Source organism: Hydrogenophaga palleronii, from assembly GCF_031457455.1.
Taxonomy (GTDB): Bacteria; Pseudomonadota; Gammaproteobacteria; order Burkholderiales; family Burkholderiaceae_C; genus Hydrogenophaga; species Hydrogenophaga palleronii_A.
Window position 1 is genome coordinate 793,113 of the sequence record NZ_JAVDWU010000001.1, and the last position, 193,398, is coordinate 986,510.

The 193,398-nt window shown below is 61.6% G+C and carries 181 protein-coding genes and 1 tRNA gene (1 of these 182 cut by a window edge); 120 read left to right on the forward strand and 62 right to left on the reverse strand.

Annotation, left to right across the window (positions count from 1 at the left end; all coding sequences use genetic code 11):
• The 4 genes in view from J2W49_RS03710 to J2W49_RS03725 are tightly spaced (at most 47 nt apart) and all read left to right on the forward strand, a layout consistent with a single transcriptional unit that may run on beyond the window.
• A protein-coding gene (locus J2W49_RS03710) for a malonyl-CoA decarboxylase (RefSeq protein WP_310311681.1) crosses the window boundary here: on the forward strand, positions 1 to 1,089 show its 3' portion. The gene continues 291 nt to the left of window position 1, outside the view; only the last 1,089 of its 1,380 coding nucleotides appear in the window; its start codon lies beyond the left edge, outside the window; it ends in the stop codon at positions 1,087 to 1,089.
• A gap of 47 nt (positions 1,090 to 1,136) precedes the next feature.
• Complete coding sequence (locus tag J2W49_RS03715) at positions 1,137 to 2,123, forward strand: Bug family tripartite tricarboxylate transporter substrate binding protein (RefSeq protein WP_310311683.1); 987 nt, start codon at positions 1,137 to 1,139, stop codon at positions 2,121 to 2,123.
• A gap of 5 nt (positions 2,124 to 2,128) precedes the next feature.
• Positions 2,129 to 2,899 (forward strand): enoyl-CoA hydratase/isomerase family protein, encoded by a 771-nt coding sequence (locus tag J2W49_RS03720; RefSeq protein WP_310311685.1) that lies wholly within the window; start codon positions 2,129 to 2,131, stop codon positions 2,897 to 2,899.
• A 34-nt stretch (positions 2,900 to 2,933) separates the two neighbouring features.
• Positions 2,934 to 4,490 carry a malonate--CoA ligase gene (locus J2W49_RS03725; protein WP_310311687.1) on the forward strand — a complete coding sequence of 519 codons (1,557 nt, stop codon included), beginning with the start codon at positions 2,934 to 2,936 and terminating at the stop codon, positions 4,488 to 4,490.
• Here J2W49_RS03725 and J2W49_RS03730 read toward each other — a convergent pair.
• The gene (locus J2W49_RS03730) at positions 4,480 to 5,862 is read right to left on the reverse strand and encodes an MATE family efflux transporter (protein ID WP_310311689.1); all 1,383 of its coding nucleotides are present in this window, start codon (positions 5,860 to 5,862) and stop codon (positions 4,480 to 4,482) included. The two genes, J2W49_RS03725 and J2W49_RS03730, sit on opposite strands and share 11 nt — an antisense overlap.
• Positions 5,863 to 5,945: 83 nt before the next feature.
• Positions 5,946 to 6,389, reverse strand: a complete 444-nt coding sequence (locus J2W49_RS03735) for a universal stress protein (protein WP_310311691.1) — start codon at positions 6,387 to 6,389, stop codon at positions 5,946 to 5,948.
• A 250-nt stretch (positions 6,390 to 6,639) separates the two neighbouring features.
• Between J2W49_RS03735 and J2W49_RS03740 the strand changes: the two genes are divergently transcribed.
• From J2W49_RS03740 to J2W49_RS03780, 9 genes are all read left to right on the forward strand, one after another.
• Positions 6,640 to 9,078: a heavy metal translocating P-type ATPase gene (locus tag J2W49_RS03740; RefSeq protein WP_310311693.1), complete on the forward strand. Its 2,439-nt coding sequence runs from the start codon at positions 6,640 to 6,642 to the stop codon at positions 9,076 to 9,078.
• 29 nt (positions 9,079 to 9,107) lie between these two features.
• Positions 9,108 to 9,245, forward strand: a complete 138-nt coding sequence (gene ccoS, locus J2W49_RS03745) for a cbb3-type cytochrome oxidase assembly protein CcoS (RefSeq protein ID WP_310311694.1) — start codon at positions 9,108 to 9,110, stop codon at positions 9,243 to 9,245.
• Between the two features lie 69 nt (positions 9,246 to 9,314).
• The gene (ccoN, locus tag J2W49_RS03750) at positions 9,315 to 10,760 is read left to right on the forward strand and encodes a cytochrome-c oxidase, cbb3-type subunit I (RefSeq protein ID WP_310311696.1); all 1,446 of its coding nucleotides are present in this window, start codon (positions 9,315 to 9,317) and stop codon (positions 10,758 to 10,760) included.
• 11 nt (positions 10,761 to 10,771) lie between these two features.
• The gene (gene ccoO / locus J2W49_RS03755) at positions 10,772 to 11,392 is read left to right on the forward strand and encodes a cytochrome-c oxidase, cbb3-type subunit II (protein WP_310311698.1); all 621 of its coding nucleotides are present in this window, start codon (positions 10,772 to 10,774) and stop codon (positions 11,390 to 11,392) included.
• A gap of 14 nt (positions 11,393 to 11,406) precedes the next feature.
• Complete coding sequence (locus J2W49_RS03760; protein WP_310311700.1) at positions 11,407 to 11,544, forward strand: cbb3-type cytochrome oxidase subunit 3; 138 nt, start codon at positions 11,407 to 11,409, stop codon at positions 11,542 to 11,544.
• A gap of 26 nt (positions 11,545 to 11,570) precedes the next feature.
• Complete coding sequence (gene ccoP, locus J2W49_RS03765) at positions 11,571 to 12,479, forward strand: cytochrome-c oxidase, cbb3-type subunit III (RefSeq protein ID WP_310311701.1); 909 nt, start codon at positions 11,571 to 11,573, stop codon at positions 12,477 to 12,479.
• Between the two features lie 185 nt (positions 12,480 to 12,664).
• Positions 12,665 to 14,038 (forward strand): cytochrome c oxidase accessory protein CcoG, encoded by a 1,374-nt coding sequence (ccoG, locus tag J2W49_RS03770; RefSeq protein ID WP_310311703.1) that lies wholly within the window; start codon positions 12,665 to 12,667, stop codon positions 14,036 to 14,038.
• Between the two features lie 40 nt (positions 14,039 to 14,078).
• A complete protein-coding gene (locus J2W49_RS03775) occupies positions 14,079 to 14,375 on the forward strand; it encodes a nitrogen fixation protein FixH (RefSeq protein WP_310311705.1) in 297 nt (98 codons plus the stop codon).
• A 79-nt stretch (positions 14,376 to 14,454) separates the two neighbouring features.
• Entirely contained in the window at positions 14,455 to 14,742 is a 288-nt protein-coding gene (locus J2W49_RS03780; RefSeq protein ID WP_310311707.1) for a hypothetical protein, read from the forward strand.
• A 95-nt stretch (positions 14,743 to 14,837) separates the two neighbouring features.
• Here the strand turns inward: J2W49_RS03780 and fnr are convergent, their stop codons facing one another.
• Positions 14,838 to 15,557, reverse strand: coding sequence for a fumarate/nitrate reduction transcriptional regulator Fnr (gene fnr, locus J2W49_RS03785; protein WP_310311708.1), 720 nt, complete (start codon positions 15,555 to 15,557; stop codon positions 14,838 to 14,840).
• A 177-nt stretch (positions 15,558 to 15,734) separates the two neighbouring features.
• On the opposite strand from fnr, the gene hemN reads away from it, so the two are divergent.
• A complete protein-coding gene (gene hemN / locus J2W49_RS03790) occupies positions 15,735 to 17,114 on the forward strand; it encodes an oxygen-independent coproporphyrinogen III oxidase (RefSeq protein ID WP_310311710.1) in 1,380 nt (459 codons plus the stop codon).
• 34 nt (positions 17,115 to 17,148) lie between these two features.
• Positions 17,149 to 17,820, forward strand: a complete 672-nt coding sequence (locus J2W49_RS03795; protein ID WP_310311711.1) for a sulfite exporter TauE/SafE family protein — start codon at positions 17,149 to 17,151, stop codon at positions 17,818 to 17,820.
• Here J2W49_RS03795 and J2W49_RS03800 read toward each other — a convergent pair.
• Positions 17,806 to 18,741 carry a DMT family transporter gene (locus J2W49_RS03800; RefSeq protein ID WP_310311713.1) on the reverse strand — a complete coding sequence of 312 codons (936 nt, stop codon included), beginning with the start codon at positions 18,739 to 18,741 and terminating at the stop codon, positions 17,806 to 17,808. The two genes, J2W49_RS03795 and J2W49_RS03800, sit on opposite strands and share 15 nt — an antisense overlap.
• A 395-nt stretch (positions 18,742 to 19,136) precedes the next feature.
• Between J2W49_RS03800 and aceA the strand changes: the two genes are divergently transcribed.
• On the forward strand, positions 19,137 to 20,468 hold the full coding sequence (aceA, locus tag J2W49_RS03805) for an isocitrate lyase (protein ID WP_310311715.1): 1,332 nt from the start codon (positions 19,137 to 19,139) through the stop codon (positions 20,466 to 20,468).
• Between the two features lie 89 nt (positions 20,469 to 20,557).
• Here the strand turns inward: aceA and J2W49_RS03810 are convergent, their stop codons facing one another.
• Positions 20,558 to 21,070 carry a pyridoxamine 5'-phosphate oxidase family protein gene (locus J2W49_RS03810; protein WP_310311716.1) on the reverse strand — a complete coding sequence of 171 codons (513 nt, stop codon included), beginning with the start codon at positions 21,068 to 21,070 and terminating at the stop codon, positions 20,558 to 20,560.
• Between the two features lie 313 nt (positions 21,071 to 21,383).
• Here J2W49_RS03810 and thrS point away from each other — a divergent pair, with 313 nt between their 5' ends.
• From thrS to J2W49_RS03855, 9 genes are all read left to right on the forward strand, one after another.
• Positions 21,384 to 23,291, forward strand: coding sequence for a threonine--tRNA ligase (thrS, locus tag J2W49_RS03815; RefSeq protein WP_310311718.1), 1,908 nt, complete (start codon positions 21,384 to 21,386; stop codon positions 23,289 to 23,291).
• A 109-nt stretch (positions 23,292 to 23,400) separates the two neighbouring features.
• Positions 23,401 to 24,006 (forward strand): translation initiation factor IF-3, encoded by a 606-nt coding sequence (gene infC, locus J2W49_RS03820; protein WP_310312175.1) that lies wholly within the window; start codon positions 23,401 to 23,403, stop codon positions 24,004 to 24,006.
• A gap of 172 nt (positions 24,007 to 24,178) precedes the next feature.
• Positions 24,179 to 24,382 carry a 50S ribosomal protein L35 gene (rpmI, locus tag J2W49_RS03825; protein WP_066151481.1) on the forward strand — a complete coding sequence of 68 codons (204 nt, stop codon included), beginning with the start codon at positions 24,179 to 24,181 and terminating at the stop codon, positions 24,380 to 24,382.
• Positions 24,383 to 24,406: 24 nt separating this feature from the next.
• Entirely contained in the window at positions 24,407 to 24,766 is a 360-nt protein-coding gene (gene rplT / locus J2W49_RS03830) for a 50S ribosomal protein L20 (protein ID WP_056274988.1), read from the forward strand.
• A gap of 116 nt (positions 24,767 to 24,882) precedes the next feature.
• Positions 24,883 to 25,965 (forward strand): phenylalanine--tRNA ligase subunit alpha, encoded by a 1,083-nt coding sequence (locus tag J2W49_RS03835; RefSeq protein ID WP_310311724.1) that lies wholly within the window; start codon positions 24,883 to 24,885, stop codon positions 25,963 to 25,965.
• Between the two features lie 122 nt (positions 25,966 to 26,087).
• The gene (gene pheT, locus J2W49_RS03840) at positions 26,088 to 28,523 is read left to right on the forward strand and encodes a phenylalanine--tRNA ligase subunit beta (RefSeq protein WP_310311726.1); all 2,436 of its coding nucleotides are present in this window, start codon (positions 26,088 to 26,090) and stop codon (positions 28,521 to 28,523) included.
• A gap of 31 nt (positions 28,524 to 28,554) precedes the next feature.
• Positions 28,555 to 28,881, forward strand: a complete 327-nt coding sequence (locus J2W49_RS03845) for an integration host factor subunit alpha (protein WP_310311728.1) — start codon at positions 28,555 to 28,557, stop codon at positions 28,879 to 28,881.
• A gap of 195 nt (positions 28,882 to 29,076) precedes the next feature.
• Positions 29,077 to 29,550, forward strand: a complete 474-nt coding sequence (locus J2W49_RS03850) for a MerR family transcriptional regulator (protein ID WP_310311730.1) — start codon at positions 29,077 to 29,079, stop codon at positions 29,548 to 29,550.
• 35 nt (positions 29,551 to 29,585) lie between these two features.
• Positions 29,586 to 29,662, forward strand: a tRNA-Pro gene (locus tag J2W49_RS03855).
• 57 nt (positions 29,663 to 29,719) lie between these two features.
• On the opposite strand, the gene J2W49_RS03860 is transcribed toward J2W49_RS03855, so the two are convergent.
• From J2W49_RS03860 to J2W49_RS03870, 3 genes are read right to left on the reverse strand one after another with little or no spacing between them, the layout of a single operon-like run.
• The gene (locus J2W49_RS03860; RefSeq protein WP_310311732.1) at positions 29,720 to 31,255 is read right to left on the reverse strand and encodes a SpoVR family protein; all 1,536 of its coding nucleotides are present in this window, start codon (positions 31,253 to 31,255) and stop codon (positions 29,720 to 29,722) included.
• Entirely contained in the window at positions 31,252 to 32,541 is a 1,290-nt protein-coding gene (locus J2W49_RS03865; RefSeq protein WP_310311733.1) for a YeaH/YhbH family protein, read from the reverse strand. The genes J2W49_RS03860 and J2W49_RS03865 overlap by 4 nt, the downstream gene beginning before the upstream one ends.
• A gap of 12 nt (positions 32,542 to 32,553) precedes the next feature.
• A complete protein-coding gene (locus tag J2W49_RS03870; RefSeq protein WP_310311735.1) occupies positions 32,554 to 34,476 on the reverse strand; it encodes a PrkA family serine protein kinase in 1,923 nt (640 codons plus the stop codon).
• Positions 34,477 to 34,820: 344 nt separating this feature from the next.
• On the opposite strand from J2W49_RS03870, the gene J2W49_RS03875 reads away from it, so the two are divergent.
• Positions 34,821 to 35,492: a class I SAM-dependent methyltransferase gene (locus J2W49_RS03875; protein WP_310311737.1), complete on the forward strand. Its 672-nt coding sequence runs from the start codon at positions 34,821 to 34,823 to the stop codon at positions 35,490 to 35,492.
• An 89-nt stretch (positions 35,493 to 35,581) separates the two neighbouring features.
• On the opposite strand, the gene J2W49_RS03880 is transcribed toward J2W49_RS03875, so the two are convergent.
• The gene (locus J2W49_RS03880; RefSeq protein WP_310312187.1) at positions 35,582 to 36,157 is read right to left on the reverse strand and encodes a C40 family peptidase; all 576 of its coding nucleotides are present in this window, start codon (positions 36,155 to 36,157) and stop codon (positions 35,582 to 35,584) included.
• A 257-nt stretch (positions 36,158 to 36,414) separates the two neighbouring features.
• Here J2W49_RS03880 and J2W49_RS03885 point away from each other — a divergent pair, with 257 nt between their 5' ends.
• The 8 genes from J2W49_RS03885 to zapE all read left to right on the forward strand — a co-directional run bounded on the left by J2W49_RS03885 (position 36,415) and on the right by zapE (position 47,208).
• Positions 36,415 to 37,020 carry an isochorismatase family protein gene (locus tag J2W49_RS03885; protein WP_310311738.1) on the forward strand — a complete coding sequence of 202 codons (606 nt, stop codon included), beginning with the start codon at positions 36,415 to 36,417 and terminating at the stop codon, positions 37,018 to 37,020.
• A 189-nt stretch (positions 37,021 to 37,209) separates the two neighbouring features.
• Positions 37,210 to 39,123 carry a propionate--CoA ligase gene (locus J2W49_RS03890; protein ID WP_310311739.1) on the forward strand — a complete coding sequence of 638 codons (1,914 nt, stop codon included), beginning with the start codon at positions 37,210 to 37,212 and terminating at the stop codon, positions 39,121 to 39,123.
• A gap of 170 nt (positions 39,124 to 39,293) precedes the next feature.
• Positions 39,294 to 39,668, forward strand: a complete 375-nt coding sequence (locus J2W49_RS03895) for an ArsR/SmtB family transcription factor (protein WP_310312190.1) — start codon at positions 39,294 to 39,296, stop codon at positions 39,666 to 39,668.
• Positions 39,669 to 39,915: 247 nt separating this feature from the next.
• The gene (locus tag J2W49_RS03900) at positions 39,916 to 42,807 is read left to right on the forward strand and encodes a 2-oxoglutarate dehydrogenase E1 component (protein ID WP_310311741.1); all 2,892 of its coding nucleotides are present in this window, start codon (positions 39,916 to 39,918) and stop codon (positions 42,805 to 42,807) included.
• A 95-nt stretch (positions 42,808 to 42,902) separates the two neighbouring features.
• Positions 42,903 to 44,168 carry a 2-oxoglutarate dehydrogenase complex dihydrolipoyllysine-residue succinyltransferase gene (gene odhB / locus J2W49_RS03905; RefSeq protein ID WP_310311743.1) on the forward strand — a complete coding sequence of 422 codons (1,266 nt, stop codon included), beginning with the start codon at positions 42,903 to 42,905 and terminating at the stop codon, positions 44,166 to 44,168.
• 22 nt (positions 44,169 to 44,190) lie between these two features.
• Complete coding sequence (locus J2W49_RS03910; protein WP_310311745.1) at positions 44,191 to 44,511, forward strand: PspC domain-containing protein; 321 nt, start codon at positions 44,191 to 44,193, stop codon at positions 44,509 to 44,511.
• Between the two features lie 30 nt (positions 44,512 to 44,541).
• Positions 44,542 to 45,969, forward strand: coding sequence for a dihydrolipoyl dehydrogenase (lpdA, locus tag J2W49_RS03915; RefSeq protein ID WP_310311746.1), 1,428 nt, complete (start codon positions 44,542 to 44,544; stop codon positions 45,967 to 45,969).
• A 141-nt stretch (positions 45,970 to 46,110) separates the two neighbouring features.
• Positions 46,111 to 47,208 carry a cell division protein ZapE gene (gene zapE / locus J2W49_RS03920; protein ID WP_310311748.1) on the forward strand — a complete coding sequence of 366 codons (1,098 nt, stop codon included), beginning with the start codon at positions 46,111 to 46,113 and terminating at the stop codon, positions 47,206 to 47,208.
• Positions 47,209 to 47,269: 61 nt separating this feature from the next.
• Here the strand turns inward: zapE and J2W49_RS03925 are convergent, their stop codons facing one another.
• On the reverse strand, positions 47,270 to 48,028 hold the full coding sequence (locus J2W49_RS03925) for a PP2C family protein-serine/threonine phosphatase (protein WP_310311750.1): 759 nt from the start codon (positions 48,026 to 48,028) through the stop codon (positions 47,270 to 47,272).
• A 169-nt stretch (positions 48,029 to 48,197) separates the two neighbouring features.
• On the opposite strand from J2W49_RS03925, the gene J2W49_RS03930 reads away from it, so the two are divergent.
• Complete coding sequence (locus J2W49_RS03930; protein ID WP_310311751.1) at positions 48,198 to 50,279, forward strand: ATP-dependent DNA helicase; 2,082 nt, start codon at positions 48,198 to 48,200, stop codon at positions 50,277 to 50,279.
• Here J2W49_RS03930 and J2W49_RS03935 read toward each other — a convergent pair.
• Positions 50,242 to 51,072 (reverse strand): outer membrane protein assembly factor BamD, encoded by an 831-nt coding sequence (locus J2W49_RS03935; protein ID WP_310311752.1) that lies wholly within the window; start codon positions 51,070 to 51,072, stop codon positions 50,242 to 50,244. The genes J2W49_RS03930 and J2W49_RS03935 overlap by 38 nt on opposite strands.
• 3 nt (positions 51,073 to 51,075) lie before the next feature.
• On the opposite strand from J2W49_RS03935, the gene J2W49_RS03940 reads away from it, so the two are divergent.
• The 22 genes from J2W49_RS03940 to J2W49_RS04045 all read left to right on the forward strand — a co-directional run bounded on the left by J2W49_RS03940 (position 51,076) and on the right by J2W49_RS04045 (position 72,773).
• The gene (locus tag J2W49_RS03940; protein WP_405000975.1) at positions 51,076 to 52,089 is read left to right on the forward strand and encodes an RluA family pseudouridine synthase; all 1,014 of its coding nucleotides are present in this window, start codon (positions 51,076 to 51,078) and stop codon (positions 52,087 to 52,089) included.
• A gap of 225 nt (positions 52,090 to 52,314) precedes the next feature.
• Positions 52,315 to 53,046, forward strand: a complete 732-nt coding sequence (scpB, locus tag J2W49_RS03945) for an SMC-Scp complex subunit ScpB (protein WP_310311754.1) — start codon at positions 52,315 to 52,317, stop codon at positions 53,044 to 53,046.
• Positions 53,018 to 54,373 (forward strand): pseudouridine synthase, encoded by a 1,356-nt coding sequence (locus J2W49_RS03950; protein ID WP_405000976.1) that lies wholly within the window; start codon positions 53,018 to 53,020, stop codon positions 54,371 to 54,373. Before scpB ends, J2W49_RS03950 begins: the two co-directional genes overlap by 29 nt.
• Positions 54,374 to 54,523: 150 nt before the next feature.
• Complete coding sequence (gene ndk / locus J2W49_RS03955) at positions 54,524 to 54,949, forward strand: nucleoside-diphosphate kinase (protein ID WP_310312198.1); 426 nt, start codon at positions 54,524 to 54,526, stop codon at positions 54,947 to 54,949.
• An 85-nt stretch (positions 54,950 to 55,034) separates the two neighbouring features.
• Positions 55,035 to 56,180, forward strand: coding sequence for a dual-specificity RNA methyltransferase RlmN (gene rlmN / locus J2W49_RS03960; RefSeq protein ID WP_310311756.1), 1,146 nt, complete (start codon positions 55,035 to 55,037; stop codon positions 56,178 to 56,180).
• Positions 56,181 to 56,221: 41 nt separating this feature from the next.
• Entirely contained in the window at positions 56,222 to 57,001 is a 780-nt protein-coding gene (pilW, locus tag J2W49_RS03965; RefSeq protein WP_310311758.1) for a type IV pilus biogenesis/stability protein PilW, read from the forward strand.
• The gene (locus J2W49_RS03970) at positions 56,994 to 57,953 is read left to right on the forward strand and encodes a RodZ domain-containing protein (protein ID WP_310311760.1); all 960 of its coding nucleotides are present in this window, start codon (positions 56,994 to 56,996) and stop codon (positions 57,951 to 57,953) included. The genes pilW and J2W49_RS03970 overlap by 8 nt, the downstream gene beginning before the upstream one ends.
• A 32-nt stretch (positions 57,954 to 57,985) precedes the next feature.
• On the forward strand, positions 57,986 to 59,251 hold the full coding sequence (gene ispG / locus J2W49_RS03975) for a flavodoxin-dependent (E)-4-hydroxy-3-methylbut-2-enyl-diphosphate synthase (protein ID WP_310312202.1): 1,266 nt from the start codon (positions 57,986 to 57,988) through the stop codon (positions 59,249 to 59,251).
• Positions 59,252 to 59,305: 54 nt separating this feature from the next.
• A complete protein-coding gene (gene hisS / locus J2W49_RS03980; RefSeq protein ID WP_310311762.1) occupies positions 59,306 to 60,616 on the forward strand; it encodes a histidine--tRNA ligase in 1,311 nt (436 codons plus the stop codon).
• A gap of 108 nt (positions 60,617 to 60,724) precedes the next feature.
• Positions 60,725 to 61,393: a YfgM family protein gene (locus J2W49_RS03985; protein WP_310311764.1), complete on the forward strand. Its 669-nt coding sequence runs from the start codon at positions 60,725 to 60,727 to the stop codon at positions 61,391 to 61,393.
• Positions 61,394 to 61,458: 65 nt separating this feature from the next.
• The gene (bamB, locus tag J2W49_RS03990; protein ID WP_405000986.1) at positions 61,459 to 62,553 is read left to right on the forward strand and encodes an outer membrane protein assembly factor BamB; all 1,095 of its coding nucleotides are present in this window, start codon (positions 61,459 to 61,461) and stop codon (positions 62,551 to 62,553) included.
• A gap of 51 nt (positions 62,554 to 62,604) precedes the next feature.
• A complete protein-coding gene (gene der, locus J2W49_RS03995; RefSeq protein ID WP_310311768.1) occupies positions 62,605 to 63,939 on the forward strand; it encodes a ribosome biogenesis GTPase Der in 1,335 nt (444 codons plus the stop codon).
• 59 nt (positions 63,940 to 63,998) lie between these two features.
• A complete protein-coding gene (gene hfq / locus J2W49_RS04000) occupies positions 63,999 to 64,268 on the forward strand; it encodes an RNA chaperone Hfq (protein WP_310312204.1) in 270 nt (89 codons plus the stop codon).
• Between the two features lie 67 nt (positions 64,269 to 64,335).
• Positions 64,336 to 65,520: a GTPase HflX gene (hflX, locus tag J2W49_RS04005; RefSeq protein ID WP_473092259.1), complete on the forward strand. Its 1,185-nt coding sequence runs from the start codon at positions 64,336 to 64,338 to the stop codon at positions 65,518 to 65,520.
• 45 nt (positions 65,521 to 65,565) lie between these two features.
• The gene (gene hflK, locus J2W49_RS04010; RefSeq protein ID WP_310311772.1) at positions 65,566 to 66,936 is read left to right on the forward strand and encodes an FtsH protease activity modulator HflK; all 1,371 of its coding nucleotides are present in this window, start codon (positions 65,566 to 65,568) and stop codon (positions 66,934 to 66,936) included.
• 38 nt (positions 66,937 to 66,974) lie between these two features.
• On the forward strand, positions 66,975 to 67,865 hold the full coding sequence (hflC, locus tag J2W49_RS04015; RefSeq protein ID WP_310311773.1) for a protease modulator HflC: 891 nt from the start codon (positions 66,975 to 66,977) through the stop codon (positions 67,863 to 67,865).
• 12 nt (positions 67,866 to 67,877) lie between these two features.
• Positions 67,878 to 68,063, forward strand: a complete 186-nt coding sequence (locus J2W49_RS04020; protein ID WP_310311775.1) for a DUF2065 domain-containing protein — start codon at positions 67,878 to 67,880, stop codon at positions 68,061 to 68,063.
• Positions 68,064 to 68,177: 114 nt separating this feature from the next.
• A complete protein-coding gene (locus J2W49_RS04025) occupies positions 68,178 to 69,347 on the forward strand; it encodes an ATP phosphoribosyltransferase regulatory subunit (protein ID WP_310311777.1) in 1,170 nt (389 codons plus the stop codon).
• 14 nt (positions 69,348 to 69,361) lie between these two features.
• Positions 69,362 to 70,750, forward strand: a complete 1,389-nt coding sequence (locus tag J2W49_RS04030; protein ID WP_310311779.1) for an adenylosuccinate synthase — start codon at positions 69,362 to 69,364, stop codon at positions 70,748 to 70,750.
• A gap of 58 nt (positions 70,751 to 70,808) precedes the next feature.
• On the forward strand, positions 70,809 to 71,333 hold the full coding sequence (locus J2W49_RS04035) for a phosphoribosyltransferase (RefSeq protein WP_310311781.1): 525 nt from the start codon (positions 70,809 to 70,811) through the stop codon (positions 71,331 to 71,333).
• Positions 71,334 to 71,338: 5 nt separating this feature from the next.
• Positions 71,339 to 72,535 (forward strand): PLP-dependent transferase, encoded by a 1,197-nt coding sequence (locus tag J2W49_RS04040; RefSeq protein ID WP_310311783.1) that lies wholly within the window; start codon positions 71,339 to 71,341, stop codon positions 72,533 to 72,535.
• A gap of 31 nt (positions 72,536 to 72,566) precedes the next feature.
• Positions 72,567 to 72,773 (forward strand): hypothetical protein, encoded by a 207-nt coding sequence (locus J2W49_RS04045; RefSeq protein ID WP_310311785.1) that lies wholly within the window; start codon positions 72,567 to 72,569, stop codon positions 72,771 to 72,773.
• A 54-nt stretch (positions 72,774 to 72,827) separates the two neighbouring features.
• Here the strand turns inward: J2W49_RS04045 and mnmH are convergent, their stop codons facing one another.
• Positions 72,828 to 73,904, reverse strand: coding sequence for a tRNA 2-selenouridine(34) synthase MnmH (mnmH, locus tag J2W49_RS04050; RefSeq protein ID WP_310311787.1), 1,077 nt, complete (start codon positions 73,902 to 73,904; stop codon positions 72,828 to 72,830).
• A 6-nt stretch (positions 73,905 to 73,910) separates the two neighbouring features.
• The gene (locus J2W49_RS04055) at positions 73,911 to 74,621 is read right to left on the reverse strand and encodes an arylesterase (protein WP_405000977.1); all 711 of its coding nucleotides are present in this window, start codon (positions 74,619 to 74,621) and stop codon (positions 73,911 to 73,913) included.
• On the opposite strand from J2W49_RS04055, the gene J2W49_RS04060 reads away from it, so the two are divergent.
• From J2W49_RS04060 to J2W49_RS04075, 4 genes are all read left to right on the forward strand, one after another.
• Positions 74,592 to 75,278 carry an ABC transporter ATP-binding protein gene (locus J2W49_RS04060; protein WP_310311789.1) on the forward strand — a complete coding sequence of 229 codons (687 nt, stop codon included), beginning with the start codon at positions 74,592 to 74,594 and terminating at the stop codon, positions 75,276 to 75,278. The two genes, J2W49_RS04055 and J2W49_RS04060, sit on opposite strands and share 30 nt — an antisense overlap.
• Before the next feature lie 98 nt (positions 75,279 to 75,376).
• Positions 75,377 to 76,120, forward strand: coding sequence for a 23S rRNA (guanosine(2251)-2'-O)-methyltransferase RlmB (gene rlmB, locus J2W49_RS04065; RefSeq protein WP_310311791.1), 744 nt, complete (start codon positions 75,377 to 75,379; stop codon positions 76,118 to 76,120).
• A gap of 17 nt (positions 76,121 to 76,137) precedes the next feature.
• Positions 76,138 to 76,863, forward strand: coding sequence for an SIR2 family NAD-dependent protein deacylase (locus J2W49_RS04070; RefSeq protein ID WP_310311793.1), 726 nt, complete (start codon positions 76,138 to 76,140; stop codon positions 76,861 to 76,863).
• Positions 76,864 to 76,960: 97 nt separating this feature from the next.
• On the forward strand, positions 76,961 to 78,193 hold the full coding sequence (locus J2W49_RS04075; protein ID WP_310311794.1) for a Yip1 family protein: 1,233 nt from the start codon (positions 76,961 to 76,963) through the stop codon (positions 78,191 to 78,193).
• Positions 78,194 to 78,220: 27 nt separating this feature from the next.
• Here the strand turns inward: J2W49_RS04075 and J2W49_RS04080 are convergent, their stop codons facing one another.
• From J2W49_RS04080 to J2W49_RS04110, 7 genes are all read right to left on the reverse strand, one after another.
• Positions 78,221 to 78,817: a chromate transporter gene (locus J2W49_RS04080; protein ID WP_310311796.1), complete on the reverse strand. Its 597-nt coding sequence runs from the start codon at positions 78,815 to 78,817 to the stop codon at positions 78,221 to 78,223.
• Positions 78,814 to 79,440, reverse strand: a complete 627-nt coding sequence (locus tag J2W49_RS04085) for a chromate transporter (RefSeq protein ID WP_310311798.1) — start codon at positions 79,438 to 79,440, stop codon at positions 78,814 to 78,816. The genes J2W49_RS04080 and J2W49_RS04085 overlap by 4 nt, the downstream gene beginning before the upstream one ends.
• 79 nt (positions 79,441 to 79,519) lie before the next feature.
• The gene (locus tag J2W49_RS04090) at positions 79,520 to 79,906 is read right to left on the reverse strand and encodes a response regulator (protein WP_310311800.1); all 387 of its coding nucleotides are present in this window, start codon (positions 79,904 to 79,906) and stop codon (positions 79,520 to 79,522) included.
• Complete coding sequence (locus J2W49_RS04095) at positions 79,903 to 81,537, reverse strand: sensor histidine kinase (RefSeq protein ID WP_310311802.1); 1,635 nt, start codon at positions 81,535 to 81,537, stop codon at positions 79,903 to 79,905. The genes J2W49_RS04090 and J2W49_RS04095 overlap by 4 nt, the downstream gene beginning before the upstream one ends.
• A 164-nt stretch (positions 81,538 to 81,701) precedes the next feature.
• A complete protein-coding gene (fabG, locus tag J2W49_RS04100) occupies positions 81,702 to 82,445 on the reverse strand; it encodes a 3-oxoacyl-ACP reductase FabG (RefSeq protein WP_310311804.1) in 744 nt (247 codons plus the stop codon).
• A 97-nt stretch (positions 82,446 to 82,542) separates the two neighbouring features.
• Complete coding sequence (locus J2W49_RS04105) at positions 82,543 to 84,702, reverse strand: 3-hydroxyacyl-CoA dehydrogenase NAD-binding domain-containing protein (RefSeq protein ID WP_310311806.1); 2,160 nt, start codon at positions 84,700 to 84,702, stop codon at positions 82,543 to 82,545.
• Positions 84,703 to 84,723: 21 nt separating this feature from the next.
• Entirely contained in the window at positions 84,724 to 85,929 is a 1,206-nt protein-coding gene (locus J2W49_RS04110) for an acetyl-CoA C-acetyltransferase (RefSeq protein ID WP_310311808.1), read from the reverse strand.
• Between the two features lie 124 nt (positions 85,930 to 86,053).
• Here J2W49_RS04110 and J2W49_RS04115 point away from each other — a divergent pair, with 124 nt between their 5' ends.
• The 21 genes from J2W49_RS04115 to J2W49_RS04215 all read left to right on the forward strand — a co-directional run bounded on the left by J2W49_RS04115 (position 86,054) and on the right by J2W49_RS04215 (position 109,011).
• The gene (locus J2W49_RS04115; RefSeq protein ID WP_310311810.1) at positions 86,054 to 87,217 is read left to right on the forward strand and encodes an acyl-CoA dehydrogenase family protein; all 1,164 of its coding nucleotides are present in this window, start codon (positions 86,054 to 86,056) and stop codon (positions 87,215 to 87,217) included.
• A 482-nt stretch (positions 87,218 to 87,699) separates the two neighbouring features.
• On the forward strand, positions 87,700 to 88,752 hold the full coding sequence (locus J2W49_RS04120; protein ID WP_310311812.1) for a lytic transglycosylase domain-containing protein: 1,053 nt from the start codon (positions 87,700 to 87,702) through the stop codon (positions 88,750 to 88,752).
• Positions 88,753 to 88,772: 20 nt separating this feature from the next.
• Positions 88,773 to 89,123, forward strand: coding sequence for a TrbC/VirB2 family protein (locus tag J2W49_RS04125; RefSeq protein ID WP_310311814.1), 351 nt, complete (start codon positions 88,773 to 88,775; stop codon positions 89,121 to 89,123).
• Between the two features lie 38 nt (positions 89,124 to 89,161).
• Positions 89,162 to 89,485 (forward strand): VirB3 family type IV secretion system protein, encoded by a 324-nt coding sequence (locus J2W49_RS04130; protein ID WP_310311815.1) that lies wholly within the window; start codon positions 89,162 to 89,164, stop codon positions 89,483 to 89,485.
• Positions 89,486 to 89,523: 38 nt separating this feature from the next.
• Positions 89,524 to 92,007: a VirB4 family type IV secretion/conjugal transfer ATPase gene (locus tag J2W49_RS04135; RefSeq protein WP_310311817.1), complete on the forward strand. Its 2,484-nt coding sequence runs from the start codon at positions 89,524 to 89,526 to the stop codon at positions 92,005 to 92,007.
• Between the two features lie 471 nt (positions 92,008 to 92,478).
• Positions 92,479 to 93,144 carry a hypothetical protein gene (locus J2W49_RS04140; protein ID WP_310311819.1) on the forward strand — a complete coding sequence of 222 codons (666 nt, stop codon included), beginning with the start codon at positions 92,479 to 92,481 and terminating at the stop codon, positions 93,142 to 93,144.
• A gap of 235 nt (positions 93,145 to 93,379) precedes the next feature.
• On the forward strand, positions 93,380 to 93,772 hold the full coding sequence (locus J2W49_RS04145) for a hypothetical protein (protein ID WP_310311821.1): 393 nt from the start codon (positions 93,380 to 93,382) through the stop codon (positions 93,770 to 93,772).
• Positions 93,773 to 93,781: 9 nt separating this feature from the next.
• Entirely contained in the window at positions 93,782 to 94,387 is a 606-nt protein-coding gene (locus J2W49_RS04150; RefSeq protein ID WP_310311823.1) for a hypothetical protein, read from the forward strand.
• Between the two features lie 87 nt (positions 94,388 to 94,474).
• A complete protein-coding gene (locus J2W49_RS04155) occupies positions 94,475 to 96,094 on the forward strand; it encodes a TrbL/VirB6 family protein (protein ID WP_310311825.1) in 1,620 nt (539 codons plus the stop codon).
• A gap of 49 nt (positions 96,095 to 96,143) precedes the next feature.
• Complete coding sequence (locus J2W49_RS04160; RefSeq protein WP_310311827.1) at positions 96,144 to 96,575, forward strand: hypothetical protein; 432 nt, start codon at positions 96,144 to 96,146, stop codon at positions 96,573 to 96,575.
• Positions 96,576 to 96,644: 69 nt separating this feature from the next.
• Positions 96,645 to 97,544 carry a VirB8 family type IV secretion system protein gene (locus J2W49_RS04165; RefSeq protein WP_310311829.1) on the forward strand — a complete coding sequence of 300 codons (900 nt, stop codon included), beginning with the start codon at positions 96,645 to 96,647 and terminating at the stop codon, positions 97,542 to 97,544.
• 102 nt (positions 97,545 to 97,646) lie between these two features.
• Positions 97,647 to 98,399 carry a TrbG/VirB9 family P-type conjugative transfer protein gene (locus J2W49_RS04170; RefSeq protein ID WP_310311831.1) on the forward strand — a complete coding sequence of 251 codons (753 nt, stop codon included), beginning with the start codon at positions 97,647 to 97,649 and terminating at the stop codon, positions 98,397 to 98,399.
• Complete coding sequence (locus J2W49_RS04175) at positions 98,399 to 99,475, forward strand: TrbI/VirB10 family protein (RefSeq protein ID WP_310311833.1); 1,077 nt, start codon at positions 98,399 to 98,401, stop codon at positions 99,473 to 99,475. Before J2W49_RS04170 ends, J2W49_RS04175 begins: the two co-directional genes overlap by 1 nt.
• A gap of 103 nt (positions 99,476 to 99,578) precedes the next feature.
• Positions 99,579 to 100,628 (forward strand): P-type DNA transfer ATPase VirB11, encoded by a 1,050-nt coding sequence (virB11, locus tag J2W49_RS04180; RefSeq protein ID WP_310311834.1) that lies wholly within the window; start codon positions 99,579 to 99,581, stop codon positions 100,626 to 100,628.
• A gap of 46 nt (positions 100,629 to 100,674) precedes the next feature.
• Positions 100,675 to 101,628: a lysozyme inhibitor LprI family protein gene (locus J2W49_RS04185; protein ID WP_310311837.1), complete on the forward strand. Its 954-nt coding sequence runs from the start codon at positions 100,675 to 100,677 to the stop codon at positions 101,626 to 101,628.
• 67 nt (positions 101,629 to 101,695) lie between these two features.
• Positions 101,696 to 103,675, forward strand: coding sequence for a type IV secretory system conjugative DNA transfer family protein (locus J2W49_RS04190; RefSeq protein WP_310311840.1), 1,980 nt, complete (start codon positions 101,696 to 101,698; stop codon positions 103,673 to 103,675).
• A gap of 46 nt (positions 103,676 to 103,721) precedes the next feature.
• Positions 103,722 to 104,126, forward strand: a complete 405-nt coding sequence (locus J2W49_RS04195; protein WP_310311843.1) for a hypothetical protein — start codon at positions 103,722 to 103,724, stop codon at positions 104,124 to 104,126.
• On the forward strand, positions 104,123 to 104,467 hold the full coding sequence (locus J2W49_RS04200; protein WP_310311845.1) for a hypothetical protein: 345 nt from the start codon (positions 104,123 to 104,125) through the stop codon (positions 104,465 to 104,467). Before J2W49_RS04195 ends, J2W49_RS04200 begins: the two co-directional genes overlap by 4 nt.
• A gap of 27 nt (positions 104,468 to 104,494) precedes the next feature.
• On the forward strand, positions 104,495 to 107,008 hold the full coding sequence (locus J2W49_RS04205) for a zeta toxin family protein (RefSeq protein WP_310311847.1): 2,514 nt from the start codon (positions 104,495 to 104,497) through the stop codon (positions 107,006 to 107,008).
• A 159-nt stretch (positions 107,009 to 107,167) separates the two neighbouring features.
• Complete coding sequence (gene glmM, locus J2W49_RS04210) at positions 107,168 to 108,511, forward strand: phosphoglucosamine mutase (RefSeq protein WP_310311849.1); 1,344 nt, start codon at positions 107,168 to 107,170, stop codon at positions 108,509 to 108,511.
• A complete protein-coding gene (locus tag J2W49_RS04215; protein WP_310311852.1) occupies positions 108,508 to 109,011 on the forward strand; it encodes a GNAT family N-acetyltransferase in 504 nt (167 codons plus the stop codon). The genes glmM and J2W49_RS04215 overlap by 4 nt, the downstream gene beginning before the upstream one ends.
• Positions 109,012 to 109,027: 16 nt before the next feature.
• Here the strand turns inward: J2W49_RS04215 and J2W49_RS04220 are convergent, their stop codons facing one another.
• The 4 genes from J2W49_RS04220 to J2W49_RS04235 form a co-directional block, all read right to left on the reverse strand.
• Positions 109,028 to 110,230 carry an exo-beta-N-acetylmuramidase NamZ family protein gene (locus tag J2W49_RS04220; RefSeq protein WP_310311855.1) on the reverse strand — a complete coding sequence of 401 codons (1,203 nt, stop codon included), beginning with the start codon at positions 110,228 to 110,230 and terminating at the stop codon, positions 109,028 to 109,030.
• The gene (locus tag J2W49_RS04225) at positions 110,227 to 110,901 is read right to left on the reverse strand and encodes a DOMON-like domain-containing protein (RefSeq protein WP_310311857.1); all 675 of its coding nucleotides are present in this window, start codon (positions 110,899 to 110,901) and stop codon (positions 110,227 to 110,229) included. Before J2W49_RS04225 ends, J2W49_RS04220 begins: the two co-directional genes overlap by 4 nt.
• A gap of 58 nt (positions 110,902 to 110,959) precedes the next feature.
• On the reverse strand, positions 110,960 to 111,430 hold the full coding sequence (locus J2W49_RS04230; RefSeq protein WP_310311859.1) for a hypothetical protein: 471 nt from the start codon (positions 111,428 to 111,430) through the stop codon (positions 110,960 to 110,962).
• A gap of 161 nt (positions 111,431 to 111,591) precedes the next feature.
• Complete coding sequence (locus tag J2W49_RS04235) at positions 111,592 to 112,935, reverse strand: hypothetical protein (protein ID WP_310311862.1); 1,344 nt, start codon at positions 112,933 to 112,935, stop codon at positions 111,592 to 111,594.
• 253 nt (positions 112,936 to 113,188) lie between these two features.
• Here J2W49_RS04235 and J2W49_RS04240 point away from each other — a divergent pair, with 253 nt between their 5' ends.
• The 4 genes from J2W49_RS04240 (at position 113,189) to J2W49_RS04255 (ending at position 117,724) form a co-directional block, all read left to right on the forward strand.
• Entirely contained in the window at positions 113,189 to 114,055 is an 867-nt protein-coding gene (locus J2W49_RS04240; protein ID WP_310311864.1) for a GNAT family N-acetyltransferase, read from the forward strand.
• A complete protein-coding gene (locus J2W49_RS04245) occupies positions 114,055 to 114,969 on the forward strand; it encodes a UDP-2,3-diacylglucosamine diphosphatase (RefSeq protein WP_310311866.1) in 915 nt (304 codons plus the stop codon). Before J2W49_RS04240 ends, J2W49_RS04245 begins: the two co-directional genes overlap by 1 nt.
• 179 nt (positions 114,970 to 115,148) lie before the next feature.
• Positions 115,149 to 117,227 carry a polyphosphate kinase 1 gene (gene ppk1, locus J2W49_RS04250; protein WP_310311870.1) on the forward strand — a complete coding sequence of 693 codons (2,079 nt, stop codon included), beginning with the start codon at positions 115,149 to 115,151 and terminating at the stop codon, positions 117,225 to 117,227.
• 14 nt (positions 117,228 to 117,241) lie between these two features.
• Positions 117,242 to 117,724: a SixA phosphatase family protein gene (locus tag J2W49_RS04255; RefSeq protein ID WP_310311872.1), complete on the forward strand. Its 483-nt coding sequence runs from the start codon at positions 117,242 to 117,244 to the stop codon at positions 117,722 to 117,724.
• A 51-nt stretch (positions 117,725 to 117,775) separates the two neighbouring features.
• Here the strand turns inward: J2W49_RS04255 and J2W49_RS04260 are convergent, their stop codons facing one another.
• The 4 genes from J2W49_RS04260 to ppx all read right to left on the reverse strand — a co-directional run bounded on the left by J2W49_RS04260 (position 117,776) and on the right by ppx (position 124,198).
• Positions 117,776 to 118,279, reverse strand: a complete 504-nt coding sequence (locus tag J2W49_RS04260; RefSeq protein ID WP_310311875.1) for a hypothetical protein — start codon at positions 118,277 to 118,279, stop codon at positions 117,776 to 117,778.
• Positions 118,280 to 118,458: 179 nt separating this feature from the next.
• Positions 118,459 to 121,413 carry a hybrid sensor histidine kinase/response regulator gene (locus J2W49_RS04265; protein WP_310311878.1) on the reverse strand — a complete coding sequence of 985 codons (2,955 nt, stop codon included), beginning with the start codon at positions 121,411 to 121,413 and terminating at the stop codon, positions 118,459 to 118,461.
• A gap of 64 nt (positions 121,414 to 121,477) precedes the next feature.
• Positions 121,478 to 122,596, reverse strand: a complete 1,119-nt coding sequence (locus tag J2W49_RS04270) for a response regulator (RefSeq protein WP_310311880.1) — start codon at positions 122,594 to 122,596, stop codon at positions 121,478 to 121,480.
• Positions 122,597 to 122,713: 117 nt separating this feature from the next.
• Positions 122,714 to 124,198 (reverse strand): exopolyphosphatase, encoded by a 1,485-nt coding sequence (ppx, locus tag J2W49_RS04275; RefSeq protein WP_310311883.1) that lies wholly within the window; start codon positions 124,196 to 124,198, stop codon positions 122,714 to 122,716.
• A 327-nt stretch (positions 124,199 to 124,525) separates the two neighbouring features.
• On the opposite strand from ppx, the gene pstS reads away from it, so the two are divergent.
• From pstS to phoR, 7 genes are all read left to right on the forward strand, one after another.
• Complete coding sequence (pstS, locus tag J2W49_RS04280; protein WP_310311885.1) at positions 124,526 to 125,557, forward strand: phosphate ABC transporter substrate-binding protein PstS; 1,032 nt, start codon at positions 124,526 to 124,528, stop codon at positions 125,555 to 125,557.
• An 84-nt stretch (positions 125,558 to 125,641) separates the two neighbouring features.
• A complete protein-coding gene (gene pstC / locus J2W49_RS04285; RefSeq protein ID WP_310311888.1) occupies positions 125,642 to 126,640 on the forward strand; it encodes a phosphate ABC transporter permease subunit PstC in 999 nt (332 codons plus the stop codon).
• 37 nt (positions 126,641 to 126,677) lie between these two features.
• Complete coding sequence (pstA, locus tag J2W49_RS04290; protein WP_310311891.1) at positions 126,678 to 127,532, forward strand: phosphate ABC transporter permease PstA; 855 nt, start codon at positions 126,678 to 126,680, stop codon at positions 127,530 to 127,532.
• Between the two features lie 63 nt (positions 127,533 to 127,595).
• Positions 127,596 to 128,390, forward strand: a complete 795-nt coding sequence (gene pstB / locus J2W49_RS04295) for a phosphate ABC transporter ATP-binding protein PstB (RefSeq protein WP_310311894.1) — start codon at positions 127,596 to 127,598, stop codon at positions 128,388 to 128,390.
• A 40-nt stretch (positions 128,391 to 128,430) separates the two neighbouring features.
• Positions 128,431 to 129,132, forward strand: a complete 702-nt coding sequence (gene phoU, locus J2W49_RS04300; RefSeq protein ID WP_310311896.1) for a phosphate signaling complex protein PhoU — start codon at positions 128,431 to 128,433, stop codon at positions 129,130 to 129,132.
• Positions 129,133 to 129,181: 49 nt separating this feature from the next.
• Entirely contained in the window at positions 129,182 to 129,913 is a 732-nt protein-coding gene (phoB, locus tag J2W49_RS04305) for a phosphate regulon transcriptional regulator PhoB (protein ID WP_310311898.1), read from the forward strand.
• Positions 129,910 to 131,220 (forward strand): phosphate regulon sensor histidine kinase PhoR, encoded by a 1,311-nt coding sequence (gene phoR / locus J2W49_RS04310; protein WP_310311901.1) that lies wholly within the window; start codon positions 129,910 to 129,912, stop codon positions 131,218 to 131,220. The genes phoB and phoR overlap by 4 nt, the downstream gene beginning before the upstream one ends.
• 145 nt (positions 131,221 to 131,365) lie before the next feature.
• On the opposite strand, the gene J2W49_RS04315 is transcribed toward phoR, so the two are convergent.
• The 4 genes from J2W49_RS04315 to trxA form a co-directional block, all read right to left on the reverse strand.
• Entirely contained in the window at positions 131,366 to 133,174 is a 1,809-nt protein-coding gene (locus tag J2W49_RS04315; RefSeq protein ID WP_310311904.1) for a hypothetical protein, read from the reverse strand.
• Positions 133,175 to 133,310: 136 nt separating this feature from the next.
• Positions 133,311 to 133,574 carry a type B 50S ribosomal protein L31 gene (locus J2W49_RS04320; protein ID WP_310311907.1) on the reverse strand — a complete coding sequence of 88 codons (264 nt, stop codon included), beginning with the start codon at positions 133,572 to 133,574 and terminating at the stop codon, positions 133,311 to 133,313.
• A gap of 96 nt (positions 133,575 to 133,670) precedes the next feature.
• A complete protein-coding gene (rho, locus tag J2W49_RS04325; RefSeq protein WP_304914534.1) occupies positions 133,671 to 134,933 on the reverse strand; it encodes a transcription termination factor Rho in 1,263 nt (420 codons plus the stop codon).
• A gap of 203 nt (positions 134,934 to 135,136) precedes the next feature.
• Positions 135,137 to 135,469: a thioredoxin TrxA gene (gene trxA, locus J2W49_RS04330; protein WP_304914535.1), complete on the reverse strand. Its 333-nt coding sequence runs from the start codon at positions 135,467 to 135,469 to the stop codon at positions 135,137 to 135,139.
• A 115-nt stretch (positions 135,470 to 135,584) separates the two neighbouring features.
• Here trxA and J2W49_RS04335 point away from each other — a divergent pair, with 115 nt between their 5' ends.
• Genes J2W49_RS04335 through J2W49_RS04345 form a run of 3 tightly spaced genes read left to right on the forward strand, consistent with a single transcriptional unit; the run spans position 135,585 to position 143,076 of the window.
• A complete protein-coding gene (locus tag J2W49_RS04335) occupies positions 135,585 to 138,299 on the forward strand; it encodes a PD-(D/E)XK nuclease family protein (RefSeq protein ID WP_310311915.1) in 2,715 nt (904 codons plus the stop codon).
• The gene (locus J2W49_RS04340) at positions 138,296 to 141,739 is read left to right on the forward strand and encodes a UvrD-helicase domain-containing protein (protein ID WP_310311918.1); all 3,444 of its coding nucleotides are present in this window, start codon (positions 138,296 to 138,298) and stop codon (positions 141,737 to 141,739) included. Before J2W49_RS04335 ends, J2W49_RS04340 begins: the two co-directional genes overlap by 4 nt.
• Positions 141,736 to 143,076: a TIGR03862 family flavoprotein gene (locus tag J2W49_RS04345; RefSeq protein WP_310311922.1), complete on the forward strand. Its 1,341-nt coding sequence runs from the start codon at positions 141,736 to 141,738 to the stop codon at positions 143,074 to 143,076. The genes J2W49_RS04340 and J2W49_RS04345 overlap by 4 nt, the downstream gene beginning before the upstream one ends.
• A 13-nt stretch (positions 143,077 to 143,089) precedes the next feature.
• On the opposite strand, the gene J2W49_RS04350 is transcribed toward J2W49_RS04345, so the two are convergent.
• Positions 143,090 to 144,115: an LLM class flavin-dependent oxidoreductase gene (locus tag J2W49_RS04350; protein WP_310311924.1), complete on the reverse strand. Its 1,026-nt coding sequence runs from the start codon at positions 144,113 to 144,115 to the stop codon at positions 143,090 to 143,092.
• 19 nt (positions 144,116 to 144,134) lie between these two features.
• Entirely contained in the window at positions 144,135 to 145,271 is a 1,137-nt protein-coding gene (locus tag J2W49_RS04355) for an iron-containing alcohol dehydrogenase (RefSeq protein WP_310311927.1), read from the reverse strand.
• Between the two features lie 112 nt (positions 145,272 to 145,383).
• On the opposite strand from J2W49_RS04355, the gene J2W49_RS04360 reads away from it, so the two are divergent.
• Positions 145,384 to 146,364 carry an alpha/beta hydrolase gene (locus J2W49_RS04360; protein ID WP_310311929.1) on the forward strand — a complete coding sequence of 327 codons (981 nt, stop codon included), beginning with the start codon at positions 145,384 to 145,386 and terminating at the stop codon, positions 146,362 to 146,364.
• Positions 146,365 to 146,388: 24 nt separating this feature from the next.
• On the opposite strand, the gene J2W49_RS04365 is transcribed toward J2W49_RS04360, so the two are convergent.
• The gene (locus tag J2W49_RS04365) at positions 146,389 to 146,955 is read right to left on the reverse strand and encodes a DUF922 domain-containing Zn-dependent protease (RefSeq protein ID WP_310311931.1); all 567 of its coding nucleotides are present in this window, start codon (positions 146,953 to 146,955) and stop codon (positions 146,389 to 146,391) included.
• A 129-nt stretch (positions 146,956 to 147,084) separates the two neighbouring features.
• Here J2W49_RS04365 and J2W49_RS04370 point away from each other — a divergent pair, with 129 nt between their 5' ends.
• Entirely contained in the window at positions 147,085 to 147,951 is an 867-nt protein-coding gene (locus J2W49_RS04370; RefSeq protein WP_310311934.1) for a YbgC/FadM family acyl-CoA thioesterase, read from the forward strand.
• Here J2W49_RS04370 and J2W49_RS04375 read toward each other — a convergent pair whose 3' ends face one another.
• Positions 147,952 to 148,806, reverse strand: coding sequence for an NRDE family protein (locus J2W49_RS04375; RefSeq protein WP_310311936.1), 855 nt, complete (start codon positions 148,804 to 148,806; stop codon positions 147,952 to 147,954).
• A gap of 19 nt (positions 148,807 to 148,825) precedes the next feature.
• Positions 148,826 to 149,779, reverse strand: a complete 954-nt coding sequence (ygfZ, locus tag J2W49_RS04380) for a CAF17-like 4Fe-4S cluster assembly/insertion protein YgfZ (RefSeq protein WP_310311939.1) — start codon at positions 149,777 to 149,779, stop codon at positions 148,826 to 148,828.
• A 36-nt stretch (positions 149,780 to 149,815) separates the two neighbouring features.
• Here ygfZ and mltG point away from each other — a divergent pair, with 36 nt between their 5' ends.
• From mltG to J2W49_RS04455, 15 genes are all read left to right on the forward strand, one after another.
• Entirely contained in the window at positions 149,816 to 150,952 is a 1,137-nt protein-coding gene (mltG, locus tag J2W49_RS04385; protein ID WP_310311940.1) for an endolytic transglycosylase MltG, read from the forward strand.
• Positions 150,953 to 150,974: 22 nt separating this feature from the next.
• On the forward strand, positions 150,975 to 151,634 hold the full coding sequence (tmk, locus tag J2W49_RS04390; RefSeq protein WP_310311943.1) for a dTMP kinase: 660 nt from the start codon (positions 150,975 to 150,977) through the stop codon (positions 151,632 to 151,634).
• Complete coding sequence (locus tag J2W49_RS04395; protein WP_310311946.1) at positions 151,631 to 152,680, forward strand: DNA polymerase III subunit delta'; 1,050 nt, start codon at positions 151,631 to 151,633, stop codon at positions 152,678 to 152,680. The genes tmk and J2W49_RS04395 overlap by 4 nt, the downstream gene beginning before the upstream one ends.
• A 129-nt stretch (positions 152,681 to 152,809) precedes the next feature.
• Positions 152,810 to 153,178, forward strand: a complete 369-nt coding sequence (locus J2W49_RS04400; protein ID WP_310311949.1) for a PilZ domain-containing protein — start codon at positions 152,810 to 152,812, stop codon at positions 153,176 to 153,178.
• A 74-nt stretch (positions 153,179 to 153,252) separates the two neighbouring features.
• The gene (locus J2W49_RS04405) at positions 153,253 to 154,068 is read left to right on the forward strand and encodes a TatD family hydrolase (RefSeq protein ID WP_310311951.1); all 816 of its coding nucleotides are present in this window, start codon (positions 153,253 to 153,255) and stop codon (positions 154,066 to 154,068) included.
• 2 nt (positions 154,069 to 154,070) lie between these two features.
• Entirely contained in the window at positions 154,071 to 154,754 is a 684-nt protein-coding gene (locus J2W49_RS04410; RefSeq protein WP_310311953.1) for an ankyrin repeat domain-containing protein, read from the forward strand.
• A gap of 166 nt (positions 154,755 to 154,920) precedes the next feature.
• Positions 154,921 to 155,367 (forward strand): tripartite tricarboxylate transporter TctB family protein, encoded by a 447-nt coding sequence (locus tag J2W49_RS04415; RefSeq protein WP_310311956.1) that lies wholly within the window; start codon positions 154,921 to 154,923, stop codon positions 155,365 to 155,367.
• Positions 155,368 to 155,414: 47 nt separating this feature from the next.
• Positions 155,415 to 156,941 (forward strand): tripartite tricarboxylate transporter permease, encoded by a 1,527-nt coding sequence (locus J2W49_RS04420; protein ID WP_310311959.1) that lies wholly within the window; start codon positions 155,415 to 155,417, stop codon positions 156,939 to 156,941.
• A 283-nt stretch (positions 156,942 to 157,224) separates the two neighbouring features.
• The gene (locus tag J2W49_RS04425; RefSeq protein ID WP_310311961.1) at positions 157,225 to 159,294 is read left to right on the forward strand and encodes a TonB-dependent siderophore receptor; all 2,070 of its coding nucleotides are present in this window, start codon (positions 157,225 to 157,227) and stop codon (positions 159,292 to 159,294) included.
• A gap of 365 nt (positions 159,295 to 159,659) precedes the next feature.
• Positions 159,660 to 160,505: an ABC transporter substrate-binding protein gene (locus tag J2W49_RS04430; protein ID WP_310311964.1), complete on the forward strand. Its 846-nt coding sequence runs from the start codon at positions 159,660 to 159,662 to the stop codon at positions 160,503 to 160,505.
• Positions 160,506 to 160,518: 13 nt separating this feature from the next.
• Complete coding sequence (locus J2W49_RS04435) at positions 160,519 to 161,205, forward strand: ABC transporter permease (protein WP_310311965.1); 687 nt, start codon at positions 160,519 to 160,521, stop codon at positions 161,203 to 161,205.
• A 12-nt stretch (positions 161,206 to 161,217) separates the two neighbouring features.
• On the forward strand, positions 161,218 to 161,931 hold the full coding sequence (locus tag J2W49_RS04440) for an ABC transporter permease (protein WP_310311967.1): 714 nt from the start codon (positions 161,218 to 161,220) through the stop codon (positions 161,929 to 161,931).
• Positions 161,932 to 161,953: 22 nt separating this feature from the next.
• Complete coding sequence (locus J2W49_RS04445) at positions 161,954 to 163,099, forward strand: succinylglutamate desuccinylase/aspartoacylase family protein (protein ID WP_310311970.1); 1,146 nt, start codon at positions 161,954 to 161,956, stop codon at positions 163,097 to 163,099.
• A 34-nt stretch (positions 163,100 to 163,133) separates the two neighbouring features.
• Positions 163,134 to 163,934, forward strand: coding sequence for an ABC transporter ATP-binding protein (locus J2W49_RS04450; RefSeq protein WP_310311973.1), 801 nt, complete (start codon positions 163,134 to 163,136; stop codon positions 163,932 to 163,934).
• 127 nt (positions 163,935 to 164,061) lie between these two features.
• Complete coding sequence (locus tag J2W49_RS04455) at positions 164,062 to 164,775, forward strand: EF-hand domain-containing protein (protein ID WP_310311976.1); 714 nt, start codon at positions 164,062 to 164,064, stop codon at positions 164,773 to 164,775.
• A gap of 17 nt (positions 164,776 to 164,792) precedes the next feature.
• Here the strand turns inward: J2W49_RS04455 and J2W49_RS04460 are convergent, their stop codons facing one another.
• Positions 164,793 to 165,734 carry an adenylate/guanylate cyclase domain-containing protein gene (locus J2W49_RS04460; RefSeq protein ID WP_310311979.1) on the reverse strand — a complete coding sequence of 314 codons (942 nt, stop codon included), beginning with the start codon at positions 165,732 to 165,734 and terminating at the stop codon, positions 164,793 to 164,795.
• Between the two features lie 397 nt (positions 165,735 to 166,131).
• Between J2W49_RS04460 and J2W49_RS04465 the strand changes: the two genes are divergently transcribed.
• Positions 166,132 to 166,464: a hypothetical protein gene (locus J2W49_RS04465; protein ID WP_310311982.1), complete on the forward strand. Its 333-nt coding sequence runs from the start codon at positions 166,132 to 166,134 to the stop codon at positions 166,462 to 166,464.
• Between the two features lie 27 nt (positions 166,465 to 166,491).
• Here J2W49_RS04465 and J2W49_RS04470 read toward each other — a convergent pair whose 3' ends face one another.
• Positions 166,492 to 167,433, reverse strand: a complete 942-nt coding sequence (locus J2W49_RS04470) for an LD-carboxypeptidase (protein ID WP_310311985.1) — start codon at positions 167,431 to 167,433, stop codon at positions 166,492 to 166,494.
• A 36-nt stretch (positions 167,434 to 167,469) separates the two neighbouring features.
• Positions 167,470 to 168,894: a tRNA adenosine(34) deaminase TadA gene (gene tadA, locus J2W49_RS04475; RefSeq protein ID WP_310312209.1), complete on the reverse strand. Its 1,425-nt coding sequence runs from the start codon at positions 168,892 to 168,894 to the stop codon at positions 167,470 to 167,472.
• A gap of 158 nt (positions 168,895 to 169,052) precedes the next feature.
• Here tadA and opgC point away from each other — a divergent pair, with 158 nt between their 5' ends.
• Positions 169,053 to 170,222, forward strand: a complete 1,170-nt coding sequence (opgC, locus tag J2W49_RS04480; RefSeq protein ID WP_310311988.1) for an OpgC domain-containing protein — start codon at positions 169,053 to 169,055, stop codon at positions 170,220 to 170,222.
• Here the strand turns inward: opgC and J2W49_RS04485 are convergent.
• The 10 genes from J2W49_RS04485 to J2W49_RS04530 all read right to left on the reverse strand — a co-directional run bounded on the left by J2W49_RS04485 (position 170,208) and on the right by J2W49_RS04530 (position 178,113).
• Complete coding sequence (locus J2W49_RS04485; protein WP_310311991.1) at positions 170,208 to 171,110, reverse strand: SGNH/GDSL hydrolase family protein; 903 nt, start codon at positions 171,108 to 171,110, stop codon at positions 170,208 to 170,210. The genes opgC and J2W49_RS04485 overlap by 15 nt on opposite strands.
• Positions 171,103 to 171,717, reverse strand: a complete 615-nt coding sequence (locus J2W49_RS04490) for an FMN-binding negative transcriptional regulator (RefSeq protein WP_310311993.1) — start codon at positions 171,715 to 171,717, stop codon at positions 171,103 to 171,105. Before J2W49_RS04490 ends, J2W49_RS04485 begins: the two co-directional genes overlap by 8 nt.
• Positions 171,718 to 171,778: 61 nt before the next feature.
• Positions 171,779 to 172,684, reverse strand: a complete 906-nt coding sequence (locus J2W49_RS04495; protein WP_310311996.1) for a metal ABC transporter solute-binding protein, Zn/Mn family — start codon at positions 172,682 to 172,684, stop codon at positions 171,779 to 171,781.
• Positions 172,681 to 173,580 (reverse strand): metal ABC transporter permease, encoded by a 900-nt coding sequence (locus tag J2W49_RS04500; RefSeq protein ID WP_310311999.1) that lies wholly within the window; start codon positions 173,578 to 173,580, stop codon positions 172,681 to 172,683. The genes J2W49_RS04495 and J2W49_RS04500 overlap by 4 nt, the downstream gene beginning before the upstream one ends.
• Positions 173,577 to 174,311 (reverse strand): metal ABC transporter ATP-binding protein, encoded by a 735-nt coding sequence (locus tag J2W49_RS04505; RefSeq protein WP_310312003.1) that lies wholly within the window; start codon positions 174,309 to 174,311, stop codon positions 173,577 to 173,579. Before J2W49_RS04505 ends, J2W49_RS04500 begins: the two co-directional genes overlap by 4 nt.
• The gene (locus J2W49_RS04510; RefSeq protein ID WP_310312007.1) at positions 174,308 to 175,261 is read right to left on the reverse strand and encodes a metal ABC transporter solute-binding protein, Zn/Mn family; all 954 of its coding nucleotides are present in this window, start codon (positions 175,259 to 175,261) and stop codon (positions 174,308 to 174,310) included. The genes J2W49_RS04505 and J2W49_RS04510 overlap by 4 nt, the downstream gene beginning before the upstream one ends.
• A gap of 44 nt (positions 175,262 to 175,305) precedes the next feature.
• Positions 175,306 to 175,890, reverse strand: coding sequence for a DUF6162 family protein (locus J2W49_RS04515; protein ID WP_310312010.1), 585 nt, complete (start codon positions 175,888 to 175,890; stop codon positions 175,306 to 175,308).
• On the reverse strand, positions 175,890 to 176,252 hold the full coding sequence (locus J2W49_RS04520) for a hypothetical protein (RefSeq protein WP_310312013.1): 363 nt from the start codon (positions 176,250 to 176,252) through the stop codon (positions 175,890 to 175,892). The genes J2W49_RS04515 and J2W49_RS04520 overlap by 1 nt, the downstream gene beginning before the upstream one ends.
• Positions 176,249 to 176,794: a thiamine pyrophosphate-binding protein gene (locus J2W49_RS04525; RefSeq protein WP_310312016.1), complete on the reverse strand. Its 546-nt coding sequence runs from the start codon at positions 176,792 to 176,794 to the stop codon at positions 176,249 to 176,251. Before J2W49_RS04525 ends, J2W49_RS04520 begins: the two co-directional genes overlap by 4 nt.
• Entirely contained in the window at positions 176,791 to 178,113 is a 1,323-nt protein-coding gene (locus tag J2W49_RS04530; RefSeq protein ID WP_310312019.1) for a PepSY-associated TM helix domain-containing protein, read from the reverse strand. The genes J2W49_RS04525 and J2W49_RS04530 overlap by 4 nt, the downstream gene beginning before the upstream one ends.
• A 333-nt stretch (positions 178,114 to 178,446) precedes the next feature.
• Here J2W49_RS04530 and J2W49_RS04535 point away from each other — a divergent pair, with 333 nt between their 5' ends.
• Both J2W49_RS04535 and J2W49_RS04540 read left to right on the forward strand, forming a co-directional pair.
• Positions 178,447 to 179,403 carry a hypothetical protein gene (locus J2W49_RS04535; protein WP_310312021.1) on the forward strand — a complete coding sequence of 319 codons (957 nt, stop codon included), beginning with the start codon at positions 178,447 to 178,449 and terminating at the stop codon, positions 179,401 to 179,403.
• 208 nt (positions 179,404 to 179,611) lie between these two features.
• On the forward strand, positions 179,612 to 180,487 hold the full coding sequence (locus J2W49_RS04540; protein ID WP_310312024.1) for a RibD family protein: 876 nt from the start codon (positions 179,612 to 179,614) through the stop codon (positions 180,485 to 180,487).
• A 23-nt stretch (positions 180,488 to 180,510) separates the two neighbouring features.
• Here J2W49_RS04540 and J2W49_RS04545 read toward each other — a convergent pair whose 3' ends face one another.
• The 4 genes from J2W49_RS04545 to J2W49_RS04560 form a co-directional block, all read right to left on the reverse strand.
• Positions 180,511 to 181,440, reverse strand: coding sequence for a class I SAM-dependent methyltransferase (locus J2W49_RS04545; protein WP_310312027.1), 930 nt, complete (start codon positions 181,438 to 181,440; stop codon positions 180,511 to 180,513).
• A complete protein-coding gene (locus tag J2W49_RS04550; protein ID WP_405000978.1) occupies positions 181,437 to 182,498 on the reverse strand; it encodes a glycosyltransferase family 4 protein in 1,062 nt (353 codons plus the stop codon). Before J2W49_RS04550 ends, J2W49_RS04545 begins: the two co-directional genes overlap by 4 nt.
• 13 nt (positions 182,499 to 182,511) lie before the next feature.
• Positions 182,512 to 182,940: a 6-pyruvoyl trahydropterin synthase family protein gene (locus tag J2W49_RS04555; RefSeq protein ID WP_310312033.1), complete on the reverse strand. Its 429-nt coding sequence runs from the start codon at positions 182,938 to 182,940 to the stop codon at positions 182,512 to 182,514.
• Positions 182,941 to 183,019: 79 nt separating this feature from the next.
• On the reverse strand, positions 183,020 to 184,018 hold the full coding sequence (locus J2W49_RS04560) for a zinc-dependent alcohol dehydrogenase (RefSeq protein WP_310312034.1): 999 nt from the start codon (positions 184,016 to 184,018) through the stop codon (positions 183,020 to 183,022).
• A gap of 85 nt (positions 184,019 to 184,103) precedes the next feature.
• On the opposite strand from J2W49_RS04560, the gene J2W49_RS04565 reads away from it, so the two are divergent.
• From J2W49_RS04565 to J2W49_RS04575, 3 genes are read left to right on the forward strand one after another with little or no spacing between them, the layout of a single operon-like run.
• A complete protein-coding gene (locus tag J2W49_RS04565) occupies positions 184,104 to 184,895 on the forward strand; it encodes a CDP-alcohol phosphatidyltransferase family protein (RefSeq protein ID WP_310312037.1) in 792 nt (263 codons plus the stop codon).
• Positions 184,896 to 184,919: 24 nt separating this feature from the next.
• Positions 184,920 to 185,573: a YceI family protein gene (locus J2W49_RS04570; RefSeq protein WP_310312041.1), complete on the forward strand. Its 654-nt coding sequence runs from the start codon at positions 184,920 to 184,922 to the stop codon at positions 185,571 to 185,573.
• Between the two features lie 25 nt (positions 185,574 to 185,598).
• Entirely contained in the window at positions 185,599 to 187,350 is a 1,752-nt protein-coding gene (locus tag J2W49_RS04575; protein ID WP_310312044.1) for an LTA synthase family protein, read from the forward strand.
• On the opposite strand, the gene J2W49_RS04580 is transcribed toward J2W49_RS04575, so the two are convergent.
• The 8 genes from J2W49_RS04580 to J2W49_RS04615 form a co-directional block, all read right to left on the reverse strand.
• On the reverse strand, positions 187,333 to 188,136 hold the full coding sequence (locus tag J2W49_RS04580; protein WP_310312047.1) for an FkbM family methyltransferase: 804 nt from the start codon (positions 188,134 to 188,136) through the stop codon (positions 187,333 to 187,335). The genes J2W49_RS04575 and J2W49_RS04580 overlap by 18 nt on opposite strands.
• 88 nt (positions 188,137 to 188,224) lie before the next feature.
• A complete protein-coding gene (locus J2W49_RS04585; RefSeq protein ID WP_310312051.1) occupies positions 188,225 to 188,791 on the reverse strand; it encodes a 2'-5' RNA ligase family protein in 567 nt (188 codons plus the stop codon).
• 40 nt (positions 188,792 to 188,831) lie between these two features.
• Entirely contained in the window at positions 188,832 to 189,050 is a 219-nt protein-coding gene (locus J2W49_RS04590; RefSeq protein ID WP_310312054.1) for a hypothetical protein, read from the reverse strand.
• 447 nt (positions 189,051 to 189,497) lie between these two features.
• Positions 189,498 to 190,820, reverse strand: a complete 1,323-nt coding sequence (locus J2W49_RS04595) for a serine hydrolase domain-containing protein (RefSeq protein ID WP_310312056.1) — start codon at positions 190,818 to 190,820, stop codon at positions 189,498 to 189,500.
• A 32-nt stretch (positions 190,821 to 190,852) separates the two neighbouring features.
• A complete protein-coding gene (locus J2W49_RS04600) occupies positions 190,853 to 191,188 on the reverse strand; it encodes a luciferase domain-containing protein (protein WP_310312059.1) in 336 nt (111 codons plus the stop codon).
• A 283-nt stretch (positions 191,189 to 191,471) separates the two neighbouring features.
• Complete coding sequence (locus J2W49_RS04605; RefSeq protein WP_310312062.1) at positions 191,472 to 191,789, reverse strand: hypothetical protein; 318 nt, start codon at positions 191,787 to 191,789, stop codon at positions 191,472 to 191,474.
• A gap of 132 nt (positions 191,790 to 191,921) precedes the next feature.
• Positions 191,922 to 192,320 carry a RidA family protein gene (locus J2W49_RS04610; protein ID WP_310312064.1) on the reverse strand — a complete coding sequence of 133 codons (399 nt, stop codon included), beginning with the start codon at positions 192,318 to 192,320 and terminating at the stop codon, positions 191,922 to 191,924.
• 75 nt (positions 192,321 to 192,395) lie between these two features.
• Positions 192,396 to 192,989 (reverse strand): GNAT family N-acetyltransferase, encoded by a 594-nt coding sequence (locus J2W49_RS04615; protein WP_310312067.1) that lies wholly within the window; start codon positions 192,987 to 192,989, stop codon positions 192,396 to 192,398.
• Between the last annotated feature and the right edge of the window lie 409 nt (positions 192,990 to 193,398).

The window sequence follows — 193,398 nt, forward strand, 5'->3', positions numbered from 1 at the left end:
CAACGCTATGACATGTGGCTGCTGATGAGCGAGCAGTTCGTGGCCGATCCTGCGAAGGTGAAGGCGGCACAGGCTCAGTACACAGCCGCCGTGGGCACGCCGGACGAAGCGGCTGCAGAGGTCAACTACCGCCGGGCCACGGTGTCTCCCAGGCGGCGTTTGTTGCAGCGCTTCAGCGTCAACCCGGAAGGCATTCGTTTTCTGGTCGATATGCGTGCAGAGATGCAGCCTCGGCTAAAGACCGACAGGCGACTGATGGCCCTTGACGTTGAGATGGAGTACATGTTTTCCACCTGGTTCGACGTCGGCTTTCTTGACCTGCGTCGAATCAGCTGGGATTCGCCTGCGTCCTTGATAGAGAAGCTCATCAAGTATGAGGCCGTGCACGACATTCGTGGCTGGGCCGATGTCAAGAACCGGCTCGACTCGGATCGTCGCTGCTATGGGTTTTTCCACCCAAGGCTGCCTGAAGAGCCGCTGATTTTTGTGGAAGTGGCCCTCATGGACGACATGGCGTCCAGCATCACGCCGCTGCTGGATGAATCGGCTGCGCCAGCCAATCTGTCCAGGGCCACCCACGCCATTTTCTATTCCATCAGCAACACCCAGACCGGACTCAAAGGCGTGAGCTTTGGTGACTCCCTCATCAAGCGCGTGGTCGAAACGCTGAAAGACGAATTCCCCAAGCTCAAGACGTTTGTGACGCTGTCGCCGATCCCGGGCTTGCGGTCCTGGCTAACAAGAAATGCGTCTCCCGATTTGCTCAAGGCTTGGGAGCAGGTGCTTGAACTGCCAGCCAGCGCGCCAGAACGGGCAGCGCTGTTGAGCATGGCTGCCCAGTACCTGGCGCGCGAAATGCGCGACGGTAAACCGCTCGACCCTGTGGCGCGGTTTCACCTGGGCAACGGCGCACGCGTCGAGCGAATCAATTGGGCGGGTGATCCGTCCATCAAAGGCATGAAGCAATCGTACGGGTTGATGGTGAACTACCTGTACGACCTCAAGCGACTTGACCGGCACCGGGCACTTCTGGCGCAGGGCAAAATCCCGACGGCTCCCGCCGTAGGCAAACTGATGCCACCTCCATAAGAGACTTTGGACTGGCACAACACATTGACAACAACAGGAGACAACGCATGACATGTTCCATTTCCCGGCGTACTGCACTGGGTGCTGCCCTTGCCGGACTGGCCAGCCACACCTTTCCGCTTCACGCGCAGTCGACCTGGCCCACCCGCCCGGTCAACATGATCGTGCCGTTTCCCGCCGGGGGAGGTACCGATGCGTTTGCGCGACCCATGGCGACACAGTTCTCGAAACTGACCGGCCGCCAATTGGTGATCGACAACAAGGGGGGAGCAGGGGGCACACTGGGCGCCACGCTGGCCGCCAGGGCCACACCCGATGGCTACAACCTGTTCATGGGCGCGGTGCATCACACCATCGCGCCGAGCATGTATCCCAAGCTCGAATACGACCTGGAGAAAGACCTGGAGCCTCTGATCCTGGTGGCCAGCGTGCCGCAGGTGCTGGTGGTGAATCCGAGCAAGGTGTCGGCAACGAACTTCGCCGATTTCCTGAAACTCGTCCGCGCCAATCCTGGAAAGCTTAACTACGGTTCTGCAGGCAATGGCACCTCGCACCACCTGGCTGGCGAACTGTTCAAGCAGCAGACCCGCACCTTCATCACCCATATTGCTTACCGCGGCGCCGGCCCGGCCCTGGGCGGCCTGATTGCGGGTGATGTGGAAATGATGTTCGACGGGCTCGGCTCTTCGGCTGCGCATATTCAGGGCGGGCGCATCAAGGCGCTGATGGTCTCCGGCGAAAAGCGCAACGCGGCGTTGCCCGACGTGCCATGCGCAGCCGAACTGGGCCTGCCTGACTACACCGTCACCACCTGGTACGGTGTCTGGGCACCCAAAGGAACGCCTGCAGACGCGCAAGCCAGGGCGATCGAGGAGCTTCGGAAAGCCTGCCAGACCGAGGACGCCAAGGCCGTCTGGGGCAAGCAGGGTGCCTCGTTCCCGGACCTCAGTGGCGCCCAGTTTGACGCGTTCATCAAAGGTGAAGTGCGCAAGTGGGCACAGGTGGTCAAGGCCTCCGGTGCCAAGCTGGACTGACCATCATGAGCGGACAGGTGCACTGCGAGATCCACGGCGTGCTGGCGCGGGTGCGCCTGTCCCACAGAGGCAAGTTCAATGCCATGTCGCGCGCCATGTGGCGCTCTTTGCGCACTGTGTTCCTGGATCTCCAGCACCATCACGCACTGCGGTGCGTTGTTGTGAGCGGCGCCGATGGGCATTTTTGTGCCGGTGGCGACATTGCGGAATATCCTTCGTTCCGCTTTGACGAAGCGGCGTTGCGCACCTTCCACGAAGACGAGGTGTGGGGTGGCCTGTCAGCGATGCTGGACTGTGACCTGCCGGTCGTGGCGTGTATCGATGGCAACTGCATGGGCGCCGGCATGGAGATCGCCAGTGCTTGCGACATCCGCGTGGCCAGCACCTCGGCCCGCTTTGGTGCGCCCATCGCACGACTGGGGTTTCCCATGGCGCCGCGCGAAGCGGCCCTGGTGGCGCGTGCGGCCGGCGAACTCACCGCCCGTGAGATGCTGCTCGGTGCTGCTTTGCTGGATGCCGCCGAGATGAGGCAGCGAGGCTTTCTGAATCAGGTGGTACCTGCGGAAGAATTGGCGCAGGCGGTCGAACAACGGCTGGAAGGCATGACCCAGCTGGCGCCCCAGGCTGCCCGAATGAACAAACAAACCCTGCGTGCGTTGGCGCGCGGGGATGGCGCCTCAGGGGCCTCAATGGAGAGTTACCGGTATGCAAACAGCGCCGAACATCGGGAAGGCATAACCGCATTCATGGCCAAACGAACCCCGAAATTCGTTTGACACGCTTCACAACAACAACTGACCCAGCCATCTCATGAGCAATCACAACCTGTTTGTCGCCTTGCGCAAGGCGTTCCCCGCAGACCTCGACGCCACCGCTGTGGAAACGGTGGGTGGCTCCGCTTCGTCGCTCCATTACAGCTGGCGGGATCTTGACCAGGCCACGGCAATGATGGCCAACCTGCTGGCTTCACTGGATCTGCCCAAGGGCGCCCGGATTGCCGTGCAGGTGGAAAAGTCGGTGGAAGCCTTGATCCTGTATCTGGCCACGCTGCGCGCGGGGTATGTCTTCTTGCCGCTGAATACCGCCTACCGCAGTGCCGAGATCGAGTATTTCATCGGCAACGCGGAGCCTTCGGTGGTGGTGTGCAGTCCGGCCAACTTCGGCTGGGTGTCCAAGATCGCTTTCAACGCCGGAACGCGCCATGTCTTCACGCTGGACGATGAGCGCCATGGCAGCCTGCTGCAAAGGGCGAGTCATCACAGCACAGACCACACGCCGGCCGTCTGTGCGGCCGATGACCTGGCCGTGATCATCTACACCAGCGGCACCACCGGACGCAGCAAGGGTGCCATGCTGACCCACGGCAACATCCTGAGCAATGCGCAAGTGCTTCGTGAGTACTGGTGCTGGCAGCCCGGCGATGTGCTGATCCACGCGCTGCCCATCTTCCATGTGCACGGCCTTTTTGTTGCCATTCACGGTGCCCTCATCAATGGCAGCCCGATGTTGTGGCTCAACAAATTTGACCCTGCCGAGGTGGTGGCCCTGTTGCCCAGGGCCACGGTGTTCATGGGCGTTCCCACGCTGTATGTGCGCATGCTGTCGGAGTCCGCCCTGACGCGCGCGCAAGCTGCGCACATGCGCTTGTTCGTTTCCGGTTCAGCGCCGCTGCTGATCGAAACCTTCAAGGCGTGGCAGGAGCGCACCGGTCACACCATCTTGGAGCGCTATGGCATGAGTGAAACGGTCATGTTGACGTCGAACCCGTGTGGGCCGGATGCCCGCTACGCAGGGCAAAGCGAGCGCCGCGGCGGCACCGTGGGTTTTCCCTTGCCGGGTGTGACGCTCAAGGTGGCTGGTGACGCAGGCCAGCCGCTACCCGCTGGCGAGATCGGCAGCATCCAGGTCAAGGGGCCCAATGTTTTCAAGGGCTACTGGCGCATGCCCGAGAAAACCGCAGAGGAATTCACCGTGGACGGGTTCTTCAAAACCGGCGACGTGGGGCGTGTGGATGAACGGGGCTATGTGACCATCGTGGGGCGCAGCAAGGACCTGATCATCAGCGGTGGCTACAACGTGTACCCGGCGGAGATCGAGGCCTGCATCAATGACATGCCCGGCGTGGCCGAGAGCGCCGTGGTAGGGGTGCCGCATCCCGATTTTGGCGAGGTGGGCGTGGCGCTGGTGACCGCGAAGCCGGGGGCAGAGCTCGAGGGTGCTGCGATCGTTGCGTCGCTGAAAACCCAACTGGCCAATTTCAAGATTCCCAAACACTGCTGCGTGGTGCCGGAACTGCCGCGCAACACCATGGGCAAGGTACAGAAAAACGTTTTACGGGACAGTTGGGCGCACCTGTTCACGTCTTGAGGGCGTCGTCGGTGGAGGCCTCTCGCTCGATCCGCTTGAGGACCTTGCGGCAGAGCAGGGCGCCTGCCAGCCCGAACATCACCACACCCAGCCCGTAGCCTGCCATCACGCCGCGCGCACCGAACCATTGCGCGCCAAGCCAGATGAACGGCACCACTCCCAGCGTGGCGCGCCCCCAGTTCAACGCGGTGGAATAGAAGGCAAAGCCCAGGTTGTTGAAGGCGGCATTGGCGACGAAGAGCGCGCCGTTGAACATAAAACTGCCAGCAACGAACACGCAGAAAAAGACAATCAGTTCACGTGCCTCCCCGGCGGCGCCAAAGGCATCGGCGATCCAGCCGCTGGCCATGGCCAGCAGCACCCACACGACAGTTACATACACCAGCACCACCTTGAGACTGTCGCGCACGGTCGCGCGCAGGCGGTCGTGGCGTCGGGCACCCAGGTTCTGACCCAGGATAGGACCTACCGAGCCGGAGAGGGCAAACAGCGCCACAAACGCTACCGGAATCAGCCGCACGATCACCGCCCAGCCTGCCACTGCGCTGTCACCAAAATCGGCAATGGCGGCTGTGACGAAGGCGTTGCCCACAGGTGTGGCTACCTGCGTGAGCACGGCCGGCACGCCGATAGCGAGGAAGGGGCGCAAGGTGTTGTGCAAAACAGGCATGGCGGGCCACACGAGCAGCCGGTGCACCCTCAGCAGGGCGTGCAGGCCGATGCCCACCATCGCAAGGCGTGTCAATACCGTGGCCACCGCCGCGCCATCCAGGCCCCATCCCAAAGCAAAGATCAGGATCGGGTCGAGTACCGCGCTGATGGCGCCGGCGCCCAGTGTCACGAACATGGCGCGTCGCGCATCACCCAATGAACGCAACAGGGCACCCAGGCACATACCCAATCCCAGCGGAATGGCCGAAGGCAAGACGATGCGCGTGAACCGCAGGGCGAGTTCGGCGGTTTCGCCGCTGGCGCCCAGCGCGCCGAGCAAGTACCTGAGGAAAGGGAAGGTGAGCACGACCGCTGCGGTCATGAACAAGGCCATCAGCAGCATGGACGCACCCGCCAGCTGCTGTGCGTGTGGCCGGTCGCCACGCCCCAGGGCGCGCGAGGTAAGGGCTGTGGCCGCGATGGACAGGCCAATGGCAAGGGATGTCAGGAAGAACAGCAGTGTGCCCGCATAACCCACAGCAGCAGCCAGTTCCTTCTGCCCCAGCAGTGAGATGTAGAAGAGGTTCAGCACGTCCACGAAAAAGACCGCCGCCAGCCCGATCGAGCCGGTGGCGGTCATCGTAATGACGTGTCCGAGTGTGGAGCCGGTGACGAACTTGCCGCTGGTCACAGGATGGGGTGGGGAGGATGCAGAGGTCATGCGGGCGTGGGTGGCCCGCGCACTCTACTCCTCACCGGATCGCCGGGTGCGACCCCCGGTTTTTTTGGAGGGAAGCCCGTGCTTCAGCGCAACACGAGCACCGGTGTATGGGAGTGCGTCAGTACCTGCTGCGTTTCACTGCCCAGCAGCAGCCGTTTCAAGCCACGGCGCCCGTGAGACGCCATGACAATGAGGTCGCATTTGTTGCGCTTGGCCGTGGCGATGATGGCCTCGGCAATCAGATCGGACTTCACGGTGACGGGCTTGACCTTCACCTCGCGCAGCTGGCCCGCGGACTTCACGGCGTTCACCGCCACCATGGCTTCCTCCTGCCATTGTTTCTCCACGCGCGCCACTTCTGCCGCTGCCAGCGCAACACCCCCTTCAAAGTAGGTCTGTGGGTAGCGGGGCACCACTTTCAATGCCACCACGTCTGCACCGGTGAGGTCCGCCAGATTGAGGGTGTGCTCCACTGCGCGTTGCGACAGCTTGGAGCCGTCGGTCGCGACCAGAATGCGTTTGTACATAGGTATCTCCTTGATAGCGTTGAAAGTGAACTTGCACGTTCCGCACCCCGTGCTTCGGACGTGCGACGCATTCTTTCTGAAATGGCCAAGCAAGCTCTGCGTGACGATTCTCTGGCCTGTGTCGTGCCTGGTCAACGAACACGCTTGCCATGCAGCGAACGCCTGTGGTCCACTGCTTCTGTGACACTGCACGAGACTAACAAGGATCAACCGATCGGGGTTGACCTAGGTCAACCGAGAGGAGCGACCATTGAATTACGCTCGGGGCATGAACCAGGCCGCCACCTTGCCCCCGGTGGGGCCTTCGAAACCTGCCGTATCGCCCACGCTCCAGCCGGCGGGTGGTGAAGAGCGCATGACCAAAAGCGCGGGTTGGCTGGGCGAACACCAGGGCCCTCTCACGGTGACCGACGATTTTTCGGTGTTGGACGACCCGGTCGAACAGAGGGAATTCACCGAGTTCACTGAAGAGGATGGGCAGGCCAGGGCCCATTCGGTGCTCATGGTGCAGGGCATGTATTGCGCAGCGTGCGCGGACACGGTCGAATCGGTGCTGCAGGATGTGCCAGGCGTGGAGCGTGCCCATGTGCATGCCGCCACCCGCCGCCTCAGCTTGCAGTGGGATCCCGCTGTCACGCAGATGTCGACCCTGGCCCAATACGTAGGCAAAGTAGGGTACCGGTTGTTGCCACTGCAACAGGCCCTGTCCATCAGCGAGCGGCTGGCCGAAACCCGTCAGGCGCTCTGGCGCTTGTTCGTGGCGGGCTTTTGCATGATGCAGGTCATGATGTACGCGTGGCCTGCGTACGTGACAGAACCGGGCGACATACCTGCAGACATCGTGCAACTGCTGCGCTGGGCGAGCTGGGTATTGACTCTGCCGGTCATTTTCTTTGCAAGCGGACCCTTCTTTCAGAGCGCGTGGCGCGACCTCAAACTGGGGCGCGTGGGCATGGACACGCCCGTGTCCGTCGGCATTCTCGTGACATTCCTGGTGAGTTCGGCCGCGACTTTTGATCCCACGGGACCCTGGGGGCAGGAAGTATGGTTTGACTCGCTGACGATGTTCGTGTTCTTCCTGCTGGGTGGACGCTACCTGGAACACAAGGCACGAGACCGCACGGCTGGCGCACTTGACAGCCTGATGAACCGGTTGCCAGAGGTGTGCGAGCGGCAGCGTGCCGATGGCACTTTCGAGTCGGTCTCGGTGCGCAGGCTGGAGCTGGGCACCGTCGTTCGCGTCCAGGCAGGGCAGGCCTTTCCGGGCGATGGCGAATTGCTGAGCGCCTCCGCGACCGTGGACGAGGCCTTGCTGACGGGTGAATCGCATCCGGTGACCCGTTCCACGGGTGAGGGCGTGGTCGCCGGCAGCTTCAATCTGGGCGGGCCGGCGCTGGTGCGGGTCGACAAACTGGGGCGCGATACCCGGTTCGCACAAATCGTGAATTTGATGGAGCAGGCCTCGACCGAGAAGCCCCGGCTGGCAATTCTGGCTGACCGGATCGCCACGCCCTTCCTGCTGCTGGTCATATTGGCGGCATTCTTTGCTGGCTGGTACTGGTGGCAGATCGATCACACCAAGGCGCTGGCCGTGGCTGTGGCCGTCTTGATCGTGACCTGCCCCTGTGCGCTTGCCCTGGCCACCCCGGCGGCCATGCTCGCTTCGGCTGGCTCATTGGCGCGACGCGGCATTCTGGTGCGTCGGCTGCAAGCATTCGAATCGCTGGCGGGGATCAACACCGTGCTGTTTGACAAGACCGGCACGCTCACCCACGACCGGCTGGTGCTGCAGGACGTGCGCACCCGCGCTGGCACCTCTCGGGAACAAGCGCTGCAACTCGCGGCGGGGCTTGCTGAGTCGTCCCTGCACCCGGTGTCTCGTGCGCTCGCCCTGGCCGCAAAGTCCGAATGCGGTTCCAATGCGATCCGACCGATCTGGGCCACCATCTCTGAAACTGCCGGCCAAGGGATGCAAGGCATCACCGACGATGGCCTCGAAGTTCGCCTGGGCTCATCCGCGTTCTGTGGTGTGCAAACAGAGCCGATCAGCGATCCGGACAGTCCGCGGGCGCACCTCAGCGACCGAGCGGGATGGGTGGCCACGTTCGAGTTGCAGGAAGGGCTGCGTGCAGATGCGCGCTCAGCCGTTCAGGCCCTGCGCGACATGGGCATCGGCACCTGGTTGCTTTCAGGCGACAAAGAAGGCGCGGCCCGTCTGGTGGGACAGGCGATCGGGGTGGACCGTGTGATCGCCGGTGCGACGCCAGAGCGCAAACTGGCCGAGGTCATCGAATTGCAGGCCAAGGGTGTGCGAATCGCCATGGTGGGCGATGGCCTCAACGATGGTCCTGTCCTGGCCAGGGCAGACACGTCGTTTGCACTGGGACATGCAGCCCCGCTGGCGCAGGCACAGTCCGACTACGTGATTCAGGGCGGGCAGGTGATGGATGTGGTGCGCACCCTCCAGCAGGCCCGGGCGACCATGCGCACCGTGCGCCAGAACCTGATCTGGGCCGGGGTCTACAACGCAGTCTCGGTGCCCATGGCCCTGGTTGGCTGGATGCCTCCCTGGCTGGCGGGACTGGGTATGGCCGCGAGTTCGCTCCTGGTGATCGGTAACGCCATGCGACTGGCGCGACGCACCGGCCCGGACAGTCCATTCAACCTGGACTCCCCAGAGGCCGCGTAGCTCTTCATCTCTTTAACAAAGGGTTCAACATGGACATCCTGTATTTGCTTGTGCCGATTTCCGTGCTGCTTGTCTTTGTGATCATCGGCATCTTCTGGTGGGCACTGCAAGGCGGGCAGTTCGACAACATCGAACGCGAGGGAGAGCGCATTCTGGGGGGCGATTGACGTAAGTCAAGGCGGCCCATGGGGTCCGTGAGGACACTTGGCAAAGTGACACTAAAGAGGAGTTCCCTGATGTCCGTGACAACAAAGACAGGCCAATCGGCGGTCTACAACGACAGTGTGGTTCGGTGGTTCGCCATTTCGTCCGTGATCTACGGCGTGGTGGGCATGCTGGTGGGGGTGATCATCGCGGCCCAGTTGACCTGGCCCGAGCTCAACATGGGCATCGAATGGTTGACCTATGGCCGGCTGCGACCACTTCATACCAATGCGGTGATTTTTGCTTTTGGTGGCAGCGTGCTGTTTGCCACCAGCTACTACGTGGTTCAGCGAACCTGCCACACCCGGCTGATCTCCGACAAGTTGGCCTGGTTTACTTTCTGGGGCTACAACCTGGTGCTCATACTGGCGGTGATCACGCTGCCCCTGGGCATCACCAGCAGCAAGGAATACGCAGAGCTGGAATGGCCCATTGACCTCTTGCTCACCGTGGTGTGGGTCGCCTACGCCATCGTGTTCTTCGGCACGGTGGGCATCCGAAAGGTGCGCCACATCTATGTGGCCAACTGGTTCTTCGGTGCCTATATCATTGCCGTGGCGCTGCTGCACATCGTCAACAGTGCAGCCATTCCGGTCAGCCTGACCAAGTCCTACTCGGCCTATGCGGGCGTGCAGGACGCCATGGTGCAATGGTGGTACGGCCACAACGCTGTGGGCTTCTTCCTCACGGCAGCCTTCCTGGGCATGATGTACTACTTCATCCCCAAGCAGGCCGAGCGCCCGGTTTACTCCTACCGCCTGTCCATCGTCCACTTCTGGGCGCTGATCTTCACCTACATGTGGGCAGGTCCTCACCACCTGCACTACACCGCGCTGCCAGACTGGACGCAATCGGTCGGTATGGTGTTCTCACTGATCCTGCTGGCACCCAGCTGGGGCGGCATGATCAACGGCATCATGACCCTGTCGGGTGCCTGGCACAAACTGCGCGACGACCCCATCCTGCGCTTCCTGATCGTGTCGCTGTCGTTCTACGGCATGTCCACGTTCGAGGGTCCGATGATGTCGATCAAGACCGTCAACGCCCTGTCGCACTACACCGACTGGACCGTCGGCCACGTGCATTCCGGTGCCCTGGGCTGGGTGGGTCTGGTCTCCATGGGCTCGCTGTACTACCTGATTCCCCGCCTGTTCGGTCAGAAAAAGATGTACTCGGTGCCCGCCATTGAACTGCACTTCTGGATCGCCACCATCGGCATCGTGCTGTACATCGCGGCCATGTGGATCGCCGGCGTGATGCAGGGTCTCATGTGGCGTTCGGTGAACCCCGACGGCAGCCTGACCTACACCTTCGTCGAGTCGGTGAAAGCCACCTTCCCGTTCTACGTGATCCGTCTGCTGGGTGGCGTGCTCTACCTGAGCGGCATGGTAGTCATGCTCTGGAACGTGATCATGACCGCGCGTCAAGGTCGCATCGTTGATGTGCCTGTGGCCAACGTCAACCCCGCACACGCCTGAGGAGCAACAACATGGCCAACAATCAAAAACTCACAGGTCACGCCCGCATCGAGACCAACAACTTTCTGATGATCGTGCTGATCACCCTGGTGGTCGCCGTCGGCGGGTTGGTGGAAATCGTTCCGCTGTTCTTCCAGAAATCGACCACCCAGCCCATTGAAGGTCTCAAGCCCTACACGGCGCTGCAGATCGCCGGGCGCGACATCTATGTGAAGGAGGGTTGCTACAACTGCCATTCGCAGATGATCCGGCCGTTCCAGGCAGAGACTCTCCGGTATGGGCCTTATTCGGTGGCGGGTGAATTCGTCTACGACCGTCCCTTCCAGTGGGGTTCCAAGCGCACGGGTCCCGACTTGCACCGTGTGGGTGGCCGTTACAGCGACGAATGGCACCGCATTCACCTGAACAATCCGCGCGATCTGGTGCCGGAATCGAACATGCCCGCCTATCCCTGGCTGGAAAAGAAGCTGGTGGACGAGAACGGCCTGCCCAAGCGGATGGAAGTGCTGCGAATGCTGGGTGCACCGTACACCGATGAAGAAATCGCGGCGTCCGTCGAAGACGTGAAGGGCAAGACTGAGCTGGAAGCCCTGATCGCCTACCTGCAGGTGCTTGGCACCGCACGCAAGTAAACAAGGAGATCGACGTGGAAATCAACGATCTGCGCAGCATCGTCACCGTCGTCAGCCTCTTCACGTTTGTAGGCATCGTGATCTGGGCTTGGTCCAAGCGGAACAAGGCTGATTTCGACGAAGCGGCCCGTTTGCCGTTCACCGAAGACTGAACCACGGCATCAACAAGAGAAACATCATGAGCGACTTCACAAGCGATTTCTGGCACTACTATGTGGCCGGTCTGACGTTGGTCAGTATCGTTGCCTGTCTGATTCTGCTGTGGATCAGCGGCACCACCAAGGCGGCCACACACGCCGACAACACAACGGGACACGTGTGGGACGGCGATCTTCAGGAGATGAACAACCCTCTGCCCAAGTGGTGGGTCTATCTGTTCGTCATCACGGTCGTCTTTTCGCTGGCGTATGGGGTGCTCTATCCCATGTTCGGCAAATACCAGGGTGTGCTGGGCTGGACTTCCCGCGGTCAGCACACCGCAGAAGTGGAAAAAATGCAACAGGCCATCGCGCCCATCTACGCCAAGTTCAACGACATGAAGCCAGAGGACTTGGCGGGCGACGCACAGGCGATGGCCATTGGCGAGCGATTGTTCATGAACAACTGCGCGCAATGTCACGGATCCGATGCCCGTGGGGCACGCAGCTTCCCCAACCTGACGGACGGTGACTGGCTGTGGGGTGGCGACGCGCAGACCATTAAGACCACGATCACGGAAGGCCGCATGGGTGTGATGCCGCCAATGGCTGCGGCCGTTGGCAGTGCCGAAGACGTTCGCAACCTGGCGCACTATGTACTGAGCTTGTCGGGAAGCCCGAGCGACTCCATCCGCGCAGCGCTTGGAAAGGACAAGTTTGGTGCTTGCGCGGCTTGTCATGGCATGGATGGCAAGGGCAACACGGCGCTGGGGGCACCCAACCTGACCGATGGCATCTGGTTGCATGGCTGGGGCGAGGAGGCCGTGATCCGCGCCATCAACAACGGGTTCACGAATCAGATGCCTGCCCAGAATGCTCTGTTGAACGAAGCGCAGATACACGTGCTGAGCGGCTACGTCTGGGGACTCTCCAACAGGCCAGCAAACTGACGCACCGCGCTATGCCTTTGACGACCGGACAGGTTGTCAAAGGTGCATCTCAATAGCCAGCGCGATCAGCTACCAATTTTTGGACCCACGTGAGCTCAACCACACCAGACCACAACCGCATCATTCCCATTGTCCCCGTTGATCCCGAATCAGGGCAGGGCGGCAGCAGGGGCGATGAGGAGGAAATGGTCTCACTCTACGCCTCTCGCCAGAAGATCTACCCGCGCTCCGTGGCGGGGGTTTTCTCTTCATGGCGCTGGATCACGGTGTGGATCACGCAGATCGTGTTTTATGGCTTGCCCTGGCTGGAATGGAACGCGCGACAGGCCGTGCTCTTCGATCTGGAGGCGCGGCGTTTCTACATTTTCGGGCTGGTGCTTTACCCGCAGGACTTCATCTACCTGACGGGTCTGCTGGTCATTTCGGCGCTGTCGCTGTTCCTGTTTACAGCTGTGGCAGGTCGTTTGTGGTGTGGGTTTGCCTGTCCCCAGACGGTTTACACCGAGATCTTCCTCTGGATTGAAAAAAAGGTTGAAGGCGACCGGTCTGCGCGCATGCGGCTGGATCAATCGGCGTTTTCGGTTCAGAAGTTCGGCAAAAAGTGGCTCAAGCACGCCTTGTGGATCGCCTTTTCGCTTTGGACCGGGTTCACCTTCGTGGGTTACTTCACCCCCATTCGCGAACTCGCTGCGCTGTCGCTGGCGGCATCGCTGGGTCCCTGGCAGACCTTCTGGATCTTCTTCTATGGCTTTGCCACCTATGGCAACGCCGGCTTCATGCGCGAGCAGGTGTGCAAATACATGTGCCCTTATGCGCGCTTTCAGAGCGCGATGTTTGATCGCGACACCATGATCGTCACCTACGATGAGAAGCGGGGAGAGCCGCGTGGCGCCAGATCCAAAAAGGCCGATCCGAAGGCGCTGGGCCTGGGAGCCTGCGTGGACTGCACGCTGTGCGTTCAGGTCTGCCCAACCGGCATCGACATCCGCAAGGGGCTGCAGTACGAGTGCATTGGGTGTGCAGCGTGCGTGGATGTGTGCGACACCGTGATGGACAAGGTGGGGTATCCGAGAGGACTCATCAAGTTCTCGACCCAGAACGGCATGGCACAAGGCTGGAGCAGCCGGCAGATGGTGAAGCGCGCGCTGCGACCCAGGGTGCTGATCTATTCCGGCATTCTTCTCGCGATCACCTTGGCGGTCGCAGTCAGCCTGTTCATGCGCACGCCTCTCAAGGTGGACGTGATCCGGGACCGGGGGGCGCTTGCCCGCATGGTAGAGCAAGGCCGCATTGAAAACGTGTTCCGGCTGCAGATCATGAACGCCACCGAATCCACTCAGCGCTACGTGATCTCGGTGACGGGTTTGCCGGGCATAGAGATCGCATCCGACACCGAGATCGAGGTCCTGCCTACCGAGGTGCGTTCGGCGGCGGTCCGGGTGCAGATCCCGCCAGATGCGGCCACCACCGGTTCTCACACGATCCACTTCGACATCCGGTCTACCGGTGACGACGTTTCACAGGTGTCCGAAAAGGCGGCCTTTCTGGTTCCGCGATGACAGCTGCAGCTCATCGCCACTATATTTCTGAAGACATTCCATGAGCAACACGTCCCTGATGCCCTCATCTCCCAAGTCAGACACCCCTTGGTGGAAAATTCCACATGTGCTGCTCATTCCGGCGCTTCTCCTGAGCGGCGTGGTGGCCACCAGTACCATGGTGGTTATCTCCTCCATGGACCAGGATCCGGTACTTGACAAGGAGGTGTACGAGCGCGAGCGACGCGCAGCGCTGGCGCTTGAAGGGCAGGCAAAAGTCGATGCATTGATGGCTGTGCAACCTGCTCAGCAAGGGCGAAATCACGCCGCTTCGCCTCTCGTTCCCACTGACAATTGAACGCAGGTCGGGCCACCTGGCGCTACCTGGTGGATAGTCGTCCTGCATCATTAGTGAACAACCCCGAGGAGGCACCCCCATGTGGGCACAGCGCTTGATGTGGATTGCATGGCCGGCCTTTATGGTCGCCGCTGTGCTGGAGATGGTGGTTTTTGCCCTTGTGGACCCGGGAGACCTGCACTGGTTTGGCGCGCCGCTGGCGTTTTCGCGTGAGGCGGTCTATACGATGGCGTTCTTCGTGTTCTGGGGTGCCACCATGGTCTCCAGCGCCTTGACGACCTTGCTTGCCATTTCCCCCTTCGAAGTCAACCGGTGCCCGGTGCCTGAAGACCAGCGGCCTGAAGATTGCGCTCGGGGTGGTTGCTGAGTGCGGGTGACGCCGTAATCAAAAAAAAGCCCCGCCGGACAGATGGCCATGCGGGGCATTGGTTGCTGCGCTGGCATGCCAGCGTCCAGCCGTGATCACCGGCAGTTCTGTGAATTCACGATTTCCTTGAGACCTTCGGTGCTCTTGATGTGTACATAGCGCTGCTTGACGTCAATGATCCCGTCTTCCACAAACTTGGAGAAGGTGCGGCTCACCGTCTCCAGCTTCATGCCGAGGTAGCTGCCAATTTCCTCTCGCGTCATTCGCAGGATCAACTCCGACTGCGAGAAACCGCGGGCATGCAGACGCTGAACCAGGTTGAGCAAAAAAGCCGCAAGACGCTCGTCTGCCCGCATGCTTCCAAGCAGCAACATCACGCTGTGATCACGAACGATCTCACGGCTCATGATCTTGTGCACGTGGTGCTGCAAAGTGGTGAACTCGCGCGATAGCTCTTCCACCTGATCGAATGGCATCACGCAGACCTCGGCGTCCTCCAGGGCAATGGCGTCACAGGAATGGTGATCGCTCACGATGCCGTCAAGTCCGATGATCTCGCCAGTCATCTGAAAACCGGTGACTTGATCGCGACCGTCGGCGGTGGTCACGCAAGTTTTAAAAAATCCTGAGCGCACCGCATACAACGAAGTGAAGCGCTCACCGGTGCTGAAAAGTGCGGCTCCCCGCTTGACCCGGCGCCGGGTGGAAATCACGTCATCAAGCTTGCTCATCTCCGCCGAGTTCAGACCCATCGGCAGACACAACTCGCGCAGGTTGCAGTTGGAACAAGCGACTTTGATACTCTGTGCGTCCATGGTTTCCTATCCTTTTCGAACCTAGCTTAACCCATTGAGAGAACCTCTGTCGAGAGAGATGCCGGAGGCGGGCACTTGCCAGGGCGGGGAGAACGAAAGCTCAGTGGGCTTGATCAACATCAAAGGCCCTTGGCTCGGCTTGATGCACATTCACTCCACTGAATTGGAGGTTTGTCCGTGAGTCACGTTGTATCCCCTGAATTGCTCAGCCGCTTCGATGTGCCGGGGCCGCGCTACACCTCGTACCCCACTGCGGACCGGTTTGTCGAAGCCTTCACTGAACAAGACTACATCCAGGCGCTTGAGCAGCGCCGCGCGGGCTCGATGGCGCTGCCGCTTTCCCTCTACGTCCACGTGCCGTTCTGCGAGTCGGTGTGCTACTACTGCGCCTGCAACAAGGTCATCACCAAGCACCATGAGCGCGCCGCAGAATACCTGCGTTACCTCTCGCGTGAAATGGAGCTGCAGGTGCAGCATTTTGGCCAAGGTCACAGCGTTTCCCAACTGCATCTGGGTGGTGGCACCCCCACCTTCCTGTCAGACGCCGAGCTAGAAGACCTGATGAGCATGATACGGCGCCATTTCACATTGGTGCCAGGCGGAGAGTACTCGATCGAGGTCGATCCACGCACCGTCACCGAAGAGCGCTTGCAGACCCTCGCGCGCCTGGGTTTCAATCGGCTGAGCTTTGGCGTGCAGGATTTTGACCCTGCTGTTCAGAAAGCGGTGCACCGGGTGCAGCCAGCCGAGCAGGTGTTCTCCCTGGTCCAGAGCGCGCGAAAGATCGGTTTCGAGTCGATCAACGTCGACCTGATCTACGGCTTGCCGCTTCAAACGCCGGAGTCGTTCGCACGCACGCTGGCCCAGGTCAACGAACTGCGGCCCGACCGCATTGCGCTGTATGCCTACGCCCATCTGCCTGCGCGCTTCAAGCCTCAACGTCGGATCCTGGCGGCCGAGTTGCCCAGCCCCAGAGACAAACTGGCCATGCTCTCGGCTTCGCTCGACAGTCTGGTGGGCGGTGGTTATGTGTACGTGGGCATGGACCACTTTGCTTTGCCTACCGATGCGCTTGCTGTGGCCAAGCGGCAGGGGCGCTTGCATCGTAATTTTCAAGGCTACAGCACGCAACCCGACTGCGACCTGATTGCCCTGGGCGTGTCGGCCATTGGCCGCATTGGCGCCACCTACAGCCAGAATGCCAAGACGCTGGAGGAGTACTACGACAGTCTGGACCAAGGCCGACTCCCCATTGTTCGGGGGCTTGCGCTTTCTCGCGACGATCTGCTGCGACGCTGCGTGATCATGTCGATCATGTGCCAGGGCCAGTTGCTCTTTGAGTCGGTCGAACTGGGTCACCTCATCGATTTCAAGACCTACTTCGCTCGCGAGCTGGAAGTGCTGGCCGAGCTGGCCAACCACGGCCTGGTGACGATAGACGACAGCGGTGTGCAGGTCACGTCCACGGGGTGGTATCTTGTGCGCGCCATTGCCATGGTGTTTGACAGGAATTTGCAGGTCGATCGGGATCGGGCCAGGTTCTCCAAGATCATCTGAGCGGATACGGCGCGCCACTGCTACATTGACAGGCATGCAAACTTCGATGGCGATCACGGCTCTGTTCATGGGCCTGGTGGGCGGACCCCACTGCGTGGTCATGTGTGGCGCAGCCTGCGCTGGTATTGGGCGCGCTGCTGGTGATCGGGGCACCAGAGCCCTGTTGACTTTTCAACTCAGTCGCATGCTGGGTTATGCCCTGGTGGGGGCATTTGCCGCCGGTTCCGTTCAGGGACTTGCCTGGTTGGGCACCAACACAGCCGTCGTTCGCCCTGTCTGGACGATGTTTCACGTCGCGGCACTCCTGCTGGGGGCCGTGCTGATGTGGCAGGCCAGGCAACCCGTCTGGATCGAGACGCTGGGTCAGAACGTCTGGCGCAAAGCCCGCCCGGCACTTGTCCGCATGGGGCCGCGCGCCCCGGTGGTACTGGGTGTGGCATGGGCGCTGATGCCATGTGGACTTCTGTATTCGGCGCTGCTGGTGGCATCGCTGTCGGCCAATGCTCTGGAGGGCGCGGCGATCATGGCGCTGTTCTCTCTGGGGACCTCAATCTCCTTGACCGCAGGTCCCTGGTTGCTGTTGCGCCTGCGCCAAGCAGGCACGGGTGCCTGGGGCATTCGACTGGCAGGTCTGGCCTTGGCCGCCACATCCGGCTGGGCCCTGTGGATGGGCATCACGGACCCCACCGGTCTATGGTGTGCGTGACAGGCGGGAGCGCCGGGCGGGCAGGGTGGCCAGCACCAAGCCCAGCAAGGCGATGCCAAACGCCACGAGTTGAACACTGGTGAGGCGCTCTCCCATGAACAGCACCCCGATGGTCGCCGCGCTGATGGGCAGCATCACGGAGAACACACCTGCCTGAGACGCAGGCACCCCCTTCAACCCGGTCATCCACAACCAAACTGTCCATACACTGGCCGCGAGTCCATAGAACACCAGCAGGCCCCAGACCGGAAGGCTGACGGCACTGAAGTCAAAACGCATTGCCGCCCACACGCCCAAGGGGGTCACCAGTGCGAACCCCCACAGGTTGATGATGGCTGAAATGCGTTTGGGTCCCAGCCCATCCGTGAGGCGCTTTCCGATCACCACATAGGCAGCTTCGCACACCACGGCCGCGAACACCAACAAATTGCCCAACAACGCGCGGTCCATACCGAACAAGGCAGGCGCCTCGGGCGTGGCGGCAGGGGTTGCGCCCCCTTTTTGAAGCGAGAACAGGCCGATTCCGATCGCTGCACATGCGATGCCTGCTGCGCTGCGACGGCCGATACGTTCTTTGAGGAACAGCCAGCTCAGAAGCGCCACCATCGCCGGGATGGAGGACATCACCACCCCGGCGGCCACAGCGGTCGTCATGCTCACGCCAAACAACATGCAGATTGAAAACATGAAGTTGCCCAGAAACGACTCCAGAAACAGCAGTTTCCGGGTGTGTGGCGATAGCCGAGGTTCATCTGCCGGCTTTTTCAACCAGCGCCACATGGCCAGACCGCCGATGCCGAAGCGCAACCATGCAAGCAAGAAGACGGGGAACACGAGAACCAGTGGTTTGGAGAGTGCCACGTAGCTGCCAACAAGAGACATGCTCAGACCAAGGCATGCGTAGGCCCACCAGCGACTCATAGGTAATCAGAAGAAATGTTGAACGGTAGGCACAGGTCGTGAATCATGCCTCAACGAAGCGAGCGGGCCATCTTCTGCTGCTCCATGGGGGAGGCGTCTTCCAAGAACAGGTCTGCGGCTGATGGAAGGTTGCCGAATTCCGTAATAAGAAAAATTGGTTTTTCAATATGAAATTTGAAAATGGTGCAGCGCAGAATATTTTCTTGATATGAGAGAAAAGATTTTGTAATGAGGAATCATGTCAAAAGACCATTGAATTAAAAGCAAAAAATATATGTCTTGTATAAGATACAAGAGCTGTACAAAGTCTTCTATAAGACTTAAAGTTGTCGCATCGGGATCGCTTTAGCAGAGCGGTCAGTCGACCCTCCCACCTCAACCTCACGGAGCACTCCATGCCTCAATCCTTCAACGAGCAACTGAGCCGCGCACAGCAAATCGAAGCCCTGGAAAAAGACTGGGCGACCAACCCCCGCTGGAAAGGCGTCAAGCGCGGCTACTCTGCAGCCGACGTGGTGCGCCTGCGCGGCAGCATGCAAATCGAGCACACCCTGGCCAAGCGTGGTGCCGAAAAGCTGTGGGACAAGGTCAATGGCGGCGCCAAGAAGGGCTATGTGAACGCCTTCGGCGCGATTTCTGCCGGTCAGGCCATGCAGCAGGCCAAGGCCGGCCTGGAGGCGGTGTACCTGTCGGGCTGGCAGGTGGCCGCCGACGGCAACACCAGCGAGACCATGTACCCCGACCAGTCGCTGTATGCCTACGACTCGGTGCCCACCATGGTCCGCCGCATCAACAACACCTTCAAGCGCGCCGACGAAATCCAGTGGGGCCGTGGCATCGAGCCAGGCAGTCCGGAATTCATCGACTACTTCCTGCCCATCGTGGCCGATGCTGAAGCCGGCTTCGGCGGCGTGCTCAACGCCTTTGAGTTGATGAAGAACATGATCGCCGCCGGCGCTGCCGGCGTGCACTTCGAAGACCAACTGGCCGCCGTGAAGAAATGCGGCCACATGGGAGGCAAGGTGCTCGTGCCCACGCAGGAAGCCTGCGAAAAGCTGATCGCCGCGCGCTTTGCTGCTGACGTGATGGGTGTGTCCACCATCGTGCTGGCCCGCACCGATGCTGAAGCCGCCAACCTGATCACCAGCGACCACGACGCCAACGACAAACCCTTCCTCACCGGCGAGCGCACGCAGGAAGGCTTCTACCGCGTCAAGAACGGCCTGGAGCAAGCCATCAGCCGTGGCATCGCCTATGCACCTTACGCCGACCTGGTGTGGTGCGAGACCGGCGTGCCCGATATCGGTTTCGCCCGCGAGTTCGCCCAGGCCGTGCAGGCTGCATGCCCCGGCAAGCTGCTGTCGTACAACTGCTCGCCTTCCTTCAACTGGAAGAAGAACCTCAACGACAAGCAGATCGCCTCGTTCCAGGAAGACCTGGCCGCACTGGGCTACAAGTACCAGTTCATCACGCTGGCCGGCATTCACATCAACTGGTTCAACACCTTCCAGTTTGCCCATGCCTACGCCCGAGGTGAAGGCATGAAGCACTACACGGAGATGGTGCAGGAACCCGAGTTCGCCGCGCGCGAGAAGGGCTACACCTTCGTTTCCCACCAGCAGGAAGTCGGTGCCGGCTACTTCGATGACGTCACCACCGTGATTCAGGGCGGCTCTTCTTCAGTCAAGGCGCTCACAGGATCGACGGAAGAAGAACAGTTCCACTGATCAAACAAGTCCGCAGAGGTTAGAGGAAGACAAAACGCCACCCTGCGGGGTGGCGTTCCTGTTGGAGCGAAGGAAAAGAAGTGCCGCACTCACGAACCTCTCAAGCTCGTTTCCCCTGACTCGCCGAGCTCCGGCTCTTTGCCCGTGATCGCAGCTTTGGCCATGACCAACAGCTGTGTCAACTTGTTCTCTTTGACGTCCCAGTAATGCGCATGCTGCACTGTCACCGCCACCAAGGCCAGGTCCGGGTCTTCAGGCCCGGAGAACCACGCATCGGCGGCTTTGCTCCACAAAGCGCGGGCCTGCTCGACATCATTGACAAGCTTCGCGGTGCCTGAGACCGAGACGTAGGTATCGTCATCTGGCTCTGCGTAGCTCACATTGATGATGGGATCCGCGACAAGGTCCTCAACAGGGCCGCTTGAACGTGACATAAAAAACCACAGCTTGCCGTCATCAAAATTATTGTTCTGGGTGGTCATGGGCCGCGAATGCAGGTGACCCGTATGTTCACCCCCATGATGTTTTGTGGTGAACATGCCGAATTTGATGTCCTTGATCATCTTCCAGAGATCGCTGGGGCTTTTGGTAGTGGATGTCATTGTCTGCCTTTCAGAAAGTACATGTGTTTGGCTGGCAATTGGCGTTCCTGGCCATTTCCGCCATCGGGGCTGTCGCGCGATCCAGCGTCTTGTACAAAGTCGACCGCCTGCAAGCTCGCGGCGACCGGTTTTTTGTGGGAAAATTTCGGCTCTTCGAATCAGCAAGAGCGAGAAAGGCAATCTGGTTATGACACCGCGAACTCAGGAGAGCACCTTCAAGGCCGCCTAAGGCCTGCAGTTCGCGCCTGCCCGATTTCTTTCGTACCCACACCAGCGCGGCCCCTGCCGCGCTTTTTTGTTTTCTGGACTCCCCATGTTGCACATCACGCTCCCCGACGGTTCCCAACGCGAATTCCCCGGCCCGGTCACGGTTGCCGAAGTGGCGGCCTCCATCGGCTCCGGTCTGGCCAAGGCTGCGCTGGCCGGCAAGATTGACGGCAAAGTGGTCGACACCAGTTTTCTCATCACGCAGGACAGTCCGCTGTCCATCGTCACCGCGAAGGATCCTGACGGTCTGGAGGTGATCCGGCACTCCACCGCCCACCTGTTGGCTTATGCGGTCAAGGAACTGTTCCCTGATGCCCAAGTGACCATCGGCCCCGTGATCGAGCACGGCTTCTTTTACGATTTCTCGTACAAGCGTCCCTTCACGCCAGAAGATCTGGTGGCGATCGAGAAACGCATGACGGAGCTGGCAGCGAAAGACGAGCCCGTGATGCGCCGCGTGCTGCCGCGTGATGAGGCGGTCGCGTATTTCAAGGGCATGGGCGAGCACTACAAGGCCGAAATCATCGCCAGCATCCCGAGCAACGAAGATGTGTCGCTGTACCGCGAAGGCGCGTTTGAAGACCTGTGCCGCGGCCCCCATGTGCCCAGCACGGGCAAGCTCAAGCACTTCAAGCTCATGAAGGTGGCCGGCGCCTACTGGCGCGGCGACCATCGCAATGAAATGTTGCAGCGCATCTATGGCACGGCCTGGGCCACCAAGGACGAGTTGCAACAGCACCTGACCATGATTGAAGAGGCCGAGAAGCGCGACCATCGCAAGTTGGGCCGCGAACTCGACCTGTTTCACTTGGATGAGCACGCCCCCGGGCTGGTGTTCTGGCATCCCAAGGGATGGACGCTGTGGCAAGAGGTGGAGCAGTACATGCGCCGCGTCTACCGCGACAACGGCTACCAGGAGGTCAAGGGCCCGCAGATCATCGACAAGTCGCTGTGGGAGAAGACTGGCCATTGGGACAAGTACCGCGATGCCATGTTCACGACCGAGAGCGAAAAGCGCGACTATGCCTTGAAGCCCATGAACTGCCCCGGTCACATCCTGATCTACAAGCAGGGCATCAAGAGCTACCGGGATTTGCCGCTGCGGTACGGTGAGTTTGGCCAATGCCACCGCAACGAACCCAGTGGCGGCCTGCACGGCATCATGCGAGTGCGCGGGTTCACGCAGGACGATGGCCATATTTTCTGCACCGAAGAGCAGATCCTGCCCGAATGCCTGGCCTACACCACGCTGCTGCAAAAGGTGTATGCCGATTTCGGCTTCAAGAACATCATCTACAAGGTAGCGACCAGGCCGGACGCTCGCATTGGCTCCGACGAGGTCTGGGACAAGGCCGAACACGCGCTGATGGAAAGCCTGCGTGCTTCCGGGTGCGAGTTCGAGATCGCGCCGGGCGATGGGGCTTTTTACGGACCGAAGATCGAGTACACGCTGAAGGATGCCATCGGTCGGCAGTGGCAATGCGGCACCATGCAGGTGGATTTCTCCATGCCGGAGCGCCTGGATGCCGAGTACGTGGGCGAAGACGGTGCGCGTCACCGGCCTGTGATGCTTCATCGCGCCATCGTGGGTAGCCTGGAACGGTTCATCGGCATCCTGATCGAGGAACACGCGGGCGCGCTGCCGACTTGGCTGGCTCCGGTGCAGGTGGCGGTGCTCAATATCACCGATGCACAGGCCGAATACTGTCGTGAAATCGCCAAAGCGTTGCAAAATCAAGGGCTTAGGGTGGTGACCGACCTGCGCAACGAGAAAATCACGTATAAAATACGGGAGCACGCGTTGCAAAAGCTGCCTTTTATCCTGGTCGTGGGCGACAAGGAAAAAGAAGCTGGCGCCGTGGCTGTGCGGGCTCGGGGTAACAAAGACCTCGGTGTCATGCCGCTGGAAGCCTTTTCCAAACTCATTGCGGCAGACGTTTCATCCAAAGTTTGATATCAAACACTCCGGTTGATGCCCCCGCTGCTGCGGCACTCTGCGTGTGCATGAAGGCGACCAGAATGGTCGCCACTTACATTGTTTTGCCCACATAAAGGATTTCGCCATAGCTACCAACTTTCGCGACCGCCGCCAACGTGAAGAGCGCGCGCACAGATTGAACCGTGAAATCATGGCTCCCGAGGTTCGCCTCAACGGACCCGAGAATGAACCACTGGGAATCGTCAGTCTGCAAGAAGCGCTGCGCATGGCCGGTGAACTGGATGTGGACTTGGTCGAAATTGCGGCCACGGCCATCCCTCCGGTGTGTCGTCTGATGGACTACGGCAAGTTCAAGTACCAGGAGCAAAAGAAGGCCGCCGAGGCGAAAGCTAAACAAACGGTCATCGAGATCAAGGAAGTCAAGTTCCGGCCAGGTACCGACGATGGCGACTACAACATCAAGATGCGCAACATCCGTCGCTTCTTGGACGATGGCGACAAATGCAAGATCACGCTGCGCTTTCGGGGCCGCGAGATCACGCACCAGGAACTGGGCTTGGCCTTGCTGAACCGGATTCGTGATGAGCTGGCGGACTCCATTGTGGTGGAGCAGTTTCCCAAGCTCGAAGGGCGCCAGATGATCATGATGATCGCGCCCGGGCGCAAGAAGGCCGGCGGGGGAGCGGCAAAGGCAGCAGCAGAGCCGGTGGCAGAGAAACCGGCGGCTTGATGAAGAAGAGATTGGGCGGGCAGGGTAGTCTCCTGCTGGCCTGAGGTGCCGGCCGTAAGGCCGGTTACCGAATGGGAAGGCCGAAAGGGTTTCCTCAAAAAGTGGCTCGGGGCCAACAAGTCCGCGGAAGGTTCGCGGCGCCTCACGAGCACAAATGAAAAGGAGCATGCATATGCCCAAAATGAAGACCAAGAGCAGCGCGAAGAAGCGTTTTCGCGTTCGTCCCGGTGGCACCGTCAAGCGCGGTCAAGCCTTCAAACGTCACATCCTGACCAAGAAGACCACCAAGAACAAGCGCCACTTGCGTGGAGCAGTCACTGTGCATGAGACCAATATGGGTCACATGGCGCAGATGCTGCCCGGCATGGGTATTTGATCACCGACGAACAGGAGAACACACATGCCTCGCGTCAAACGTGGTGTCACGGCTCGCGCCCGACACAAAAAAGTACTGGCTCTGGCCAAAGGTTTCCGCGGCCGTCGCGGTAACGTCTTCCGCATCGCCAAACAGGCGGTGATGAAGGCTGGGCAATATGCCTACCGTGATCGCCGTACCAAGAAGCGCGTCTTCCGTCAGTTGTGGATTGCCCGTATCAATGCCGGTGCTCGCGCATGCGGCCTGACCTACAGCCAATTCGCCAACGGTCTGAAGAAGGCTTCGATCGAAATCGACCGCAAGGTGCTGGCCGATCTGGCCGTGAACGATCCGGCTGCCTTCGGCAGCATCGTGGAGCAAGTCAAAGCCAAGCTGGCCGCTTGATTCACGGCAGGGATGCACTCCGGTGCTCCCCGGTCGCTCAAAGGGGTTGAGGCTTGAGGGAAATTCCCTCGGTGGCTTCAGCCCCTTTTTTGTTTGCATCGATTTCAAGTACACACATGAACGAGTTGGACGCACTGGTTGACAATGCCCGCACAGGGTTTGCGCAAGCCATCACACCTGCCGAACTGGAAAACGTCAAGGCCCAGTACCTGGGAAAGACCGGCCGCATCACCGAGTTGATGAAGGGCATGGCCGCCCTTTCGGTGGAGGAAAAAAAGACCCGTGGTGCCGCGATCAACCTGGCCAAGCAGGCCATCGAGGCAGCTCTGACCGAGCGCCGCCGGGCACTGGCCGACGCAGAGCTGCATGTCCAGCTCAAAGCTGAGGCTCTGGATGTGACCTTGCCAGGGCGCCAGCGCGGGCAGGGCGGTTTGCACCCGGTGAGCCTTACCCTGGAGCGCATCGAGGCGATCTTCGGCTCCATGGGTTTCGAGGTCGCAGAGGGTCCAGAGATCGAGTCCGACTGGTTCAACTTCACCGCGCTCAACACGCCTGAAGATCACCCGGCTCGTTCCATGCACGACACCTTCTATGTGGAGGGTGGGAGCGAAAAAGCGCCCAACCTGCTGCGGACGCACACCAGTCCGATGCAGATTCGCCATGCCGTGCAGCACGTCAAACGCTACAAAGCTCAGTGGGAGGCCGGGCAGGATTCGCCGTCGGGCCGTGGGGGCTCTTTTTCCATGCCAGAGATTCGTGTCATCGCTCCGGGTCGCACCTATCGAGTGGACAGCGATGCCACGCACTCACCGATGTTCCACCAATGTGAGGGCCTGTGGATTGGCGAGAACGTCAGCTTCAAGGATCTGAAGTTTGTCTTTACCGATTTCTGCCGCACTTTCTTCGAATCGGAAGATCTTGTGCTGCGTTTTCGGCCTAGTTTTTTCCCCTTCACCGAGCCCAGTGCGGAAATTGACATTCAGTTTCAGGAGGGACCACTGGCGGGTCGCTGGCTGGAAGTGGCGGGCTCAGGGCAGGTGCACCCTAACGTGGTGCGCAACATGGGCCTGGATCCCGAGCGCTATATCGGCTTTGCCTTTGGCATGGGGCCTGACCGCCTGACCATGCTGCGCTACGGCGTGAACGACCTGCGCCTGTTCTTCGATGGCGACGTGCGCTTCCTCAGTCAGTTCCGATAACGCATGTTCATCCCCGCGCCGTTTGGCGTCATCCCTTCGATGGGTCACCAGCAGCCAGTCCATGCCGGGACTGCTGCAAGCCGAACCCACGCCTTTGCTGTGCTTACGTACTGAGTCGCTTCATGCAATTTCCCGAATCCTGGCTTCGTGCCTTCTGCAACCCGCCCCTGACCAGTCAACAACTGGCCGACACCCTGACCATGGCCGGCCTGGAAGTGGAAGAACTGCAACCGGTGGCACCGCCTTTTTCCCATATCGTTGTGGGCGAGATCAAGTCGGCCGAGCAACATCCCAATGCCGATCGCCTGCGCGTGTGCCAAGTGGACGTGGGGCAGGGCAGCCTGCTCAACATCGTGTGTGGCGCACCGAATGCGCGCGTGGGTATCAAAGTGCCTTGCGCATTGGTGGGCGCCGAGTTGCCACCGGGCGACGACGGCAAGCCGTTCGTGATCAAGCTGGGGCAACTGCGCGGCGTCGAAAGTCAGGGCATGCTGTGCTCTGCCCGTGAACTCAAGCTGAGCGAAGACCACGGCGGTTTATTGGAGTTGCCTGCCGATGCGTTGGTGGGCCGCAGCATCCGTGAGCAGCTGCAGCTGGATGACATGCTGTTCACTCTCAAGCTCACACCCAATCTTGCGCACTGCCTGAGCGTCTACGGCATCGCGCGCGAAGTGTCCGCACTCACGGGCACGCCGTTGACAGAGCCCGCATTCCCGGCCGTTGCCGTGTCCCTGCAGGACCGGCTGCCTGTGTCGGTGAAAGCGCCTGACCTCTGCGGCCGCTTCACCGGGCGCATCGTGCGGGGTGTCAATACCCGCGCCGCCACGCCCGCCTGGATGGTCGATCGCCTGGTGCGTTGTGGTCAGCGCAGCGTTTCCCCGCTCGTGGACATTTCCAACTACGTCATGTTCGAGCTGGGTCGTCCCTCGCACATCTTTGACCTCGACAAGATCCACGGCAGCCTGCAGGTGCGCTGGGGTCGCGAGGGTGAGACGCTCAAGCTGCTCAACGGCAACACCGTGTCGGTGGATGCTCAGGTCGGCGTCATTGCTGACGATCAATCCGTGGAGTCGCTGGCCGGCATCATGGGCGGCGACTCGACCGCGGTGTCCGACGACACACAGAACATCTACATCGAGGCGGCCTTTTGGTGGCCCAAGTCGATTGCCGGGCGTTCGCGCCGCTACAACTTCTCCACCGATGCCGGTCACCGGTTCGAGCGCGGCGTCGACCCCTCGACCACCGTCGAGCACGTTGAGCGCATCACGCAACTGGTGCTCGATATTTGCGGCGGACAGGTGGGGCCGATCGATGACCATGTGGTCAACATGCCGGTGTCCCAGCCTGTGACCCTGCGTGTGGCTCGTGCAGTCAAAGTGATTGGCATGCCGCTCACGCAAACGCAGTGCGTGGATGCCTTGCGCCGCCTGGGACTGGCACTCGAAGAGGGCGACGGGACCATCACGGTCACGCCGCCTGCTCATCGTTTCGACATCCAGATCGAGGAGGACCTGATCGAGGAGGTGGCGCGCGTGGTGGGCTACAACGCGTTGCCCGACACGCCGCCGCTGGCACCGATCACAGCCAAAATTCGGCCGGAGACCAAGCGTGGTCCCTTCGCTGTCCGCCGACTGTTGGCCCAGCTCGGGTATCAGGAGACCATCAATTTCAGCTTCGTGGAAGAGCGCTGGGAGCGCGAACTGGCTGGCAACGCCGATCCGATCCGCCTGCTCAACCCCATTGCCAGCCAGATGAGCGTCATGCGTTCATCGCTGATCGGCAGCCTGGTCTCGGTGCTCAAGTTCAACCTCGATCGCCGTGCAGAACGCGTTCGCCTGTTCGAAGTTGGCCGCGTGTTTCGAAAAGACACATCAGTTGTTGACAGCGACACGAGCGTGGCGGGATTTGACCAGCCGATGCATGTCGCAGGCCTTGCTTTTGGCTCAGTCGAGGCCTTGCAGTGGGGCGTGCCAGAACGCGTGGTCGATTTCTTCGACGCAAAGGGAGACGTTCAGGCACTGCTCGCGCCTTGGACGCCTGAATTTCGCGTCTGCGAACACCCTGCTTTGCATCCAGGCAGGAGCGCGGCCATTTGGTTGAACGAACAATGCATTGGCCACGTGGGAGAGCTGCACCCTCGGTGGCGTCAGGCGTACGAGCTGCCGCTTGCGCCTGTCCTGTTCGAACTGGATCTGAATGCAGTGCTCGCCAGACAGGTTCCCGCCTATCTGCCTGTGAGTCGCTATCAATCGGTCCAGCGTGATCTGGCCATCGTGGTCAAGGAAAGCGTGACGCATGCTGCCATCATGGAAGCCATACATGCGGCCCAAAGTCCCTGGTTGCACGACGCTTTGCTTTTTGACGTGTACCGCCCCAAAAAACAGTCGGCAGCAGAGGGTTCGATGCCGGCAGGGCTGGCCGAAGACGAAAAAAGCCTAGCGGTGCGACTGGTGCTCAAGCGCGACGACGCTACACTGACCGACGAGGCGATTGAAGCCAATGTGAAATCGGTGCTGGACTCGCTACAGAGGCGGGTGGCGGCGCGACTTCGCGCATGATTGACGGATCGAGAGGATGGAGGAGTCCCGCATGGAGCTAGCTGTTGAAAGTCTGGAAACACCCGCACTGACCAAAGCCCAGTTGGCAGAGATGCTGTTCGACCAGATAGGTCTGAATAAGCGCGAGTCAAAAGACATGATTGACGCATTTTTCGATCTGGTGACAGACAGTCTGGTGGATGGCAATGACGTCAAGATCTCCGGTTTCGGCAATTTCCAGATCCGAACCAAGGCGGCTCGTCCTGGGCGCAATCCACGCACGGGGGAGCCGGTGAACATCGATGCACGCAGAGTCGTCACATTTCACGCCAGCCCCAAACTCAAGGAACAGGTGCAAACTGCTGTCATTGGCGGCTAGCCCAACAACGCCGAACGATTTCGACCGTAGTGGGCTCTGCGCGGGTCTGTCTACCCAAAAAATGCGGTTGGTTGCATTGAAAAGTCGGCAGAGCATGCCGTTTGCAACACTTTTGGGACATTTTTGCCAGCCTCTGCACACGATGGGCTGTGTTAGAGTAAATTTCAAGGTTCGGTCCGTACCGCCTTGATTTTCATGGAAAAAACGCTCCCATCCATTCCAGCCAAACGCTATTTCACCATTGGCGAAGTGGGGGATCTGTGCGGAGTCAAGCCACACGTTCTCAGGTATTGGGAGCAGGAGTTCACGCAGCTGCGCCCGATGAAGCGACGAGGCAACCGCCGCTATTACCAGCACCATGAGGTGCTCATGATTCGCCGCATCCGAGAACTCCTGTACGACCAGGGATTTACCATCAGCGGCGCTCGTAACAAATTACAGGAGATTGTGCAGGCTGAGCGGGAGCAGCGGCGTCACGATGAAAGTGCGCCCATCGAAGTCATCGAGCTGACGGTCAATGGCGGGAGTGAAAGCGATGATCCGGTCATGCCTGCTCAACTTCATAACCAACTGGAATCGGGGGCAAAAAACGGCGCGAGCTTTTCACTCGTTCACGAGGTGCGCAGAGAGTTGCTTGAAATTCGCGAACTCCTGAGGCACCAAGTCTGAAACCCGAGTATTGCAAGCTATAATTTGAGGCTTGTCGGCGTGTAGCGCAGCCTGGTAGCGCACTTGCATGGGGTGCAAGGGGTCGCGAGTTCGAATCCCGCCACGCCGACCAACTACTGAAAGCCCGGAATCGCAAGGTTCCGGGCTTTTTCGTTTCTGGACCAGGCGGTCAGTGGTGATGCGTTGGTGCGGGCACCTGCCAACTCCGGCGCACGACACCGCTGCTGTCCACACTTTCCAAGTGCACGTCGAATCCCCACAGACGTGCCACGTGTTTGAGGACTTCATCGGTGGCCTCGTTCATGGGTATGCCATTGCGCTGGGTGTGGCGCAGTGTCAAGGCACGGTCCCCGCGGACATTGACGTTCCAGACCTGAATATCGGGTTCTCTGCTGCCGATGTCGTACTGGTGCGACAGCGATTCGCGCAGCGCACGGTAGCCACTGTCGTCATGAATGGCCGACACTTCGAGCTCGGGCGCCTTCTCATCGTCATGAATCGCGAACAGACGGAAGTCCCGCATCACTTTGGGGCTGAGAAACTGGCCGACGAAGCTTTCGTCCTTGTAATTGCGCATGGCATGGTCCAGTGTCTTGAGCCAGTCGCTGCCAGCAATGTCGGGAAACCACCGACGGTCTTCTTCGGTGGGGTTCTCGCAGATGCGGCGCAGGTCGGTGAACATGGCGAAGCCGAGCGCGTAGGGATTGATGCCGCTGTAAGCGCGGTGACCCACGGGCGGTTGGAAGATCACACTGGTGTGTGAACTCAGCCATTCCATCATGAAACCATCGGCCAAGAGGCCCCGGTCGTACATGGTGTTGAGCAAGGTGTAGTGCCAGAAGGTGGCCCAGCCTTCATTCATGACCTGTGTCTGGCGCTGGGGATAAAAGTACTGGGCGACCTTTCTCACGATGCGCACCACCTCACGTTGCCAGGGTTCGAGCAGGGCGGCATTCTTCTCAATGAAATAGAGAATGTTCTCCTGTGGCTCTTCAGGGAAGCGCCGCGACGTGCTGGCTTCTGTGCCTTGGCCCTCGCGGCGTGGGAGGGTTCTCCAGAGGTCATTCACCTGCTGCTGAAGGTGCCTCTCTCGCTCTTCGCGCTGCGCGCCTTCTTGTGCCAGCGAGCGCTTCTGGGGCCGCCGGTACCGGTCGACGCCATGATCCATCAAGGCGTGACAGGAGTCGAGGATCTCTTCGACGGCCTCCATGCCGTGGCGTTCCTCGCATTCGGCGATGTAGTGGCGTGCATAGACCAGGTAGTCAATGATGGAAGAGGCATCGGTCCACATGCGAAAGAGGTAGTTGCCCTTGAAAAAGCTGTTGTGCCCGTAGGCCGCATGGGCAATCACAAGCGCCTGCATGGCCATCGTGTTTTCCTCCATCAGATAGGCAATGCAGGGGTCGGAATTGATGACGATTTCATAGGCCAGGCCCATGTGGCCGCGCCGGTAGTTCTTCTCTGTGGTGATGAACTGTTTGCCATACGACCAGTGCCGGTACAGCATGGGCATGCCGACGCTGGAATAGGCGTCCATCATCTGTTCGGCCGTGATCACCTCCAGCTGGTTCGGATAGACGTCCAGGCCGAAGCTGCGCGCGGTTTTTGCGATCTCGGCATGGTAGGTCTCGATCAGGTCGAAAGTCCAGTCCGATGGGCTGGGCAAGGGCTGGGTGGCACGAGGTTCAGACAGCGCTTGTGTCATGTGGCGACCTCTCTCTTCTTGAACAGATCGCGGAACACCGGGTAGATGTCCTCAGGGGCTGCCACCTTGCGCATCGCGAAGTTGCGGCGACTCTCCAGCAGCTGGGTGTATTCCTGCCAGAGGTTTTGTTCGGGATCGGCCACCTGCACATAGGCGAAATAGCGAACCAGCGGGAGAATCCGGTCAGACAGCAGCTCGCGACAACGACCACTGTCCTGGTGCCAGTTGTCGCCATCGCTGGCCTGCGCGCCATAGATGTTCCATTCTCCGCTGGGGTAGCGTGCGCGGATGATTTCATCCATGAGCAGCAACACGCTGGAGACCACGGTGCCTCCCGTTTCGGTGGCGCGGAAGAACTCCTCTTCGTTGACTTCCTGTGCCTGGGTGTGATGGCGCAGAAACACCAGATCGATTTTTTCGTAGTGCTTGGTGAGGAACAGATAGAGCAACATGAAGAAACGCTTGGACATGTCCTTGCGTGGCTCGTCCATCGACCCTGAGACGTCCATCAAGCAGAACATCACCGCCTTGGCGCTGGGAATGGGCGTCTTCACCCGGTTGCGGTAGCGCAGGTCGATGGGGTCGATGAAGGGCACGTGGCGCACGTTCTTGCGCAGCGCCTCAATCGCTTCTTCGGTTTCGAGAATTTCATTCAGCAGGGCTTGCGTCTTGGGTTCGTGTTTCTGCAGGTGCAGCAGGTGGGCTTCCAGCCGATGCAGTTCCTTGCGCGGTTCGCCGCCCAATGCGATCCGGCGGGCCAGCGCCCCCCGCATGGAGCGCACCACATGCAGGTTGTTGGGTGTGCCATCGCTGCTGAACCCCGCGCGATGGGTTTTCCATTCCGGCACTTCGGCCAGTTGCGTGCGGATCAGGTGGGGCAATGCCAGGTCATCAAAGAAGGCCCGCATGAACTCCTCGCGCGTGAGGCGAAACACGAAATCGTCTTCGCCGGTGCCGCTGTCGCTGGGGTCACCCTGTCCGCTGCCCGAGCCAGACCCGCCGGGTGGTCGTGCAATGCGGTCTCCGCGCAGGTAGTCCCGGTTGCCCGGGTGCACGAACTCGCGGTCGCCACCTCGGGCATGTCCGAAGGAGGGTTCAGACACATCCCGACGGGGCAAGGCCACGTCTTCGCCTTGCTCCAGTTCGCGGATGTTGCGGCCGCTGACAGCTTTTCGCACCGCTTCCTGAATCTGCCCGCGGTAACGACGCAGAAAACGCTCCCGGTTGCCGATCGACTTGTTTTTGCCGGACAACCTGCGATCAATGATCTGCTGAAAGATGGCCACGCGAACTCGCTCCTATGAACTCTTTCTAACCCGCAGGTACCACTCGCACAACAAACGTACCTGCTTGGCCGTGTAGCCTTTTTCGACCATGCGGCTCACAAAATCTTCGTGCTTCTTCTGCTCGTCGGCGCTGCTCTTGGTATTGAAGCTGATCACAGGCAGCAGTTCTTCGGTGTTCGAGAACATCTTTTTTTCGATCACGGTACGCAGCTTCTCGTAGCTGGTCCAGGTCGGGTTGTTGCCCGCGTTGCCAGCCCGAGCACGCAGCACGAAGTTGACAATTTCGTTGCGGAAATCTTTCGGGTTGGCGATGCCGGCGGGTTTCTCGATTTTTTCCAGCTCACTGTTCAAGGAGGAGCGGTCAAACACCTCACCGGTATCGACGTCGCGGTACTCCTGATCCTGGATCCAGTAATCTGCGTAGGTGACGTAGCGGTCGAAGATGTTCTGGCCGTACTCGCTGTAGCTTTCCAGGTAAGCCGTCTGGATTTCCTTGCCGATGAATTCCGCGTAGCGGGGTGCCAGCAGTTCCTTGATGTAGCTGATGTACTTCTGCTCGGTTTCTGCAGGGAACTGTTCGCGTTCGATCTGTTGTTCCAGCACATACATCAGGTGCACCGGATTGGCGGCCACTTCCGCGCTGTCGAAGTTGAAGACTTTGGAAATGATCTTGAATGCGAAGCGGGTCGAAACGCCACTCATGCCTTCGTCCACACCCGCGTAGTCGCGGTACTCCTGCAGCGATTTTGCCTTAGGGTCGGTGTCCTTGAGGTTCTCGCCGTCGTAGATCTGCATCTTGCTGTAGATGCTGGAGTTCTCGGGCTCTTTCAGCCGCGTGAGCACCGAGAGTTGGGCCATCATGCGCATGGTTCCGGGTGCGCACGGTGCCTGGGCCAGCGACGAGTTGCGCACCAGCTTTTCGTAGATCTTGACCTCTTCGGAAACTCGCAGGCAGTACGGCACCTTGACGATGTAGATGCGGTCGAGGAACGCCTCGTTGTTTTTGTTGTTGCGGAAGGCCTTCCATTCGCTCTCGTTGCTGTGGGCCAGCACGACGCCATCAAAAGGAATGGCGCCGAAGCCCTCGGTTCCCTTGAAGTTGCCCTCCTGGGTGGCCGTGAGCAGGGGATGCAGCACCTTGATTGGCGCCTTGAACATCTCGACGAACTCCAACAAGCCCTGGTTTGCCAGGCACAGCCCGCCGGAATAGGAATAGGCGTCGGGGTCGTCCTGCGCAAAGGTCTCCAGCTTGCGGATGTCGACTTTGCCGACCAGGGAGGAGATGTCCTGGTTGTTCTCGTCGCCCGGTTCGGTCTTCGCCACCGCTATCTGCCTCAGGACAGACGGATAGCGCTTGACCACCTTGAACTTGCGGATGTCTCCGCCGTATTCCTCCAGCCGCTTCACCGCCCAGGGTGAAAGAATGCGGTTGAGGTAGCGCCTGGGAATGCCGTATTCCTTTTCCAGAATCTCACCGTCCTCCGCAGCGTCAAACAGCCCTAGAGGCGTCTCGTTGACGGGTGAGCCCTGGATGGCATAGAACGGCACATGTTCGACGAGCTGCTTCAGGCGCTCTGCGATGGAACTCTTGCCGCCGCCAACTGGACCCAGAAGGTAGAGGATCTGTTTCTTTTCCTCCAGGCCCTGGGCAGCGTGCCGGAAGTAGGAAACCACCTGCTCGATGGCTTCCTCCATGCCGTAGAACTCCTTGAACGCCGGGTAGATCTTGATGACCTTGTTGGCGAAAATGCGCGAAAGTCGTGGGTCGTTGCGCGTGTCGACCATTTGCGGATCGCCGATGGCCTTGAGCATGCGTTCCGCAGCACTGGCGTAGGCCACGGGGTCACGTTTGCACAAGTCAAGGTATTCCTGCAGCGAGATCACCTCTTCCCGCGTGCGCTCATACCGGGCGGCGAAATTGCTCATCACGTCCATACTGTCACCTCCATAGAGTCAACAAGACTTCAGGTCGGCATTGGGCTCGGCACCCAGAATGCCCATTGAACGCCGCACCCTTGCTGTGCGTGTTCAACAAAAAATACCACCACTTTCATCCGCACCACCAGCATAGAGCAAAGATCAGGCCTGTGCGCGCTGTTGCTATTCTGAACTGAGCCTCTGTGTCAAAGTTCCAAATATGAGGGGCAAACAGCGGCGTTTTCTTGCTCTTCGCAAGGACCTCGGGAAGCCCGTACTTTCTTGACAATTTCTGATTGGTGCGTCGCCTTGCGTGGTGCTCCCTTGAGGGCTATGCTGAACGCCGAAAGGGATGTCATGCCATGACCAAGCGGACCAGTGTCGCAACGCGCCATCACCCACCCAAAGTGGATGCCGCCCTTGAGCAGTATCGGCTGCGCGCACATGGGTACGACGCTGAACTGGCACCGTTTGAACCCCTGCGCCTGGACGCTATCAAGAGGTTGCAGCTGCAGGGCGGAGAGACGGTTCTGGATGTGGGTTGTGGCACCGGTTTGAGCTTTGAACCCCTGAAAGCTGCCCTGGGCGAGCGGGGGAAAATTATTGGTATCGAGCTGTGCCCTCAAATGCTCGGCAAGGCCAGGGACCGCGTCAAAGCCCATGGCTGGAAAGGTGTGAGACTGGTCAACGGGACCGCTGATATGGCCCCATTGAACGGTCAAGCCGATGCGGCGATTTTTCACTTCACGCACGACATTCTTCAGCAGCCCGAAGCCATCGACCACATCACTCGCCACCTCAAGCCTGGCGCAAAGGTGGTGGCAACTGGCTTGCAATGGGCCGCTCCATGGGCCTGGCCGGTCAATCTGTTTGTGTGGGGTGCAGCGATGTACTCGGTGACCACCATGGGCGGCCTGGACAGGCCCTGGTCCACCCTTGCCACCTATCTTGAGGAGTTGGAGGTGCACAGCACCTGGATGGGCAGCATTTTTGTGGCGACCGGTACGTGGAGAGGGCGCCCATCAAAGGCTTGATGGGCCCGGTCCCCGATGTGGCTGGAAATCGCACTCCTCATCAAAGGCGAGCAGGGGGGATCCCTGCAAAAACTTGAAGCAGAAACAGCTCAGCGCATTGTGCTGGCCCCTGGCTCAAGGGTGTGAGCATCCAACAGGACACGACGCGCGCCATTGAAGCGCTTGTTCCAGTAAGAGAGGCTCATGTCTTCCATCCGCACATGCGCACCGGCGCGAGGAGAATGGATGAACCGGCCTTCGCCCACATAAATGCCGACATGGCTGAAGGCGCGTCGCATGGTGTTGAAGAAAACCAGATCGCCAGGCTTGAGGTCGTTGCGGTCGATTTCCTGCGTTGCTGCCGCTTGCTCGTGTGATTGGCGGGGCAGCAGCTTGCCGGCAGATTGCTCATAAACCGCACGCACGAAGCCGCTGCAGTCGAAGCCCGTGTCATAGCTGTTGCCACCCCACTTGTAGGGCACTCCCAAAAATGCCATGGCGTTGATGACCAGGCCAGAGGCTTGGTCTGATACCGAAATCCGGGCTTGCTGCAATTGGTCGCCGAGGCGCGTCATCAGGCCTTTGTCCGCCAGCAATGCATCCATATCACTGTAAGTCTCCTGAGCTGGCGCCGCATGCGCTGCGGCTGACAGCATCAACAGGAGCGCGGGGATGCAACGGATCATGCCGGCGAGGGTATCGGTGTTGAATTGCGAAGTCAAGCGAAGAAAGGTCTTCAAGCAATTGATTCTGTTGCATTTTCCGATGCATGGTGAGATTGCTTGCGCCGACGGTATCTGTTTTTCCTGTGCGCCCCGGTCAAGGTGTCGGGCTGATGGTGAGAGCAGCTCACCAGGGCCAGCGCTGCCCCCAGGTGCACCACCCGACGAACCGCTCAGCGAGAATGCGGTTCCCGCAAGACAGAATTGATCAAAGGAATTGCATGTTGTTGGATGCTGAAGACTCTCAGCTGGTGCTCGTGGATTACCAGGAACGCCTGTTGCCAGCTTTGTCGGATGGCGCGCAGGCGCTGGCCAATGCCGTCCGTCTGGCCCGCATGGCTCAAATGTTGGAGGTACCGGTGCTGGGTACCGAACAGAGCCCCGGAAAACTCGGGCCGAACGCACCCGAGCTTCGTTCACTGTGCCTGAGAACCCTGCAGAAGACGTCTTTTGGCGCAGCGTCTGATGGCTTGGCCGACTGGCTGCGCCCGGTGGTGAAACAGCAGGGTGGCAACGCGCGAAGCCTTCCAAAACACCTGCAGAAGCCTGCCGCCGCAGCGCCGCAGGGTCGTCAGACGATTGTGATTGCAGGCTGTGAGGCGCATGTGTGTCTGCTTCAGACAGCGCTGGAGCTGATCGAACAGGAATTTGATGTGTGGGTGGTCACCGACGCTTGTGCGTCCCGCACGGAGCGCAACCGTGATGCAGCGTTTGACCGCCTCGCCGGTGCTGGCGCGGAACTGGTGACGACGGAAATGGTGGCATTCGAATGGCTACGTGGCGCGGACCACCCTTTGTTCCGCGAAGTTCAGGCGCTGATCAAGTAATTTTTTAAGTAGGGTGGGGTGGCTGATGGCAGTGTCAGCCTGTCGCAAGCCGTGTACTCATAATTATGAATTCAGATTGAGCCATTGATGACCCGCAGCGGGCTGTGGCCGCGTCGCGAGCGATGTCACCGGATTGTTCCGGGTGCGCAAAGGATGGCTTCATCCGAACTCTGAAACTGGAGACTTTTTATGCACGCTTCCGTCGGCTACGCCGAATTCCATCGCCGCTCCATCGAAGACCGCGACGCATTCTGGGGCGAGCAGGCCGCCTTGGTGGACTGGCACAAGCCTTTCGACCGCGTCTGCAACTACGACAATCCGCCGTTTGCACGATGGTTTGAAGGCGGTTTGATCAATCTATGCCACAACGCGGTGGATCGTCATCTGAAAGACCGTGCGGATCAGAACGCGCTGATTTTTGTGTCGACCGAAACCGACACCGAGCGCACCTACAGTTTCCGGCAACTGCACGCCGAAGTGCAGCGCATGGCCGCCATCCTCCGCGCCGAAGGTGTGAAGAAGGGGGATCGCGTGCTCATCTACATGCCGATGATTCCGGAAGCCGCATTTGCCATGCTCGCCTGCGCGCGCATCGGGGCCATTCACTCTGTGGTGTTTGGTGGCTTTGCGAGCCACTCGCTGGCGAGCCGGATCGAGGATGCAACGCCGGTGACCATCGTCAGCGCAGACGCCGGCTCCCGCAATGGCAAGGTGGTGCCTTACAAACCGCTGCTCGACGAGGCCATCGCACTTTCCGTGCACAAGCCCACCTCTGTGCTGATGGTGGATCGTGGGCTGGCACCGTTCACATCGGTCCCTGGGCGTGATGTGGACTATGCGAGTGCGCGGCAGCTTCATCTGGACGCGAGGGTGGATTGTGAATGGGTTGACGCCACCCACCCGAGCTACACCCTCTACACCAGTGGCACCACCGGCAAACCCAAGGGTGTGCAGCGGGACACGGGAGGTTATGCCGTCGCCCTGGCCGCGTCCATGAAACACATCTACATGGGTGAATCGGGCGAAACCTATTTCTCCACCAGCGACATCGGGTGGGTGGTCGGTCACAGCTACATCATTTATGGCCCCTTGATTGCAGGCATGGCCACTATCATGTACGAAGGTCTGCCCATCCGGCCGGATGCAGGCATCTGGTGGAGCCTTGTGGAGAAATACAAGGTCTCGGTGATGTTCAGCGCGCCCACTGCCGTGCGCGTACTGAAGAAATACGATGCCGCGCTGATCGCCAAACACGATCTTTCAAGCCTGAAGGCCTTGTTTCTGGCGGGCGAGCCGCTGGACGAACCGACCGCCAAATGGATCTCCGAAGCGCTGGGCAAACCCATCATTGACAACTACTGGCAGACCGAAACCGGCTGGCCCATTCTGTCGATCTGCAACGGTGTTGAGAAGGCGCCCACAAAGTTCGGCTCGCCGGGCAAGGCGGTGTATGGATACAACGTGAAGCTGCTCGACGATCAAACCGGTGAAGAGCTCGTGGGCGGCAACCAGAAGGGCGTGGTGGCCATTGAGGGTCCGCTGCCGCCAGGGTGCATGCAGACGGTCTGGCAGGACGATGAGCGGTTTGTCAAAACCTATTGGTCCAGCGTCCCGGGTCGCATGGTCTACAGCACCTTTGACTGGGGCATTCGTGATGATGAAGGTTACTACTTCATCCTCGGACGAACCGACGACGTGATCAACGTGGCAGGGCATCGCCTGGGGACCAGGGAAATCGAAGAAAGCATTTCCAGTCACCCGCGGATCGCTGAAGTGGCTGTGGTGGGCGTGGCTGATCAGCTGAAGGGGCAGGTCGCAATGGCATTTGCCGTGGTTCGGGACGCGAGCCTGTTGACCGACGAGGCGGCAAAGCTGAAGCTGGAAGGCGAGGTCATGAGGCTGGTGGACGAGCAATTGGGCGCGGTGGCGCGTCCGTCCAGGGTGCAGTTTGTGAGCCTGCTGCCCAAGACCCGCAGCGGCAAGATGCTGCGCAGAGCCATACAGGCGGTGTGCGAGGGCAGGGATCCGGGCGACCTCACCACCATGGACGACCCGTCGGCGCTGCAACAGATCAAGGATCTGTTGGCTAAAACGGTAACGTGATCGCGACGGGCGGTCTTGCAACCGTCCGTGCTGCAGCTGGCGGGGGTTGACGGGAGCGCCGGCTGAACGCCGTGCGTCAGGGGGCCCGCCCCGACTCCTGCACACCCCTTGGACGGCAGCCTGTGTAATCAGTATGATCCATGCTTATATTCACAAAGGTGATGCCTGCCATGGAACAGATGATCGAAACTGGCGCCAATGTCGAGAAAGCCCGCGTGTTCGAGCTGGCTGCGGAGTTGTTCGGTGTGCTCGCCACACCCATGCGGCTTCGCGTGCTCAGTGCGTTGTGCGACAAGGAAAAATCGGTGTCCCAGCTGCTTCAGGAAATCGACACCACGCAGCCCAATCTTTCCCAGCATTTGAACCTGCTCTACCGGGCCGGCGTGCTTGCCAAGCGCAAGGAGGGCACGCAGGTGATCTACCGGGTTCAGAGCGAAAAGGCGGTCACGCTGTGCCGAACCGTGTGCACCCAGATCGCGATCGAGATGGACGAACCCAGCTCTGTTCCCGCTTCCCAGCGGCTTTCGCCAAGAGTGGTTTCCTGAGCCAACCAATGGGCCGCGCGGCCGGGTTTGTGTTGCAGGTCGCACGACAAAAAGGTTGATTTCCTTCCGCATGCCGGCCCCAAAGACCAGTTTTTCTCCCTGATCTCTTGTTGCGGTGGCACAATCGCCGATTGCAGTCAGGTCCTTCCACAGTCACTGTCGCATCCGCCAAACGGTTCAGCCGTGTCGCGGAAGGTTTTTCTAACCAGCTAATGTTTCCCCAAGGGAAACGGAGGTCAGCGGATTCATGAGCGATACCCAATCGAATGGGGGCAACGTCTATGTTGCCTACAACAACAACTCCTACCTGTTTGGCGGCAATGCCCCTTACGTAGAGGAGATGTACGAAAACTACCTGGAAAATCCCGGTAGCGTGACCGAAAACTGGCGCAGCTACTTCGACGCGCTCCAGAATGTCCCCGCAGTCGACGGCACCAATGCCCGCGACGTGCCGCACCTTCCTGTCGTCAATGCCTTCGCAGAGCGTGCCAAGCAGGGTGGCACCAAGGTGGTCATTGCCGCTGGTGCCGACTCCGACCTGGGTCGCAAGCGCGTCGCCGTACAGCAACTGATCGCCGCCTATCGCAACGTGGGTGCCCGCTGGGCCGATCTCGACCCCCTCAAGCGCACTGAGCGCGACCACATTCCCGAGCTGGACCCGTCGTTTTACGGGTTTGCCGACGCCGACTTCGAGACGGTGTTCAACACCAGCAACACATTTTTCGGCAAGGAAGTCATGTCCTTGCGCGATCTGCTCAACGCCCTTCGCGAGACCTATTGCGGCTCCATCGGCGCAGAGTACATGTACATCACCGACCAGAACCAGAAGCGCTGGTGGCAGGAAAAACTGGAGTCCATCCGTTCCAAGCCTTCATTTGATGCGGAGCACAAGAAGCACATCCTGGATCGATTGACCGCTGCTGAAGGTCTCGAGCGCTTCCTGCACACCAAGTATGTGGGGCAGAAGCGCTTTTCTCTGGAAGGCGGAGAGAGTTTCATCGCCTCCATGGACGAGCTGATCCGCTCGGGTGGCGTCGCAGGCTTGCAGGAAATCGTGATCGGCATGGCCCACCGCGGCCGACTGAACGTGCTGGTGAACACCCTGGGCAAGATGCCCAAGGATCTGTTTGCAGAATTCGACCACACCGCACCTGAAGACCTGCCCGCTGGTGACGTCAAGTACCACCAGGGTTTCAGCTCCGATGTGTCGACCCCTGGCGGCCCGGTGCACCTCACACTGGCATTCAACCCCTCCCACCTCGAAATCGTCAACCCGGTCGTCGAAGGCTCGGTGCGCGCCCGCATGGACCGCCGCGGTGATCCCTTGGGCAAACAGGTCCTCCCCGTGCTGGTGCACGGCGATGCCGCATTTGCTGGCCAGGGCGTGGTCATGGAAACCCTGGCACTGGCCGAAACCCGTGGCTATTCCACCGGCGGCACCGTGCACTTGGTGATCAATAACCAGATCGGCTTCACCACCTCCGACCCCCGCGACAGCCGCTCCACGTTGTACTGCTCGGACATCGTCAAGATGATCGAGGCGCCGGTGCTGCACGTCAACGGCGACGACCCGGAAGCCGTGGTGCTGGCCACCCGCCTCGCGCTGGAGTTCCGCCTCACCTTCCAGAAGGATGTGGTGGTCGACATTGTCTGTTTCCGCAAGCTAGGGCACAACGAACAAGACACCCCCAGCCTGACCCAGCCACTGATGTACAAGAAGATTGCGGCCCACCCCGGCACCCGCAAGCTCTACGCAGACAAGCTCGCTGCGCAGGGCATGGGCGAGACGCTGGGTGATGACATGGTCAAGGCCTACCGCGCCGCGCTCGACGCAGGCCGGCACACCGTGGACCCCGTGCTTACCAACTTCAAAAGCAAGTACGCGGTGGACTGGTCCCCGTTTCTGGGCAAGAAATGGACCGACGCCGCCGACACAGCCATTCCCCTGGCCGAGTGGAAGCGCCTGGCCGATCGCCTCACCGCGGTGCCCGACAGCATCAACCCGCATCAACTGGTGAAGAAGGTGTATGCCGACCGCGCAGCCATGGGTCGTGGCGACATTCCGGTGGACTGGGGCATGGGCGAGCACATGGCCTTTGCCTCGCTGGTGGCCAGCGGCTTCCCGGTGCGCTTGTCGGGTGAAGACTGCGGCCGCGGCACTTTCACTCACCGCCACGCGGTCATCCACGACCAAAACCGCGAGAAGTACAACGAAGGCACCTACATCCCCCTGCAGAACGTGGCCGACAACCAGGCGCCGTTCGTGGTGATCGACTCGATCCTGTCGGAAGAGGCGGTGCTGGGTTTTGAGTACGGCTATGCGTCGAACGACCCGAACACGCTGGTGATCTGGGAAGCTCAGTTCGGCGACTTCGCCAATGGCGCGCAGGTCGTGATCGACCAGTTCATCGCTTCCGGCGAAGTGAAATGGGGCCGTGTCAACGGCATCACGCTCATGCTGCCGCATGGCTACGAAGGCCAGGGTCCGGAACACAGTTCGGCACGCGTGGAGCGCTTCATGCAGTTGGCTGCTGACACCAACATGCAGGTCGTGCAGCCCACCACGGCCAGCCAGATCTTTCATGTGCTGCGCCGCCAAATGGTTCGCAACCTGCGCAAACCGCTGATCATCTTCACGCCGAAATCCTTGCTGCGCAACAAGGACGCCACTTCGCCACTGTCCGAGTTCACCAAGGGCAGCTTCCAGACTGTGATTCCTGAGCAGGATGCAGCGGTGATCAAGAAGGCCGACAAGGTCAAGCGCATCATCTGCTGCTCGGGCAAGGTGTATTACGACCTGATGAAGAAGCGCGAGGAAAAGGGTGCGGATGACGTGGTGATCCTGCGTGTCGAGCAGTTGTACCCGTTCCCTCACAAGGTGTTTGGCGCGGAAATCCGCAAATACCCCAACGCCACCGACATCGTCTGGTGCCAGGACGAACCCCAGAACCAGGGTGCCTGGTTCTTCGTGCAGCACTACATCCACGAGAACATGCTCGAAGGCCAGAAGCTCGGTTATGCCGGTCGGGTGGCATCGGCCTCGCCGGCGGTGGGGTATGCCCATCTCCACCAGGAGCAGCAGAAGACGCTGATTGAAGCGGCATTCAGCAAGCTCAAGGGCTTCATCCTCACGAAATGATCTGTGGCAGGGAGGGGGATGTAGGGTGTGCCGGTCCAGGACCAGGTGCCTGAAGCTTCCTCCCCTGACGCGCAAACGCAATACCAGGAAAGAAAATGGCAATCGTAGAAGTCAAGGTTCCCCAGTTGTCCGAATCGGTGGCAGAAGCCACTCTGCTGGAATGGAAGAAAAAGGTCGGTGAATCGGTCGCGATGGACGAGATCCTCATCGAGATCGAAACCGATAAGGTCGTGCTGGAAGTTCCAGCGCCCGCTGCCGGCGTGCTGGTGGAGCTGGTGCAGGCAGATGGCGCCACCGTGGCCGCCGAGCAACTGATCGCCCGCATCGATACCGAGGCCGTGGCTGGCGCCGGTGCGTCGGCGCCGCCCGCTGCTCCTGCTGCAGCACCTGCCGCAGCTCCGGCGGCAGCGGCCGGATCATCGTCCAAGGCCGGTGTGGCCATGCCTGCCGCAGCCAAGCTGATGGCCGACAACAACCTGGCGGCCGGTTCGGTCAGCGGCACCGGAAAAGACGGTCGCGTCACCAAAGGCGACGTGCTCTCGGCAGTGGCCGGCGGTGCTGCAGCGCCCAAGCCTGCGGTGGCCGCTCCCGTGGCCATCCCGACCGGCGCGCCATCGAAAGTGCTGCCTCAGGTGGCTGTGGTGGCGCCGGACCTGGGCGACCGCCCTGAAGAGCGAGTGCCGATGACGCGCCTGCGTGCACGGGTCGCCGAACGTCTGCTGCAGTCACAGTCGACCAACGCCATCCTGACCACGTTCAACGAGGTCAACATGGCGCCGGTCATGGAGATGCGCAAGCGCATGCAGGAGCGTTTCGAAAAAGAGCATGGCGTCAAGCTGGGCTTCATGAGCTTCTTCGTGAAGGCGGCCGTGCACGCCCTCAAGAAGTTCCCGATCCTCAACGCCTCGGTCGATGGCAACGACATCGTCTACCACGGCTACTTCGACATTGGTATCGCCGTTGGCTCGCCGCGTGGTCTGGTGGTGCCGATCCTGCGCAATGCCGACCAGATGAGCTTCGCCGACATCGAGAAGAAGATCGCCGAATTCGGCCAGAAGGCCAAGGACGGCAAGCTGGGTATTGATGACATGACCGGCGGCACGTTCTCCATTTCCAACGGAGGTACCTTCGGCTCGATGATGTCCACACCCATCATCAACCCGCCCCAGTCGGCCATCCTGGGTGTGCACGCGACCAAGGAACGCGCCATGGTGGAAAACGGCCAAGTCGTGGTGCGCCCGATGAACTACTTCGCCATGTCTTACGACCACCGCATCATCGACGGCCGCGAAGCCGTGCTGGGCCTGGTGGCCATGAAGGAAGCGCTGGAAGATCCGGCGCGCCTGCTGTTCGACATCTGACGGCACTGAGGGCGCTTTGACCATGTCTCTGGCGGACGAACTCCTGAAACTCGAACAGCTCCGCGAACTCGGAAGCCTGTCCCTGGAAGAGTTCGAGCTGGCCAAATCTCGTCTGCTGGGGACAGGGTCGGCGCCACAGCAAGCTTCGCAACTGGCGCAGTCGCTGAACAACCTGCGCCGCTCCCGTACCGACAAGTGGATTGCTGGCGTGTGCGGCGGCCTGGCTGTTGCCACCGGCGCCGACGCCTGGATCTGGCGGCTGCTGCTGTCGGTGCTGTTTTTTGCAGGAGGGACGGGGCTGGTCCTCTACATCCTGCTGTGGATCTTCGTGCCCGCTGAATGATTGCGGCGCGCACCAACCGAGAGTTTGAACATGTCCCAGTCTTTTGATGTGATCGTCATTGGTGGCGGTCCCGGTGGCTACATCGCAGCCATCCGCGCCGCCCAGCTTGGCTTCAAGGTGGCCTGTATTGACGAATGGAAAAACGCCTCAGGCGGTCCAGCCCCCGGCGGCACCTGCACCAACGTGGGCTGCATCCCGTCCAAGGCACTGCTGCAGTCGTCGGAGCATTTCGACCACGCCAATCACCACTTTGCCGATCATGGCATCAGCGCAACCAACGTGAAGATCGACATCGCCAAGATGATCGGTCGCAAGGACACGGTGATCAAACAGAACAACGACGGCATCCTGTACCTGTTCAAGAAGAACAAGGTGTCCTTCTTCCACGGCCGGGGGTCGTTCGTCAAAGCGGTGGAAGCGGGCTACGAGATCCAGGTTGCCGGCGGCAAGGAAGAACTCTTGACAGGCAAGCAGGTCATCGTGGCCACAGGTTCGAACGCACGAGCGTTGCCCGGTGTGCCCTTTGACGAAGAAATGGTGCTGTCCAACGACGGCGCCCTGCGCATGGGGGCGGTGCCCAAGAAGCTGGTGCTGATCGGCTCCGGCGTGATCGGCCTGGAGATGGGTTCCGTCTGGCGCCGCCTGGGTTCGGACGTGACCATCCTGGAAGGTCTGCCCACTTTCCTGGGCGCGGTCGATGAGCAGATCGCCAAAGAAGCCAAGAAGGCGTTCGACAAGCAAGGTCTGAAGATCGAACTGGGCGTCAAGGTCGGTGACATCAAGACCACCAAGAAGGGCGTGAGCGTCGCTTACACGAACGCCAAAGGTGAGGCGCAAGGCATTGATGCGGACAAACTGATCGTATCGATCGGCCGGGTGCCCAACACCATCGGCCTCAATGCCGAGGCTGTGGGCCTGCAGCTCGACGAGCGCGGGGCCATCGTGGTCGACGACGACTGCCGCACCAATCTCAAGGGCGTGTGGGCCGTGGGCGACGTGGTGCGTGGCCCCATGCTGGCGCACAAGGCAGAAGAAGAGGGTGTGGCCGTGGCCGAGCGCATCGCCGGTCAGCATGGCCATGTGAATTTCAACACCGTTCCCTGGGTGATCTACACCAGCCCGGAAATCGCCTGGGTGGGCCGCACCGAGCAACAGCTCAAGGCCGATGGCGTGAAGTACAAGGCCGGCACCTTCCCGTTCCTGGCCAACGGACGCGCGCGGGCGCTGGGCGACACCACTGGCATGGTCAAGTTCCTGGCTGACGCCACCACTGACGAAATCCTGGGTGTGCACATCGTGGGGCCCATGGCTTCAGAGTTGATTGCCGAGGCGGTCGTGGCCATGGAGTTCAAAGCCAGCGCCGAGGACATTGCCCGAATCTGCCACGCACATCCTTCTCTGTCTGAAGCCACGAAGGAAGCCGCACTGGCGGTTGACAAGCGCACCTTGAATTTTTAATCCACCCCGTCGCTTGTTCGCCTCTTGTCGCCGCATCCTCCCTAAAAGAGGCCAATCCAGCAGTCCGGCAAAACCGGTGCTGCGGGTTGACCGCGTGTGGCCACTTCAGGCTTCTGGCCCGTGCGCTTTTGAAGGTTGTTCATGTCCGTAAGGGCATATTACGAGGCCGCGCTCAAAGAGCGCGGCTACACCACCGATCCTGCCCAGCAACGTGCGATCGAGGCACTGGAACGCTGCGCCACCGAATGGGCACACTACAAGGAAAAACGGTCGAATGCGCTGAAGAAGCTCATCAACCGGCCGGACATTCCTCGTGGTGTGTACATGTACGGTGGCGTCGGGCGTGGCAAGAGCTTTCTGATGGATTGCTTCTTCCATGCAGTGCCGATCAAACGCAAGACGCGCCTGCACTTTCATGAGTTCATGCGCGAGGTGCACCGCGAGCTGCGGGACCTTCAAGGCACGGTGAATCCGCTCGATGAGCTGGGTCGGCGAATGGCCCGGCGCTACAAGCTCATCTGCTTTGACGAATTCCACGTGGCGGACGTGACCGACGCCATGATCCTGCATCGCCTGCTCGATGCGCTCTTCAAGGCGGGCGTGGGCTTCGTCACCACCTCCAACTTCCACCCGGATGGTCTGTATCCGGACGGTTTGCACCGCGACCGCATTCTGCCCGCCATTGAGTTGTTGAAGCAGCGGCTGGAGGTATTGAGTGTGGACAACGGTACTGACTACCGGCAACGCACGCTCACGCATGTGCAGCTGTATCACTGTCCGCTGGGGCCGGTGTCTGATGCCGCCATGCAGGAGACTTTCAGCCAGTTGGCCGAGACAGCCGATCAGGACCCGGTGATGCGAATCGAATCCCGTGAGATTCACGCACTTCGCCGCGCTGGCGGAGTGATCTGGTTTGACTTCCAAACACTTTGTGGAGGCCCTCGTTCACAGAACGATTACCTGGAAATCGCGACCCAGTTCCACACCCTGATGCTCTCGAATGTGCCTCAGATGTCGGTGCGCCAGGCATCGGAAGCCCGACGCTTCACATGGCTGGTTGATGTGCTGTACGACCGACGCGTGACGCTGGTCATGTCGGCTGCAGTGGCGCCCGAACTCTTGTACACCGAAGGTCCGATGTCGCATGAATTCCCGCGAACCGTATCGCGACTGAATGAAATGCAATCAGCGGAATTCACTGCGCTGGAACACCGCTTGGTCGATACCAGCCTGACCTGATTTGATCGGCCTGTAGTCGGAACCGCGGATCGACCGAACCAGTATGGTCGCGCGAGGGCAATCAGCTGAGCGGGTCGAGTTTGACGATGACCAAGGACAGGTTGTCGCCCATGCCTTTGGCTCGGGAACGGGCTTTCTGGATCAGAAACTCACACGCTTCGCGCGGTGAAAGCATGGCCACGGTGCTCGACAGTTCTTCCGGCGTGAAGTAGTGCCACACGCCGTCGCTGCACGCCACCACGGCATCACCGGGCACCAACTGGGACACCACGTGGAGGTCCACCGGTGGATCGTTGTCGGTTCCCAAGCAGCCCATGAGGATGTTCGAATGCGGGTGGTCCAGCGCTTCTTCTTCGCTGATTTCGCCCTGATTGACCAGCGTCTGAACGTACGAATGGTCCATGGTGCGAAACACCATTTTCCCGTGGCGGAAGTGGTAGATGCGCGAATCGCCGGCATGCACCCAGTGGCTGTCGCCTGCAGGATTCACCAGGAAAGCGGCAATGGTGCTGTGCGGTTCCTGCTCAGCGGACACAGCCGTCAGCTTGATCACCAGATGCGATTCTTCAACGATTTGCCGGAGCAGGGCGGAGCTGTCATCGGAGTCCGGGTCGTAACGCTCGAACAGCTGTCGGGCGGTGAGCATCACCTGGTCGGATGCTTTTCTGCCTCCGCTGCGACCACCCATGCCATCGGCCACGACCGCCAGCAAGCAGCCGCTGTGGCGAGGGTGGTGCAAAAGGCAGACCTGATCCTGCTGGTAGTCGCGATCACCTTTGTGGATCCCGGTGGACGCCTGAATGCGGTAGCCTTTGGACATAGTCAATCTTGGAGTCAGTCAATGGAAGCGGTGACCGCAGAACCCTCGCAATGGTAACGACGAAATCGGCTTGTGCGCGCAGCCTATCACCAAAACCGAAACCGTCGGTCCACGGTCGACACCCTTCGGAGCTTCAGGCCGGCGCTGGCTTGCATTCGGGACGCGTCGATTGAAGGATCTTGAGCGAAGGGTGCTGGACGCCTGGGCCGAAGGCGGGGCGATGGCCAGGGGCGGCCTGCAACCGAGAACGGGGCAGATCGACATGGCCAGGCGGGTGGCGGACGCGATCACACGGCAGGGCTGTCTGGCGGTGGAGGCAGGTACCGGGATAGGCAAGACCTTCGCCTACCTTGTTCCCCTTCTCCTGAGCGGGCAGCGGGCCGTGCTGTCCACCGCCACCCACGTGCTGCAGGCGCAGTTGGCGCAGTGCGACATTCCAGCGGTTTCCCGGTGGCTGGGCATACCGGTTCGCGTGGCAGTTCTCAAAGGGCGTTCCAGCTATGTGTGCCTGCATCGGCTGGAACAGGCATGCCAGGAAAATGGCGGACGGATGCGAGACCCGGCGCTTTCAGTGCAGTTGGAGACCGTTCGACATTGGGCCAAAGGATCTCATCAAGGCGACTTCTCGGAACTCGACGGCTGGGACGGTCAATTGCCGCTGGCCGCGCTTGCGGGCTCCACCAGCGAAAACTGCCTGGGATCGGTCTGTCCGCGGGTCGCGGACTGCCACTATTTCCGCGCAAGGCGACAGGCCATGTCGGCAGACTGGGTCGTGGTCAATCATCACCTCTTTTTTGCGGAAACGGTTGGCCGAACGCCTGACGACGCCAACCTTCTGACGGCGAGGAGCGTGGTCGTGTTTGACGAAGCGCACCACCTGAATGACGTGGGTACACAGCAACTGGGCATAGTCGTTGGCGCGCGGCGTTTGAGGGCCTTCGCTGGCGACCTCGTGAACCAGGGCAACCGGTGGGCGCGTGGCTTGCGTCCATGGAGCCACCTGGCCTTGTCCATTGATCAGGCCATTCGACAGATCGATGGACTGGCAAAGGACGTGAGTTTGGCAGGGCGCCGCCGCAGCAGATGGGAGAGCGGGGTGCCAAAGGGTATCTACTCAGATGCCTGGATCACGGCTGCCGTTGCCCTGGACACGGCGCTGCGTTCGGCTTTTGAAGGCCTGAGAGGCACGTCCACGGCGGCGCCGGATCTGGGTCGCCTGCTGGAGCGGGCGCACGAGCTGGTGCTGGCATGGCGCAGACTGGCCCAGGGCAGCGAATCCGCTGAGGCGCACGAAGTTTGCTGGATGGACTGGGGCGAGGAGGGCGGTAACTCTGCGGGCTGGGCCATCGTCTGTGCGCCACTGGAAAGTGCGCGCTTTTTTCAGGAACTCATGGATCGCGCCGAGTTCGACGCCAACAGCTGGATTTTCACCTCCGCGACCCTGGGCAACGACGCGTCGCTGAGCTGGTTCACCGGGCGGCTTGGGCTCTTGGCACGCGATGGCGTTCAGACCGCACGGATTCCAAGTCCGTTTCACAGTGGGGCGCCAATGGCGTTGTATGTGCCACAGCACCTGCCCCTGCCCTCAGAACCCGAACACAGCATCGCTCTGGCGGACTCCGTTGCGAACTGGGCTGCCCAGCTGGGTGGGCGGACATTGGTACTGACCACCACCTTGCGGGCGGCCAATCGCATTGCCCATCGATTGCGCTGGCAGATTGCCCAAGGGGGTTGCGATGGGCTGGATGTGCTGGACGAGTCCATGCACGCAAGAGGTCGTCTGCTGGAGCGGTTTCGAGCCTCAGGCACCGCGATTGGGGAGGGCAGCGACCTACCAACCCGGGCTGCGGTACTGGTCGCGTCAATGGGCTTCTGGGAAGGCGTCGATCTTGCTGGAGACGTGCTTCAGCTGCTGGTGATTGACAAATTGCCGTTTCCACCCCCGGATGACCCGGTCATGGAGGCAAGAAGCCGGCAGCTTTCAGGCAAAGGTCTGGACCCGTTTGTGCACGGCTTGCTGTCGGAGGCGGAACAGGCGCTGAAACAGGGCCTCGGCAGGTTGATCCGTTCGGCCGATGACCGTGGGGTGGCGGTCATTGGCGACAAGCGACTGCTGTTTCGCGGATACGGCCTGCGTCTGTTGAGCAGTCTGCCGCCACACCGTCAACTGATGGACGAGGGCGAAATGACGGCGGAACTGACCGCTTTGCGCCTTACCAGAGCTTCCACCAGGGATCAGAAGCTTTCCTGAAGCCCTGGGTCAGAAACGTGCTCTGCGGATAGTTGGTCTCCATGACGCGCCGCGCGTCATCCCTCAGCTGGTCCATACCCAAAGCGTCGTAAGACATGACCAGGATGTAGAGCGCCTCTTCAAGTGCAGGTGCATCGGCATAGTCGGTCAGGGCCGATTGAGCGCGGTTGATGGCAGCCACATGCGCGCCGCGGCTGTGGTAGTAGCGGGCGACATGCACCTCATATTGGGCAAGCGAATTCACGATGTAGGTCATGCGAATGCGCGCGTCGGCCGAATACCGCGAATCCGGGAACCGATTGACCAGATCCTTGAAGGACTCGAACGACTCCTTCGCCGCCTTCTGGTCACGCTCTGACAAGTCCTGACGTGCGAGCGATCCAAAGAGGCCCAGATTGTCGTTGAATGAGACCAATCCCTTGAGGTACAGCGCATAGTCCATGGCCGGGCTGGTGGGATGGAGCCGCATGAAGCGGTCGATCGCGGCCTGGGCCTGGGCTGGCTCGCCACTCTTGTAGTGTGTGTAGGCCTTGTCCAACTGGGCTTGTTGGGCCAGTGGGGTGCCAGCTGCACGGCCCTCGAGCTTCTCGTACAACTCGACAGCCTTGTCGAAGTTGCCCGAATCGCGCTCGTCTCTGGCTTCGCTGTAGAGCTTGTTGGGGCTCCATCCAAGGGTGTTGTCGACGGGGGTGCTGCTGCAGCCCGACAGGGCCAGCGCTGCACCAATCAGGGGCAGCGACACAACCGATAATCTGAACGAACGTATCACACGCGCACCTTTACAACGGAACATAGCTTGAACGCTGAAATTATATCGACGGGGGAAGAATGCGATGACCCCCTGGATACCCCTGCTGATGTCGTGCTTTCAGAGGTGGAAATTCGGCACGGCGAGGTGCCGGCAGAGATGCATGGCTGGCGGCTGGACCGGGTGCTCGCACGGCTGATTCCCGAGTTCTCCCGCACCTACCTGCAGCAGCTCATTGTCGATGGCGCGGTCGAGCTGCGTGGTGCGCCCCAGCGCAAGCCCGCAGCCCGTTTGAACGTGGGCGATCGTCTGGCCGTGGGCCTTCGCCCCCCGCAGCAAGCCCAGGCCTTTGTGCCAGAAGCCATGAGCCTGGACGTGGTGTTCGAGGACGCCGATCTGCTGGTGATACACAAACCGGCGGGCCTGGTGGTTCATCCCGGAGCGGGCAACTGGAGTGGGACACTGCTCAATGGGTTGCTGGCCTTTCATGCCGGGGCCTCCGCGCTTCCTCGGGCCGGCATTGTGCACCGGCTGGACAAGGAGACCTCAGGACTCATGCTGGTGGGAAAGTCGCGTCGCGCGGTGGATGCCCTGGTTCGGGCCATCGCCGCCCGGGAGGTCAAGCGCCTCTACCTCGCCCTGGCCCATGGGCGCTGGAGCGGACAGCCTGAAATCGTGGTCGACCAGGCCATCGGGCGAGATACCCGCAATCGCCTGCGGATGGCTGTGGTGGAGGCCGGAAGCGGAAAGCCTGCGCAAACAACCCTCACCGTGCTCGACAAGACACCATTGGCATCCCTTCTGGCCTGTCGGCTGCACACGGGGCGCACCCACCAGATTCGGGTGCACGCTGCATGGCTGGGGCACCCTTTGGTGGGAGACGTCCTGTACGGGGGGCGTTCGCTGTGGGGGATGACGCGCCAGGCCCTCCACGCCACGCGTCTGGAGTTGAAGCACCCAGTGACCGGAGAAGCACTGGTGTTTCGATCAGAGCCTCCTCAAGACTTCATGGATGCCCTGCAGCAAGCCGGGGTCCATTACAATGCAGCGTGTCTGGATTGATTGCGCCAGAAACAGCCGTTCTGACGGAATCACCGCTGTGAAGCGGTTTGTCGAACAATAGACACCACGCGCTGGCGAAGATCTGAATCCTCGCCTTTCCGGACACCGCAGATCCTGCGTTGAGACAGACGCAACCACCCGCCGCCTCCCATGCCAGTCGCGCAACGGGTTTCGCATGCTTTTCTCCAGCCCAGCAGGCCACGAGCCATTGACTGACCATCACAGATGAATACCACGGATGCCAAGCGGGTCCTTGAAACGGCACTGATCTGCGCAGCCCAGCCGCTCTCCCTGCGGGAGCTCGCGGTCTTGTTCGACCAGGCCTTGTCTGCCGACACGCTTAAAAAGCTTCTGGCCGACCTCCAGCTGGAGTGGACCGGGCGTGGCGTGGAGCTTGTCCACGTGGCCTCCGGCTGGCGTTTCCAGTCGCGCCCGGAATTGCGTCCCTACCTGGACCGTCTGCACCCGGAAAAACCACCCAAGTACAGTCGCGCCACGCTTGAAACCCTGGCCATCATTGCGTACCGGCAACCCGTCACCCGTGGCGACATGGAAGACATTCGAGGCGTGACTATCAATTCCCTGATCATCAAGCAACTGGAAGACAGAGGCTGGATCGAGGTCATTGGCCATAGGGAGACCGTGGGCCGGCCGGCGCTGTTTGCCACCACGCGTCAGTTTCTGGACGACCTGGGACTCGCCTCGCTGGACCAATTGCCTCCGCTGGAAGCCAGCGAGATACAGGAGTCTGCGCTGGACCGACTGGACTTTGAAGCCCTATCCAGCAGTCTGCAGGCTGAGCCGACGGCCGAGACAGGCGACACAGAAATCCTGTCTTTTTCCGAACCTGCTGCTTCGAACCCAGCGCTCACCCCGTCCGAAAATACCTCCGGCGCGATGCCGGTGACCGACGTTACCCAGGAATCCAATGAACTCGGCACCAACTCCCCCCATTGAGCCCGTCGCGTCTGACACCACCGAGACGGACGCGAGCGCACAAAAAGAGGTTCGCGCGGAGCAGGGTGGTGCGAAAGAAGGTGAGCCTGTACGCAAACCCGTTGCGAGCGAATCTGCCCCCTTGCAATTTGACGATGTCGTCAGCGGTGCCTTTGATGCAGAGCAGGAGCAGGACCTGCCGCTGCCGACCAAGCGCGTGCTGGCGCCGCAGGCCGAGTCACCCAAACTCCACAAGGTGCTTGCGCAGGCCGGCATGGGTTCGCGCCTCGAAATGGAGCAGTTGATCCTCGAGGGGCGCATATCGGTCAACGGGGAGCCCGCCCACATTGGTCAGCGGATTCAGTTTGGCGACGTCATCAAGGTCAATGGCAGCCCGGTTCGTGTGCGCATGACACCGCCGCCGCCGCGGGTGCTGGCCTATCACAAGCCCGCCGGCGAGGTGGTCACGCGCGATGACCCTCAGAATCGGCCGACCGTGTTCCGGCGTCTGCCCCGTTTGCTTCAGGGCAAGTGGCAATCGGTGGGGCGACTGGATCTCAATACGGAAGGCTTGCTGCTGCTCACGAGTTCAGGGGAGCTGGCCAACCGATTGATGCACCCCCGCTTCGGCTTGCAGCGCGAATATGCGGTGCGGGTGCTGGGGGCCTTGTCCAACGAAGAAAAGAAGCGCCTGCTGGAGGGCGTGCAGCTTGAGGATGGGCTGGCCCAATTTGCGTCGATCGAGGATGGTGGCGGCGAAGGCGCCAACTGTTGGTACCGGGTGACCATTTCCGAGGGACGAAACCGCGAGGTTCGCCGCATGCTTGAAGCGGTGGGCCATGCTGTCAGCCGGCTGATTCGCATTCGCTACGGCGTCGTGATGTTGCCGCGTGGCCTCAAGCGCGGCGCGTGGATTGAGCTGGACCAGCGCGACATCGATCGTCTGACCGCTGCGGCAGGCCTGCCAGGTGCAGAGGGCGGCGCCGACCGTTCACCGCGTACTGGCGTCCGTCATCCGTCCAGCAGGGGAAAGTCGGGTGGCAAACCCAACAAGCCGCGCGGCAGTGCCGACGGCAACCGTGGGCCGGGGTCGTACTTCGGCGCTCGCGCGCAAGGTGGGGCTTGGGGTGAAGGGAATTCGAGTTCGCCGGGGGGAAGCCCACGCACCCGGGGCGCCAAGCCGCCAGGCAAGACCGCCGGGCCGCAGCAGCCCGATCCCATGAAAACCTCCTTTGGCTATATTGGCCAGGACGCCTTGCAACGCCGCCGAGAAGAAGAGGGTCGGCGTTCCGGTCCGCCGGGTGCAGGCCGCAAACGCGGCGGCGGGAACCGTTCTGGCCGGAAGTGAGGGCCCCTCTTCAAGGTGATGGGGTTGACCCTTTTGCCAAGGAAACAACGGCACTTCCCAGCGAGGCCGAAATTGTCTGGCGATGTAGAATCAAAAGCTTTGCGAACTTGCGCAAAACCCTTTTTCTTACCTATAAAACTCAGGATCCTTATGGCTATCGAACGCACCCTTTCCATCATCAAGCCTGATGCCGTCGCCAAAAACGTCATCGGTCAGATCTACGCTCGCTTTGAAGCCGCAGGCCTCAAGATCGTTGCCGCTCGCATGGCACACCTTTCGCGTGGTGAAGCTGAGGCCTTTTATGCGGTCCACAAAGAGCGTCCCTTCTTCAAGGACCTCGTGGATTTCATGATTTCCGGCCCTGTGATGATCCAGGCACTGGAAGGCGAAGGCGCCATTGGCAAGAATCGCGACCTCATGGGCGCCACCGATCCCAAGAAGGCTGCCGCAGGCACCATTCGCGCCGACTTCGCCGACAGCATCGATGCCAATGCGGTCCACGGTTCAGACGCCCCCGAGACAGCCGCTGCAGAAGTTGCTTTCTTCTTCCCCGGCATGAACGTCTACTCTCGTTGATTCTGTCTTCCGCGCTCATCTCCCAACCTCAACAGCGTTCAGGTGGGGTGGGGTGCGCGGAGCAGACGGGTCTGGAGAACATGAGATGAAGGTCAATCTGCTCGATCTTGACCTTGATGGCATGGCCGCTTTTTGCGAGCGGTTGGGTGAAAAGCGCTTTCGTTCCGTACAGCTGTTTCGCTGGATTCACCAAAAGGGCGCGCGCCAGTTTGATGAGATGAGCGATCTGGCGAAGTCGCTGCGTGAAAAGCTCCCCGCTGTGTGCCACATCAACGACCTGTCTGTGCTGTCACGGCAGGATTCGGTTGACGGCACCATCAAGTGGCTGTTTGACGTGGGCGGCGGCAATGCGGTCGAAACCGTGTTCATTCCAGAGGCAGATCGGGGTACGCTTTGCATCTCCTCGCAGGCAGGCTGCGCAGTGGGATGCCGCTTCTGCTCAACCGGTCATCAGGGGTTTTCGCGCAACCTCACGACCGGAGAAATACTGGCGCAGCTCTGGCATGCTGAGCACTTTCTTCGCAAACACCTTTCCTCCAGAGAGCGTGTGATCACCAACGTGGTCATGATGGGCATGGGCGAACCGCTGCAGAACCACGCGGCCCTTTTTCCTGCCCTTCGCGTCATGCTCGATGACCACGGCTACGGCATGTCGCGCCGTCGGGTGACGGTGTCGACTTCGGGAGTGGTGCCCATGATGGACCGCCTGGCCAGTGAGTGCCCGGTGGCCCTGGCCGTCTCGTTGCATGCGCCCAATGACGCCTTGCGGGACTCGCTGGTCCCGCTCAATCGAAAATACCCGATTGCCGAATTGCTGGATGCCTGCCTGCGTTATCTGCCAGCAGCGCCCCGTGATTTCATTACGTTCGAATACTGCATGCTGGATGGCGTGAATGATCAGATCGAACACGCGCAGCAGCTCCTTGATCTGGTGCGAACGCATCGGGGGAAGGGTGTGCCGTGCAAGATCAATCTGATACCGTTCAATCCTTTCCCGGATTCCGGCCTCAAGTGCTCACCGAAGCCGGTGGTGGCCCGGTTTGCACAGATTCTTGTTGATGCGGGCGTGGTAACCACCGTTCGCAAGACCCGCGGCGACGACATCGACGCCGCTTGCGGTCAGCTCGCGGGTGACGTTCTCGATCGGACCAATGCGAGTCAACGTCTGGCTCGGCTGCGCTCCGAGACGGGGCAACCCATTCGAATTGTTCACAGAGAAAGGCAGGCATGAATCACCCGTTTCGCGTTCGTTCCATTTCCACAGGCGTTCGGTTGACCTTGCTGCTGTCTGCATCGCTGATCGTGCTCGGCTGCGCGCAGGCACCGCTGGACAAGGGCGGGAGCGAGGTCGGGCCTGTGACCGAATCGGACGAGCCTGAGACGCGAAAGCGCGCCCGCATACGCCTTGAGCTTGCATCCAATTATTTTGAGCAGGGCCAGACCAATGTGGCACTGGACGAGATCAAACAATCGATTGCCGCAGATCCCACCTATACAAAGGCGTACGTACTCAGGGGCCTGGTGTTCATGCAGATGAACGAGAACCGTCTTGCTGAGGAGAGTTTTCAACGGGCCATCCAGCTCAACCCCCGCGATCCGGACGCCTTGCACAACTATGGGTGGTTTGTCTGCCAACAAGGCAAGCACGCGCAGGCCATCGATCTCTTTTCCAGGGCCTTGGCCAGCCCGGTTTATGGCGGGCAGGCCAAAACGCTCAGGGCCAAAGGCGTGTGCGAGATCCGTATGGGGCAGCTTGCCGAGGCGGAGGGCAGCCTTTCACGGTCTTATGAACTAGACCCTGCTGATCCATTCACTGCATACAACCTGGCGACCCTGCTGTTTCGCCGGGGAGAAGACACGAGGGCTCAGTTCATCATTCGTCGCTTGAACAATACCGAACTCGCCAACGCTGAAACCCTGTGGCTCGGTATCAAGGTGGAGCGGCGACTGCGCAACACAGCGGCCATGGAGCAGCTTGCCCAGCAACTGAGTCGCCGATTTGCTCAGTCACCTCAGTGGGGCTTCTACCAACGAGGGGCCTTCAATGAGTGAAGATGGACTGGACGCATCCAGTGTGTCGAACGGCCCCTCGGACGAGCCCCATGTGCCCCTCCACCTGCTCAGACAGGCGCGCGAGGCGATGGGTCTCCACATTGCTGCGCTGGCGGCAGCGCTGAAGGTGCCGGTTCGAAAGCTGGAAGCGCTGGAAGCGGGGCGGTATGAAGAATTGCCCGACCTCACATTCGCCCGTGCACTGGCTTCGAGCGCATGCCGACAGCTCAAGATCGATCCGGGCCCGATCCTGGAACAGATTCCCATGGGCCGGCAGCCTGTTTTGGGGCAGCCGGGAAACGCCATCAACGCGCCGTTCAAGGCATCGTTCCCGGGCGCATCGTCAAGTCAGTCGTCGTGGTTTTTCCGGCCCTCGGTGCTGATAGCTACCTTCTTGCTCGTGGCCGCGCTGGTGCTTCTTGTCCTGCCAGAGGTGGTGCAGTTGCCGTCTCTAGGGTCGGCTCCGGCCTCTTCGACAGACGAGTCGGGTCAATCCATCGAACCCGTGCAACTGGGCTCATCCATTCCCGAAGAAGGGGCGACCGATCCGGCTGGAGCGTTGCCTCCTGGCGGCGAAGTCGGAGCGGGCGTCGGCTCGACACCGGCCGACCCGCTGGCGGCTGACACCGTTCCAGACGGAACCACGCCCACGCCTCAAGGCGCGGGTGTTGCTGCGAGCGAAGCTGCCAAACCGGCTGAGGCGCCTTCGAATGCCAACGCGTTGCTGCGCATCGCTGCGGTGGGTGAGTCATGGGTGGAGGTCACCAATGGTGCGGGTACGGTGGTGGCTCAGCGCGTGCTCAAAGAGGGCGATGTCATCGAATTTTCATCGGCACCGCCTTACAAAGTGATTCTGGGGCGGGCCGAAGCCGCGCGGGTGCTGGTTCGCGGGCAAACGCTGGATGTGATGCCCTACGCACGAAACAGTGTGGCCCGTTTCGAGGTGAAGTGATCAACATGACCGAGCTCCACGCTTCAACAGCCATGCCTGCCGAGCTAGATCAGCCCATTGCATTGGGTGTGGCCCAGGTCCGCAAGACCCGTCAGGGCGTGGTCGCCTGGGGGGACCATCGTGTGACGGTGGGAGGTGGCGCGCCTGTGCGTGTCCAGGCGATGACCAACACCGACACCGCAGACGCGATCGGCACCGCCATACAGGTCAAAGAGCTTGCTCTGGCTGGTTCGGAGCTGGTTCGTATCACCGTCAACAACGACGAAGCCGCCAAGGCTGTGCCCTACATCCGCGAGCAACTGGACCGGATGGGGGTCACGGTGCCGCTTATCGGGGACTTTCACTACAACGGGCACCGGCTGCTCAGCGACCATCCGGCATGCGCTGAAGCCCTTTCCAAGTACCGCATCAACCCAGGCAATGTGGGGCGTGGCGACAAAGGCGATCGCCAATTTGGCCAGATGGTGGAACTGGCCGCGAAGTACGACAAGGCGATCCGCATCGGGGTGAACTGGGGCAGCCTGGATCAGGACCTGCTCGCCCGGTTGATGGACCAGAACGCCCAACGTGCGCGCCCCTGGGAAGCCAGGCAGGTGATGTACGAAGCGTTGATCACCTCCGCGCTGGAGTCGGCTGCAAAGGCCGAGGAGATTGGTCTGAACGGCAACAACATCATGTTGTCGTGCAAAGTGAGCAATGTCCAGGATCTGGTCGCTGTTTACCAGGCATTGGCCCAGCGTTGCGACCATGCCTTGCATCTGGGCCTGACCGAAGCCGGCATGGGGACCAAAGGTGCGGTGGCATCGGCAGCGGCCCTGTCGGTGCTGCTGCAGCAGGGCATTGGTGACACCATCCGCGTGTCGCTCACGCCTCAGCCAGGCGAATCCCGCACGCAGGAGGTTTTGATTGCCCTGGAAATTCTTCAGGCGCTGGGCCTCAGGGCGTTTGTGCCCAGTGTCACGGCTTGCCCGGGCTGTGGTCGCACCACCAGCACCACCTTTCAGGAACTTGCTAAGCAGATCGACGACTACCTTCGTGGATCCATGCCGCAGTGGCGCGAGCGTTATCCCGGTGTGGAGAACCTCAAGGTGGCTGTGATGGGCTGCATCGTCAATGGACCTGGCGAAAGCAAACATGCGGATCTCGGCATCAGCCTGCCCGGTACTGGAGAGGCGCCTTCTGCGCCGGTCTACATCGATGGCGAAAAGGCCATGACCCTGCGAGGCGACGCGATCGCGCACGATTTCCAGCAGATTGTTGAAAACTACATCGAGAAAAGGTTTGGTGTGGAGGCCTGAGCCCTGAACTGGGCGTTGCCCGGCGAAATCAGTTCGCGCACAGCCAGCAAAAAAATGGCAGAGAAAATCAGTGCCGTCAAAGGCATGAACGACATTGCACCTCCTGTGTCTGCGCACTGGGAGTGGCTGGAAGAGCAACTCCGCAGCCTGATGCAACGCTATGGGTACCGCAATCTGCGGACACCCATTGTGGAACCGACCGCCCTGTTCGTGCGCGGCCTGGGGCAGGTGACCGACATCGTCGAGAAGGAGATGTACTCATTCGAGGACCGGCTCAATGGTGAACAGCTGACCCTTCGCCCTGAAAACACGGCGGGCGTGGTGCGTGCGGCGATAGAGCAATCGCTGACCTATGACGGGGGCAAGCGCCTCTATTACATGGGCCCGATGTTTCGTCACGAGCGTCCCCAAAGAGGTCGCTACCGCCAGTTTCACCAGTTTGGCGCCGAGGCACTGGGTTTTGCCGGGCCTGACGTGGATGCCGAGCTGATCGTGCTGGCCTGTGACCTCTGGGCAGCACTGGGTTTGAGCGGCATCTCCCTGGAAATCAACAGTCTCGGGCAGCCCCCTGAGCGCCAGGCCCACCGGGCGGCGCTGATCGCCTACCTGGAGGCGCATGCGGAGCTGCTCGACGAGGACGCCAGGCGCCGGCTCCACACCAACCCGCTTCGCATTCTGGACACCAAGAACCCGCTCATGCAGGATCTGGTGAACCAGGCCCCTCGGCTGATGGACCACCTGGGCCAGGAATCCTTGGATCATTTCCATCGGTTGCGGACCTTGCTCGACGCCCATGGCATCGAGTACACAATCAACCCGCGCCTGGTGCGAGGGATGGACTACTACAACCTCTCGGTATTTGAGTTCGTCACCACCCAGCTGGGTTCGCAGGGCACGGTGTGTGCCGGCGGTCGCTACGACGGCCTGTTTGAACAGATCGGCGGGAAGTCGGTCCCGGCGGTGGGCTGGGCGTTGGGCATGGAGCGCATTCTTGAGCTGCTCAAGGAACAGAACAAGCTGCCAGAGCAGCCCGTGCCGGATGCTTACGCGGTGGTGCAGAATGCCAGCAGTCTCAGCCAGGTCATGCCTGTGTTGCGTACCCTGCGACTGGCGGGCGTGAATGTACAGATGCATGCCGGCGGACCGGAGGGCATGGGCAGCATGAAGTCCCAGTTCAAAAAGGCGGATGCCAGCGGTGCTCGCTTTGCGCTGATTTTTGGGCAAGCCGAACTTGAAAAGGGCGCGGTCGCCATCAAACCGTTGAGAGGGCCTCGGAATGACGCTGACGTGGGTGCGCCTGCCCAGCAGTTGTTGAAGCCGCTGGCTGAAGCGGCGCATTGGGCAAGCATCTTCCGGTTGCCTTGAGGCTGCCCCTGCGGCGGCGTACCTCGGGGGATGCAGGAGCAAGCTTTCCCTCCTCGCCTTGCACAGACGGCACCCCCCTACAATCACCGACTTCCATCGGAAATTCAAATGGCCAAACACCTCGACCTCGAAGAACAGGAACAACTCGACCAGATCAAGCATTTCTGGGCGCAGTATGGCAACGCCATCACCTGGGCACTGATCGCCGTACTGGGTTCGTTTGCTGCCTGGAATGGGTGGAACTACTGGCAAACCAACCAGGCCATCAAGGCTGCGGCACTCTACGACGAAGTCCAGAGCGCCGCCCAGGCTGCAGATGTGGATCGAATCAAGCGGGCGCTGGGGGACATGCAGGCAGGCTATGCCAAGACCAGCTATGCGGGTCAGTCTGCACTTCTAGCCGCTCGCGCACTCCATACAGCTGGCCAGAAGGACGCAGCACGTGAAGCGCTGGAGTGGACCGTCAACAATGGCACCGATCCCGGGTACCAGGCCGTTGCACGTCTGCGTCTGGCCAGTCTCGCGTTGGACGCAGGAGATTTCGACGCGGCCATGGGGTGGGTCAACACCTCACTGCCACCTGCATTCGAGCCACTGGCAGCAGATCGTCGCGGCGATGTGCTGAAGGCGCAGGGCAAGGTCGAAGAGGCGACCGCGCAATACCGGGCTGCCTGGCAGTCCATGCCCGACACGACGGAATACCGGCGCCTGATCGAGGTCAAGCTCGCTTCACTGGGCGTGGACGTTCTTACCCAGTCAACGGGTGTGACCCGTTGAGCATAGAAAGCAAAGTCGTGGTCCACACTCAAAAAGAGCGTTCAAAGTTCCTCCAGCGGTGTCTGATGGTGGGCGGTGCGGCCATCCTTGTGGCTTGTTCGTCCGGGCCGGATAAACCCAAACCCGAACCACTTCCACCGGTGGCCGCCTTGATAGGCGTCCAGCAGGCTTGGAGTGCCCAAGTGGGAGACTCGGCGGCATCTCTTTCGCCTTTTTCAGTCGCCGGTCGTGTGTATGTGGCATCGTTTGCCGGCACGGTCGCGGCATTGGACGCGGACACCGGCCAAGATGTCTGGAGGATCAACCTCGGCACATCGATCGCTGCCGGGGTCGGTTCCGACGGTGAAACCGCTGCCGTCGTCACCCGAGGCAATGAACTGGTAGCGATCACGGGCGGCAAGGAAGCATGGCGCGTGCGCTTGTCTGCCCGCACCTTCACCGCGCCGTTGGTGGCAGGAAAGAGGGTGTTCGTGCTGATGGCCGATCGGACGGTGTCGGCTTTTGACGGACAAACCGGTGCGAGGTTGTGGAGCCAGTCCCGCACCGCCGAGCCCCTGGTTCTCAGTCAGGGGGGTGTTTTGCTGGCGGTCGGGGACACCCTGGTTGCCGGTTTGTCGGGTCGTCTGGTGGGCTTGAATCCGCTCAACGGTTCCGTTCGTTGGGAGGCGCCTGTTGGCAGCTCCCGCGGCACCAACGAAGTTGAACGTCTCGTGGACCTGGTAGGCCCTGCCAGTCGGGTGGGCGGCAGTGTTTGCGTTCGGGCCTACAGTGCCGCTGTCGGATGTGTCGACACCTCGAGCGGTGTGTCATCCTGGGTCCGTCCGGCACAGGGCATTGTGGGTGTTCACGGTGACGCAAGCCACGTTTTCGGTGTCGAGACGAACGGCAGGGTCCAAGCCTGGAAGCGAAGCTCCGGCGAGCCTGCGTGGCATACCGACCGCCTGCTCCATCGAAGTCTGGGTGCCCCTTTGGCGGTGGGGCGCGTGGTCGTCATTGGAGACAGCCTTGGGACGGTGCATGTGCTCTCCCGGGAAGACGGCAGTGAAATGAACAGACTTTCAACCGACGGCTCCCCGGTGCTGATGGCTCCGATAATGGCCAACAATGTCCTTGTGGTCCAGACACGCAAGGGCGGTGTCTATGCCTGGCGGCCGCAATAGCGTGCCTTGCAGGTCGTCCACTTTTGCGGTCCTGAACGAAAGCTGTTTTCCTTGAAACCCGTCATCGCCCTGGTGGGCCGCCCCAATGTGGGCAAGTCCACCCTGTTCAATCGCCTGACGAGTTCGCGCGATGCCATCGTGGCCGATTTTGCCGGACTCACCCGCGATCGACACTATGGCAACGGTCGCCTGGGCTCGCGCGAATACATCGTGATCGACACCGGTGGCTTCGAGCCTGACGCCAGCGAGGGCATCTACAAGGAAATGGCCAAGCAAACGCGTCAGGCGGTGGCCGAGTCGGATGTGGTGATCTTCGTCGTGGATGCCCGGGCGGGCATCAGCGCGCAAGACCACGAGATTGCGCAATATTTGCGAAAACTCGGCAAGCCGAGCGTGCTGGTGGCCAACAAGGCGGAGGGCATGACCCAGGGCCTTCAATTGGTCGAGTTCTTTGAGCTGGGTCTGGGCGAGGTGCTGCCGGTCTCTGGTGCGCACGGACAGGGCGTGCGTTCCATGCTTGAAACAGCACTGGAGCGCATTCCCGGCCTGCCGCCAGAGGACGAAGAGGCGCCGGAGCCAGAGCCCGGCGTGATTCGCCTGGCTGTGGCGGGTCGACCCAATGTGGGCAAATCGACCTTGATCAATGCCTGGCTGGGCGAGGAGCGTCTTGTCGCCTTTGACCTTCCGGGGACGACCCGCGACGCGATTTCGGTGCCCTTTGAGCGATCAGGCCAGAAATACGAGCTGATCGACACCGCAGGCATTCGACGCAAAGGCCGGGTGTTTGAAGCCATCGAAAAGTTCTCGGTGGTCAAGACATTGCAGGCCATCGAAAATGCACATGTGGTGCTGCTCCTGCTGGATGCGACGCAGGGAGTGACTGATCAGGATGCCCACATCGCCGGTTACATCCTCGAAAGCGGCAGGGCGGTGGTGCTCGCCATCAACAAATGGGATGCGGTAGACGCCTATCAGCGCGAACAGATTGAACGCCAGATCGAGACGAGGCTGGCTTTTCTGAAATTCGCGTCGCTGCATTTGATTTCTGCACAAAAACGGCAGGGACTGGGCCCGGTGTGGAAATCCATCACGCAGGCGCACGCTTCTGCCATGCGAAAAATGACCACCCCGGTCTTGACGCGTCTGTTGATGGAGGCAGTTGCTTTCCAGGCGCCACAGCGATCCGGCATGTTCCGGCCCAAAATGCGCTATGCCCACCAGGGTGGAATGAACCCGCCAGTGATCGTGATTCATGGCAATTCGCTCGAAAACGTACCTGACGCCTACAAACGATTCCTTGAGGGGCGTTTTCGCAAGGCGTTTGATCTGGTCGGCACGCCATTGCGCATTGAATTCAAGACTTCCACCAACCCTTACAAGGAATAGCCTCCAACGGGCACCACACGGACGGTGGTGTGGTAAGGTCTAACCCTTAACAAAACTCTCTGAACACGGAGCATATCGTGAGCAACAACAAAGGCCAACTCTTGCAAGACCCTTTCCTTAACCAGCTGAGGCGCGAGCACGTTCCCGTGTCGATCTATCTGGTCAATGGCATCAAGCTGCAGGGTCAGATTGAGTCGTTTGACCAGTATGTGGTGCTGCTTCGGAACACGGTGACACAAATGGTGTACAAGCATGCCATTTCCACCATCGTGCCAGGGCGGCCGATGCAGTTCTCTGCAGCGCCTGCGGACGAAGCACCCGCTGCTTGATACCGATTCCGACGCCCGCCGGTTCTGACGCCGGCGTATCGGTCACCTTGGCGGCTCTTGGACCGACTTGATTCAGGCAGACCCACTTTCCACGTCCACACCCCGAGTCATATTGGTGGGTGTGGATCTGGGCGCCCCCAATTTCGACGGCAAGCTTGAAGAACTGGGATTGCTGGCGAAGACGGCCGGATACGAGGTCGCTGAACGAGTGGCTTGCAAGCGCCGAGCACCTGACCCTGCCTTGTTTGTGGGGTCCGGCAAGGCTGACGAAATCAAGATGCTGGCCCAGGCGACAGGCGCTACTGAAGTGCTGTTTGATCAAGCCCTTAGCCCAGCCCAGCAGCGCAATCTGGAGCGTCACCTGGGCATGCCGGTCAATGACCGCATCCTGCTGATACTGGAAATATTCGCTCAGCGGGCAAGAAGCCACGAGGGCAAGCTGCAGGTTGAACTGGCCCGGCTTCAGTATCTTTCCACCCGCCTGGTTCGCAGATGGTCCCACCTGGAGCGGCAAAGTGGCGGTATCGGGATGCGAGGTGGCCCAGGCGAAACCCAGATTGAACTCGACAGACGCATGATTGGTGACGCCATCAAGCGCATCAAGGAGCGTCTGGTCAAGGTCAAGAAACAGAGAGCCACCCAGCGACGGCAGCGGGAGCGCAGAGATGCGTTCACGATCTCCCTTGTGGGCTACACCAACGCGGGCAAATCGTCACTCTTCAATGCACTGGTCAAGGCGCGTGCCTATGCCGCTGATCAGCTGTTCGCCACGCTCGACACCACCACGAGGCAGCTCTACCTCGGCGAAGCCGGCCGCTCGGTTTCACTGTCCGACACCGTGGGTTTCATACGGAACCTCCCGCACGGACTGGTCGATGCTTTTGCTGCCACGCTGCAGGAATCGATCGATGCCGATCTGCTGCTGCATGTGGTGGATGCGTCCAACCCTGCTTACACCGAGCAAATCGCGGCCGTGCAAGGCGTATTGAAGGACATTGGTGCCGATGATGTCCCTCAGATACTCGTCTTCAACAAGCTGGACGCCATGCATCCAGACTCACTGCCACTGGTCCCACAAGACGTGATGGAACTCGATGGTGAGCCCATGGATCGGGTCTATGTGAGTGCCTTGACCGGGGAGGGGTTGCCCCGTCTGAGAGCACTGCTTGCGCAGCGCGTGGCAGAACGTTCGGGCACGGATGAAGACAATACCCCGGGGGAGCTCGCCGGTATCGGTGATGCGCCTCTGTGATTGGGCACAATGTGATGGTTTTGAATTGAAAGAAGTTGGCAAGACATGGACGTGAATTTGCAACCGCATGACCGCGGGTCGGAAAATTTGGCTCGCCGCCGTGGCTGGCTCTCGCGCCTGGGCGTGTTCAACCTCAACGATCCCAGGTGGGGCCGCGATGATGATGCGCCCCGCAATGCCGGGGACGACAACGACGATCGCCAACCGCAAAGAGACCAACGTCCGAGGGGACAGGGACCCAATCAGGGGCCACCAGATCTGGATGAGCTCTGGCGCGACTTCAATCGCAAGCTGGGCGGCCTGCTGGGAAACAAGGGCGGCTCCGGTGGCGGACAGGGTGGCGGCAACGGTGGCGGCGGAATGCCCGGGTTCAATCCCAACCCCAAGGCCACGGGCATAGGCGTCGGACTGATTGCAGGCGTGGCGGTATTGATCTGGCTGGGCACCGGCTTTTTCATCGTCCAGGAAGCCCAGCAGGCCGTGATCACGCAGTTTGGCAAATACCACAGCACGGTGGGCGCGGGCTTCAACTGGCGGTTGCCTTATCCCATTCAAAGACACGAAACGGTCTTTGTGACCCAACTGCGCTCGGTGGATGTGGGGCGCGACAACATCGTGCCAGCCACGGGCCTGCGTGAGTCGTCCATGTTGACCGAAGACGAGAACATCGTCGACATCAAGTTTGTCGTTCAATACCGCCTGAACGATGCGCGGGCCTTCCTCTTCGAGAGCCGAGATCCTGACGCTGCGGTGTTGAAGGCCGCCGAGACGGCCGTGCGCGAAGTGGTGGGCAAAATGAAGATGGATGCCGTGCTCGCAGAGGAACGCGATCAGATCGCCCCTCGCGTGCGTGCCCTCATGCAGACGATTCTGGAACGCTACAAGGTGGGTATCGATGTGGTGGGTGTGAACCTGCAGCAAGGTGGTGTCCGCCCGCCAGAGCAGGTGCAGGCCGCCTTTGATGATGTGCTCAGGGCAGGGCAGGAACGTGAACGGGCGAAAAACGAAGCAGAAGCCTACGCTAATGACGTGGTGCCTCGTGCCCGCGGTGCCGCGTCCCGCCTGACCGAAGAGGCGGAAGGTTATCGCGCCCGGATCGTGGCCCAGGCTGAGGGTGACTCGCAGCGCTTCCGCTCGGTCCTGGACGAATACCAGAAGGCGCCGCAAGTCACGCGGGAACGCATGTATGTCGACGCCATGCAGGAGATCTACAGCAACGTCACCAAGGTGCTTGTGGATTCCAAGTCGGGCTCCAATCTGCTTTATCTGCCCCTGGACAAGATCATGCAGATGACCGGACAGGGGGCGTCGGCCATCCAGAGTGCGCCCACAACGACACTGCCGCCACCGGCCTCCACGCCGGCCAATCGCAGTCTTGACAATGCTGCTCGCTCGCGTGAGCGAGAGAGCCGTTGAATGGGCTGGCGAGCACCTGTGACCAATGAGCAAGCGCTATGAATAAACTGGGTTTTATCCTCACGTCTTTTGTTGTGGTCCTCGCCATAGCGAGTTCCATGTTGTTTGTGGTTGATCAGCGCCAGTTCGGCGTGGTCTTCCAGCTGGGCCAGATCAAGCAAGTTGTGACCGAACCGGGTCTGAACTTCAAGCTTCCACCACCATTCCAGAATGTGTCGTACATCGACAAGCGCCTTTTGACGCTGGAGAGCACCGACACTGAGCCCACCCTGACCGCAGAGAAGCAGCGGGTGGTTATTGACTGGTACGTGCGCTGGCGCATCAGCGATCCACAGGTCTACATTCGCAACGTCGGCCTGAACGAACGGGCTGGGGCGCTGCAGCTCAACCGGGTGGTGCGCAACTCCTTCCAGCAGGAAGTGAACAAGCGCACGGTGAACGAGTTGCTGTCGACTCGGCGGGAGGAGCTCATGGCCGATGTCAAGCGGGACGTGCTGGCTGCAGTGCGTGGCGCCGATCAGCCATGGGGCATGGATGTGGTGGATGTGCGCATCACGCGGGTGGATTACGCTGAAAGCATCACCCGTGCGGTTTATGACCGTATGGAGGCCGAGCGAAAGCGGGTGGCCAACGAGTTGCGCTCCACCGGTTTCGCCGAAGGCGAAAAGATCCGCGCTGATGCCGATCGTCAACGCGAAGTGATCGTGTCTGAGGCCTACCGGGATGCTCAGCGCATCAAGGGTGAGGGTGATGGGCAGGCGGCCGCAACTTTTGCAGAAGCGTTCGGGCGTGATCCGGCGTTTGCCCAGTTCTACCGCAGCCTGGATGCTTACAAAGCCAGCTTCTCGGGCAAGTCCGACGTGATGGTGATCGATCCGTCATCGGACTTCTTCAAGGCGCTTCGCAACAGTAACGTCGCCCCTCGCTGACAGCGTTTGCCCATGGCCGACGTGTTCTGGGCAGCGCTCGCACTCGTCCTCATTTTTGAGGGCTTGCTGCCCTTTCTCTCCCCTGGGGGGTGGCGGCGCATGTTTGGCGAAATGCTGAAGATGCGCGATGGTCAAATCCGTTTCTTCGGATTGATCTCGCTGATTTCCGGGTGCTTGCTCTGGTGGTGGATCACCTGAAGCCCTTGTTGGCTTGCAGGTGATTCGTCACTTGCCACGGCGGTCGAGGTCTTGCGTGGGAGAGCGCAGCTGCGACCGGTAAAATTCTCTTTTTACTTTCCCCTCAAAATGCCCATGTCTGCCTGGGTCCTTCCGGATCACATTGCCGATGTCCTGCCCTCCGAGGCCCGGCACATCGAGGAACTTCGCAGGGGTCTGCTCGACACCGCCCGCAGCTACGGCTATGAGTTGGTCATGCCGCCGTTGCTCGAACACCTGGAGTCTCTGTTGACCGGCACCGGTGAGGCGCTGGACCTGCAGACCTTCAAATTGGTGGATCAACTCTCGGGCCGCACGCTGGGCTTGCGTGCAGACAGTACGCCACAGGTCGCGCGAATTGATGCGCACCTGCTCAACCGCCAAGGCATTGCCCGCCTGAGCTACTGTGGCCCGGTGGTGCACACGCGTATAGATCGACCACTGGCCAGCCGGGAGCCCCTGCAGTTTGGTGCCGAAATCTACGGCCACGGGGGCATGGAAGCAGACCTGGAGATCATCGAACTGGCGCAAGCCTGCCTGCGCGCAGCAGGACTGCAGAAGCTCCAGCTGGACATGGCGGACGTGCGGGTGATTGATGCCGTGCTGAATCCGGTGCAGATCGAGGCGACCAAGGAGACACTGATTCATTCCGCGCTGGCGGCCAAGGACGTGGCAGAGCTGAAATCGCTCGCTCGTGATTTGCCGGCACGGGTCCGGGAAGATCTTTGCGCCTTGCCTCGACTCTTTGGTGGAGCCGATGTGCTGGACGAAGCGTTGCAGGTCCTGCAACCCTCCATGGCGCTTGAAGAAGCCATCCGCTGTCTGCGGTGGCTGGCGTCACATGCACCGGCCGACATGGACGTTTCCATCGATCTGGCTGATCTGCGCGGCTACGCCTACTACACCGGCATGCGGTTTGCAGTGTTTTCGCATGGCACCCGGGGAGAGCCCGTGGAGGTGGCACGTGGCGGCCGGTACGACGAAGTCGGCGCCATTTTTGGCCGAAACCGTCCTGCTGTGGGTTTCAGCCTTGATCTCAAGGAACTGGTGGCGGCTGTCGCGCCCTGTCCATTGGTGGCCGCGATACGCGCACCCTGGAGCATGGACGCCGGGTTGCGGCAGGCCATTGGCGAGTTGCGCGCGCAGGGGCACACGGTGGTGTGCGTGTTGCCTGGGCATGAACACCAAGTCGATGAATTCAGGTGTGACCGGGAATTGGTGAGCGATGCCACCCATGCCGGCGCCTGGACTGTGAAGCAAATTTGAACGGAAATCTGAGAATGACAAACAGCAACAGCGCCGTGGTGCCAGGTCGCAACGTGGTGGTCGTGGGAACCCAGTGGGGTGATGAAGGCAAGGGCAAGCTGGTCGACTGGCTGACCGAAACCGCCACAGGGGTGGTGCGCTTCCAGGGTGGGCACAACGCGGGTCATACCCTGGTGATCAATGGCGTCAAAACGGCGCTGCATCTCATTCCCAGCGGCATCATGCGCCCGGGCGTCAAGTGCTACATCGGCAACGGGGTGGTGTTGTCGGTGGGCAAACTGTTTGAGGAAATTGCAGGGTTGGAGAAGGCCGGCGTCGATGTGCGCTCGCGTTTGCGGGTGAGCGAGGCCTGTCCCCTGATCCTTCCTTTTCACGCCGCGATCGACATCGCACGAGAGGCTGCCAAGGAGAAGGCGGGCACCGCCAAGATCGGCACCACCGGCCGCGGCATCGGCCCGGCATACGAAGACAAGATCGCGCGCAGGGCGCTGCGCGTTCAGGACCTCAAATACCCAGACCGGTTTGCGTCGAAGTTGCGTGATCTGCTTGATCTGCACAACCATGTGCTGACCACCTATCTCGGATCTGCGGCGATGGTCTGGGACGAGAAAATTGCGACCTACATGAAAGATGGGGCGATCCAGTTCGAACCCGTCTTTGATGAAGCCATGGCACAGGCCGAACTGCTCAGGCCCATGATTGCAGACGTGTCACGAGAGCTCAACCGGGCTCATGTGGAGGGCGCCAATCTGCTGTTTGAAGGTGCACAGGGAACGTTGCTGGACATCGATCACGGCACTTACCCGTTTGTCACCTCCAGCAACTGCGTGGCCGGCAACGCGGCAGCAGGCGCTGGCGTCGGGCCTGGCATGCTGCACTATGTGCTGGGCATCACGAAGGCCTATTGCACGCGCGTGGGCGGCGGCCCGTTCCCCACCGAGCTCGCATGGGAAGAGGAAGGCACACCAGGCTGGCACATGGCCACGGTCGGCGCCGAAAAAGGCGTGACCACCGGCCGGAGCCGTCGTTGCGGCTGGTTTGACGCCGCCCTGTTGAAGCGATCCGCCCAGGTCAACGGCCTCTCAGGACTGTGCATCACCAAACTCGATGTGCTCGACGGGCTGAGCGAGCTCAAGCTGTGCACGGGCTATGAGCTTGACGGGGAGTTCATTGACATCCTTCCCATGGGCGCTGAAGACATTTCACGCTGCAAGCCCATCTACGAAACGCTGCCTGGCTGGTCCGATTCCTCTGTGGGTGTGACGCAATACGATGAGCTGCCTGAGAACGCGCGTCGCTACCTGCAGCGCATCCAGGAGACCACCGGTGTCCCGATCCATGTGGTGTCCACCAGTCCGGACAGGGATCACACGATCCTGTTGCACCATCCGTACCACGCGTGATGGTCGGTCGTTCCCCTTTCGTGCAGAATCCAAAACACAGACCCCACCCGGAGCCTACATGCTGACCGAAGACGGCAAACACCTCTACGTCTCTTACGACGAGTACCACAACCTGATCGAGAAGCTGGCGCTCAAGGTCTACCAGTCGGGCTGGGAATTCGACACCATTCTTTGTCTGGCCAGGGGTGGCATGCGCCCTGGCGACATTCTTTCTCGCATTTTTGATGTGCCACTGGCCATTATGTCGACCAGCTCCTATCGGGCGGAAGCTGGCAAACAGCAAGGTCAGTTGGACATCGCTCGGTACATCACCACGCCAAAAGGGGAGATTGCCGGGAGGGTGTTGCTGGTTGATGATTTGGCCGACTCGGGTGTCACCCTGCAAGCGGTGATCAAGATGTTGAAGACCAACTACGCGCCCATCACAGAGCTTCGCAGCGCCGTGATCTGGACGAAACAGTTGTCCACCTTCACTCCCGACTACTCGGTGGAGTTTCTGCCTACGAATCCGTGGATCCACCAGCCCTTTGAAGGGTACGATGCGCTGAGGCCGGCACAACTGCTGGAAAAATGGAAGCTTTGAGCTGAATGAGCGATCCTTTCACCACCCAGCTGATTCACCATCCTTACACCCCTCCGGCGGGGTTCGATGCCGTTGCACCGGGCGTGCACAAGGCGTCGACGGTCCTGTTTCCCAATGTTCATGCCCTGCGCACGCAGGAATGGAAAGACAAGAGCGGCTATACCTACGGCCTGCACGGCACACCCACCACGTTCACGCTGGAAGAGCGAATTGCCACGCTGGAAGGGGGGCGTTTTTGTGTGCTCGCACCCAGCGGCCTTTCGGCCGTCGTCCTGGTCGACATGGCATTCCTCCGGCAGGGCGATGAGCTGTTGATTCCCGACAATGCCTACGGCCCCGGCAAGGCATTTGCCGAAGGCGAGCTCAAGGCCTGGGGCATTTCACATCGTTTCTTCGATGCCATGGATCCGGCCGACCTGGCGTCAAAGTTGAGCCCCGCGACGCGGTTGGTATGGTTGGAGGCGCCTGGATCCATCACCCTCGAATTCCCGGATGTGCCTGCTTTGACCGCGGTGGTGCAGGAGGCCAATCGCCAGCGTGGAGCTTCACAGCGCCCGATCATCACGGCGTTCGACAACACCTGGGGCGCTGGCATCGCGTTCAATGCGTTTGAACTGGGTGTGGATGTGTCCATGCAGGCCCTCACCAAATACCCCAGCGGCGGCGCCGATGTGCTGATGGGGTCGGTGGTGACCCGGGATGCGCATCTTCACCAGGCGGTGTTGATGACTCACATGCGCCTGGGCTTGGGTGTCGGTGCGAACGACGCAGAACTGGTGCTGCGCGGCCTCAATTCCATGGCGGTGCGGTACCGCGCGCAAGATGCCTCTACACGCGACCTGGCCGCCTGGATGCAGAGGCAGCCCGGGGTTGTCAAGGTGCTCCACCCTGCATTGACAGACTCGCCCGGCCATGAACACTGGCTTAGAGACGCTCGAGGTGCGGCCTGCCTGTTCAGCGTGGTCTTCGACGAAGCGTTCGCTCAAGATCGCATCGATGGCTTCTGCGACGCGCTCCAGCTGTTTCGACTCGGCTGGAGCTGGGCGGGGCCCGTCAGCCTCTGTGCTCCCTATAACGTGTCGTCCATTCGCACCGCGCCATGGCCATACAAGGGCGGGTTGGTGCGCTTCGCCGTTGGGCTTGAAGCCGCAGATGACTTGCGCGCCGATCTGGCGCAGGCCCTGTCTGTGCTGACCGCCTGATCCCCTTTTCACCCTCCAAAGAAAGACAGTTTTGGCCACTCCCAATTACGGATTCGAAAAACGCCAGCGCGAACTCGCCAAGAAGAAGAAAAAGGAAGAGAAGCTCAGAGCCAAGGCAGCCGGCAAGCGCCACGATGGCAGCGATGCACCTGAAGGCGAAGCTGCTGAGGAGCAAGACCCAGGGGCCGCAGAAGGCGAGGCTTCCCCGGGAAGCGAGGGTCCTGGCAGCGCCGCTTGACCGGGCAGGGCGCTCGCCGGTATCACGCGCTGCGCATGGACGTGAAACCCGGTCTCAGTTCACGGGCGCTGTTGACCCCCGGGAAATCAAGGTCGAGGCAACCCCAGCAAAAGATGCCGGTGTCCGATCGGGTAGCTCAAGCGGCAATGCGTGAGCATATTGTCTGAAGTTTCTTTCGATCGACTGCGCGTACATCGGGTCGTAGTGCCTGGTCAACAGTTCCTGCACGACCCAGGGCGTTTCTCCTGCGTGGACCTTGGCAATCCAGTCTGACACCACCGCTTTGCCGCGAAGCTCCGTCAGGGCCTCCAGGCGCTCGCAGAAGTGGGTGGGATCCTGCACAAAAAAATCGTAGTCTTCCAGCAGCAGGGCAACGCGCTCTGAATCGCTCAGCCGCAGGTCCACGCACGGACTCTTGCGCATGGCCTCCATCAAGCCGTCAGGCACCCGAAGGTTGCCCACTTTCTTGCTCTCACTCTCCACATACACCACTTGCGCCGGATCGAACCGACGCAGGGCCTGCCAGACCAGACTGTCAAATCGCTTCTGACTGGGTTGGGGATGACCTGGGATATGTCCGAGGACAGAGCTCCGGTGAGCAGCCAATGCTTCCAGGTCCAGCACCTGCGCACCTTGCGCGGCCAGGGCATGCAGCAAACGGGTCTTTCCGCTGCCCGTGGGACCACAGATCACCCGGTACTCCAAACGCGGCGCCATGCGCGCGAGGTCGTCCACCAGCGCGGCGCGCCAGGCTTTGTAGCCTCCCTCAATGAGCGTGACCTGAAAGCCGATGGCGCCCAGGATGGTGGCCAGCGCGCCGCTGCGGTTGCCGCCGCGCCAGCAGTACACGAGCGGCTTCCAGTCGCGGGCTTTGTCGATCACCTCGCGCTCGATGTGCGCCGCGATGTTCTTCGCCGCCAGAGCGGCGCCCCGCTTTTTGGCCTCAAACGCATTGACCTGCTTGTACATCGTGCCAATGGCGATGCGCTCTTCGTTGTTCAGCGTGGGCCAGTTCACTGCACCAGGCACGTGGTCCAGCGCGTGCTCGTCTTCAGACCGGGCATCGATGATGGTGTGGAAATCGTCCAGACGAGCCAGCGCATCAGTTGCAGGCAAGGTAATGACAGGCATGTCTGTTTATCGCTTTGGCAGAAGTTTGCGCATTTCGGGCCAGACGTTGGCCAACATGATCGGCTGAGCACTCTCGTTGGGGTGAATGCGATCACTCTGAAACAGCTTGAGGGGATCACTGGTGTCGGCCACGTTCTTCAGGAAAAACGGAACCAGCGCTGCCCCTTCGGCTTTCGCCACGGTGGGGAAGACCTCCCGGAACTCCTGCGCGTACCGGGCGCCATAGTTTGGCGGCATCTCCATGCCCAGCAACAGCACCTTGGCACCGGCTTCTCGGGAAAGACGTGTCATCGTGGCCAGGTTGTCACGGGTCATGGTCAAGGGCAACCCGCGCAGGGCGTCGTTGCCGCCGAGTTCGATGAGCACCAGCGCTGGCTGATGTTGCCGAAGCAGCGCGGGCAGGCGGGAGCGGCCGCCAGAGGTGGTTTCGGCGCTGATGCTGGCGTTGACGACCTGGGCGGACACCTTTTCCTGGCGCAGTCGCTCCTCCATCAGGGCCACCCAGCCCTTACCGCGTTGCAGGCCGTATTCGGCACTCAGCGAGTCGCCCACCACCAGGATCAGGGGGGGACGGGAAGCAGATTGGGCTTGCGCCGGCTGTGACAGCGCAATTGAGCAAGCCCCCATAGAGAGGCCGATGGCAGCCAGGGCGTTAAAGTGACGTCGTTTCAACTTGAGAAGCCTTCCATGTCCGATGTGATGATTGCGGTCCAGCATGTGTTCAAGACGGTCACCGACTCCACCGGATCGCTGACCATTTTGCGCGATATCGATTTCACCCTGTCCAAAGGTGAAACGGCGGCTATTGTGGGCGCCTCTGGTTCGGGCAAGAGCACGTTGCTGTCCATCGTGGCCGGATTGGACACACCGAGCAGCGGCACAGTTCACATCGATGGTGTGGACCTGTTTGCGCTGGACGAAGATCAACGCGCCGCGCTGCGTGCCCAAAAGGTGGGCTTCGTGTTTCAGAGCTTCCAGTTGCTGGGCAACCTGACAGCGCTGGAAAACGTGATGTTGCCATTGGAGCTGGCTGGAAGACGCGATGCACGGGCGACCGCAACGCACATGCTGCAACGTGTGGGACTGGGTGAGCGGCTGTCCAGCTACCCCAAGGTGCTCTCCGGGGGCGAACAGCAGCGGGTGGCGCTTGCACGGGCGTTTGTCGTTCAACCTGCGGTGCTGCTGGCCGACGAGCCCACAGGGAGCCTGGACTTCGCCACCGGCGCCAAGATCATGGAGCTCATGTTTGACCTCAACCGCGAGCAGGGCACGACGCTGGTCCTGGTGACGCACGACCGGGCCATTGCCCAGCGCTGCGAACGACGCATCACGATCGAGGCAGGTGCCGTGCTTGCTGAAGCACCCGTGGCCTGAGTCTGAAGACAGGCAACAACCGCCGGGTAGGGCTGGTTCTTCGCCAGGGCTGCCTGGAGCAAAGTGGCGCAACCTCTGGGGGGCCCGATAATCACCAGATGTCTTCTCCCAAAGTGCTTTTCGGCTTTCACGCCGTGGGCGTGCGCCTGAAAACGGCGCCGCAGTCCATCATCGAGATCTATTACGAGCCAACGCGGCGCGATGCCCGCATGCGCCAGTTCCTGGACCGGGCGCGCGAAGCCAATGCCCGGCTGATCGAGGCCGATGGTCTGCGCATTGCCAAACTGGCGGGTAGCCATGGCCACCAGGGGGTGGCCGCGCGGGTGGAGGCCGTCACGCAGGTTCGTTCGCTTGACGAATTGCTGGAGCAACTCGAGCCCACTGGCGTGCCCCCATTGCTGCTGGTGCTCGACGGCATCACAGACCCTCACAACCTGGGCGCTTGCCTGCGTGTGGCCGATGGTGCCGGGGCCCATGCGGTGATCGCACCCAAGGACCATGCCGCCGGCATCAACGCCACCGTGGCCAAAGTGGCCAGCGGCGCGGCAGAGACCATGCCTTACTTCATGGTGACCAACCTGGCTCGCACCCTGGGCGAACTCAAGGAGCGCAACATCTGGATCATCGGTACCAGCGACGACGCGCCCAAGACGCTGTACCAGGTGGACCTCAAAGGTCCGGTGGCCCTGGTGCTGGGCGCTGAAGGCACGGGCATGCGCCAGCTCACCCGCAAGACCTGCGACGAGCTTGTCAGCATTCCCATGGCAGGCGCGGTGGAGAGTCTCAACGTGTCGGTGGCCAGTGGTGTCTGCCTCTATGAGGCGCTGCGTCAGCGCAGCTGACCTGCCCGGACGCAGCCATGCGGGACACCGTGCGCCAATGGACGACCGAAGCGCAACATCTGGTGGTGCTCACCGGGGCGGGCATGAGTGCCGAGTCAGGTGTTCCCACTTTCCGAGACGCGATGACAGGACTCTGGGCGCGCTTCAAGCCGGAAGAGCTGGCGACCGAACAGGCTTTCAGGGCCGATCCACAGCGGGTCTGGGACTGGTACGTCTCCCGGCGCGAAGCCGTTGCCTTGGTAGAGCCCAATGCGGGACACAGGGCCCTGGCGGCGTTCCAGTCCCGGTACCCGGGCCGCCTGACCCTGATCACCCAGAATGTTGACGGACTGCACCAGCGTGCGGGCAGCGTGCCCACCATTGCGTTGCATGGCGCACTGGCCGAAGATCGATGGCTGGACGCGCCGCGCGCCTGTTGCACCGCTGATTCAATCAAAGCCGGCAGGCCACCCCGGTGCGGCGTGTGTGGGAATTTGCGCCGGCCTTCGGTGGTCTGGTTTGGTGAGTCGTTGCCCTCAGCCGCACTGGATGCGGCTGAAAATGCGGTGCAGCAATGCGATCTCATGCTGGTGGTGGGTACCTCCGGGGCGGTGTACCCTGCGGCGGGCCTGGTCCTCAGCGCCCACCAGCTTGGCGCGCGTGTGGTGATGATCAATCCCGAGGTGACCGAACTCGACATCGTGGCCGATGCATGTCTGCGAGAGCCCGCTGCACGCTGCCTTCCATCGTTGCTGTCGGTTTGAGTTCGGTCATCACGCGGTGTTGAACGCGCGGTAAAGTCAACGCCGGTCGAATTCCCGCGCCGTTTCATCAGGCGCTCTGTTTTTCTGAGGAGCTTTTATGGACATTGTCGAACGCGTCAAGGCCATCTTGCTGAAACCGGCGGAAACCTGGCCAGTCATTGAACAAGAAGCCACGGATATCGGGCGCATCTACAAGGAGTACCTGCTCATCCTGGCGGCCATTCCTGCCGTGGCTGGCTTCATCGGCATGAGCCTGATCGGCTTCGGTGGCTTCGGCATGAGCTTCCGGATTCCCCTGCTGGCCGGTCTGGGCAACATGGTGGTCAGCTATGTGCTCTCGCTGGTGATGGTTTTTGTGATGTCGCTGATCGCCAATGCCCTGGCCCCCACCTTTGGCGGCGAAAAGAACGCACTGAACGCGATCAAGCTGATGGCGTATGGAAGTACCGCAGCGATGGTGGGGGGCATCTTCTACCTGTTGCCTTCGCTATCCATGCTGGCGCTGGTGGCAGCACTCTATTCCATCTACCTCATCTATACCGGCATTCCGGTCCTGATGAAGGCCCCGGTTGGCAAGGCTGCTGGCTACACGGCCGTGCTGGTGGTGTGCGGCATTGTGGCCGGGGTGATCCTGGCCGTTGCGAGCGCGCTCTTCGGTGGCGGCCGAGGCATGGGGCCGATGATGGGTGATGGGTCACCGAACATGTCCATCAAGGTGCCGGGGGCAGAGATTTCGGTCGACACCGCCAAGCTTGAAGAAGCCTCCCGCAAAATGGAAGAGGCCGGCAAGCGCTTGGAAGAAGCACAAGCCAAGGGTGACACCGCCGCGGCAAGCAAGGCCATGGGCGAGATGTTTGGCGCGGCTCTGGGCGGGCAGGGTGGCAAGCCTTTCCAGCCAGAGGAGCTTCAAAAATACATTCCGCAGAGCCTGGGTGGCATGGAGCGCAGCGAGTTCGAAGCGCGCTCGGATGCGGCGATGGGCATGAACATTTCCAGCGTCACCGCCAAATACCAGGGCAGTGATGGCGGTGTGGATGTCAAGGTGCAGGACATTGGTTCGGTGCCGGCGCTTGCCATGGCCATGGGCGCCTGGGCCCAGTCCACGGTGAACCGGGAAACCGCCGACGAGGTGGAGCGCATTTTTCAGCGCGATGGTGTCTCCTTCAAGGAGGAGTACCGCAAGGACGGGTCTGAGTCGGAAATGACCATGATGCTGCCCAACGGCATCCTGCTGGAATTCCAGGGTAACAACCTGGATATGGATGCCTTGCGAACGGCCGCTGCGCGCGTCGACGTCAAGGGGCTCGCGGGACTCAAAAGGGAGAAGTGAGGACCACGCGGCAGATTCGGGTGACTGTCAGACCCAGCCGAGCGCTCCCAGCACGGCGCCTGCGCCGATGAGCCACAGCAGGTGGACGCGGGTACGCCACACGATCAAGGTGGTCACCGCGGTGAGCAGCCAGAGCGGCCAGTCGCGCGCGGGGTGGTCGTGTGAGCCGGTGAGCAACCAGCCGGTGGCAATCAGCAAGGCAATCACGATCGGAGCCATGCCGGTCTTGAAGGCGCGCACGCCGCGCAACTCGCGGTTCCGGTGTGCCCAGCGCGTGGCGGTGTAGGTCAGCACGGAAGAGGGCAGCATGATGGCCACCATGGTCACCAGCACACCCAGAAAAGCCAGTGTCCAGGCCAGCCAGCCGGCCGAAGGTCCACCGCCGGCATTGAGGCCCACATTCCAGCCCAGCAGGGCCACAAAAAGCACATTCGGCCCCGGCGCGGCCTGCGATAGCGCGATGGACGAGGTGAACTGGGCATCGTTCAACCAGCCGTTGTTGTGCACCAGGTAACGGTGCATGTCAGGCGCGGTGGTGATGGCACCACCCACGCCCAGCAACGAGAGCGAGGCGAAGTGTGCAAACAGGTCCAGCCAGTTGGCGGCGGTGGGGACCATGCTCATGGCCGAGGCCCCTTGTCGGCTGGGCCATTGGACAGTTTTCGGTACGCCAACAGGCAGGCCACCCCCCCGATACCCAGCAACACCCAGAGCAGTGGCCAGCGCAGCAGCGCAATGGCGATGAAGGTCAGGGCGGCGAAACCGATGCACACACCCATGCCCATGGCGTTCTTGTCGAGCGCCGCGATGAGTTTGATGCCAGTGGCGGTGATCAGGCCAGCGGCCACGGCGCCCATGCCCCGCAGCGCGTTTTGTGCCACAGGGTATTCGGCCACGTTGCCATACAGAACCGCCAGGGCCAGCACGACCAGAAGGGGGAAGGCCAGCATCCCTGCCAGTGCGGCCATGGCGCCGGGCAGGCCGAAATACCGCCCACCAATCATCATGGACAGGTTGACCACATTGGGTCCAGGCATGATCTGGGCCACGGCCCAGTCTTCGACGAACTGTTCGCGCGTCATCCAGCGCTTTTTCTCCACCAGTTCACGTTGCACCACAGCCAGCACACCACCGAAGCCCTGCAGGGCGAGCCAGGTGAAGGACCAGAAAAGATCGGCGCGCGAGCGCGGGGCGTACAGGGTCTGCGCAGGAGAAAGTTCGCCAGATGGCAGGGGGTTTTCGGTCATGGCGGAATTATCGGCGGGCGACGGCTGCGCTGGCCTCTGGCTGCGTATGAACAGGTCGCAGGTCGCATCCCAGGCGAGTTCAGTCGCCCATCAACAGATCGCGCACCTTCTGCACGGTCAGTGGCTTGGTGATGAAGTCCTGGATCAGGGGCATTTCGCTGGCGATCTTTCGGTCCTGGGGAGCATCTGAGGAGGTCAGCATCATCAACCGCACCGTGGTTTTTCCGCTCAGCAAGTGTGCGGCATTGCGTGCGAATTCAAATCCGTCCATCAGCGGCATGTTGATGTCGAGAAAGATGCAGGTCGGCGTGATGAGGGAGTCCTTCTGAAGGAAAGCCAATGCCTCTGAGGCATCTTCATAAATCAGCAACTCGCCATCAAATCCGGCACGGCGGATCATGATCTCGTGAAAAACGTTGTCGGCTTCGTTGTCGTCAATGAGGATGAAGCGGGTCGGAGTGGTCACACTGGACTTTCGTTGGGGATCCCGTGCGCCAAAGGCAGGCGCAAGGTGAAGCGGCTGCCTTCGCCTGGAGCCGACTTGAGCGTCAGGTACCCGCCGTGCAGCGACGCAATTCGACGCGCAATTGGCAGCCCGAGACCCGATCCAGGGTGCGCGCGACGCAAATGCAGGCGCTTGAGCATATCGAACACGGCCTCCTGATGCTCGGGCGCAATCCCAATGCCATTGTCTTCGACATGAATCAGGTCGAAGCCAGCCTGACGCTCCGCCCTGACCCGCACATGTGCGGGTACACCAGATCGGGCAAACTGGAGCCCATTGGCCACCAAGTTTCGCAAGAGGTTGTACAGCAGAGCCGCGTCGCCCTGAACAAACGGCAGCCTGAGCACCTCCAACTGGCCGTTGCTACTCGTCAGCGCAGGTGCCACATCGGCCTGCACCTGTGCCATGACGCTGTGCAGGTCAACCCGCTCGGTGGTCATGGCATGCTTGTCCAGTTGAATGAACCGCAGCAGATCGTCCAGCAGTGCACCCATGCGGGCACCGCCAGAACGTACAAAACCCAGGTACTGCCGTCCGACATCAGGCAGATCGGCCTGGTGATCCGACTCCAGCAGGTTCGAGAAATTGTTGATGGCGTTGATCGGCTCGCGCAAATCATGCGACAGCATGTGGATGAAGCGCTCCTGCTGGAGCGTCTTCTGCTCCAGAAGTGACACCGTTTCGCGCAGGCGCGCTTCGCGCCGTCGAATCTCGTGCACATCCTGCGCCCGTAACACCACGCCCGTGATGGCACCTTGTGAATTGCGCGCAGGAATCAGCGCCACCTGGACATGGCGCAAACCTCTGCCTGGGAAACGTGTCACGCGATGGTAGTGACTGGTCTGCCCGGCCAGGGCGCATTCGAATTTGGACTGAATCACATCCTTGAACACCTGCTCGCCCACCAGCTCTTGCAGGCTGCGGCCAATGACCTGCTCACGCGTACAGGCCCAGTACTCAAGAAAGGTGTCGTTCACATGCTGGTGAATGCAGTTGCGGTCCACATACACCAGCAAATCCAGCCCGGCCACGGCCATGGCCGAAAGTTCTTCATGCTGGCGGCTCACGGCTTCAGCGGTGCGCGCGCTTTCCTGCTTCCGTGCTTTTTCATGCTCCAGCAGGGTGGCCACCAATGCCGACAGACGACGCAGGGCGTCCAGTTGCACAGCTGAAAGTTCACGTGGCTGCTGGTCAATCACGCACACCGAACCAAGCGCAAATCCATCGTCGGTCACGATGGGTGCCCCGGCATAGAAGCGAACCTGTGTAGGACCGCTCACGAGCGGGTTGTCACTGAACCGCTGATCCTTGAGCGTATCGCCGATCACCATGGGCTCGTCGGGATGCAGGATGGCATGCGAACAGAAGGCCACTTCGCGCGGCGTTTCGGTCAGATCCACACCAATGCGCGACTTGAACCACTGTCGATCGCGGTCAATCAACGTGATGAGCGCAATGGGCGTCCCGCAGATGGCCTGCGCCAGCGCCGAGATGTCGTCAAACGCCTGCTGTGGAAGGGTGTCGAGAACGCTCAGTCCATCCAATCGGGCGAGGCGTCTTTCTTCGTTGTCGGGCAGGGGAGCGATCAGCATGGGCAAGGCAAAAATGGTGTATACGATTTTTGCATGCTGATCTGAAAAAAGGGAGGCCGGTGGTCAGGAAGCACGGGGTACTGGGCAGTACCTCACGCCAGGAAAGCACCTCTGGTGTCACTCACTTCGAACAGGGCCTGCACAGCATGGCGGGACGTAACACTTCAGACCGACATGCCGCCAGAGACTTCAATCACCGCACCGTTGATGTAGCTGGCTTCGTCGCTGGCCAGAAAGGCGTAAACGTTGGCGATTTCTTCTGGTTGACCCAGACGGCGCAAGGGCACGCGATGCTCCATTTCCTGGATCACTTTTTCAGGAATGGTGTTCAGGATGGGCGTGCTGATGAATCCCGGGGCCACTGCGTTCACACGAACGCCCTTGGGGCCCAGTTCACGGCTCCAGGTCTTGGTGAAGCCGATCACGCCAAACTTGCTGGCGGCATAGTTGGTCTGGCCAAAGTTGCCGTAGATGCCCACCACCGAACTCGCGTTGAGGATCACGCCGCTGCCCTGGGCCGTCATGATGTCGGCCACCGCCTGTGCGCAGTGGAACACGCCCCGCAGGTTCACGTCGATCACCTTGTCGAACTGCTCCAGCGTCATCTTCTGCAGCCGCGCGTCCTGGGTGATGCCGGCATTGTTGACCAGCACATTGATGCGGCCGAAACGCTCCTTTACCTGGGCAACCACGGCATCCACCATCTCGCGCTGCGTCACGTCCATCACGAAGCCCACGGCAGTTGCACCTTCGGCCTCGCATTGCGCCACCGCCGCATCCACCGCCGCCTGCTTCACGTCGCAAACGATGACCGTGGCGCCTTCGCGGGCGAACTTGTGCGCGGTGGCCAGGCCAATGCCCTGGGCGGCGCCAGTGATGATGCTGATCTTGTTGTTGAGTCGTTTCATGTTGTCGATGAAGAATTGACGAGAAAAAGCCGGCGGGCTGAACAGCCGCCGGCCGCTGGTGAGGTGAAGTAGCCCTGGGTCGCCAGATGGACGAAGCTCAGTACACGGGCTGGTGCTGGCGAATCGCAGCCTTGACCACGTCGCTGAGAACGAAGCCGCTGCCGTATTTTGCAGCCAGTGCAGCGCATCGCTGCTCGAATGCATCCACGCCCATGCCGTAGATGAACTGCAAGGCGCCGCCTGTCCAGGCCGGAAAGCCGATGCCGAATATGGAGCCAATGTTCCCGTCGTGCACGCTCGTGAGCACGCCTTCAGCCAGGCAACGCGCCGTTTCCACGGCCTGACGGTAGAGGATGCGGTCCTTGATGTCCTGCAAGTCGTAGGCTTGATCAGGCTTTTCAAACAATTTCTTGAGCTCAGGCCAGAGCACCTTCTTCTGGCCTTGCGGGTAGTCGTAGAAGCCGCCACCGCCCGCACGCCCGGGTCGGTTGTGTTGCTTGACCATTTGCTCCACCAGCGTTTCTCCAGGTGTGGCGACGTATTGCTTGTCTTCTCTCTGAAAGTCGATGCGGGTTTGCTCCAGCACGTGCACCGACAGCGAGAGGGCGGTCTCGTCCAGTACCGCAAGCGGCCCCACCGGCATGCCCACCTGCATGGCGCAGTTTTCGATCACCGGCGCTGGAATGCCTTCACCCAGCATGGCAGCCCCTTCCATCACGAACGTGCCAAAAGTGCGGCTGGTGTAGAAGCCGCGCGAATCGTTCACCACGATGGGCAGCTTGCCCAGCGCCTGCACATAGTCGTAGGCCCGGGCAATGGTTTCGTCGTCGGTCTGCTTGCCTCGAATGATCTCCACCAACTTCATCTTGTCCACTGGACTGAAGAAGTGGATGCCGACGAATTTCTGCGGCTGGCTGCTTGCCTGCGCCAGACCCGAGATGGGGAGGGTGGATGTGTTGCTGGCAAAAAAGCCGCCTTCAGCAAGCATGGGCTCGGCTTCCTGCGCCACCTTGGCTTTGAGCTCGCGTTGCTCGAACACCGCCTCAATGATCAGTTCGCAGCCTTTGAGGTCTGTGGGGCTTGCGGTCGGCGTGATGAGGCTCAGAATGCCCGCCTGCTTTTCAGGCGTCATCTGGCCTTTGCCTACGCGCTTCTGCGTGAGCTTGGTGGTGTAGGTCTTGCCTTTGTCGGCAGCTTCTGTGCTCACATCCTTGAGCACCGTGGCGATGCCGCGGGTGGCCTGCGCATAGGCAATACCGGCGCCCATCATGCCCGCTCCCAGAATACCTACCTTCTTCGGCTGGTAGCGCGGCACATCTTTCGGGCGTGACTGCCCGCCCTTGATGGCGTTCATGTTGAAGAAGAACGTGTTGATCATGTTCTTCGCCACAGGGCTGATCATCAGCCCGGCCAGGTAGCGGCTCTCGACGCGCATGGCGGTGTCGAAGTCCACCATCGCACCCTCCACCATGGCCGCCAACGCGGCCTCCGGGGCAGGGTAGAGGCCCCGCGTTTTCTGCTTCAGCATCGCTGGCGCCACGCTCAGCATGCCGGCAATCTTCGGGTTGCTCGGCGTGCCGCCTGGCATCTTGTAGTCCTTGCGATCCCACACATGCTGGCAGGCCTCGGGCTTGCCTTGTGCGGCTTCGATGAACGCCAGGGCCTTGGGCATCAGCTCTTCGGTGCTGGCCACCAGCTCGTGAACCACACCCATCTTCAATGCCTCTTCAGGGCCGAACAGCTTGCTCTCAAGAATGTAAGGTTGCGCCGCCATCAAGCCCAGCAGGCGCGTCATCTTGGTGATGCCGCCCCCGCCCGGAATCAGGCCCAGCGTGATTTCCGGCAGACCAAACTGGATCTTGGGGTTGTTCACCGCGATGCGGTGATGCCCCACCAGTGCCACCTCCCAGCCGCCGCCCAGCGCCGCACCATTGAGGCAGCTCACCACCGGTACACCCTGCGTTTCCAGGGTGCGGAAGTTGCGTTTGATGCGCTCGATTTCGGTGAACACGCGCGGCCCGTCTGCAGCGGTGGAGCGCATCACGCCCTTGAGGTCGGCACCGGCGAAGAAGGTGCTCTTGGCCGATGCCAGCACGATGCCCTTGATCTGCTCGCGGTCCTTGACCACTTGCGCGGCGACGGCGTCGAGATCGTCCTGCCACTGCAGGCACATGGTGTTGACGGGCGAGCCCTGTTCGTCAAAGGTGATGGTGGCAATGCCGTTGGCGAGTTCGTAGCGGATGGTTTGGGTGATCATGTTTCTGTTCTCCGCTTTCTCTCAAACGCGTTCAACAATCGTTGCAATGCCCATGCCGCCGCCGACGCAGAGCGTAGCCAACCCGCACCGCTTCCCAGTTCGGTGCAGTTCATCTATCAACGTATTCAGGATCATCGCGCCAGTCGCACCCAGCGGGTGCCCCATGGCAATGGCACCGCCATTCACGTTCACCTTCTCGTGCGGCACGCCCATTTCCTGCATGAATTTCATGGGCACTGCGGCAAATGCTTCGTTCACCTCGAACAGGTCGATCTGGTCGATGCTCAGGCCTGCCTTGGCCAAGGCCTTGCGCGCGGCAGGCATGGGGCCGGTGAGCATGATGGTCGGGTCTGCACCTGATAGCGCCACAGCCACAATGCGGGCGCGCGGCGTGAAACCGTGTTGTTTGCCGGCGGCTTCGCTGCCGATCAGCATGGCCGCCGCACCGTCCACAATGCCGGACGAGTTGCCCGCGTGATGCACATGGTGGATGCGCTCCACCTGCGGGTAGCGCTGCAAGGCCACGGCGTCAAAACCCATGGCGCCCAGTTGTTCAAATGCTGGCTTGAGGCCTCCCAGACCTTCCATCGTGGTGCCGGGCTTGATGAATTCGTCCTGCGCCAGAATGGTCTGGCCCAGCGCGTCTTTCACGACCACAACCGAACGGTCAAAGTGGCCGGCAGCCCGAGCAGCGGTGGCGCGCTTCTGCGATTCCAGCGCGAAGGCGTCCACATCAGCACGAGTGAAGCCGTTGAGCGTGGCGATCAGGTCTGCGCCGATGCCTTGCGGCACAAACAGTGTGGCGCTGTTGGTTTCCGGGTCTTGTGCCCAGGCACCACCGTCTGAGCCAATGGGCACCCGGCTCATGCTCTCCACACCGCCCGCCACCACCAGGTCTTCCCAGCCGCTCTTCACCTTCATGGCGGCCATGTTCACCGCCTCCAGGCCCGATGCGCAGAACCGGTTGAGCTGTACGCCGGAACAACGCCAGTCCCAGCCCGCCTTGAGCGCGGCCACCTTGGGCAACACCGAGCCCTGTTCGCCAATGGGCGACACCACACCCATCACCACATCGTCCACGGCGGCCGTGTCCAGATCATTGCGGCGCTGCAGTTCGCTCAGCAAGCCTGACAGCAGGTTGACCGGCTTGACCTCGTGCAGGCTGCCGTCCTTTTTGCCCTTGCCGCGCGGCGTGCGGATGGCGTCGTAAACGAAGGCTTCGCTCATGGTGGGTGTCTCCTGGGGAACGTTCTGGGGATGCCACTGGTGGCCCGTGCAGGCGAATCAGTATAGACTTTTGCCAAGCATTTGCTTTGTATAAATCCACAGCCACAGTCTGATAGGTGACACCATGATCGACCGCACCCTGTTCACCCCCGAGCACGAAGCCTTTCGCGACAGCTTTCGCCGCTTCATGGAGAAAGAAATTGCCCCGCACCACGAGGCATGGGAAGAGCAGGGCTACGTGGACCGCGCGGTGTGGAACAAGGCCGGCGACAACGGCTTTCTCTGCATGACCATGCCGGAGGCCTACGGCGGTTCGGAGGCCGACAAGCTGTATTCGGTGGTGCAGATGGAAGAGCTCGCGCGTGGCGGCTTCAGCGGCATCGGCTACGGCTTGCACAGTGAAATCGTGGCGCCGTACATCCTGCATTACGGCACTGAGGCACAGAAGCAGAAATACCTGCCGCTGCTGGCCAGCGGGGCCATGGTGGGTGCCATTGCCATGAGCGAGCCCGCCGCCGGCAGCGACCTGCAAGGCGTCAAGTCCACCGCCATCAAGCAGGCCGACGGCAGCTATCTGCTCAACGGCAGCAAGACCTTCATCACCAACGGCTGGCATGCCGACCTGGTGATCGTGGTGGCCAAGACCCGGCCCGACGCCGGCGCCAAAGGCACCAGCCTGTTCCTGGTGGAGCGAGGCATGCCCGGCTTTGAAAAAGGCAAGCGCCTGAAGAAGCTGGGATTGAAGGCGCAGGACACCAGCGAACTGTTCTTCGACAACGTGAAGCTCGACGCCAGTCAGCTACTGGGCGGCCCAGCCATGGAAAACCGCGGCTTCATCTGCCTCATGGAACAACTGCCCTGGGAGCGCCTGCAGATCGCCATTGGCGCCGTGTCCGCCGCCCAGGCCGCGATCGACTGGACCGTGACCTACGTGAAAGACCGCAAAGTGTTTGGCCAGACCGTGGCGGCATTCCAGAACACCCGCTACAAGCTGGCCGAAATGCAGACCGAAGTGCAGGTGGCCCGCGTGTTTGTGGACAAGTGCTGCGAACTCGTCAACGTGAACAAGCTGGACACCGCCACCGCCAGCATGGCCAAGTACTGGTGCTCAGACCTGCAGTGCAAGGTGATGGACGAATGCGTGCAGCTCTTCGGCGGCTACGGCTACATGTGGGAATACCCCATCACCCGCGCCTACGCCGACGCGCGGGTGCAGCGCATCTACGGTGGTACCAACGAGATCATGAAGGAGGTGATCTCTAGGGGTATGGGCTTGGGCGGTCGTTGAGCGTTTACGGGTCAATGGCGATCAAGGCGAATCCATTCTGACCAGATCGATCTGTCCCTGATCTGGTCGACCGACCGGAAAAGGTTGATTCACCATTGGCGCTGCACCAGGTTGAACGCCATGTGTTCAAGGTGCAGCACGTCCGTTTTCATCTTCCTTTGCCTGCTCGTCAGTCTGCGAAAGATGAATTCAAAAGAAGCAATAGGCCATAAAAAGTAGGCCTACCCTGTCAACATTGACAGGGTGGTGAAAAAATAACTACTACCTAAGTAGCTATACTCCCGCCCAGATTTAAACAGAGCAAGGGGAGGGGGTTCCACAGCAATCCGGTGCAGCGGGGTTTGGCGCGCGTGTATGTGATCGTCCATCGGTCACGCGCTCAAGGCGTCGGCTATCTGCACCCGTGCCCGCCAGGGCGCACACAAAACACGCTCACCCGCTTGGGTGGATGTGTCATTGCTGAGGTGGCCTGCAGGCACCACATGTTCGATTGCCCCGATCTGGCCGTCCCCCGAGAAGTCATGCAGCACGTGGTGCAAGTGGAGTCTTCTCGCCACCCGTTTGCCATTGGCGTGGTGGGCGGGTATCTGGCCCGTCAGCCGCGCAACATCGAAGAAGCGCTGGCAGCGGTGCAAATGCTCCGACAAGAGGGCTACAACTTTTCTGTCGGCATTGCGCAGGTCAATCGCTACAACCTGGCGCCCTACGGTTTGAAAACCTACGCAGAGGCATTTGATGTCTGCGCGAACCTGCTGGCCGGATCGCGCATCCTGCGCGAATGCTACGACCGCGCTCAGGACTGGGGCAAAGCGCTCAGCTGCTACTACTCCGGCAATTTTTCCACCGGTTTCAAGCACGGCTACGTCCAGAAAATCTATGCGTCCATGCGCAAGGTGCAGGCGCGCGCCTCTGACTCAGCGGGTCTTCGCGTCATCCCGTACAACAACCAGCCACGGCGCTTGGCTCGCCAGGAAGATCTGCCGCTGGGAACGCCTTCTGTTGTACCGCCCGTCGACCTCAGCGCGCCCTACCCGGAGCCCTATGCGGTGCGGAAATTTCTGCCTCACACCCCGTTGGATGTGACCGCCAAGGCCATGGCGCTCGCTCGTGGCGTCGGGTTCCAGGCAGAGACCGCCGAGAGCCGGCCAGCGATTCCCGTGCCGGGGCCTGGGGCAGTGATGCCAGCCAGCATGGGCCAGGCCCCAAACAGTCTTGCGCACATTCCGCTCCAGGTTGTTGGTGTCAACGGTAACCCCTACCAGACCCGCGTGATTCCGCCGTCGCCGACGACCCCCGGCGAGCAACTGCCGCTGCCAGATCCTCACGCTGCCATCGATGTTCCTTCTACCCGTGGACGCACAGCAACTGCGTCGACCTCCGGATCTTCCATGGCGGCGCTCAAGGGCGGCAGCCTTCTCCACTCCACCGAGTCTTCAGGGAAGCCTGAAAACCCCGCTGCCAGCATTCGGGCCGGCAGCGGCGCCCAACCTCAACCCGACCCATCGGAAGTCGCCGACAGGTCATTCGTTTTTTGACAACTCAAGGAAGTACCCCCATGCACCCCAGCGCAAACCGCAACCGCATCGAATGGAACGTGGCCCTCATGATGATTGTCGGCCTTTGTCTTGTGGGCTTCATGCCCGAGGCGCTGGCACAGCAAGCACCTCCTCCTGGATTTACTGCGGCTTGCCAGAACGTCGATGGTTTCATGCAGAGCGTCGTCAGGTTGTTGGGGGCTGTCTCGATCGGCGTGGTCACCGTCGCCATCATCTTCGCGGGTTATCAGATTGCTTTCGCTCACAAGCGACTTTCCGACGTCGCACCCATTCTGATCGGTGGCTTGCTGATTGGCGGTGCAGCCACCATCGCCACTTGGTTCGTGGGCTCCTCGATCGCGACCTGCTGACCAGTCAGCTATTCCTGCGCAGTCAGCCCAATTTCCCCATGCACAAAGACACGCTTTTTCGCGGCTGCACGCGCCCCGCGACCATCCTCGGGGTGCCCTACATCCCCTTCCTGGTCGGCGCGGGCGGACCGCTGATTCTTGCCATGTACATCTCGCTGTACTTGCTGCTGGTGATCCCGTTCTCCATTTTGATCATGCGACTGATGACCAAGAAGGACGAAATGATCTTCCGCTTGATTGGGCTGAATCTGGTGTTTCGCTTTCTACCGCGAAACCACGCGGCTTACCACAACGCCTGGGTGTTTGGCCCTGTGGCCTACCGCAAACGGGCCGCCCGCATGCGCGGATACGACCAGTGCTGAACCCGCCTCTTCAGTGATCCACAGCCCGGGCTCTTGCCATGTCTCTGCTTTCTCCCGACGCCAACTTCAGCAACTTCATTCCGTTCAGCACGCACGTGGACACGCACGTGGTGAAAACGCGTGAAGGCGACTACCTGATCACTTGGTTGCTCAGCGGATTCCCTTTTGTGGGCAGGGAAGACTGGGAGCTTGAGCACCGGCACAAGACCTTCAACAACCTGTTGCAGAGCCTGCGCGCCCCCGACTTTGAAAACGTCGCCTTCTGGGCGCACGATGTGCGCCGCCGCAGGCCACTGAAGGCGGGCGCACGGTTTCGCCAGCGCTTCAACCAGGAACTGCACGACCGCTACATCCAGCGCCTGTCCACCCAGCGCCTGATGCAGAACGAGCTGTACCTAACCATGATCTACCGGCCCGTGGTCAGCGGCAAACGCTTCGCTGCGCTTTCCAGAGACATCGAAGAACTGCGCCACCAGGAAAAAGTGTCGCTGGAAAAAATCTACGAACTCGCGGGCAACTGCGAGGCCTTGCTCAAAGACTATTCGCCTTACCGCCTGGGCCTGTATGAAAGTGCTCAGAAGCAGGTGTTCTCCGAGAACCTCGAGTTCTTTGGCTACCTCGTCAACCATGTGGACGAACCGGTGCCGGTGCTCAACGCGCCCATCCATCACTATCTGCCGACCAGCCGCCACATGTTCTCCACCGGCAGCGGCGACTTTGCTGTGCGCACCAGCAATGGCGACAACCATTACGGCGCCATCCTCAACATCAAGGAATACGCCGACAGCACCTGGCCAGGCATTCTGAACAGCCTGAAGTACCTCGAATTCGAGTACGTGATCACGCACTCGTTCACACCCATGAGCCGCTATGACTCCATGAAGGCACTGGAGCGCACCAAGGGGGCCATGCTGTCTTCTGAAGACAAGGCCGTGAGTCAGATCGTAGAACTGGACTACGCCATGGATCAACTGGCCTCCGGCAACTTTGTGCTGGGCCAGTACCACTTCAACATGGTGATCTTTGCGGCCAGCCAGGAAGAGCTGTACACCAGCGTGGCGCAGGCACGTGCACAGCTCTCTGGCGCAAGCTTCGTCACCACCAAAGAAGACGTGGCCGTGGCCGCTGCGTACTACGCGCAACTGCCCTGCAACTGGCGCTTCCGCCCCAGGCTGGCCAACCTCAGTTCGCTCAATTTCCTGGGCCTGAGCCCGCTCCACAACTTTGCCACCGGCAAGCCCAATTTCAACCCATGGGGCCCCTCAGTCAGCATCCTGCAGACGCTCAACAATCAAGCCTACCACTTCAATTTCCACGCGACCAAACCCAACGAGTATTCGCTGGGCGAAAAGGCAATCGCCAACACCATGGTCATCGGTAAGTCCGGTACCGGTAAAACCGCGCTGATCAACTTTCTGCTCAGCCAGGTCCAGAAGCTTGACCCAGAACCCACCATCTTTTTCTTCGACAAAGACAAAGGCGCACAGATCTTCATCCAGGCCTGCGGGGGACGTTACTTCACGCTGGAGAAAGGGCAGCCCACCGGCTTCAATCCTTTGCAGTGCGACAACAGGCCAGAGAACGAGCAGTTTCTGGTCGAACTGCTGCAAACGCTGTGTGGCAAAGAAAGGTACAGCGCCTCCGAGTCCGAAGACCTCATCCGTGCCGTGCGCGCCATGCTGGACACACCGCGCCATCTGCGCACCATGACCAACCTGCGCAAGAGCCTGACCAATCACGGCGAGAACAGCCTGTACGACTGCCTCTCTCTCTGGTGCCAGGGCGGCCCGGCCGCCTGGGTCTTCGACAACCCGCGAGATGCGATCGAGTTTGGTGGCGCCAACCTCGTTGGTTTCGACTACACCGAAGTCATCGAAGACGCCCGCACGCGCGAGCCCATCATCCAGTACCTGCTGCACCGCATGGAAAGCCTCATCGACGGGCGTCCGTTCATCTATGTGATGGATGAATTCTGGAAAGTGCTGGAAGGCAAGGGCGGGCTGAAGGAGTTCGCCAAGAACAAACAAAAGACGATCCGCAAACAGAACGGCCTGGGTATCTTTGCCACCCAGAGTCCGCAGGACGCGCTCAACAGCGACATTTCCGCCTCGCTCATCGAGCAGACCGCCACACTCATCCTGCTGCCCAACCCCAATGCCGATCCCAAGGACTACCTGGACGGACTCAAGCTCACGCGCGCCGAGTTTGAGTTGGTGGTCGGCCTGGACGAGCGCAGCCGCTGCTTTCTGGTCAAGCAGGGCCACAACGCCGTGCTCTGCCAGCTCAACCTCAATGGCATGGACGACGAACTGGCCGTGCTCTCAGGTTCCAGCGACAACGTGGAAATCCTGAACGATCTGCTGCGCCACCACCCCGAACCGGACAACCCCGATGCCTGGCTGCCCGAATTTCACGCCCGCCGAAAAGGCCTGCGCACCCAGCGCGAAACCTTCATGGCCAACAACCACGAGTTCCTGCGACATGCCCGGCCTCAGTCCGCCACTGCGGCGGTCGCTGGCTGAGCTGAAGACATCGTTCACCGCCATATCAAACACACCGCTCAGGGAGGCCCTAGAAAATATGAATTCCAGACATTGGATGTTGTGCGCAGCCTTGGCGTTGAGCGCCGGTCATTGTGCGGCCCAGTCATCGCGGTGCGACGGCGTCGACGCGCACGGTGAGACAGGCGGGGCCCACTTCAATTCCAACCTCCCGTATGAGCAAGACGTTTTTTCGTTCTGCCGCATCGGATACCCCCTGCATTGCTGGATTTCCGTGGTGCCGTCTGCCGGCACCTGGGCCTGGATTCCCAACTGCTATCCGCAGAACAGCCAGTGGATTCCTTCGTTCACGCAAACCTGCCCCCGGTCATCCACGGAAGGCACCTGGCAAGGGTCCGGAGGTCCGATGGAGGCATTGGAGAAAAAGGGCGACCCCAACGGGAGCAACGGAATCAGCGATTGTGAGCACCGCCGATGAGGTACTTCTGCCACATGCCATTTCGAGCTGCGAAGCATTTCCGTCGGTTTGGACTGAGCAGGTTCATCTCAACGATAGCGAGTGGCATTCGCCCCTCCATCGCAGCGCCCACGCTGCTGCTGGCCATTTCACTGCTGGGCGCTTGCGCGAGCCCGCCCGAACCCGCACAACAGGGAGCCGTCGTTGATCTCAAGGCACCTTTTGAGCTCACCGGGCGTGCGCCTGCCCGCTGGCCGGAATGGGACAACCAGGGCCAAATACGATTCCATCTCGCGGACTGGTTGAAATCGCCGGATAACTCATTGGCTGATCAGGCTGTTGTGCAAGTGACCCGCCAAAACGAACGGGTACTGGAGGTGCAGTACAGCTATCCGCGCGCCATGGTCGATGCGAAGGCGCCACCTATCAACACAGCCCATCAAGGCGTGTACCACTATTGCATTGCGGCCCGTCTCGCCGCTCTTCAGGGGGCCAGCCATTGGGGGTCGGGAGACGCATTTGACGATGTTGCGATGGAACACGATCGATCCGTTCGGCTATTGGCGCTGGCGTTGGATGCGGATCATGCGCCATACCGCCATCTGCTGCCCGAACACTTGCGTGATTCGGTTGACACTTTGGAACTGAACAAGGCGCGCGCGGTTTGTGAAGCGCACATGCGACCGGAGTTTTTGTGGTGAATGCTGTTATCGAATTGAATCATTGGCCAGATGCGTGTTCCGGCCAACCCATGAATAAATATGTCAGTTTGTCACGCGCCAGGGAGGAAGAGTTCACGGACGGTGTTGCGCCTTGTGCGCAACACCGGTCCAGTGGACCAACGATCAAAACCTTGCGGGCCGGCTCAAGCTATGCGCTTGTGCTAAGGCGCGACTGAAACCCGTTTTTCACACCACTCAATCAGGAGGAAAAGTTATGCAAGCCGACAGGAAAAATCAGATCCAAACCGAAGAGCAGGCGCTGAATCGTCGCACCTTCGCGCGCTGGGCATTGGGAGGCACGACTGCGTTGGCGCTGGTTGCTTGCGGTGGAGGGAGCGGGGGCGATGAGGGCTCTTCACAAAGTGGAAGAAGCCTTAGGCCTGCGCACGACGCTTTGCAACCGGGAATGGATAGGCAGGATGTGATCAATACGGTTGGCAGACTTCCTGACAATGACGTTCCTGAAACCATGACGTGGCGACAAAACGGAGAACTGCTTCGAGTTTCTTTTGGCTACATGAGCAGTACCGATACTTATCACATTGCCGGATCTCTCTGGGTGGCACCTTCACCAAGTGCTGAGCGCGACAATCGTCAGTTTGTCTAGAGCATTTTCATGAAGTACGCAATTCTTTCCTTGAGCCTAACCTTCTGTCAGTCGTGTTTTGCACAGTGGGCCGTTTTTGATAACAGAGTGTACGAAGAGCTGGTCAAAATTAATAACGTTCGATCTACTACACAGCCTTCTTTGGCTGATTTTGAAGAGCAGGCTGAGCTGAGTTCAGATTTTGCAACTATTGAATTGGCTGAGCGTACCCGATTCATCACAACCGAAGAGGACTGCGGCGACAGGCAGCTTAATGAGAAACATTATTTTGCTTGCCAAGGCTTGCGGAATTTGCGCTTGAAAACTCTTGAGCAAAGCGAGAGTCTGCTTCGTGTCATTCAGCAAAGACGAACACAGATTGGCCAATTGATTCAAACCGGACGTGGGGTCGCGGAAGAGTCAGGACCATTGCAGCGCCACCATTTCGAACTCCAGGGGCTGCAAGCTCAAATTCAAAATGATGCAATGCAACTGCAAGTTTTGATGTACGGCTACAAGCAGCGCGAAAAGATGTACGAAATGCAGATGGCAGAAGCGAGGCGTGTTTCCGATACGCGCAGGCCTGGGTCAAGAAGCCTGGGCGCAGTGCCGTTCGTGCCTGCTCTCATGCGGTAGCGCGGCTATGAACTCACATCCTAGTGCTCATCATGGGCTGTTTCAGTTCGCCCGAAGCGCCCAAGCCACGCAATTGGGAGGCTCCCGATGAACTGCGACGACGGCATATTGTTACAGGCCGTGGCGACCTTGTTGATGTTGGTCGCGCCAGAGTACGTCGCCACGCTGACCGATGCGGTGTTCTTTTGCACGGTTCGTGAGTACCTGATCCAGGACATGCTGATTGGCACCTACCGCGATGCGGCCGCTGCGCGGCTGGGCACGGCCCTGGGCATGTTGTCCACAACAATCGTGACGCTGTGGGTGCTCTACCAGGGTTTCATGGTGATCTCGGGCACCAACCGGCAGCCGTTTGTAGGGCTCCTTTTCAAGACCGCAAAGCTCGTGTTCGTGCTTTCACTGGTCAGCTTGGTGGCCAGACAGTCGCCCGCGATTGCAGACACGGTCCTTGATTTTCAGCGACTGGTGACAACGGCCGTGGTCGGAGAAGACACCAACGTCTACCGCATGATCGACATCAACCTGGGCCTGGCGCAGGTGATCAATCAGGTCATCAACAACCTCGCAGGTGGCCAGCAGGCAGGCGCCTCGGGCAACAGCCTGACCACGACGGCCGGTTTGCTGGGGCAGAGCGGCCCGGCCATGATCACCACCGTGTTGGCACTGCTGGCTGAAATTGCCATCACATTCGCCATCATGTTGGCGCCGCTGTTCATCTTTTTCTTGCTGTTCCAGCAGACGTCGTCGCTGTTCTGGTCGTGGGCCAAGTTCCTGTTGGGTACGTTTGTGTCGCTCGCGGCGCTTGCCGTGGTGTCCGGTATTGCGCTGCGCATGTCGGCGATTTATGGCGCATCTGTGCTGGCCGCCTATTACGCAAACGGCAGTGAGGGCCTCGGTTCAATAGCGTCCTTTGACATCTCCGGCAGCGCAATGCGCATGGCCACGCTGGGAACCCTGATGAGCGCCATCATCATTTCAGTGCCGCCCATGGTCATGCAGTTCTTCAACGCCGGCGTCGGGTTTGCCACTGGCGCCATGGGTGGAATGATGGGTGGTGCCATGGCGGGTCGCATGGCTGGGGGAGGTACCGGCATCCCGGGGATGGCCTATGGTGGTGCGGGGGGTTCAGGTGCAGGCCAGGGTGCGCAGGGTGGGAGTGGGTATCTGACGCCTCCGCCCGGCTTGCCTGCACCAGCAAACGGCCCCTCCGGTGACGGAAGCACGGGTATCGGTGGGCAGCAAGTCTCAAGGACCACCGGTCACCTCACTGGCGGAGATTCAACCGCATCTGTGGGCGCAGCCCCAGGCACCAGAGGGCTGGCTTCTGAACATTCCAGTGTTTCAAGAGTGGAGCAGATCAACGAAGTTCAGTCTCGCTCCACAGAGTTCAGGGATTTCGACACCGCCAACACCCATCAAAACGGGCAGGGCAACTGGAATGGGCGCGGTGGCCACCTGGGCGTGTCGGGTGCGGCCAACGAGCACGTGACACCGGCTGCCGCTTCGTCTAGCAACGCAGCGAATCACAACGGCGCGGCGAACACAGACGGTGGCGGAGGTAGCGCGTCGAGACCAGAGAACCCTGACACCTCAGTGCACCGCACGCCCCCGCCCGGCGCCACACCTACGCCATCTGCACAAAGTGAGACGGCCACGCGCCCACAGGTGCCATGGGACCAACGAAACACGGAAGGCGTCCGGTCGTGACTGATCCGGTCGCAGCCCCACGTCTACTCAGAACAGAACATCTTCCCTTATGACATCGCATCCCTATCTTCTACCCACCTTGCGACGCGCATTGCCCTTGATGGTGGGGGTTCTGCTCATGCAAGCCTGCGCCACGACGCCGCCCATGGCCGAAGACTTTGGTGACAACTGGAAGCCGGTGAACGTTCTGGCTGACACCCCCACGGAGATTCCGCTGAAGGAAGAGATGGCCATGCACCGTTTCCAGTTGCTTCCCACAGACACCAGCTTGCGGGGTTTGCTGGAGCGCTGGGCCAAGGAATACGGTGGAACGCTTGACTGGCAGTACCCCAGCGATCTGACCCTGGTGTCGGCGCTGGAGCAGGCGGCTGACAACAACCTGCAGCGCGCCCTGACCGTGGTGCGTCGCACCTACAGCCCTCAGCGCTTGCGAGTGCAGGTACTGGCCAATCGTGATCTGCGTGTCACGCGCCTGCCCTGAGGACCGGCCGCTCCACCCGATCTTCAGTCTGCCTGTCGAATCAAAAACCGAACCCGGAACGCCTCACCCATGGCTCTCTTCAAGCGCGAGATTTCAGAAGCCTCGCAAGACATCCTCAAGAAGTCGATCGACTTCGAGAGCAACACCATTTTTCAGGTCCGGCGCAGCGAGCGGCTGGCCTGGATCGTCACGTTCTGTTCCATGGCCGTGACCGTGTGCCTGGTGGCGGCCATCGCCTACATGCTGCCCCTGAAGGAAAAGGTGCCGTACCTGGTGACCGTGGATCTGAAGCGCAGCACCAGCACGGTCACCCACCTGCGCGACGACGTGGCGTATTCCGGTATTTATGCCAGTGAGGCGCTCAACCGCAGCTACGTGGCGCGCTTTGTTCAGGCCCGTGAGGGTTACGACTGGGACACCATCAACGAGCACGACTGGGAGTTTGTCGCCTCGATGTCGAACGATCAGGTGAAGCACCTGTTCGTCAAACAGTTCGACGGCAGCGCCCAAAGCCCGGAAAAGCGCTGGGGGCGCAACGCTGCCATCCGGGTCAAGGTCAACAGCATCGTGTTCCATGGCATGGACGAAGAACGGCGCAAGCCACCGGTGGGCGCGACGGTTCGGTTTGAAAAATGGAAGTTCGACAAGGCGAGTGGCCGCAGCGAGTACCTCAGCAGTCACGTGGGCACGATGAACTACGAATACAAGACCAACCTGCGCATGAGCGACAGCTTGCGGCTGCGCAACCCACTGGGGTTTCAGGTGACGGCTTTCCGGGTCGACGACGAGTTCAACGCGCCGGTGTTCAAGTCGCAGGAAATGGAGGGAGGCATTCCTCTGCTGGAAGAAGGCGAAGGCATTAGCTTCCGTGGTGCAGATGCAGCCGCGACCACCGTTCCTGCCACCGCCAAACAAGAAGAGCCTGCTGTCGGCCTGCCGGGTGCGCCGTCCACGCCGACCACTCAATGAAAAACGTATCGAGCGTGAACACAGCGGCCTCTAGACGGTGATACCCATGGGCATGAGGCCATGGATGTTGCCAATGAATTTTGATTTCAGGGAGTGAATGGAATGAACAGATCACGATGGTGGCCAGGCTTGGCGAGCGTGTGGTTGGGCGTGAGCCTTTGGGCGAATGCCGCCATCGCGCAGGAGGTGCGCACTGTGATGTACCAGCCCGATCAGGTGGTGCGCGTGAACACGGGGCTGGGCATTGCCACGCAGATCGAGATCAGTCCGCAGGAGCAGGTGAGCAGTTTCGGCACGGGTTTTAGTGATGGCTGGGAGCTGGTGCGAAAAGACAACGTGTTCTTTGTTCGACCCAAAAACGTGGACGTCGACACCAACATGTTCATTCGCACCAACATGCGGTCGTACCTGATCGAGCTGGTGGTCACGGCCACCAAGTGGCGATCCATTGAAGATGCCAAGCGCGCTGGCGTGCAGTACAAGGTGCGATTTGTTTATGGCAACGAAGCGCCTCCGGATGCACAGAGTTCCCAGTCGGCCCTCAACCAGGTGCTGTCACCCACGGCCGCACCGCTGAATTCCCAGTCCACCTACCACCTGAAGTACGACTACGCGGCGGTGCGCGAAGACTCGACCATCGTTCCCACCCGCGTGTACGACAACCAGCAGTTCACGTTTGTGCATCTGCCTGCCATGGCCAATGTGCCTGCGTTCTTTGGTCGCAATGAGCGCAACGGCGAAGAGTTTCTGGTGAACACCAAAACAGAAAATGGCGTGGTGGTGGTGCACGGCGTGTATCCCTATCTGGTGCTGCGCCTGGGTGCCGACATCGTCGGCTTGAGGAGGAACCCGTGATGAACGAACAATTCCCAACGGCGGACGGACAGCGGGCCGTCTTCAACGACAACATGCCGCGACTTTCATCCGGTTTGTCCCGCGGCGTGAACAAGATGGCTGTGGCCTACGTGGTACTGGTCTCGCTCGCCGTGATCGGTGCCACCCTGTGGATCACCAGCAGCGCGTTCTCAGCCGACGACAAGAAGAAACGCGTCACCTTCGAAGAAGTGGAGGTGCCCAAGAAGCCTGAATTCAGACCCGCGCCTCCACCCCCACCGCCTGCGAAGGCTGCCGCTGCATTGCCGGTGCCAGCCGCACCCTTGCCGCCTGTGCCGGAACCGCGAGACGACCTCCTGGAGCGCCGCATGGCCAACCAGGACAACCTGGTTGCCGCGCAACAAGGGCAGGGCAACAAGAGTCCGTTCTTCCAGGACGAGTTCTCATCGGTGAAGCGCGGCGCCGTGCAGCAACTGGCCAATGCCGACTTCACCCTCACGCGCGGGACGTTCATTCGGTGTGCACTGGAGACCAAGGTCGTGTCCACCCACCCTGGCATGACCTCCTGCATCGTGACCGAGCCCATCTATTCTGTGAACGGTCGACGGTTGCTGGTCGACAAGGGGTCCAAGGTCACCGGCGAATACAAGTACGTGGACGAGCACTTTGACCGCATCGGCATCGTCTGGACCCGCATTCTCACCACCACCGGCCTGGACGTGCGCATCGACAGCGCAGGGACCGACTCGCTGGGGGGCGCAGGTGTACCGGGCATCTACGACGGGCACTGGGGGGAGCGCATTGGTGCCGCTTTGTTGGTGAGTCTGCTGGCCGACACCATCGACGCTGGCGCACAGAAGTTTGCCGACCGAAACGACATACGAGGCAGAGAGACCACCCAATACGACAGCGATGGTCGGGTGGCGTCCACCCGGGTAGACCCCTGGGAATCGCACACGGCCACGACCACCAAGCGCGCAGCCACCGAAATGTTGTCCCGCTCGGCCAACCGCAAGGCCACGGTCACGGTGCTCAACGGCACGATCGTGAACATTTTTGCTGCGCGAGATGTGGATTTCTCTTCTGTGATGCGCTGATCGCGGCGACCCAGCGACCGGCCGGCGCCTGCGAGCTGCAGGTGCCGGCCACGTTGCTGTCCAACCCCACCACCCGCCACGCCATAGCCCGACTGCCTCTTTCATGACGCCTCACGACATTCCCGCAGAACCGGTTGCCGACATCTCGACCGAGTTTCTGGAATACCAGTACCACGTGCTGGGCATCACGGCGTACCTGAACGATCCCGAGGTGACGGAGATCTGCATCAACCGACCCGGTGAGCTGTATCTTGAAACGCAGGCAGGTTGGCAAACAGTGAAGGTGCCGGGGCTGACCTACGACCGCGCCAGACAGTTCTGCACCACGGTGGTCAATGAGAGCAAGACCGGCCAGCGCATCACCCACACCGATCCGGTGGTTTCACTGACCTTCCCGACCGGGCAGCGGGCGCAGTTTGTGCTGCCACCGGCAGTGCCTGCAGACACGGTGTCCATCACCATCCGGTTGCCTTCACGCTATGTGAAAACGCTTGATCAGTACCAGGCGGACGGCTTTTTCTCGCACATTCTGGAATGCAATGGCGAGGTCACCGAGCTGGACCGGGAACTGCTGGCGCTGCAAAAGGCAGGCGACTTTCATGGCTTCTTCAGCAAGGCCGTGCTCTACAAGAAAAACATCGTGGTGTCAGGCGCCACCGGCAGTGGCAAGACCACGTTCATGAAGTCGCTGGTCACGCACATTCCCGCCCATGAACGCTTGATCACCATCGAAGACGCGCGCGAACTGTTCATTGATCAGCCCAACGCCGTGCACCTCATCTATTCGCGCGGGGGGCAGGGGACCGCCAATGTCACCTCCAAAGGTTGCATGGAAGCCTGCCTGCGGATGAAACCGGACCGCATCATCCTGGCCGAAATTCGTGGCGATGAGTCGTTCTACTACATCCGCAATTGCGCGTCGGGTCATCCGGGCTCCATCACCAGTTGCCATGCCGGCAGCACCACCCAGACCTGGGACCAGATGGCCCTGATGGTCAAGGCATCACCCGAAGGGGCAGGGCTGGGGTTCAACGAGATCAAGCGCCTGCTGATGCTGACCATCGACATCGTGGTGCACATACAGGCCCATGCCGGCCGCCGCTACATCACCGGCATTGATTTTGATCCGGCTCGCAAGCTGGCGATGGTCTGACACAGCCATCGACAGCGCATTTTTTACACATCAGGAGGAAAGAAAAATGAACGTGTGGAACCCTATTCGACGCACCTGCGCTGTGGGCATGGTGCTGTGGATGACCGGCTGCGCCCTGTTGCCCCGTCCGGCAGCGCCCGAGCTGGCCGTGGTGCAATCGGAGGCCGAGTCCGGCGCCGAGGCCTACCGATTCCAGTTTGTGGCAGGCGACGGCCCGGATACAGAAAGCGGTTCGGTGGGTGTCGGGTTCATTGTGGTGACCCAAGGCGAAACCGAAGTGCAGAGCATCGCGCATGATTTCGGCATGTCCATGTCTGAGCTCGATCCTGCCCAGTGGTTGACCGTCGTGGATGCCAACGGCGACGGCCTGCCAGACTTCCTGGTCCCGAACCGCAGAGGTGAGGGTGACGAGCCCGTGGTCGGTAGCCTCTACCAATTTGACGAAGGGTCTGGGAAGTTCGAACTGGTAGAAGCACTTTCCAATATCGGCCTGATCGAGGTCACCAACCCTGGGTGCCTGACGATCACACAAGAGGTCGCAGACGCCCGGGTGATCCGACAGGAGCATTGCTACTCGCCCCAGGCGGGTCGGTGGGTCCGGCAGCTGTCACTGCCAGGGCTCATGGAGGAGGGGGATCGGCTGGCATCGGCATCGGCGTCGGCGTCGCCCGAAGCCCAGCAGGCCTGCGCCGGGCCTACGCCGACGCTGAGCGAATGCCGTCGCTTGCGTCTGACCACCGACCGCGCCCTGCAGGCCGCATTGGTGGAGCACAAGCAGGCCCAGCGTCCCGCTCTGGCCCGCGTACGCGGGCGCGTGTACGCCCAACGCTATGCCGTCAACCTCGATGCCAGCCACCGCTCGTGGCTGCGATACCGCGATAACCGCTGCCTTGCCTACGTGCGTGAGCAAGGCTTTCAGGCGCCGCTGTTCCAGTCGGCCAATGAGGCCTGTCGCTTCCGTCTTGCGCAATGGCAACTGCAGCAGTACCAAGTGCAATGACCTGCGACCGGTTGTCTGAAGTGGGGGCTGCATGCCCCGGGGCACCCGATGACAGGGGAGGCCATCCATGAGCAAGGCGAAATGGTGGTTCCTGGCTGGGCTGCTTCTCGCCTCGGCGGTCTGTGGGGCCTACCTGAGCGGCCTGCTGCTGTTCTGGCGGCTCGACATGCCGTTGCACCAGGTGGCCTTGACCAGCTATGGGGCGTATTGGCTGGCGCATGCGGACCACCCCTTGCACGGTTCAACCATCCGGTCCAGTGGGCTGCTGGGGTTCGGGTTCCCGCTGCTGGTTGGCGCGGCCCTGGCATTGGCAGCGGTGCTGCACCGGCGGCCGAACCTGTACGGCGATGCGCGATTCGCGACCTTGGCTGACCTGCGCGGCAAGAACATGCTCAAGGCCGAGGACACGGCGCTGGTGGTGGGCAAAAAGGACGGCAAGTTCCTGTACTTCAACGGTCAACAATTTGCCATGGTGGCCGCGCCCACCCGGTCGGGCAAGGGCGTGGGCATTGTGATTCCGAACCTCCTGAGTTACCAGGGATCGGTGGTGGTGCTCGACATCAAACAGGAAAACTTCGACCTGACCAGCGGCTTTCGGGCCAGGTACGGCCAGTCTGTCTATCTGTTCAATCCCTTTGCAGAAGACTTTCGCACCCACCGCTGGAATCCGCTGGGCTATGTGTCGCCAGACCCCAACTTCCGGATCAGCGACCTGCAAAGCATCGCCGCCATGTTGTATCCCACGGTCAATCTGCACAAGGACCCCTTCTGGGCCAACCAGGCGCAAAACGCCTTCATGGCATTTGCCTTGTACGCCTTTGAGCAGGCGAGCTACCTGTCGAAACGGTTCAAGTCCGATACCCCCATGGCAGCTCCCACCATGGGAAGTCTGTACCGGCTGGCATCTGGCCGGGCAGGGCAGGACTTCAAAACGTACCTCAAGGAACTGGCGAGCTGGTCGCTGCTGAGCCAGCCAGCGAAAACCGCATTCAATACGCTGCTGAGCCAGGCCGACGAAACCTTTGCCAGCATCATGGGCACCTTCAAAGAGCCACTGAATCCCTGGCTGAACCCGGTGGTTGACGCCGCCACCGCAGCCAATGATTTTGACCTGCGTGAGGTGCGCAAACGGCGCATGAGCATCTACGTGGTGATTCAGCCAAACAAGCTGGCCGAAAGCCGGCTGATCCTCAACCTGTTCTTCAGCCAGTTGATCAACCAGAACACACGGGAGCTCCCACAGGCCAACCCGGAATTGAAACATCAGTGCCTGCTGCTGATGGATGAGTTCACCAGCATTGGCCGGGTGGACATCATTGCCAATGCGGTCAGCTTCATGGCCGGCTACAACCTGCGACTGATGCCCATCGTGCAAAGTCTTTCGCAACTCGAGTCAACCTACGGCCGCGAAGTGGCACGCACGCTGCTGACCAATCACGCGCTGCGCATCATCTTTGCGCCACGCGAACAGCAGGACGCCAACGAATACAGCGAGATGCTGGGCTACACCAGTGTGCGCAAAAGCAGCGTCAGCCGCAGCCGCTCCCGTGAGTCGAGCTACACACGCAGCGAGAGCGAAGAGCGCCGCGCCTTGATGCTGCCGCAGGAACTCAAGGCACTGGGTGACGACAAGCAGATCCTCATCGTGGAAGGCATGGCACAACCGGTGATGTCCCAAAAGATTCGCTACTTCAAGGAGGCCGATTTCAAGCGCCGCCTGGAGCCGCGCGTGGTGCCCCCGCTGCTGCAAATGGACAACCGGCGCACCACCGGAATCGCGCCGCCCATGGGCTCCCCGGCTGCCGCTGAGACAGGATTGCCCCCAGACAGTGTGATGCACATGCAACCCAGGTCACCGCAGGAAACACCGTCGCCAGCCGCTACGGAGCAGCTCGGCAACGGTGTACCGACAAGCTCTGGACGCATTCCCCCCGAATACACTGGCCTGGGGGGCATTGTGGGAGAGTTCGATCGTGCTTTGTCCCATGTCAGGGCCAACACCACCGGGCAGTTTTCAGGTCTTTCGTCGATCGAGGTTCGGGCGTGAACGTACACCGTGTGGCACGACTTCGACGCATTGGCGAGGAGCACCCATGAGCGACATCACCGAACACCCTCCTGTTCCCCAGCTGCTGCAAGAGAAGCTGAAGGACTACCCCGAGCTGATCGCCCAGCTTCAAGAAACACTAAACAAGGTCGGACGATCGCCGCAGATGAGCAAGACCTTGCTGACGGATCAGTTTGAGTCAGCCATTTGGCGACTGGAAAGCAGATTGGATCGCCTCGCGTCTGAAGCCGCAGAGGAGCTCAAGGTTGCTGAAAGCGCGCGCGATCCGGAGCGCATAGCCAAGGCAGAGGCGAAGTGGCGTTTGATGGACGACTGTGCAGGCTGCGTTCCTGACTGTCTGCGTGAGCTTGCAGTCTTTTTCGGACAGACAGTAGGCCTATTCAAATCAATAGACTTCTTCTTTGTACCCACCGCCAAGGAAAATTCATGAGCGAACTCGTCGAACACCCACCCGTGCCTCAACTGCTGCAAGAAAAGCTGAAGGACTACCCGGAGATCCTTGCCGACCTGCAGGATGCGCTCAATGGAGTGAGCAGAAGTCCCGGAATGAGCAAGACACGCCTCACTGATGAGTTCGAGAAGGCCATCTGGAGTTTAGAGGATGGCCTGAGTCACTTCATGGCTGAGGCCGCCAGCGAACTTAGAGCCGCTGAGGCCTCGGGCGATTCAGCGCTTGTCGCCAAGGCTGAGGCGAAGTGGAAGTTGATGGCGAATTGTCGAAGAAGCGTTCCTCGCTGCCTGGATGAATTGGGCGCCTTCTTTGGCCGATGAGCGAAAAAGAAATAGGGGAGGTTCATCATGTCCAGCGAGCACTCACGAATACCCAAGGCGCAGCACAACAGTATTTTTGAAGACAGAGTACTTGCAGATAGTGAGTACACCAGTGTCAAGGGGGGAAACCAAACGCCACGGGCCATCATTCTTGCGGGTCAGCCGGGCGCTGGTAAAGGGGGAATGGTTCGATCCGCCAGGGCCGAATTCGACGGCAACATTGTCACTATTGATCCGGACGAACTGCGTGACTATCACCCCCATATCGACCACCTCCGTCGTCAGCATCCTTACACATGGTCGGGCGACACCCTTAGCGATGCGAGCCGATGGGCCAATGAACTGCGCGTCGATGCGGTGTCGCAACGCAAGCATCTCGTCATCGACACGACCACGCCCAAAGCCCGCCTGATTCGGGAGCTACAGCGCCAGGGCTACGAGGTGGAGGTGCGCGCGTTGGCTTCTCATCGGCTGGAGAGTGAACTGGGAGTGGATCAGCGTTTCTCTCGATCGTTGGAACGTTTTGGCCATGGGAGATACGTTCCCGAATCCGTGCGCAACGAGATCTACCAGAACCTGCCCGGCCAGCTGGACGACGTGCAAGCCAGAACGGGCGTTCCGATCCAGATATTCGATCGCGAAGGCCAGGTGCACTACGACTCACGTGTCACACCGGCCTTGGCGCCCGGTCAGGCGCTTGAAGCTGCTCGCGAAGCCCGGCTCACGCCCGAGCGTCTCAAGGAACTGGATGAAGCCTTGGTCGCCCAGCGTGAATGGCACCGCACACTGCCCGAACGCTTGCCCAATGCCCGCGTGAACGCACCGACCAGCGCGAACCTGCTGGCACAACGCAGCGAACTCCGGGTGGAAGAGGGTGTGGCCCAACTGCATCAACAAGTCCAGCGGCACCGAATCGATGCCACTTCCCGCGACGCACCCCATCGCCCCACCGAGATGGAAGCCGCGCGCGATGGGCCCCCGGGCCAACGCGACCACGTGACGACGACGCGGGACGGTCCACCGATCCGCGCAGGCACGGTGCTCAAGGGTGTGGGCGTGGCCGGCACGGCCTATGGCCTGTATGAAGGCTACGGCGATTTCCGTGATGCGGTGGACGGTGCGCGCTCCACCCGCGAGCAGCACGTGCGCGGCGCAGAAGCCGCCACCGACATGGGCGTGCGTGCCACGGTCTCGGGCACCTCGGCCGTCGTGGGTGGTGTGGCCGGAGGTGCTGCGGGTACCTTCGTCGCACCCGGCGTGGGGACCACGGCGGGTGCCGTGGTGGTGGGTGGGGCTGCTGCCGTCGGGGCTGAGCACGCCTATGAAGATTCACGGGTGCAGCAATGGAGCCGTGCGCTGGGGCGCGAGTTGGGTGCCATCAGCTACGACCATTTCTCCAAAGAAGGCCGGCTGCTGCGCCAGCTTGAAGGCTTGCGCGAAGAACTGAGCGAAGCCGCCAGTGCGGCCGAACGGCAACGGCTGCAAGGCGAACTCGACAAGGTAGGCGAAGCCTTCAAGACCGAGGCCGACCGCAACAACGCCTACTTCCAGGGGCGCGAGGCCATCGAGCAGGCCTGGCCCGCGATGAGCCAGCGCTTCGATGGACTGGACAAAGGCGACGTGGTCGATGCCTACCAGGCGCGCCTGGACGCAGGCATGGGCGCCAGCCGCGCGGTCAAGGCGGCCTACAGCGACACCGTCCACGAACAGGTGCAGCCCCGTGGCCTGCCTCACGTGCCGCAGGCCGACTACGGCGCCTACAACGACCAAGCGCTCGCCAGTGCCTGGCAGCGTTTCTCGCGCGAGGCCGAACAGGGTGGGCAACAGATTGAGACGCTGGAGCGCCGTGGACCGGAAGAGGCCAGCGTGCCGCTGGTGGGCGGCCTGATCGGGCGGCACTACCACGACACCACACTGGAGAAACTGCGCAACGCGCAATGGGAGGCCAATGGCCATCGGTCGGCGATCGAGGGTGAACTGCGCGAGAGAGGGCTGAGCGTGCCGCAGGTACCGGCGACGCGTCCGGCCAATGAACAAACGATGGAGCGCCAGCGTGATCAGAGCGGGATCGAAACGCCAGCCACCCGGCAGTCTGTCCCTATCGAGGTACCGGGTCGAACACATAGCGGTCTGTCCTCAGGCGCCACAGAGGGTCAAGGGCTCAGCCCGCAAAGCCGCAAGTTGCTGGCAGACAGTGAGCGAGAGGTGGCGCAGGTGGCCCGTCAACATGGACTGAAGTGGGACCAGGGGCTGAGCAACACCTGCTGCGCAGTGGCATCAGCGGCCCGGCAGGCCGGCATGACGCAGGTGAACCTGTTCAGGGCTGAGGCGGGTGTGATTCGCTTTGGGCAGTACGACGGTTACACCATCCGCGAAGGCGAGATCGACGCGGTGGCTGCGGCCAACACGCCGCAGACCGATTCGCTGCAGCGACTGGCTGCAGTGGACCGGCAGACGCAGCGGGACGAAGCCCGCGAGCTGCAACCGCTGGCGGCCATGGCGCGTGCGGAGCCTGAGGAACAGAGAACGCGGGTGATGTGATGGCCGGTGAACAAGTGATCTGGTCGGCAGCATGAATGAATGGGTGAGTAAGCATTCCGGTGTGGGCCAGACGGTTGAGCACACCCTAAAATGCCCACTCTCTTCAACGCCCTTTCCCTGCGATCCGGGCGCCCGTCGCACTCCTTCCGGACACTTTCCATGACACGCACCTATTTCGGCACCGACGGCATCCGAGGCACCGTGGGCCAGCCACCGATCACGCCCGATTTCGTCTTGCGCCTGGCGCACGCCGTGGGGCGTGTGCTCCGGCGTACCGAAGCACACCCCACGGTGCTGATCGGCAAGGACACGCGCATTTCTGGCTATATGCTGGAGAGCGCGCTGGAGAGTGGTTTCAACTCGGCCGGGGTGGATGTGGTGCTGCTCGGGCCCGTACCCACACCTGCCGTGGCCTACCTCACACGGGCCCAGCGTGCGAGCCTGGGCGTGGTGATTTCGGCCAGCCACAACCCGTTTGCCGACAACGGCATCAAGTTTTTCAGTGCGCAGGGCACCAAGCTCAGCGATGAATGGGAGCTGGCTGTGGAGGCCACGCTGGCGGAGGACCCGGTGTGGGTGGATTCGGCTGGGCTGGGCAAGACGCGGCGGCTGGATGACGCGGCGGGCCGGTACATCGAATTCTGCAAGAGCACCTGCTCGCACCTGTTCTCCCTCAAGGGCCTGAAGGTTGTGGTGGATGGGGCCAACGGTGCGGCCTACAACATCGCGCCTGACGTGTTCCACGAACTGGGGGCCGAGGTGGTGCGCATTGGCTGTTCGCCTGATGGCCTGAACATCAACCACAACGTGGGTGCCACGCACCCGCAGGCCTTGGTGGAAGCGGTGAAGCAGCATGGTGCCGACTACGGCGTGGCGCTGGATGGTGATGCCGACCGGCTGCAGATGGTGGACGCCAGCGGGCGTTTGTTCAATGGCGACGAACTGCTGTACCTGATCGCTTCAGACCGCATCGCGCGCGACATTGATGTGCCTGGCGTGGTGGGCACGCTCATGACCAACAAGGCGGTGGAGATGGCTTTCCGCAACAAGGGGGTGAAGTTTGTGCGTGCCAAAGTGGGTGACCGCTATGTGCTCGAAGAGCTCGAACGCAATGGCTGGGTGCTGGGCGGCGAGGGCTCGGGCCACATCCTGGTGCTGGACCGGCACACCACGGGCGACGGCCTGGTGTCTGCCTTGCAGGTGCTGCATGCCTGTGTGGACAGCGGCAAGACCATGGCGCAATTGCTGTCAGAGGTGACGCTGTTTCCGCAGACGCTCATCAATGTGAGACTGAAGCCCGGGCAGGACTGGCGCAGCAACACACGCCTGGCAGATGAAACCCGCGCGGTGGAGGCCGAGCTGGGCGATTCCGGGCGGGTGTTGATCAGGCCCAGTGGCACCGAGCCGCTGTTGCGTGTGATGGTGGAAGCCAGTGACGCGCAGCAGTCGCGCAGCTTCGCCGAGCGGCTGGTGGATGCCGTCAAAAGCCAGGTGCAGGTATGAACGCAGAACGCAATGACCAGATCAAGGTGGTGCGGGCCGACTACGCCGACCCTGGGCACGCTGCGGCACTGGTGATGGTGCTGGACGCTTACGCGAGCGAACGCGCCGGAGGCAGCGATCCCCTGTCAGCGTTTGCCAAGGCCAACCTGGTGCGCGAATTGGCCGCACGGCCTCAGGCCTACAGCGTGCTGGCCTTCGATGGCACGGCGCCTGTAGGCCTGGTCAATTGCATCGAGGGTTTCTCCACCTTTGCCTGCAAGCCACTGGTGAATGTGCACGACGTGGCGGTGCTGGCCAGCCACCGCGGCCGTGGCATTGCAGCGCTGATGCTGGCAGAGGCGGAACGCATTGCGCTTGAGCGTGGCGCCGTGAAGATGACGCTGGAGGTGCTCTCGGGCAACTCGGGTGCGGTGCGGCTGTATGAACGCATCGGCTTCGCCGGCTACGCGCTGGACCCGGCCATGGGCACGGCGCAGTTCATGCAGAAGTGGCTGGCCTGAACGCTGCGCTCAACGATCAGTAGAGTAGGTACTGCTGGCGCTCTGATGACCACGCTTCTTCATCCGGGCGCGTGATCGCCTCCAGGTCTGAAGGCTGCGCGGCTGGGTCGTCGACCCACTCCCGCAGTGCCGGCCCGCCGTTGATCAGGTCGATGGCCAGGCGGTCGTGTTCGTACTCGTAGGGGAAGTCGCGCCACAGCGGGTACTCAGGCGCCTGTAAACGCAGCGCCTTGAAAGCCAGGGCGTGCAGCCGCCAGGGTTTGAAAGCGGCGTGGTCGTAGTGCTGAGGGTCTTCCACATGGATTTGCACACCCGCGCAAAGCTTGCCCACGTGTTTGTGGAAGGTGGGCTCAAAGAAGCATTCCCGCAGCACGCAGCCCTGCAGCCACTCCGGTGCCAGCTTGCGCATGTCGTGCATCAAACGCCTGGCGTCGATGTCTGGGGCGCCAAACAATTCCAGCGGGTGCGTGGTGCCACGGCCCTCTGACAAGGTGGTGCCTTCGAGCATCACGGTGCCGGCATAGGCGCGGGCCATCCAGAGGTTGGCGGCGTTGGGGCTGGGGTTGACCCAGGTGCGCTCTGTGGGCCATCCAAAACCGGGCGCATCGTCTGGTTTCCAGCCTTCCATGGTGATGACGCGGTACTCCACTTCAAGGCCCAGCGTGGCAATGAACCAGTGACCGAGTTCACCCATGGTCATGCCGTGGCGCATGGGCATGGGGCCGGCGCCCACAAAGCTCTCCCAGCCCGGGCGCAGCGTGAGGCCTTCCACTGGCCTGCCCGCGGGGTTGGGGCGGTCCAGCACCCAGACGGCCTTGTCCGTGCGGGCGGCGGCTTCGAGCACATAGCGCAGCGTGGTGATGAAGGTGTAGATGCGACAACCCAGATCCTGCAGGTCCACCAGCAAGACGTCGAAGCTCTCCAGCATGGCGTCGGTGGGCCGGCGCACTTCGCCGTACAGGCTGAACACCGGTATGCCCAGGCGCGGGTCTGCGTAGTCGGGCGACTCGACCATGTTGTCCTGCTTGTCGCCCCGCAGACCATGTTGCGGGCCGAATGCTGCTGTCAGCCTCACATCGGGCAGGGCAGCCAGGGCATCCAGCGTGTGCGTGAGGTCCCGGGTGACGGAAGCCGGATGAGCCAGCAGACCCACGCGCCGCCCGGCGAGCGGGGCGCGCAGGGCGGGATCGGTCAGGAAGCGTTCGATGCCGAGTTTCATGAGGTAGGACGTTGGGATGGTGTGGCGGACCCACAGGCAGGGCCGGCAAGGTCCGCAGAAACCTGCAGGGCAAAGCCTTGTCGATGGTGAAAGTCGGGCTTGGCACCGGGGTGGCGCAATGCCCAGTAGCTCAATTGTTGATCCCTGGTTTCGATCACGGCAGTCAGACCGAGATCCAGTGGCTGACCGGAAGCGTACGTGTGCAACGCCGACACGGGAAGCCAGGCCTCCAGCACAAGGACCTCAGGTGTGCAATGCCACGCCACAGAGGGTGGAGGAAGGCTCTTCGCAGCCGACGCAGACTCCGCAGCGGTGTCGCGAACACGCTCGGCACTGAAGCGGTAGCTGGCCCATTGGCCTGACGGCGAAAAATTGAATTCCTGGTAGGCGGCGCCGCGCTCTGCCACAAAAGCCTCAAAGCAGGTGTGCTGCCACAGACCATCGGCAGGCCCGGGTGACGCCGGCTCAGGGATGAGCAATGCCGACAGGTCGCCCCGAACCTCATACCGAAGACGCCATCCCTCACCTGCAAACGTCACCGCGTGCTCGACCGACGCGGTGATCGCCAGCGAAATGCCGGCGGGTGCGGCTGGATGACAGATCAGCGGTTGTGGCGGTACCAGCCAGTGCGCAGCATGAAGGTGTTGGGGAGAAGTGGCGACGGGTTTCACAGCCCGCTATTCTGGCAGGCGCCTGCCGTGCAGAGCGCCCACTGAATGCTGCTGCACATCACGGCTGGTAGCAGCGGCCGCTGGGGTCCACCACAATGCGGATCAATTGATTGCCGCCACCGCCCCAGTCGTTGCCGCCGGTGAAGGTCAGGCAGCCTTCGCCCCTGTAGAACGTGATCAGGCGGCGCGCATCGGTACCGAAATAGAGTGGAATCCAGCGTTTGCCGGTTTCGTGTGCGTGCATCGCGTCGGGAATGCCAATCAGGCGTTGAACGGGCAGTGCCTCCATGCCAATCTGCAGTTGGGCGAAGCGGCTACCGGGCGCGGCGGTACCCACGATTTCACCTTCGAAGGAGCCGTCTCTGGATGGAACAATGCGGGTTTCACCGGGCCCTACCGTGCCGGCGGTACTGGCTGCCCTGGGGCTGGATGCCGCGGGTTTGGCGGGTTCGTCCAACGAGACGGTGGCGCAGCCCGCCATCAGCGAAGTGGTGAAGATCAGCAAAGCGCAATGACGGATGGGAGACATGCAGACAGGTCCTTGAATGGGATGTTGTACCAGCGGGGCGCTGACCCTGCTGATTCGGGGCCGCACTACGGCGACCCGGCAGGTTGAACCACCATTTTAGGGAGTGCGGAGGTGCGCGGCGCCCATACGCCACGCCGTGGAGGTAACAGTGTGCTGCGGTGTCAGGCAGGCAGATTCAGTGTTGGCGCCAGCGCCTGCATGGCATCGCTGCGGTCGCCGTCCAGGATCGCGGGATCGGGCAGCACCACCACAGGGGAGAAGCCGCCGCCTTCGGTGCGGAAGTTGGTGGTCTGCCCGGACCATGTTCGGGCGGCCAGCAATTGCACCTCACCCCGGAAGGTGTACGCACGCAGATCCACTTTCAGCCGCCGGGTCTCATCGTCCACCCACACCAGCCGCTCACTGGGTGGTATCAAGGTCTGTGCCACATAGCTGCCTGCGAGGATGTCACCCCAGACGCGTCGCGTCAGCTTGTCGCCCCGGTACGCGGCCCGGGCACCGAAACCGGCTGAGGGCTTGAAGAACAGCGTGCGCCGCTGCGCCCACAAGGCCTCGGCGTTCTCTGGTGTGACAAGCCGGGTTGCGGGCACAGCCTGCGCCAGCACCGCCAGCGTCGCCTGGTCCACTCCCCAGGACGCCAGCAATGCGGCGTCAGACAGCGTGATGAGGTTGCGTTTGTCTGCGTACAGCGCGTGGGTGCGCGGATGCGGGGTGAGCACCACGGCACCTGCCTGATAAGCGTGATTCAGGGCCAGGTGTTCCTTTGCCTCCAGGTAAAAATCGGTCAGGCGGTTGTAGACAAGATCCACCGACATGCCAGCGGGCAGGGCGGGGTGCCAGAGCGCGCCGTCGCGCCATTGCAACTCGCCTGGATCGGCGATCACGGCGATCAAGCCGTGGGCGGCGAGCAAGCCTCTAGCCATCTCGAACTCCGGCGCCAGGTACTGCTGTGCCGGCGCGTCGTCCACGATCAGGATGTTGCGCAATGGGCGGTCCGTCAGCTGGGATCGCCATTCGGCTTCGAACATGGACACAAAGGTGTCGTCCTGTGGCTTGGGCGTTGCAGGCGTTTTGAAGAGACCGTCAAAGGCTTCGCAGCAGGCCCGGTGGGCTCGGGCCAGTGCGGCGTTGAGAATCGCGCCACCTGCGTTGCTGTTGATCTCGATGAGCCTGGGGCCGTCGTCCGCCAGATGGAAGTCGTAACCCATGAACACGCCCGCAGGGCCCCAGTCCCTTTGCGCAATCGCCGGTGCCTGTGCAATGGCCAGCGCCTGCCATTCCGGCCGCGCGATCACGCGTTCGAGCGCCTGTACCGTTTGAGCGAGCTGCCGGCCGGTGCTGGCGTCGAGAAACACGGCGGTGGAAGAAAACAGGTGGGGGTGGCTCGTCGCCAGCTGGGCGACCAGTCCTTCAAGTGCCGGGTGGGTTTCCAGTTGCTCGCGCAGACGATCGGCTTGGAGCGTCTGGCACGCACAACCCAGGTTGAGTGCTTCGGCGAGGTTCATGGTGTTGAGGTGCAGGCGACTGCTATGAAGGATGAAGAAAAATAATACTTCAATGATATTTGAAAGATCTTTGATGGTGGGGGAAAGATCGTCATCAAAACTTCATCCAGATGCCATGCGTGGGTCATGCGCAATTCCCAGAATGCAGGTTCATGAACAGACACACAAACCACACGGGACCATGGAGCGTCCTGTTTGCAAGGGATCCGATCATGAACCTGACCAAGAAGCAGAACGATATGGGAGACCGGCCATGAAAGAGCTGCCGACCCCCACCCTGGACCTTTCGCCGTTGAAGATGCCTCGGCGGTGGACTTTTACCAAGCCCGCCTTTGGCGTTGCGGTTGAAATCCCTACCGCGGCCAAGCCATCGAAGACGACAGGTGGCATCGAAGTGTCATGGGCGCGGCATCAGGACGAGGTCCGCGAAGCCCAGCGCCTGCGCCACGACGTGTTCGCCGGGGAGATGGGCGCCATTCTCTCCAATGCCGTGCCGGGCCATGACGTTGATCTGTTTGATGATTTCTGCGAGCACCTGCTGGTGCGCGACAGCGACACCGGCGCGGTGATCGGCACCTACCGGGTGCTCACCCCCGCGCAGGCGCGGCGTGTGGGCAGCACCTACAGCGACACCGAATTCGACCTCACCCGCCTGCGGTTGATGCGTGAACGCATGGTCGAGCTGGGCCGCAGTTGTGTGCACGCCGATCATCGCCATGGCGGGGTGATCATGGCTTTGTGGGGGGCGCTGGCCGAATTCATGGTGCGCAACCAGCTTGACACCATGATCGGCTGCGCGAGCATCCCGATGAACTGCCAGGGCGCGCAGGGCCACGTCGGCGGTGGGCATGCAGCGGCCAGCATCTGGCGCCAGGTCAGGGAAAAGCACCTGGCCTCCATTGAGTTCCATGTGCGCCCGCGCCTTCCTTTGCCGATCGATCAGCTCGACGACACGCTGGATGTGGAGCCACCCGCATTGATCAGGGGTTACCTGCGGCTGGGTGCCAAGGTGCTTGGCCCACCGGCGTGGGATCCGGATTTCAACGCTGCCGATCTGCCGATGATGATGCGCATTGACGACCTGCCGCCGCGCTACCGCAAGCATTTCCTGGGGGCGTGATGAGAGCCGCGTTCGAAGCACTCGGCGGCTGGGGACTCAAAGCAGGCTTGCCGACCGGCTTCGACGACGCGGCCGAGGAAGACGACGCGAGCCAGGGGAGTGGCGAACGCGCACGGTACCGCGCGGTGTTCATTTCTGACCTGCACCTGGGAACAGCGGGCTGCCAGGCCCATGCACTGCTCGACTTTCTCAAGCACCACCCCAGTCACACCCTGTATCTGGTCGGCGACATCATCGACGGCTGGCAGCTCCGACGGAAATGGTTCTGGCCCCAGGCGCACAACGACGTGGTGCAGAAGCTACTGAGGCGCGCGCGCAAAGGGTGCAGGGTGGTGTTCGTGCCCGGCAACCACGACGAATTTGCGCGCCAGTTCCACGGACACAGTTTTGGTGGCATTGAAGTGATCAATGAGGCCGTGCACACCATGGCCGACGGGCGCCGGCTGTGGGTGGTGCATGGCGACCACTTTGATGGTGTCATCCAGTGTGCGAAGTGGTTGGCCTATGTGGGCGACAACCTTTATGAGTTCACGCTGCGGCTGAACCGGCACCTCAACTCCATGCGCGCCCGCTTGGGGTTGCCCTACTGGTCGCTGTCGCAATACCTCAAACACAAGGTGAAAACGGCCGTGAACTACGTGTCGGACTTCGAAGGCGCCGTCGCTGCCGAGGCACGCCGGCAGGGCTACCAAGGTGTGGTGTGCGGGCACATTCACCGGCCGGAAATGCGAACCATCGAAGGCACGTTGTACTGCAACGATGGCGACTGGGTCGAGAGCCTGTCCGCGCTGGTGGAGCATCTCGATGGTCGGCTGGAACTGGTGCACTGGGCGCCATTGGCGGGCAGGCAATCTGGCGGGGGGATCCCGGTCGCTCGAGAAGTCGAGGTCCGGCGCACAGGTGAGCTGGTCTGAATCCGGGCGACCACGTTCTTTCGGGCAGGGCTTGCGCATCGGTGCCGACTCATCACCTGGTGCAACGAAACTGTCACACAAACGTCATTTCTCCGTTCAATAATGGCGGTTACCGTGTGTCTGTCTGGCAGGTTCTGCGGAGCCTGCCTGCCGCACCGCCCAACTTCACCCCGGTATTCATGAGCGCGAGCAGCCCACAGACAAGAATTCCTTTCCTGGACCGCGACCACAGCATCCTGGCCTTCAATGAACGGGTGATGGACTGGGCACGTCGCCCCGATGTTCCGTTGCTGGAACGGCTCCGCTACCTGAGCATCGTCTCAAGCAACCTCGACGAGTTCTTCGAGGTGCGCATGGCGCCCCACTTGAGCGCCCTCAAGGCCAATGAGCAACGGGGGCTCTACACCGCTCAGACGCACCAGTTGATCGCCGACAAAATCCATCAGCTGGTCGCGCAGCAATACGCCATCTACAACGACGAGCTGCTGCCGCTACTGGAGAAGAAGGGCATCAAGCTTATTTCCCACGGCGAACGCAACCCGCGCCAGCGCCGCTGGATCAAGGACTACTTCAGCCGGGAAGTGCAGCCCCTGCTGCTGCCGATTGGCCTCGACCCTTCGCACCCGTTTCCGCAGGTCGCCAACAAGTCGCTCAACTTCATCGTGCGCCTCACCGGCAAAGACGCCTTCGGCCGAGAGAATGAAATCGCCATCGTCAAGGTGCCACGCATCCTGCCGCGGTTCTTTCGCATGCCGCCGGTCAAGGGTTCGAAGCAGACGCATTTCGTGTCCATTTCCAGCCTGATCCGTTCCCATCTGGGCGACCTGTTTCCGGGCCGGCAGGTCACGGAGTTCTCGCAGTTCAGGGTCACCCGCCATTCCGATCTGGCGGTGGACGAAGAAGAGGTCAAGAACCTGCGCACCGCGCTGCGCAAAGGGCTGCAACAGCGCCACTACGGCGAGGCCTTGCGCCTTGAAGTCACCGCTGGCTGTTCGGAATACCTCTCCGGTTTCCTGCTGGCCCAGTTCGGCCTGCCAGAACAGGCCTTGTACCGCGTGCCCGGCCCGGTGAACCTGGTCCGGTTGAACCAGCTGATCGACCAAGTGGAGGCCCCTGCGCTGCGCTTTGAACGCTACAACGCCGGCTGGCCCGCTCAGCTCACACCGGGGCAGTCTTTCTTTGAGCGCTTGCAGCAAGGCGATGTGCTGATTCACCAGCCCTACGAGAGCTTTGACGCGGTGCTGGCCTTCCTGCGTGAAGCGGTCGAAGACCCTCAGGTGTTGGCCATCAAGCAGACCATTTACCGGGCCGGCGCGCGTTCCGAACTGATGAACCTGCTGCGCGAAGCCGTGCGACGTGGCAAGGAAGTGACCGCTGTGGTGGAGCTCAAGGCGCGGTTCGACGAAGAAGCCAACATCAACTATGCGGAGCGACTGGAGTCAGTGGGTGCCCAGGTGGTCTACGGGGTGGTGGGTCTCAAGACCCACGCCAAGATGCTGCTGGTCACCCGGCGCGAAGACGGTCAGCTGCGCCGCTACGCGCACATGTCCACCGGCAACTACAACGCGTCCACCGCCAAGCTCTACACCGATCTCAACTACCTCACGGCAGACGAGGCACTCACGGCAGACCTTGATCAGATCTTCCTGCATCTGGCCAGCCAGAACCGTTTGCCGAAGCTCAACAAGGCCCTGATCGCACCCTTTCATCTGCACAAGGCCATGCTGGAAAAGGTCGATGCGGCTGCGGCTGCGGCGCGCGAAGGCAAAGAGGCTCGCATCATCCTCAAGATGAATGCGCTCACCGACGAACAGCTGTCGCGCGCGCTGGCGCAGGCCTCGCAGCAAGGGGTGAAGATCGACATCATCGTGCGCGGTGCCTGCATCCTGCCGGCGCAGGTGCCCGGCATCACCGACAACGTGCAGGTGCGCTCCATCATCGGCCGGCTGCTCGAGCATTCCCGGGTGTTTTATTTCCGGGTCGACGGCACAGAAGAACTGTGGCTCTCAAGTGCCGACTGGATGAACCGCAACATGCTGCGCCGCCTGGAACTCGCCTGGCCCGTGACGGACGCCAGCCTGCGCAGCCGCATCATGGATGAATGCCTGTCGGCCAGCCTGCACGACAACAAGGACGCCTGGCTGCTGCAGCCTGATGGTCGCTACGTGCCCGCCAGCGCTCTCGGCCCAGGCAAGGGCCGCAGCGGCCAGCATTCCGCACAGGCCGCGTTGATGGCCAGGTACGGCAGCAAGGGCTGAGCAGGAGCAACGACGTGGATCTCATTCTCTGGCGCCATGCCGAAGCCCATGAGCATCCCGACCTGTTGTTGGGTGCACCGGGCGATTCCAAGGACCTGGCGCGCCGGCTGACCTCGCGCGGTGAAAAGCAGGCCTCACGCATGGCCGCGTGGCTGGACCGGCAACTGCCTGAAGGCGCACGGGTGTTTTCCAGCCCGGCCACACGCTGTGAACAGACCGTGATGGCGCTCGATCGAAAGTTCAAGCTTCGTGACGAATTGCTGCCCGAGGGCGACCCCCTGGATCTGCTGGAACTCGTCCAGTGGCCAACGGGGAAGTCGCCGGTGGTGGTGGTGGGCCATCAACCCACCCTCGGGCGCGTGGTTGCCCGGTTGCTGGGCTTGGCCGAAGAAGACTGCTCGGTGAAGAAGGGCGCTTTGTGGTGGCTGCGCCATCGCGAACGCGGCAGCACAAGCCAGACCGTCGTGGTGACGGTACAGACGCCGGAGCTGCTTTAGAGCGACGCTGGGGAACGCGCCCAGCGTCGCAATGAACTCAAGCGAGTGTGCTCAGACTTGTGGGACCGAAGGCTTGGTCGCTGCTACCGGCTTGACGGCGGGCTTGGTGGCTGCCTTCACCGCAGGTTTTGCAGCGGCTTTGGTTGCGGCTTTTGCTGCAGGTTTTTGAGCGGATTTGGCGGCTGCCTTGGCCGGGGTCTTGGTGGACACGGGCGCCTTCTTCACCGCTGCCTTGGCTGGCGCGGGCTTGCTCTTGGCAACTGGCTTGCTGGCAGCGGCAGGTTTGGCTGCCGGTTTTGCCTGCACGGGTGCAGCAGGGCGACCTGTTTTCAAAGTGGGCACCGCCGTCAGAGCCGCCTTCAGCGCACCGTCGTTCAATCCTGTGAGCAGCATCAAACCCGCACGCAGCAGTTCGCTTTTCTTGACGCTGGTGCCAAGTGCAATGGCGCGGGTCTTCAGGAGATCGATGGCTGCAAACTCGGCCTTGGGGATGGTGAAACTGTCGCGAACGAGTTTGGGCTTCTTGCTGCTGGGCTTTGTATTCTGGCTGGCCATGAGGCACTCCGGGTGGTTTGAGATGGGCAATAGTGTAAACCGTATATACGGTTTTTAACTGACTCCCGAAACATGTCACTGGTATGACAGCTACGTGACAAATACAGATCGATGTCCCCCTGTAAGACGCCGGCCCGTTGAAGGACTGCACAGCCTTGCGCCTCACTCGCAGCGAAACATCAAAGCGCACTCAATGCCACCGCCGTGGCTTGCGCCGCCTGTTCAAGCGCAGGCAGCAAGGCGCGGGCACGCTCTGGCTGGCCGGCCTGCCGCTCAATGTCTTCGCACAGCCGCGCCAGCTCCTGGGCACCCACGTTGCCGGCGGACCCCTTGAGCACATGCGTGGCGTGGCGCAGCGCCTGTGCATCCCCGGCATGCACTGCGCGCGCAATCTCTGCAGCGCGACCCGCCAGGGAAGCCAGGAACTCGCCAATGATCTCTCGCCGCAGACTGCCCGAGGCGTCGTCGAATTCGGCGAACGCCTCCCAGCGTTCCGGGTCGATCCAGATGGTCTGAGCCGCCTGGGTTGAGTTCGGTTCAGAACCGGAGGCCGCCTCGCCGTTCTGCGGGCCGGCAGAGTGCTCCACTGATTGCGGCCGTTCCGTGAGGCGGCGCAGCGTGTGTGCCAGATGTTCAAGATTGAGCGGCTTGGGCAGGTAGTCAGACATGCCGGCGTCCAGGCACCGTTGCCGATCTTCCCCCAGTGAAGACGCGGAAACGCCCACCATTGCAGGGGCCTGGTCACCCCACTGTTCGTGCAAGGCCTGGGCCGTGGCAGTGCCATCGAGTTCGGGCATGTGACTGTCGAGCAGCACCACGTCAAAGGGGTGTCCCGACTGCCTGGCCTGCGCCACGGCCACCAGCGCGAGGCGGCCGTTGATGGCGGTAGCTGGCGTATAGCCCAGGTGCTGCAGCATGGCGCACGCCACCTTGAGGTTGATGGGGTTGTCGTCCACCACCAGCACCCGCTGTTGGTCGGTCGCGCAGGGGAGTTCAGCCACCCCGTCGGTCGGGATCTGGGCCGGGTCGACCGCCGCCGAGCGGATGGTGAAACGAAACGTCGAGCCCACGCCAGGCTGACTGTTGACAGTGATCTGCCCGCCCATCATTTCCACCAGGTGTTTGCAGATCATCAGGCCGAGCCCGGTGCCCCCATACACCCGGGTGGTGGATGTGTCGCCCTGCGCAAACGGCTGGAAGAGGGTGCCAATGCTGGCCGGTTTGATGCCCACGCCAGTGTCGCTCACGCTGAAATTCAGCACGGTGCCTTGCGCTTCGGGTTCCTGCCACACCCGCAGAGTGACCTCGCCCTGGTTGGTGAACTTGATGGCGTTGGAGAGCAAATTGATCAACACCTGGCGCAACCGCGTGATGTCGCCGATCACGGCCTGGGGCACATCCGCCGCAATGTGCATGGCCAGGTGAAGCCCTTTTTCCTGTGCGCGCAGCATCAGGATGTCGTGCGCCTGCCGGATGGCGGCGCGCAGGTCGAAGGCCTGCTGTTCCAGCGTGAGCTTGCCCGCTTCAATGCGTGAAAAATCAAGAATGTCGTCGACCACAGACAACAACTGCTCGCTCGACACCTTGAGCACACCCAGCAGGTCTTGCTGGGCTTCAGTAAGAGGTGTTTCGCGCAACAGGTCGCTCATGCCCACCACGCCGTTGAGTGGCGTGCGGATTTCATGGCTCATCACCGCCAGGAAGCCCGCCTTCGCCTTGACGGCGGCCAGGGCCTCTTCTCGCGAGGTCGCCAGTTCGGCGGTGCGCTGGCGCACCCGCTCCTCCAGCATCAGTGCCGCTTCGCGCAGTTGCTCGTTCTTCTCCTGAATCTCGCGGGTAGACGTCTGTATCGACTGGGCGCTGTCGTGCAGCACCTTGGAAAGCAGGTGCACCTCCTTGAAACCGGTTTGTTGTTGAACTTCGGGCACCTGACCCGCACCCACGGCGGTGGCCGAGGCATTGAGCAACTGAAACTGACCCGACAAGCCTTTGGCCACCAGGTAGGCCAGCACACCCGCCAGACCAATGAGCGCGGCCAATGCGCCCAACGCCACTTGCCGTGCCTGGGTGACCTGGTCGGTGAAGTCCGATTCGGGCGCCACCACGATGAGTTGCCAGTTGAGGTTGTACTTCTGTCCGAATGGACGCTGCAGGGCAATCAGGCGGTTGGACCCCAACCCGAGCAGCTGCTTCCAGTCCGATGCGGTGTCCAGTCGCACCAGGCCGGGATTGTGGTGCAAGGTGTCGCGGTACTGCGCGCTGAGCTGGGTGAACGACTCACGAACCAGCGGGTCCTGGCTTTGCAGGGGTGAGAGTCGCTGGAACTTGTTGTTCACCTGAACGCTGAGGTCCTCGTCGACCGACGATGCGACCAGCAACCCCTGGCTGTCGACCAGGTAGGTCACGGCATGTTCGCTGATTCGGGAGCTGCGGATCAGGTCGGTCAGGCGGGCAAGGCTCATGTCGACGGCGACCACACCCAACACGGTACGGCCGTCTGCGTCGAAGATCGGGTGCGCCAGTGTCAGGTCGAACTGTGCCTTGACTGCTGAGCGGTACACGTCGGTGAAGGTTCGCTGACCGGTGCTCAAAGCCAGCTGGTACCAGGGGCGCTTTCGCGGGTCGTAGAGCTGCGTTTCTGTTCGAACGAGCTGGCTGCGGTCGCCAGGCTGGTCAATCAGAAAGTGTTTTCGGCCGCTGTCGCCAGGGCGGATTTCACGCACTACGAAGCCATGGCTTTCGCGCTCCAGGCCAAAGAACGAGCCGTCGGCAGTACCCATGTAAAGGTAGGGCACGTTGGGTGACTGCTGCGTCAATGCATAGGCCATGGTTTCAAACGCTGCCGTGTCCTTGAGCCAGTTCCGGGTGCGCTCGGCTTCGGCCCCCGTGGCCACAAAGGGTGGCACCAGAGCATTCACCACGGTATGGGACTCACCCAGGTGAGCCAGTGCACCCACGTCCACGCGGTGCGCGGCCTGGCTCATCGCGTTTTCAGCCAGGGTGTTGATCGATTGCGAGCTGTTGGTGGACAGCAGCCATGCCGCCAGCAGGGCGGGGATCAGCGCCGCCAGCACCAGGGCGGTGATCAGCGTGGGCCCTATGGAAAGGCGGCGTCTGCCGGAAAACGATTTCATGCGAGCGGGATCTTCATCAAAGGCAAACGGGTGACCAGGGGGCCCGCCACTCGGTGTCGGCGTACTAGGGCAACGGCTCCACCAGGCACACATCCATGGGGTCCACCCGATGGGGTAGGGCAAGCAGGTACCGTCGCACGGGATGTACCGCTCCCGTGATGCTGCGCAACACCGGGGCCGACACCGTGATGCCGGTTCGACCTGGATACTGCGCATGCTTTTGCAGGGCCACTGCATCCATCACGGTCTCGCCGACGGGCACAGATTGTGCAGCACCGCCCAACAGACCATCGAGACGCATCATGGCCACCGGCCCGCCATGCAGGGCTACGCTCAAGTCCACACTCTCCAGACCATGGCCGGGTGCCAGGGTCTGCACGAAGCTGTTCAAACCGGAAACAGCCTTTCGAAGCGCCAAAGCTGCCTTGGCGGCACGCAGACCATGCGGCGACGTGGTCGGTGCATCGGTGCCGTCTGCAAACACGGCGACCACGCCGTCACCCAGAAACTGCAGGCTGTGGGCGCCAAACAGAAAGACAGTGTCGCCACAGCTGTCATAGAACCGCTTGAGCAACTGTGCCATGTCCTGCGCACTCAGGGTGTTGGTCCACAACGCGTGATTCACCAGGCCAGCACTGAGCACGGTGGCCTGCTCATGGTGGTTGGCCTGGCGGGCTGCACCCCCGCCTGGCCATTGTTCGTTCAGGGCTCGCGCCATGCGCTCTTCATACATGTCGCTCAACTCGCGCGCCTGAGCCTGCAGGGCGCCGCTCAAGGCCGACTGCACGTGCATGTCCTGCGACTGCGCACGCATGTTGTTCTTGTTGACCTGGGCCATGACCGCTTCTGCCAGTTCTCGTGCTCGAAACGGTTTGGCGATGTAGTCGTCTGCCCCCAGGCTCATGCCGTGCCTCATGTCACGGCGCTCCTGCAGCGAGGTCAGGAAGATGAAGGGCGTCAGGGCACAAGCCGGGTGCGCCCTGACGCGCTCCAGCAGTTCCAGACCGCTGAGGCCTGGCATGTCGATGTCACTCACGATGACGTCCGGGCGCAGTTGCTGAACGTTTTCCCAGGCGCTGGCGCCGTCCGACACGGCAACCACATCATGACCCTTCTTCTCCAGGACCACCGTCAACAGCTTGAGCGTGCCCGGGTCGTCCTCTGCCACCACTATCAATGTCATATCGGATCACAGGTTCTTCTATCTGGAATGAACCATGCTAGCCCGGGGGTGGGCGAAAGCCTGTGTCAGCGGTTTCAGTGCAGACACTTTGTGTGATGGATTGCCGCCCTTGATGCTTTAACGCACATCTGCGGTGAATTTCCAGGCAGTTTTTTGCCAGGCAATCACTTCTTCGCCGATCAGCCAGGCGGACTGCGGGTAGCGCTTGGCCCACCCTGGGTTGGTGACCAGCTTGAATGCGCCTGGCTTGTAGCTCAGGCGGATCGACTCGTATTCCGGCAGCTGCCGCGCGTGGCACAGCAACACCGCCAGGCGCAGGCACATCAGCTGTTTGGCAAACAGTTCGTCGCTCAGTGACTGCTCCAGTTTGCGCAGTTTGCCGCGCTGGCCCAGCACCAACTGGCTCATGCGGTGCAGTTCGGGGAATGAAAAACCGGGGGCGTCCACGTTGTCGAGGATGTAGGCGCCGTGGTGGTAAGAACGGTCGTGAGAGATGTGGGTGCCGATTTCGTGCAGACGTGCGGCCCAGGCCAGCTTCTGCGAATAGCGTTCATTCTGCGCATCGACCGCAGCCACCTGGGAAAACAGGGCGGTGCTCACTGTGCTGACCCGTTGCGCCTGGGCCTCATCGATGGAAAAACGCTCCCCCAGCCAGCGAACCGTGCGCTCGCGCACGTCACCGCCATCGGTCTCCCGGTCGATCAGGTCGTAGAGCGCCCCCTGGCGCAAGGCGCCCTGGGCTGGCAACAATTGCTGAATGTCGAACAGATCAAAGATGGCGTAGAGCACGCTCAGGCCACCCGCGATCACTGGGCGGCGATCGTCCTTGAGCCCGTCGATCTTGATCTGTTCGACGTTGCCCGCTTTCACAAAGCGTTCGACCAGCCAGTTCAGCCCTGAGCGGGTGATCACGCCCGATGCCCATCCATTGGCCGACAGCATGTCCATCACGGCGCCCACCGTGCCGGAAGAGCCGTAAGCCGCACTCCATTCGGACGGTGGAAAACTGTCCAGCGCTTCGTCCAGCACCGCCTTGGCCGCCACTTCGGCGGTTTTGAAGGCGCTGGCCGTGAACACACCGCGCGCGAAGTATTTGCCCGACCAGGCCACGCTGCCGAGCCGGTAGGACTCCATTCGGTGGGCTTTGTAGCCTTCACCCAGGATCATTTCGGTGGAGCGGCCGCCAATATCGAACACCAGGCGCTTTTCGTCCGACTGCGGCAGCAGACGGGACACGCCCTGATAGATCAGCCGCGCCTCTTCCTGGCCAGAAACCACCTCGATGGCAAAGCCCAGTATGGCCTGGGCCTGCTTGAGAAATTCGTCCCGGTTTCGCGCCTCGCGCAGGGTCTGGGTCGCCACCGCCCGCACCTGCTGCTTCTTGAAGCCGTGGAGCCGCTCGGCAAATCGCGCCAGGCATTCCCAGCCGCGCTCCATGGCGGCCTGGCTCAGGTTCTTGTTTTCGTCGAGACCGTTGCCTTGGCGGACGGTTTCCTTGAGGTATTCGATCCGTTCGATGTGGCCCGAGTGGTAGCGGCCGATTTCCAGCCGGAAGCTGTTGGAACCGAGGTCGATGGCGGCCAGAAGGGTACCGTTTTGCATGCGTTCGGCAGAGGGCCGCTCACCGGCTCTCCGCAAATCCTGAATCTGTTGGGTTGCCGGGATTGTGACGCATCGGCGCCGGGCACAACGCTTGCGAGGCCGCCATCTGGTAACCGAAAAGTGGCAGCGGCAGGCCGTCAACAGCCGAATTTTGCGCCTCAACCCCATGCGATGACAGCGAAAAGCCAGTCTGATCCGCAAGCTGTCGGTCGGATCGAGGCAGAAGCATGACAAGTCCGCACATGTCACACAGCTGTCACATTTGACCCATAGAGTCCTTTCTATTGCTTCTTCCTTCCTTTTTTCCAACCCCTGAGAGGACTCTCAATGAACACCAAACGCACTTTGCTCAAGACCGTGGCCGCAGCCGCACTGGCTTCTCTGGCCATGGGTTCTGCCATTGCCGCAGACATCACTGGCGCTGGCGCTACCTTCCCGTTCCCCATCTACGCCAAGTGGGCAGAAGCCTACAAGAAAGACACCGGCACCGGCCTGAACTACCAGTCCATCGGTTCGTCCGGTGGTATTCGCCAGATCCGTGCCAAGACCGTTGCTTTTGGTGCGACCGACGCGCCTGTCAAGGGTGAAGAGCTCGACAAGGACGGCATGGTGCAGTTTCCGGCCATCATCGGCGGCACCGTGCCCGTGTTCAACCTGGACGGCTTCGGCAAAGGCGAACTGCGCGTGACCGGCCCCGTGCTGGCAGAGATGTTCCTGGGCACCATCAGCAAGTGGAACGACCCCAAGCTGGCCGCTCTGAACCCTGGCAAAAACCTGCCCGACCAGGTCATCACCATCGTGCACCGTGCTGACGGCTCCGGCACCACGTTCAACTGGACCGACTACCTGAGTTCGGTGAGCCCTGAATGGGCCGACAAAGTGGGCAAGGGCGCTGCCGTGAAGTGGCCCGCTCCCACCTCGGTGGGTGGCAAGGGCAACGAAGGCGTGGCTGCGAACGTGACCCGGACCAAGGGTTCGCTGGGTTACGTGGAATACGCCTACGCCAAGAAAAACAACATCTCCGTTCTCGCCCTGGAAAACAAGGATGGCAAGTTCGTGATGCCTGGTGACGACACGTTCTCTGCCGCTGCAGCCGGCGCGGACTGGTCCAAGGCGCCCGGCATGGGCATCTCTCTGGTGAACCAGCCTGGTGCCGACGCTTACCCTGTGGTCACCGCCTCGTTCATCCTGATGTACAAGGATCCGGCCGACAAGGCGCAATCCGCCGAAGTGCTCAAGTTCTTCGACTGGGCCTTCAAGAACGGCAAGACCATGGCTTCCGAGCTGGACTACGTGCCGCTGCCTGACAAGCTGACCGCAGAGATCAAGTCCAAGGTGTGGACGCAGATCAAGAACTGATCTCCCTGATTGACAGCGCCGCCAACGGCTTCATCAAGCCGTTGGTGGGTTGTTTCTTGAACTTGACCAATGCAGGGAGCCCGCATGTCAGTTGTCGCGACCATGAACACTTCCACACCCAATGTCGATGCGCCCACCGCCTCCATGGTGGCCGTGGCTCGAAAACAGCGCATCCAGGACATCATCTTCCACCGCCTCACCCAGAGTTTCTCGCTGCTGGTGTTGTTCGCCCTGTTGGGCATCCTGGTGTCCCTGCTTTACAACGCATGGCCCACCTTTGCCAAATTTGGCGCTCACTTCCTCTGGTACGTGGAGTGGGACATCATCAACGAAGAATTCGGCGCCGCGATCTCCATCGTCGGCACCCTGGCCAGCGCTTCGATCGCCATGTTGATTGCCGTGCCACTGGCCTTCGGCATCGCGGTCTTCCTCACCGAAACCTGCCCCGTCTGGCTGCGCCGCCCTCTGGGCACGGCCATTGAGCTGCTGGCTGCCGTGCCGTCCATCATTTACGGCATGTTCGGCCTGTTTGTTTTCGCCCCACTCTTTGCGGACTACATGCAGGTACCTTTGCAGCAATTGCTGGGCGGCATGCCGATCGTGGGGACCCTGTTTGCAGGCGCCACCAACGGACTTGGCATCATGGCCGCCGGCATCATCCTGGCCTTCATGGTGTTGCCCTTCGTGGCGGCGGTGATGCGGGACGTGTTCGAAATCACGCCGCCCATCCTGCGCGAATCGGCCTATGGGCTGGGCTGCACCACCTGGGAGGTGGTTCGCAAGGTGGTGCTGCCCTACACGCAGAAGGGCGTGATCGGCGGCATCATGCTTGGCCTGGGGCGCGCCCTGGGTGAAACCATGGCGGTGACCTTCGTGATCGGCAACGCCAACCGCATGCCCACGTCGCTGTTCTCCCCTGGCACATCCATCGCTTCGGTGCTGGCCAATGAATTTGGCGAAGCCGAAGGCCTGCACTTCAACACACTGTTTGCGCTCGGCTTCCTGTTGTTCGTCATCACATTTGTTGTGCTGTCGCTGGCCAAGCTGATGATCCTGCGCGCTGAAAAGGCCAAAGGCTCCTGAGACCTGCAGCGTCCAAACATCTCCGCAGGAAAAAGACATGGAAATCAATCAAAACCTTTACAAGAAGCGCCGCACCACCAACCTGGTGGGCCTGACGCTTTCAATGACAGCCATGGCGCTGGGCCTGACCGTGCTGCTCTGGATTCTGTTCGTGTTGTTCTCCAACGGCCTGGCCGGCATGGACTTCAACCTGTTCACCCAGGACACGCCCGCGCCCGGTACAGACGGTGGCGGCCTGCGCAATGCGATTGTGGGCAGTCTGATGATCGTTGGCCTGTCGGTGCTGGTGTCGACCCCCATCGGTGTGCTGGCCGGTATCTACCTCACCGAATACGGCGATCAGAGCAAGACGGCCGAACTGACGCGCTTTGTGACCGACATCATGCTGTCGGCGCCGTCCATCGTGCTGGGCTTGTTCGTCTACGCGATCGCGGTGGCCACGGTAGGCAATTTCTCAGGCTATGCAGGCAGTCTGGCGCTGTCGCTGATTGCCATTCCGGTGGTCATGCGCACCACCGAAAACATGATGCGACTGGTACCCGGCAGTCTGCGTGAAGCGGCTTTTGCCCTGGGTGCGCCGCGCTGGAAAGTCACCACCATGGTGACCTTGCGCGCAGCCAAGAGCGGCGTGATCACCGGCTTGCTGCTGGCTGTGGCCCGCATCAGCGGCGAGACAGCGCCTCTGCTCTTCACGGCACTGAACAACCAGTTCTTCAGTTCCGACATGGGTGCCCCCATGGCCAACCTCCCCGTGGTCATCTTCCAATTCGCACTCAGCCCCTACGACAACTGGATTCGCCTGGCATGGGCGGGCGCACTGCTGATCACCATGGCCGTTCTGGTACTCAACATCCTGGCTCGGGTGTTCTTCAGGGAAAAAGTGCGCGCCTGATTCTGGTCGCACCTCATTCGAACTGATCGACCCTCCAATACCTCCAATAGACGAGATCCCAAAATGCCCGCAACCGCTACCGCTGTCGCCCCCTCCGTCGAGCTCAGGAATGCGCTTGAAGTTCGCAACCTGAACTTCTATTACGGCAAATTCCAGGGGCTGAAGAACGTGAACATGAACATCGCCGAACGCAAGGTCACCGCTTTCATCGGCCCTTCGGGCTGCGGAAAGTCCACCTTGCTGCGCACGCTCAACCGCATGTACAGCCTTTACCCCGGTCAACGCGCCGAGGGAGAGATCAACTTCTACGGCCAAAACATCCTGGACAAAAAACAGGACCTGAACCTGCTGCGTGCCCGCATCGGCATGGTGTTCCAGAAGCCCACACCGTTCCCGATGACCATCTACGACAACATTGCTTTCGGTGTGCGCCTTTATGAGAACCTGAACAAGAGCGACATGGATGATCGGGTTGAATGGGCGCTGTCCAAGGCGGCCCTGTGGGGTGAGGTGAAGGACAAACTGGGCCAGAACGGCCTGTCGCTCTCAGGTGGCCAGCAGCAGCGGCTTTGCATTGCCCGCAGTGTGGCGGTGAAGCCATCGGTGCTGTTGCTGGATGAACCCACCTCGGCGCTGGACCCGATCTCCACCGGCAAGGTGGAAGAGTTGGTGCATGAGCTCAAGGCGGACTACACGATCGCGATCGTCACCCACAACATGCAACAGGCCGCGCGCTGCAGCGATTTCACCGCCTACATGTACCTGGGTGAACTGATCGAGTTTGGATCCACTGAGCAGATCTTCTTCAAGCCCAGCCGGACCGAAACCGAAGACTACATCACGGGTCGTTTCGGTTGAAATTCCATACGGATCCATTTTGTTCAGGGGAGACCACCACATGAGCGACAAACACATTTCCAGCCAGTTCGACGCCGAACTGAACTCCATTTCCACCAATGTGCTCGAGATGGGCGGCATGGTCGAATCCCAGCTCCATCAGGCGGTTTATGCGCTGGTGAACATGAGCATGGAGTCGGCCGAGCAGGTGATCGAGAACGAGGCTCGCATCAACCAGATGGAGCTCCATATCGATCACGAGATCATCTCCACCATCGGTCGCCGTCAGCCGACCGCGCGCGATCTCCGCTTCCTGATGGCCATCTCGCGCACCACGCAGAATCTGGAGCGCGCCGGAGACGAGGTGGCGCGCATCGCGCGCATGGTCAAGTCGATCATTGAGAGCGGCTCACCGCGAAATCTGCCGATTTCAGAACTGCGCCTGGCCGCCGACCTGGCTTCGGCCTTGCTGCGAAAATCACTGGATTCTTTCGCCCGGCTGGACACCACGATGGCAGTGGCCATCATCAAGGGCGACAACGAAATCGACAATGAATACAACGGCTTTCTGCGAAAGCTCATCACCTACATGATGGAAGACGCCCGCACCATCTCGCCCAGTCTGGATTTGCTGTTCCTGGCCAAATCGATCGAACGCGTCGGTGACCATGCCAAGAACATTGCCGAACAGATCATCTTTATCGTCAAAGGGGAAGATGTGCGCCATTCCTCGATGGACAACGTGGAGTCGGTGGTCGGATGATCGACATCTCTTGCTACTTCCGTCCGGCGGGCTTTGAGAGGGCCTCACGATGAGAAAACTGCCCCGTGTGCTGGTGGTCGAGGACGAGCCGTCCATCGCGGAGCTGATTGCCGTCAACTTGCGGCACAACGGCTTTGCACCCACGGTGGTGTTCGATGGGGCCGCTGCACAGCGCGAAGTGGACGCCGTGCTGCCTGATGTGATCCTGCTCGACTGGATGTTGCCCGGGGAAAGCGGCGCGTCGTTGGCCCGCCAGTGGCGCAAGAACGAGCGCACAAAAACCGTGCCCATCCTCATGCTCACCGCTCGCAGCGACGAGTCCGACAAGGTCCAGGGCCTGGACGCAGGTGCCGACGACTACATCACCAAACCGTTCTCAACCCAGGAGCTGCTGGCGCGCATCCGGGCGGTGCTGCGCCGGCGCGCTCCTGAAATCGTCAACGACTCCGTTCAGGTGGGTGAACTTGCACTCGACGCGGGCACGTACCGCATCACTTTCCGGGGCGCCGAATTGAAGGTCGGCCCGACGGAATTCAAGCTCCTTCACTACCTCATGAAGCACGCCGAACGCGTGCACACCCGTGGTACGCTGCTCGACAAGATCTGGGGAGATCATGTCTTCATTGAGGAGCGGACCGTGGATGTGCATGTCAAACGTTTGAGGGAGTCGCTCGGTGAAGCGGCCGGCATGGTCGAAACCGTGCGTGGGGCAGGGTACAGGCTGACCGCCATGAACAACACGGGCCGCACGGCACAAATGTCTTCCAGTCCCAGCGCATGACCCGCCGCGCGATCGAGCTGCTGCTCCTGGTGGCCTTGGGGGCGGTGGCCGGTTGGATCCGCGGTACCGAGGGCTGGACATTTGGTGGCGCCTTGGTGGGCGCACTGGGCTGGAGTGTTCTGGATGGTTTGCGGGCCCGAAGCGTGCTGCGCTGGCTGAACAAGGGTGAAGTTTCGCGGGCACCCGATCTCTCGGGCATCTGGGGCGAGCTCGTCGATCGCAACCGCAAGCTGATTCGCCGACTTGAAAAGAAGGTGAACAACAGCGACGCTCGCCTGGAAGATTTTCTCGCCGCGATACAGGCCTCACCCAACGGGGTGGTTTTGCTGGACGCGGCAGGCCGGATTGAATGGTCCAACCTCACGGCCGCCAATCAGCTCGGATTCGATCCCCAGCGCGATCTGGGCCAGTATGTGCGCAACCTTGTGAGAAACCCCGCCTTCACGGCGTACATGACCGCTGGCAATTTCCAGCACGAGATCCAGATCGATGGACCGGGCGTGAGACCCTCTCAGCCCACCAAGATCCTCCTGCAGTTGCACCCCTACGGCAAGAAGCGCAAGCTGATGCTGACGCGGGACGTCACGGCGGTGCAGCTGGCAGAAGCCATGCGGCGCGACTTTGTGGCCAACGTCTCGCACGAGATCCGGACGCCGTTGACCGTGCTCAGCGGCTTCGTGGAAACCATGCAGACCATCCCGCTGGAGGAGGCCGACCGGACCCGCTACCTGAGCCTCATGAGCCAGCAGGCGCAGCGCATGCAGACCCTGGTCAGCGACCTGCTCACGCTCTCCAGGCTGGAGGGCAGTCCGGCACCTGGTCAGGGTGAGTGGATCGACAGTGGCGAACTCCTTCAACACGTGGTGCAGGAAGCGCGCGGTTTGTCCGAAGTGATCGCCAAACCGGTGCACACCATTGAGCCTGTGGCGGGGGCGCCCGTGTGGGTGGCGGGCGTCAAGACCGAGTTGCTCAGCGCGATGTCGAATCTGCTCAGCAACGCGGTGCGCTACACACCAGGTGGCGGAACGATCCGTGCAGGCTGGCAGGTGCGACCAGATGGGATCGGAGAATTCTTCGTGGAAGACACAGGCCCTGGCATTGCCGAAGAACACTTGCCTCGACTCACCGAGCGCTTCTACCGCGTGGATCGCAGTCGTTCACGCGAGACCGGTGGCACAGGCCTTGGACTGGCCATCGTGAAACATGTGGCACAGCGCCATGGCGGCCAGATCGAGGTTGAAAGCGTTCTGGGCGAGGGCTCACGCTTCATGATGCTGCTTCCCGCTTCTAGGGTTCGTGTGCACTGAGAGGCTGAGAGTCTCTCGCCGAAGCGCTTCCGGCGCGAAATGCCCCCTTCCAGAGATACCGTGGAACCAGCTTCGCCGGGCCACTGGTATCGCCCCCTCGAAGGGGGTGACGTGCCGAAGGCGCGGCGCGGGGGTGTATCCCAATTCAGTCACTTACGCGTTGGTAGAGCAGAAGGCTTTCCTTGCGGTCAGACAATCGGCTCACGGTGGCCCGAAATGCCCATTGCGTCAGCGTGACGCGCTCGTCCAGAGTGGGCTGAGTCTCTGGCGAGACCACCAATGCGCGACATGCCGCACCATCCAGGCCGCCGGTACGGACGAGTTTCAGCGCGCCGTGATGCCACAAGGCCGCAATTTGCGCCTGGCTGAGGCCGTCCACCAGCACGCAGGATTCAGGGGGCACCAGGCTGGCAATGCGTCTGGACAAGGGGCCATAGCTTCGCCCGAAATCCAGCAACGGCAACCAGAGTGTCATGAGCAGCAGCCAGCACAGCGTGCTGCCAGCGGCAGGCAGTACCAGACTCTTCCAGATGGCCTGGCGGTGCCGGCCCACGCGCCACTTCACCAGCCAGAACCATGCAATGGTGGCCAATGCGCCCATCCCGAAGAGAAACCAGGAGAACTCCGGAATGAACCCAGGCGCCAGGCGTGCCACGTTCGCGGCGGGTTTTGCAGGAACGCCGGTCTGCATGGCCACCCAGATGACCCAGATGATGAGGGCGCAGCCAGTGAAAAACAGCAGTGTGAACCAGTCGATCAAAGCCGAGACGCTGCGCCTCAATGTGGGCAATGAAAAGGCAGCCAGCACCGCGAGCGACGGCAACACCAGCAACAAAGCCCGGTCCTCCCGGGCCTGCCAGGCACTGGCTGCCACACAGATCACCGCGCCCCAGAGCGGCAGCGCCACGTGAGGACTCAGAAGCTGCCGACGCCATGACCACAGGCTCCACAAAACCAGTGGCCAGGCCGGCCATGTGAACCAGAGAAGCAACCGTCCAAAGCTGAGCCATTCGTCCGGGAACGAGGATGTTTGCGAGTCGTCTGGACCCGGCAGCACAGCCATGCCCGACAGGCCTGGTATGCCTGAGGCGCTGGCGCCTGATGGCGCCCATTCGGTCAAAAAAGGCAGGTGGGGAATGGAAAGCCAGCCCATCCACAGTCCAAGCAGGGTGACAGCCACCAGGCCCCCGCCCATCACCAACCGGCCGCTGAGGCGGTGGCCTTCGCTGCTCGCCGTTCCCCATCCAACCGGTGCCGGTGATTTCCCCAGCAAAAGCAGCCATCCCGTTGCGAGCAGCAGCGCCTGCCAACCCATCGCACTGAGAAAGAGCCCCAGCATGGCGAGTGATCCCATCCCCAGACTTAGCAATCGCCGATCTCCCGCACCCGGCGCCAATCGAGCCATTGCATGCAGCAGCACCGCCAGCAATGCCAACCGGACCAGATCGGGTGTGGTTTCATGGCCCAGCTGTGCCAGGCCCAGGCAGGCGATGAGCGCCAGCAGGCCGGCGTCGGCCAGCGCACGCGCATAGTCCCGTGGGCTCGCCTCGCCACCAAACGCAAAAGCCACAGGCTGCGCCGCGGGCAGGCGTGCCAGGTGGTAAACCGTGTACCAGGTACTCGCCAGGGTGATCAGCAACAGTGCGGCAAAAGGAATCCGGGAGGCAAAGACCGGGTCCAGAAACGGCAGCAGTTTGATGAACAGTGCGCCTATCCAGTAGGGCAGCAGTGCATTCTCTTGCGGTGCCGCCCCCAGCAACTGCGGCTGCAACCAGCTGCTCAGTCCTTGTGCCAGCTCCTGCATGACGCCAAACGAGCCAACGTCGTCCACCTTCCATGGCTCGCGGCCCAGGAAGCCTGGAAGAACATACGCTGCACAGAACAGCAGCAGCGCAAGGCGGGGAAGAGGGCGCACCGCCGTTTGGGTGACGATGGCAGGGGTCGGTCGGTTCACTGCGGGCAATATACAGGCGCTCGCGCCTTTCGGCCTTGGCCGGATGTGAATTGATGAAAAAAAAGCAGCCTGTGCAGGCTGCTTTTTTTTTTCAGGAGGCGGGGCAGGCATCAGACGGATGCAAGCCTTGGCCAGCTCACTTGGCGGCGGGGGTACCCTTGCCGTAGCGATTGCGGAAGCGCTCCACGCGACCACCCATGTTGTCCACGCTCTTCTGGGTGCCGGTGTAGAAGGGGTGCGACTCGCTGGAAGTATCCAGCTTGTACAGCGGCAGCTCGCGGCCGTCTTCCATCTTGATCATCTCTTTCGTGTTGGCGCAGGAGCGGGTCACGAACTTGAAACCGTTGGAGAGGTCCTGGAAGCAGATTTCGCGGTAGTTGGGGTGAATGCCGTCTTTCATGACGTTTCCTTCAGGTCAGGTGCGGCAGCCGCAGGGAAACCATTTCCCTGTACTTGTCGCGATTAGCAAAGCTTTGGATTCTAGCACGCAGGGGCGTTAGCCACCTCGCCGCATCATGTCGAAGAACTCGGAGTTGTTCTTGGTTGATTTCATGCTCTTGAGCACCATCTCCATGGCCTCGATTTCGTCCATGTTGTACATGAACTGGCGCAGGATGCGGGTTTTTTGCAAGATCTCGGGCTGCAGCAGCAGCTCTTCCCGGCGGGTGCCGCTGCGGTTGAGCTGGATGGAAGGGAACACGCGTTTTTCGTACAGACGGCGGTCGAGGTGGATTTCGCAGTTGCCGGTGCCCTTGAATTCTTCAAAGATCACTTCGTCCATGCGCGAGCCGGTGTCGACCAACGCGGTGGCGATGATGGTGAGCGAACCGCCTTCTTCAATCTTGCGCGCTGCACCAAAAAAGCGCTTGGGGCGCTGCAGCGCATTGGCGTCCACACCGCCGGTGAGCACCTTGCCGCTGGAGGGCAGCACGTTGTTGTAGGCGCGAGCCAGACGAGTGATCGAGTCGAGCATGATCACCACGTCTTTTTTCAGCTCGACCAGGCGCTTGGCGCGCTCGATCACCATTTCGGCCACGTGCACGTGGCGCGCTGCAGGTTCGTCGAAAGTGGAGGCAATGACTTCGCCGCGCACGGTGCGCTGCATTTCGGTCACTTCTTCGGGGCGCTCGTCGACCAGCAGCACCATCAGCTCCACCTCGGGGTGGTTGGCTGCAATGGCGTGGCAGATGTGCTGCATCATCACCGTCTTGCCGCTCTTTGGCGGTGCCACGATCAGTGCGCGCTGGCCTCGGCCGATGGGGGAAATGATGTCGATCACCCGGCCGGTGATGTTTTCGTCGCTCTTGATGTCACGTTCCAGGCGCATCTGTTCCTTGGGGAACAGCGGCGTCAGGTTCTCGAACATGATCTTGTGCTTGTTGTCCTCGGGGGGCAGGCCGTTGATCTTGTCGAGCTTGTTCAGGGCAAAGTAGCGCTCGCCATCCTTCGGGATCCGAACCTCACCCTCGATCATGTCGCCGGTGTGCAGGTTGAAGCGGCGGATCTGGCTCGGCGAAATGTAGATGTCGTCGGTGCTGGCGGTGTAGCTGGTGTCGGGCGCCCGCAGGAAGCCGAAACCGTCGGGCAACACTTCAAGCACGCCGTCGGCATTCACCAGTTCGCCGCCTTTGGCGCGCTTCTTGATGATGGCAAACATGAGCTCCTGCTTGCGCATGCGGCCGGTGTTTTCGATCTCAAGGGCTTCTGCCTGCTTGAGGACTTCAGACACGTGCAGTGCCTTGAGTTCGTTGAGGTGCATGGAATTCACTCCGAGAGGGAGTTGAGTCAAAAACCGGGGGGAGGGTGCGCCGGCGTCTGGTTGTCAGACGGTGCGCTGGGGTGAGGCTGGACTCTGTCAGTGCAGCTCTGGCGAAATTATGACAGGAAAAAAGCAGTCCGGCGCATGGGATTCGGGCATTGCACCCGGCATGTGCTTTGTGGACTGCTTGTTGCGATCGGGAATCAGGACAGCTGCTGGTCGATGAAGGCAGTCAGCTGTGCCTTGCTCAACGCGCCCACCTTGGTGGCTGCCGGTTGGCCGCCCTTGAACAGGATCAGCGTCGGAATGCCGCGAATGCCAAACTTGGCGGGCACGTCGCGGTTGTCGTCCACATTGAGCTTGGCAATCTTCAATTTGCCGTCGTAAGTGCCGGCCACCTCGTCGAGGATAGGGGCAATCATTTTGCATGGGCCGCACCATTCGGCCCAGAAATCGACCAGCACGGGCGCCTGTGCGTCCAGCACATCGGCCTTGAAGCTTGCATCAGAAACGTGTTTGATCAGGTCGCTGGCCATGTATCTTCCTAAGGAACGTTGAACGGGGAAGTTAAAGTCTGTACACCATCAGCGGGAGCCATGAGGCCAACCGCTTCAGCGTCAACGACGTCATTGTGACAGAAACCCCTATTCCATGAATCCTGCAGGACAGTCCGACGATTCCGGTCTGCCTATGGCGAGCAGCACCGAAGGCGCGGCTCCGGCGAAACTCGATCCCCAGTGGTCGCGCTTGGCGGAGGCGATCCATCGATTGACCGCACAGCATGGCGTCAAGCCCGGACGGGTGCTGGTACTGGTGCCTTACGCGCAGCTGATGGAAGAGGGCAGGCGAGCCTGGGGCTTGCTGCACCCCGGCGGGTTCCCGCCCCGTTTCGAATCGAGCCGGAATCTGGCGACCTCTCTGCAACCCTTCTTTCCGGGTGCAACCGATCTGAGCATGGACATGGCCCGCGACAGTCTGGTCGCAGCGTCTTTTGTGGAGCGGGTGGCCAAAGCGCGAACGGATCCGGCCATTCGAGCCCTGATGGTTTCCCGGCTGATCGAAGCGGCCACGCAACTGGCGCCGGCTGCCGCTGCCATTGCGCCCGAACAGCGGCTGGCCTGGGCCAACTCACTTCAGGAACAGCTCCGGCTGAGGCCGACAGCGCTGCACTGGGAGTCGCTGCTGGGCTCCTTGGCGCTCACGTGGGCCGGCACCTCTTCCTTTGCCACCGACGCGCTGTGGGGGCCTGCAGCCCAACCGGGCATCCTGGCGGACGCGATGCTGGTGGTCCCCGGTTTTCATGACGACCCGTTGGCGAAGGCGCTGGTCAGGCACTGGGGAGAGCGGGCGACCGTGCTGCCCTTGATCGACCAGGCGGATGACCCGCACCTGGGTCAGCACGCACACATGCTCCGCTGCGCCGACAGCGAGGACGAGGCGCAACAGGCGGCGGCCTGTGTGCTGACCCGCGTCAATTCGGGGCTGGCGCCGGTGGCTCTGGTGGCCAACGACCGGATCCTGGTGCGGCGCATCAGCGCCATGCTGACGGGTGCGGGCGTGGCGGTTCGTGATGAAACTGGCTGGAGGCTGTCTACCACACACGCAGCGTCGCAGGTGATGGCGCTGCTGCGTGCGGCCGGCCCGAATGCACGTACCGATGACGTGCTGGACTGGATGAAACTGGCGCCAGCCTGGAACGATGCGCAGATCCAGCGACTGGAGCGGGCCGCCCGCGAGGCCGGTGCATCGCGCTGGCGAGCGGTGCTGAAAACGCCCGCCCTGGCCGACGTGGTGCCAGCGGATCTGCCACCGCTGCTGGTGGCGTTGCAACCGCCACGGACGTTGAGTCAGTGGCTCACGGATACCTCAACCGCATTGATGGGCTGCGGGATGTGGGATCCGCTCCAGTTGGACGAGGCTGGCCAGCAGCTGATTCGCGCCTTGCGGCTGGGCCGCGCCGGAGCAGAAGAGCTCCTGGCCGTGAGCCAGGCTTTGACACAGACGGCCAACGTGGAAGACAGTCAGAAAAAGCAGGGATCCGGTACCGGCGGGCGCATGTCGCTGTCGGCTTTGGGTGACTGGGTGCAAAACGTGCTGGAAGGTGCCAGCTTCACCGCCAGGCACGGTGCCGACCCCTTGGTGGTGGTTCTGCCCATGGCGCAATTGCTGGGGAGGGGTTTCAAGGCGGCGGTGGTGCCGGGCTGCGATGAAGTGCACCTTCCCACCAGCCCAGAGCCACCGGGACAGTGGACCGCCGAACAACGCATGGTTCTGGGCCTTCCGTCACGCGCCGCGCTGGCTGAGGCCGCAGCAGGCGCATGGCAAGCCACGCTGGCCACGCCCCAACTGGACATTCTGTGGCGCAGCCAGGAGCGCGGCGAGTCCATGCTGGCCAGCGCCTGGGTGCAGGCGTTGCCGGCGTTTTCTCGCATCGCCGTTGCGGGCGCCACAGGCGATCATGGCACTGACCGCCGACCCATGCGTTCACTCGTTGCGCAGGTGGCACCTCGACCGACACCCTCCGCGAGCGATCTGTTGCCTGAGAGGTTGTCGGCCAGCGCCTACCAGGACCTGCGCCACTGCCCCTATCGCTTCTTCGCCTTAAGGCAGCTCAGACTGACAGAGACACCGGAACTCGATGAAGCGCCCGACCAGCGCGACATGGGCAACTGGCTGCACGCCGTGCTGCGCGCTTTTCACGAGCAGCGCGGGGATGCCCGCCCGGGGGAGCAGGCCGACCGGCTGCGACTGGATCAGCTGGCTGTAGAGACCGCCGACGCCATGGGGCTCAATGCAGACGAAAGCGCGGCTGGCTTTCTGCCTTTTGAGGCCATGTGGCCCGCGTTGCGCGAGGGCTACCTGGCGTGGCTGGCGGGCTATGAATCCCGGGAGAGTGGCGCAGGTCCGCGTTTCGAGATGGCTGAGGTGGCGCGTGAAGTACCGCTCGGGCCATGGAAGCTGTACGGCAAACTGGACCGGGTCGATGTCCAGGGTTCACCAGAAGGCCCCATTCCCCTGGTGATCGACTACAAGACCGAGAGCCGGGCAAGGACGCTGGATCGCGTCAAGGAACCTCTGGAAGACACCCAGCTGGCGTTCTACGCTGCGCTGTTGCCACAGGACAACCTCAGGGCAGCGTACCTGAGCATCACCGACAAGCGAGGCGACGGCCCCAAGGAGGCTTCCACGCTGTGGGTGGAGCAGGAAGACGTGCTCATGGCACGGGAAGAACTGCGCAAGGGACTTGTGCACGACATGTCGCGCGTCGCGGGTGGGCAAGCCATGCCCGCACTGGGCGAAGGGCAGGCTTGTGATTACTGTGCGGCCCGTGGCTTGTGCCGCAAGGATTTCTGGGGGCAGCAATGAAAATGCCCGCCTATCGAATCAACGGGCAGCCTGCTGAGCGCGAGGCGTTCTATGCGCTGGCCTGTGATCCCCATCGCAGCATCGCGGTCGAGGCCTGTGCTGGTGCAGGGAAGACCTGGATGCTGGTCTCGCGCATCTTGAGGGCCTTGCTCGATGGTTGTGCCGCGCAAGACATTCTGGCCATCACCTTCACCAAGAAGGCCGCGGGCGAAATGCGCGACCGCCTCAATGGCGAGTTGCGCCGATGTGCCACCCTCCCGGACGCCGAACTGGCGAGTGAGCTACGCGCGCGAGGCCTGAGTGCTCCCGACGCAGTGCTTCGTGCTCCCGAGCTGCGCACGCTGCATCAACGGCTGAACACCTTGGGCCGCCAGGTGCAGGTACGCACATTTCATGGCTGGTTCGCTTCCCTGCTGCGGGGAGCTCCGCTGTCCGTGCTGCAGGAACTGAGACTGCCACCGCAGTACGAACTCCTGGAAGACGACGCACAGGCCGTGGCGCTGGTGTGGCCCCGCTTCTATGGCGCTGTCGCCGGCGATGTTCAAAGCAAACAGGATTTTATGGACGCGGTGGCCGAGCACGGTCGCCATCAGACCCTCAAGGCCCTGGAAAACGCGTTGCAAAAGCGCGTGGAGTTCACGCTGGCAGACGGCGTTGGGGTGGTGGAAAGCTCTGTGAAGCCTTTTGGCGAGTTGTACCCCCGATGGGCCAGCCTGCGATCCCCCGAACAGGCCTTGTTGCAGCCCGGCGTGCGAGAGCGCTGGCTGGCCAGAGCCCAGGAGCTGGGCCGCGAGACCAACAAGACGCCTGTGACCGCCGCGCGTGCCGTGCTCGACGCCTTTCAGTTGCCGGACGAACCTGCGCACATGCCTGCGCGGCTGGCAATGCTGCGCAAGGCCTTCTTCGTGGCCAGCGAAGACCGCCTCACCAACCACCTGACCAAGTTCGTCGCCGCTCAAGATGCGGAGTTGGAACTGCTGGACCTGTGCACCGCCAGACGCCAGCATCAGGCCTGGTCGCATCACCAGCGCATGGCTCGGCTGTCGCGTGTGCTGCTCGCGTCCTATGCCGAACTCAAGCGGGAACGCGGCTGGGTCGACATGAACGACGTGGAAGGAGCCGCGCTGAGATTGCTGGGAGACAGCGAAATCTCTGGCTGGATGCAGCAAAGGCTGGACGCCCGCGTGCGCCATCTGCTGATCGACGAATTCCAGGACACCAATCCGCTGCAGTGGCAGGCGCTGTACGGGTGGTTGTCGGCCTACGCCGGTGCCGGGGTGGGCGAAGCGCCCTGCGTGTTTCTGGTGGGTGACCCCAAGCAATCCATCTACCGGTTCCGGCGCGCCGAACCCCAGGTGTTCAAGGCGGCGCAAAGCTTCGTCGTCAATGGGCTTTCGGGCGCCTTGCTCAGCTGTGACCACACGCGACGCTGCGCCACCGGTGTGGTGGATGCCTTCAACAGCGTCATGCTCGATGCTCTGGCCAGCGGCGAGTACGGCAGCGACTACCGCAGCCACACCACCGAGAGCCGGGAAGAGGGCGTGGTGCTGGCACTGCCGCAGGTACCGCGGGATGCGAGAGCGGGTGCGTCCCGTGGTGGGGTCGACGACGAGCCGGTCTGGCGCGACAGCCTGGTGACGCCAAGGGTATTGCCTGAAGACAGCATGTCGGCACTTGAAGCCCGCCAGGCCGCCGACTGGGTGGCGGCAGAGATTGCGTCGGGGCGCTTGCATGCCGAGGACGTGATGGTGCTTTCCCGTCGTCGGGAGCGGCTGGGCTGGATGCACGAGGCATTGCTGGAGCGGGGCATTCCGAGCGAGCAGCCCGAAAAGGTGGACCTGTGCGAAGCGCCTGCCGTGCAGGACGTGGTGGCCCTGCTGGATGCGCTGGTTTCTCCCTCGCACGATCTGAGCCTGGCCCGCGCGCTCAAGTCGCCGTTGCTGGGGTTCAGCGATGACCTGCTGGCGCAGATTGCCCGGTTGCGCTTGCGGTGGACGACGCGCACCGAGCCCAGCGATTCCGCAGAGACGCCCGCCGCCCCCCGATCGGTGTCTCCGTCGTGGTGGGAGGTGCTTCAACGATTCGAAGCGCTGCCTGCGCAGGAGCAGGTGGCTTTGCTGGCCTCGGCCTGTCCAACGCCTGAACACGCCCGTGAGCAAGCCGACTTGCTGGCCGCGAGCGCAGGTCAGCTGTCGCTCTACCGTGAATGGCTGGCCCGCTTGCCGCCTCACGACGCCTTGTCGGCCATCTTTGACCACAGCGATGCGCTGGCCCGGTATGCCCAGGCTGTGCCCGCGAGCCAGCGCGCTGCGGTGCTCGCTCAGTTGCGTGACCTGTTGTTGCAGTCCCTGACCCAGGAAGGCGGCCGCTTCCTGACGGCCTACCGGTTTGTGCGTGCACTCAAAGCCGGGGGCATCAAGGCCACGCCGGTCCAGACGGCGGGGGCGGTGCGCCTGCTCACCATCCACGGTGCCAAAGGGCTGGAGGCCCACACCGTTCTCCTGCTCGATACCGACGCGCCATCCTCCCGCCCGGACAGCATGGGTGTGCTGGTCGACTGGCCCGGTGAAAACCAGACCCCCAGCCGTTTTGTCTTTCTGGCCAGCGAAAAGTCACCTCCCGTCTGTGCGGCCGAAGTGCTGCAGGTGGAGCAAAGGGCCCGCGCCCTGGAGGAGTTGAATGCACTGTACGTGGCGCTGACCCGGGCCGAACACCGCTTGGTGATCTCCAGCTTTGAGCCGCATCGGCGCGGCCAAGCGGTCACCTGGTACCAGCGGCTGGCACCGCGGGCCCAGGCGGTCGAGGTGCCCACAGGCCATGCCGCCGAAGCCAGCCCAGAGTCTGGCGAGCGTGAGAAGTTTGAATTGCCTTGCCTGCCCGCGTTGACCGCGCCAGTGGCAGTGCCTGCCGTCACGGCCCCACCAGCATCCGATTCGCAGATCGACGTCCAGGGCGATCACACCCGTCGGATTGGACTGGCGCTGCACCGGTTGCTGCAGTGGTATCCCACTCCCGCGATGGACTTTGATTGGACGGACTTGCACCTGCAGGCCGTGGCGCGGGAATTTGATCTGGATGCAGCGCAGACCGAGCACGCAAGGTCCGTGGCCCAACGCATCGTGAAGGGGGCGGCCGCCTGGGCCTGGGATGCCGAGCGCCTGGCGTATTGGGGCAACGAAGTGGATCTGTTTCACCAGGGCGAGCTGTTGCGGCTGGATCGGCTGGTGCGGGAAGTGGCCACGGCTTCGAGCCCCGGCGCCTGGTGGGTGCTTGATTACAAGAGCGCCGCACATCCGGAACAGCAACCGGCCCTGTTGGCCCAGATGCAGCGCTACCGCCGTGCCGTGGCACAAACCTGCCCGGGAGAGACCGTCCGCGTGGCCTTCATCAGCAAGAACGGCGAACTCATTGAGCTGTCGCCCGAGGACACGCCCGGATGATCAACCACCCATTACAGGAACAACACATCACGCCGGCGCCGCTGCAAGTCGATGTAGCGGTGCTGGGCGGCGGACCTGCGGGCCTCATGGCCGCGGAGGTGCTGAGCGCAGGTGGTGCAGCGGTGCACCTTTTCGATGCCATGCCGTCGGTGGGACGCAAGTTTCTGCTGGCGGGCAAGGGTGGCATGAATCTCACCCACGCTGAACCCTTCGACGCCTTCGTGGCGCGCTACGCCGAAGCCGCTTCAGCTTTGCAGCCCATGCTCGAGGCGTTTGGCGCACAAGCGGTGCGCGACTGGGCCAGCAGTCTGGGTATCGACACCTTTGTGGGTTCGTCGCACCGGGTGTTTCCCACTGACATGAAGGCGGCCCCCCTGCTGCGCGCATGGCTGCAGCGCCTGCGTCACCCGGCGGGGAAGGGCGCAGCGGTGCAGTTCCATATGCGGCATCGCTGGACTGGCTGGACCGATGCACCCGTAGGACGGATCGGTCTGCGGCTGCAGTCACCTGCGGGTGAGGCGTTCGTGCACGCACGTGCCGTTGTGCTGGCGCTCGGCGGCGCCAGCTGGGCCCGGCTGGGCTCAGATGGTGCGTGGGTGGCGCCACTGAAATCCGCAGGCATTGCGGTCTCGCCCCTGCGCCCCAGCAACTGTGGTTTTGATGTCGCAGGCACATCACGGCATGGCGCTTGCGCGGGCTGGAGCCCTTTTTTCGTCGAACGTTTCGCCGGCCAGCCCTTCAAGGCGGTCAGCCTGTCGTTCACTGGGCATGACGGGCGCCACTTTGCCCGCCGGGGTGAATTCGTGGCCACTGCCAACGGTGTCGAGGGTAGCCTGATCTACGCCGTTTCGGCCCAGTTGCGGGAAACCATTGCATCGCACGGTCAGGCCACTTTTCACCTGGACCTGCAACCGGATCGCTCGCTGGAACAGGTGCGGGCCCAGGTGGCGCACCCCCGTGGCGCGCGCAGCCTTTCCAGCCACCTCAAAAGCAGGCTGGGTCTGGACGGCATCCGCATGGCCATATTGAATGAGCTGCTTGACAAGGACGCGCTGCACGATCCGCAGCAGCTGGCAGCCGCCATCAAGGCCCTGCCGGTGACGGTGGTGGCGCCGCGCCCCATTGATGAGGCCATCAGCACGGCGGGCGGTGTGTCATGGGCCGCCATGAATGCGCAGCTCATGCTGCAGGACAAACCAGGCGTGTTCTGCGCGGGGGAAATGATCGACTGGGAAGCGCCCACAGGGGGTTATCTGCTCACAGCCTGCTTGTCCACCGGGCGCCAAGCGGGAGAGGGCGCTTTGCGGTATCTGGCGTCGTTCCTCAACGGCGCCTAAGCGCCGTCTCGCGTCAACCAGCGACGGGATCTGCAGTCTTCTCTGCGCAGGCCTGCGCTGCCAATGTCAGAGAGCGAAGGCGCAGCGCAGGATCGAACACATCGCACACCAGCATCAGTTCGTCCGCCTCCGTGGTGGCCGCCAGGGCCGTCAGGCCCTCGCGCACGGTGTGGGGGCTGCCAATCACGGCACAGGCCAGAAAATCGGCAATGGCTGCGCGCTCCTGAGCGTGCAGTTGTTGCATGTAGTTGTGCACAGGCGGTGGCAGCTGCCCGCGCTGGCCCGTGAGAATGCCCAGCACGCGCTGGTAGGTGCTGCTGGCCAAGTAGTCGGCTTCTTCGTCTGTCGGTGCCGCCACGAGGGGCACACCCACGATCGCATAGGGCTTGCTCAGCGTGGCCGAAGGTTGGAAACGGCTGCGGTAGAGGTCCAGCGCCTGCAGCAGCAGCCGAGGGGCGAAATGCGAGGCAAAAGCGTAGGGCAGACCGCGCTCCGCCGCGAGCTGCGCAGAAAACAGGCTGGAGCCCAGCAACCAGATGGGCACCTCTGTGCCCGCTCCGGGCATGGCGATCAGCCGTTGGCCTGGCTGGGCCGGGCCCAGCAAGCGCTGCAGTTCGGCAACATCACGTGGAAAATCGGCCTCGGTTTCCACCCGGTCTCGACGCAGGGCCCGCATGGTCAGCGGATCGGTACCTGGTGCGCGACCCAGTCCCAGGTCGATCCGGCCGGGGTAGAGCTCGGCCAGCGTGCCAAAGGCCTCGGCCACCACCAATGGCGCGTGATTGGGCAGCATCACACCGCCCGACCCGACACGCATGCGTTGTGTACCGCCCGCAATGTGACCGACCAGCACAGCAGTGGCCGAACTGGCGATGCCGCTCATGTTGTGGTGCTCGGCCAGCCAGTACCGCTTGAACCCCAATGCTTCCGCATGCTGCGCAGTGCGCAGCGCAATGGCCAGCGCATCCGCGACCGTCCCGCCTTCGCGCACGGCGACGAGGTCAAGCATGGACAGCGGGATGGAGGATAGAGGCGTCATCGGAAGCGGCTTTCGGGTATCACATGGAGGCTTCCAGCATGCCACGGTACTCATTGACCGTGGCGATGCGGGGGTTTGTCTTGTGGCAGTGGTCGGCCAGTGCGCCGGTGATCACTTTGTCGAACAGGTCGGTCGTCACCCCCATGGCGGCCAACCCGCTGGGCAGGCCCAGGCGGGCGTTCATGTCCTTGATGGCCTCTGGAATGTCGCTGCCGCTCTGCAATCCCATGGCGTGCGCCATGCGCTGCAGTCGCTGTTCGTTCTGCATCGACTCGGCTTCGGCATTGAAGCGGATCACCGCCGGCAGGAACATGGCGTTGAGCGTGCCGTGGTGGAGCCGGGGATTGACCCCGCCCAGGCTGTGACTGAGCGAGTGCACGCAACCCAGTCCCTTCTGAAACGCCATGGCGCCCTGCATGGAAGCGCTCATCATGTTCAGCCGCGCTTCGCGGTCCTGTCCGTCCTTGGTGGCCCGTTCGATGTGTGCCCAGCCGCGCCGCAGGCCGTCCAGGCCAATGCCGTCTGCGGGCGGGTTGAAGGCTGGCGCCATGAAGGTTTCCATGCAGTGGGCAATCGCGTCCATGCCAGTGGCAGCTGTCAGCATGGGAGGCAGGCCCAGGGTGAGTTCGGGGTCGAGCAGGGCGGTTTTGGGCACCAGGTGCCAGCTGTGGAAGCCCAGCTTGCGGCCGTCGTCCACGATCACGATGGCGCCGCGCGCAACTTCGCTGCCGGTGCCGGCCGTGGTGGGCACGGCGATCAGGGGTGGCACCCGGTCGGTGATGCGGGGCGAACCGCCCTCGATCGTGGCGTAGTGCTTCAGCGGGCCTTCGTGTGTCGCGGCAATTGCCAGCCCTTTGGCACAATCGATCGAACTGCCGCCCCCGAGCGCGATCAGGCCGTCGCAGTTTTCCCGGCGGTAGACCTCGACAGCAGCGCGCACGGCAGCTTCGGTGGGGTTGGAAGGCGTTTGGTCAAACACTGCCACCGGCAATCCGGGCAGAGCAGCCACTGCCTTTTCCAGCAGCCCAGCGGCTTTCACACCCGCGTCGGTCACGATCAGGGGGCGCGTGATACCCACACGTTCACATTCAGCCTTCAGTTGGGCCAGGGCGCCGAAGTCGATCAGGATATTGGTCACATACAGGATCTGGGACATGGTTGTCTCGCGTTATGGTGTGGAGTTGGCAGAAAACTATAAGCCGCCTTGGCCCTCGCATCCAAACTGAATGCGGTGCACTCGGTCCCGCAAAAGACACCTTCAGACCTTCATGTCGAAACACCCCAACCCCAGAGCGCTGCTCACACCCGCCTCACGCACCCTGCTTGATCGCATCGCCCGAGCCGGACATCCACCCATGCACGCACTCTCTCCCGCGCAGGCCAAGCAGGCGTATGCAGCGGGCGCCAGCGTGCTGGATCTGCCGCCGCACAAGCTGGCGCGGGTGGAGGATCTGCAGATCCCGGCGCGTGATGGTCACACGCTCCCGGCGCGCCTGTTTGCGCCAGCGTCGGACACCGCCTTGCCCGCGCTGCTGTACTTTCATGGCGGGGGATTCACGGTGGGGAGCGTGGCCACCCACGAGCCACTGTGCCGGCACCTGGCTCACCTGGCCGAATGCGCCGTGGTGTCGGTGGACTACCGACTTGCACCGGACTGGAAGTTCCCGACCGCGGTGCACGACGCATGGGACAGCCTGGACTGGTTGCGTGAGCATGCCGAGGATCTCCGTCTCGACGGCACGCGCATGGCCATTGGAGGTGACAGTGCAGGGGGCACGCTGGCGGCGGTCACGGCCATTGCGGCGCGGGACGCCGGTTGGGCGCTGGCCTTGCAGTTGTTGTTCTACCCTGGGTGTGCGGGCCACCAGGACACGCCCTCGCACCACAGCTTTGCCAAGGGGTTTCTGCTGGAGGAGCCGCACATCAGTTACTTCTTCGATCACTACCTCAACGAACCAACCGAACGCAACGACTGGCGCTTCGCGCCATTGGATGGCGTGGGCACCAGTGGCAACGTCCGGGACCTGGAAGGCGTAGCACCCACATGGATGGGTCTGGCCGAGTGCGACCCGCTGGTCGACGAGGGCGTGATGTACGCGGATCGCATGCGCATGGCGGGCGTGCCCGTCGACCTGGAGATCTACGCGGGCGTGGTCCACGGGTTCATTCAGTTTGCAAGAGCCATCCCGCAGGCGCTGACCGCGCACAACGACGCAGCGCGGGCGTTGCGCCGTGCTTGGCGCATCTGACCACTTTTCCGACCACGCGTGCCCCTACGGTGTCAGAGTGACGCCCTCGGTTCGGCCGTGCCGGGTCCGGCGGTCGTACTCGATCTCTTCCCGGATCGCGTCTTCCAGAATCCGTCGCCCGATACCGTTGGCCGTCAATTCAAGCAAGGTACAGGTGGCTTGTGGGGTCAGGGCCAGTATCTGGCGGTCGATCTGACTGGCAGCGTCCAGGGCGAACTGGTAGTGACCCATCTCGTGACTTCGCAGAGCGGTCACGTACCGGTCAAACGTCTGGCGAACCTCGACGGGCGCGCCTTGCTGGAGCTCTGGCAGGGTGATGACACCGGTGACCCGGGTCTGCGTCTTGTGGATTTCGCAGCGTCCGTCGGGGGTGTTGTTCCACCAGAGCTGCCAGTTCACATGCCATCGTGTGAAACCATGGAAAACCTTGCCACCATGGCGGATGGGGGACGCGGCACTGATGGCATCGCGCAGCGACATGTCTGGCCGGAGCGACACGTTGTAGGTCTTGACCTCAAGCGACTGCACCACTTCGCCAAGCGCTGGTGCAGCGGCGAACGAGAGGGGAAGCAGGCAAAACAAGATGCGCATGGAGGCGCATCGTACCGCCTGGGCCGACTTGGTCGGTCTCCCATGGGTGCCCATGCATGAAGGGGCGCAACCCACTATCCTCCTGCCTTTGACCTTTCCCGAAGAAAACACCATTACGGAGACCCCGCCATGTCGCTGACCCGTGCCGACTTCCGCTTTTTCCATCGCCTGCGCGTGCGCTGGGCCGAAGTGGACATGCAGAAGATCGTCTTCAATGCCCACTACCTGATGTATTTCGATACGGCCATCACCGACTACTGGCGGGCGCTCGCGTTGCCCTACGAGGCGTCCATGCACGCGCTCGACGGCGATCTGTACGTGGTCAAGGCCACGGTGGAATATCACGCATCGGCCAAGGCGGACGACCAGATCGATGTGGCCATGAAGTGTGAACGTGTGGGCAGGTCCTCCATCGTTTTCACCGGCGCCATTTTTCGCGGCGACGAGCACCTGATCAGTGGCGAACTCGTCTACGTGTTTGCCGACCCGGCCACCCAGACCTCGCGCCCGGTACCCCAGGCCCTGCGGGATATCCTGCTCGGCTACGAGGCCGGCGAAGCCATGACCGAGGTTAAGGTGGGACCTTGGAGCGAACTGGGCGCCGATGCGCAACGTATTCGCACAGCGGTGTTCGTCGAAGAGCAGCGCATTCCCAAGGAACTGGAGTGGGACGAAGCCGATGCCACGGCCGTGCACGCCGTGGCCTACAACCGCCTGGGACACCCCATGGCCACTGGACGCCTGCTGAACGCCGGCGCCGGGACGGTGAAGATTGGCCGAATGGCCGTGAACCGTGTCCTGCGCGGTGGCAGCCTGGGGCGGCAGGTGCTTTTTGCACTGATGGATGCGGGCAAGGCCGCCGGTGCGCATGAAGTGGAGCTGCACGCCCAACGCAGCGCCGAGGGCTTTTATCTGCGCCTGGGCTTCTCACCTCGCGGTGAACCCTTTGAAGAAGCCGGCATACCCCATCAGGAAATGTTCAAGTCGTTGGCCTGATTACCAGGTCAGGCTTTCGCTGACCCGCTGCCGCTCCGACCATCGGTGCGGCTGGTTTTGATCTGCAGGCGGGGCGTGCGTCCACTCGTCCATCTGGACCCGCCACTGGTTCGTGCTGGTGGACCCCGGACGATCAACCCGCAGCAGCATGCTGCTGCGGGTGCCGTAGTGGCGATCCGGTATGTGCACAAAGGCGCTGGACAGCGATCTTTCGGCGTCTACCGGTACACCCGTGCGGGGCAGTTCACTGGCCGCGGCGACCGCTGCATCAGACAGAGCCTGCGTCAGAGTTCGTTCCGCGTCGAAGGCACTTTGCTCTACCGACATGCGCATGGCGTGCGCCAGTCGCTGTGATTTGGGCCACGGCGTGTCCAGTGCGGCGTTCGACAGGCTGTACACCCCTGGTGAGAGAAGCCGGTGGTGGAGGCTGGACTGGGCGTCTTCGTGCGGCGCTTGAGGTGAGCGGTTGCCCACCCAGCCCCACACACCGCGATGAAAATCACCCACCACCAGATTGAACCCTGCATAGTCGCCGGCACGGATGCCCGCGACCATGTCTGGCCAGTCCAGATCACCCTGCAGCCACCGCAGGGGCAGCTGACCCCGGCTTCTTTTCGCTCGCCTCTCGCCCGCGCCGCGCACATTGGTGAGCATCGCCACCCGGCCCGCGGCAGTCACGCCCAGCCAGGTGCCACCGTCTTTCAAGTCCCGGCCAGACCAGATTTCCCTCGTGCTGTCGGGCAAGACCCACCGGTGCAAGGGTGCCGTGGGTCGCTCAAAGAACTCGTCGCGGTTGCTCGCGACCATCAGTGGTCGCGACGGGCTCATGCCGATGGCGAAGGCGATCAGGCACATGGCGAGGTCGGCTCAGGGCTCAGATATCTTCGAGCAAGGGGTAGGGCAGTTCAAGCAGTTGAAGTGGAGGGCCATCGGGTGAGCCGGCATTGAGCCGGCCCGATGCGGCCGCGCTGGTCTGCATGGACACGATGGCATTCCACCCGTCACCCGGCCGGGCACCCGCCGCTGCCACCGTGCCGCAGGGCTGTTCGGCATCACTTTCGTGAAACACGGGCTGGCCGATTTCGAGCGGCGAGGCACTGTGCACGATGTAAGCCCGACGCTTGAGCGTGCCCCGGAACTGGCTGCGTGCCACCACCTCCTGACCCGGGTAACAGCCCTTTTTGAAGTTGACGCCGCCCACCGATTCATAGTTGAGCATCTGGGGCACAAAAGCTTCCACCACAGGCTGGCCCAGCATGGCCACGCCGCTCATCACTTCCAGCCAATCCCAGTCGGTTTCGTTGAGCAAGGGGGCCTGCGGTGCGGGTTGCTCAGCAGGTGCGAGCCACAGTGCGCGAGGCGTGGTACTTGCCGGATACAGGCGAACCACCAGCGCGTCATTGATGGCTGTTTTGCTCCAGACTTTTTCGGGCAATGTCCTCGGCACCGCTGAACCCGCCAGTCCCCACACCTGAAACTCGTCGCTGGCATCACTGATCTTGGCTTTTGCGCGCAGTACGAACATGCTCAACCGCTTGAGCGTGGGAGGCAACAGGTCACGGCTGCACACCAGCAAAATCTCGTCATCGCCGCGCTTGACACCTATGAAGCTCGCCAGCATGCGCCCCTTGGCCGAGCAGAATGCGGCCAGTCTTGCCTCAGAAGGGCCAAGCAAGGCGAAATCCTGGGTCAGCTGGCCATGCAGAAACTGGGCGGCATCTGCGCCTTGAACCCGAATCACGCCCAGACGGTTCAAGCGTGCCGCGCCCTGCAAGTCGGGCGTGTTGAGCGCGAGAGAATCGGGGGAGGGATTGGAGGTGTCGCTCATGTTGAAACAGTAAATGAAGGCAAAAGGCGAGGGCTCATGCCTGCTGTCGGGCAGGCCATGATCGAACGCGGCCAAGTGCGGCCCCAGCCAAGGGCTCGATTATCATCTCCCACCCATGAAAACTACGACCTCAACACATATGCCCCTGCAGGCATCGAGCCCGTGATCAGCCTGTTCAAACGCCTGATCTCGACGGCATTGCTGCTGGGTGTGCTGGGTTACGCGTTGGCCATCTGGTGGCTGCAGAGCCCCCTGGCCATGGAGGCCACCGTCACAGACCAAGCGCCACTTGAAGTCACCATCGACGCCGGTTCTTCTGCCAGGGCGGTGGCAGAGTCGCTATCAGACGCGGGTGTCACCCTTCCCCCGGTCGTCCTGTATGCCTGGTTTCGCGCCTCGGGTCAGTCTCGCAACATCAAGGCGGGCAGCTACGAGTTTCCGCCGGGCACCACACCCAGAACCCTGCTTGACAAACTGGTGCGCGGTGATCAGGCGCTGCGCAGTGTGACCCTCGTGGAAGGGTGGAATGTCAGGCAGGTGCTTCAGGCCGTGCGCACCTCGCCTGATCTCTCCCCCGATCTGGAAGGCTTGTCGCATGGGGAAATCATGGCCTTGATCGGCTACCCCGGCGTGCATCCTGAGGGGCGGTTTTTCCCCGATACTTACCGCGTGGTCAAGCGTGCGCCGGCGTCGAGCATCCTGCGTGCGGCGGCGCGGGCCATGGAGCAGCGTCTGGGCGATGCCTGGGCACAGCGCCTGCCCAACACCCCGTTGCGTTCGCCCGAAGAGGCCTTGATCCTTGCCAGCATCATCGAAAAAGAAACCGGGCAGGAAAGCGATCGGGCGCTCGTGGGTGGTGTCTTCAGCAACCGCTTGCGCATCGGCATGCGCCTTCAGACAGATCCCACCGTGATTTACGGACTGGGCGAGGCTTTTGACGGCAACCTGCGCCGCGTGCATCTGCAAACCGACACACCCTACAACACCTACACCCGCGCCGGCCTTCCCCCCACACCCATTGCCATGCCGGGGCAGGCCTCGCTGATGGCCGCGGTACGCCCCGAGGCCACCAACGCCATGTACTTTGTGTCCCGCGGCGACGGTTCCAGCCAGTTCAGTGCCACGCTGGACGAACACAACGCCGCCGTGCGCCGCTACATTCTTCAGCGCTGAACAACCATCATCCTTTTTCCAGATGTCCATCACCGGTCTTTTTGTCAGCTTTGAAGGCATCGATGGTGCAGGCAAATCCACGCACATCGCAGACCTGGCCGCTGCGTTCCAGTCGCTGGGGCGAAAGGTCACGCTCACTCGGGAGCCTGGCGGCACGCCCCTGGCTGAAAAGCTCCGGGCACTTGTGCTCAATGACGCCATGGACCCGTTGTGCGAAGCGCTGCTGATGTTCGCCGCCCGGCGCGACCATCTGGCCCAGGTGATCGAACCTGCGCTGGCCCGTGGTGACGTCGTCCTGTGCGATCGCTTCACCGATGCCACCTTCGCGTACCAGGGCTACGGCCGGGGCTTTGATCTGTCTGTGCTCAGCCAGCTGGAACAGTGGGTTCAGCACCTGCCCAATGACCCCGGGCGCCTGCGCCAACCCGATCTCACGGTCTGGTTCGACCTGCCAGCCCAGGTGGCCGCCGAACGCCTGGCCACCGCCCGCGTGCCCGACCGCTTCGAGTCGCAACCCGCGGCCTTTTTCAGCCAGGTGGCGCAGGGGTATGCGCAGCGCATGCAGGCCGATCCGGCGCGATTCGCGCGCATCCATGCCGATCAGGCCAAGGCGCTCGTCTGGCGCGATGTGAGACAGGTATTCATCGACAAGGGCTGGCTACCACCCGAAAGTGCGGCATGAGTGAGTCCAGTCGCGGCGCCGGGACCGAGGCACTCGCACCATGGCTGCAAAGGCAGCTGGAAGGGCTGCTCGCGCAACGCGGGCACGCGCTCTTGCTCGCAGGCCCGTCCGGATTGGGTCAATACGATCTTGCGTTGGCGCTCGCGCGTGCCTGGCTCTGCGAAAAGCCTACAGCGCATGGCGCTTGTGGCCTATGCGGGAGTTGCCATGCGATCGACGTGCGAACCCACGCCGATCTGCGCGTGCTGATGCCCGAAACCCTGTGTCTGGAGCTGGGGTGGCCACTGGACGAAGCGGCCCAGAAGGAAATCGACGACAAGAAGCGCAAGCCCAGCAAGCTGATCCGTGTGGATGCCGCACGCGACGCCGTGACCTTTACACAGCTCACCCGTTCGCGCGGCGCGGCACAGGTGATTTTGATTTTTCCGGCCGATCGCATGAACAACGAGTCTGCCAACACCTTGCTCAAGACGCTGGAAGAGCCGCTTGGCGAGGTGCGCTTCGTGCTGGCAACCGAGGCCGCACACCAGTTGTTGCCCACCATCCGCAGCCGTTGTCAGACCCACGTCATGTTCTGGCCGGGCGACGCTGAAGCACTGCACTGGTTGCAGGCTGCAGCCAGCCAACTCACCGGCAAGTCCGTACCGCCAGAACTGGCCAATGCCTGGTTGCAGGCCGCAGGCGGACGCCCGGCCGACGCCTTGCGTTGGGCCTCTGTTGGCCTGCAGGCGCAGGCCTGGTCCCAGTTGCCTCAGGCACTGGCCCGAGGGGACTGGTCCCTGATGGCCGACTGGCCGCCGGCCCAGCAGCTGGATGTGCTTCAGAAGCTGTGCCACGACCTCATGGCCCACCGCGCCGGTGCACCCACCCGCTTTTTTTCAGCCGATCAATTGCCTGCGCCGCCTCGCTGGTTCACTTTGTCCACCTGGTCGCGTGAGCTGTTCACTGCGGCCCGTTCTGTGGAGCATCCTTACAACGCCGGGCTGATGCAACAGGCCTGGGCCGCGCGCACGCGACAGGTGTTGGCATCGGTGGCTGAGTCCTGAGGCGGCTGAGGTTCATGGACGAAATTCGCTCGCAGGCGCGCCGGAGATCACAGCAAGAGCCGGAAATGCGGCGTCTCACGGCCTCAGTTGCGGGTCAATGGATACAGGTTTGCCGCTAAACTCCGAGCCATGAGCACATCGTCGCCACCGTCAGCTGCCGCTCGCCCCAGTGTGATCCAGCTCTCCATCAAGGAGAAAGCTGCCCTGTATGCCGCCTACATTCCCCTGTTTGCTGATGGCGGCATCTTCATACCTTCGTCGCGAGACTACCGGCTGGGCGACGACGTGTACGTGCTGCTCAGTCTGCCCGACGATCCTCAGCGCTACCCGGTGGCCGGCAAGGTCGCCTGGGTCACGCCAGCCAAGGCGCAGGCAGGGCGCACACAAGGCGTGGGCATCCGCTTCCCGGCCGATGAAAAGTCGCGGCTGCTCAAGCTCAAGATCGAAGAGATCCTGGGTGCCAGCCTGGGCTCCGAGCGTCCCACACAAACCATCTGATTCCGAACCCTCCGGTTCGGCGCCTGCGCCCTGACTGAGGACGCAGGTTTTGGCAACTCCCGTTGGGGCCAAGCATGTTCACCGATTCCCATTGCCATTTGAGCTTTCCTGAGCTGCAGGCGCAGCTCCCCTCCATCCTCGCTGCCATGGCTCAGGCCAAGGTCGACCGCGCGCTGTGCATTTGCACGACGCTGGAAGAGTTCGAAGACGTGCATCGGCTGGCCCGGGACAACGCCAACCTGTGGTGCACCGTGGGCGTGCACCCGGACAACGAAGGCGTACAGGAGCCTTCGCTGGATGACTTGCTCACGCGGGCCGCGGGCCCCAGAGTGGTGGGCATCGGTGAAACCGGTCTCGACTACTACCGCCTGGGTGAACGCACGGTGGCCGACATGGCATGGCAACGGGAACGCTACCTGACCCACATCCGGGCCGGACGCCAGATGGATCTGCCGTTGGTGATCCACACGCGAAGTGCATCCGACGACACCCTGGCCATTCTGCGGGAGAACGGTGGTTTTCAAAGTGGTGTTGAGACAGCAAGCACCCTGGCCCGCTCCCGAGGCGTCTTTCACTGCTTCACCGAAACCTCCGAAGTGGCGCGCGCTGCGCTGGACATGGATTTTTACATTTCCTTCTCAGGCATCATCACTTTCCGAAATGCCGCCGAGCTGCGCGAGGTGGTTCGGTTTGTGCCCATGGAGCGCATGCTCATCGAAACCGACAGCCCCTACCTGGCACCTGTTCCGTACCGCGGCAAAACCAATACCCCTGCCTACGTACCACATGTTGCCCAGCAAGTGGCCGAGATCAAAGGGCTGGGTGTGGAGCAGGTCGCGGAGGCCACCAGCCGGAATTTTGAGCAGCTTTTTTCACGCGTCACGGAGTGAAAATGTTCAGAAATCGCTTTAAGTTCATTCAAAAGAACTTTGTTTTTATTTGCGTTGCATTGCTCTCGGCACATGCTTTCGCCAGTTCATACGAGGCCTTCTTTGAAGCGGTGCAGAGGGACGACGAGTCGGCGGTGATCGCACTGGCCTTGCGCGAATTCGATCTCAATACCGTGCATCCCAGTGGCGACCATGGCTTGCTGATTGCCATACGCTCTGGCTCGGTGAAGGTCGCCAACTTCCTGCTGGATCAGCGATCGGTCAAGGTCGAGGTGCGCAACCGACAGGATGAAAGCCCGCTGATGATGGCTGCACTCAAAGGCCAGCTTGCAATTGCGAAACGGCTGATTGCGCGCGATGCCGAAGTCAACAAGCCGGGATGGACGCCACTGCACTATGCCGCGACCAACGCGGACCCGGTCAGCGTGGAGATGACGCGACTGCTGCTCGAACATCACGCTTACATCGATGCCGCTTCGCCCAATCGGACCACGCCCCTGATGATGGCCGCCCATTACGGGAATCCGGACGTCGTCAAGCTGTTGCTGGAAGAGGGCGCCGATGCTTCACTGAGGAACGAGAAGGGCTTGTCCGCCACGGACTTTGCCCGCGGCGCGAACCGACCGACCGTGGTCGACATCATTGCCTCGCACCAGCGCAAGCAACTGCCTCGCGGCACCTGGTAGCTTTCTCGCCCGTCCATCGACGGGCCGTTTCTACGTGCAATTACTTAAAGACGAACCCAACTTTTGCGCGTTCAATCACTGGGTTCGCCCGGGGTGAGGGCAATTCGTGCAGTTCGGCCAACCGCCTGACGTGGTTCGTTGGGGTTGAGCGCTCAATGGAGACAGAATGAAAAGCAAAGACATGCAAGACATCGTGGGCGGGCTGGCCGTCACGGCGCTGGGAATTTTCGCCGCGGTCTACGCGCAGAAATACGAATTCGGGGATCTCCATCGCATGGGGCCGGGCTACTTCCCGGTGGCGCTGGGCGTGGTGCTCGCCTTGCTCGGTCTGCTGATCGCCATACCGGCCTTCATGCGCCACGGGGAACCTATCGAGGTGAGATGGAAAACCTTCGCGCTGGTGCTGGGCAGCATCATCGCTTTCGCACTCACGCTCAAGGTCCTGGGTTTGATCCTGGCCACGGCACTTTCGGTCATGATTTCCTCGCTCGCCGACAACGAGACGCGCTGGAAGGGCCGCATTCTGCTGGCAATCGGCGTGGCGGTCATCACCTATCTGGTGTTCGGATTCGCGCTTGGTATGGTGCTTCCGGCCTGGCCCTGGAGCGCCTGACCCGGCCCCCCGCACTTCCATCCTTACACCATACAAGAGACATTCAGATGGACATCCTCAACGGTTTGTTGCTCGGCCTGGAATCGGCCCTGCAGCCTGTCACGCTCATGTACTGCTTCATCGGCGTGTTCGTGGGCACGCTGATCGGCGTGCTGCCAGGCATCGGCGCCCTGGCCACCATTTCGCTGCTGCTGCCGATCACGTACCACATTCCACCCACGGCGGCCATCGTGATGTTGGCCGGCGTGTACTACGGCGCCCAGTATGGCGGCTCCACCGCGTCCATCCTGCTGAATTTGCCCGGCACGCCTTCCTCTGCGGTGGCCTGTCTGGATGGATATCCCATGGCCAAACAGGGCAGGGCAGGCGTGGCATTGTTCATGACCACCATCGCGTCCTTCGTGGGATCCATGCTGGGCATTTTGGCGCTGATACTGTTCGCGCCTGGCATTGCCGAGCTGGGTTTGAAGTTCGGCCCCGCTGAATACTTTTCCATGATGCTGCTGGGCCTGATTGCCGCGTCAACACTGGCTTCGGGTTCGCCAGCCAAGGGCTTGGCCATGGTGGTCATGGGGTTGTTGATCGGCACCGTGGGCACTGACGTCAACTCAGGGGTGGCGCGATTCGATTTTGGTGTACCCGAGCTCATGGACGGGATCAACCTGGTGGCGCTGGCCATGGGTGTTTTTGGCGTGTCTGAGGTGATCACAGGCATCAACCAGTCGCGCGAAACGGAGGTCAAGGAAAAGATCACGCTGCGCACCATGACCCCCACGCGCAAGGATGTGAAGGACTCCATCATCCCCATGTTGCGCGGCACGGCCATTGGCAGCTTCTTCGGCGCCTTGCCCGGCACCGGTGCCTCCATCGCGTCCTTTTTCTCCTACGCAGTGGAAAAGAAGGTGGCCAAGGACCCCAGCCGCTTCGGCAAGGGTGCCATTGAAGGCGTGACGGCGCCTGAGGCCGCCAACAACGCGGCATCTCAAACCGCATTCGTGCCCACACTTTCGCTGGGTATCCCTGGTGACGCGGTGATGGCGCTGATGTTGGGAGCGCTGATCATTCACGGCATTCAGCCGGGCCCGCTGCTCATGACCCAGCAACCTGAACTGTTCTGGGGCCTGATCGTGAGTTTCGGCATTGGCAACATCATGCTGATGATTCTGAACCTGCCCATGATCGGCTTGTGGGTGGCCATTCTTCGCATCCCTTACCGTGTCCTGTTCCCGGCCATCCTTGTTTTCATCAGCCTGGGGGTTTACAGCGTCAACAACAATCCCTTTGACGTGTTGATGGTGGCAGGTGTGGGCGCAGTGGGGTACGCCATGTCGGTGACCAAGTTCGAAGCCGCGCCCATGCTGCTGGGTTTCGTGCTCGGGCCACTGATGGAAGAGAACCTGCGCAGGGCGCTGCTGCTGTCTCGGGGTGACATGATGACCTTTGTCGATCGACCGATCAGTGCAGGTCTGCTGGCATTTGGCGCCGCACTGATGGTCTGGACCATCTATGGTTCACTCAAACGCAATTTGCGCGAACGCGAACACCGACGTGATTTCCCGGAAGAAACCACCTGACGCGTCTCGAAGCGATCAGCGCGTTTCATCGACAAGCGGGGCCATTGGCCCCGCTTTTTCATTGGTGCTCCGCTGACGTGAGTGCTGGTGTCTTTTTGTGGTCCTGCCGCGACAAGTCCGCCAAGCGGTTCAGGAAGCGAGCCTCCTTAATTAGAATGCGACTGGTTCGCATTACTAATCAGGAGCTTTGACTTTCATGTATTCATCCCCTCTGCCAGCCCAGACCATCCGAACAACCAGGCACCCGATAGCCCGTGCCGCCCACATCGTTTGCTTATCGATCATGGCCAACGGGCTCTGGGCGGCTTCCAGCGCTCATGCCCAATTGGCTCCCCAAGGCGGCGCCACAACCGAAGCGACATTGCCCACCGTGACGGTCACTGCCGAGCAAGGGAGTGCCACGGGTGTGGTCAACCAGCAGAGGGCGGCTACGGTGGGCAAAAGCTCGGTGGCCATTCAGGACACACCGTTCTCCATGAGTGTCATAGACGCGGAGCAGGCCCGTGAAACGGGTGCGAAAAACGTTCAAGACGCCTTGCTCTACAGCGCAGGCGTTTACGCCGGGCGCTACGGGTTCGACACCCGCGGCGATTGGTCAGCCATCCGCGGCCTCTCACCATCCGTCTACATCGACGGCTTGCGCGGCATTTACGGTTTCTACAACAACGTCCGTCCAGAGTTCTACACCCTGGAACGGGTTGAAGTGCTCAAGGGTCCTTCGTCGGTGCTGTATGGCCAGGGCGACCTTGGCGGTATTGTCAACGTCGTCAGCAAACGCCCCCAGAAAGCGACCGCCAGGGAAATCAACCTGCAGCTGGGCTCGCACGCACGCAAACAGGTGGCCGCGGACCTGACCGGCCCACTCAATCAAGACGCCAGCCTGCTGTACCGGCTGGTCGCACTGAAACGCGACAGCGACACCCAGGTCGATCATGTGAACGACGACGCGCTGGTGGTGATGCCTTCCGTGACCTGGCAACCCGATGCCGACACCAGCCTGACGCTGCAGTACCTTCACCAGCGGAACGAATCCAAGGTGTCTTCCCAGTTTCTGCCGCAGAAGGGCACGCTGGATCCGGCACCATTGGGCACGATTCCCACCAGCCGCTTTGCCGGTGAACCGGATTGGGACCGCTACGACACAGATAGGGACGAGCTCAGCCTGTTCTGGGACCAACGGCTCTCCACCACCTGGAAACTCGCCGCCAACCTGCGCAAAACGCGCTCGTCCAGCGTCACGCGAGAGCACTACACCGCGGTTGGCCAGATCCCGGACGACGCAGGCAACATGCCTCGCACCATCCACGCGGCCGACCGCAGTACAGACGTGCTGGCAGCAGACGTTCGGCTGGAAGCGCAAGCCCAACTTGGCAGCACCCGTCACAACTTTGCCGTGGGGGTCGATCACCAGAATGCCGAGTGGGAGGAGTTCAACTATCTGAGTTCGGCGACGGGTGGTGGCATTTTTAATGTCTACAGCCCGAACTACGGCTACCTGAACACCGACGCCTTGACCTTCAGCGACCGGCCCGACAACCGCATTGTGCAGACCGGCCTGTATGTCATGGACCACATGGAGTGGGGGCCTTGGGTGCTCTCTGGCGCGGTGCGTCACGACCGCGCCCGCAACGAGGTGTTGAACATCGGCACGCCCGACACCGTGGTGCGCAACGACGCCACCACCGGTCGCTTCGGCCTCATGTACCGCTTGCCTAACGGCGTTTCGCCTTACGTGAGTGCATCCACGGCGTTCAGTCCCAACCTGGGCACAGATGGCACGGGTGGCGGCTACCTGGAGCCCACCACCGGCGAGCAACGTGAGGCCGGCGTGAAATACCTTTCGGCGTCCGGGAACACCTCCGCCGCCTTTGCCTTGTTCGACATCGAACAGAAAAACCGCATCGCCAACGGCGCCACGCCGGGCGGCGTGGAGCAGATCGCGGCCCGTACCAAAGGCTGGGAGCTGGCATGGCGGCAGCGGTTGGGTGCCCTTGAGTTGCTGGCCAACTACACCAGGCTGGATGCAGTCAATCCACAGACCGAACATCGTCTGTCATCGGTACCGGAAAAAACGGCGTCGGCATGGGCACAGTACCTGTTCAGCTCGGGTTGGCGCATGGGCCTTGGTGCCAGGTACGTGGGCAATGTGACAGGCGGCGGAGGGCGACCAGTGGTTCCAGCGGTGAATCTGTATGACGCCATGGTGGGATACACCACCGGGCCCTGGGACTTCCGCCTGAACGTCCAGAATCTGGCAGACGAGGCCTACGTTTCGTGGTGCCGGGGTCCGGACCAGGACTGCGGATACGGTGAGCGCCGCAACGTACTGCTCACAGCCAGCTACAGGTTCTGATATCAACTGACTGGTTGATATGCGGGCGCCCAAAACAGGCGCCCGCACTTGTTTGACATGGGTGGCCGAATGTTCTTAGATATTCTACGATGTATATTATGTTAAGTTAAATGCGGGACTGGCACTTGCCGTCTGGTTTGTGATTGCGAACCATCGTGAGCCCACCAAGCACGCCCCTGCCATGTGCGCCAGTTGCCAGGCACCGTCCTTGCTAGCTGGGTACCAGTGGAAAGCTGGGCACCTGACCATCAGTGGAAACACCAGCGTCTGCCAGCGAATGACAGAACTGCCCAGACCTACAATCCATTACCTTTGCGGGAGGCCAATCCGGGTGCTCCCCGATCAACTGATTTATTTGGAAACCAATGAAAAACCTGATTCTGACCATGGGTCTGATTGCTTCTGCTGCACTGGTAGGCTGTGGCAAAACCGAGGCGCCTGCACCTGCCCCGCAAGAACCTGCGGCCACACCGGCTGCCGCTCCTGCTCCGGCACCTGCCGAGATGCCTGAGCTCAAGGTTGCCATCGACCCCACCTACGAGCCCTTCACCTTCAAGACCGCCGACGGCAAGCCCACCGGCTTTGACGTGGACATCGCTGAAGCGCTCTGCGCCGAAATCAAGCGCAAATGCGTGTATGTCGAACAGGTCTGGGACAGCATGATTCCCGGCCTGCAGGCCAAGAAGTACGACGCGATCATCAGCTCGATGTCGATCACCGAAGAACGCCTGAAAGTTGTCGACTTCACCGACAAGTACTACAACACGCCCAGCCGCATCGTGGTCAAGGCAGACACACCTTTCACCGATCTTGCCTCGCTCAAAGGCAAGAAGATTGGCGTGCTCAAAGGCAGCACCCAGGAGAAATACTCAATGGGCGAACTTGCGCCAGCGGGTGTTTCCGTCGTGCCTTATGAAGCACAGGATCAGGTTTACCTGGACATCAAGTCCGGTCGTCTGGATGGCACGGTGGCCGATTCGGTCGAGGTCACAGGTGGTTTCCTGAGCAAGCCAGAAGGCGCAGGTTATGGCTTCGTCGGCCCAGTTCTCAACGACAAGAAATACTACGGCATTGGCGCTGGCGTAGCCTTGCGCCAAGGTGAAGCCCAGCTCAAGGAAGAACTCAACGCCGCCATCAAGGCCATTCGCGCCAACGGTACCTACGATACCGTGAGCAAGAAGTACTTCGATTTCGACGTCTACGGCGACTGAACCCAGAGCGGTTTTGTCCGGCTACTACGCCTCCATCCTTCAGGGCGCCCTCCTCACCGTGGGGGTGTCTCTGTCGGCGCTTTTATTGGCCGTGCTGCTTGGGCTGATTGGCGCGGCGGCCAAGCTTTCCGGGCGAAAACTGCCGGTCGCGCTGGCCACGGTGTACACCACGGTGGTGCGCGGCGTGCCCGAACTGGTGCTGATGCTGCTGATCTTCTATGGCGGCACCATTGGCATGAACAACCTGCTCGAATGGATGGGCAGCAAGTCCACGTTTGACATCAATCCCTTTCTTGCAGGCGTGCTGACCATCGGCTTCATCTACGGCGCCTACATGACGGAGACATTCCGGGGCGCGATTCTTGCCATTCCCAAAGGCCAGATGGAAGCGGCCTGGGCATTCGGGATGGGACCTGTCCGAACCTTCCTGCGCATCACGGCCCCCCAAATGGTGCGCTATGCCCTGCCCGGCTTCACCAACAACTGGTTGGTGTTGATCAAGGCCACAGCGCTGATCAGCCTGATCGGTCTGCACGAAATGACCTATCTGGCCAAGCAGGCCAGTGCCGCCACGCGCGAGCCCTTCACCTTCTTTCTCTTTGCTGCGGCCCTGTTTCTTGTCTACACATCCGTTTCGCTCTGGGCGTTGCGCCGGCTGGAACGGCGTTACAGCATCGGCGTGCGGCGAGCGGCGACCTGAGGTGCAACACACATGAAGTGGAGCATCATTTTCGAGCCAGCCACACTGGCCATGTACGCCGAAGGCGTCGCGACCACCGTGACGTTGCTGGCGTCGTCGCTGCTTGTTGGTGGCGTCCTGGCGCTGGCGTTTGCACTCGCCCTGACCAGCAACGTGGCCGTGCTGCGTTGGCTGGTCGGCGCGTACACCTACGTGATACGGGGCACGCCACTGCTCATTCAGGTCTATCTCATCTACTACGGCATTGCCCAACTTGAATGGGTGCAGGAGCGCTGGAACGATGTGTGGCCCTGGACGCATTTCAAGGAGCCGTTCTTCTGTGCCCTGTTGGCCTTCAGTCTCAACACCGCCGGCTACACGGCCGAGATGATCGCCGGTGCGATCCGCGACACCCACGCGGGCGAAATCGAGGCGGCACAGGCCATGGGCATGAGTCGTTGGCAGGCGATGCGGCGCATCATCCTGCCCAGCGCACTGCGCCGCACCCTGCCCGCCTACAGCAATGAAGTCGTGATGATGCTGCACAGCACCAGTCTGGCCAGCACCGTGCCGGCCATGCTGGACATCACAGCGGCCGCCAGCCGGATCTACTCAGACTACTATCTGCCGTTTGAAGCCTATATGTTTGCGGCAGCCATCTACCTGGTCATCACATTTGCACTGGTGGGCTTGTTTCGTTTGACCGAGCGCCGCTTTCTGGCCCACCTGGCACCTCGCTCACATTGATGGCGACGCAACCAGCCTGCGCATGAATCGAACCGAACACCCTCTTCTGTCACAGAGTCTGGGCAATCAGAAAACCCTGGTCAGCTTCCGGTTCGGCGAGCCTGACGCGCGGCCCAAGGTCTACATACAGGCCAGCCTGCATGCCGAGGAGCTACCCGGCATGCTCGTTGCGCATCATCTGCGGTCATTCCTGCAGCAGGCACACGACGACGGCCGGATCCATGGGCAAGTGGTGCTGGTACCTGCTGCCAACCCCATTGGACTGGCCCAGCGCGTGGACCATCACGCCCAGGGCCGATTCGAGTTCGGCACCTCCGAAAATTTCAACAGACATTACCCCGACATGGCCGAGGCGGTCTGGCCGGTGATTCAGGGCCGCATGGGGCCTGATGCAGGCCCCAACGTCGCCGCAGTGCGGTCAGCCATGGGCAACTGGCTTGAACAGTGGCAGCCGGCCACCGAGCTGGAAAGCCTGCGCCGGCAATTGATGCTGCTCTCGCACGACGCCGATGTCGTTCTTGATCTGCATTGCGACTGCGAGTCGGTCATGCACATGTATTGCGAAGAGACTTGCTGGCAGGCGTTGGAGCCGCTGGCGCGGCTGCTGGCGTGTCAAGCCGTGCTGCTGGCAAAGGACTCCGGCGGTGGCCCGTTCGATGAGAGACTCTCCGGTGTCTGGTGGCAGCTGGGTGAGCGGTTGAAGGCTGCGGGTTTGAACGTGCCATTGCCGCAGGCCTGCGCCAGCACCACGGTGGAGCTGCGCGGCGAAGGCGAGGTGTCGCATCCGCTTGCATTGAAAGATGCACGGGCACTCACGGCATTTCTGGAACACACGGGAGTGCTTCGCCCCGCCGCAGCAACCGTACCGGAACTTCCCCCTCTGGCATGCAAGGCCACCCCCCTGGCTGGCTCACAGACGCTTCGATCAAGTCGTCCTGGCGTGCTGGTCTACCTCGTCCACCCAGGGCAATCGGTTGCTGTAGGGGACGTGATTGCTGAGGTCATTGACCCCACCACCGCAGAGCAATCCGGCGTGCATGAGGTCAAGGCGGGCGTGGCCGGGGTGCTCTATGCCGTGATCAAGGAACGCTATGTGATGGCCGGCGGCGAGGTCGGCAAGATCGCTGGCGCGAAGCCCTTTCGAACAGGTGACTTGCTGGGCGCCTGAAGGCCAGCCTTTTCAAACAACTCGAACAATACCCATGAACCCCGACGCCGCGCCCTCCAGCTCCCCATCAGCCTGTCTGTTGAAGGTCGAAGGCATCCACAAGCGCTTTGGAAACAACGAAGTCCTCAAAGGCGTGTCCTTGCAGGCCAACGCAGGCGACGTCATCAGCCTGATTGGCAGTTCGGGTTCCGGCAAGAGCACACTGCTGCGTTGTATCAACTTGCTGGAAAAGCCGAACGAAGGTCGGATCGTCCTGTCTGGTGAAGAGCTGCAACTCAAGGCCGACCGCCATGGTGAGTTGCAGGCAGTTCATGCGGCCCAGCTTCAGCGCCTGCGCACCAAGCTCGCCATGGTGTTTCAGCATTTCAATCTGTGGGCGCACATGACGGTGCTGCAGAACATCATTGAGGCGCCAGTGCACGTGCTGGGCGTGCCCCGTGATGAAGCGGTGGCCACGGCCCGGCGTTACCTGGAGCGCGTGGGTTTGCGCGATGTCGAAGATCGCTACCCGTCTCACATGAGCGGCGGACAGCAGCAACGCGTGGCGATCGCGCGCGCGCTGGCGGTGGAACCCGCCGTGATGTTGTTCGACGAGCCCACCAGCGCACTGGATCCGGAACTGGTGGGCGAAGTGCTTCGTGTGATGAAGCTGCTCGCCGAAGAAGGCCGCACCATGTTGGTGGTGACCCACGAAATGGGTTTTGCGCGGGAGGTTTCCAACCACCTGATCTTTTTGCACAAGGGATGCATTGAAGAACAGGGCGTTCCTGCCGAGGTGCTGGCGCGTCCCAAAAGCGAACGGCTTGCGCAGTTCCTTTCCGGCAACCTCAAGTAGGTCGCAAGACCAATCGCACGAAAAGCAGGTCACTTTCCTGCTTGTTGTGGCGCTTCCGTTCAGCGGGAATGTCAGACCATATGGGCAGTTCGCAAGAACATGTTGTTCCCATTTGAAAGGATCTGCCATGAGCACCGTCGAAGGAATCGGCTCCAATACTGCCAACCAATGGTCCCCTGCCCTGGCGTCGCTCGGGTCTACCCTGACGACCTACCTGCAAGACAAGATGCTGAAGAAGATCGACGTCGACAGCAGCGGCTCGGTCGGGCAGAGCGAGTTTCAGGCAGCCATGGAGCAACTCACCACCAAACTAGGGGTGGACCTGGGTGAAGACCACAGCGAAATGTTCGCCGGTCTCGATGTGGATGGCGATGGTGAACTGTCCGGCCAGGAGTTGGGTCAGATGATTCGCGCTGCGTTTTCTGCACCCCAGAACACACAGGACTTTCTGGCCGCGCGAGGAAACGAAAGCAAGCCGACTTCCGAGTTTGACGCGCTCGACACGGACGGTGATGGCATCCTCTCGCGTGCAGAGTTTGCTGGCCCGACTGCTGCCTCTGGCACCACTGTCCAGTCCGCAGACGCCGCATCCACGGTCACCAGCGTCACCAACGCATCGTATTCACCCTCATCTGAATCGCCCGTGTCGACCACGGCTGTGAACGATCCTTTGAAGACCCTCTTGAGCGGCCTGGACGCCGACAACAATGGCCAGGTCAGCAACAGCGAAGTGGATCAATTCATTGCACAACTGGCTGGCCAGATGCAGTTGGCGCTGAGCCAGCTTCGCGACACCTCAATCAATGATCAGCAGACTGGCGCATCTGGAACAGTGGCCTGAAGCAAGGGCCTTGACGTTCAGGGACGCACGCCTCGACCCAGGACCATCTGGCCGTCGACCAGCTTGAAGGTCACATTCGGCCCGCTGAAATCGGTGAACGGTGCGCCCAGGGCAATTTCACCGTCGCTGTGCAGCAGGCATTCCTGGCGTCTGAGTGAGATGGGGTTGTCGGCCCCACTGAAGCGAACCCAGGTCCCGTAGCTGCTGATGTCTTCGAGCACATAGTTGCCAGAACGGATGTCGATGCTGGCATGCAGCCGCGAAACCCGCGGGTCGTTGACCACGAAGTCTGCTTCGGGAACGCGGCCGATCTTCACAGGCAGGTCGGTCAGACTGAATGCATGGCTGGTGTCAAGCCAGCCCAGTTCAATCCCGCCATAGACCGACTCCCTGGACGTGTTCAACGCGTGCAGATCGGCAGGCAGGGTGAGGAATTCGGAGAGCATTTCCGACTGCCACTCGATACGAAAAACCTCGCACGGCTCTGCCCTGCCCTTGATGCGCATGGGGCCCAGGCTGCGGCTGCGCACGCCATGGCGCGCCCCCAGCTTGCGGATCACGGTGTCGGTGGCCAGGATTTGTTCAGGCCCGGCCAGATCGCTCAGCCTGGACGCGACATTGACCGCGTCGCCAAAACAGTCGCCGTCCACCTGAATCACCTGTCCGCGCGCCATGCCGATCTGCATCATGAGCTTGAGTCGACTGGGCCATTGCGCGACCCGCTGGGCATGCTCCTGCTGGATCTGCGTCATGGTTTCGACCGCCATGCGGTTGTTGTCGAACGACAGCAAGACGCCATCGCCCAGCATCTTCACCACCTTGCCGCCGTTGTCGATGCCCACCGAGCCGATCCACTGGGTGAGCTTGGTCACGGCCTTGGTGGCGCGGTCATTCCCCAGCGTTTCAAACACCGATACGCTGCCGGTCAAGTCCACAAATGCGATGGTCAGTTCTGCCATGGGAGGAATTATTGTGTGAATTAAATCACACGAAAAAAACACGTCTGGGTGCTCATGCCGTCAAAAACGCAGCGCCGTGTCGGAGGGAGGCGCAAACCACTCACGCGGAGACTTTGAGCCCAGGCCTGTCTCATAAGGTTCTACAAAGGCGCTTTGACCAGTCAAAAATGCACTACCAACCACCTGCTTTGGCGCTGCTTCGCCGCCAGACTGGTTAGAAAATTCTTACAAATGCTAAAGCGAAACCGAGACACAGTGGCTAAACGCATGATTCATTTGTTGTTTTTTTGGTTTCACTTACTGAAAGGAGATTGCACAAAGTCGTTTAAAGAGAGTATCTTTCGTAACACAAGTACACAGGCCCATGGTCAGCGGGCCGTCGTTGAGGAGTTCAAACATGCGTTGGTTTAAACCTGGACTGCGGCACAGCATCTCTGCGTTCCTGGGCACTGAGATTCGACGCGACTCGCCGGAAGCGCTGGAGCCTGTGCGCAAGGCCATGCTGGCTGCGCTTGGCGAAGAAGGCGCGTTGATCAACCCCCAGCTCTCCCGCCGTTTGCAGTACATGCCAGACGCCAACGCCCTGTGGTTTGCCCGTTCGGAAATGGTGGCCGTCCTCAGCCGCATTCATGGTGAGGCCAAAGCGGTCGACATCGTTCAGGAACTCTCGCCATCGTTCCGCGGTCTGCTGCCCCGAAGCCTCATGGATGCTGGCCGGATGCGCCGCTGAGTTCCACACAGCCTCCCGGCCCTTCGCTCAACCCCAGAAAATCAGGGCTTCCCGGTCCTGCACCAGCAGCTCCACCTTGCGCCCCACCGGCAGCACCACCTTGGTGGGCACGTGCCCATAGGGCAGTCCGGTCAGTACCGGTGTACGCAACCGGCTACGCAACCAGTCCACCACGGTCTGAAGCTTGAATCCTTTGTCATGAGGGCTCGGCTTGTAGCGATTGAACGAACCCAGCAACACCGCCTTCTGTTCGCCCAGGATACCGGCATGAAGCAGCTGGGTCAGTTGACGCTCGATGCGGTACGGGTGTTCATTGACATCTTCGAGAAACAAAACGCCACCCTTGACGCGAGGCAGCCAAGGCGTCCCGACCAGCGAACACAAGATCGTGAGGTTTCCGCCCCAGAGCACGGCATTTCGAACGCGCAAGGCAGGGTCACCCTCTGCTCCGGTCCGGGAAGAGGAAGCCAGCCCCGCCAGGTCTGACTTGGGCAACCGCCACCCGGTGCCTTCGCCCTGCCCGCACACGAGGTCATCAAAGCAGGCCTCCATGATGTCGTCGGGCACGCCTTCAGCACCAAAGTCTTCACCGAGCGCCGGGCCGGCCCATGTCACCGTACCTGTCTTGGCGAGCACAGCAGACTGCAGCGCAGTGAAATCGCTCATGCCCACGAAATGCGTGCCGGCATCAATCGCCTTGGCGATGGCCTTGAAGGGCAGCTCTGGCAGGATGCGGGTGAGCCCGTAGCCACCGCGAGAGATGAGCGCCACCTGGGCGCCGCTGGCCACCGCCCGGCCGATGGCTGCCAGCCGGGTGGCATCGTCTCCGGCAAAACGCATGTGCGAAGCAAGCGCGGCTTCGTCGATTTCAACCTCATGGCCCAGGTGCTTCAATCGGGCGACGCCACGCCGAAAGGCCGCCTTGTCGCGCACGGCACTGGACGGGGAGTAGATGTAGATATGGCTCATGAATGCGTTGTCTTTGAAAACTGAAAGGTGGCGTCATCATCGCCCAAAAATTCTGCATGCCTCCAATGCAATGCGTTCACCATCTTCTTGCACGAAATGACCGGAATCTGGCAGCAGCATCGGTTCCGGACAGCCTTTTATGGACTCTTGCAGTTGGCGCATGACGGGCTCGCCCAGCACCGGGTCCAACTGGCCAATGGCCATCATGGAACGCCCTTGCCATTGCTGCCGCCAGAAATCGCGCGCAAGACGCGAGGTGGCCGCTCCATCGTCATCCAGATGTTCCGGCACCATTGATGGAAACGCCCGCAAGGCTGCCCGGTGTCCTCGATCAGGAAACGGGGCGTCGTAGGCTGCACATTCATCGGGTGACATGCTTGGGTTGCCGCGAGAGAACAACCGGCTCACGCTGAATTCCGGTTGTTTCCTGCACATTTCCCGCCAGGCGAGAAACCCGTCGCTCAGTGGCCAGTCGCCCGTCGCCAGCGTGGTGTTCATGACCAGCAGGCCGCAGTAGCGGTCAGGCGAGGCCATGGGTAAGGTCAGGCCAAGAAGGCCCCCCCAGTCCTGCACCACGAGCACGATATTTCGCAGATCCAGTTGCTCCACCCATTCCAGCAGCACCTGGCGATGCCAGCTGAATGCATGTGCTCCTTTCTTCTTGGGCTTGTCGCTGCGACCAAAGCCGATCATGTCGGGCGCCACGACCCGGTCGCCTTCGCGAAGAAGGACCGGGATCATCTTGCGATAGAGGTAGCTCCAGGCGGGGTTGCCGTGCAGGCACATCCATGTCCTTGGTGCATCGCGGGGACCCTCGTCGAGGTAATGCATGCGCAAGCCGTGGAGGCTCGGCAAGTCGCTCACGTAATGAGGCGGCCAGACGTAGCCGGGAAGGTTCGCAAACCGCTCATCCGGTGTGCGAACCGCATCGTCACGCAGCGGGTGCGCCTGCTCACGGGCCTCCGCCCTGCGGCTTTTAAAGAAGCTCTGCAGCAGCGCAGCGCATTCCTCAGCCAATACGCCGCCCGTGACCTGGGTCTGATGGTTTAGCTGGGATATGGCAAACAAGTCGACCACCGAGCCCGCCGCACCCGTTTTGGGTTCTCGTGCGCCATACACCACGCGGTCCAGGCGGGCATGGAAGGCAGCCTGAGCGCACATCGCGCACGGCTCCAGGGTCACGAAGAGCTCGCATCCTTCCAGCCGGTAGTTGGACTGCAGGTGCGCGGCTTCGCGCAGCACACGAATCTCGGCATGAGCGGTGGGATCGTGCGTCGACACCGGGCTGTTGTGCGCCGCCGCCAGGATCGTCGCCGTGCCGTCTGCTTGTCGGCGAATCAGCACCGCGCCCACCGGAACCTCACCCGCCTCATAGGCCAGTTGCGCCTGAACCAAGGCCAGCTTCATCAGCCCATCGTCGTGATGGGGTGCTTGGGGCGGCGGTGTGAGGGCAGCGGTCATGAGGGCAAGTTTAGGTGAGCCTGACCCGAGTTTCAGCTTGTTGCATTGCAGGAGTGAAGGGACGGAACTTGTAGCACCTTGCCGTGCCTCTACTCTGGGGCCCGTATCCCGGTTCGTTTTGTTCTGCGGGACGGTCGTCAACAACGAAAGCTTCAAACATGAGAACTGAAAGCCGTCGTTGGGAATTGGATGCCATGCGGGGTTTGATGCTCGTGCTGATGGCCCTGACGCACTTTCCGACTCGGTTGTCGGACCCCATGGGGCAACCCTTCGGGTATGTTTCCGCAGCCGAGGGCTTCGTGTTGCTGTCCGCTTACATGGCTGGCCTTGTGTACAGCACAACCGCGCGTCGCAAGGGCGACGAGCCTATGAAGTCTGCGTTCTTCAACAGGGCGCTCAAGCTTTATGCCTGTCAGCTTGCATTGCTGCTGTTCGCCTTTACCCTCATAGCAGGCATCGCGCTCATCGGCCGCGAGGATGCCGTGACGGGTCTGTTGGGTTTCTACCTTGAGCGACCAGTGGTGGCAATGGTGAGTGCGAGCCTGCTGCTCTACAACCCCGCGCTGCTCGACATCCTCCCCATCTACATCGTGTTCATGCTGATCAGCCCGATCGTGCTGCTTCATGGCATGGAGCACGGGTGGCGGGGTGTGATGGCATTGAGTTTGCTGCTGTGGCTTGGCGCCCAATTCGGATTGGGTTCAGCCCTCTTTCAAACCCTGACCGGGTGGTTCGACATGCCATTGCAATACCAGGACTTGGGCGCCTTTTCCATGCTCGGCTGGCAATTTCTGTGGGTCTTCGGTTTGTGGATGGGCACCTCACACAGCGAACCCGATGCCCAGACAACCCACTTTCCCAGGTGGATGGTGGGGACCGCATTGGTCCTGGCCATCAGTGCCTTCTTGTGGCGACACGCAGTGGGTCAGACGCCACTGCCCGGGTACCCGGGCATCAACCTGATGTTCGACAAGTGGCAACTGGGTCCGTTGCGTTTGATCAACGTGATGGCCCTCATGCTGCTGCTGATGCACTTTGCGCCTTGGTTGAAGCGCAGGCTTCCACGGGTTCAAATGCTTGAAACGCTGGGCATGGCCGCACTGCCCGTCTTTTGCGCTCATCTGGTGGTGGCATTGCTGGCGCTGGGGCTCTTTGGATCAGCGCGCCCGGATCGCCCCTTTTCGGTCGATCTGCTGATTCTGTTCACCGGCTTCTATGCCCTTTATGCCGTTGCCCGGTACGCGGTGTCGCGGGACCAGAGCAAGGCCGCACACAAGAAGACCCGAACCATTGGCCCGGTTCACATGCGCCCTTCAGAGTCGAGCTGAAATGACTTTCTGCCACAAGCTGTAGCCATCGGCGTTGAGGTGAAGCCGGTCACCTGTAAACAGTTCTTCCCTGGGCTGGCCGTTTTCATCAAGCATCGCTGCAAACACATCAATGAACGCCAGTTGCGGATCGCTCTGGCTGTAGGTCTGTATCAATGTGTTGGCTTCTCGCACAGCTGGAATCAGCGATGCGCGCAAGGGGCTGGGTTTGATCGAGACAAAGGCGATGCGACTCTCAGGCAACGAAGCTTTGATTTTCTGAACAAAGGATTCGAAGCGCTCGAGCACTTGCTGGGGTGTGGCCCCCTCTGCCAAGTCATTTTCGCCGGCGTACACCACCACCAGCTTGGGCCTGTAGGACAAGACCAGTTGATCCGCAAGATCGACGCAATCGCGCAACTGGGAGCCACCAAACCCCCGTTTGACCACCGTCGGGTGCTGCTCGAAGCTGTCTTCCAGACCGGTCCACAACCGAATGGATGAACTCCCCACAAACACCACGCCACCCTGCGTCGGCGCGTTGACACGGTCGGCTGCTGCAAAAGCATCGAGACTGGACTGCCAGCGGGCGCTTGCCGTGACGATCGGCTTCGCTATCTGACCCTGCGCCCACAGGGAGGGCAAAGTGAAGCCGATCAACAGACCGGCCAGAAGTGGCGCACGTGCACGCGCGAGGAATTTGAGATAGGGAGAATGCATGGGTGGCTGGACCTTTGAAGCTGTGCCTGTGAGGAGCCGAAGTGCAGAAAGTTTCGTTCGAAAAGGGAAGTTTACGAACACCCGTGACCGATGACTCCCCAATACCGCTGAACGGGCACAACAACAGCGCCAATTGGCGAAAAAGCCACAGCGAACCCGCGGGACCTTGTTCGCGGCGCTGCTAGCCAAGCCCCAATCGGACCATCCAGCTCGCCAGCGCCCGCTCGTCATCGCTTCCTTGAGCGTAGGTCTTCAGCATGGCGCCGTGCGATTCTGGCCGGTGCTGGTTGAGCTTGACTTTGCACTGCAGATCGATCACGCGCAGCTCGAAGGCCGTGATGCCCTGCATCATCTTGTGCTGGTAGTCCTCGCTCAGAGCGCGCCATTGCTCGGCGTAGGCGGGGTCGTGGTCGTGGATCAGGTGCTTGAGCAGCCGGTCCTTGTCGTCAAAGTCCTCCATCAGCGTGGCTTCGACTGTGGCATGCACGGCCAGGTAGTTCCAGGTAGGCACCCGGGCCAGGTCGGGATAGACACGAGGCGACATGTAGGCATGAGGGCCCAGAAAGCTGACCCTGGCCCTGGACCTCTCTCGCAGGTACCGGCCATGCGGGTTCGGACGGGCCACATGGCCCAACAGCAGCAAACCTTCGCCCTCTTCTTCCAGGTGCAGTGGCAACTGCGTGACAAAAGGCAGGCCGTCGTCGTCGACAGAGATCAGGCTGGCAAACGGGTGCGAACGCATCAGCTCTCTGGCGATGGCGGCGTCTTTTGGGGCGAATTGGGGTGGCAGGTACATGCCGACATCATGCCCGCAAGTCCTCGAGCAACCAAGCCGGAACGACCGTTTGCCACGCTCTTCAGGCCGGTGTCAGTCCTTGAACCAGCCGCTCGACGTTGCTCGCCAGTTCAGCCAGCGGGTCCATGCCCACAGTAGACAACACCACCAGACGGGCGCCACCCTCTCTCACAGCGCGGGCCACTTCGGTGGCAGGTTCGCGGTGATGTAGCACGACCACCACCTCGGCATCTCGCAGGGTCTGGCTCAAGGTCTTCAGCGCGTCAGGTTCCCAGGCCGTATCGTCGCGATGATCGCATCCGGACAGGTCGAGGTTGAACCCGGCAGCGAAGTGGTCAAGTCGGTCCGACAGACTGAAAACAGTCACGTCCTCGAGTTGTGCCAATGCGACGCCTGCCTTGGCGGTGAGGGCCACCACATCCCGCTTGAAGGCAGCCAGTTGTGCACTGATGTGCGATGCGCTGTCGGGCGCCAGCAGTTTCAGGTCGTGCGCGACGATGTCGGCCATGCGCCCGAGGTTGGTGGGATCCAGCCAGGCGTGCTGCCCTTCGCCTGGCGCACCGGGCTGCAGGCTCACACCTGGCAGCGCGCCGTCGACAGGTTTGGCCGCGTCGATCTCCACAATGCGGATATTGGCCCGCCGAGCAAGCGGAAACAGGGGGTCTTCTGGCCAGACCGAACGCAGGCCGACGACCGCGTCAGCCGATTGCGCAGCCGCCGCCAGCGCCGCCGCCCCACGGCCCGCGAAATACGAAGTGTGACGGGTCGGCGGGAGTGATTGGGGTGCGACGCGTTCAAGCCGCACGGATGTGCCAGTGAGCAAGCGCTGCGTCACAGCATGGGCAACCGGGTGGGCTGCGAGCACCTTGATGCCGTCCCCCTTGGCTGGGGTCGCCAATGACAGGCCACTGGCACCCAGCAAGGTGGCGGTGATGGCGATGCGGCGGTTGAGCGAGGCATGGGTCATGCGGCTTGTCCTTTGAGTGCGGGAACGATGCCACGCAAGATCGCCGCGATGGCAAACAGGGCCCCCGCCAGCAGAATGATGGCCGCGCCCGAAGGCACGGGCAGCTCGAGTTCGATGGGCACCAGGATGCCTGCGATCGTGCTCACCGTGGCGAACAGCACCGACAGCCAGAAGAAGCTGCGCATGGAATGGCTGAGCAGCCTGGCCGCTGCGGCAGGTATGACCAGCAGTGCGCCCACCAGGATGGCGCCGATCACCTTCACCGCAGCCACAGTGACGATGGTCACCATGGCCACAAACAGGTAGTCCAGCAGCTTGACCCTGACCTTGCGCACTGCGGCGAGTTGCGGATTGAAGCTGGCCAGCATCATGTGGTTGTAGAGCGGCAGCGCCAGGGCCACCACCAACACCGCCACCACCGCCAGCACGGCGATGTCCTGCCCGTTCACGGTCAATACGGAGCCGAACAGCACGTTCTCCAGGATGTGGATGTTCACGCGACCCGACAGCAGCAGCAACAAGCTCCCGCCCATGGCCAGCGACACCGACAGGAACACCCCGATCAAGGTGTCGGCAGACAGACCTGTGCGGTTGCGCAGGAAATTGAGCAGCACACCAAACAGCAGGCAGTAGCCGAACAGGCTGCCGTAGGGGCCGGTGTAAGGCTCACCGAGCAGGATGCCGATCGCCACGCCCGTCAGCGCGGCATGGCCCACGGCCTCAGAGAAGAACGCAAAGCGCTTCACCACCACCAGTGTGCCCAGACCGCCCAGCACTGGCCCGATGATCAGCCCGGCCAGCAATGCACTGACCACAAATCCGTAGGCCAGCGAAGGCGGTAGCCAGCCCGCTTCGGCCCAGGCCTGCACCGTCAACCGGAATGTTTCATAACTCATGCGGTCACCTCTTCGGTCTGTGCCGCCGTGCGCGGACGCGTCGAAAACAGCGTGAGCAGGCGGTCGGGTGTCAAGACTTCAGTTGGTGGTCCGTCGAACAACACGAAGCGATTGAGGCCGGTAACCTGATCTGCCAGGCGCCCCACCGCTTCGAGATCGTGCTCTACCCAAAGCACGGTCACGCCGGCGGAGCGCCAGGCGGCCAACAGGTTCTCGAAAACCTGCACGCCGGCTTCGTCCAGTGCGGCCATGGGTTCATCCAGCACCATCAGCCCCGGATCTGGAATCAGGCTTTGGGCCAGCAACACCCGCTGGCGTTCACCTCCCGACAAAGCGCCCATGCGCCGGCTGCGTTTGTCTGCCATGCCCACACGCTCCAGCGCTGTATGGATGGCCGGTGCAGAACCGCGCGCTCGCCCCAGAAAGGCGGGACGCCGCTGGGTGGTCGCGGCCATGAAGTCTTCCACCGTCATGGGCAGGGTGCGATCAAATTCGATGGCCTGCGGCACGTAGCCGACCACCCCCGGCGTGTGGGGCCAGTTCAGTACCAGCCGGCCTGTGTGTGGCGTCTGGCCCAGCAGGGTCTTGATCAGCGAGCTCTTGCCGCCGCCGTTGGGACCCACCAAGGCATGCACGCGACCGGCTGCCACGGCAAAACTCACCTCTCGCAGGATGTTCGTGCGACCCAGCGTCAGGTCGATGCGATCAAAAAGAAGGGACGGTCCGCTCACAAGGTGGACTCCCGGATCGCCCGCACCACGGTGGCCAGATTGCGCGCGGTCTCGCGCTCGAACTTGTCGGCCTCGTAGGCGCCGTAGGAAATGTGGGTGAGCGCGTAGAGACGCACGCCGGTTTCGCGCTGAATGGTGTCCACATAGGTGGGCGGGAAGTCCATCTCGGAAAAGATGACCTTGACGTCGAGTTCACGCAGCCGGTCGATCGTGCCCTTGAGTTGGGACGGGCTGGGTTCGATGCCGTGGGCGGGTTCCACCACGGCGGTCACCTCCAGGCCGAATTCGCGCAGCAGGTAGTCGTAGGCGCCATGGATGGTGGCCACCCTGAAGCCGGCACCTGGCGCCTGGGCCAGTTCAGACAACGCATTGGCGCGGAGCGTGCGCAAACGGCGTGCGTAGGTGCGGGCGTTGTCCTGGTAGGTCTTGGCATTGGCGGGGTCGATCTGGCCCAGTTCGCGTGCGATCGTATTGACCTGCGCGATGGCCCCGGTCACCGAGAGAAACGTGTGGGGGTTGACCACACTGCCCGAGCCGCCCCGGCCAGCCATGCCCGTGGCCGCCAGCAGTGGCACATTGGCATTCGCCTCGATCAGCGGCAGGGTGGGCTTTTCGCTGGCGGCGATCATGCGTTCGGCAAAGTCATCGTGACCGATGCCGTTGACCACCATCACATCCAGCGTACCAATGCGTTTGATGTCCTCCGCCCTGGGCTCGTAGGCATGCGGATTGAAGCCGGCGGGAATCACGGGAACCACCTCGGCGCGGTCGCCCACGATGCGGGCCACGTAGCTGTAGTACGGATGCAGGGTCACGCCGATGCGCAGGCGCCGGGGGCCATCACTCGAATGTGCCCCTGCCGGCAGCATCAGCATCAGACCTGCACTCAGCAGCATCTGACGTCGACGAAGCACCTGCGTTGGGCTGGTGGACTTGGGCGGTTGGAACATGGGGACTCTCGAAATGGGTGGCGCCCATCGGGCAGGCGCCTTGATCAATGGGAGTGACGGGTCACGCCAGCGTCGAATCTGGACACCACCTGTTTCCACCCTTTGGCGATCAGGTCGTCGGGCGCGAGACGGTGGGGCAATTCGGGGCGGGCAGCGCGGTGCAGCCAGATGTCGGGTTCTTCGTCCGCGTGAGGGGCTTGCGCGTCATGGGGCAACAGGCGCAATAACATGGAACCCGCCACCTCCGGCGCTGTGCTCAGGCCCACATAGGCGTCTGCCTGCTCACTGCGAATGGCCGACCAGACATGCCCTCCCCGCCCGGACGAGCCGAGGTCAACGGTGAACGGGGGCAGATCGGCCTCTCTCAACTCTGCCACCGAAGGCCGGGCCTGCTCGTGAAGGCCTGGCAGTTCGATCACAACCAATCGAAGGTCGGCGTAGATGCCCTGCTCAGCGGCGGTGAGGTCGTCGCGCGCGTCCAGTTGGTGGGCTGCAACGGCAGCTGTCTCGGCCGGTGGAGAGCGCACACCAATGACCGCACCGGCCACCAGCACGATGGTCAGCGCACACAACGCCACCCAGGCGGTTTCATGGCCGGCACCGGCGGGTCTGACAAGCTGCTCGGCCATCAGTCGATGTCGGTGTGGTCGACTTCCACCACGTGGCCAGGCCCCGCGTCGAACAACACATAGAACGCGCCTTTGGGGCGCTTGAACGTGAGCGAGGAGTCTGGCCCCAGCTTGCCAGCCTTGACGATGGTTTCGTCGTAGGCGATCACGTCGAGCTTCACGCCAGCGGCCTTGCTGCCGTCGGAGAAACCGCCCACGCAGCGCACTTCGTCGCCACCGTGCTTCTTGCAGATGCAGACCGGGTTGTGCGCCCAGCTCAGGGAAGCACTGCCGAGCAGGCCAGCCACCAACATCAGCCTCAAAGGCATGCGGATGGTGGAGGTGCCTGGCGCACTGGTTTGAACGGAGTGGGGTTTCGTCATGATGCGTTTCCTCGCTTTTTCATCCATGCCAGCGTGACAGGAGATGCCTGTGCAAGCGGGACAGCCGCCTGGTGCACGGTGCCGTCCCAGCCCTCCAGCGTGATCCACAGGTCGGTGTCTGCCTCGGCCTTGTCCGGAATGCGCACGCTCGCCTGCTGGAGGTATGGGGTGCCGAAGAACAAACCGCCCGCCGCACGCAGGCTGCGTGGCTTGCCGACCCTGATATAGGCGGCCTTGACCTGCGAAAGGCACTGTTCACAAAGCGCCATGCTGAAGACCTTGATGTAGCCCGCTTCGCCATCGCGGAAGGGCTCTTGCACCTGCCACTCGGCCAGCCGCACCGACCAGGGTCCCACCACCACCTCCTCCACTTCTCCCTCACCGAGCCCTTTGGCACCGTCAAACAGCGCCAGGCGGTCGAAATAGGTGGTCAGCGTGACAACCGGAATCACCAGCAGCAGTGCACTCAGCCGGAAGCGCCACCGGTACCACCATGTGCGGATCAAATTCGCAGGCAGCCTCTGTGCTGATGACGGGTTCATTGGGCGCCTTCCATGGATGTGACGGTTGAGGCCGCTGCGTGCTGGGCTCCGGTGGGTTCCCGGGCGTCTCGATGTTCGCGTTTGAGTGCCGAAGCAGTGGCTTGTACGGTGCGCTTGGTCCAGATCAGCATGCCGCTGAAGACCATCATGGTCAGCAGCACGCCGAAGAAGAAATAGACCAGCTTGAGCCACAAGCCTGCGAAATCGCCGGTGTGCAGCGGTCGCATGGACTCGGTCACCAGCTCCAGTGCGGAGCGGTCTGAAACCCGCCGCACCGACTCGACCGCTCCGTTGTAGGGGTTGATGTGAAGGCGCTCGAACAGCAGCGGGTAATCGCCCCTGCCCTGCACCACGATGTGGTCGTAGGCGTTGGCTGGCAGACGCACACTCAGGGGCTGCAACTCGGGCATCACGTCACGTGCCCGCTGGGCCGCCTGTTCTAGCGTGATCAGCGGCGGCTTGAGGCCGTCACTGGTGATGGGCACATCCGCACGCGCGATGACGGGCGGCACGCCCTCGGTGGTGATGGAGATGGAGAAGTCGGACAACAGCGCCCGGGTCAGGAACCACAGACCCGTGACTGCCATGATCAGCACAAACGGAATCGACCAGATGCCGGCCAGTCGGTGAAAGTCGCCCCAGAACACCCGCGCACCTTGGCGCACCCGCAGCCGGGGTTTGAAAAAACCGCGCCAGAACTTCTTGTAGACCACCAGGCCGGTCACCAGCGATACCAGCATCGGCAATCCCAGCAGCGAGACGGCGTACCAGCCAAAGTTGAAGCCGTTGTTGAACGGCATGAGCAACCACCCATGCAGGGCGCGAATGAACTGCCGGAAGTCAAAACCCGTTTGCGTGCCCTGGATGTCGCCCGTGTACGGATTGACATGCATGATGCCGCTGGTCCCGTCTGCATACGACACGCGCACGGCCAGTGCGAACTGGGATTTGACCGGTCTGGCAATGTTGCGAACGATGGCATCGGGTCGTGCCTTGTTCACCGCTGCCAGGATCTCGTCGTAGCCCAGCACCCGCGCATCGGAAGAAGGTGGCCGCGCACGCACGGCGGGATCGGCGAGCCAGACGATCTCCTGGCTCACGGTCGCAATCGAGCCGGTGAGGCAGACAAAAAACAGAAAGATCCAGATCGGCAAGGCAGCCCAGCTGTGAACCAGAAACCACAACTTGGTGCGCGAGGTTTTTTTCTTGCCTTGAGAAGCCGCCTCAGCGTTGCGCGAACCGTCTGCGGGCACACCGTCGGTGTCGAAGAACTCGTCTGATGGGAGTTGTTCCGGGTTCTGGCTGACGGCAGCGGTCATGGGCAAACTCCTGAGACGAAGTGGCGCTTGTGGAAGGGGTTCTTCACGGCAATCAGGTTTGGTTGAGCGTCTGGAACAAAGGCGAATCCCATGTGTGCCCTCTTTCGGGACCACCGGCCGGGTTTTTCCTTGAGTAGATTAACGCGAATACGAATGGATCGCATTATATATACGGATGCAGCACCGGTGGACCCGGACCCACAGCGTCTCTTTCGAACGGCTCATGGTCCCTGCAACGGAATAACGCAAATGCACTGGTGAGGACTTCCTCATTCAAGGCCTCCGATGCGATGATGAGCGGCCGTTGTATCGTTGGTCTCCGCCCCATACCCCATGTCATTCATCCACCATCCGGCATTCCAGAGTCTGGGCTTGCCCCTTTTGCTGACCCTTGTGCTCACCGTGTCACTCGGCATGCGCCAGACATCGGCGGGGCTGCGGTGGTGGGCCATGGGCTCGGCCATGGCCTTGTTGCTGAGCTTTCTCCTGTTGCCAGGGTTTGACTGGCCGGCCACAGCAAGGGCACAAAAGCTGCCGTGGATCGCGTTGGGCGGCACGGGCCTGGCGTTCGTCTGGGTGCTGTCCGGCGCCACGCAACCCAATCGTTGGATGCACTGGGCCATGGGCTCGGCCCTATGGGCGGTGGCTTGTGTCTGGTTGACGGCCGACCCCGCTCAGTGGGCGCACTCATTGCTCGGCGCACTCGCGGGAGCGGCCGTGCTGGCATCGTTGCTGATCAAGCGCCCCATTCAAGGAAGGACACAGGGCGCACACGAACCACCGTCCACCCCTGCCAAGGCTGCGGTCAACGGTGTTGCCGATTCAGCTACGCTCACGGTGGCTGCCCTGGGGCTGGCCGGGATCGCGGCGGCTGGCGGATCGCTGCTGTTGGCGCAACTGGCCATGATGCTCGGCGTGGTCACGGCCGTTCCTGGGTTGTGGGCCTGGCTGCGGCCTGCTGCCGGCCTTGCAATCCAGCCGGCTGCCCTTTTTCCTCTGGGTCTGGCGTGGCTGGTCATCGCGTATTCGCTGGCGGTACCGGGTCCATCGACTGCAGGGCGCGTGGCGGTTATCGCATTGGCCTTTGCGGCACCTGTGCTCCTGAAGCGCGCCTCCTGGTCGGCGCGTCATCCCCGCTGGACGCCGCTGCTGACCGCCATGCTGGCGGCGCTTCCAGTGGTGGTGGCTTTGGCCTGGCTGTTGTTGGGCGATGCCGCGCCCCCCGGTGCCGATGGTTCTTTGGGCGAAACCACCGAAGACGACCCCTACTACAAGCCGACCTGGGAATGAACCTGCGGCCACCGCACGTTGTCCCCTACGGCTGGGTACAGGCTCCGCTGGCCGCCGCCGCAAAGTCCCTCGATTCGTTTGGGTCTCTGGGTTTTTTGGTCTGGATGCGAAGATGCTGCGCATGGTCAAACCCTTGCAAGTGAAAACCCCGACCGATCCCGCAGCCCTCGCCCCCGGTGACCTTCCTGCGGACTGGCCAGACCTATGGATGCAAATCCTCAAAGTGCGCCAGGGAGACACTTCTGCACCGCAACGCCACAGGCGCCTGACGCACAGCCGCCAGTTGGGATGGGCCCTGAACGGGCCTTGCAGCGAACGCAGCGCGGCCCTTTTCGCTCTTTACAAGCCCATGCTGGACGCGCGCCAGACCCACCGGGACCTGCCCGATGCGCCTCCTTGGGTGGTGGCGCAACTGGGTCAGAGCCTGGATGGCTTTGTTGCCACCGAAACCGGCGACTCCTACTATGTGACCGGGCCCCACAGCCTGGTCCACCTGCACCGCCTGCGCGCGCTGTGCGACGCGGTCTTGGTTGGCGCGGGCACGGTGGCGATCGACAATCCCCAACTCACGACCCGGCGGGTGCCTGGACAGAACGCGGTGCGCGTGGTGCTGGACCCCGACGCCCGGCTGGACGGACGCTCGCGGCTGTTCAACGATCGGCAATCCCCCACCCTCTGGCTGTGTGACGCTCGCCATGCAGCCACCGCGCGCGAGCGACTCGCGGCGCTGATGCCAACGGACGCCGCAGCAAACCATGCCAGCACCGAAGTGGTGGCGGTGGAAGGCCTGCTGGAAAAAGAAGGCTTGCCTTGTCAGTACCTTCCCCCGCGGGCCGTTGCTGCGCTGGCCGAACGCGGGTTGCGTCTGTTGTTCGTGGAAGGCGGCGGAGTCACGGTCTCGCGGTTTTTCCGCTCCAACGCCTTGAACCGCCTGCACCTGGTGGTGGCGCCGGTGCTGATCGGTCAGGGCCGGCGCGGCCTGCAGGCCACGGCACACGATGTGATGGCGGATTGCCCGCGACCACCTGCCCGCATGCTGATCCTGGGCGACGACCTGCTCTGGGACCTCGATCTGCGAGCCTGAACCCGCGCGGCCTGCCCTGGGTCTTATCCGGACCGTGCAGGTGGAAGGGCAAGCACATCGATGTGTCCCACCATGAGCCGCGCCTGCGGCGCGCGGGCCATTCGCCGGGCATGCCATGCACTCACCCGCTCCGTCGACGCTGGCAGCTGCTCCCGAACGGCTTCAGCCAGGCCATCCACCATCGCACCCATCAGCGCCTGTCCGCGGGGGTCGGCGCGGCCATCCACCTGCCAGTCGCTGCGCGCCTGCATGACCCGGTAGCCTGCCTGGCGCAGCAGTCGCACAAGCACTGGCACGGCCCTGGCGCCCAGTGCGGGTCCGAAGCCTTTGTCGCGCTGCTGATGTGCCGCGAACGTGTGCGACATCCAGATGTCGTCCCGGTCTGCGGGGTGCCACCGGAGCCGACCATCGACACTCAAGGTCAGGAGCAAGCCGGCCCGGGCTGCGCTGCAGCATGCCACGAGCTGCTTCAGCCAGACCGGCCCCACCAAATCGATCAGCGCGGAAGCGGTGACCAGATCGGCTGCCGACCAGGGCAGCGCCTCCAGATGCTGCGCCAGATCCAATTGGCGGCGAACGATCTCAACGGAAGCGGAAGGCAATGGCCAGCGGGCCACCCGCGTCAGGTCGTGTGCACCATCCATCAGCGGTGCGCCAGTGGACTCAAACACCGAAGGCCATGCATTCAGCAAGGCGGCATCGTGGTCCACGGCCAGCCATTGCTGCGCACCTTCCAGCCAGGGGGCCAGCCAGCGCAGGTTCGACCCGGTGCCGCAGCCCAGATCGATGACCCGCCACGGATGGGTGCTGCCCGAGCGCCAGCGCTCCAATCGCTCCACCCATCGCATGCGCCGGGCAGCGACATTGCGGGCTTCAAAGTCAAATGGTTCGCGCAGACTCAACCAGTCGGCGCTGAAGCCATCAGGGGCTGCTTCGGCAGATGGTTGCTTCATGCCAGCGTCTCCAGAACACGGGCCAGCATGGCCGCTTGGCGGTCCCAGTCGGGCAGTTGCTGCGCTGCGGCTTGCGCGCCGGCCGCCAACTGGCTTCGCAATTCAGGGGCAGAGATCAACCGAGCCAGCGCCTCACGCAGCGCGGCGGCATCCCCGGGCGGCACCTGAAGCCCGGCACCTGGTGGCAATGTGTGAGCCAGCGCCCCGGCGGTGGTGGTCAGCACGGGAATCCCGTGCGACACGGCTTCGGAGACCACCATGCCGTAACCCTCGTGCAAGGAGGGCAACACGAACACATCGGCCTGCGCATAGTGCGTCTGCAGCGCGTCGCCAACAACCGCACCGTGCCAGAACACCCGCCCCTCCAGTGCGTCTTCGGAGCTCATGGCTTGTACGCGACTGGCGAGCTCGAGGTCGCGGTCCAGGCTGCCCACATTGTGCAACTCCCAAGCAAGGTGACCCAGGCCGGCCAATGCTTGCAACAACACCGCATGGCCCTTGCGCGGGGTGACCGTGGCCACACACAGGAGCCGTACCACTTGCGATGGACCCACGGCGCGAACTGCCGGAATGGGCTGCCGGTCTGTCCCGGGCTCCACCACCACGATCTTCGCCAGCGGCACGCCCATGGCCGCCACGTCCTGCACCGTGGCGCTGCTGGTCACCACCACCTGAGCAGCCCATTGCAACGCGCGTGTCTCGCTGGCCAGCAATTGTTCGCGTGCCCGGCCGTCCAGACCGGTTTCCATGTGCAGCGGGTGGTGCACCAGCGCCACCCATCGAAGGCGCCGCGCGTGGGCCTGCGCCATGGCCGCCATGGCGCCAAACGCAAGCCCATCGGCGATCACCAGCGCGCCATCGGGCAGCCTCGCCACCGTGGCCGCCGTTTCCTGCAAGGCCTCTGCGTCTGGCTGCGGCCAGGCACCCGGCAGGTGCCGAACGTCGACCGACCACTCTGCCGCGCGCAGCGCCTGCACCATCCGCCGGTCGTAGACATAGCCGCCGGTGGGCGTGTCCCAGTCGCCTGGCACCAGAAAACAAAGGTTGCGCTCGCTCATGTGTTTGCCACGGTCAAGGCTGCGCCGGCAGATCGGCCTCAAACGATGCCCACGCGACGTGAGATTCGTTCAGCGTCACCCGCATCTGCTTGAGCCCTGCCCCGTGCGCGCCTGGCAAGGCCTGGGCACCGAGTGCCCCTGCGGCGATGCGCGCGGCAATGCGGTTGAAGATCACGCGGGCCAGAAATTCGGTGGTGGTGTTCTTGCCAGCGAACTCGGGCTGCTCGTCGAGATTGCGGAAATTGAGCTCTGCGAGAACCTCACGCAACACCTGAGTGGCCAAACCAATGTCCACCACGATGCCATCCGAGTCCAGTGCCACGCGCCGCAGTTCCAGATCCACCACGTAGGTGGCGCCGTGCATGCGCTGGGCGGGGCCGAACACTTCTCCCTGGAAGCTGTGGGCGATCATGAAATGGTCTCTGACGTTGACGGCGTACATGGGCAAGGGTCCTGTGATGGGTTCTGGAAGGAGGATGAAAAAAAGTGGTGCAAAGCAGGGGGTGACACGCAAGCTCAGGTCAACGAGGTTCGGGGTAGTCGATCCGGTGGCACAACACATCTGGCGCCCCGGACCCTGCCAGACGCTGGAGCACCTGAGGCAGTTCGTCAAACGGCGCGCTGTGTGTGATCAAGGCATCGAGTCTCGGATCGGTGAGCATTTTCAACGCCAGCTCAAGACGCTGACGGTGGCTCCATCGCCCCCGCATGGCCGTGGCGACCGAGCCGACCTGTGAGCTTTTGAGCACCAGTCGGCGCGAGTGAAACGCCTGCCCCAGTGGCACGGATACTTCGCGGCTGCCGTACCAGCTCAGTTCGAGCACCGTGGCCTCAAAGGCCGCCAGCCTCAAGGCAGTGGCCAGCCCTGCAGCGTGTCCACTGGTGTGGATCACCAGATCTGCTTCGTCCTTGGCATCCTCCGGCAAGCTGAAACTGGCGCCGAGCAGCCCGGCAATGGGCGCGCGCGAAGCCTGGATGTCAATCACCTGCACGCTGCACCCTGGCACCTGCGCCGCCAGCCAGGCCACCAGCAAACCCAGCGTACCACCACCAATCACGGCGATGCGCTCACCCATGCGGGGCGGCGCGTCCCAGAGGGCATTGATCGCCGTCTCCAGGTTGGCCGCCAGCACGGCCCTGGCAGGCGGCACATCGGGCGGCAAGGGCAGCACTGCAGATGCCGGCACCTGAAACACGGTCTGATGCGGGTAGAGGCAGAAAACCAGGCGCCCGACCAGATCCGGCGGACCCTCTTCCACCCTGCCAACGCTCACATACCCGTACTTCAGCGGAAAAGAAAACTCGCCTTCCTGGAACGGCGCGCGCATGCGCTGTGTCTCACTGGCGGGCACCTCGCCCCGGAAAACCAGGGTCTCGGTGCCCCGGCTCACACCACTGTGCAAGGCCAGGACACGCACCTCGCCAGGTGCCAATGCGGGCAAAGTGGTGGTGCGCAGCTCGGCTTGCAGGGGTGCATTGATCCAGCAAGCCAGGCTGTGTGCAGGGGCGTTTTCTGTCATGTGATCCGTTCGTGAACCCGGCTGTGCAATACCCACCCAACAAGGCAGGCGCAAGCGAAACTCCGACAATGTTACGGTGCCGACCATGAAACCCAAGGGCCACCGCCCCCTTTCCCCTCCGGCGGCAACAGCCGCCGGGCTGACCGCCCTGCAGCAGGATGCCCTGAAGCACCTGCTCGTCGGTGCCTTGGGGGTGCTGGTTGCATCGAGCATGCTGGTTGGCCAAGGCTTCTTCAATCTCGGCCACACAATCAAGACGATGGTGTTCTTCGGGGCAGGTGCCTGGCTGATCTGGCGCGCGTTGGCACCCCGCTCAGGCAACAGCGTTGTGCATCCCCATGCCCGTTTCGGACCCGCGAACCGGGTGACCCTCCTCCGGCTGGCCTTGGTGGCGCTGATCGCGGGGATGATAGGTGAACCCGTCCCTGCAGCACCGCTGGCTTCCACACCGGGTCTGGCCTGGGCCATCGTGGTCCTGGCCACGCTCACGGCCCTGCTGGATGCCGTGGACGGCCACCTGGCCCGCCGCAGTGGCTTGGCCAGCGCATTGGGTGCGCGGTTCGACATGGAAACCGACGCCTTCTTCATTCTTGTTCTGTGCGCCCTGGTGGTGCAGGTGGGCCAGGCCGGGCCATGGATACTGGCTTCCGGGTTGATGCGCTACGCCTTCGTCGGCGCTGCGCGCTTGTGGCCCTGGCTGTCTGCTCCCTTGCAGCCCAGCAAACGCCGCCAGACGGTGTGCGTGGTGCAGATCACTACACTGATCGTGTGCCTGGGGCCAATCATTCCGCCTGCCCTCGCTGCCGGCCTCGCCGCTTTGAGCCTTGTCTTGCTGACCGCCTCGTTCGCCATCGACGTGCGCACCTTGTCGCGTTGATCCACCCATCAGGAGACCTGAACCATGAACCAGCCCTTTGTCTTCTCACGCGGCATCACACGCCGCAAAGCCGCCACTTTTTTCGGTACCTCGATGGCGGCGCTTGCCATCGCCCTGTCTTCGTTGACGGCTGCGCCCGCGCAGGCCCAGGCGTCGCGCTACGAGATCGACCCTGACCACCTGACCGTGGCTTTCCTGGTGGACCACATCGGCTACGCCAAGGTGCTGGGCCTGTTCCGCTCGGCGCGAGGCAGCTACCGTTTCGACGAGACCACTGGCGCCCTGTCGGATGTGCGCATTGAAGTGGAAACCGCCAGTGTCTTCAGCAACCAGCGCAAGCGCGATGAGCATCTCAAGGGACCTGATTTCCTGAACAGCGGCGAGTTTCCCCGCATGGTGTTCACGGCCAGCAGCGCAAAACGCAGCGGCGACCGCGACTTTGAAATCGCAGGACAGCTGGAGGTGCTGGGCAAGACCCAACCGCTGACCCTGAAGGCCACCTGGAACAAGAGCGCCGAGTCGCCACTCGGTGGCATCGGCAGCAAGCCGTACGTGATGGGCGTCTCCGCCAGAGGCAATTTCAAGCGCAGCGCCTACGGCATGAACTACGCCGTGGCCAACGGCTGGGTGGGCGACGATGTAGAGCTGATCATCGAATTCGAGGCCGTTCGGAAGTGATGTTCTCTCTGTCTGCCGCTCCCACGTGAGCCACACGCCTCCACCCGCTGCGTCTTCGGCTTCGCCCGGGCGCCTTTCGGCCCTGCCGTGGTTGCTTCGCTTCGGCCTGGCCTTCGGTGTGCTCAACACCCTGCTGACCTTCGAGAACCGATGGCCGGGTTTTGGCCTGCTGTACATGCCACGACTCTCGTTCGAGCTGTGCATTGGTGTCGCCATGTTGATGGCCTGGGTGAGCTGGCGCGGGCGACTGTCTGCGGCAGCCACCACATGGCTGTCCGCCGGCTTCATGGCCCTGGTGGCGGTGCGCTACGCCTTTGTGACGGTGCCAGCCGTGCTGGGGCGGCCCGTGAATGTTTATTGGGACGGGCGGCATGCCGGCGAACTGCTTCGCGTTGCAGCCGAGTCAATGTCTGCTTGGCAACTCGCGGCGGGACTGGGAGTGACCGTTGTAGGCGTTTGGCTTCTCGGGTGGATCGTGCGCACCGCCATCCGAACACTGGCCGCGAGCCTGACCTGGCCAGTTGGCCGCCCATGGGTGCTGGGCAGCGTGGCGGCCCTGTCCGCCAGCTTTGTGGCCTATGTGCCCGATGTGCGCGACACGCGCTGGTTTTTTTCGCTGCCACTGACGCCCACCATCGTGAATCAGAGCCGCTTGCTGGCCCAGGTCTGGCTGCCTGAGCGCGTCGAGGCCGCACTGGGCCCCAGCCCGGCCTTCGACGGCGGCCTGTCAGGCCTGGAAGGTCCACAGGGACGGGCAGACGTGGTGTTGATCTTTGCCGAATCGTATGGCGCCGTCGTGTTTGACCAACCGGATCTGTGGGCTGCGCTGGCTCCATCGAGGGCAGAACTGGCGCAGGCCATCGCCCTCAGCGGCCGGCAGGTGGTGTCGGCGCGCATCACGGCACCCACCTTCGGCGGGTCGTCGTGGCTTTCGCATGCCACGCTGTTGTCTGGCGTGAACACGGCCGCTCACGCAGACCACCACCTGCTGCTGGCGAGCCAGCGTCAGACCCTGGTGAGCCACTTTGCCCGCAACGGCTACCGCACTGTGGGATGGATGCCCGGACTCAAGCGGCCCTGGCCTGAAGGGGCCTTTTATGGCTTCGATCGCCTGGCCGACGATGCGGGCATGGGCTACCGGGGGCCGGACTTCGGCTACTGGCGCATTCCGGATCAGGCCGCCATGGCGCTGTTGCACGAGCAGGAACTGCGCTTCGATGCCGATGCATCCGATCGCAAACCTCGGCTGGTCGTATTTCCCACCACCACCACCCATGCCCCATTCCACCCCATCGCCCCTTTGATGGATTGGCACAAGCTGACGGCCGCCGATGGCGGCTATCGAATGGAGGACGTTCGGACCGCCCTGGCCAACCCGCTGGCCTCGCAACGCCCCACACCCAACTACCTGGCCAGCATGCGCTACCAGTACGGGTGGATGGCTTCCTACCTCAAGGACATGGCGCCACGGCCACTGGTGTGGGTGGTTGTTGGCGACCACCAGCCACCTGCGCTCGTCTCAGGTCAAGGCGCCACCTGGGACGTGCCGGTGCATGTGATCGCCGACGATCCTGCGCTGATGCGGATCTTGCTGGCTGGCGGGTTTGTTCAGGGACTGGAACTGCCAGCCGCCGCGCTCGGTCCGATGGAGGACCTCACGCCGGTGTTGCTCAAGTTGTTCGACGGTGCACCACCTGAACACGCTGAGCCTATTCCCAGCGTGGCTGTAGGCGCTCCCGCCGACCTCCCCGCCGGCCCCCTACCCTCGGGTACCTGAGGCCGCATGCGATTCAGGTAGCCAGGCGTGCACATCACCCGAGGGTGCGTCTGCAGGTAACGCAAGAAGCCATTCACGCATGGCCGTTGCCGTGAGACCTTGCGGGGTCAGCAAACGGAGCCGCTCACCCAGTGAAACCGCGTAGCGATAGCGACCAGGCCCTGCCAGCGTCTCCAGCCTGTCGATGCAACCCAGTGCGACGTCCCGTACGGCAGGCAGGAACTCAAACGAAAGTGATGGCAGGGCAAGGCCCAACCCCATCAGCACCTCCAGCTCAAACCCCTCGACGTCGATCTTCACGAAATCGGGCACGCCATGGGCGGCAATGAGATCGTCCAAGGTGACCACAGGCACCACGGGGCCTTCTTCCCAACGCACGCCACTGAAGGCAGGGCTTGCACCGGCCCGTTGCACGAAGTCACGAGAAAGCGTCGAGACCGTCGGCGTGCGCGGGCTGGCCAACAGTTGTGCCTGACCTTTGACGCGGCCCACCGCCTGCGCTCGCAGCACCACGCCTTCGTCCTTTGAAAAGCTGCGCTGCAACCAGCGCACAAAATCCGGCTGCGGCTCGAGCGCCACCACGCGCGCAGAGAGTCTGCGAAATGCGGCTATGCGGTTTCCGGTGTGCGCGCCAATGTCAAAGGCAAGCCCACCTTGCGGCAGGAAGCGGCCATAGAAACGCCGCAGCTGGTAGCCGCGCCAGGGAATTCCGTGGTACACCAGCAGAGAACGCCAGAGGCCCCAGCGGCGCTCAGCCAGGCTTCGCCATACTGAGGTTTGGTTCATGGCGAATGCTCCAAGTGTTCGTCGGCCAGATGCATGGCATGCGAGTCGCCCCAAAGAAACAGATCAGGAGCATCACCAAGACCAGGCGTCACCAATCGCTGAAACCCATCTGCCGGCTCTGCAATGGCCACTGGCCCAAATTGACGTGTGTGCCGCGGCCAAGGAGACTGTCTATCAGTAGCAGTTCATCCACTCGCCAGCGAATCGGCGCGATCGGTTCGCGGCCTACATGCTCGTCGCAGTAGAGCAAGCTCACATGAGGGTTGAAAGGCTTGCGAATGTGGTGGCCGATTCCCGAGACTTCCATCTCCGTTGCCAGGGCGCGCTGCAACTGGCGCAGCCTTTTGAGTTCGACGCCGCCGGTCAGCACCAAGCCACCCTTCCCCGCACCGCCGAAGCTACCGATGCGGTCGAAGCCGACACCGAACGACGCCATCTCGACACTGCCACCCGCTTCCTTCGCGCGGCACAGCAGTTCGTGCGGCATGTCTTTGTAGTCCCCCAACCAGTGAAGCGTGATGTGCAAATTCTCCGGTCTGACACGACGACCCTCCAAGTGGCGCACGTCCACTTGCCGTTGCAGGGCATCGATCGCCATCAATCTGGCTGTCAAGTCAGGCCGGACCGCGTAGAAAAGCCTGTGAAGATTGATCATTGCGACAGGCCAGATCAGTGCTTTCGCCCCTCACTCCCACTCAATTGTCAACAGCCGGTCGCTGCTCATAGGTGAAAGCCGTGTATCTGCAGCCCAAAGCGAGGTCAATACCGACTTGCTTACCGTCGCCTGAAACCGCACAAAGCAACTCCATTTTATAACTACTGGCCATAAGGCGCCGTGATTTGGAGCTTGCCTCGCGATCGGCGCCGGACTTGTCCGCTTTGACGGTATCGCCTGCCCAGTCGGTCGGTGCCATGACGGTATTAGCCTCTGCAGTGACGGTATCAAGACTTCCGGTGCCCATCGACCATCCGCGGCGTCCACGGCACCTAGAAGGGGAACGAACTGAGCGGCTGTTGCCCCAAAGCCAGCGACCGCTTTCGGCTGGATGGCCATCCGACTCAGACCAGCCATGCACGGCCCTTGGGATCACCGACTTGAGCGGCAAGTCAAGGCTGGTTGCTGCCGGTCAGGTGTTCATGGCGCAATCGCAGCCGCGGCCCGAACCTGCCATTCCTCGTCTGCCAGGCGACCGACCGTTGCACCTCCAGCAGCGGCCACCCAACAGCGATGAGCCACACGAGGAGGCCGAGCGACTGCTACCCGCTGAGGCGACCGGCTCTTCGCGATCCGGAGGAGGCACTCGCCGCCATTCACGAAGCGGTAAGACCACACTCCGCGGGTCTTCGGCTTCGAACCTGCCTCATGCCCTCACCTTTATGTAGGGCCACGCACTCACCAATCCGATGCCAAAGGCGTCAAACATCAAATACCGGCCTCCGGGAACAAACCCGATACTTGACCCGCCATCCTCGGTGACGTAAACCGGACCCTCAGCGCTCACCAGCGAATGTGCCCTTCTGCCTAAAACCATTTGCAGGGAGTCCGTGGACACCGTAATGGTGACCTCGTTCGGATAGCCCTCGGTGTCCGGCCATGCGCTGCGATAGGTCCCGCCATACGATGACCACATTGCTGGGTACGCATGCTTCACCCCTTGTTCGGGCGAATCGCTCAGACCTAAAAGCTCATCCAGAATGTTGCGCGCGTTGACGCCATATCCTGCGGGGTGGTTGAACAGAGCAATGAACGCAAGCTTTTCCTGCGGCACCATCACAAAGGTGGAGCCGCAACCGAAGCCACCTCCACCATGTGTCACAAGCTTCCTACCCCTGTGGTACTCGATGTCGAACCCTAGCCCGTACCAACGTGGTTGCCGCGTGTACGCGTCTGCTTGCCGTTCGTGCATTGATCGCACGGTTTGCTCATCGAGCAGGCGACCCACAGGCAGCCTTCCACCGTGCATGTGGCTGATGGCAAGTTTCGCAAGGTCCTGGATCGTGGTCACTGCCCCACCCGCTGGATAGAGCACGGGTGGGCGCCTGAGATCGTCCACCGTATCAAGGGTCTTGCCAGCGAGTTTGGGCGCGGCAGCGTCGAAACTGGTCGATGTCATGGCCACTGGAGAGAAGATCATCTCTTCTGCCAGGTCTGCGAACCGAGTGCTGGTGACGTGTTCTGCCAGCAATCCTGCAATATTGAATCCAGCGTTGCTGTACCAAAAAACCTCCCCAGGACTTCCCGCAGCTTTGTATCGAGGAACGTCGTGACGCACGTAGTGTTCCAAGCAATCCCGGGAGCCCGAGAAGAAGCACTCTGGAATGTCAGGGTCCGATGAAAGGCCCGACGTGTGCGTAAGCAGGTGGCGGAGGGTGACTTGAGAAACGTCCCCGCCTTCTGGATACGTCAGCCAGGATAGGTGCCGAACAATCGGCTCATCCAGATTCAAGAGCCCTCGTTCAACGAGGCGCATGATCAAAGTCGCAGTGATCGGTTTGGCGGTGGAGCAGCTTGGAAACAGCGTATCTTCTGAGACCAGTCGTTGACTGCCGCGAGAGCCGACCGATCCAAATCCTTGGGCATACACCAGTTCGGAACCTTGGACAACTCCGAGGGCAAACGCCGGCACCCCAGTGGCCTGCAGGTACTGGCCCAATCTCTCCGTCAGCCGATCAAATGCGGGCACGGTTGTACTCCTGTGTGAGCCTATCTTCGTCCTCAGCGCGAAACCGACCCAGACTGCAGCTGTGCGACGGCCAGCTTGACCATCTCAGCGACGCGCTGCACCTCTTGTTCTGAGTTGAAGCGCACTTCGATCCACGGCAAGCCTGCCGACCGTACCGGGTGATGTACCGACCCGGAAGGATGTGAGAGCCCCAAGGACGCGATGATCTTCTTTGTCAGACGCAGGTCAAGTTCGTGGTCATGGTGAAAATGCGCAAACTCCTTGCCTCGAAAAAACAGGGCGGTGCCTCCTCCGACGGGGGACGCCTCAGCTGTCAGGCCCTCGACAGAGGCGAGCAATTGGAGCAACTGTTGTTTGTATACGGACATGGTTCGCAGATCCTGCTGTCTTGGTAGAGACGCTGGCCAGGTGTGGAGTGTGTGGCCGAACGGTCGAGCTAGGTCGTGCCCGTGTGTGGCTGCTCGTTTGCGCGGCCTAATTGTGGTTAAAGCGACCAAACGCCAATCCGCTGCCCAGCCTACCCGAGCCTGCATATTCGACGCAGCAGAACCTGCCGACCACTGCAACGCTACCCGAGGACTGCTTTGCTCCGCCGGGCCAGATGCGCGCTCTCGGCCATGAGCCGACTTTGCGCAGTGAAAAAGCAGCCATTCAACGTTTGCACGGCCCGGCATGTTGAGCCTCGAACTCGACATGATCAGCATCCATTTTTTCAATCCACTCAGCTTCGCTTGCAAACATTGAAAAGCGAGGCCAGCTGGTATCTGTCTCCATCTGGAAAGTCAAATGCACAGCGACGAGGCGCCCCGTGCCATCTTGCACCGCAAACAGCACTTCGTCCTTATCGTCCCTGCGCCCCAGTGCTTCGACAGGCATTCCGTGCAAGGCATGACCCTTCGCCACTTCCCTGCGCAGTTCGGCGGCCAATGCATCGTTCTTGGTCTCGTACCAAGGTGCAAGGAACTTCATAGAGATTTAACTTTGATTGAAACGGTCAGAAGCAGTCGACCTTCAAACGAGAAAATAGTCGTTCAACTTTGAAACTCACCGGACGAGGGCGAGCGCAGCTTTCCAGAGGTCCGGTGGATTGGAATGTTGGCCTCACTGAGCCTGAGCTGAGCTCTTGATGACAGTTGCGTCCACCTCAACCAGCTGGCCGGGATGCCCAAGGAATGCGACCCCGAGGAGCGTTGCCGGAGGAACAGTTCCAGAGAACCAATGTTGTACGCCAGCCCAGGCCCTTGTGAGGTTTTCTTGCTCGCCGGCGACGTAGACGACAAGGCGCTGAATGTCGTGCGTCGAGAAGCCGTTGACGGAGAGCAGCGTGTGCAGATTGCTCAGGCATTGCGAGGCTTGAGCGAACGGGTCCATGACCCCCACAAGCTGACCCGATGAGTTGTGAGGTACCTGCCCGGCGACATGAAGTTGACTTTCGGTACGTCTGGCGTACTCGTAGCCCGGTGTGGCCGCAAGACCGGCATTTGTTTCAAGTTCGTTCATTCTCTTGATCGGGACAGTAGGGGTTTCGTGTGAGGCCAACAAACGGATCAGATCGCGGCTTCGCGCGATCTATCCTTACTCGTTAGGCGCCGGGGCTCCGCCGGAGCCGGGCTCTCGCACCACTAAGCTTTTTGCCATGAACACATAGGAGAAGGAACACCCGTCGATTTTGAACATCTCTGGGATTTCACCGGTCTTGCCAAATCCCATGCGGCAGTAGAGTTCTATCGCTCCCCTATTCTCGGCAAGGACCTGTAGATCGATCCATTCGAGACCAGCCTTCTCGATCGCCCACGTCTCTGCAAATGAGAGCAAGGCCACACCGATCCGCTGCCGTCTGTACTGGCGATGCACTCCCATCCCGAGCAGGCAACGATGTTCGGTGAACCTTTCAGGATGAGAGCGGAGATCGATGTGGCCAACTATCTGACCGCCAGTCGATCGCATGACCCATAAGCGCCTCCAGCCTGCGGTGCCGATAGCCAGGTCTAGGCCATTCCGAAATGCTGACACTCTTTCTTCCGACAGCCGTGGCGTGCCACGTTGGAGCGGCTGGAAGTAGGTGTCGTCCACCCCGTTGTCAGCGAGATGATCATTCAGGTACTCGACAAAGAGTTCGAAGTCTGCATGTGTGACAAGCTCGATTGAAGCCGCCGGATCAATGGTCATAAGGATCGTTTAGAGCCTAACTTTGATCTAAAAGGCAAAACGCCGGATACCTACAACCGCTGCCGTTAAACAAAGTCTCATGACATTCCCAAAGTGCGTTTGAAATCAACTCAGTAGCGTCACACACCGGTTGAATTAACAGGTTTAACAGATCCGACAAACCCGACTGGTCTCTCTTTGCCTGAGCGGCTTGACAGATCGGGCGCGCGAGCCGTTGGGCAGTTTACTGGGAAGCACGCAGTTGCAGCGTCAGAACCTGCCGACCGCTGCAACCGGGATGACTGCTATGAGGGCCATTGCCGGAAGACCGCTACGGGCCAATTCTGTTGAAAAACTCGGTTTTGGCCCGTGCGGTGGGGTCACGCTGAATCCGCCACGATCAGAATTGAGTTTATTTCCCGGCCGCTTC

What these genes read in the sequence shown, in the direction of transcription:
- J2W49_RS03735 (WP_310311691.1), bottom strand. Translation starts at nt 6,389, where the DNA reads ATGTACAAACGCATTCTGGTCGCGACCGACGGCTCCAAGCTGTCGCAA.
- pstA (WP_310311891.1), top strand. Translation starts at nt 126,678, where the DNA reads ATGGAAATCAATCAAAACCTTTACAAGAAGCGCCGCACCACCAACCTG.
- J2W49_RS04245 (WP_310311866.1), top strand. Translation starts at nt 114,055, where the DNA reads ATGAGAGCCGCGTTCGAAGCACTCGGCGGCTGGGGACTCAAAGCAGGC.
- J2W49_RS03810 (WP_310311716.1), bottom strand. Translation starts at nt 21,070, where the DNA reads ATGACATCCACTACCAAAAGCCCCAGCGATCTCTGGAAGATGATCAAG.
- J2W49_RS04135 (WP_310311817.1), top strand. Translation starts at nt 89,524, where the DNA reads ATGTCTCTGCTTTCTCCCGACGCCAACTTCAGCAACTTCATTCCGTTC.
- J2W49_RS04535 (WP_310312021.1), top strand. Translation starts at nt 178,447, where the DNA reads ATGTCATTCATCCACCATCCGGCATTCCAGAGTCTGGGCTTGCCCCTT.
- J2W49_RS03845 (WP_310311728.1), top strand. Translation starts at nt 28,555, where the DNA reads ATGGAGCTAGCTGTTGAAAGTCTGGAAACACCCGCACTGACCAAAGCC.
- pstB (WP_310311894.1), top strand. Translation starts at nt 127,596, where the DNA reads ATGCCCGCAACCGCTACCGCTGTCGCCCCCTCCGTCGAGCTCAGGAAT.
- J2W49_RS04125 (WP_310311814.1), top strand. Translation starts at nt 88,773, where the DNA reads ATGCACCCCAGCGCAAACCGCAACCGCATCGAATGGAACGTGGCCCTC.
- J2W49_RS04320 (WP_310311907.1), bottom strand. Translation starts at nt 133,574, where the DNA reads ATGAAAGACGGCATTCACCCCAACTACCGCGAAATCTGCTTCCAGGAC.
- J2W49_RS03870 (WP_310311735.1), bottom strand. Translation starts at nt 34,476, where the DNA reads ATGGACGTGATGAGCAATTTCGCCGCCCGGTATGAGCGCACGCGGGAA.
- J2W49_RS04520 (WP_310312013.1), bottom strand. Translation starts at nt 176,252, where the DNA reads ATGACGAAACCCCACTCCGTTCAAACCAGTGCGCCAGGCACCTCCACC.
- ccoG (WP_310311703.1), top strand. Translation starts at nt 12,665, where the DNA reads ATGGTCTCACTCTACGCCTCTCGCCAGAAGATCTACCCGCGCTCCGTG.
- J2W49_RS04030 (WP_310311779.1), top strand. Translation starts at nt 69,362, where the DNA reads ATGACAAACAGCAACAGCGCCGTGGTGCCAGGTCGCAACGTGGTGGTC.
- J2W49_RS04035 (WP_310311781.1), top strand. Translation starts at nt 70,809, where the DNA reads ATGCTGACCGAAGACGGCAAACACCTCTACGTCTCTTACGACGAGTAC.
- J2W49_RS03935 (WP_310311752.1), bottom strand. Translation starts at nt 51,072, where the DNA reads ATGTTCCGTTGTAAAGGTGCGCGTGTGATACGTTCGTTCAGATTATCG.
- J2W49_RS03780 (WP_310311707.1), top strand. Translation starts at nt 14,455, where the DNA reads ATGTGGGCACAGCGCTTGATGTGGATTGCATGGCCGGCCTTTATGGTC.
- J2W49_RS03775 (WP_310311705.1), top strand. Translation starts at nt 14,079, where the DNA reads ATGAGCAACACGTCCCTGATGCCCTCATCTCCCAAGTCAGACACCCCT.
- J2W49_RS03720 (WP_310311685.1), top strand. Translation starts at nt 2,129, where the DNA reads ATGAGCGGACAGGTGCACTGCGAGATCCACGGCGTGCTGGCGCGGGTG.
- fabG (WP_310311804.1), bottom strand. Translation starts at nt 82,445, where the DNA reads ATGAAACGACTCAACAACAAGATCAGCATCATCACTGGCGCCGCCCAG.
- J2W49_RS03985 (WP_310311764.1), top strand. Translation starts at nt 60,725, where the DNA reads ATGGCCAAACACCTCGACCTCGAAGAACAGGAACAACTCGACCAGATC.
- J2W49_RS04215 (WP_310311852.1), top strand. Translation starts at nt 108,508, where the DNA reads ATGAACGCAGAACGCAATGACCAGATCAAGGTGGTGCGGGCCGACTAC.
- J2W49_RS04025 (WP_310311777.1), top strand. Translation starts at nt 68,178, where the DNA reads ATGTCTGCCTGGGTCCTTCCGGATCACATTGCCGATGTCCTGCCCTCC.
- J2W49_RS04500 (WP_310311999.1), bottom strand. Translation starts at nt 173,580, where the DNA reads ATGAGTTATGAAACATTCCGGTTGACGGTGCAGGCCTGGGCCGAAGCG.
- J2W49_RS04190 (WP_310311840.1), top strand. Translation starts at nt 101,696, where the DNA reads ATGAGCAAGGCGAAATGGTGGTTCCTGGCTGGGCTGCTTCTCGCCTCG.
- J2W49_RS04075 (WP_310311794.1), top strand. Translation starts at nt 76,961, where the DNA reads ATGGACATTGTCGAACGCGTCAAGGCCATCTTGCTGAAACCGGCGGAA.
- J2W49_RS03875 (WP_310311737.1), top strand. Translation starts at nt 34,821, where the DNA reads ATGACCAAGCGGACCAGTGTCGCAACGCGCCATCACCCACCCAAAGTG.
- J2W49_RS04200 (WP_310311845.1), top strand. Translation starts at nt 104,123, where the DNA reads ATGAGCGAACTCGTCGAACACCCACCCGTGCCTCAACTGCTGCAAGAA.
- J2W49_RS04345 (WP_310311922.1), top strand. Translation starts at nt 141,736, where the DNA reads ATGATCAACCACCCATTACAGGAACAACACATCACGCCGGCGCCGCTG.
- tmk (WP_310311943.1), top strand. Translation starts at nt 150,975, where the DNA reads ATGTCCATCACCGGTCTTTTTGTCAGCTTTGAAGGCATCGATGGTGCA.
- J2W49_RS04410 (WP_310311953.1), top strand. Translation starts at nt 154,071, where the DNA reads ATGTTCAGAAATCGCTTTAAGTTCATTCAAAAGAACTTTGTTTTTATT.
- J2W49_RS04145 (WP_310311821.1), top strand. Translation starts at nt 93,380, where the DNA reads ATGCAAGCCGACAGGAAAAATCAGATCCAAACCGAAGAGCAGGCGCTG.
- J2W49_RS04270 (WP_310311880.1), bottom strand. Translation starts at nt 122,596, where the DNA reads ATGACATTGATAGTGGTGGCAGAGGACGACCCGGGCACGCTCAAGCTG.
- J2W49_RS04540 (WP_310312024.1), top strand. Translation starts at nt 179,612, where the DNA reads ATGCAAATCCTCAAAGTGCGCCAGGGAGACACTTCTGCACCGCAACGC.
- J2W49_RS04355 (WP_310311927.1), bottom strand. Translation starts at nt 145,271, where the DNA reads ATGTCCCAGATCCTGTATGTGACCAATATCCTGATCGACTTCGGCGCC.
- J2W49_RS04555 (WP_310312033.1), bottom strand. Translation starts at nt 182,940, where the DNA reads ATGTACGCCGTCAACGTCAGAGACCATTTCATGATCGCCCACAGCTTC.
- J2W49_RS04490 (WP_310311993.1), bottom strand. Translation starts at nt 171,717, where the DNA reads ATGTACCTGCCACCCCAATTCGCCCCAAAAGACGCCGCCATCGCCAGA.
- J2W49_RS04425 (WP_310311961.1), top strand. Translation starts at nt 157,225, where the DNA reads ATGGCCAACGGGCTCTGGGCGGCTTCCAGCGCTCATGCCCAATTGGCT.
- J2W49_RS03715 (WP_310311683.1), top strand. Translation starts at nt 1,137, where the DNA reads ATGACATGTTCCATTTCCCGGCGTACTGCACTGGGTGCTGCCCTTGCC.
- J2W49_RS03925 (WP_310311750.1), bottom strand. Translation starts at nt 48,028, where the DNA reads ATGTCCAAAGGCTACCGCATTCAGGCGTCCACCGGGATCCACAAAGGT.
- J2W49_RS04105 (WP_310311806.1), bottom strand. Translation starts at nt 84,702, where the DNA reads ATGATCACCCAAACCATCCGCTACGAACTCGCCAACGGCATTGCCACC.
- rlmN (WP_310311756.1), top strand. Translation starts at nt 55,035, where the DNA reads ATGAAGGTCAATCTGCTCGATCTTGACCTTGATGGCATGGCCGCTTTT.
- J2W49_RS04610 (WP_310312064.1), bottom strand. Translation starts at nt 192,320, where the DNA reads ATGAACGAACTTGAAACAAATGCCGGTCTTGCGGCCACACCGGGCTAC.
- J2W49_RS04205 (WP_310311847.1), top strand. Translation starts at nt 104,495, where the DNA reads ATGTCCAGCGAGCACTCACGAATACCCAAGGCGCAGCACAACAGTATT.
- J2W49_RS04495 (WP_310311996.1), bottom strand. Translation starts at nt 172,684, where the DNA reads ATGACCCATGCCTCGCTCAACCGCCGCATCGCCATCACCGCCACCTTG.
- J2W49_RS04580 (WP_310312047.1), bottom strand. Translation starts at nt 188,136, where the DNA reads ATGAACCAAACCTCAGTATGGCGAAGCCTGGCTGAGCGCCGCTGGGGC.
- J2W49_RS04120 (WP_310311812.1), top strand. Translation starts at nt 87,700, where the DNA reads ATGTTCGATTGCCCCGATCTGGCCGTCCCCCGAGAAGTCATGCAGCAC.
- odhB (WP_310311743.1), top strand. Translation starts at nt 42,903, where the DNA reads ATGGCAATCGTAGAAGTCAAGGTTCCCCAGTTGTCCGAATCGGTGGCA.
- J2W49_RS03910 (WP_310311745.1), top strand. Translation starts at nt 44,191, where the DNA reads ATGTCTCTGGCGGACGAACTCCTGAAACTCGAACAGCTCCGCGAACTC.
- J2W49_RS03895 (WP_310312190.1), top strand. Translation starts at nt 39,294, where the DNA reads ATGGAACAGATGATCGAAACTGGCGCCAATGTCGAGAAAGCCCGCGTG.
- rpmI (WP_066151481.1), top strand. Translation starts at nt 24,179, where the DNA reads ATGCCCAAAATGAAGACCAAGAGCAGCGCGAAGAAGCGTTTTCGCGTT.
- J2W49_RS04165 (WP_310311829.1), top strand. Translation starts at nt 96,645, where the DNA reads ATGGCTCTCTTCAAGCGCGAGATTTCAGAAGCCTCGCAAGACATCCTC.
- J2W49_RS04130 (WP_310311815.1), top strand. Translation starts at nt 89,162, where the DNA reads ATGCACAAAGACACGCTTTTTCGCGGCTGCACGCGCCCCGCGACCATC.
- phoR (WP_310311901.1), top strand. Translation starts at nt 129,910, where the DNA reads ATGACCCGCCGCGCGATCGAGCTGCTGCTCCTGGTGGCCTTGGGGGCG.
- J2W49_RS04095 (WP_310311802.1), bottom strand. Translation starts at nt 81,537, where the DNA reads ATGCTGATCGCTCCCCTGCCCGACAACGAAGAAAGACGCCTCGCCCGA.
- J2W49_RS04525 (WP_310312016.1), bottom strand. Translation starts at nt 176,794, where the DNA reads ATGAACCCGTCATCAGCACAGAGGCTGCCTGCGAATTTGATCCGCACA.
- J2W49_RS04550 (WP_405000978.1), bottom strand. Translation starts at nt 182,498, where the DNA reads ATGAGCGAGCGCAACCTTTGTTTTCTGGTGCCAGGCGACTGGGACACG.
- virB11 (WP_310311834.1), top strand. Translation starts at nt 99,579, where the DNA reads ATGACGCCTCACGACATTCCCGCAGAACCGGTTGCCGACATCTCGACC.
- ispG (WP_310312202.1), top strand. Translation starts at nt 57,986, where the DNA reads ATGCCTGCCGAGCTAGATCAGCCCATTGCATTGGGTGTGGCCCAGGTC.
- ndk (WP_310312198.1), top strand. Translation starts at nt 54,524, where the DNA reads ATGGCTATCGAACGCACCCTTTCCATCATCAAGCCTGATGCCGTCGCC.
- J2W49_RS04230 (WP_310311859.1), bottom strand. Translation starts at nt 111,430, where the DNA reads ATGTCTCCCATCCGTCATTGCGCTTTGCTGATCTTCACCACTTCGCTG.
- J2W49_RS04590 (WP_310312054.1), bottom strand. Translation starts at nt 189,050, where the DNA reads ATGGCACCGACCGACTGGGCAGGCGATACCGTCAAAGCGGACAAGTCC.
- J2W49_RS04155 (WP_310311825.1), top strand. Translation starts at nt 94,475, where the DNA reads ATGAACTGCGACGACGGCATATTGTTACAGGCCGTGGCGACCTTGTTG.
- J2W49_RS04040 (WP_310311783.1), top strand. Translation starts at nt 71,339, where the DNA reads ATGAGCGATCCTTTCACCACCCAGCTGATTCACCATCCTTACACCCCT.
- J2W49_RS04440 (WP_310311967.1), top strand. Translation starts at nt 161,218, where the DNA reads ATGAAGTGGAGCATCATTTTCGAGCCAGCCACACTGGCCATGTACGCC.
- thrS (WP_310311718.1), top strand. Translation starts at nt 21,384, where the DNA reads ATGTTGCACATCACGCTCCCCGACGGTTCCCAACGCGAATTCCCCGGC.
- J2W49_RS04400 (WP_310311949.1), top strand. Translation starts at nt 152,810, where the DNA reads ATGAGCACATCGTCGCCACCGTCAGCTGCCGCTCGCCCCAGTGTGATC.
- J2W49_RS04430 (WP_310311964.1), top strand. Translation starts at nt 159,660, where the DNA reads ATGAAAAACCTGATTCTGACCATGGGTCTGATTGCTTCTGCTGCACTG.
- pstS (WP_310311885.1), top strand. Translation starts at nt 124,526, where the DNA reads ATGAACACCAAACGCACTTTGCTCAAGACCGTGGCCGCAGCCGCACTG.
- J2W49_RS04170 (WP_310311831.1), top strand. Translation starts at nt 97,647, where the DNA reads ATGAACAGATCACGATGGTGGCCAGGCTTGGCGAGCGTGTGGTTGGGC.
- J2W49_RS04470 (WP_310311985.1), bottom strand. Translation starts at nt 167,433, where the DNA reads ATGAGCCATATCTACATCTACTCCCCGTCCAGTGCCGTGCGCGACAAG.
- J2W49_RS03890 (WP_310311739.1), top strand. Translation starts at nt 37,210, where the DNA reads ATGCACGCTTCCGTCGGCTACGCCGAATTCCATCGCCGCTCCATCGAA.
- hflC (WP_310311773.1), top strand. Translation starts at nt 66,975, where the DNA reads ATGAATAAACTGGGTTTTATCCTCACGTCTTTTGTTGTGGTCCTCGCC.
- J2W49_RS04450 (WP_310311973.1), top strand. Translation starts at nt 163,134, where the DNA reads ATGAACCCCGACGCCGCGCCCTCCAGCTCCCCATCAGCCTGTCTGTTG.
- fnr (WP_310311708.1), bottom strand. Translation starts at nt 15,557, where the DNA reads ATGGACGCACAGAGTATCAAAGTCGCTTGTTCCAACTGCAACCTGCGC.
- ccoP (WP_310311701.1), top strand. Translation starts at nt 11,571, where the DNA reads ATGAGCGACTTCACAAGCGATTTCTGGCACTACTATGTGGCCGGTCTG.
- J2W49_RS04060 (WP_310311789.1), top strand. Translation starts at nt 74,592, where the DNA reads ATGTCCGATGTGATGATTGCGGTCCAGCATGTGTTCAAGACGGTCACC.
- J2W49_RS04080 (WP_310311796.1), bottom strand. Translation starts at nt 78,817, where the DNA reads ATGAGCATGGTCCCCACCGCCGCCAACTGGCTGGACCTGTTTGCACAC.
- J2W49_RS03800 (WP_310311713.1), bottom strand. Translation starts at nt 18,741, where the DNA reads ATGAGTCGCTGGTGGGCCTACGCATGCCTTGGTCTGAGCATGTCTCTT.
- opgC (WP_310311988.1), top strand. Translation starts at nt 169,053, where the DNA reads ATGAGAACTGAAAGCCGTCGTTGGGAATTGGATGCCATGCGGGGTTTG.
- J2W49_RS03970 (WP_310311760.1), top strand. Translation starts at nt 56,994, where the DNA reads ATGAGTGAAGATGGACTGGACGCATCCAGTGTGTCGAACGGCCCCTCG.
- J2W49_RS04265 (WP_310311878.1), bottom strand. Translation starts at nt 121,413, where the DNA reads ATGAAATCGTTTTCCGGCAGACGCCGCCTTTCCATAGGGCCCACGCTG.
- J2W49_RS03850 (WP_310311730.1), top strand. Translation starts at nt 29,077, where the DNA reads ATGGAAAAAACGCTCCCATCCATTCCAGCCAAACGCTATTTCACCATT.
- J2W49_RS04350 (WP_310311924.1), bottom strand. Translation starts at nt 144,115, where the DNA reads ATGACGCCTCTATCCTCCATCCCGCTGTCCATGCTTGACCTCGTCGCC.
- J2W49_RS03835 (WP_310311724.1), top strand. Translation starts at nt 24,883, where the DNA reads ATGAACGAGTTGGACGCACTGGTTGACAATGCCCGCACAGGGTTTGCG.
- J2W49_RS04055 (WP_405000977.1), bottom strand. Translation starts at nt 74,621, where the DNA reads ATGCTGGACCGCAATCATCACATCGGACATGGAAGGCTTCTCAAGTTG.
- J2W49_RS04370 (WP_310311934.1), top strand. Translation starts at nt 147,085, where the DNA reads ATGTCGCTGACCCGTGCCGACTTCCGCTTTTTCCATCGCCTGCGCGTG.
- glmM (WP_310311849.1), top strand. Translation starts at nt 107,168, where the DNA reads ATGACACGCACCTATTTCGGCACCGACGGCATCCGAGGCACCGTGGGC.
- J2W49_RS04465 (WP_310311982.1), top strand. Translation starts at nt 166,132, where the DNA reads ATGCGTTGGTTTAAACCTGGACTGCGGCACAGCATCTCTGCGTTCCTG.
- hisS (WP_310311762.1), top strand. Translation starts at nt 59,306, where the DNA reads ATGGCAGAGAAAATCAGTGCCGTCAAAGGCATGAACGACATTGCACCT.
- rho (WP_304914534.1), bottom strand. Translation starts at nt 134,933, where the DNA reads ATGCACCTCAACGAACTCAAGGCACTGCACGTGTCTGAAGTCCTCAAG.
- J2W49_RS03725 (WP_310311687.1), top strand. Translation starts at nt 2,934, where the DNA reads ATGAGCAATCACAACCTGTTTGTCGCCTTGCGCAAGGCGTTCCCCGCA.
- ygfZ (WP_310311939.1), bottom strand. Translation starts at nt 149,779, where the DNA reads ATGAGCGACACCTCCAATCCCTCCCCCGATTCTCTCGCGCTCAACACG.
- pstC (WP_310311888.1), top strand. Translation starts at nt 125,642, where the DNA reads ATGTCAGTTGTCGCGACCATGAACACTTCCACACCCAATGTCGATGCG.
- J2W49_RS03885 (WP_310311738.1), top strand. Translation starts at nt 36,415, where the DNA reads ATGTTGTTGGATGCTGAAGACTCTCAGCTGGTGCTCGTGGATTACCAG.
- J2W49_RS03950 (WP_405000976.1), top strand. Translation starts at nt 53,018, where the DNA reads ATGAACTCGGCACCAACTCCCCCCATTGAGCCCGTCGCGTCTGACACC.
- J2W49_RS04110 (WP_310311808.1), bottom strand. Translation starts at nt 85,929, where the DNA reads ATGAGCGAAGCCTTCGTTTACGACGCCATCCGCACGCCGCGCGGCAAG.
- rplT (WP_056274988.1), top strand. Translation starts at nt 24,407, where the DNA reads ATGCCTCGCGTCAAACGTGGTGTCACGGCTCGCGCCCGACACAAAAAA.
- mltG (WP_310311940.1), top strand. Translation starts at nt 149,816, where the DNA reads ATGCCTGCTGTCGGGCAGGCCATGATCGAACGCGGCCAAGTGCGGCCC.
- J2W49_RS04335 (WP_310311915.1), top strand. Translation starts at nt 135,585, where the DNA reads ATGAATCCTGCAGGACAGTCCGACGATTCCGGTCTGCCTATGGCGAGC.
- J2W49_RS04150 (WP_310311823.1), top strand. Translation starts at nt 93,782, where the DNA reads ATGAAGTACGCAATTCTTTCCTTGAGCCTAACCTTCTGTCAGTCGTGT.
- J2W49_RS04085 (WP_310311798.1), bottom strand. Translation starts at nt 79,440, where the DNA reads ATGACCGAAAACCCCCTGCCATCTGGCGAACTTTCTCCTGCGCAGACC.
- J2W49_RS04415 (WP_310311956.1), top strand. Translation starts at nt 154,921, where the DNA reads ATGAAAAGCAAAGACATGCAAGACATCGTGGGCGGGCTGGCCGTCACG.
- J2W49_RS03880 (WP_310312187.1), bottom strand. Translation starts at nt 36,157, where the DNA reads ATGATCCGTTGCATCCCCGCGCTCCTGTTGATGCTGTCAGCCGCAGCG.
- J2W49_RS03795 (WP_310311711.1), top strand. Translation starts at nt 17,149, where the DNA reads ATGCAAACTTCGATGGCGATCACGGCTCTGTTCATGGGCCTGGTGGGC.
- tadA (WP_310312209.1), bottom strand. Translation starts at nt 168,894, where the DNA reads ATGACCGCTGCCCTCACACCGCCGCCCCAAGCACCCCATCACGACGAT.
- phoB (WP_310311898.1), top strand. Translation starts at nt 129,182, where the DNA reads ATGAGAAAACTGCCCCGTGTGCTGGTGGTCGAGGACGAGCCGTCCATC.
- J2W49_RS04115 (WP_310311810.1), top strand. Translation starts at nt 86,054, where the DNA reads ATGATCGACCGCACCCTGTTCACCCCCGAGCACGAAGCCTTTCGCGAC.
- J2W49_RS04585 (WP_310312051.1), bottom strand. Translation starts at nt 188,791, where the DNA reads ATGATCAATCTTCACAGGCTTTTCTACGCGGTCCGGCCTGACTTGACA.
- J2W49_RS04565 (WP_310312037.1), top strand. Translation starts at nt 184,104, where the DNA reads ATGAAACCCAAGGGCCACCGCCCCCTTTCCCCTCCGGCGGCAACAGCC.
- J2W49_RS04070 (WP_310311793.1), top strand. Translation starts at nt 76,138, where the DNA reads ATGCGGGACACCGTGCGCCAATGGACGACCGAAGCGCAACATCTGGTG.
- J2W49_RS04510 (WP_310312007.1), bottom strand. Translation starts at nt 175,261, where the DNA reads ATGTTCCAACCGCCCAAGTCCACCAGCCCAACGCAGGTGCTTCGTCGA.
- trxA (WP_304914535.1), bottom strand. Translation starts at nt 135,469, where the DNA reads ATGGCCAGCGACCTGATCAAACACGTTTCTGATGCAAGCTTCAAGGCC.
- J2W49_RS03860 (WP_310311732.1), bottom strand. Translation starts at nt 31,255, where the DNA reads ATGACACAAGCGCTGTCTGAACCTCGTGCCACCCAGCCCTTGCCCAGC.
- J2W49_RS04615 (WP_310312067.1), bottom strand. Translation starts at nt 192,989, where the DNA reads ATGACCATTGATCCGGCGGCTTCAATCGAGCTTGTCACACATGCAGAC.
- J2W49_RS04375 (WP_310311936.1), bottom strand. Translation starts at nt 148,806, where the DNA reads ATGTGCCTGATCGCCTTCGCCATCGGCATGAGCCCGTCGCGACCACTG.
- J2W49_RS04020 (WP_310311775.1), top strand. Translation starts at nt 67,878, where the DNA reads ATGGCCGACGTGTTCTGGGCAGCGCTCGCACTCGTCCTCATTTTTGAG.
- J2W49_RS04240 (WP_310311864.1), top strand. Translation starts at nt 113,189, where the DNA reads ATGAAAGAGCTGCCGACCCCCACCCTGGACCTTTCGCCGTTGAAGATG.
- zapE (WP_310311748.1), top strand. Translation starts at nt 46,111, where the DNA reads ATGTCCGTAAGGGCATATTACGAGGCCGCGCTCAAAGAGCGCGGCTAC.
- J2W49_RS04545 (WP_310312027.1), bottom strand. Translation starts at nt 181,440, where the DNA reads ATGAAGCAACCATCTGCCGAAGCAGCCCCTGATGGCTTCAGCGCCGAC.
- J2W49_RS04530 (WP_310312019.1), bottom strand. Translation starts at nt 178,113, where the DNA reads ATGACCGCTGCCGTCAGCCAGAACCCGGAACAACTCCCATCAGACGAG.
- J2W49_RS04235 (WP_310311862.1), bottom strand. Translation starts at nt 112,935, where the DNA reads ATGAACCTCGCCGAAGCACTCAACCTGGGTTGTGCGTGCCAGACGCTC.
- J2W49_RS04600 (WP_310312059.1), bottom strand. Translation starts at nt 191,188, where the DNA reads ATGTCCGTATACAAACAACAGTTGCTCCAATTGCTCGCCTCTGTCGAG.
- J2W49_RS04340 (WP_310311918.1), top strand. Translation starts at nt 138,296, where the DNA reads ATGAAAATGCCCGCCTATCGAATCAACGGGCAGCCTGCTGAGCGCGAG.
- J2W49_RS04160 (WP_310311827.1), top strand. Translation starts at nt 96,144, where the DNA reads ATGACATCGCATCCCTATCTTCTACCCACCTTGCGACGCGCATTGCCC.
- ppk1 (WP_310311870.1), top strand. Translation starts at nt 115,149, where the DNA reads ATGAGCGCGAGCAGCCCACAGACAAGAATTCCTTTCCTGGACCGCGAC.
- J2W49_RS04560 (WP_310312034.1), bottom strand. Translation starts at nt 184,018, where the DNA reads ATGACAGAAAACGCCCCTGCACACAGCCTGGCTTGCTGGATCAATGCA.
- lpdA (WP_310311746.1), top strand. Translation starts at nt 44,542, where the DNA reads ATGTCCCAGTCTTTTGATGTGATCGTCATTGGTGGCGGTCCCGGTGGC.
- ccoS (WP_310311694.1), top strand. Translation starts at nt 9,108, where the DNA reads ATGGACATCCTGTATTTGCTTGTGCCGATTTCCGTGCTGCTTGTCTTT.
- J2W49_RS04260 (WP_310311875.1), bottom strand. Translation starts at nt 118,279, where the DNA reads ATGGCCAGCCAGAATACAAAGCCCAGCAGCAAGAAGCCCAAACTCGTT.
- J2W49_RS04220 (WP_310311855.1), bottom strand. Translation starts at nt 110,230, where the DNA reads ATGAAACTCGGCATCGAACGCTTCCTGACCGATCCCGCCCTGCGCGCC.
- ccoN (WP_310311696.1), top strand. Translation starts at nt 9,315, where the DNA reads ATGTCCGTGACAACAAAGACAGGCCAATCGGCGGTCTACAACGACAGT.
- rlmB (WP_310311791.1), top strand. Translation starts at nt 75,377, where the DNA reads ATGTCTTCTCCCAAAGTGCTTTTCGGCTTTCACGCCGTGGGCGTGCGC.
- J2W49_RS04570 (WP_310312041.1), top strand. Translation starts at nt 184,920, where the DNA reads ATGAACCAGCCCTTTGTCTTCTCACGCGGCATCACACGCCGCAAAGCC.
- J2W49_RS03730 (WP_310311689.1), bottom strand. Translation starts at nt 5,862, where the DNA reads ATGACCTCTGCATCCTCCCCACCCCATCCTGTGACCAGCGGCAAGTTC.
- pheT (WP_310311726.1), top strand. Translation starts at nt 26,088, where the DNA reads ATGCAATTTCCCGAATCCTGGCTTCGTGCCTTCTGCAACCCGCCCCTG.
- J2W49_RS04140 (WP_310311819.1), top strand. Translation starts at nt 92,479, where the DNA reads ATGCCATTTCGAGCTGCGAAGCATTTCCGTCGGTTTGGACTGAGCAGG.
- J2W49_RS04405 (WP_310311951.1), top strand. Translation starts at nt 153,253, where the DNA reads ATGTTCACCGATTCCCATTGCCATTTGAGCTTTCCTGAGCTGCAGGCG.
- J2W49_RS04420 (WP_310311959.1), top strand. Translation starts at nt 155,415, where the DNA reads ATGGACATCCTCAACGGTTTGTTGCTCGGCCTGGAATCGGCCCTGCAG.
- J2W49_RS04175 (WP_310311833.1), top strand. Translation starts at nt 98,399, where the DNA reads ATGAACGAACAATTCCCAACGGCGGACGGACAGCGGGCCGTCTTCAAC.
- J2W49_RS04195 (WP_310311843.1), top strand. Translation starts at nt 103,722, where the DNA reads ATGAGCGACATCACCGAACACCCTCCTGTTCCCCAGCTGCTGCAAGAG.
- hflK (WP_310311772.1), top strand. Translation starts at nt 65,566, where the DNA reads ATGGACGTGAATTTGCAACCGCATGACCGCGGGTCGGAAAATTTGGCT.
- J2W49_RS04365 (WP_310311931.1), bottom strand. Translation starts at nt 146,955, where the DNA reads ATGCGCATCTTGTTTTGCCTGCTTCCCCTCTCGTTCGCCGCTGCACCA.
- J2W49_RS04445 (WP_310311970.1), top strand. Translation starts at nt 161,954, where the DNA reads ATGAATCGAACCGAACACCCTCTTCTGTCACAGAGTCTGGGCAATCAG.
- J2W49_RS04455 (WP_310311976.1), top strand. Translation starts at nt 164,062, where the DNA reads ATGAGCACCGTCGAAGGAATCGGCTCCAATACTGCCAACCAATGGTCC.
- J2W49_RS04515 (WP_310312010.1), bottom strand. Translation starts at nt 175,890, where the DNA reads ATGGCCGAGCAGCTTGTCAGACCCGCCGGTGCCGGCCATGAAACCGCC.
- aceA (WP_310311715.1), top strand. Translation starts at nt 19,137, where the DNA reads ATGCCTCAATCCTTCAACGAGCAACTGAGCCGCGCACAGCAAATCGAA.
- J2W49_RS04360 (WP_310311929.1), top strand. Translation starts at nt 145,384, where the DNA reads ATGTCGAAACACCCCAACCCCAGAGCGCTGCTCACACCCGCCTCACGC.
- scpB (WP_310311754.1), top strand. Translation starts at nt 52,315, where the DNA reads ATGAATACCACGGATGCCAAGCGGGTCCTTGAAACGGCACTGATCTGC.
- J2W49_RS04460 (WP_310311979.1), bottom strand. Translation starts at nt 165,734, where the DNA reads ATGGCAGAACTGACCATCGCATTTGTGGACTTGACCGGCAGCGTATCG.
- J2W49_RS04185 (WP_310311837.1), top strand. Translation starts at nt 100,675, where the DNA reads ATGAACGTGTGGAACCCTATTCGACGCACCTGCGCTGTGGGCATGGTG.
- J2W49_RS04605 (WP_310312062.1), bottom strand. Translation starts at nt 191,789, where the DNA reads ATGAAGTTCCTTGCACCTTGGTACGAGACCAAGAACGATGCATTGGCC.
- mnmH (WP_310311787.1), bottom strand. Translation starts at nt 73,904, where the DNA reads ATGCCTGTCATTACCTTGCCTGCAACTGATGCGCTGGCTCGTCTGGAC.
- J2W49_RS04395 (WP_310311946.1), top strand. Translation starts at nt 151,631, where the DNA reads ATGAGTGAGTCCAGTCGCGGCGCCGGGACCGAGGCACTCGCACCATGG.
- ppx (WP_310311883.1), bottom strand. Translation starts at nt 124,198, where the DNA reads ATGCAAAACGGTACCCTTCTGGCCGCCATCGACCTCGGTTCCAACAGC.
- ccoO (WP_310311698.1), top strand. Translation starts at nt 10,772, where the DNA reads ATGGCCAACAATCAAAAACTCACAGGTCACGCCCGCATCGAGACCAAC.
- phoU (WP_310311896.1), top strand. Translation starts at nt 128,431, where the DNA reads ATGAGCGACAAACACATTTCCAGCCAGTTCGACGCCGAACTGAACTCC.
- J2W49_RS03900 (WP_310311741.1), top strand. Translation starts at nt 39,916, where the DNA reads ATGAGCGATACCCAATCGAATGGGGGCAACGTCTATGTTGCCTACAAC.
- bamB (WP_405000986.1), top strand. Translation starts at nt 61,459, where the DNA reads ATGGTGGGCGGTGCGGCCATCCTTGTGGCTTGTTCGTCCGGGCCGGAT.